Below are 229,347 nucleotides of genomic sequence, written 5' to 3' on the forward strand. Positions count from 1 at the left end.
AGGCGTTTTGTAGCGCCGCCGATCCGTACAATGCGGCGTTGGTGCGATTCATGTTCGAGACGGCGGCGCGGATTGATCAGGCAGTCTCGTTGGAGCCAGACGATCTGCGGCCCGCAGAGAATAAGGTCCGGGTGAAAGCACAGAAGGGGCATCCAGAGAGCTGGATCACCGTTTCGCCTGAAATGATGGACGAGCTGCTGGCTTTGCCAGCGAAGCGACCCAAGAACCGCAAGACAGGTAAGTTTATGACGCCACGCGTGTTCGGCTATGGCAGTTCGACAGGCTACAACACACGCTGGAAGACGATCTGTAAGCGGGCGGGCATCCAATACCTGTCTGCCCACCCAGCAGGACGGCACGGCTTCTTTACAGAATTGGTTGTACGGCAGGGCGTCGATCCGGTCACAGCGGCCAAGGCCGGACGCTGGTCAGACCCTAATCTGCCGATGCGCATTTATGCCCACGCAGAGACAGACGAGGCCGATGTCAGGGCCCGTTTTCGTACAAACCATGTACAGGAAGACGCAGTACAAACACCCAAACAACAGAAATCAAAGAAGGAATAACGCTATGAACGGTTCCCTCCTAAGGGGCAGGTTGCAGGTTCGAATCCTGCCGGGGTCACCAATAGTGTTTCTTCTTACGCGTCAGAGGTGCCAAGTGCTTGCGCTTGGTGGCTGCTGATGTTTTGCGGGGCGATACCGACCGTCTTGATGATGGCAAAACACTCCACACCTTGCTCTAGATCGAGTGCTTGGGCGGAGCGGCGTGTGATGCGTGCGAGGATAAGACCGGCGGGGGTGTCGAGGGTGACGATGGTTCCGGGGCCATCGCCGGAATGAATTTTTGCCACCCGCCCGCCAAGGATGTTGAGTGCGGAGAGACCTGTTGGTCTGGTTCGAGACAGGATCACATCGTGCGCTGCGATCCGAATGCGCAGTTGGGCGCCTTGGGATTGAGATGTCCGGGGAGGAAAAACCGCGCGCCGTTTGCGTCGAGTTCGGTAAGCCCGTCTGCATGATGTTTCATAACCCGTGCATCAATGAGCGCGCCAACGTCGCGCACGCCTGTGGGCAAAACCGTGGGGTCGCTCAAGACGTCAGCAGCGCTGCCTTGACGCGCGACGCGACCGTCTTTGAGGGCGACAACGCTCGTGGCCAGACGCGCCACTTCGCTGGCGGAGTGGCTGACGTAAAGGATGGGGATGCTCTGTTCATCACGCAGGCGCTCAAAATAGGGGATGATCTCGGCCTTGCGTTGTTCATCCAATGCGGCAAGAGGCTCGTCAGCGATGATCAGCTTGGGGTTTGCAAGAAGCGCACGGCCAATGGCAATGCGCTGTTTTTCACCACCAGACAGCGCACCGGGGCGGCGGTTGAGCAGGGTGGAAACTCCCAGCAGCTCGACCACGCGATCAAACCCGTCCTTCGACGGGCGCAGGCGTGAGAACCCGCGCCCATAGGTTAGGTTTTGCCTGACGCTGAGGTGGGGGAACAGGCGAGCTTCTTGGAAGATATAGCCAATTTGCCTTTGATGTGTGGGGATGTCCGTGCCAACGGAGCTGTCAAAGAGCGTCCGTCCATCGACTGTGATGCGCCCCTCGTTGGGCCGCAGCAAGCCGGCAACTGCGTTTGAAATGGTGGTTTTCCCAGAGCCGGAGCGACCAAAAAGAACGGTCAGCCCGGGAGGCGCGCTGAAGGCGACGTCGAGAGTAAATGTGGAAAACTGGTGTTTGATCTCGACCGATACCGTCATGCGCCGCTCACCCGTTTTGCCGCCCGGCGGGCCAGAATTTCGGACACAAGAAGCGCGAGCATTGCGATGGCGACTGATATCAGTACCAGCCGAATGGCCGCGCCTTCGCCGCCCGGAACTTGGAGAAAAGCGTAGATTGCAGATGGCAGCGTCTGTGTTTGGCCGGGGATATTTGAGACGAAAGTGATCGTGGCTCCGAATTCTCCCATCGCTTTGGCGAAGGCGAGAATGCCGCCCGAAAGAACGCCGGGAAGGATCATCGGCAGGGTGATTGTCAGATACACCCAAAGGCGCGAGGCCCCCAGCGTTGACGCGGCTTCCTCAAGCTTGGGGTCGACGGTTTCGATAGACAGCCGGATCGCCCGCACCATAAGGGGGAACGCCATGACAGACGCGGCCAAGGCGGCGCCGGTCCAGCGAAAGGCGACGGTGATGCCGAGCGGTTGGAGCAGGCTTCCGATGGGGCCCTGTGTGCCAAAACCAAGCAGGAGCAAATAGCCGGTGACAACCGGTGGCAGTATCAGCGGTAGATGCACCAAACCGTTCAACAAAGCTTTGCCGGGAAAGCTCCACCGGGCGAGCGCGTGGGCGGTTAGCAAACCAAGAGGCAGCGATAGCAGGGTCGCCCAGAAGGCGACCTTGAGCGATAGTGCGACCGCCTGCCATTCTTCGGGGCCGAGCCAGCTTGTCATGTTAAGGCTCCAACACGGAAAAGCCGTGCCGGGCAAATATTTGCGCCGCTGTCGGGCTTTTCAGGAAGGTGAGCAGCGCGACGCTGGTTTCGGTTGTTTGGCCTTTGATCGCCGCCATGGGATAGCGGATGGGGGGGTGGCTGTTGGTTGGGAAGGTGGCGACAATGCTGACTTTTGGTTCTGATTTGGCGTCGGTCTCATAGGTGACGCCCAAACGCGCTTCGCCCAATGCCACAAGGGCAAGCGCGGCGCGCACATTGTCGGTTAGTTTGAGCGACCTGTGAGGCAATCCCCTCCCAGAGCCCGAAGTGATCGAGCGCAGCCTTGCCATAGATGCCTGCAGGGACAGCATTGACCAAAGCCATCGCAAGGAACCCACCGTTAAGATGAGCGGCAAGGTCCATCCCGCGTTCAAGCTTGATGGGCTGTGCCAAGGCGGTTGGCGCCACCAAAACAAGCCGGTTGGTCAGAAGGTCGTGACGGGTTGCGCTCTCGATCAAATCGCCCTTGGCGAGATAGTCCATCCAGTCGCTGTTGGCAGAGATGAAAACATCCGCCGGCGCACCCAACTCGATTTGGCGGGCAAGGGCCGAGGACCCAGCGTAGGACCGGGTGACGGTGTGCCCGGTTCGGCTCTCGAAAGTCTCTGCCACCTCATCCAAAGCGGTTTTCAGGCTTGCCGCGGCGAACACGGTGACATCCCCTGCTCTGGCTGTTTCGTGGCCTAAGCCGAGCCAAAGCAAAGCTGTGAGCGTCGCCACGTGAAGGGCGCGATAAAAGGGGCGGCATCGTGGCATTTGGCAAGATGGCTTTCGTTGGTTTCGCTGACTATCCGCTGCGGGTTTGGACCATGCAAGCATTGATTTGCGGGCTGAATTCACGAGATGTATCTTTGAACTTAGCACCACAAAGGCGGTGGCATCCGTAGCCCACGCGAGTAGACTGGTGTAACAGAGCACCACGGGTCGCGACAAGCAAAAAGGAAGCGGTATGGGTTTTGAGCAAGTACAAGATTTCCTTGATGAAAGCGAAGCCTTATTCGACGTGGTGCGCGCGTTGGAGGACGAGGATTTTGAGCGCAAAACCCAGTTCAAGGATTGGACAATCGAAGACGTTCTGCGCCATCTGCACTACTGGAACCGCGCGGCGGATTTTGCAAGCCAAGGGGAAGAGGCGTTCAGCGGCTTGAAAGCACGCGCTTCGGCGGCGATCAAAGCCAGAAAATCCCTCCGAGAAGTGGAGCGCAAGGCAGTGCCCGAAACGGGAAAAATCCTTCGGGCGAGCTGGATTGGGTTTGCCCGGTCGCTGGCGAAACGCTGGGCGGATATGGACCCGAAAGCGCGCTTGCCATGGATCGGCCCGGATATGTCTGCCCGCTCGGCCATGACTGCGCGGCAAATGGAAACCTGGGCGCATGGCTTTGAAATTTTTGACCTTTTGGGGCAACCAAGGGTCGAGCATGACCGCATCAAAAACATTGTGATACTCGGCGCGAACACCTTTGGCTGGTCACACAAGGTGCAAGGCTTGCCAGTGCCAGACGCCATGCCGAAACTGGTTTTGCAAAGCCCGTCCGGCGAGGTTTGGGAGATGGGCGAGGCGGGGGTAGGGCAGATCACCGGTTTGGCGGCAGATTTCGCCGCTGTGGTCACGCAAACCCGCGCCTTGGCCGATACCGAACTTGCGGTAGAGGGCGATGTGGCAAAGATGTGGATGGCGCATGCCCAGTGCTTTGCCGGGCCGCCAGAAACACCGCCCGCCAAGGGCTCTCGGTACCGGCTATGAAGCGGATGACGCGCGTGGTTGCGGAGGGCTATTTGAGCGGCGCAATGGGAGCGAGGGCCATCGCGCTTAGCTTGCGCCAACCCGAGTGTTTGGTGGTCTCGTTGCGCGGGTTACATTGGCGAAAGGTGGGATGAGATGGGGTGGATAGAATACGTTGCCGCGCTGTTGTTTTTCATGGCGTCTCATCGGGTTCCGGCGACGCCGGCGCTCAAAACGCGGCTGGAGGGTTTGTTTGGCCGCAGGGGGTACATCATTGTTTTCAGTGTGTTATCCACGCTTCTTTTGGTCTGGGTGATCTCAGCTGCGGCGCGTGCTCCGGTTGTGACGCTGTGGGATCAGGCGATATGGCATCGCTGGTTGCTCAACCTCACCATGCCCGTTGTGGTGGCATTGGTCGCGTTCGGCGTGGGGGCACCCAACCCCTTCGCTTTTGAGGGCCGCGCATCAGGGTTTGACCCTGCCAATCCGGGCATTGCCGGGCTGACGCGGCAACCGCTTCTTTGGGCGATGGCGCTGTGGTCCGCCGCACATCTGCTGGCGAATGGTGATCTGGCTCATGCGATCCTTTTCGGGTTGTTTTTGGCGTTCTCGCTGGCTGGCATGTGGATTGTTGAACGGAGGCGACGTTTGGCCATTGGAGATGGCGCGTGGGGCGAGATCACCGCGCGAACCAGCCTGTTTCCCTTTGCTGCGTTGATTTCTGGAAGATGGCGACCGCGAGGTCTGCCCTCGCCCATGCGAGCGGCGATTTGGTTGGTCAGTTGGGCCGCGCTTTGGCACCTTCATGAACCGGTGATCGGAGTTTGGCCCGGTGTTGGATGATGCTGACAGGATGCTGTCAGCAGGGCTGTGCAACAAGGGGTCATCAACCGAGATCAAAGGAGCGTCTCAATGTCTACACAACCCGTCCTCGTCTGGTGTGAAATCCCCGTCAGAAACCTGAAGAAAGCGTGCGAATTCTATTCAAAAACATACGGTTACGAAGTTAAAATTACAGAAGATGGCCCTAATCCGACGGCTGTTTTAAACAATGAAACCGACGTGCCAGCCGGCAATCTATACGTCGGCGAACCGGGCGCGGGAGGCGGTGTGACTGTCCACCTTGCCCTGGCCCATGGTGACACGGTCGAAGCCGCATCCGCACGCGCAACCGAGGCCGGTGCCACCATCACGGGGCCGTTAGTGGAAATGCCGTTTGGCCGCTGGACCTATGCGACCGACCCCGATGGCAACTCCATCGGCCTGTTTCAGGCGGCGGGTTAAGCTATGCGCCGGGCCGACCGCCTCTTTCAGATCGTTCAGCATTTGCGCGGCGGTCGGCTTGTCACCGCGGCGCATCTGGCCGACCGGCTCGAAGTGAGCCAACGCACGATCTATCGTGATGTCGCCGATTTGATCGGCTCAGGTGTGCCGATAGATGGCGAAGCAGGCGTGGGATATATTATGCGCGCTGGCTACGATCTTCCGCCATTGATGTTTACAAATGATGAAGTCGCCGCGCTGGTGGCGGGTGCGCGCCTGCTTCAGGCCTGGGGCGGGGCAGCGATGGGCGAAGCCGCGCAAGAAGCCTTGGTCAAGATCGAGGCAGTGCTGCCCGACACCGCCCGCGCCAAGGCCGAGCAAGTTCAGGTGCACGCTTTCCAATCCCATGAAATGACAGAGAAATTGCGCGCTCTCTTCGACAGGATCGACAGCTCTATCAAATCCAGAACCCGCATCGAAATTGACTATGAAGACAAGGACGGCGCCGCAAGTGCGCGCATTATCCGCCCCCTTGGGCTGTTCTTCTGGGGCAAGGTCTGGACATTGGTGGGATGGTGCGAATTACGCAATGATTTCAGAATGTTCCGCCTAGATCGCATAGGGGCCGCAACGGCCTTGGACCGGTTTCGAGAGGAGCGCGATAAATCGCTCAAAAACTTCTATGCATGCGCCCGTGAGCGCGGGGCGCAAATTCATTCCTAAGCCATTTCTTATCGATGCGTTCGGCATGGTTAATGCCCTAAGCAGGCAAAAACTCAACTGTATGACTCCCGGCTGACTCCCGGCTGCCGTGTTCCCCGAATTTGGTTAATGCCGGATTAAGTTAACTCAGCGTACGGCCCCCCTTCATCTGACTGAAAATATCCCGGGGGTGTGGGGGCTGACCCCCACTTAAATCTGCGCGTGTCGCACCAGAGGTGCGCATCAAATCTGGCTTGGCCCTCAAACCCAAGAAACCTGTGCGGCGCAGCCGCTCCTTTTGACAACAGTCGTTCAGTCGCGCGGCGTGATTTGGCGGATCAGCCCTTCTTGCGTGGCATTGGCCACAAGCCGGCCGTCGCGGGTAAAGATGCGGCCGCGGTTAAAGCCGCGTGCGCCGCCGGCCCATGGCGAATCCATGACATAGAGTAGCCAGTCATCGGCGCGAAAATCGTCGTGGATCCACATGGCGTGGTCGAGCGAGGCGAATTGCATGTCCGAGTCGGCAAAGGCCTTGGCGTGGACATGCGCAGATGTACCAAGCAGCCCCATGTCCGAAGCAAAGGCGAGCGCGGCGCGGTGCAATTGCGGGTCGTCGCCGAGTTTGCCGGGGATGCGGAACCAATAGATTTGTTCATGCACGGGGTCGCGCGTGAGCGGGGGGCGTTTGGTGACCGGGCGAATTTCGACCGGGCGCGGCACACGGGTCCATTTGCGAAACAGCTCTGGCACGTCGCCTTCGAAGGTTTCCAGCAACTCGCGTTCCGTGGGCAGGCTATCGGGTGCGGGCACATCGGGCATGGTGTCTTGGTGGCTCAGCCCCGGTTCGAGCACCGCGAAAGAGGCGGCGAGGTTGAGGATAGGTTTGCCGTGCTGGATCGCAACGACGCGGCGGGTGGCAAAGCTGCGCCCGTCGCGGTCACGCTCGACCTGATAGAGCACGGGTTCGGTGGCATCGCCGGGGCGCATGAAATAGGCGTGGAGCGAATGCACGGGGCGGTCGGCGTCGACGGTGCGGGTCGCGGCCATCAACGCTTGGGCGATAACCTGTCCACCAAAGCTTCGTCCGCGGCCACCGGGGTGGCGATCCCGCGGAAGAAATTCTCTTCCACCGGTTCCACATCGAGCACGGAAATCAGCGCGTCGGCGAGGTTTTGTGCTGTGGGAGTAGCTTTCTTTTCAGTCATTTAGCTGTCACCAATCCGGTTGTCATTTCGCCCTGGCAGGGCCTTGCACGTGAGCCGCCCTGATGGGTCGCATCAGGGACAGAATGCGCAAACTCGTGAGCGGATCGCAAGGGCGGTTTGGAATTCTGACGCAGTGTTGCGGCGTCAGGGTGACTGGCTTTGGATCACGCGGGCAAGGCGTTCGGCGATTGCGGCGCTGCCTTTGAGGGACGGGTGGATGCGGTCGACCGCGTGAAAGGACAGGTCGCCGGGCGGCACAAGATCGGTGATCGGGTGAAAGATGATGCCCTCATCCAGCGCGGCAAGGCGGGAAAGGCGGGCTTCGAGTTCGTCACCTTCGTCTTTGCAGTTCTCGATTGGCGTGTCGAAACCGGGGCTGCGCAGATAGCCGAGGTAAAGCACCCGTGCGCCGGATTGACGGATGCGCGAGACCAGCCCCGGAATGACGCCGCGCCGTCCGTCGAGGGCGATCATCTTATTGATTTTACGGTCACATCTGTTGCAGCCGCAGCCGAGCCAGACATCGTTTCCGCCGCCGTTTACGATCACCCAATCCCAGTTCCCGTCGCGGTATTGTTTGGGAATCGAGAGGCCCATCGCGCCGGTGATGGGGAGGTTATAAATCATCCGCGCGCCTGCGACGGAGTTGTCGTCGATCGGCTGGCGCAGGATTTGTTCGAGCCGGTCGGCGATGCCGCGCCCGGAAACCGAGTGGGACGCGATCAGCGAATCGCCAATGACGAGAATCCGCGCGCCGTTTTTCCCGGTATCAGCAAGCGCGCCCATCGGGTGCAATGCCCCCGACAGCAGAAAGAAACATAGTATTTTCAACAGGTTCATAACGCAGACTCACCAATGGGCAGGGTCGAAATTGGAGCGCCTGATCAGAAAGGCTCAGGCGCCGGGTGCTTTAGTTTTCGCCGTTGTGGCGTCAAATTCAACGGTTTTCGTTGATTGCGGAGCAGGCGGGTTCAATGCGCCCCAAGGGGGGAGTTGTTTCGTTTTGGTGAACGTAACGCCCCAATTGCTTAACGCGGCGCAGGGCGCTTGGTTGAGGGGGGTGACTCTCGGCTGACATCCGGCTGACATCCGGCTGACATCCGGCTGCCGGGGGAAACGCCAGCCGTTAACCGGATATTAGGTTAACGGGGCGTGCGCAGCCCGGTGTGGGGGCGCAACGGGATGGGGTGCCGCGGGGCGGGGCGCAACAGGACGGGGCGCGCAACAGGACGGGGTGCAACCGGATGGGAGAGGCGCGGCCTAATGCGCGTCGGCCCAGTTCAGCCCCTGACCCGCGTCGACGGTCAGCGGCACGTCGAGGTGGACCGCCGGGTTGGCCGCGCTTTCCATCACGTCGCGGGCGGTGTCGATGAGTTTGGCGGCGGCGTCCTCGGGGACTTCGAACAGGAGTTCGTCGTGGACCTGCAACAACATCCGCGCCGGTTGTCCGGCGATGGCGTCGGGCATACGCACCATGGCGCGGCGGATCACGTCGGCGGCGGTGCCTTGGATCGGGGCGTTGATCGCGGCGCGTTTGGCAAAGCCGGCGCGCGGGCCTTTGGCGGCAATCTCGGGCGTGTGGATTTTGCGGCCAAAGAGGGTTTGCACATAGCCGTGCTCTTTAGCGAAGGCGACCGTGTCATCCATATAGGTGCGGATGCCGGGGAAGCGCTCGAAATAGCGGTCGATAAAGCCTTGGGCTTCGGAGCGCGGAATGCGCAGGTTGCGAGCAAGGCCAAAGCCGGAGATGCCATAGATCACCCCGAAATTGATCGCCTTGGCGCGGCGGCGGATGTCGGGGGTCATCTCGTCCATGGGCACGTCGAACATTTCCGAGGCGGTCATGGCGTGGATGTCATCGCCGCGTTTGAAGGCGGCTTTGAGCGCGTCGATCCCGGCGACATGGGCGAGGATGCGCAGCTCGATCTGGGAGTAATCGAGGCTGACCAGCACATTGCCTTGATCGGCCACGAAGGCCTCGCGGATGCGGCGGCCTTCTTCGGTGCGCACGGGGATGTTTTGCAGGTTGGGATCGGTCGAGGCGAGCCGCCCGGTTGAGGCACCGGTTTGCACATAGGAGGTGTGCACGCGCCCGGTTTCGGGGTTGATGTGGTCCTGTAGCGCGTCGGTATAGGTGGACTTCAGCTTGGACAGTTGGCGCCAGTCGAGCACGCGGGCGGGGAGTTCGTGTTCGGTGGCGAGGTCTTCGAGCACGTCCGCACCGGTGGCATAGGCGCCGGTCTTGCCCTTTTTGCCGCCTTCGAGGCCCATTTCATCGAACAGGATTTCGCCGAGTTGCTTGGGCGAGCCGACATTGAAGCTGCGGCCTGCGAGTTCGTGAATTTCCGCCTCGAGCCCGGCCATTTTCTGGGCGAAGGCGTTGGACATGCGGCTGAGCGTGTCGCGGTCGACCTTGATCCCGTGCATTTCCATTTCGGCGAGCACCGGCACCAGCGGGCGTTCGAGGGTTTCATAAACGGTTGTGACGCGTTTCACATGCAGTTGCGGTTTGAAGATTTGCCACAGGCGGAGCGTGATGTCGGCGTCTTCGGCGGCGTATTTGACCGCCTCGTCCAGCGGGACACGATCAAAGGTGATCGCCGATTTGCCGGTGCCGAGCAGTGATTTGATCGGAATCGGCGTGTGGCCGAGATAGCGATCCGAAAGCGCATCCATGCCGTGATTATGCACGCCGGAATAGAGCGCGTAGGACATCAGCATCGTGTCGTCGATGGGCGCGATGTTCACCCCGTGACGCGCAAAAATCTTGGCGTCGTATTTCATGTTTTGGCCGATTTTGAGGATCGCGTCGTCCTCGAGAATTGGCTTGAGGATGGCGAGCGCCTCGGCCGTGGTCATTTGACCGTCGGCGAGCGTGTCGGAGCCGAAGAGATCATCAGCCCCGCCGTCTTTGTGGATGAGCGGGATGTAGCAGGCATCCCCCGGTTCGACGCAGAGGGATATGCCGACCAGCTCGGCCTGCATTTCATCAAGCGAGGTGGTTTCGGTATCGACGGCGACATAGCCGCGTTTGTTAATCAGGGCGATCCAGCGGTCGAGGGCAGCCGCGTCGCGGATATGTTCGTATTTTTCGGGGTCGATGGCGGGCAGATCGGGGGTGGCGGCGGCTGCGCCGGCCTCGCCCACTGCGGGTTCGGGGATGTCGGGGCTTTCGACGCCCATCCGGTCGGCGATGCGTTTGGAAAGGGTGCGGAATTCCATCGATGCGAGGAAGGGCAGCAGGGCGTCCGGGTCGGGCCCTGCACTTCGAGGCTGTCGAGGGTGAAGTCGAGGGTCATGTCCTCTTTGAGTTGGACGAGATCGCGCGACATGCGGATCTGATCGGCCTTGTCGATAAGGGTCTCGCGGCGCTTGGGCTGTTTGATTTCGCCAGCGCGTTCGAGCAGCGCATCCAGATCGCCGTATTCGTTGATCAAAAGGGCGGCGGTTTTGATGCCGATGCCGGGCGCGCCGGGGACGTTATCGACGCTATCCCCGGCCAAGGCCTGAACATCGACGACGCGTTCGGGGGGGACGCCGAATTTGGCGATGACGCCGTCGCGGTCGATGCGGTTGGCCTTCATCGGGTCGAGCATTTCGACGCCGCCGCCGACAAGTTGCATGAGGTCTTTGTCGGAGCTGATGATGGTGACGCGGCCACCGGCCTCGCGTGCTTGGCAGGCGAGGGTGGCGATGATGTCGTCGGCCTCGAAGCCTTCGACCTCGTGGCAGGAGATGTTGAAGGCGCGGGTGGCGTCGCGGGTCAGGGGGAACTGCGGGATCAGGTCTTCGGGCGCGGGGGGGCGGTTGGCTTTGTATTGGTCATAAAGCTCGTTGCGGAAGGTTTTGCCGGAGTAGTCGAAGATCACGGCGGCATGGGTTGGGGCGTCGTCGCCCTTTGCGTCCTCGACGAATTTGAACAGCATGTTGCAGAAGCCGGCCACGGCGCCGATGGGCAGGCCATCGGATTTGCGGGTCAGCGGGGGCAGCGCGTGATAGGCGCGGAAGATGAAGGCAGAGCCGTCGATGAGGTGCAGGTGGCAGCCTTTGCCGAATGACATGGTGTGGTTCCCCCGGTTGGTTGGGACCCTGTGTCGCATATGGGCGTGCGCGGTGCCAGAGGGATTGCTGGTGCGCGCGTAAACTCGTGCGGCAACGGGCGCGAATTCTGTCGCAGAATTCGGTCAAAAATCCGTTGCGGATTTTTGGGCGGTGCGGGACGGGGGCGGTGGGGGCAAAATCCGCGACGGATTTTAGGCCGTTTCCTGTGACAGGAAACGGTTAGCTGGCTTTGCTTTCGACGTCGCGGTAGATGAATTTGGCATCGCAATAGGGGCATTCGACGAAGCCGGTGTCCTGTGGGATTTGCAGCCAGACACGGGGGTGGCCCAAGGCCCCTTCGCCGCCGTCACAGCAGACACGGTAGGAATCGACGATCTTGGTTTCGGGGGCTTGCGTGGTCATATGCGTGCTGTCCTTCGGGATGGCGGTTATGCCCCGCGAATATGGGCGATTGTGCAGCCGGGGGCAAGACCGGCTGAACGGGGTTAGCCGCTGCGTTCGACACGGGCCTGAAAGCAGTTGTTGGTCGAGGAGCGGATGTGGACGAATGCCACCGCGTCATCGGCAAGGCGTTTGGCGACTTCGGTGTTGAAGCGGTGCGGCGGGACCACGGCGCCGGAGCCATAAAGGATGCGTTCATCGGGTCCATAGGCACGGATCAGCATGGGGTTTTTGGCGAAGATCGCAGGGGTTCCGGCGGCGGGATCATAGGGGGCGCACGCATCAGCGCAGAGGAAGATCGGGCCGGTTTCGGCGTAGGGCTGGCGCGCACCGAATGGCGAATGGGCGAGGATCAGCATGTCGGCGCCTTTGGGGATGTAATCGAGGCAATGGCGGCAAGGGTTGGACGCCCCCTCGCAGGGGGCGCGTTCGGGCGGATTGCCGTAGGCATCGGGCGCGCCATCGCGATAGGCTTGGACAATCTCAGAGGGGATGGGGAGGAAAGCGGCGGTCATCGGGGGTCTCCGGTTGGTGGGATGTGTGGAGACACTTAGAGCGGATCGGGCGCGGGGCTGGCGACCCGATTGTTGCGCAATTAAAGCCATGATCCGCAGTGCGCGGCGTTTAGTCGGCGTAGAGATAATCGGTCGCGGCAATTTCGATCGCTTTGTCATGGCCGACAGCGAGGAAATTTTGCAGGGCGTCGGCGTTCATTTCCGGCGCGTCGAGTTCGCGGATGCGGTAGTGGTTTTCGAAATCGGCATCGCGGATCTGGTCGCTTTCAAACGTCATGTCACCGCGAATGGTGGGCAGCAGCCGGTCGAGCGTTTCCTTGGGGGTCTTTTCACCGGCAAGCCCGACGCGCATGGCGTGGCCGATCAGGTAGTCATCGGAAAAGTTGCAATCGACCTCGAGCAGGCGGGTGACCGAGCGGTCGGCGCAGAAATCATGCAGCAGATCGAGGTTGGACGGGTCCATGCAGATGATCAGGCGGTCGGTGTCGTAATAGTCAAACAACATCCGCATCAGCGCGCGGCGGTGGCGGTGGCGTTTGCCCATCGTCGATTGAATGCCGCCGAGATCGGGCAGTTGGGTCGATTCTTCGTTAAACAGGTATTCGATGCAGGGAATGTTCGTCATCTGGCGGATACGTTCGAGCAGACGCTTGGCGACGTGCCATTTCTTACACACAACGATCAGCAATTCACGCTCGCGGCCCAGCGAGCTTTCGGTTTCCCAGAAGCGGGTGGCAAAGCGGCGCCCGATCCGGCCCCGTCCGGTGAGGAATTTGAACAGCGAGCGCCCCTCGTTGGAGATTTTGAAATCCCAGCCGCGCGTGGCGTAGAGCAGCCCGAGGCGGCGTTTCAGCTCATGCGCTTCGGGGGAGATTTTGCGCGCGAAGAGAAAATCCTGCGACAGCAAGAGATCGTAGTGGTCGTTATAGAAGGTCACCGGCATGCCGTAGTCGGTGAACATCAGGAAGGTGAGCGTGCGGCTTTCGATTTCTTTCTCGGGCACAAGGTGGCGCACCAGCGTTTGAAAGAAGGTTTCATCCGGAATCCACGTGGTGCGGAAAAAGCGCATCACATCGCGGCGTCGCTTGGTGAAATCGAGCACCCATTCGACCGTGCGCCGCCGGAGGCACCACCATTGCGAGCCGATCATGACCTGCAGGTCTTCGGGGATTTTGCGGGTGATGCCGAGCCTTTTTTGCAGCTCGAACATCCCGTAAAAGCGGCGCTTCTGGGTGCGTTCGTTGAACCAGTGGCGATAGATCAGACGCTCTTCTTTCCAGCCGGTCTTGATCCAGTCGCTTTCGAAATAATCAAAGCTTTCGATATAGTCGACATCGGCGCGGTCGAGGAATTCATGGGCGTATTCGGCGGATTTGATCGCCATGCAATCGCCCGACAACATGTAGAAATGCGTGGCGCGCGGGAAGGCTTCGACCGCCGCTTCGACGGCGTTGAGCGTCGCCTGAACAAGGCTCCATTCACCCCAGCCGCATTTGATCCGGTTCTTGGCGAAGGTCACATTGGGATTGCCATCAAGCGCGTCGCGGATTTGGGTATAAAGCTCTGGCGGGGCGGAGGCATCGAAATGGATCGACATATAGTCGCCCACCGCTGTCAGACGCTCGGCCTGTTTGATGATCGCTTCCGGGTCTTTATGGCAGAGCAATATGAACGCAATTTTTGCCATCTAAGAAACGTTACACTCCGACACCATAAGATTGTTTCCCTTGATAAGGGTGAATGAGCTCTGAATAAACCAGCTTTCTGAACAATAGGTCAAATCCGCTCTCTGCTGTGTCGTGCACAAAGACGCGCCGGTCGGCTGTGGGCGTGATCACGTTGGGCGCATAGGTCAAATCAGTATTTGTGAAGGATTTTGTCAATTGCTATAAGAAGGCAAAGAACAAGAACAAAATCGTTTGGAGGCGGAGTATATGGGGTTTCCGGGAACCTGGATGACGGAGAGCGAGAGCGTCGTCTATCGGGTGGTGCCGAAATGCGCCTGTTCGACGATCGGGCAGATCATGTATTTCTCTGACCACGGCGCATTTTATGACGGCGACATTCACGACGCCAAGGGCGGGTTGCATAAATGGGCGCTGGAAGAGAGCCAGCCGCTTATCAATGCCAATGTGAAGACGCATTCGTCCTATGCGTTTACCTGTGTGCGAAACCCGTACACGCGCATCCTGTCATCGTTTTTCGACAAGATTTGCGGGATTCAGCGTAACGGCAAGCGGTATCGTGGCAACCTTGTGCCGCTGTTGATCCAGAAATACGGGATCGAAGTGGGCGACCCGGAAGACGGGTTCGAGTTTGACCAGATCAAGAGCTTCCGGCGGTTTTTGCTGTTCGCGCGCGACACCATTCGGTGGCGGCGACCGATGGACCCCGACATCCACTGGAGCGCGATGTCGGGCCATGTCAGCACGTTCATCATGAATGGCGGGCGCTATGACAACATCTTTTGGACCGAGTCGTTCAATGACGGCATGGGTAAGGTGTTGAAAGCGATCGAGACGCCGAAGAAGGTCGATTTGAAGAAAATCCCGCGCTTTAACGAAAGCGAAGGCCATGGGCCGAAGCGGGCGCATCCGGTTGAGGATTACTTTGACGATCTGTCGATGCACATGGTCTATGAGATCTACAAGCGCGATTTCGATCTGTTCAAATATGATTTCGAGGACCCGTCGAACAAGATGCCGATTGGCGAGATCGACCTGGATGAGATTCACGCCAAGCTGGGCGAGTGAAACAGCATCGCTTGATGGGTTAGCCATTGGGTTAGCAATGAAAAACGGGCCGGTGTTTGCCGGCCCGTTTTGCGTTTTTGCGTTTTGCGGTCAGATCAGCGTTAGCGCGTCTTGGTATAGGTGTTGCCGAATTCGTCGCGCATGGTGGTGGCGTTGACGATCGTAAAGACATCGCTTTCCGAATTCTGCATCGTTTGGGTTTGTCCGGTGGTGACCGATTTGATCGTCGCCTTGTCGTTTGACGTGATCTTGATCTTGTCCTTGCCCTGAAGCTCGGCCTGCCATGTGCCGGTCGAGGTGATGCTAAAGGAATTGGGGCTGGCCGCCGCCGCCCATGGTGTTCATCTGGACCTGCGCCGCCGAGGTGCCGTCGGATTTATAGGTGATGCTTCCGTTGAACTGGGCCTGTTGCGCGCCGTTGATCATCATGCCGTTCTGCACCGTCCATGTGCCGGTGAGATAGGCTTTGCCCTTGGCGATGTTATCGGGCGGGAGCACGGGGTTGGGTTCGGGTTTGACCGCGGTTTTCAGGATCGCCTGCATGTCGGCCACGCCGGATGCGGGGGCCCAATCGGCCATGCCATCGGTCCAGACGAGGGTCTGTCCGGTGAGGCTGCCTTTGCCGGCGAGGTCCATCAGCGCGGCGGCGTCAAACGGCCCCGAAGGCTGACCGCCGAGGGCGACGAAGTAATTCAGCCGGGGCAGGGGCGGGGGCATGGTGCCGCTTTTGAGGGGCGGCGGGGTTGCGCCGCCGGTTCCGCCCGCTGTTCCGCCGAGAATGTCGGAGCCGGTGGCCGCACCGGAGGGCGCGGGCAGGGTGCCGGATTGCGCCATGGCGAGCGAGGCGAGCGCGAGGAATGTCAGGGTGAGCGCCGCAAAGACCAGCCGTGCGGTTGCTTTGGTAAGGGGCATTTGAAATCTCCCGAATTTGAAAATGGGTCGTGATTATGCCCGCGAGGGTAGGGCAAGGACGCAAATCGGCAAAGGGAAATGTCCGGTTTTGGGGTCAGGGCAGGGGTTTTGTGAAGGTGAGCGAGGTGGGCCTGTCATAGCCGGGATGCGCGGTTGCGCCGGTTTGGGCAAAGCCGAGGGCGCGGAAGGTGGCGTGATTCGCCGTCAGTTCGACCCGCGTTTGCAGGCTGAGCGACGGCAGGTTCAGCGCCCGGGCGCGGACCTCGGCCAGAGCAATGAGGCGCCGGGCAAGGCCGGAGCGTTGCCGGGCCGGATCGGTGGCGAGCTTGCCGATATAAAGCGTATCGGCTTTGGGCGTGAGCGTGACGCAGGCGATGGGTTGGTCGGAGGGGGCGATCACCCAGAGTTCGCTTTCCACGGCAGGTTGCGCGAGGCTGGCGAGGGTCATCCGGGCAAGCGAGCTTGGTGGGTCGATGACGCCGTCCATCGGCGCAAAGGCGCGGTGCATCAGGGCGAGCACATCCGGCAGCATAGTCCGGTCGGTCGGGTCGTTGGCAGAGAGGCGGCGCGGCAGCGGTTTGATAAAGCGCGCAACATCGCCGGAGGTTGGGTCGGAGGTTGGCAGGGCGGTGAAGCCGAGGCGCATGAACAACGCATGCAGATCGGTGAGCCGTTGGCCGGTGTCGAGGGTGAGGGCCGGGACGTTGTGGGCGATGGCATGGTGTTCAGCGGCGTTGAACAGCCTGCGGGTGAGGCCGCGTCCGCGGTGGGTAGGAGCAACGGCCAGCCAGCCGAGGTAGAGCGCGCCGGGGACATCACGCGAGGGTCGGGTGAACAGGCAGGCGACGGGGCGGTCAGCCTCGCTCAGCACGAAAGCGGTGCCGGTTGTGGCCGCGCGGCGCAGCGCGTCGGCTGTGAGGGTTGTGGCGCGTGGCGGCTGGCCGAGCAGCGGGGTCATATAGGCAAAGCTGTCGCGGATCATCGCGGCGAGGTCCGGCCAGTGGGGATAGTGCGCATCGGGGCGCAGGAGCGTGCTCATCCAAGGCTCGCTGCGGGGTGTTCCCGCCGGATTTGCGCGCGTGTGGAGGTGGGGCGCATTTGGATTTGGCAGTTGGGTGATGGGGGCGAGCGGGTCATGAGGGTTTTGGCCAAGAAAGAGCGGTTGGGGTGATTGGGGTGATTGGGGTGATTGGGGTGATTGGGGTGATTGGGGTGATGATATCGCCTTGCGGTGTGACTTCAAGCTGTGGGAGCAGTGGCGGGCGGGCATATGATGGGCGTGTGGCTGGGCCGGTCCAAGGGGTGAGCCGTTTGGAGCAGGGAGTGACGCTTTGTCGTGGCTGTGGCCGAGCGTAAGCGAGGCCACCGGGCGACGCCGTCAGGCGGCGCAAAACCTGCCGTTTCACGCAGCCGACGCTTTAGGAGAGCAAGGCCGAAATCCGGGCGCGGGCCGAGTTGGAGCGGGGTTGCCAGAGGCCCCGGTCAATCGCCTCTTGCAGGCGTTCAGCGATGTCTCGTAGGGCCGGGGCGTTATGGTCGGCGATGAACTGGCGGGTGTCGTCGTCTTCAAGGAATGCCGCTTCGACCATGTCGAAGTGGTGGTTTTTGACCGCGCCTGTGGTGGCGGCAAAGGCGAAGAGATAGTCGACCGAGGCGGCGATTTCAAAGGCGCCTTTGTAGCCGTGGCGTTTGATACCTTCGATCCATTTCGGGTTGACCACGCGGGAGCGCACGACGCGGGCGATTTCATCATCCAGCGTGCGGATGAGCGGGCGTTCCGGGCGGGAATGGTCGTTATGATAGAGCGGCACGGAAGCGCCTTTTAGGGTAGAGACGGCCGCCGCTGCGCCGCCTTCGAATTGGTAGTAATCGTCGCTGTCGAGGATGTCGTGTTCGCGATTGTCCTGATTTTGCACGATGGCGTCGGTGTTGCGCAGGCGCGATTCGAAACCGGGGCGGTCGCGTTTGCCGTCGAGGTTTGCGCCGTAAGCGTAGGAGCCCCATTCGAGATAGGCCTCGGCCAGATCGGCCTTGTCGGACCAGAGGCGTTCGTCGATCATCGCTTGCAGCCCTGCGCCGTAAGCGCCGGGTTTGGAGCCGAAGATGCGCGGGCCGGGAGCGGCGTTGGCGGCGGGGTTGACCTCGGCTGGTTCATCCAAGGCCTGCACGGCGCGGGCGGCGCTGTCGAACAGGGAGATCAGTTGCGGGAAGGCATCGCGGAAAAAGCCGGAAATGCGCAAGGTTACATCGACGCGGGGGCGGCCCAACAGGGAGTGTGGGATGATCTCGAACCCGGTGACGCGGCGGTTGGCGCTGTCCCATTTCGGTTTGACGCCCATGAGGGCGAGCGCTTGGGCGATGTCATCGCCGCCGGTGCGCATATTGGCGGTGCCCCACGCGGTGAGCAGCATGGCGCGCGGCCAATCGCCATGCGTCTGCAGGTGTTTTTCGATCAGCAAGCCAGCGGATTTCCAGCCCAATGCCCAAGCGGTGGGCGTGGGCACGGCGCGGCTGTCGACCGAGTAGAAATTGCGCCCGGTTGGCAATGTGTCGAGCCGCCCGCGGGTGGGCGCGCCGGATGGCGCCGGGGCGACGAATTGCCCTGCAAGGGCGGTGAGGAGGCCCGTGCCTTCTGCCGGGCCGCAAGAGCGCAGGGTGGGGCGGATGTGGTTTGCGATGGTGTGCAAAACGGCGAGGGAGGCGGGGCCGGGGGGCGACGCTCGTCCCGGAGCGGGGTCCGGGACATCGCCCCGCCCGCCGTCCCGTAGTGTGTCATTCAGGAGTGCGATTGCGAGGGTTTCGAGCCGCTCAATCGTGTCGCCGGTTGAGCGCCACGCATCGGGCAGGTTTTCGAGAGCGGCGGGGCGCGGGCCTGTCCATGGCGCGGACATCTCAGCATCGAGCGGGTCGAAATCGAGCCCGAGGTCAGCCGCCAGCGCACGGATCAAAGACGCATCCGCACCGGTGCCATCGCCGCGCGGCACGCGCGTGAGGGCGATGAGCAGGTCGCGTTCCTGTTCGCCCGTTGGCGATTGGCCGAAGATGTGCAGACCGTCGCGGATTTGCGCCTCTTTCAATTCACAGAGGTAGGCGTCGAGTTTGGCGAGGTCTGTGTCCTCATCCGTGCCGGTCATGCCGACGTCTTGGTCAATGCCGGTGGTTGCGGTCAGGGTCAGGATCTCGCGGCGCAGGTGGTCGATACGGCGGGGATCGACGCCTGCGGCCTCGTAATACTCATCAACCAGCGCTTCGAGGTCGCGCAGCGGTCCGTAGGTTTCGGCGCGGGTGAGGGGCGGTGTCAGGTGGTCGATGATGACCGCTTGGGCGCGGCGTTTGGCCTGCGTGCCTTCGCCGGGGTCATTGACGATGAACGGGTAGATATGCGGCGTCGGGCCGAGGGTGGCTTCGGGCCAGCACTCTTGCGACAGGGCGAGAGCCTTGCCCGGGAGCCATTCGAGGTTGCCGTGTTTGCCCATATGCACGATCGCATTGGCGCGGAACTGATGCCGCAGCCAGAAGTAGAACGCGAGGTAGTTATGCGGCGGCACGAGGTCGGGCGAATGGTAGGTGTCGGTCGGGTCGATGTTGTAGCCGCGCGCCGGTTGGATGCCGACCACCACATTGCCGTATTGCAGAACCGAGAGGGAGAAGTGCCCGCAATCGACCGAGCCTTCGGTGTAAAACGGGTCTTGTTCCGGTTTGCCCCAGCGGGTTTCGATGGCTTCGCGCAGGGGCCAAGGCAGTTGGGCGTAGTCGATTTGATAGTCGGCCATCGACATTTGCACGCCGCCAGAGCGCGTGGCGCGGTCGGTGAGCCAATTGGTTGGCCCGGCGAGGATCGCTTGCATCAGGGCGTTGCTGTCGGCGGGCGCGTTCAGGACACGGTAGCCATTGTCGGCCAGCAGATTGAGCGCGTGGATCGTGGCGGCGGGCGTGTCGAGGCCGACGCCATTGGCCAGCCGCCCGTCCTTGTTGGGATAGTTGGCCAGCACCAGAGCGACGCGGCGATCGCCGTTGGCCGTGCTGCGCAGGGCGGCCCAATTGGCGGTGAGTTGGGCGACGAAATCAATCCGGTCACCTTGGGCGCGGTAGGTGGCGATGGGGCATTGGGTGGCCTCGTCAAAAAAGGCTTCGCCCTTGAAGCTGATGGCACGGGTCAGGACGCGGCCATCGACTTCGGGCAGGGCGACATTCATTGCGATGTCACGGGCCGAGAGGCCGGTGAGCCCGTCGCGCCATGCCTCTTCTGTGGTGCCGGCGAACACGGTTTGGAAGATCGGTGCGCCATTGGCCGAGGGCATCGCCAGAGGGTTGTTGGTTGTGGCGTCATCGGCATGGGGCGAGCCGGTGGCGAAGGCGGTGGCGTTGAGGATCACCGCCGGTTGCGTCTGGGTAAAGAGGTGGTCGAGGGTGGCAACCGAGACCGGGTCTTTGAGCGATGCAACGAAGATCGGCAGCGGGTTGAGACCGGCACGCAGGAGCGCACGGGTGAGGCGGTTGACCGGGTTGAGGCCCGCCCCTTGCACCAGAGCGCGGTAGAAGATGACCGGCACCACGGGGGCGTCTGCAACCCAGTTTTCCCGAGCGGCGGAGAGGTCGGCAACGCCAGCGCCGGGCCAATAGACGCCGGCGCGCAAGAGCGGTGAGGCGGGGCCGGGTTTTTCGCCGTTCGAGAGCATGGCCGCGGCATAGGCGAGGAAGCGGGTGGCATTCTGCGGGCCGCCTTCGACGAGGTAGGCCCAGAGCGCGTCATAGTCCGCGTTCGAGATGGTGGAGAGGCCGCGCAGTTCGTCATCGGGTTTGTCATCGCCGGGCAGCAGCACCAGCGGGACACCGGCCTCGTGACAGCGGGCGGCGTATTGTTCGACGCCGTAGCGCCAATAGCCCATGCCACCGAGCACCCGCGCCACGACCATGCGAGATTTGGTGGCGGTGTTGTCGAGGTGGAGATCGACCGACATCGGGTGTTGCAGGTGGGTGAGATTGGCGAGGCGCAGGGAAGGCGGCGCGGTCATTTCGGAGCGGGCTTCGGAGAGGGCGGCGAGTTCGGTATCGGCCGCCGAGATGAAGATCAGGTCAGCCGGGGTTTGGCCGAGGTCTACCGGTTCTTTGCCATCGTCGATCTGTCCGGGGGTGGCGGCGAGGAGGTGCATGTTTGGCGGGCCTTGGCGTTGGGGGAGAGGTGGGGAGCCTCCGGCGGGAATATTTGTGGTCAGATGAAGCGTTGGGGGCGTGTGTGGGGCGGGGGCGGTTTAGGTGAGGGGTTTTTCCATAAAGAGGGAATAGTCGCTTGCGTGATAATCGCCGAACGGGCCGCGATAGGCAAAGCCGTGGCGTTCATAGAGGCGGTGGGCGGCATCGAGGCCGGTGCCGGTTTCGAGGCGCAGCAGGGGCAGGGAGAGGGCGCGGGCGGTGTCTTCGATCTGACGCAGGAGGGCGTCGGCGACGCCGCGGCCACGGGCGGCGGGGGTGGTGAACATGGATTTGACCTCGCCGTAGCCGGGGTAGGTTTTGAGCGCACCGGTGCCGAGGGTTTCGGCGCCCGAGCGGGCGGCGAAAAGGTGGACGGTATCGGCGGCGAGCGCCTCGAGGTCGAGGAAGTGGCAGGTGTCGGCGGGAAAGAGGCTTTGCATCAGCGCATGGGACGCTTGCAGCAGGGTGCGGGTGTCGGGGGCCGTGGGCGAGGAGGGTTCGACGATGATCATGCGCCGAGCGCCTGTTCAATCGCGGCGCGGTCGAGGCCGCTGTGGCCGATCACCACAAGGCGGGTTTCGCGGGGCGCGCCGGGGGCGAAGGGTTGGTCGAAGTAGGTATCGACGCGGGGGCCGACCGCCTGAATGGTGAGGCGCATGGGTTTTCCGGCGACGGCGGCGAACCCTTTGAGGCGCAGGATGGAGTGGGTGCGGATTGTATCGGCGATTTGTTCGGCGAAGGCGGTGGCATCGGCGATTTCGGGGCGGGTGATGACGAAGCTTTCGAAGTCGTCGTGCCCGTGGGAGTGCGCGTGGGGGTGACCGTGTTCATGCGCGTGTTCGTGGGTGTGGGTGTGGGTATGGTCGTCATCGTGGCCGTTATGATGGTCGTGGTCATCATCGTGGTGATGATGGTGGTGGACCTCGTGGCGGGCGTCGAGGTCGGCTTCGGCACCGATGCCTTGGCCGAGGAGCACATCGACGGGCAGGGCGCCCATGCTGGATTGCACCACCTGCACCCCGGCGCGGGCCGAGGATTTGATGCCGGAGGTGGTGGTTTCAAGCTCTGGTGCGCTGAGCAGGTCGGATTTATTGACCACAATCATATCGGCGCAGGCGAGTTGATCTTCGAACAATTCAGAGAGGGGCGTGTCGTGGTCGAGATTGTCATCCGCTGCGCGCTGGGCCTCGATCGCGGCGAGGCTTGCGGCAAAGAGGCCTTCGTTCACCGCCTTGCCATCGACCACCGTCACAACGCCATCAACGGTCACGCGGGTCGAGATGCCGGGCCAGTTGAAGGCGCGCACAAGCGGTTGCGGCAGGGCGAGGCCGGAGGTTTCGATCACGATATGATCGGGCGCATTTTCGCGGGCCAGCAGCGTTTCCATCGTCGGGATGAAATCATCGGCGACGGTGCAGCAGATACAGCCGTTGGAGAGCTCCATGATGTCGTCTTCGGCGCAGGTTTCATCACCGCAGCCCTTGAGCAGGTCGCCATCAACACCAAGGTCGCCGAATTCATTGATGATGAGCGCAATGCGCCGGCCACCGGCGTTTTCGAGCATGTGGCGGATCAGCGTGGTTTTCCCGGCGCCGAGAAAGCCGGTGACGATGGTTGCGGGTGTCTTGGCGGGCATGGGGTGCGGTCCTTTGGCGGAAAGAAAAGGGCGACCGGCGGGGCCGCCCTGATTGTTTGAGTTGCGGTCTCTCTTTTGGGATCAGACGCCAAACAGCGCGCTGAGGATCGGGCCTTCGACCACCTCGAGGGTGAGGAAGACGCCGACGCCGGCCACCATGGCCCCGGCGAGGCGGGCGTTCACTGCGGTGGCTTCGGTTGCGTTGAACAGGGTTTCGGCGATCCAGCCAGCGGCGAGGGCGATGGCGTATTGAATGACGGCGAGGCCGATCAGGTAGCCGATCAGAACGCCGCTGCCCATGGCGGCTTCTTGTTCGGCGATCGGGCCACCGAAGGCGGCGCCGTGGAACAGGCCGAAGCCGGCGAAGACAACAGCGGCCAGCGGCAGCGACATGGCGCGGCCAGACAGCACGATGCCCCCCAGAGCAAGCAAGGAAATCGCGATCACGGTTTCAACCATCGGCACCGCGCCGCCGAACGATACGATCAGCACGCCCGCCATCATGGCGAGGATATAGGCCGCAGGGGCCAGACGCTTTACCCCGGTAAAGAGCGCGGCAACGCCCATCAGCGCCACAAAGAACAGGTGGTCAAACCCCAAGACGGGGTGGCCGATACCCGACATCAACCCGTGCGAGAAGGTTTCCATTGGCAAGCCGCCAAGCGGGTGGTGGGCCAATGCGGGAGTCGCGGCGAGCGTGGTCGCGGCGGTCGCGATCAGAAGTTTTTTCATGGTTAAGTCCCCTTCGGTTCATCCGTTGTTGAAGGGGGCATGTGAGAGGGGCGATGCGTTTTGCGTGGTCTCGACCCTATTACCCTCACGGAACACCCCGTCCGTTAAAATACCCAGACCCCGAGAGGTCCGATGTGCAGGGCTGGTCTCCTGGCTCGCGGGTCGAAACGCTGCGCTACCTTCCCGAACCCGAGGCTCAGTGGCGTATTTGCGCGCGCTCACCGCTTACAGTCGCGGGGGCGGCTGCGGCTGAGGGCCCCGGTTTGGGTCACCCGATCCGCATTCCCATTTCATCCCAAGGGTGTTTCGCACCCCATAGGAACCATGCATGAGCCGATATGGTCGCAATTTCACGGCGCGGTCAAGATCGTTTGCGACAGGGCGTTGGGCGCTTTTGGGGGGGATGCGCGGCGCGTTGGGCAATATCTTGTGGATAAATGAGCGGAAATCCCCAGATCATGGGTGTGCAGCGTTGACTCAGGGGTGGTGCGCCCGTCAAATTCGTCGGAAGCGGCAGAATCAACCTCGCCATCAAGATCACTCATCAGAGCGGACCCCTTTATCCTTGCGTTTTTCCAAGATCAGACTGACCGGGTTCAAGAGTTTCGTCGATCCGACGGAGCTTTTGATTGCTGATGGTTTGACCGGCGTTGTCGGGCCGAATGGCTGTGGCAAGTCGAACCTGCTTGAGGCTCTGCGCTGGGTGATGGGGGAGAACCGGCCGACGGCGATGCGCGGCGGCGGCATGGAGGATGTGATCTTTGCCGGGGCCGCCACGCGACCGGCACGGAATTTCGCCGAAGTCGCGTTGATGATCGACAACTCCGAGCGGCTGGCTCCGGCGGGGTTCAACGACAGTGATGTGTTGGAGATCGTGCGGCGGATCACGCGGGACGTGGGCAGCGCGTATAAGACCAACTCGAAAGACGTGCGGGCGCGTGATGTTCAGATGCTGTTTGCCGATGCCTCGACAGGGGCGCATTCGCCGGCGTTGGTGCGGCAGGGGCAGATCAGCGAGTTGATCAACGCCAAGCCCAAGAACCGGCGGCGCATTCTGGAAGAGGCCGCCGGGATCAGTGGTTTGTATCAGCGCCGCCATGAGGCGGAGTTGAAGTTGAAGGGGGCCGAGAGCAACCTGCTTCGGGTCGATGATGTGATCGAGCAATTGGCGGCGCAGTTGCAGCAATTGGCGCGACAGGCGCGGCAGGCGGCGCGGTATCGCGCGATCGGAGAAGAGCTTCGCCGGGCCGAGGGTTTGTTGCTTTATCGTCGCTGGAAAGAGGCAGACGAGGCGCGGGCCAAAGCGGATGAGGAATTGCGCAACCGGGTGACAGCGGCGGCGCAGGCCGAGAGCGCGGCGCGGGCCGCTGCCAAGGCGCGGCAGGGGTTCGAAGATGCGCTGCCGCCACTGCGCGAGGAAGAGGCGATTGCAGCGGCCGTGTTGCAGCGCCTGCAAGTGCAGCGTGACACGCTGAACGATCAGGAAAGCCGCGCGCTCGAGGCGATTGCCACGCTGGAGCGGCGGATTTCGCAATTGGGCGCGGATATGGAGCGCGAGGCCGGGTTGAACCGCGATGCCGGTGAAACCATCGAGCGGCTGGAATGGGAAGCACGCGAGCTGGCCAAGGCCGGTGAGGGGCATGAGGCCAAGCTGGAGGCTGCTGCGGAAGCGGCGCGGGAAGCGGCGCAGGTTCTGGGCGAGCGCGAGGGCGATCTGGCGCAGTTGACCGAGGATGTGGCGCGGCTTGCGGCGCGGCACCAGTCGGCGCACCGCCTTTTGGATGACAGCCGCAAGACGATGGAGCGCGGCGAGGCCGAAGCGGGTAAGGCCAAGGCGGCGATGGGCGAGGCCGAGGCGGCGCTGTCCAAGGCGCAGGGCGATTACGAGCTTGCGCGGACAGCCGAGACCGAGGCCGAAGCCGCAGCGGAGGCCGCCGAAGAGGCGCTCGCTGCAGCCGAGGTGGCACGGGCCGAAACGCAGGCCCGCGAGGCGGATGCACGCGGTGAGCGCAGCGAGGCCGAGGGCGAGGTCAATGCGCTCTCTGCCGAGGCGACCGCGCTGGCCAAGCTGGTGCAGCGCGACACCGCCGAGGGCGGGCAGATCCTTGACCGGTTACAGGTTGAGCAGGGCTATGAGAAGGCGCTGGGCGCGGCCTTGGCCGATGATCTGCGCGCGCCGGAAGTGGAAGAGGACGGGCCGTCGGGCTGGACGCAATTGCCCGGCTACAAGGCGCCCAACGCGCTGCCCGAGGGGGCGGATGCGCTGACCAATCACGTGTCGGTGCCCGAGGTTCTGGTGCGGCGGATGGGGCAGATCGGCCTTGTCGATGCCGAGGACGGGCCGCGTTTGCAGGCCGCGTTGCAACCGGGTCAGCGGCTGGTCACGCTGGAAGGGGATTTGTGGCGCTGGGACGGGTATCGCGCTTGGGCCGAGGATGCGCCAAGTGCGGCGGCATTGCGGTTGCAACAGCTCAACCGGCTGGAAGCGTTGAAGCAGCAGATGGAAGTCGCCAACGCCCGCGCGATGGGCGCAAAGCAGGCGCATGAGGCGTTGACGCGCCAGTTGACCGAGCAATCAGAGGCCGACCGCGCCGCAAGGGACGCCCGCCGCGCCGCAGATGCGCGGATGAACGAGGCGGCGCGTGCGTTGAGCCGGGCCGAGGCGGATCGCAATCTGGCGGAGTCGCGGCGCGAATCCTCTGGTCTTGCCGTGGCGCGCCACGAAGAAGAGGCGATGGGCGCGCGCAAGCAGTTGGTTGAAGCCGAGCGGGCGGTGGCCGACCTTGGCGATCTGGACGCGGCGCGGGCCGAGGTTGAGGACGTCAAAATGACGGTCGAGGCGGCGCGGATGACGATGATGTCACGCCGCTCGGCCCATGACGAGCTGCGCCGGGAAGGCGAGGCGCGCACGCGGCGCTCTCAGGAAGTGACCAAGGAGGTGTCCGGCTGGAAGCACCGGTTGGAGACTGCCGAGAAGCGCACGGCGGAATTGGCCGAACGCAAGACCGCCTCGGAAGCCGAGTTGAAAGAGGCGACGGCGGCCCCGGCAGAGATTGCCGCCAAGCGCGAAGAACTGAGCGACGCGATTGACGAGGCCGAGGCGCGGCGCAAAAAGGCCGCCGATGCTCTGGCCGAGGCGGAAAACGCGTTGCGCGACGGGGTTGGCGAAGAGCGCGACGCGGAGCGTGCCGCAAGCGAGGCGCGCGAGGCGCGGGCGCGGTCCGAAGCGCGGATGGACGCGGCGAAAGAGACGGTCGCCTATGCCGAGGAGCGCATCGCCGAGGAGCAGGAATGTTCGCCCGCGGAGCTGCTTCAGTCGCTGGAAGCGGACCCCGAGAAGATGCCCGCGTCAGAGGCGATCGAAGCGGATGTGAACCGGTTGAAACGGCAGCGCGATGCGCTGGGCGCGGTGAACCTGAGGGCCGAGGAAGACGCCAAAGAGGTCGAGGAAGAGCACGACGGTTTGGTCAAGGAAAAGACCGACCTTGAGGAAGCGATCCGCACCTTGCGCAACGGCATTGCCAGTTTGAACCGCGAGGGGCGCGAGCGGCTGTTGACGGCGTTTGAACAGGTGAACGGCAACTTTTCCCTATTGTTCAAGCATCTGTTTGGCGGCGGCGAGGCGAACCTTGTGTTGGTGGAAAGCGATGATCCGCTGGAAGCCGGGCTTGAGATCATGTGCCAGCCACCGGGCAAGAAGCTGGCCACGCTGAGCCTGTTGTCGGGGGGCGAACAGACGCTGACTGCGATGGCATTGATTTTCGCGGTGTTTCTGGCCAATCCGGCACCGATCTGTGTGCTCGACGAGGTTGATGCGCCGTTGGATGATGCCAACGTGACGCGGTTTTGTGATCTGCTGGACGAGATGTGCCGCCAGACCGACACGCGGTTTTTGATCATCACCCACCACGCGGTGACGATGGCGCGGATGGACCGGCTGTTTGGCGTCACGATGCAAGAGCAGGGCGTGAGCCAATTGGTGAGCGTTGACCTTAAGAAGGCCGAGCAGATGGTGGCCTGAGGGCTGCTTTGGACTGTGGGGATTGGTGGCGTGGCAGCCACCCTGTGAGCGTCGGCCTGCGAGCGTCGGCGCGCGCGTGGAAACGTCTGTTTCACCGTTTCCCAATCTTGGACGATCTGCACAAAACCCCGATATTATCGCACCCTTGCCAGTATTCTGCCTAATTTCGCCGAGATAACCGATCCTGACAAGAACGAAGAAATGATTTGAGGAAACGCGCATGGATCGTCTGACCGAAATGGAGGCTTTTGCCACCGTCGTGGACCAAGGCGGCTTTACGGACGCTGCGAAGAAGATGGGGATTTCGAAATCCGCCGTCTCCAAGCACGTCTCGTCGCTGGAAGCACGACTGGGCGCGCGTTTGCTGAACCGCACAACGCGCCGGGTGAGCCCCACTGAGATCGGGCTGGCGTATTACGACCGTGCGCGCCGCGTGTTGAATGATGCGGGCGAGGCGGATGCGCTTGTTTCATCAATGCAGAGTGACCCGTCAGGGTTGCTGAGGATCAGCGTGGCGACCGATTTCGGGGTCAATCATCTGAGCCCGGTGCTGGGCGAGTTTCTGGCGGAATTCCCGGATATTACGGTCAATATGGTGTTGAACAACCGCTATGTTGAGTTGATCTCGGAAGGGTTCGACATGGCCATTCGGATTGGTGAGCTGGAAGACAGCACGCTGCGCGCCCGCAAGTTGACCGATACGACGAAGCGGATGATCGCCAGCCCGAAATATTTCGAGCGTTATGGCCGCCCGGATAAGATTGACGATCTGAACGAACACAAGCTTTTGCATTATTCGAGCCAGTCGGCCGGGAATGTCTGGAAGCTGACTGCGCCGTCGGGCGAGAAGCGCCAAGTGCGCACCGCCGGGTGGCTGAGTGTGAACGACGGGCAGAGCCTGCTCAATGCTGCGATTTCGGGGCTGGGCATCGCGTATCTGCCGAGCTTTCTTTACGCTGATGCGATGAAAACGGGCCTTGTTGAGGATGTGATCCCCGAGCTGCCGGTTGAAACGCAGGGCATCTATGCGGTCTATCCGCCGGGCCGGTTTACCCAGCCCAAAGTGCGCGCCTTTATCGACTTTCTGGTGCATTCCTTTGGCGAAAAAGGGCCGAACGACTGGTAAGGCACGATTTAACGAATTCTCCCCTGAACGTCCGTGCGGGGCGTTCAATGCAACCAACTTTGCCCCGGACATTGTTCCGGGGTAATTTTTTGCGGCGGTGCATGTGAGGGGGGGGGGGCGTGCCCAGCCCGAACAGCACCGCAGGTGCCGGGCGATCGCCACCCCGCGGGTCGGCGAGCGCCCGTCACGGCAAGGGCGGGTTACTTGGTGTTGAGCAGGACCGCTTCGACGCGGCGGTTTAGCTCGCGGCCTTGGGCGGTGAGGTTGGTGGCGATTGGCGAGAGGTAGCCCATGCCACCTGCTTCGAGTTGGGCGCGCGGGACGCTATACTCGCTGACCAGCCGTTCAAGCACCGAAGCGGCGCGGCGTTTGGACAGGGCGATATTGCCATCAAGCGCACCGACCGCATCGGTATGGCCGACAAGGGCAACGCGGCGGGACGCATCGGCCAGAAGAAACGCCGAGAGCGCCCCGAGCGACGGGAAATTCCCCGCGCCGAGGGTTGAGGAGCCGGTTTCAAACGCAAGATCGGAGAGGACGGCATGACCGCCCTGTAAAAGCTGTTGATCCAAGGGCAGCGTCGCGCCGGGGATAACGGGCGTTGTGGTGGCGGTGTTGGCCGCTTTGCCCGAGGTGGTGGATTTGGGCGGCGCGCTGCCTTGGGGGGCGATCTGGGTGATCTGGATAAAGCCGGAATTGGCGCTTCGGCTGATCAGGATGGTGACATATTCGGCGCCACCATCCGCGCGCGTTCGCCGCGCGGTGAGGTAGCGAAAGTCGAACAGGTCAACATGCATGTCCGGTTCGGGGAAGACGGTGATCTGGTAACGGAAATCAAAGCCACCACAGGCGGGGGCGTCGCATTCAAACAGGGTTTCGAACCCCGCCTTTACCAGTTGATCACGCAGGGGGTGCAAAAGTTGCAGAGTGGTGACGCCCTGTGCATGGATACGCCAAGCGGCGCGGGTGACTTGCCCTTCGAGCGTTTGGGTCGGCACGGTGCCATCCAGCACCGGCCCGGTGGCGATGTTAAAGCTCGTGACTGCGCTTGGCGTGCGGGCGGTTTCGACGGCGTTGCGCGGCAAGGTGAGGTCAACCGCCCCAGCCGCGCCGGGCAGGGTTACGCAGAACCCCAGCAGGGCCACGCATAGCGCCAGAGGGGCAAGGGCAAAGCGCCCGCGCCCGACCGGTGCATTAAGAGAGCGATCAGCGCGATTGCGCGTGGTATTCATCATTCGGGCGCATATCCGTGGCCGACGCCACGCGGTTGGTCATGTTATAGAAGCCAGCCACATTGGCGATGTCCCAGATATCGCGATCAGAGAAGCCGGCGGCCCGCAGGGCGTCGCGGTCGCTTTCTTCGATCTTGTGGCTTTCGGTGGTCATCTTTTCGGCAAAGGCGAGCATGGCGTATTGGCGCGCATCAAGGTCGGCCGCACGCCAGTTCATCACCATCATTTCGCCCAGTATCGGATCACCAGAGAGCGCGCGCACGGCCTGACCGTGGGCGGTGAGGCAGTAAAAGCATTTGTTGATCGAGCTGACGGCGACGGCGATCATTTCGCGTTCGAGTTTCGTAAGCCCGCTGTTGCCGAGCATCAGGTCGTTATAAAGCGCGGTGAAGGTGTTCAGCTTTTCAATATCAAAGGCATAGGATTGAAGCACATTTGGGATCAGCCCCAGCTTGTCCTGACAGATGTCGAAATACTTTTGCGTCGCTTCGGGCAGCGGATCGGTCATTGGCAGGTCAAGCGCGGTGGGTTGTTTAGCAGTGCTCATTGAAGCGGCCCTCAGTTATTGGTCAGTTTGCGATAGTGATACTGTCCCACAAGCGTCATGGAGAGGGAAGAGTAGAGCGCATTGGCGCCGACGTTGGCCTGTGTGCAGACCACGGAAACATGGCTGGCCCCCTGTTCGGCGGCCCAGAACCCGGCCCGGCGCATGACCCATTTGCCAAGCCCCTGTCCGCGCTGTTCGGGCAGGATTTCAAGCGCGTGGAGCATGGCGATATTGTTATGGATCGCAACATAGGCACAGCCACCGGGGTGGTCACGCCAGCGGGCAACGATTGAGGTTTTTGGGTGGGCGGCACGCTCCATCACGGCGATACGTCCGGGGCCGATGCCGCCTTCCGCCCACATGTCACGCATGATGGCGAGCGGTTCCCAGACCGGGATGGCGGTGACGGGGGGGACCGGTTCGGTGGTGAGCTGCTCCACCGGGCAGACATACATGTTGACCGGGTCAACGATGTCATAGCCACGCGCGGCAAGCTGGGCGTCGAGCGCCTCTTGTCCTTGGCGGATCATGAAGAGGCAGGGCTGTTCCATCGCACGCATCTGTGCTTCGGCGTCGGCCAGTTCGCTGTCGCTGACCGGGCGGTTCGCGGTGGTCGCGCTGACCCGCTGGCCGCCGTCTTGACCTAGGCGATAGGTGAACGGGTCGGTTTGGGTTGTGCGGGCGGCAGGCCAGGTGCCGTCGACAACATCGTAAAGGGTGCGCGCGTCAGGAAGCGTCATCGGGAAACAACCTTGAGAGGGATTGCATGGCGGCGTCGATCCGTGCGCCGTCATGGCCGCGAATGACGATATTTGAACCAAACGCCCCGGAGTGGGAGAACGGGTAGGAGCCGATCGAGAGGTCGGGGAACTCTGCCGCCAGTTCGCCCAGCGGACCGGCGATGATGCCTTCGCCCTGATTGATGCGCAACGTCTGGCTGAGCAGGGGTGCTCCGCCGGTGAGCGTGGGCAGGACCGAGGCGACCATGGCCTCGAATATCTGCGGCACCCCGGCCATGACATGCACGTTTTCAAGGGTAAAACCGGGGGCGGCGCTGATCGGGTTGTCGATCAGGCTGGCCCCGTCGGGAATGCGCGCCATGCGCAGGCGGGCGGCGTTCAGCTCGGTCCCGGAGCGCTCGTAATGCGCCTCCAATATGGCGCGGGCGTCGGCGCGGATGTCGATCGGGGTGTCGAACGCGGCGGCGATGCAATCGGCGGTGATGTCGTCATGGGTCGGGCCGATCCCGCCCGAGGTGAAGACATGGGTGTATTGGGCGGCCAGCGTGCGGGTGGCGTCGGTGATGGCGTCGGCTTTGTCCGAGATCATCCGGGCTTCGCAAAGGTCGATACCTGCGCGGGTAAGCTCTTTGGCGAGGAAATGCATGTTGGCGTCGCGGGTGCGCCCCGAGAGGATCTCGTCTCCGATGACCAGCATGGCGGCGGTGGGGTTGGGCATGGGTGGTTCCTTGGCAAGGGCGCGTCAGGCATCTATAGGCCTAGTCCCATGCGCTTTCAAACCCCTCTTCAACCCGCGCGCCTGATCCGGCGCTATAAACGCTTTCTCGCGGATATCCGGCTCGAGGCCGATGATCGCGAGGTGGTGGCGCATTGCGCCAACCCCGGCAGCATGATGGGGCTGGCCGAAGAGGGGATGCGGATCTGGGTCGAGCCCAATGACGATCCGAAGAAAAAGCTGAAATACGGCTGGCGGCTGGTCGATCACGAGAACGGGCATTTCACCGGCGTGGATACAAGCGTGCCCAACCGGGCGCTGAAAGCGGCCTTGATGGCGGGCGAGGTACCGGGCCTTGTCGCGCCAATGGTGCGCCCCGAAGTGAAATACGGCGAGAACAGCCGGATTGATTTCCTGCTCAGCGGGGCCGGACCGGACACCTATGTCGAAGTGAAGTCGGTCACGCTGATGCGGCAAAAAGGGCTGGCCGAATTCCCGGATTCGGTTACTGCGCGCGGGCTGAAGCATCTCGAAGAACTCGCCCGCGTGGCCAATAGCGGTGCGCGGGCGGTGATGTTCTATCTCGTGCAGCGCACCGATTGCGAGAGCGTTACGATAGCCGCGGATATCGACCCGGCCTATGGCGACGCCCTGATCCGCGCCCGCGCTGCTGGCGTCGAGGTCATGGCGATGGATTGCAAAATCACGCCACAAGAGATCACACTCGGCCGCGCCCTCCCCTTCGTGGCCTGAATTGCCGCCTTCAGGCGTTCCCGCCCGCCCTCCCCACGCCTTCAGGCGGCAATGGGGCCCGACCAAATCAAGAGCGCGCTTGCAGTGCGTACGGGAGCCTCCGGCGGGGATATTTATGGTCAGATGAAGCTCTGGACACTTTGCTTCATCTGACCGGAAGTATCCCGGGGGTTTGGGGGCTGGCCCCCAATCTAACCTGCGTTTGGGGGCTGGCCCCCAATTGAGCCTGTGTTTGGGGGCTGGCCTCCAACTGACTAAACCTGTGCGCCGTTAGGCGCTCGATTGAATTAGGTCCAGTCGAGGACGACTTTGCCGCTTTGGCCGGACAACATGGTGTTGAAGCCTTCAACATAGTCGTCGGCGGAGAAGCGGTGGGTGATGACCCCACGCACGTCTAGGCCGTTTTCGAGCATGGCGAGCATTTTATACCATGTTTCGAAGATTTCCCGGCCGTAGACGCCTTTGATCGTGATGGCTTTGAACACGATTTTTGACCAATCTACGGGGGATTTTCCGGGCGGGATGCCGAGCAGGGCGATGCGGCCGCCCATGACCATGTTGTCGACCATCTGATCCAGCGCCGTTTGGTTGCCGGACATCTCGAGCCCGACGTCGAAGCCTTCTTTCATGCGCAGGGCGCCTTCGACCTCGCGCAGGTCTTGGGTGGCGACGTTGACGGGGACCACGTCGGCGACCTCGGCGGCGAGGTCGAGGCGGGCTTGGTTTACGTCTGTGATTACAACATGGCGGGCGCCGACGTGGCGGGCGACGCAGGCGGCCATGATCCCGATGGGGCCGGCGCCGGTGATCAGCACGTCTTCGCCGATCAGATCGAAGCTGAGCGCGGTATGGACCGCGTTGCCGAGCGGATCGAGGATCGCGCCGATGTCGTCATCCACCGCGTCGGGCAGGGGCACGACGTTGAAGGCGGGGAGCTTGAGATATTGGGCAAATGCGCCTTGTTCGTTGATGCCGATGCCGCGGGTTTGCGGGTCGAGGTGGAATTTTCCGGCCCGTGATTGGCGCGAGGTTTTGCCGATCAGGTGGCCTTCGCCGGAGCAGCGTTGGCCGAGTTCGAGCCCTTCGACATCGCGGCCGATCTCGACGATTTCGCCGGCGAATTCATGGCCGGTGATCAGCGGGGTGGGGATGGTGCGTGCGGCCCAGTTATCCCAGTTCCAGATGTGGATATCGGTGCCGCAGATGCCGGTTTTGTTGACACGGATCAGCACGTCTTCGGGGCCGATTTCCGGCACCGGGACATGGGTGAGCGAGAGGCCGGGACCGGGCGCGGGTTTTTGCAGGGCTTTCATCTGGTTGGTCATGTGGGGGCTCCGGTGCGGCGAAGGGCGAGCCAGGTCCATGTGACACCGGCGTCGCGGTTGGTTTGCTGGAGGGAGGGCGCGGGGATGCGGGCGTGTTCGAGCAGGGCGTGCGGCGTGAACAGTTTGGCGGTGTCGGTTGCGTCGACAGGATAGACCGGCAGGCCGGGGTGGGATGGGCCAGAGCGCAGCGACATGAGCAACAGGCCAGAGGGCGCAAGCAGGCGCGAGATTGACGCCGCCGCGCGGGTGAGGTCAGCGGGCGCGACGTGGTGCCAGACGCCCGACAGGGTGATGAGGTCGAAGCGTGCGGCGCCTTTGCTGAGCGCCGGGAGGTCGGGCAGGCCGTCTTGCAGCCATGTCACGCGGCTGTCGGTGGTGCGGGCTTTTTCAAAGAAGCCTGCGACCGGCTCGGTCGCGGTGACGGTATGGCCAAGATCGGCGAGCCAGCGGGCATCGCGGCCCGTGCCTGCGCCGATGTCGAGCACATGGGCAGGCCCATCGGGCAGTAAGGCGCGGACGGGGGCAAAATGCGCCTCGACCGGGACAGCATCATAGCGGTCGGCCAGCATATCGGCGTGCTCGGCGTAGAAGCTTATGGCGTCATCGCTCATGACAGCACGCCGGTGTCGTGGCCCGCTTGGGTGAAGGCATCAAGCGCGAAATCGAGATCGGCGCGGGTGAGGGCGGCGTTCATTTGCGTGCGGATGCGGGCGGTGCCCTTGGGGACAACCGGGAAGAAGAACCCGGCGACATAGACGCCAAGCTCGCCCAGCCGTGCGGCCATCTCTTGCGAGGCGCGGGCATCGCCGGTCATCACCGGGATGATCGGGTGTTCGCCGGGCAGGAGGGTGAAGCCGCGCTCTGCGAGGCCCGCGCGCCAATGGGCGGCGTTGTCAAACAGCGCGGTGCGCAGGTCGTCGCCCTGTTCGACAATATCGAGCGCGGCAATGCCAGCCGCGCAGATCATCGGCGGCAGCGCATTGGAGAAGAGATAGGGCCGCGCGCGTTGGCGCAAAAGGTCGATGACCGGCTGAGGCCCGGCGATATAGCCGCCGAGCGCGCCGCCCAACGCTTTGCCCAAAGTGCCAGTGACGATATCGATTTTTTGGCCCACGCCGAAGTGGTGGCCGGTGCCTTGGCCCTTTGGCCCCATGAAGCCGGTGGCGTGGCAATCATCGACCATCACCAGCGCCTCGTATTGTTCGGCTAATGCCGTGATCTCGGGCAGCGGGGCGAGGTATCCGTCCATCGAGAACACGCCATCGGTGGCGATCATGATGTGGCGCGCACCATCCGCGCGGGCGGCTTTCAGCTGGCCCTCGAGATCGTTCATATCGGCGTTGGCGTAGCGGTAGCGTTTCGCCTTGCAGAGCCGTACCCCGTCGATGATCGAGGCGTGGTTGAGCGCATCGGAGATGATCGCATCCTCAGGCCCGAGGAGCGGTTCGAACAGCCCGCCGTTGGCATCAAAACAGGCGGCAAAGAGGATGGCGTCGTCTTTTTCAAGAAAAGCCGCGAGCCGGGTTTCCAAGGCGCGGTGCAGATCATGGGTGCCGCAGATGAAACGTACCGAGGCCATGCCGAAGCCATCGGCATCAAGCGCCTGTTTGGCGGCGCCGATCAGCGCGGGATTGTCGGCAAGCCCGAGGTAGTTATTGGCGCAGAGGTTGAGCATGTCGCGCCCGGCCACGTCGATATGGGCCGCTTGGGGCGAGGTGATGTTGCGTTCGCGTTTCATCAGGCCGTCGGCGTCGATTTCGTCCAGCGTGGCACGGATTTGGGTCAGGAATTCGGTGGTCATGGCAGTGATTCCTTTGCTTTGCGCGAGGTGGTTCTGTTATCTGGGATATGCAGCCGTTATAGTGGATGTGTCAATATTAAAGATACGCTGTGCGTTATGTTGGACGCTGGGCGTCCGCTAGCCGACCTATCCGCCAGCCAGTCCATCCGCCAGTTCACTTGTCCCGCCTACTGCTCAGCGATGTTTGACGATCAGCAGCAGGCGTGCGCCGTTGGGGGCGGCGATCTCGTGCGGGAGATCGGCGCGGTAGCGCAGCGTGTCGCCTTGGGACAGGGTTGCCGTGTCATCGCCGGAGGTAACGGTGACGCTGCCGGTAAGCAGGGTCAGGTGTTCGACCGTGCCTTTGTCATGTGCCGCGCTGGAGAGCAGGCCGCCGGGTTTGAAGCCGATGTCGTAAACCTCGGTTTTGCCGACGTCTTCGGTGGGCGAGAGGATGCGGATCTCGCAGGCGGTGCCGTTTTCGGTAAAGCGGGGCGTATCGGCGGCGCGCATATGGTCGATGATCGCGCTGGCCGTGGCGCTGCGGTCATCCAGCAGGCCGGCGAAATCGACATTGAGCGCGCGGGTGAGGTTCCACAGGCTGGCCACGGTCGGAGATGAGGCGCCGCGCTCGATCTGGCTGAGCATGGAGCGGGACACGCCGGAGAGGCGCGACAGCGCTTCGAGGCTGAGCCCTTTGTCGGAGCGGGCCTGTTTCAGCCGTTCGGCCAGCCGCAGCGTTATGTCGGGGTTTTGCACCATGCCAACAGGGTTTAGCGGGGCGGGTGGCCCGCTGGCAAGGGGGATGTCGGGGCTTTGGCCGTGTTGGGTTGTGCCGGGGTGGGTGCGCGCGCGGTGATGTGACAATTCACCGCCAGCCGCCTATGGCTCTTGCGCGGGTTCTGTCCTAAATAGGGCTTATGATTATGAATTTCGGCAAAAGGGCGAAGCCTGTGAGCGAGACACATCAAGGGCGCATGACGCGAGAAGGCATCCGCATCCATGAGGCTGCGGATTTTGCAGGCATGCACAAGGCCGGCGCGTTGGCGGCGAAAATTCTGGATGAAGTTGCCGAGTTTATCGTGCCGGGACAGACCACCGGCGAGATTGACCGCATCATCGAGGAAAAGGTGGTTGAGGCCGGGGCGAAATCGGCCACGATCGGTTACAAGGGCTATAAGCACGCCAGTTGCATCAGTGTGAACCATGTTGTGTGTCACGGCATTCCGGGCGCGCCGATTCCCAAGAACTGGAAAGAAACCAATAAGAAGGGGCAGGACCCTTTGCGCGACAATGATGTGTTTCTGGACGGGGACATCTTGAACATCGACGTGACGGTGATTGTCGATGGCTGGTTCGGAGACACCAGCCGGATGTATGTTGCCGGGAAGCCCAAGGGCTATGCCAGCAAGCTGATTCAGGTCACGCACGACGCCTTGTTCAAGGGGATCGAGGTGGTCAAGCCGGGCAATACCTTTGGCGATATTGGCCATGCGATCCAGAGTTTCGTTGAGGGTCACGGCATGAGCGTGGTGCGCGATTTCTGTGGTCACGGGCTGGGGCGGGTGTTTCATTCGCCGCCGAATGTGCTGCACTATGGCCGTGCCGGGAGTGGTCCGGTTCTGGAGGAAGGCATGTTTTTCACCATCGAGCCGATGGTCAATCTGGGGCGCCCGGAGTGCAGGGTTCTGGCCGATGATTGGACCGCGGTGACGAAGGACAAGAAGCTGTCGGCGCAGTTCGAGCATTCGATTGGCGTGACGGCGGACGGGTTCGAGATTTTCACCAACTCGCCCGCGGGCAAGTTTCACCCGACGCAGGGGTGAGGGGCGCATCCAGAGTTCGTAGAGGCCTGTATGGGCGTTGTTGTTCGTTAGAAGCCTTGGGGCCTTAAGTTGCCATGTGACCTAGCAAGAAAACCGGACCTTCGCTGAGATAGCTTTCTGGTCGTCCGCTTCGGTAGTCATTTTGCATACACCAAGCGGATGAGATCACTGCTCCAAAGGAAATTTGTAGAGTTCTTGAATCTTGAAAGCGCGACATGCGAAGCAGCATGTCAGTGCCGCAACTTACAAAAAACGAGATAGTATTGTGTCAACAATGAAAAACAGAATCGCGATTAGGGCTGTTAAGAAGAGAAAAAAGAAAAATAGACCGCGTAAGCCGTTGCAACCAAGTATACTTGCGATTTTTTTTAGTGGAGAAATTGTCCATAGATTTGAGCAAAGCGCCATTTTACGCTTCCTAATTATTCTTAGCATACCTGCTGCATTATATAGCCTCTACTTGCAATACCAAGAGGTATCTGCAGGAAACCTTGGGCGAAGTTGGAGCAATCTTACGACAAAGAGTTCTGGCAATAGTGGAAAGGTCGCAGCGTTAGAACATCTGTCGAGAGACATAAAAAATCTGCCGAACCTTGATCTGTCGTGTTCAGCGATGGGTGGCATCGAAAAAAAACTTAATGGCGAAGATGAATGCGTTCGACCAACCTACCTAAATAGCCTGAATCTATTTGAAGAGGGCATGTTCCACTACTCTTCAGCGTTTATGCCGGGTTCAAATTTTTCAGGCGTGGATATGGCGTGGGCCGATGTTAGTCATGGTTTCATAGATAATTCACAGTTTCAAGGTTCATCGCTTATATCAGCCAACTTCTTTCAGGCATCTGCGGAAGAATCCAATTTCTCGAGTTCAATCATTGTAAACGCGAACTTTTCTTATGCAGTTCTTGATGGATCCGACTTTTCTAACGCCAATTTATACTCCTCCATATTCTATGCTGCCCATGCTCCCGGTGCAAATTTCAATGGAGCCAATTTGTCTCACGTTTACTTTTACGGCGCTTTTCTTGAGGGTGCGTCTTTTGATGAGACCTGGGCATGGGCAGATGCCCCACCTGTTGGTGTAGAGGCTTCGAGGTTGTGCACATTTGACTCTAACGTTCACAATAGATGGGAAAAGCCGAAAATATGCCTTGCACCGACCAAGAGAGCGAAGCCTGTGCCACCGGTGACCTTAAACCACCCAATGGAGGAAGCAGATTGCGGGATAATCGAAGGGATAAGGCGCTTTCTATTTGAGCTTACAAACGGAAAATCATCTGCCGATTGCTTCAAACGAAATCTCTCATACACCAGTGCATGGATTACAGGGTCAGTTTCGTCGAAATATCCCACGAAACGTTGGGACCAAATTCTATCTGAGCACTATTAGGTTGCGAATTCACTTAGCATATTGGGGACATCCGACAGCCACTTCCCCTTGACCAATAGCGTCCAAAGTACTCTGAGTTTCCTTCCGACACTCATCGAATTCGGCTTTGGCGCATTTGCAGCGAAAAGGTGGTCCACCCTCACGATCGACCTTTCAGGAGAGCCGCTTAGGGAAAGGGAAACGTTATGTTTGGGTCAATGATTTGTGCAGTTGCGTGGCGGAGGCGCTAGAGTCAGCCAGTGTGGCGCAGCAGCGAAATCGTGGTGTCGCCATAGCGGCGCGCATCGAGAGGCGTAAGGCTGTCGGGCGGTGTGATGGTGGTGTTTTCCTCCCAGACGATCAGGGCGCCGGGGGCGATCCAGCCGCCGGAGATGGCGGTCGAGAGGGCTTTTTCCCCCAGTGATTTGCCATAGGGCGGATCAAGAAAGACCAAGCTAAAGGGGTCGGTGGCGCAGGGCGGCAGTTTGCGGGCGTCGCGGCGGATGAGTTTGGTCATCGCTTCGGCGCGGCAGAGCGCGATATTCTGGCGCAGCAGTGCATTGGCTTTTTGCCCATCATCGACCAAAGTGGCGTGGGCCGCCCCGCGAGACAGCGCTTCGAGACCGAGCGCACCGGTGCCTGCGAAGAGGTCGAGCACGCGGGCATCGCTCACCGGATCGTCAAACCGCCCGCCCATCAGCACGTTGAACAGGCTTTCGCGGACGCGATCGGTGGTGGGGCGCAGATGCGCGCCTGCGTCGCCTTTGCCCACCGATGCGAGGGCGCGGCCCCGGAAATCGCCACCGATTATGCGCATGAGATTGGCCGTTGTGGGGAGGTGCGTTGAAAACGCACCCTACGGGGGGAGGGACGCGAAGCGCAGGGACTGGGGGTAGAACCGGGTGTGGAGCGGTGGGCGGTCATGCGGCTCACATCAGCGATTTGAGGGCGGTTTCGGGATCGGCCACGGCGGCGGGGTCGGGGGATTTGCCCGCCTCGATCAGGCGTTTGCCGATCATATAGGCGCGCGGGTCGTTCATGGCATCAACGGCCAGAAGCGTGTCGCCCGCGTAATACCAGAACGAGGTTGTGCCGGGTTTGTCACCGGGGCGGGTGACGATACGGTCATAGCCCACGTTCAGCCCGGCGATTTGCAGTTTCACATCATACTGGTCCGACCAGAACCACGGTTTGGCAACGTATTCCTTGGCCGCGCCGAGCATGTTTTCGGCAACGCATTCGGCCTGATCAATCGCGTTCGGCACGCTTTCAAGGCGGATGCGTGTGCCGCGATAGGGGAAAGAGGCGCAATCGCCCGCCGCCCAGATATGCGGATCGGAGGTGCGGCCCTGTGCATCGGTGGCGATACCGTTATCGAGGGTCAGCCCCGCCGCTTCGGCCAGCGCGGTGCCGGGGGCGATGCCAACACCGACGATGACGAAATCAACGTCGAGGGTCGATCCGTCAGAGAGTTTGGCCCCGGTGACGCGGGTGTCGCCGGTAAGCGTGTCGAGGCCGACACCTTCGATAATGTTAACGCCGTGGGCGCCATGCAAGTCGCGGAAAAACCCGGAGGTTTCGGGGGCGGCGACCCGTTGCAGGATACGGTCGGCCATTTCGACGAGCGTGACGGAGAGGCCCTTTTTCGCGGCGACGGCGGCTGCTTCGAGACCGATATAGCCGCCACCGACGATCAGCACCCGGCGACCGGCGGCAAATTCCGGCCCCATCGCATCGACGTCGGCAAGGGTGCGCACAACATGGACCCCCTCGAGCGTGCCGCCGATGGCGGCGGGCAGGCGGCGCGGCACGGAGCCGGTGGTGAGGGCGAGCATGTCGTAAGAGAGGGTCTCATCGCCGATGGTGATGCTTTGATTGGCCGCATCAATGCTGTCGACGCGGGTATTGAGGCGCAGCGCGATGTTTTGATCGGCGTAAAAGCTCTCAGGACGCAGGTAGAGGCGTTCAAGGTCCATATCGCCGAGCAGGTAGGCCTTGGACAGGGGCGGACGCTGATAGGGGGGCGCGGATTCCTCGCCGATGAGCGTGATCTCGCCTTCGAAGCCGAGATTGCGCAGCTTGGCTGTGAGGGATGATCCGGCCTGCCCGGCACCGATGACGATGATGTTTGTCATAACTGTTCTCTTTTCGCATTGCCTCTGCCGGCGGAGCCTATAGCTTTGACGTGGTAAAACGCAACGCGCGAAGAAGGAGAATTAACATGGCAATTACTTCGGGAGACACGCTGCCCGGTGGCACGCTTTACCGGATGAGCGATCAGGGGCCGGAAGCGGTGGAGATGGACGCGCTGACCAAGGGGCGCAAAGTGGTGATTTTCGGTCTGCCAGCGGCCTTTTCGGGGACCTGCACGAGCGCGCATTTGCCGAGCTTTATTCGCACGCGAGACGGGTTTGCGGGCAAGGGCGTGGACGAGGTGATCTGTGTGTCGGTCAACGATGCCTTTACGATGGGCGCTTGGGACAAGGACACCGGGGCGAGCGCCGGTGGGATCACCATGCTGGGCGATGCGTCGGGCGAGTTCACCAAGGCGATAGGCTTGGATTTTGACGTGCCTGCGATCGGTTTTTTCGGTCGGTCGCAACGCTATGCGATGTATGTCGATGACGGCGTGGTGAAGCAGATCAACGTCGAGGACCAAGCCGGTGTGTGCGAATTGAGCGCCGGGGAAACGCTGCTGGAACAGATCTGATCCGGTGCGGGGGCGGCGTTTTGGTTGAGGCCGCCCCTCGTCCCGATTGAAACGGGTCATTGGGCAGGGTACGTGCGCCTTGCCCTTGGCCGACTGGGAGAGCGCATGCGGGAGGGTTGGGGTCGCTGGCTCTCGGTCCGTCGCCAATGCCGGGTTTAAGTTTTCTAAAAAATTCAAGAGATGTGAGCCGCGCTGGGCAGTTTTCCACTAAGCTGATTTAGAGGTCCGAGCGTGGCGCGATGACCGTTTTAGGCGCTGTCAGTTGATGCGTGATTGGGCCGAGCGAAGCGAGGCCCCCTGGCGACGCACGAAGTGCGGCGCAAAACCTTTTGCCGATCTCTGCACCGTGATGGCTGGGAGATGGCTGAGTGATGTCTGGGTGATGTCTGGGCGATGTCTGGGTGATGTCTGGGCGGGGTCACCCGGCAGATGGAGAACAGGCTCTGCTGGGATCGCCCCCCTTTATCACAGGCTGTCGAGTTTACGCGCCAGTTTGGCGTCGAGCGCAGAGAGGCCACCGGCGTCATGGGTGGTGAGCGTGACCGTGACCCGGTTGTAGGTGTTGGCCCATTCCGGGTGGTGGTTCCACTTTTCGGCCCAGAGCGCGGCGCGGGTCATCCAGGCGAAGGCATGGGTGAAATCGTCGAACTTAAAGATCTTGGTGATAGCGTCACGGTCTTCATCCTGTGTCCAGCCGGATTTGAACAGCGGTTCCAGCAGGCTTTCGCGGGCGGTATCTGAGAGTAGTTCGTTCAATCGTGGTCCTCCTCGTTTGTTTTGCGGAAAGGACCGTAGGCGGTGAGCACTTCGATCTCTTCTGCGACGGCGTCGCGTTCGGCCTCTAGATAGTGCGAAACGGCTTCGGAAAAACCCGGATCGGCGATCCAATGCAGGGCGTGGCAGGTGGTGGGCAGATATCCGCGTGCCAGTTTGTGTTCACCTTGGGCGCCCGCTTCAACGCGCGAGAGGCCGTGGGCGATGGCAAAGTCGATGGCCTGATAATAGCACAGTTCGAAATGCAGGCAGGGGTGGTGTTCGCTGCACCCCCAATAGCGGCCATAAAGCGTGTCCCGTCCGATAAAGTTGAGCGCCCCGGCGACATAGTGGCCATCGCGTTCGGCGAGCACCAAGAGGATGTCGTCACGCATGGTGTCATGGGCGATGTCAAAGAAGGCGCGCGAGAGGTAGGGCGAGCCCCATTTGCGCATGCCCGTGTCTTGGTAAAAGCGCCAGAAGGCGTCCCAATGTTCCGGTTCGATCTGATCGCCAGTGAGGGCGAGGATGCGCCCGCCGAAGCCTTGGGCCCGGGCGCGTTCGCGGCGGATGTTCTTGCGTTTGCGCGAGGAGAGCGTGGCGAGGAAGGCATCGAAATCGCTATGGCCGTCGTTGGCCCAGTGGAATTGCTGGGTGGTGCGGTGGAGGAGGCCCATGTCGAGGCCTGCTGCGGCCTCGTCTTCGGTGCAGAAGGTGATGTGCAGCGAGCTGATCTGGTTCTGTTCCGCGATTTGCACGGCCCCTTGGATCAACGCGGCGCGACCGGAGGTTTCAAAGTCGGGTTTGGTCAGGAGACGGCGGCCTGTGGCCGGGGTGAAGGGCACGGCGATCTGGAACTTGGGGTAGTAGTTGCCGCCGGCGCGTTCATAGGCGTGGGCCCAGTTGTGATCGAAGATATATTCGCCCTGACTGTGGGATTTGGCATAGAGCGGGGCGCAGGCAATCAGCTGATCCGCGAGATAGGCGGTGAGGTAATGCGCCTCCCACCCCGTGCCGGGACCGACCGAGCCGCTTTGCTCAAGCGCCGAGAGGAAGCGATGGGTGGTGAAGGGATCGTTGGGCGCACCGCCGTCGGATGCTTCGGGACATGCGCAGGCGTCCCACTCCTCGGCCGTGATCTGGGCGAGGGATGAGAGCATACGAATTTCTATCGCGGTTTCACCGTCCATAGGGGGAATATCGGGTGGCGGCGGGGGAGGGGCAAGGTGCGCGGTGCAAAACTTTGCCTATGTCGCGGCGAGGTAGCGTTCGAAGGTGATGTTTTGCGCGGTCTTGCGGGCGTCGCGTTCGATCTCGGCTGAGGTGACGGTCCAGCAGAGGATATGCGCGCCTTGGGAGCGCAGCGCGCTGAGGCGGGGATTGTGCAGGTCGATCACGTTATGGGAGACAAAGCAGGCGCCGGTGCGATCGTAATCGGGGATTGCGCGGAGGTGGTCGCAGGTGGCCTCGGGCAGGAGCGGCCAGTCGAGCGGGTTATAGGCGCAGGTGACGAGGCCGCGGGCCGTGTCGGGCAAAAGCCGGGCCATGGCGGCAACCGCGTGCGGGTTGAAGGACATCAGCGCCACCGGGCCGGTATAGGATTTCAGCGCCTCGGCGGCGGCGAATTCAAGCGTGCCGACGTTGGGGCCCATGACGCCGTCCTGATCCTTGATCTCGATCAGCAGAGGGGCGCGGCCCGCGACGAGCGAGAGCACCTCGGTCAGGGGCGGGATGGTTTCGCCATCGCCGCCGGTGAGCGGGATGGCGGCAAGCTCGGCCAAGGTGCGTTGGCGGATGGGGCCGGAGGCGGTGGTGAGGCGGGCGAGGTCATAGTCGTGAAACACCATCGCCGCGCCATCGGCGGAAAGCTGGAGGTCGAGTTCGATCCCGTAGCCGTGTTCGATCGCGGCGCGGATCGCGGCGCGGGAGTTTTCGGGCCGCCCGTCGGCCACATCATGCAGGGCACGGTGGGCGAGCGGGCGGCTTAGAAAGGCGGGATCAAGGGTGGGCATTGCCGGGTTAGGCGATCTGGAAGATCGCTTCGATCTCGACCGCGACACCGAGGGGGAGCGATGCGGCAGAGACGGCAGAGCGGGAATGGCGGCCAGCATCGCCGAGTGCGTCAACGAGGAAATCGGAGCAGCCGTTGATGACCTGTGGCTGTTCGGTGAAATCAGCAGTGGAATTGACGAAGCCGGTGAGTTTCACGACGCGCGCGAGGCGGTCAATATCGCCACCGCAGGCGGCTTTGAGCTGGGCCAGAAGGGCAATGGCGCAGCAGCGCGCGGCGGCGGCACCGGCGGCGGTGTCAAGATCGGCGCCGAGCTTGCCCTTGATCAGCGCGCCATTTTCCATCGAGATTTGCCCGGAGACATAGACCAGATCGCCGATCTGCACGAAGGGCACGTAGTTGGCGGCGGGGGCGGCGGCATCGGGCAGGGTGACGCCGAGCTCTGCAAGGCGGGTTTCGATCTTGGACATGGTGGTTTGCTCCTTCTTGGCAGCGATGTTCGGGGCGACGCTAGGGGCAAAGGGGGGCCGGTGCAAGCGGTGCTCAGCTTTCGCGGAACGCCTTGGAGAAATAGACCGCGATCGGGCGCAGGAGATAGGCCAGAGGGGTGCGGTCATCGGTGCGGATGAAGCTGTCCACGGGCATGCCGGGGATCAGGTTGGCCCCTTCGGGCAGGCGCGCGTGTTCACCTTCGTCAAGCACGATTTCGGCACGATAGAAGGTGGCCCCGGTGAGATCATCGGTAAAGGCGTCGGCGGAGAGTTTTGCCACCTGACCGAAGATGTCGGGGGTTTCGCGTTGGTCGAACGCCGGGAAGCGCAGGGTCACGCGTTGCCCGACATAGATCAGATCAACATGGATCGGATCGACCTGTGCGGCGATAACCAGCGGGCGATCTTGGGGGACGAGGAACAAGAGCGGTTCAGCCGGGCTTATCACCGAGCGGCGGGCATGCACCGAAAGGTCATAGACAATGCCATTCACCGGCGCGGTGATCGCCAGCCGGGTGAGGCGTTCGTCGATGGCGCGGCGCTCTTCGAGCAGCTCGACCTCGCGCTGGCGCAGGTCGCGCAGGGTGGTGATGGCCTCTTCGCGGCGGCGGGTTTCGAGCTTGAGAATCTGGATCTCGATCTCGGTGATGCGGGCGTGGGCCTGTGCCTTGCGGGCGGTGAGTTCGCCGATGCTGCCGGAGAGGCCGGCCTGTTCGCGTTGCAGGGCGAGGACGCGGGCGGCCTGTGCCAGCCCTTTGGCCAGCAGGGCCTGTTGCGAGGTCAGTTCCTCGCCGATGTAGCCAAGTTGGGTTTTGATCGCGCTGGTCTGTGCGTCGATGCCGTCGATCTGATTGGTGAGCTGTTCGCGTTGGCGGGCGAGCTGGTCGGCTTCGCGGGTCATGCTTTCGGCGCGGGCGCGCATGAGGCTGGCTTGGCCTTCCATCAATTCGCGCACGTCCGGGTGGGTGGCGGCGCGGGCGGTCAGCTCTTGGGTGAAGGTGATCTCGGTCTTGCCATCGCGTTCGGCTTCTAGGCGGCCGCGGCGGGCCATGATCTCGAACAACTCGCCTTCGAGGATGGCTTTCTTGGATTGCCATTCAACCGGGTCGAGTTTGATCAGGGTCTGACCGGCGCGCACGCTGTCGCCTTCGGCGACGAGGATTTCGGCGACAACGCCGCCGTAGGGGTGCTGCACCACCTGGCGGTTCTGTTCGACTTCGATACGGCCCTGGGCGACGACGGCCCCGGCGATTTCGCTCATCGTGGCCCATGTGCCAAAGCCACCGACCAGAAGGAGAAGGCCGAAAAATCCGATAAAGAGCGGCAGGCGCGCGCTCCAACGTTTTTGAGTGTCATTGGCCATTAGCGGATTCCTCCGGGGTTGGTGGAGGCTTGGATCGAGGTGGCGTTGCGCACTTTTTGGCGCAGCACTTCGTCACGCGGGCCAAAGGCGGTTCTCGCGCCGCCTTCGAGCATCAGGAGCAGTTCGCATTCCTGAATGGCCGCGGGACGGTGGGCCATGATGATAACAGAGCTGCCTTCGGCTTTCATCGAGCGGATGGCGGCATTGAGGGCGGTAGAGCCGGAATTGTCGAGGTTTGAATTCGGCTCATCCAGCACCAGCAGAACGGGGTTGCCATAGAGGGCGCGGGCGAGGCCGACGCGCTGAATCTGACCACCGGAGAGTTGTGAACCGGCGACGGACATGGGCGTGTCATAGCCATGCGGCAGTGCGAGGATCATGTCGTGGGCGTCGGCCTTTTTGGCGGCGTCGACCACTTTGCTGTCGTCGATGTCAGGCGACAGGCGGGCGATGTTTTCGGCGATGGTGCCATCAAAAAGCTGCACCCTTTGGGGCAGGTAGCCGACATATTGGCCCAAAACGGTCGGGTCATATTGATCGAGCGTCGCACCGTCGAGCCGCACAAAACCGCCAGCCGGATGCCAGACGCCGGTGAGCGCATGTGCGAGTGTGGATTTACCCGCGCCAGAGGGGCCGATCACGCCGAGCGCCTTGCCGGGTTCAAGCCGGAAGCTGAGCATTCGGAGGCTGGCGGTGGATTGGCCGGGGGCACCACTGTCAATTGTTGCACATCAAGCAGCGCACGCGGGCGCGGCAATGCGGTGCGCGGCGCGGCTTCGGGGACTTCGGAGAGAAGGGCGGCGAGGTTGCGCCAGCCACTGCGCGCGCGCACGATCACCGCCCATTGGCCGATGGTTGCATCAACCGGCGCGAGGGCGCGGCCCATGAGGATGGACCCGGCGATCATCGCGCCGGGCGAAAGCTCGCCTTGCAGCACGAGATAGGCACCAAGGGCCAGCATTGCGGATTGCAAAAACAGGCGGAACGCTTTGGAGAGCGAGGTGAACGAGCCGCTGATGTCGGCAGCTTTGATCTGGGATTCGAGCACGTGGTCGCGCCCGGTTTTCCAGCGTTGGAAGGCGGCTTCGCGCATGCCGAGGGAGACGACAAGTTCGGCTTCGTTGCGCAATTGGGTGGCGAGTTGTTCAGAGCCAACCGCCGCCGCGCCGGAATTTTTCAGCGGGTCGCGCGAGACGAAGTGGTTTACCACCGCAAGCAGGATCAGGAGCGTGCCGCCGCCAAGGGCGAGCCAGCCAAGCCACGGGTGGAAGATGAAAATCCCGGTGAGGAAGATCGGTGTCCAAGGAATATCGGTCACTGACAGGATCGTGGGCGAGGACATCAGCCGTTGCACCGATTCGAGGTCGGCCAGATTGGCGGCGGTCTCGCGCGGGCCGCGCAGTGCGGATTTACGCATGATCGCATCAAACACGCGCCCGTCGAGCCGGGCCTGAAACCGCGCCCCGGCCCGCGCCATCACGCGGCCACGGGCAAATTCGAGCAGGCCATACATGGCATAGAGAAACGCCATCAAGCCAGTCAGCGCGACCAGCGTGGCAATCGAGCGCGAGCCGAGCACGCGGTCATAGACCTGCAGCATGAAGAGCGGGCCGGTCAGCATCAACAGGTTGACGAAGATACCAAATAATCCGACGGCCCAAAACAATCCGCGGCTTTCACGACGGGCGGCGCGTAGCTCGGTTAAACCGGCGTCGATAGGGGGCGTTTGACGTTGCATATGGGCGTAATGTTCTCTTTTAAGGCGTGTTGGGCGTAATTTCGTATGTTTCGCCTGAAGTCGCAAGCTAAACCGATTTTGTGAAATTTTCGCGGCGGCGAATGCGGCTTTTATGTTGGATTGTCTCGGTTTTGCGCAGGCAGGCGGAAGGCCGCGATTGTCGCTTAACTGCCACATCTGGAGTTGAAGCCGTGCTATGCTATGGGCAATGGTGTGGCGGAAACTACATAACGCACCGAGTGTTTGACGCGTATTGACCGGAACGGATTTTGACCTTGCCTGCGAACCGACCTTTTTTGCCCATCCTGCACCGGCCTTTGAAGGGTCTTGCGACGGCGGTTTTTGTTGCTTTGTCGCTGGCGGCGTGTAGCACGCCGGGACCGGGGGGCGCGCCGGGCGGGATTCATGATCCTTACGAGGAAACCAACCGCTCGACCCACAAGCTCAACCTTGCTTTGGATCGCGGTATTCTGCGGCCTGCGGGCAAGGGGTATACCGGCGTTGTGCCGGACCCGGTCGAGGATACGGTTTCGAATTTCGCGGCCAATCTGGCCTTGCCCGGAACGGTGGTGAACAACGTGCTTCAGGGCGACCTGAAGGGCGCGTGGGTCAACACGTTCCGGTTTGCATTCAACACCGTGTTCGGGATTGGCGGGCTGGGCGATCCGGCGAGCGAAGTCGGGATTGACGCGGTGAACACCGATTTCGGCGAGACGCTTCATGTTTGGGGCGTGCCGGAGGGGGCGTATGTCGAGTTGCCCGTCTTGGGGCCCTCAACCGAGCGCGATGCGGTTGGCAAGATTGTCGATCTGTTTACCAACCCGCTGTCTTATACCCTGCCCAAGCCGGAGAAGTATTACGGCACCGGCGCGAGCGCCTTTGCCACCTTGGGTGCCCGGGGCCGGTATTCGGACACGATCGATTCGATCCTCTATGAAAGCGCGGACAGCTATGCGCAATCTCGGCTGATATATCTGCAAAATCGTCGGTTCGAACTTGGATCGGATGATGGTAGTGGTTATGTCGACCCCTACGAAGACCTATATGGTGATCCTTATGCAGACCCTTATGCCGAATAAACCCACCCGTCGCAGCGCCCTTGGGGGCATGATTTCCGCTTTTGCGCTGGCGGCTGTTGCCGGGCCGGCAATGGCGATGACTGCGGGTGGTGCGAAGTCGTTGGTTGATGCGATTGTCGCGGATATCAACAAGGTGATTTCAGCGGGCACGTCTGAAAGCCAGAAAATCCGCCAGTTTGAGAAGATTTTCGTGCGCTATTCCGATGTGCCGACGATTGCGCGCTATGCGTTGGGTGTGGATGCACGCCGGGCGTCGAAAGCGCAGATGCGGGCCTTTACCAGCGCGTTCCAGTCGTATGTCAGCAAGAAATACGGCAAGCGGTTCCGCGAGTTCATTGGTGGCGAGATCGAAGTGCAGAAGGCCCGCAAGGTAAAGAACTTCTTTGAGGTTAAGACCATCGCGCGCCTGCGCGGGGAGTCGCCTTTTGAGGTGACGTTCCTGCTGTCTGACCGGTCGGGCAAGCCGAAGTTCTTCAACATCTTTATCGAGGGTGTGAACATGCTGTTGACCGAGCGCACCGAAATTGGCGCGATGCTGGACAAGCGGCGCGGCGATCTGGATGCGTTGATCCGCGATCTGAAGAAGGCTGGCTGAAAAGCTGTCTGAAGGAGGCCTCTTGCTAGAGGCCTCTTCCTCTTATTTCCGTTCAAGTATGTCTTAGCGCTGCTCTACACCGAGCAGGTCTTCCAGCACGCGGTTGACGCCTGTCTGGGTTTTCTTGCGCTGTTGCTCTGTGGGGTCTGTCGCGATTCCGTCGACGTTGCGGGTTGGTGGAATCGGCTCGCGCATCGGCAGGGGGCGCACGGGCAGGCCTTTGTGCACCCGCTGCATGGTTTCGCGCCAGATGTCGGCGGGCAGGCCGGAGCCGGTTGTGCCTTTGAGCGGGGTGTTGTCGTCATAGCCCATCCACACGCCGGTCACGTAATCCGCCGAAAACCCGAGGAACCACGCGTCACGCGCGGAAGTTGATGTGCCGGTCTTGCCCGCGACGGGGCGGTCCGAGAGGTTGGCGCGTTTGCCGGTGCCTTCGGTGACGACTTTGTTCATCATCCAGATCAGCTGGGCCGCGGTGTTTTCCTGAATCACCCGCTCGCCAATGCCGGAGGTGGCGGTGAAGATCGGTTCCTGACCGCCGAGCAGTTTGAGTTCGGTCATGCCGTAGGGGGTGACCGAGCTGCCGCCGTTGAGGATGCCAGCGTAGGCGCCTGTCATTTCCAGAAGCGAGGCTTCTGAGGCGCCAAGGGCAAGCGCGGGGCCTTGCGCCAGATCGGAGGCGATGCCGAATTGCTCGGCCACGGTGCGCACCACGTCGAGGCCGGAGTCGACCGCCAGTTTGACCGCCGGGACGTTGAGCGAGCGTTTGAGCGCATCGGTCAGCGTGACGGGACCATAGAATTTGCGGGTATAATTCTTGGGGCAATATTCGCCCGAACCGGGGACGTTGATGCAATAGGGGGCATCATTGACCATATCGAGCGGCGAATGGCCAAGGTCGAGCGCGGCGGCGTAGACGAAGGGTTTAAAGGACGAGCCGGTTTGGCGTTTGGCCATGGTGGCGCGATTGAATTCGCCCGAGACGCGGGTTTTGCGCCCGCCCACAATGGCGCGCACGGCACCGTCGGCGGACATGACGACGATGGCGGCCTGTGCTTCGGATCCTGCGCTGACCTTGGTTTCAAAAATGTGGCGCATCGCCTGTTCGGCGGCGGTTTGGATGCGTTGATCGAGGGTGGTGTGGATGATCACGTCTTCGGTGGTGTCGCGGGTGAAGAATTCGGGCCCGGTCTGCATCACCCAATCGGCGAAATAGCCACCGGCCTTGCGCTGGGCCGCTTCGGAGAGCTGGGCGGGGTTGGCAACGGCGTGGGCGTGTTCGGCATCGGTGAGATAGCCCTGTTCATGCATCAGTTTGAGCACGGTTTCGGCGCGCGCCTGTGAGCGTTCAAGGTTGTTGGTCGGCGCATAGCGGGTGGGCGCGACCAGCAGGCCGGCGATCATGGCGGCTTCGGAGGGGTTCACCTCGGCTGCGGATTTGCCGAAGTAGCGTTGCGAGGCGGCCTCGACGCCACGGGCACCGGCACCGAGGAAGGCGCGGTTGAAATAGACGGTGAGGATGTCGTCCTTGGAGTATTTCACCTCCATCGCCATGGAGTAGATCGCCTCTTTGAGCTTGCGGGCGAGGGAGCCACGGCGGCAGTCGGCCTCGTAAGCCGCTTCGGTTTTCCATGTCTTTGCGTCATAGGGAACGCCGAGGCAGATGAGTTTGGCCGTCTGTTGGGTCAGGGTCGAGCCGCCGTGACCGGAAAGCGGGCCGCGCCCTTCGCGCAGGTTGATGCGCACGGCGCTGGCGATGCCGCGCGGGGAGAGGCCGAAGTGGCGGTAGAACCGCTTGTCCTCGGTCGCGATGATCGCGTTTTTGAGGTGGCGCGACACCGAGGTCGCCGAGACCACGCCGCCGAATTGATCGCCGCGCCATGCAAAGACATCGCCTTTGGCATCCAGAAGCGTGACCGAACCGCGCGCGCGCCCGTCAAACAGGTCGTCCACGGGGGGCAGCGTATAAGAGACATAGCCCACGGCACCGGCGATGATGAAAGCCGTGATCAGGCCGATCCGCCAGCCAAAGCCCCAAATGATGCGGAACAGGAAGCCAAAGATCCCCAGAAAGAACGCCACGATGAAGTTGCGTTTACGGGCGGGCTTGCGGGCAGGTTTCCGGGTGGGGCGCCGTTTGGACGCCGCCGCTTTTGGTTTTGCCTTGGAGGTCGCCTTGGATTTGGATTTGGCGGTGGATTTCGGATACCGCCTGTCCGCCACCAGAGGCGGCTTTTTACGTCCTGAATTACTCATTATATGCCCTGCCCGGAGCTTCTTGGTTTGAGGTCACCATAGACCCCGGAATCAGAAAAGTTGAGCGCTACCTTGCGCCGCGCCGCTTTCAGAATGCTGAAATTTTAAGCGTAGAGAGAAAGGTGCCCAAATTTTAATCGACAATCCGGGATTCTTGGCCGGTTTTGCCGCTGTTCCCTTCAGAATCGAGCCGCATCAGCGTTTTTCTGCATTTGCAATATGGCCGGCACGTCCGGTGAAACGGAAGGGGACATGAGGTGAAACTCATCATAGCAACGATCAAGCCATTCAAGCTTGAGGAAGTCCGCGAAGCACTGACCACCATCGGTGTGCGCGGCATGATGGTAACCGAGATCAAGGGCTTTGGCGCGCAATCGGGCCACACCGAAATCTATCGCGGTGCAGAATACGCGGTGAATTTCGTGCCCAAGATCAAGCTTGAGATCGCGGTGAGCGCGGCGATGGCCGATCAGGTTGTCGAGACCATTTCAAGCACGGCCCGCACGGGCAAAATCGGCGACGGCAAGATTTTCGTGCTCGACGTGAGCCAAGCCGTGCGCGTGCGCACCGGTGAAACCAACGAAGACGCGCTTTGATCGCGCTGGGAGTGAAGGGAAGACCAATGAAACGGATAACAACCTTTTTGATGGCATTTATGTTTGCCATCGTCACCGCGTTTGGCCTGGCGTCGCCGGGTATGGCGCAGGAAGAGGGCCCCTCGGCTGATGCGCTTGCAGCGGCGGAAGCGGCTTATAAAACGCCGGATGAGATGATCAAGGAAAAGGCGCTTGGGGCTGCTGCAGAAGCTGCACAAGAAGCGCTTGATGAAGGTGGTGACGCCGCAGCGGCCGCGGCCGATGCGATTGCCGCGACCTATGCGCCGTTCTTGAACGGCGACTTCATCTATACTTCTTTGCTGTTCCTTATTGGCGGTTTCCTCGTCTTTTGGATGGCGGCAGGGTTCTCCATGCTGGAAGCCGGTCTGGTGCGGTCCAAGAACGTGACCATGCAGCTGACCAAAAACGTGGCGCTGTTTTCGCTCGCGGCGATCTTTTATTATCTGATCGGTTATAACCTGATGTACCCGTTGGGCACATGGATGGTTGATGGCGTTCTGTCAGGTGTCTGGGGTGTTGGCGTATTGGAAGCGACCGGCGTAACCGCCGCAGGGGCGGACGATATCGGCTATGCCTCGACCGGGTCGGACTTCTTCTTCCAGTTGATGTTCTGTGCCACCACGGCGTCGATCGTTTCGGGTACTTTGGCTGAGCGTATCAAACTGTGGCCGTTCCTGATCTTTGTGATCGTTCTGACATCGGTTATCTATCCGCTGCAAGCCAGCTGGAAATGGGGCGGTGGTTTCCTTGATGGTGCCAACTTCCAAGACTTCGCTGGCTCGACTGTTGTTCACTCGGTCGGTGGCTGGGCGGCTCTTATGGGTGCTCTGTTGCTTGGACCGCGGATCGGCAAATACAAGGATGGCAAAACCATTCCGATGCCGGGTTCGAACCTTGCGCTGGCCACTCTCGGGACGTTTATCCTGTGGCTCGGTTGGTTCGGCTTCAATGGCGCCTCGCAGCTTGCCATGGGCACCGTGGGCGATGTGGCTGACATCAGCCGTATCTTCTCGAACACCAATGCGGCGGCTGCCGGTGGTGCGATCGCGGCTCTGATCCTGACGCAGCTTCTCTATAAGAAGCCTGACCTTACCATGGTGCTGAACGGTGCGCTGGCGGGTCTCGTGTCGATCACCGCTGAACCGCTGACGCCGAGCCTTGGTGCCGCAACTCTGATCGGTATGGTCGGTGGTGTGATCGTGGTCTTCGCGGTTCCGTTCCTCGACAAACTGAAGATCGACGATGTTGTCGGTGCGATCCCGGTTCACCTGATTGCTGGTATCTGGGGCACGCTGGCCGTGCCGCTGACCAACTCGGACGCTGGCTTTGGTGCGCAGCTTTACGGGATCGTGGTTGTCGGTGCCTTTACCATCGTGGCGTCGCTGGTGGTGTGGTTCATCATCAAGGCAGTCATGGGTCTGCGGGTTGATGAAGAGACCGAGATCAACGGGCTCGACATGGCCGAAATGGGCATGGAAGCTTACCCGGAATTCACCAACGGCTAAGGCCTGCGGGATTTCCCGAGAAACACTCAGCCCGGCCACCAGTGGTGGCCGGGTTTCTTTTATGGGATGAGGGCGCTTGCGCGAAGCAGCGGCCCCTTGGGCCGCCGCGCATCGCAGCCGCGCCCGGACGCGGCGGTGATTGGCCAGCGTTGTCCGCCCCACTGGCCCAGCTCGAATTTGGCAGGTATAAAGTGGACTGAACCAAGGTTGGTTCGCCGCCGCGCGCGGCTGTGATGCGCGGAGCGGGCCGGGTGTTAACCGTGTGAATTGAAACAGGTGAATAGCTGCGATGTCGGGTGGTCGAATCGCGCTAGGGCGTGCTAAATATTGCGTCATGTCTGATGTCAGCCCCAAGATAAGCGAAAAACGCCCTGAAATCCGCCAGTTGGATGATGCCGCGATCAACCGGATTGCGGCGGGCGAAGTGTTGGAACGCCCGGCGAGCGCCGTGAAGGAGCTTGTCGAGAACGCGATTGATGCGGGGGCGTCGCGGATCGAGGTGTCTTATGCCGACGGCGGCAAGACGGTGATCCGGGTACAGGACGACGGTTGCGGCATGTCGCCAGAGGATTTGCCGCTGGCGTTGTCGCGCCATGCGACGTCGAAAATCGACGGGACCGATCTGTTGGATATTCACACGTTCGGGTTTCGCGGGGAGGCGTTGCCGAGCCTTGGCGCCGTGGGGCGGTTGAGTGTGACCACGCGGGCCAAGGGGTTTGACGGCGCCGAGGTGACGGTCGCGGGCGGGGTGATGGGCAAGGTGAAACCGGCGGCCCTGTCGGGTGGAACCATCGTGGAGCTGCGCGATATTTTCCACGCCACGCCGGCGCGGTTGAAGTTCATGCGCACCGATCGCGCCGAGGCGCAGGCGATTGGCGATGTGGTCAAGCGGCTGGCGATGGCGGAGCCATATGTGGGCTTTACGCTGCGCGATGTGTCGGGCGGCGGAGAGGGCCGCGTGGTGTTTCGCGCCGATGCGGAAAGCGGCGATCTGTTTGATGCGCTGCACGGGCGGCTCGCGAAGGTGCTGGGCCGGGAGTTTGCCGAGAATGCGCTCAGGATCGAGGCGGAGCGCGAGGGGCTGTTCCTGACCGGCTATGCGGCGCTGCCGACCTATTCGCGCGGCTCTTCTGTGGCGCAGTATCTGTTTGTTAACGGGCGGCCTGTTAAGGACAAGATGCTTTATGGTGCGCTGCGGGCGGCCTATTTCGATTTCCTGAGCCGTGACCGGCATCCGGCGGCGGCGTTGTTTATTTCATGCGATCCGCATCTGGTGGATGTGAACGTGCATCCGGCGAAGACCGAGGTGCGGTTCCGCGAGCCGGGCTTGGCGCGGGGGTTGATGGTGAGCGCGTTGCGGCATGGTTTGGCCGAGGCGGGGCATCGGGCGTCGACCACTGTGGCCGGGGCGACATTGGGCGCGATGCGGCCAGAGCAGACGGGGCAGGTCGGGCAGGCCGGACAGGCGGGGCAGGTCGGGCAGGCGCGGGTCTATCAGATGGACCATGCGTCACGCTCGGCGTTAAGCACCGCCTATCAGATGCAGGCGCCTCAGGTGGAAGCGCCGGGGTTTGCCGAGGCGATGAGTGCGCGGGTCGAGCCAGTGGTCGAGCACGCGCCGGAGGCCGAGGCGTTGCCCTTGGGCGCAGCGCGCGCGCAGGTGCATGAGAATTACATCGTTGCGCAGACCGAGAGTGGCATTGTGATTGTCGATCAACACGCCGCGCATGAGCGGCTGGTTTACGAGAAGCTAAAGCACCAGATGGCCGAGAATGGTGTGGCGGCGCAGGCCTTGTTGATCCCCGAGATCGTGGAGATGAGCGAAGGCGATTGCGCCCGGTTGATGGATCTGGCCGAAGATCTGGCGCGGTTGGGGCTGGTTATCGAGCCGTTTGGCGGCGGGGCTTTGGCGGTGCGCGAGACGCCTGCGATCTTGGGCGAGGTGAACTGTCAGGGGATGCTGCGCGATATTCTGGATGAATTGGACGATCTGGGAGAGAGCCTGACGGTGCAGGCGCGGATCGAGGCGATCCTGAGCCGGGTGGCCTGCCATGGGTCGATCCGGTCGGGGCGGCGGATGCGCGGTGAAGAGATGAACGCATTGCTGCGCGAGATGGAAGCGACGCCGCATTCGGGGCAATGCAACCATGGGCGGCCGACATACGTTGAGTTGAAGTTGAGCGATATTGAGAGGCTGTTCGGGCGCACATGATCGAGATTGGCGGACGCGTTTTGAGCGAAGCTGAGCTGGCCCTGATCGGGGGCGCGGTGGCGTTTGTGGTGTTCTTTATCCTGTTGCTGATGGCGCTGCGGGCGGCGGGGCGCACCGCACGGGCGACGGAGCCGTTGGTGCACCAGTTGGGATCGTTGAGCGCGCGGGTGCAGGGGTTGAGCGACGGGCAGCAGCAATTGTCCGGTGGGTTGACCCATGTGAGTGAGGCGCAGGCGGCGTCACAGACGGCGATGCTGCAACTGATGGAAAAGCGGCTGGCAGATGTGAGCGGCAAGATGCAGGAGAACCTGCAAGGCAGCGCACAACGCACGGCCAAGAGCCTTGGCGCGTTGCAGGAGCGGCTTCAGGCGATCGACAAGGCGCAGGAGAATATCACCAAGCTGAGTGGTGATGTTCTGAGCCTTCAGGATATTTTGAGCAACAAGCAGACGCGCGGCGCGTTTGGCGAGATCCAGCTTAAGGATATTGTGTCAAAGGCGCTGCCTTCGGATGCCTATGCGTGGCAGGCGACATTGTCGAATGGCAAGCGGGCCGATTGTCTGATCCATCTGCCAAACCCGCCGGGGCCGATTGTGATTGATTCCAAGTTCCCGCTGGAGGCCTATGAGGCGTTGCGCAATGCCGAGACGCAGGAGCAGTTGAACCGCGCGGCGCAGGCGATGCGGGTGTCTGTCAAAACCCATATCAAGGCGATTTCCGAGAAGTATATCCTGGATGGGGAAACGGCGGATGGGGCGTTGATGTTCCTGCCATCGGAGGCGGTTTACGCCGAGTTGCACGCGAATTTCCCCGAATTGGTGCGGGAAGGCTTTGCGGCGCGGGTCTGGATCGTTTCGCCGACGACCTGCATGGCGACGCTGAACACGATGCGCGCGATTTTGAAGGACGCACGTATGCGCGAGCAGGCGGGGGCGATCCGCAAGATGCTGGCTCAGCTACACCGCGATGTAGAGATCGTTTTGGAGCGGGCCGGTAAGCTGGAGACGCATTTCGACCAAGCGCGACGGGATGTGGAAGGCATTAGCACCGCAGCCGAACGCGCGGGCAAGCGGGCGGCGAAGTTGGACAACTTTGATTTCGAGGAACTGGCCCCGGAAGAAGACAGCGGCGTAGTTCCGATCGCTGGGCCGGAGGGCCGCCCGCCGCAGGACGTTTCCTGATTGAGCGTGTTTGGGTTGTGGCGCGCGTTGCCTGACCGGTTTTGACGATCGTTTTGTGGCGAGGGGCGGTTTTGAGCCGCCTTTGGCGACAGTCTTTTCAGAAAGATGAAAGACGGCTGTGGCGGAGATTGTGCCAGATCAAGGCAGGGATTGCGCGGGCGTGCTCTTTGGAAGAGAATGTAGAAGAGCGCGGACAGGAGTTTGAGCGATGCTGGATATAACGGTTCACAAGATTGCACAGGTGATTCTTATGTCGCGGGAGTTGAACCGCGCCGAGGGGGAGCTTCGCGGGTTTATCGACAATCTGACCGAAGACGAGCAAGTGAGCCTTGTTGCGGTGATGTGGATCGGGCGTGAGAGCTTTGCTGCAGACGAATTGGAGGAAGCCAAGCGCACGGCGGCGGCCGAAGCGACGATTCCCACAGCCGATTACCTGATCGGGACGCCGCATTTGTCGGATCATCTTGAAAACGGGCTGGATGAGTTGGGTCTTTCGGCGTCAGATGATGAGGATGACCTCGTTCGCGGGGGGTAATTCCGGAAACATTTCTCACGGAGTGAGCGCGGGTGGCCGGTAGCTGCCCGCGTTTTTGTGTCTGGGGCCGTGTGTTTGATCACAAAATGCGTAACGCGGCGGGCACGGCGGCGTGAGGTGTGAGTAACATTTCAGGCGTGATCTTTTTGCCTACCAATAACGCATTGAAAGTAAACTAAAAATCAGTGTTTTGGGATTGCTAGGAAAAGTTTCATTTCAAATTCCGTGAGCGCACACAAAGCCGCGAGTGTGTGTGTTTTGAAATGTGAGCGGTTGGTTGTCATATTGGTTGCAGATCGAACGACACGATTTGAACAACACACCATGGACTTCGGTCCGGACAGTTTGAAAGGACAATGAAATGAAACTTGCAATCGCAACATTCTCGACCGCCCTCGTATTGGCCACTGGCGCATCCGCCATGGTTGGCACCTATGAACGTGCCGTGAACGAGGCGCCCGCGTCGAGCAGCTTGTTCACCACCGGCGAGCAGGAAGTGGTTTCGAACACCGCTTCGACCAGCCCCGGCGCGGAATACAACAACGGTGAAGCCAAAGTGATCACCGTGTTTGAGAACGACAACGCTGGCCAGTTCATGGGTGCTGCTGCGCGCTAAGACAAGCGCCCGCCCATCGAACTTGAAACCGACACAGACTTATTTCTCTTGAAAGGAGAAACCCGATGAAACTGACGATTGCCACACTCGCAACCGCCGCCCTTTTTGCCACTGGTGCTTCGGCCATGGTTGGCACCTATGAACGTGCTGTGAACGAGGCGCCTGCTTCGAGCAGCCTTTTCACCACCGGCGAGCAGGAAGTGGTTTCGAACACCGCTTCGACCAGCCCCGGCGCGGAATACAACAACGGTGAAGCCAAAGTGATCACCGTGTTTGAGAACGACAACGCTGGCCAGTTCATGGGTGCTGCTGCGCGCTGAGACAAGCGCCCGCCCATCGAACTTGAAACCGACACAGACTTATTTCTCTTGAAAGGAGAAACCCGATGAAACTGACTATTGCCACACTCGCAACCGCCGCCCTTTTTGCCACTGGTGCTTCGGCCATGGTTGGCACCTATGAACGTGCTGTGAACGAGGCGCCCGCGTCGAGCAGCCTTTTCACCACCGGCGAGCAGGAAGTGGTTTCGAACACCGCTTCGACCAGCCCCGGCGCGGAATACAACAACGGTGAAGCCAAAGTGATCACCGTGTTTGAGAACGACAACGCTGGCCAGTTCATGGGTGCTGCTGCGCGCTAAGACAAGCGCCCGCCCATCGAACTTGAAACCGACACAGACTTATTTCTCTTGAAAGGAGAAACCCGATGAAACTGACTATTGCAACACTCGCCACCGCCGCCCTTTTTGCCACTGGCGCATCCGCCATGGTTGGCACCTATGAACGTGCCGTGAACGAGGCGCCTGCCGCGAGCAGCCTGTTCACCACCGGCGAGCAGGAAGTGGTTTCGAACACCGCTTCGACCAGCCCCGGTGCGGAATACAACAACGGTGAAGCCAAAGTGATCACCGTGTTTGAGAACGACAACGCTGGCCAGTTCATGGGCGCCGCTGCGCGCTAAGGCTTTGCCACGTAAATAAAAAACGCCCGGAGCGATGCTCTGGGCGTTTTTCGTTTTAAGGGTGTCTGACGGCTTTGTTAGACGCCTGAATTAGACGGCTGTGACGATCTGCATGTGTTGCGCCAGCGTGTCGATTTCGGACAGCCAGCGATCCAGCAGCTTCGGATCGGAGGGCGCGGCGGAGACGCCGGCGGGGATCTCGCGGTTGAGCACAGATTCGATGGCCAGCGACACCGGCACCGAAACGAGCCGCGCCATAGCGGTGCCGCGTTCATCGCCCCACGCGTCCATCACATAGGTTTTGTCCCAGACCGGCGTGCCGTCGGCTTCGGCTTTGAGACCAACGCAGAGAATAACGCGGTCGGCTTCGCCCTCGTCATAGGCGTTTTCGGTGAGAAGCTTGTCGGCGATTTCCTGAAGGCGGGCGTCGCTCGCGGTTCCGACCTCGGCGAAGATGTCGGACCACGCATCGGCCCAGCCGTTGAGGCGCAGGGTGCCGCGCACGAATTCCTTGACCGGCCACTCGGGTGAGAAGCCGTAGTCTTCCATGAAGGGAAGCGAGTCGCGGTTTGGATAGACCTCGAAGCTTTCGGGGGTGGGCAGGGGCGCGTCATAGCGGCGGATCGCATCCCATGGTTGGCTTACGTTCAGCTCGGAAAAGTTGCGGATCGAGCGCGACGGGGAGCGGAGCGCCTTGAGCACGCCGACCGGGGCCCATGAGAACTTGTAGCGAAAGGCGTTGGCCTGTTTCGGGACGCCGCCGCAATAGGACAGGAAGCTGATTGTGTTGTCGGGCGCGTAGGCATCCGAGGCGCGGTAGTCGGCCACGAGTTTATGCGCCATGAGGTGGTCGATACCGGGATCGAGGCCGACTTCGTTGACGAAGGACAGGCCAGCGGCGCGGGCCTTGCTATCAAGCGCTTTCATCTCGGGCGAGATATAGGAGGAGGAGACGAAGTGGGCCTCTTGCGTGAGGCACATTTCGGCCAGAGCGACATGCCAGTCGCCGGGCAGCATGGAGACAACGATGTCGCCCTTGGCGGTGGCCGCGGCGAGCGCATCGAGGTCAAAGGCGCGGATGTCGGTGGCGATGTCGCCAACCGCGTCGCGGGCTTTTTCCACGGTCCGGTTCCAGACGGTGACGGGGTGGCCTGCGTCGATCAGGCGGCGGAGGCCGGGAATGGAAGAGAAGCCGGTGCCGCACCAGTGAATAGTCATGTCGTCGCTCCTTTGACGTGTTTGGAGAATTCAGTCTCGGCCCGCGCCCAGACGCCTTGGGTGAGAGTGGAGAGGGTGAGCAGCGATGGCAAGAGCTGGGCTGCGTAATCCTCGGAACTTTCGACCGGGAGCATGGAGGGCAGGTTGTCGATCGCCATGACATCAAGCGGGGGCGTGTCATGGGCGCGGAAGACGGGGGCGGTCCAGCTCGTCGCTTCGGAATAGATCGGGACCGGGTTGTAATCGCTGTCGGGGTCGCAGGCGATGTCCCCAATGGCGGTGAGCGCGCGGGGGGCGGTCAGGGCCGATTTGGGCACAAAGACCGGTGTGCCGGGGCGCGCAAAGATGCAGTTGAGGAAGATCTCGTGCTCTAGGATCTGCGGGAACGGCCCGCCCGAGGCGGTTTCGGCCATGTCCCAGCCGGTGACAGGCAGGTCCATCGCGCGGCAGAGGTCGGAGGCGCCGGTGCCGACACGGCCAAGCGCGCCGATGACGATGGCGCGGGGACGCGCGCGCCCGGTCGCATCAAGGCGCGCCGCGAGGTCGGCAAGCAGGGCATCCTTGCCCGGATAAGCGCCGATGGGGCCGCAGATGCCGCCTTGTTGTTGCTGTGCCGCCCAAGCCATGAGGGTGACAGCCGCCCCGGCGAAACCGGCCCAATAGCCGAAGGCGGCGACGCGGCGCCCCTGTTCATCGACGAGGTATTCGAGGTCATAGAGCGTGCCGCCGCCCGCGTGGAACCGGCGCAGCAATTCTTGCCCCGAGTGCTGCCCCTTGTAGGCATGGCCGAACATGATGTGGCGATGCGGCAGGGGGGTGCCATCGTCGGGCAGTTCCTTGAGACCGAAGATGATCGCGTCGGAGGGCGCGTCGGGCCACGAGTTTTCCGCCGCGATTTCGACGCCCGCATCAATATAGCCCTGCATCGGGATGGCGCGGACCGAGCTTGCTTCTACGGTGACGCGAATGCCGGCGTCGAGCAGGGCTTTGGCTCCGGCGGGGGTGAGGCCGGTGCGTTCTTCGTTTTCGCGTTGTTCAGCGCGGACCCAGAGATGTGTCATGTGCTTTCCTTTGCCGGTGCGTCAGTGGTGTGGCGCGCTTGGGCAAGCGCGTCGTGCAAGTCATCAGAGGTGGGTTTGGGCGAATTGGCGTTCGCGGGTTTCAAGGTGCGGGATGGCGTTGAAATGCGCCAGTGTCGGCGTGCCGTTCATGACATGCAGGCGGTGCACCGAGCTGTTCATGATGGAGAGCGCAACATGGCTCCATGCGGTGACATCGAGGTTCAGCACGCGGCGCAGGATCGTTGCGATCACCCCGCCGGAGGTGACCAGAAGGGCGCGACCGTGGCTGTTTGTGATCTCGTCTATGAGGCCGTCAATGCGGGCGGTGAAGTCAGCGTATCGGATCGGGGCATCTGCGATTTCATCACGCTCCCAAGCGCCAAAGACCTGCGGCAGGTGGTCGATATAGCCTTCGCGGGTGTCGGGCAGCAGCAGACCGTGCTGTTTTTCCATCAGCTGGGACATGGTGAAATAGGGCAGCTCGTTAAGGCGGTCGTCCTGCACCAGCGGCGCATGGCGTTCGGCGCCCATGCTTTGCGCGGTTTCGATTTGCCGGCGCAGTGTGCCTGAGAGGATGCGCGAGAAGACCTCGCCAGTATGATCGAAATGGTCGCCGAGCCAGCGGGCCTGTTGGTGACCGAGGTCCGAGAGCCTGTCATAGCTGGTTTCGTCTTTGGCGCTTGAATTGGCCTGACCGTGGCGAACGAGTGTGATGTGGGGCATGTGATGAAGTCTCCGTTGGCGACTTGGTAAAGCGTTTCGACGAAAGCTTGAACCACGATTTTTTCCAAGCGCTTTAGGCGAGGGGCGCGCGGGCGGCAAGGGGGCGCTCTCCGACGCGGTGGGAGAGGGTTTTGGCGGGCAATGCGCGGGGGTGTTTTTGGCAAGATGCAGGCGGTGGGCGCGCGCGTTGGTGGCGGGGTGCAGCGGATCGGAAACCTCTGTGGCGCAAATTGCAGGTGTCGTGTCGGGATTGGGGGATGGGCGCGAAATGCGGCGTGGTTTACTGTGAGGGCCAAGCAGGAGGGCGCGCGATGGGCGAGACAATTCGATTCACGCTGGATGGCGAAGCGGTTGAAGCGGACAAGGGGCTGACCATTTGGGAGGTCGCGCATGGCCGTGGCTTGGTCATTCCGCATCTGTGCCACAAGCCCGCGCCGGGGTATCGCCCTGATGGCAATTGCCGCGCCTGTATGGTCGAGATCGAGGGCGAGCGCACCTTGGCGGCGTCATGCATCCGCGAGCCTGCCGACGGCATGGTGGTGACCACCAATTCGGCCCGCGCAGAGAGTGCGCGCAAGATGGTGGTTGAGATGCTGGCCGCGGATATGCCGGAGCGCGAGGTGGCGCATGACCGCTCGGCGCATTTCTGGGATATGGCCGAGGCGAATGGGGTGAGCGAGAGCCGTCTGCCCAAGATGGAACAGGACCGCGTTCCGCTTTTGGATGACAGCCATGTGGCGATGCGGGTGAATTTGGATGCGTGCATTTCGTGCGGCTTGTGTGTGCGGGCCTGTCGCGAGGTTCAGGTGAATGATGTGATCGGCATGGCCGGGCGTGGGCATAGCGCGTTTCCGGTGTTCGACATGGATGACCCGATGGGTGCGAGCAGCTGTGTCGCTTGCGGCGAATGTGTGCAGGCCTGCCCGACCGGTGCGTTGATGCCGGCGACGGTTCTGGACGAGGAACAGCGCGGCGACGGGGCGGCGTTTGATCGCGAGGTGGCGAGCGTTTGCCCGTTTTGCGGTGTCGGCTGTCAGGTCTCGCTCAAGGTCAAGGACGACAAGGTGGTTTATGTCGATGGGATCGACGGGCCAGCCAATGAGGGGCGTTTGTGCGTCAAGGGGCGGTTCGGGTTTGATTATATCCACCATCCGCATCGGCTTACCCAGCCGTTGATCCGGCGCGAGGATGCGCCCGCGAAGGGGTTGAACGTGGACCCCGGCAATTGGAGCGAGGTGTTTCGCGAGGCCAGTTGGGACGAGGCAATGGAGGCCGCCGCCGGAGGGTTGGCGACATTGCGCGACGGGTCCGGGGGCCGGTCGGTGGCCGGGTTTGGCAGCGCGAAATGCACCAACGAGGAGGCCTATCTGTTTCAGAAGCTGATCCGGCAGGGGTTTGGCCATAACAACGTCGATCACTGCACGCGGCTGTGCCATGCGTCGTCCGTCGCGGCGTTGATGGAGAACGTGGGAAGCGGCGCCGTGACGGCAACGTTCAACGAGATCGAGAATGCCGATGTGGCCATCGTGATCGGGGCGAACCCGGTTGAGAACCATCCGGTCGCGGCGACGTTTTTCAAACAGTTCGTGAAGCGCGGCGGCAAGTTGATTGTCATGGACCCGCGCGGCGTGGGGCTTCGCCGGTTTGCCAGCCATATGTTGCAATTCCGGCCGGGCGCGGATGTGAGCATGCTCAACGCGATCATGAACGTAATCGTGGAAGAGCAGCTTTATGACAGCCAGTATATCCACCGCTTTACCGAGAATTGGGAGGCCGAGAAGGCGCATTTACGCGACTTTACCCCCGAGAAAATGAGCGAGATTTGCGGCATTGCGCCCGAGGTGTTGCGCGATGTGGCGCGGACCTTTGCCGGGGCCAAAGCGGGCATGATTTTCTGGGGTATGGGGGTGAGCCAGCACATTCATGGCACGGATAATTCGCGCTGTCTGATCTCGCTCGCTTTGATGACTGGGAATGTGGGCAAGCCGGGGGCCGGGCTGCATCCGCTGCGCGGGCAGAACAACGTGCAAGGTGCGAGCGATGCTGGGTTGGTGCCGATGTTCCTGCCGGATTATCAGAGCGTGATGGATGATGGTGTGCGCAGCGCGTTCAACGAGATTTGGGGCGAGCAGGGGTATGATGACCCCGAAAAAGGTTTGACCGTGACCGAGATTATGGACGCGGTGCATGAGGGGCAGATCAAAGGCATGTATGTCTTGGGCGAGAACCCGGCGATGAGTGATCCGGATGTGGAGCACGCGCGCGATGCGCTGGCCAAGTTGGAGCATCTGGTGGTGCAGGACATTTTCCTGACCGAGACGGCGAATTATGCTGATGTGATTCTTCCGGCCTCGGCGTTTTATGAAAAATCCGGAACGGTGACGAACACCAACCGGCAGGTGCAGATGGGCCGTCCAGCCGTGCCGCCGCCGGGGAACGCGCGCGAGGATTGGGCGATCACATTAGAGTTGGCACAGCGGTTGGGGTTGGGGTGGACGTATAACAGCCCGGCGGATGTGTTTGCCGAGATGAAGCGCGGGATGGGCTCGCTCGACAATATCACGTGGGACCGGTTGGCGGGCGAGAATGCGGTGACTTATCCGTCGCTGTCGCCGGAGGATCCGGGGCAGGCGATTGTGTTTGCCGATGGGTTTCCACGGGATGAGGGGCGGGCGAAGTTCACTCCGGCGAGCGTGATTGCACCGGATGAAGCGCCGGATGCAGACTATCCGATGATTTTGACCACGGGGCGGCAATTGGAGCATTGGCACACCGGGTCGATGACGCGGCGCTCGAAGGTGTTGGACGCGGTGGAGCCGGAGGCGAATTGCTCGCTCCACCCCAAGACGTTGCGCAAGCTGGGGGTTGAGCCGGGGGGCATGGTGCGCCTGTCGACCCGGCGCGGCACGGTGACCGTGATGGCACGGGCCGATCGAGCGGTGGCCGAGGATATGGTGTTTTTGCCCTTTGCCTATGTCGAGGCGGCGGCGAATATCCTGACCAACCCGGCGTTGGACCCTTATGGCAAAATCCCGGAGTTCAAATTCTCGGCCGTGAAGGTCGAGAAAGTTGAAGGAACGGTGGCAGCGGAGTAGGCGCGAATTCTTTTGAAGAATTCGGTCAATTTTCCTTCGAGGAAAATTGGATGCTTGCGGAGCGGGTGCTGTGGGTCCTAAAAATCCTTGGAGGATTTTTGACGTTTTTCGCGACGAAAAACGGTTTGGGGTATGGGCGATGAAAATCAATTCGGAACGGTTTTTAGCTGATCTACATAGGCTGCGGCAATTTGGGGCAATCGGGATTGGCAAGGGTGTGGTGCGTCCGGCCTATTCCAAGCCCGATATCGAGGCGCGTGAATGGTTGCGTGGCAGAATGGAAGAGGCCGGGCTTGTCACGCATTATGATCCGATGGGAAACCTGTTCGGATTGGCGGAGGGTAAATCCATATTGATGGGGTCGCACACCGACAGCCAGCCAGAGGGCGGTTGGTTGGACGGGGCGCTGGGTGTGATTGCGGCGCTGGAGGTGGCGCGGGCGAGCCAGGAGGCGGGCGGGCCAGCTGTTTCGGTTGTGTCGTTTCAAGACGAAGAGGGGCGCTTTGGTGTCACCACGGGTAGCACGGTCTGGTCGGGGAAGCTTCGCTTGGAGGATGCCGACGCGTTGACCGATCGCGAGGGTGTGACGCTGGCCGAGGCGCGTTCGGCCATGGCGCATCTGATCGGGGATTGGGTTGATCCGGCGCGGTTTTCCGGTTTTATCGAGGCACATATTGAGCAGGGGCCGTGGCTGGATCAGGCGGGCGAAGCCGTGGGCGTGGTTAGCGATATCGTCGGAATCCGAGATATGCGCATCACGTTTGAGGGTGAGCAAAACCACGCGGGCACCACGCCGATGCATCTGCGCCGCGATGCGTTTCAGGGGCTGGCAGAATTCAACGCCAAGCTTAACACCCGGTTTCAGAATGTTGTTACGCCGCAGACCGTTTGGACCATTGGCCATGTCAGCCTGCACCCGGATGCGCATTCGATTGTGCCGGGGCGGGCGGTGTTTTCGATGCAATGGCGCGACGGCGATAGCGAGCGATTAAAGCGGATGGAGGCGATCATTCGTGACACGGCGAACGAAGTCGCCGGGGCGCGCGGTTTGACGCTTGAGTATGGCCAGATGCTGGGCCTTGAGCCGGTGGAAATGGATGGCAGCCTGCGCGCCGCGTTGGAAGCGAGTGCCGAGGCGGCAGTGCCCGGCAAATGGCGGGTGATGCCGTCGGGTGCGTTGCATGATGCGACCAATGTGGCGGTTATGATGCCGGTTGCGATGATGTTTGTGCCCTCGATCAACGGGATCAGCCACGCGTTTGAAGAAGACACGGACGAGCGCGATCTGGTTGCCGGGGCTCAGGTTCTGGCGGGTGCTGTGGCGCGGTTGGGGTGACTTTAGCCGGTGCGATCGCGGCTGGAATATGGACCGCACCGGCCTGTAGCCCTGTCAGGGGAGCTGATTTGACAGGGCAGGGAGTGACATGAGCGATCGTGTCAACGCCGAACGATGTGGCCGCGGAGGATGCCGGGTTGAGAGATCGTGGAAAATTCACCGTCCCTATTGTTTCGTATCCGTAAACAATCCGTAGCAGAAAATACGGCGAAAATCTACATTTCACTAAGGCAAACGTGAGGCACGCTAGATGTGGTGCATTTTGAGCATATTGCGGGCGTGGGTTAGCCCCAGCTTACGTCGCCCAGAAAAATATAGCCCGCGCCGTAGATCGTTTTGATCAGGCGCGGATTTTTCGGGTCTTCGCGCAGTTTGGTGCGCAGGCGCGAAATCCGCACATCCATCGCGCGATCAAAACTTTCCCCTGCCGCGCCGCCGAGTGTTTCCTGCATCATCGCACGCGAAATCAACCGTTTAGGGCGCTCAAGGAACAGGCGCAGGACTTCGCCTTCGGCGTGGGAGAAGGGCGTGTCCTGGCCGGTTTCGTCGGTCAATTGGAAGCGGGCGAAATGGGCGGTCCAGCCATTGAACCGCGCGGTGTCGCTGGCCGGTTGGGCCGGGACGGGTTTGCGCAGGCGGGCACGGATGCGGGCGACCACTTCGGCGGGGTCAAACGGTTTGATGATGTAGTCGTCGGCGCCGAGTTCAAGGCCGGTGACGCGGTCCTGCACTTGGGCGCGGCCCGAGATGATGATCACGGTTGCGCCCTGTTCCAGCGCGAGGCGATGCACCAGGGACAGGCCGTCGCGATCAGGCAGGGACAGGTCGACAAGACAGACATCCGGCGTGGTGCTTTTGAGCGCCGCTTCGAATTCGGTCGCCCGCGAAAACGCGAGCGTGCGAAAGCCCGCTTCTTCGAGCGCCTGTGTCAGGATTTCGCGGATGGCGGGTTCATCATCAAGGATGGTGACCAGCGGGGCATCGGCGGGAATGGTCATGGGGAGGCCTCCATTCGCAGAAAGGCGGCGAGGTCGGTTTCGGAAAACGGTTTGGCGAGGACCGGCGCACGTTCCAGAGCGGCGCGGTGCAGCGGGTGTGATTTTGGCAGCGAGGTCATCAGGAAACAGGGCGGATGTGGATCGGCGAGTCGGTCGATCAGGTCAACACCCGAGGCGTCGCCTTCGAGCGAGATATCCGACAGGATGAGCGTAATCCCCGGAATTTGGCTGACAAGGTTCAGGGCTTCATCAACCGAGGTGGCTTCGATCACGGCGTGGCCCTTGGTGATCAGCATTTCGCGCAGGTTGGCGCGCAAATCCGAGCTGTCTTCGACCAGCAGCACAAGGCCGGGCGCGATGGGCAGGCCAGAGGCCGGGCGCAGCGGCAGGCGGATTGAAACCTGCCCGCCCGTGTTGGTATTGCCAAGCGTGGCGCGACCGCCAGCGAGCTTGGTCATGTCATAGACCATGGCAAGGCCAAGCCCGGAGCCTTCGCCGCCTTTGGTGGTAAAAAAGGGCTCAAAGGCATGCGCCTTGGCCGTTTCGGAAAAGCCGGGGCCGGTGTCGCGGACCGAAAATTCGACCCACGTGTTTTGCACGGTGCGCGCGTTGAGCGAAATCGCCCCCGTTCCGGCGCAGGCGTCGCGCGCGTTGAGCACTAGGTTGAGCAAGCTGTCCTGTAACATGCCCGCGTCAAGCATCAGAACGTCATGCGGGATTTGGTTGTTGAGGGTCAGGGTGACGTTTTTGGGCAGAGCGGAGCTTGCCAATGTTTCGAAGTCGCCAAGAAAGGTGCGCATGTCGGTTGGTTCCGGCGTGACCTCGCGGGTGCCGGTCATATCGGCGATGCGATTGAGCAGCGTGCCGCCGCGCCGGGCCGCGGAGAGCGTGCCATTGATCAGCTCGACCGCGTTTTCGGGCAGGTCCTCCATGCGTTGCAAGCGCGATTGCATGCCGAGGATGATGGTCAGCAGATTAGAGAAATCATGCGCCAGCCCAGAGATCATCTGGGCACCGATTTCGCGGCGGCGGGTTTGTTGAAGAGAGGCGCGGGTCTGGGATTCTTCGGTGATGTCCATCGACAGGATATAGACACCGCCGCTTGAGGAATCGGGCGTGAGGGCCACGCGGATACGGCGTTGCGACGGCTCGTGATTGAATTCAAACACCGTCGGCGTTCCGGAAAATGCCTTTTCAAGATTGGGACGGATGATCGCCCATGTCTGTTCGCCCAGCACATCGGCGACATGGGTGCCGACGGGGTCGTGTTTCGACCCGGGCATGACCGTGCTGAGGCGGAGGTTGGAATAGGTGTAATGCAAATCCGGGCTGATATGGGCGATATGCGCCGGCATCATGTCGGCGGTCAGGCGGGCGCGCGCTTCGGCTTCGGAAATTTGGCGTTTGGCCTCTTCTAGGGCCGTGACGGTTGCGCCGAGCTTTCGGTTGGCGGCGGAAAGTTCTTCTGCGTGAGAGACGAGCCTTTCGGAGAGTTCTTCGGAGCGGGCGCGCAGAAGCTGTTCAGATTTTTTGGCGCCGGAGATGTCAGTGTAGACAGTGACCCAGCCGCCCTGAGGCAGGGGCGAGCCTTCGACGGAAATGGTGTGCCCGTTGGCGCGGGTGCGTTCCATGTAATGCGGTTCAAAGGCGCGGGCCTGTTCGACGCGGGTGTTGACGAATTCTTCGATGTCATCAACGGGGCCGTATTCCCCCTGCTGGCCAGATAGCGGATGGTTTCGTCAAAATCCGCCCCCGGTGAGGTGAGATGGTCGGGCAGGCCGAACATGGTGCGGAACGGGGCGTTGGAGGTGACAAGGCGCAGATCGCTGTCATAGATGGTGAGCGCCTGCTGAATGAGGTTCAGCCCGGCCATTGTCATGGCGTGGTCTTTCGCTGTGGTTCCGCTCACCGGTGTCTCCCTTGTGATTGGCCTAGCACCAAGTCGGGCATGTGGAAAAGAGCGAAGCGCGGGTTGTTACAATTCGAAAGAATTGAGAAAACTTCAAGAAAAAGTTGACGGCGAAGGTCAATGCAGCACCCTAGGTCGTAGGAGAATCACCTACGGCCAAGTGGGTGAGTTCGCGCTGGAGACGCGAGCAAAGGGAGGACAGATTTTGGTAGAACCGTCAGCGGCGGCCGGTGGGCTTGTGTCCGTTCCGGCGCTATTGCAGCGCAATGCAGAGAAATTCGGCGATCGGCCGGCCTATCGCGAGAAGGAATTCGGGATCTGGCAGAGCTGGACCTGGGCCGAGACCGAGAAAGAGATTGAGGCGCTGGCGCTTGGCCTGATCAATCTGGGCGTGAATGAGGGCGATTTCATTGCCATCATTGGCCGTAACCGCCCGCATTTCTATTGGTCGATGGTCGCAGCACAGAGCATCGGGGCGATCCCGGTGCCGCTTTATAATGACAGCGCCGCCGAAGAGATGGCCTATGTTCTGGAGCATTGCGGCGCGCGGTTCGCGATTGTCGAGGATCAGGAACAGGTCGACAAGGTCATCGAGGTGCAGGATCGCCTGCACCAGTTCGAGCATATGATTTATGTCGATCCGCGGGGTTTGCGCAAATACGACCACCATGCGCTGCACCGGTTTGGCGACATTCAGGATCAGGGTCGTGCGTCCTATTACGAATGGATCGAAGACCTGAAAGAGCGGCGCGGGAAGCTGACCTATGACAGCCAGTGCGTGATGCTTTATACGTCGGGCACGACGGGCAAGCCCAAGGGCGTGGTTCTGTCGAACCGCAACATCGTGCAGAGCGCCAAAAACGTCAGTGAATTTGACAAGCTGGTGCCGGGGGACGAGATCCTTGCCTATTTGCCGATGGCATGGGTGGGCGATTTCATCTTTTCCATCGGGCAGGCCTATTGGACAGGGTTCTGCACCAATTGTCCTGAAAGCGCCGACACGATGATGACGGACCTGCGCGAGATCGGGCCGACCTATTATTTTGCGCCGCCGCGGGTGTTTGAAACACAGCTGACCAACGTCATGATCCGCATGGAAGACGCCAGCAAGCGCAAGAAATGGATGTTCGACAAGGCGATGGCCGTGGCCAAGCGGGTCGGGCCGAAGATCCTTGATGGCAAGCCTGTTGGCCTGATGGATCGGTTGAAATACTGGCTGGGCGATATTTTCATCTATGGCCCGTTGAAGAACACGCTTGGTCTGAGCCGAGTGCGGGTGGGCTATACCGCCGGTGAAGCGATCGGGCCGGAGATTTTCGAGTTCTATCGCTCGCTCGGGATCAACCTGAAACAGCTATATGGTCAGACAGAGGCGTCGGTGTTTATCACCGTGCAGCCCGATGGCGAAGTGCGCGCCGACACGGTTGGCGTGCCGGCCCCCGAGGTCGAGATCAAGATCGAGGAGAACGGCGAAATCTATTACCGTTCGCCCGGCACGTTTGTTGAGTATTATAAGAACCCGGAGAGCACCGCCGCGACCAAGGACGCCGAAGGCTGGGTTGCGACGGGGGATGCCGGGTTCTTTGAGCCGGACACCGGGCATTTGCGGATCATCGACCGGGCCAAGGATGTGGGCACGATGGCCGATGGCAGCCTGTTTGCGCCGAAATACGTTGAGAACAAGCTGAAGTTCTATCCCGATATTCTGGAGGCCGTTCTGTTCGGATCGGGCAAGGACCGCTGTGTCGCGTTTATCAACATCGACCTGACGGCGGTTGGCAACTGGGCCGAGCGGAACAACATCGGCTATGCCTCGTATCAGGAATTGGCCGGGCATCCGCGTGTGCTGGACACCATTCAGGAACATGTTGAAGCGGTGAACAAATCGGTGGCGGATGACCCGATGCTGTCGGGCTGTCAGATCCACCGCTTTGTGATCCTGCACAAGGAGTTGGATGCCGATGACGGCGAGATGACACGGACACGCAAGGTGCGCCGGGTGATTGTCGCCGAGAAGTTCAACGACATCATCGAAGCGATGTATGGCGACAAGGCGGAAATCTCGACCACGACCGAGGTCACCTATGAGGACGGCCGCAAGGGCGCGATCAGCGCGACGCTTGAAATTCGCGACGCCAAGGTGGTTCCGGTCACGCCGCAGAAGGTAGCAGCAGAATGAACGACATGAGCAGCGACGGATACGTGACCGAAGACGGCCGCACGATTGGCGGCGTGTTGATGGAAATGAAGAACATCACCCTGCGGTTTGGCGGGGTGAAGGCGATCACCGACATCAGTTTTGACATTCGCGAAGGCGAAGTGCGGGCCATTATCGGGCCGAACGGCGCCGGGAAGTCTTCGATGTTGAACGTGATTTCGGGGTTCTATGTCCCGCAGGAGGGCGAGGTTTTCTATAAGGGCGAAAAGCGCCCGCCGATGAAGCCTTACGAGGTTGCACGGCTTGGCATTGCGCGGACGTTCCAGAACATCGCTTTGTTTGAGGGCATGACCGTGCTGGACAACGTGATGACCGGGCGGCTGAACCATATGAAAACGGGTCTGTTCGCGCAGGCGCTGTGGAAGGGTAAAGCCGAGGCCGAGGAAGTGGCCAACCGCGAAGTGGTCGAGAAGATCATCGACTTTCTTGAGATTCAGGCCATCCGCAAGACGCCGGTGGCGCGCCTGCCTTATGGCTTGAAAAAGCGGGTCGAGCTGGCGCGGGCTCTTGCGGCGCAGCCGTCGCTTTTGCTGTTGGATGAACCGATGGCGGGGATGAACGTCGAGGAAAAAGAGGACATGAGCCGCTTTATTCTGGATGTGAATGACGAGTTCGGCACCACCATCGCCCTGATCGAGCACGACATGGGCGTGGTGATGGACCTGTCCGACCGCGTGGTGGTGATGGACTACGGCAAGAAGATCGGGGACGGAACCCCCGACGAAGTGCGCAACAATCAGGATGTGATCGACGCCTATCTTGGCGTGGCGCACGATTAAGGGGGACCAGACGAGATGTCAGCAGATTTTCTGAACATGCTGGAAGTGATGACCAACGGCCTGATGGCCGGGGTGCTCTATGCGCTGGTCGCACTTGGCTTTGTCCTGATCTACAAGGCGAGCGGGATTTTCAATTATGCCCAAGGGGTCATGGCGCTGTTTGCGGCGCTGACTCTGGTCGGGATCATGGAAGGGCAGGTGCCCTTTGGCCATTTGATCAATGCGGTGTTCGGCACTGATTTGCACCACTTTGGCTGGCATTTGCCGGCGTTTGTGGGGATCGTCATAACCGTCGCGATCATGGTGTTGTTTGCTTGGCTGGTGCAGCGGTTCGTCTTTCGCCACCTTGTCGGGCAGGAGCCGATCATCCTGTTCATGGCGACCATTGGCCTTGCCTATTTCATGGAAGGCTTTGGCGACATCATGTGGGGGTCGGACATCAAGACGCTGGATGTCGGGCTGCCGCAGGGCGGGTCGTTCGCGATCGAAGATTTCACCATAGGCTGGGCCGCCGAGGGCGAGCGGTATTACGGCATGTATATCGACAACCTTGATATGGTGGCGACTGTGGTCGCGGCGCTTCTGGTGATCGGGCTGGTGCTGTTTTCGCAATATACCAAGCAGGGCCGCGCGATGCGGGCTGTGGCGGATGACCATCAGGCGGCGCTGAGCGTTGGGATCAACCTGAACTTTATCTGGGTGCTGGTCTGGTCGCTGGCCGGGTTCGTCGCCTTGGTTGCAGGGATCATGTGGGGCACCAAGTCGGGTGTGCAGTTCTCGCTGTCGCTGATTGCGCTCAAGGCTCTGCCGGTGCTGATGCTGGGCGGGTTCACCTCGATCCCCGGCGCCATCGTGGGTGGTTTGATCATCGGGGTCGGTGAGAAGCTGTTCGAATTCTGGGTTGGCCCGTTGGTGGGTGGTGCGACCGAAAACTGGTTTGCCTATGTGCTCGCGCTTTTGTTCCTCGTCTTTCGGCCGCAGGGTCTGTTTGGCGAGAAGATCATCGAGAGGGTGTGAGGATGATGCAGGTGATTGCCATTCTCAACGTGGTCGCATGGGCGGGGTTCTGGGCCTTTGGCTATATCGCCCTGTCGGCGGATGTGAGCCAGACCGGACAGATGGTTACGGCGGCGGTGTTGGCCGCGGCAGGCGGGGCGCTGGGCATGTGGGCTTATTTCCAGCTGATCCGGCATAGCGAAAAAACGGGATATGCGAAGCGGCCGAACAGAGCCGACAGATCGCATCTGGAAGAGATTGATAACGGGGAGCGGGCCTGATGTTTTATCGTGAAGCGGGCGATTTCAAAACGTCCTATGAGAGCGACGGGCAGACCTTCCCGATCAAGTTCGACAGGTATCGGTATTACCTTGTTTTGCTGATCGGCTTTGCGGTCGTTCCATTCGTGATCAACGACTATTGGGTGAACGCGGTTTTCCTGCCGTTCCTGATCTATGCGATCGCGGCGATCGGGCTGAACATTCTGGTCGGCTATGCCGGGCAGGTGAGCCTTGGGACCGGTGGGTTCATGGCAGTGGGGGCCTATGCCTGTTACAAGTTCATGACCGGGATCGACGTATGGATCGGGGGCGTTCAATATGCGCTGCCGCCGATCAACATCTTCTTTTCGGTGCTGTTGGCGGGCGGTGTAACGGCGTTTGTCGGCGTGTTGTTTGGCCTGCCGAGCCTCAGGATCAAGGGGTTCTACCTTGCCGTGGCGACGCTGGCGGCGCAGTTCTTCCTTGTCTGGTTATTCAACAAGTGGGAGTGGGCCTATAACTATTCCGCATCCGGGCAGATCAACGCGCCGGAGCGCGGCGTGTTCGGTGTGGTTGTCACCGGCCCGAACACCAGCGCATGGGCGAGTTACCTGTTCTGCCTCGTGTTCCTGACCCTGATTGCGGTGATCGCGCGGAACCTGACGCGGGGCAGCGTGGGGCGCAAGTGGATGGCGATCCGCGATATGGATATTGCGGCGGAGATCATCGGGGTGGACCCGTTGAAAGCCAAGCTGACCGCCTTTGCCGTGTCGTCGTTCTTTATCGGTGTCTCGGGGGCCTTGTTCTTCTCGGTCTACCTTGGGGCTGTGGAAGTGGGCGAAGCGTTTGGCATCAACAAATCATTCCTTGTGCTGTTCATGGTCATCATTGGCGGCTTGGGGTCGATCTTTGGCTCCTTCGCGGGCGCGGCTTTCCTTGTGCTGCTGCCGGTGCTGTTGAAGAACCTGTTGGTTGGCGGACTTGGCTGGCCTACGGACCTTGCTGCGCATCTGGAGTTCATGATCGTCGGGGCGATGATCGTCATATTCCTGATAGCCGAGCCACATGGGCTTGCCCAATTGTGGCGGGTTGCGAAAGAAAAACTGAGACTCTGGCCTTTCCCACACTAGGGGTGGCCAAAACCGTCCGGGGGGAGGAGCCCCCGGAGACACGTCGGATAATAACCAATGGGAGGATTAACCCGATGAAATTGAAACTGGCAACTTTGGCGCTGGGCGCTGTTATGGCCGCAGGGCCGGTGATGGCGGACCTTGTGTTCCCGTCGCTCAGCTATCGCACCGGCCCTTATGCGGCGGGCGGGATTCCGTTTGCTGATGGCTATGCGGATTACTTTACGCTGCTGAACGAGCGTGACGGCGGTATCGGCGGTGTCATGGCCCGCGTGATCGAATGTGAAACCGGCTATAACACCGAAAAGGGTGTTGAATGCTATGAGGCGACCAAGGGCGAAGGCTCGCTCGTGTATCAACCGCTTTCGACCGGCATCACCTATCAGCTGATCCCGAAAAGCACGGCGGATGGCATTCCGATGCACACCATGGGTTATGGGCGGACATCGGCGGCGAACGGCAAAGTGTTCACGCACACGTTCAACTATCCCGGCAACTATTGGAACGGCGCATCGGGTGCGATCAACCACCTGCTGGACATCAACGGTGGCGATATCAAGGGCAAGACCGTTGCTCTGGTTTATCACAACTCTGCCTATGGCAAGGAGCCGATCCGCACGCTGGAAGAGCTGAAGGCCAAGCACGGCTATGAGCTGACCCTTTTGCCGGTAGACCACCCCGGTCAGGAACAGAAGTCGCAGTGGCTTCAGATCCGTCGTGAGCGTCCTGATTACGTTATCATGTATGGCTGGGGCGTTATGAACCAAGTTGCCATTCAGGAAGCCGCAAACATCCGCTTTCCGATGGAAAACTTCATCGGTATCTGGTGGTCCGGTGCCGAGCATGACGTGATGCCTGCCGGTGAAAAGGCCCATGGCTACAAGGCTGTGACCTTCCACAACGTCGGCCGTGACTTCCCTGTTTTTGACGACATTCAGAAGTATGTCGTTGAAACGGGCAAAGCCGCCGGTGCTGGCGATCAGATCGGCACCGCCGTGTATAACCGTGGTCTTTACGCCGCGATGTTGGCCGCAGAAGCCGCCAAGACCGCACAGGAAATCCACGGCACCAAGGACATCACCCCGGCGATGATGCGCGACGGCATGGAGGCTTTGAAGATCGACGAAGCCAAGATGACCGCTCTGGGCATGCCCAACTTTGGTCCGGCGTTCGAGGTGTCGTGCGAGAACCACGGTGGCCCCGGTCTTGTCGGTGTGACCCAGTGGGATGCGACGAAAAAGACATGGACGCTTATCTCGGACTTTAAGCCGACCGATGCAGACGTGATCGACCCGCTTATTGCACAGGACTCGGGCGCGTATGCCACCGAGAACAAGCTGGAAGAAGCCTGTAAGTAAGCCTTTTTGAGACCACTCCCCGGCCTCTGTTTCGGTGGCCGGGGACCACACGAATTTCAAACGAAAGAGCCCGCCCATGCTGGACGCCGGTGAAACCAAGCAAGAGACGCTTCTTGAGGTCAACAATATCGAGGTGATCTACAATCACGTCATCCTTGTGTTGAAGGGTGTCAGCCTGAACGTGCCCAAGGGCGGGATTACCGCGCTGCTTGGTGGCAACGGGGCGGGAAAGACGACCACGCTCAAGGCGGTATCGAACCTGCTGCATTCGGAACGCGGCGAGGTGACGAAAGGGCAGATCAGCTATCGCGGGGAGCGTGTGCAGGATCTGGACCCGGCCGAGCTTGTTAAACGTGGCGTGATCCAGGTGATGGAGGGACGCCATTGTTTTGAACACCTGACGGTGGAGGAGAACCTGCTGACCGGAGCTTATACGCGCCGCGGGGGCGGGGCGGAAATCGCTGCTGATCTGGAGAAGGTTTATGCCTATTTTCCGCGGCTTAAGGAGCGGCGGAAGAGTCAGGCGGGCTATACCTCGGGTGGGGAGCAGCAGATGGTTGCCATCGGGCGCGCGTTGATGAGCCGTCCGGAGATGATCTTGCTTGATGAGCCATCAATGGGCCTTGCGCCGCAGTTGGTGGAAGAGATTTTCACCATCGTGAAGGACCTGAACGAGAAGGAAGGCAACACCTTCCTTTTGGCGGAGCAGAACACCAATGTCGCGCTGCGCTTTGCGCATTACGGTTACATCCTTGAGAACGGGCGCGTGGTGATGGATGGCCCGGCCAAGGAGCTGCGCGAAAACCCGGATGTGAAGGAATTCTATCTCGGCATGGCCGACGAAGGCAGGAAGAGTTTCCGCGATGTGCGGTCTTATCGCCGCCGGAAACGCTGGCTCAGCTGATCGCGGCATTGGCGCCGTCGAAGTGAGATTTTGAACAACCGTCCCAGCCCGGTCCGGGGTTTGGGTTGATAAAAAATGTCGATGGCAGGAGCGGGAGAAAGCGCCCGGCTGCCACAAGAAGGAGTTCCAGAGATGAGCCAGAATTTTGACAATCTGGAAACACGTTCGGCAGATGAGCGTGCCTCAGCGCAGCTTACGTTGCTGAACGCGCAGCTTGCGTTGCATGGGCATGAACCGCTCACCGTGTTGTCAGAGCTTTCTAGTCTGCCTGTGTTAAGAAAGTCTGACCTGAGTGCGCGGCAGAAGGCGCAAGCCCCGTTTGGCGGCCTGCCGGTGAGCAATGTGGCGCATTATTTCCAGAGCCCCGGCCCGATCTATGAGCCGGGCGGGATCAGCCACGATTGGTGGCGGTCCGGGCGGGCGATGTATGCCGCCGGGTTCCGCAAGGACGACATTGTTCAGAACTGCTTTTCCTATCACCTCACCCCTGCGGGGATGATGTTTGAGACCGGCGCGCGGGCCATCGGCTGTGCTGTTTTGCCCGCCGGAACCGGGCAGACCGAGCTTCAGGCGCAGGCGGCGCATGATATTGGGGTGACGGGCTATACCGGCACGCCGGATTACCTCAAGATCATTCTGGACAAGGCGGATGAGATGGGGCTGTCGCTTGGGATCACCAAGGCGGCGGTCGGTGGGGGCGCGCTTTTCCCGTCGCTGCGCGAGGAATATGCCAGTCGCGGAATCGCTTGTTTGCAAAGCTATGGCACGGCTGACCTCGGCTCGATCGCGTATGAAACGCCGGCCATGGAAGGCATGATCGTGGATGAGGGTGTGATCGTCGAAATCGTCACCCCCGGCACTGGTGATCCGGTCGCCGAAGGCGAGGTTGGCGAGGTCGTGGTCACGACGCTTAACCCCGACTATCCGCTGCTTAGGTTTGCCACCGGCGATCTGAGCGCTGTGCTGCCCGGTGAGAGCCCCTGTGGGCGCACCAACATGCGCATCAAGGGCTGGATGGGGCGTGCCGACCAGACGACCAAGATCAAGGGGATGTTCGTGCGCCCCGAGCAGGTTGCAGCACTTGTCGCGCGCCATTCCGAGATCGCCAAGGCGCGGGTGATCGCCGGGCGCGACGGCGAGATGGACACGATGACGGTGCGGATCGAAGCCGATGGCGGCGAAGAGGCCGCGTTTGCGAAATCGGTGGCCGAGGTCTTGAAGCTCAAGGCGCAGATCGAGGTGGTGGCCACCGGGAGCCTGCCGAATGACGGCTTGGTGATCGAGGATACCCGCAGCTACGACTGAGCCGGTATCGGCCAAACAAAACAGCCAGTAACATGCAGAAAAGCCGCCCCGGATGGGAGCGGCTTTTCTTATATGTCTCAACCGTTTGGCGCGAGATGCGCCAAAGGGTTCAGCGAATGTTCAACCCTGACGGGCTTTGAAACGACGCTGGGTTTTGTTGATCACATAGACGCGGCCTTTGCGGCGCACGACACGGCAATCGCGGTGCCGGTTCTTGAGCGAACGGAGCGAGTTCTTGACCTTCATCGGTCTCTCCTCATTTTCGCGGCGCGGGCCTTGCGCCTTGGGTTACGCGGGTGCCTCACAACCAAGGTGAGACGGTGAAAATCATGGTGGGCGATACTGGGATTGAACCAGTGACCCCTTCGATGTCAACGAAGTGCTCTACCGCTGAGCTAATCGCCCTATGACTTGCCAGCTGGCTTCTTTTGCCCCGGAATATTCGGTTTCCCAAAAAATCGGGGCGCGGGAAATCCGCGCCGGTCTGGAGCGGTCTATAAAAGGTAACGGCAAAGGGATCAAGGGCTTTTGGCGGTGATTGAAACCGGGTTAGACTATGTGACAAGGAGGCACGATGCCAAAGCTTGCTTATGATCTGATTCATCCCAAGGAACGCACCACCTCGGTGGTGTTTGCTTCGCCGCATTCGGGGCGGGATTATCCGGCGAACTTTGTGCAGCGCACGCAGCTTGATGCGCTGAGTATTCGCAGCTCGGAAGACGCGTTTGTTGATCAACTATTTGATTGTGCTCCACAATTTGGCGCTCCGTTCTTGCGGGCGGGGGCGCCGAGGGCGTTTGTTGACCTCAACCGCGGGGCTGAGGAGCTGGATCCGGCGTTGATCGAGGGGGTCGCGCGGCAGGGGCATAACCCGCGTATTTCATCAGGGCTTGGGGTGGTTCCGAGAGTCGTTTCCGGTGGGCGGGAAATTTATCGCGGGAAAATGTCTCTGGAGGAGGCGAAACGGCGGATTGATCTCTATTGGAGACCATACCACGACATATTGCGCCGACAGCTTAACGAGGCGCACGCAAGGTTTGGCGAGGCGATTCTTGTTGATTGCCATTCGATGCCGCATGAGGCGATGGACACGGTGGCGCGGGGCGTGGCGCGCCGGCCCGAGGTTGTGATCGGTGACCGGTTCGGGGCCAGCGCGGACAGCGAGATTGTCGAACGTATTGAGGCGAGTTTCGCCGCGGCGGGTTTGAGCGTGGTGCGCAATGCGCCGTTTGCGGGGGCCTATGTGGTGCAAAGCTATGGCCGCCCGGCGCGGCGCCAGCACGCGGTGCAGATCGAAATCGACCGGGCGCTTTATCTGGATGAGGCGCGGGTGGAACCCAGCGAAAGCTTTAACGCATTCAGGCGGTTGATGCGGCAGGTCACGGCAGAGATCGCAGAGATTGGCGCCGTGGGGCAGGAGCGTTTGGCAGCCGAGTGAGGCTGCTGGCTTTGCGGCTGGGGCGTGCCTCTGGTTTTGTTTTTGCCGCAGGAAACACGCGGCTCGGGGAGCCCACCCACCCACCCGAGTGCGCTGGCGGCGCCGAGGCGCTGCCGACGCACCCCCCGCTCTCCGCGTGTTGGGGCGTTTGATTGGCCGCGTTGTGGTGGGGGCGAGCGGTGTATTTGAGTATTTTTGGCAAGATGAAAGCGATTGGTCGGCGCGGTGGGCTCGGTTGGGTTCCATCGGGGTTAACGGGGCGTTGTTAACCATTAACGGCGCGGCAGTGCAGCGATTCGGTGGGGGTGATGTTCGGCTGACATTCGGCTGACATCCGTACACCGCCGCGGCGCGGCAATTATTAGGGGAAAATTGATTAATTGGGCGTTCGGTGGGGGGCGCTTTGTTTTGGAATGGGGAAATGAAAAGGCGTGACTCGCGTCCTGAGTGTGGGCAAACTGTTTGGTATTGGAATTAGAGATAAGAGGTGAACGTCCGCAACAAGCTATCCTGTGGGATAGTTTAGCGCGGCGTTTTTGTTGCAGTGCCTGAGCGTAATAGAAACTATAGAGCTACGCTTTTCGAAGCATTCGCCATCGGCGCGATGATTTGTGGCGTTGCCGTGTTGACCTACGCAATAGGGCGATCGGTTGGTGTGGATGTTGGCCGCAATGAGGTGAACGCCCGCCAGCATTACGAGGAGACTAAGAGCGGCGCGTTGGCCGCTTGTGTCGGGCTTAAGGCGACCGATTTGCGAGAGTGCGTGATTGAAGCCGTAGAGTCCGCACAGAACCAGGCCGAGTCCCGCCAAGACCTACACGCTCAACAGGATATGTCTCGATGGGCCTTCTGGATGATGATTATTTCTGGCCTTACGCTTTTCGTAACCGGGTTGGGGATTGTCTGGATTCGGGACACGCTCATTGAAACGCGGAGAGCAGTCCGCGCTGCGGATGACGCTGTTACCGTGACCCGTGAGGTTGGCGAAACGCAAACCCGTGCTTACGTTCACGTTGAGGGTGCGGAGGTTAGATGGCTGAACGCCCTCGGCCAGTTCGAAGGCACATCGCGTCAAGATGTGATGAGCATCATTACAACCACCCGAAATACCGGAAACACCCCGGCGCGGTGGTATGAAATTGAGGGGATCGTGCAAGTAATGGAGAGGACGCAGGATCGCCCCAAGCCCCTCAAAACAGAAGCTATTTCTGTGTTGCGTTGGGGCGAGATAGCGCCTCATGGGGAATCGCGAAGCCATGTTGTTGGGGAAGGAATTATTGATCTTTTTCATCAAGTCGGGGGCAATCCTAACAGGATGCTGAGGATCAAGGGGTTGGTCCGATACGAGACCGAATTTTCTGAGATCAGAGAAAGCCCGTTTGCATTTTTTGTTGACGCTGAAAAAATCAATTCGATGTGGTTGATGGCAGACCTCGGCGACCGTGGGGAGCTTGTTAAAATGGTCACTAAAATGCTTCGCCCCACCATCCAGAGCCGCGACGAATAGCAATACCTTAACCATCGCCGGTACTTTAGTGCGCTTGATACATAGGGCCGGGAGAGTGAGTAAAGGGGCGTGCGATGGGGGAAGGGTGGCGCCATCGGGCCGGATATTACCGCCGCAATGCCCGCCCTTTTTTGATGGCGTCGGCGCCGAAGCGGGCGCGGATGGTGTCTGTGGCGCGCTCGGCGTTGGAGCGGCGGGCGGCGTCGGGGTCGAGGAGGTCGCCGGAGCGGTCGGCCTGATCTGCGGGGATGAGGTGGGAGATGCCGACGCCGATCAGCCGGTAGGGCCCTTGGTTGCCCGCCGCGTCGAGCAGGGCGCGGGCGGTGCGGTAGATCGTGTCGGCCATTTGGGTGGCGTCGCGCAGGGAGGTGCGCCGGCTGAGCGTGCTGTGATCACCGCGTTTGAGTTTGAGGGTGACGGTGCGCCCGGCGAGATCGCGGGCTTTGGCCCGGTCGGAGACGTTTTCGGCCAGCCGCCAGATGTGGGCGTCGAGAAGCTCGGTTTCGGAGGTGTCCTCGTAAAACGTGGTTTCGTTGGAGATGGATTTGACCGGCGCATGGGCCGAGACGCGGCGGCGGTCCTGACCACGGGCGAGGTGCCAGAGGCGCTCTCCCATGGCGCCGAAGCGGGCGTGGAGGTCTTGTTTTTCCCAACGCAGCAGGTCGGAGAAGCGGTGGATGCCGGCCTTGTCGAGTTGCGCTTGGGTGACCGCGCCGACGCCCCAGATCAGGCGCACGGGTTTGTCGTGCAGGAAGTCGGCGGTTTCGGCTGCGCCGATCACCGAGAAGCCGCGTGGTTTGTCGAGGTCAGAGGCGATCTTGGCGAGGAATTTATTGTGCGACAGGCCGATGGACCCGGTGAGGCCGAGTTCGTCTTTCATCCGTTTGGTGAGGCGGGCCAGCATCACAGCGGGCGGCGCGCCATGCAGGCGGGCGGTGCCGGAGAGATCCATGAACGCCTCGTCCAGCGAGAGCGGTTCGATGTCGGGAGTGAGGTCGTCCATCATGGCGCGGATGGCGCGGGAGGCTTCGACATAGGCCGACATGCGCGGTTTGATCACCACCGCGTCGGGGCAGAGTTTGAGCGCCTGAAACATCGGCATGGCCGAGCGCACGCCGCGGATGCGGGCGATATAGCAGGCGGTGGAGACCACGCCGCGATGGCCGCCGCCGATGATCACGGGTTTGGCCGCCAGTTCGGGGTTGTCGCGTTTTTCGACCGAGGCGTAGAAGGCGTCGCAATCCATATGCGCGATGGAGAGGTCGAAGAGTTCCGGGTGGGACACCACGCGCGGCGAGGCGCATTCCGGGCAGCGGCTGCCGGAGGAAAACGTAGCAAGACAGGAGCGGCACAGGGCGGGCATGAGCGCGAAGATACGCGCCTTGGGGGCGCGGGGCAATCGGGTGATGATCGGGGGTGGTCGGCTGGTTTGCGCTTCCCTTTTCGGCCGGATGGGCCAATATAAGGCAAGCGATTGAATGAGAGGTATTTGGTATGGGCACTGATGAGTTGGTGAATGAATTGGCCAATGGCAACGCGGTTTTGTTGTTTCTGGCGGCGTTTATTATCATTTGTATTTTCCTTGGCGTGCGGATTGTGCCGCAGTCGGAAAAGCATGTGGTGGAGCGGTTCGGGCGGCTGCGTTCTGTGCTGGGGCCAGGGATCAACTTTATCGTGCCGTTTCTGGACAAGGTGCGGCACAAGATTTCGATTTTGGAGCGGCAGTTGCCGACGGCCAGTCAGGACGCGATCACCCGCGATAACGTGTTGGTGCAGGTCGAAACATCGGTGTTTTACCGCATCACGGAGCCGGAAAAGACGGTCTATCGGATCCGCGATGTGGATGCGGCGATTGCCACCACCGTGGCGGGGATTGTGCGCTCGGGCATCGGTGAGATGGATCTGGACGAGGTGCAATCCAACCGCAACGAGTTGATCAACAAGATCAAGGAGCAGGTGGCGAACGCGGTTGATGATTGGGGGATCGAGGTCACGCGGGCCGAGATTTTGGATGTGAACCTTGACCAAGCCACACGCGAAGCGATGTTGCAGCAGTTGAACGCCGAACGTGAGCGGCGCGCGCAGGTGACCCGCGCGGAAGGCACCAAGCGGGCGGTTGAGCTGAACGCGGATGCCGAGCTTTATGCCGCCGAGCAGCAGGCCAAGGCGCGGCGCATTTCGGCGGATGCCGAGGCCTATGCCACCGGCGTTGTGGCGGTTGCGATCCGTGAGAACGGGCTTGAGGCGGCGCAATACCAAGTGGCGTTGAAGCAGGTTGAGGCATTGGTCAAAGTGGGCGAAGGCGCGGGCAAGCAGACGGTTCTGTTGCCGACCAATGTGCTGGATGCGTTTGGCGATGCGTTCAACATGCTGAAAGGGGCGAAGTGATGGATTGGACCGTCTGGTGGGGCTGGGTTGCTGGCGGCATCGCCCTTGGCATTCTGGAGGTGTTCGCGCCGGGGTTCATTTTTCTCGGCTTTGCTGTCGGGGCTGTTGTCGTTGGCATTCTGCTGTTGTTGGGCGGGGCGGTCACGGCGTGGCTGACCTCTTCTATTTCGGTCACCTTGCTGGTGTTTGCGGTCAGTTCGCTGGTGGCGTGGCTGGTGCTGCGGCAGGTGGCGGGTGTGCGCAAGGGCCAGAAGAAGACGTGGGACACCGACATTAACGAACAGTAAGGCCGTGGCGCGGCGGAGCTTATGGTGATCCGCCGCGTCCGCCTTTAGCCGTTGTTCCAGTGCACCATAGGCAGGCCAGCCACGGGCGCGCGGAAGTAGGGGATGGTGGTGCCGCGCAGGCTGCCGATATAGGCGGTTTGCAGGTCGGGGCCGCCGAAGGTGATGCTGGCCATCCACGGGGCGATGGTGCCGCCGCAAGCGAGTTGCAGCTCTGGCGTGACGCGGTCTTCGGCGAAGGCCTGCAGCAGGGCTTTGCCCTCGGCCGAGCCGTTGTCATCATCCAGAATGATGCGCAAGTCCCCGTCGGGGGTAATCGCAAAAACCCGGTCGAGCATGATGTGGGTGCCCCAGAGATTGCCGTGGGCGTCAAAGGCGATACCGTCGATGAAGCCGGGGTGTTCGGACGGGCCGAAGGTTTCGCGGTTGGTCAGGCTGCCATCGGGTTGCACCCGCAGGCGGGTGATGCGCCGACCGGAGGTTTCGACCACGTAGAGCCATTCCTCATTCGCATCGAAACGGATTTCATTGGTGAAGCCGAAGCCATCAGCGACGATGCGCAAGCCGCGTTCGTCCGCCATGGCGACGAAGCCGTCAGCGAGATTGGGGGAGACCGCCTCCATCCAGTTGGGAATGGTGGTCGACACGGTGAGCCAGAGGCGATCGCGGCTATCGCGCAGGACAAAGTTGACCTTGCCGATGGGCTTGCCGTTGATCTGGTCATAGAGCACGCGGCTGTCGCCCGTGCGGGTCATGATTTCGAGCCGGTCGGTGCCGAAATTCGAGATCAGGATGTCACCGTTGCGGGCAAACGCGAGGCCGTTGGGCAGGGTGCCTTGGGTGAAGCGCGCCGCGTCGTCGGTTGTTGCGGCAAAGCCTGCGTCGATCTCTTGGGTGATTAGGGATTGGCTGCCGTCCGGGCGGATATGCACCACGCCGCCACGGGCATCGGCAGACCAGAGCGAGCCATCCGGTTCGGCAAGGATGCATTCGGGGCGTTGCAGGTCGTGGCCGATGGTTTTGAGGCTATCGGGGTCAATTTCGAACCCGTCGATGGGGTTAGGGGGCATTGCGTTTCTCCTCCGCATTTGAGGGGAGGGTAACGCGGCTTTGCGGGAGGGGGAAGTGGCGGTCGCGGGGCTCTGGTTCAGGCTTGGGCGGGTTCGACCAGTTGTGCGTCATGCGTGGCGCGGTGCTGGTTGATCTCGGGCTGGTGCTCTACGGCCCAGTCATAAAGCCCCGCGAGCGCCGAATGCAGCGACAGCCCCAGCGGTGTCAGCGCATATTCGACCTGTGGCGGGGACAGCGGCAGCACCGTGCGCGTGATCAGCCCGTCACGTTCGAGGTGGCGCAGCGTGACTGTGAGCATGCGGCGCGAAATGCCATCAATCACCCGCGACAGCGCGTTGAAGCGGCAGGGGCCGTTCTTGAGTTCGAGCAGGACCAGCAGGCTCCAAGCGTCGCCGATCCGGTCGAGCACATCGCGCATCGGGCAGTCATAGCTTTTGCGGCGGCGGGGGGCGATGTCGGTCATGGGGGTTCCCTCGGTGTTCCTATGTGACGGCAGAATGCCTCTCACAAACCTAGTTACAATATTTTACGTAGGTTATAAATCGTAACCTAGTGAGGAAGACAAAGATGAAACTGTTGATTTTGGGCGCAAGCGGGATGATCGGGGCGCGGATTTTGGCCGAGGCGGTAGAGCGCGGGCATGATGTGGTCGCGGCGAGCCGCAACCCCGAGAAGATTGCCAGCGGTGACAAGGTTCGCGCTGTGGCGTTGGATGTGGCGGATGTGGATGCCGTGACGCAGGCGGCCGAGGGTGTGGATGTGATCGTGCAAGCGGTTAGCCCGCGCTCGACCGACGACGCGGTGAGCGAGATGGCGGCGATTGGTGGTGGCTCTCTCGGGGCGGCCTTGGCGACCGGCAAGCGGCTGATTGTTGTGGGCGGCGCGGGCACGCTTACCCTGCCGGATGGGTCGCCGGTTCTGGCGACGCTGCCCGATTTCATCGTGCCGGAGGCAACGGGGATGCGGAACCTTAAGCAGAGCCTTGCCGAGAGCGCCGCGGATTGGACGTATATCGCCCCGGCCGCGATGATCGAGCCGGGCGCGCGCACCGGGAAATTCCGGCTTGGCGGTGACGTTCTGATGGCGGATGAGCAGGGCGACTCGAAGATCAGCGCCGAGGATTTCGCGGTTGCGTTGCTCGATGAAGTCGAGAGCAAGGCGCATCCGAAAGAGGTGATGTCGGTCGCGTATTAAGCCGGCGTTTCAGGTGCGATCAGCGCCCGGGTCAGCCGCGATTTGGCGTGGTGGCCTGGGGGCTGCGCATTTCTGCGATCACCGCATTGGCGGCGGCGCGGGGGTCGGGCGCACGCCAGATGGGGCGTCCGACGACGACATGATCGACGCCGTCTGCCACCGCCTGTGCCGGGGTGGCGATGCGTTTCTGGTCACCCTTGTCGGCGCCTGCGGGGCGCACGCCGGGGGTGACGATCAGCCGCCCGGTGGCATTGGGCAGGGCGCGGATCAATGCGGCCTCTTGCGGTGAGCAGATGATGCCATCAGCGCCAGCGTCAAACGCACGCGAGGCGCGTTCGACCACAAGGTCGGGCACATCGCCAGCTTGGATCAGCCCATCATCAAGATCGGCCCGGTCAAGCGAGGTGAGGATCGTCACGGCGAGGATTTTGAGGTCTTTGCCAGCGGCCCCTTCCTTGGCGGCGCGCACGACATGCGGGTCACCATGCACGGTGAGAAAGTCGAGGTCGAACTGGGTCAGGCCGCGCACGGCGTTTTCGACCGTTTGGCCGATGTCAAAGAGCTTCATATCAAGGAAGATACGCTTGCCATGCTGGTCTTTGAGCTCTTGCGCGAGGGCAAGTCCGCCGCCGGTGAGCATGCCGAGGCCGATTTTATAAAAGCTGACCGAGTCGCCGAGTTTCTGCGCCAGTTCGAGCCCTTCGAGGGCGTTTGGCACGTCGAGGGCAACGATCAGGCGGTCATCGGCGGGAGAGGTGGTCATGGCGTGGCCCTTTGGCTGTGTCGGGGCGGTTTTGGCAGGGGGTGGGCGTTTGGCAAGGGCTGCGGCAGGCGGCGTCGAGGTCAGGCGTCAAGCTCGGGCGTCAAGCTCGGGCGTGGTGTTGACGCGGTCACCGTAGATCCACTCCATATCCGGTTTCTCGGTGCAATACATGTGAACCCAGATATAGGCGTGTTGAAACAGCGCCACGACAAGCGCGTTCCACGAGCCGAAAAGAAACGCGATGCCCCAGAGGCCGAGGAAGGCGACGCCATACATGCCGTTGCGGGTGAATTCGAACACGCCTTTGTTGACCATCGGCAGGGCGGCGATTTCGTCACGGAAATGGTCACCGCCGAGCGCACGGCGGATGGTGAAATGCACCAGCGTTGAATGCAGCGCCCAGATTGCAAGGCCAAGAAGCACAAGGCCGATCAGGGTTTCGATCGTGTCCAGACCGGTGATGAGTGTGGTGTCGGCCCAGCCGGTGAGGATCAATGTGATCGGACGGGCGACAAGCAGCGGCAGGAAGATCATCGCCCAGACGCGCATGTCGCGATCTCCGAAGTGGTCGGTCAGCCAATTGCGGTGAAGCTGTGCACGAAAGCCGAGCGCGACGATCACTTGATGAAGGATGGCGAGCAGGATGGAGGTCTTTGCCCATGCCACGGCAGAAACGCCAAACAGGGTGCTTCCGGGGGTGTCCTGAAGCAGGGAAAACGCACCGAGGGTCATCAAAAGGGTGATGGCGAGGTGCTGCACCTGTCCTTCGAGCATGTCGGGAAGGCCGGAGCGGGCGCGGATTTGAGCCAGACGTGACATGCGCGAAGTATGGCGCGGCGGCAGGGGTTGGTCCAGTGGTTTGGCGGGCGGGCGCTTTGGTGGGGCTATGCGGGCAGACAGCGGCTGGGCCTCCGGCAGAGCGGGGAGCTGGCCGGAGGTGGTGCATGTTCGCGGGGCTTGGTTGGGCAAAAAAAGACCGGCATGCCGAAGGAGACCTTCGATCATGCCGGCAAATTTGGCCTCGCGCGGATCGGCAATGGGGTTAGCCGATTGAAACGGGACGAGTGCGCGAGGCTCAAACAGGTTTCCGCCGATCTATGCCTGAGCGGGCAGGGGAATGCCCGGCAGGCAGGGGACGGGTCGTTGGACCGGTCCGAGGCAGGTGGCGAAAACCCGAAACCTGTTCGCCTGTGGGTCAGGCGGCCAAGGGAAGGCCATGTTCGATCGCGGGGCGTACCAGCGGGCGAAGCTGCATCCGCATGCCGGGACGGGCAGAGCGGTGCGCCTCTAGCGCTTTTTGGGACAGGCCACGCGATACCAATTCGAATTCTGCGTGCATCGGAGCCGCGATAAAGGCCGGGTAATGGTAGCTGTGGCCTGCGTCAAACACGCTGACCAATGCTTCGAACCCTTCGCGTTCCGGGTTGTAACGGATTTCTGCGATCTGAAGTTTCTCAGTCTGCATTTTACTCTCCATCTGCTCGTGAGGCATCGCCGCCTCATGTGGATTAAACGTGGGAAGGCGTGATTCCGTTCCCAATAGGGGATCACAAAAACGTGAGTCGGCGTGGGGTCAGGGTAAAGGCAGGCGGAATAGGGCATGCGATTTCTGTGCGGAAATCCGCACAAGGCGTCTTGAAAGCCGGGTTTCGCCGCCCCATTTTATGGAGTGAGGTTCCCGACAGCCGCATGCCTATGATTAGGGTGCGCATCATGGGAAGGCTTGTAAAAGGAGAGAGCACATGAACTTGGAGAACTTCACCGAGCGGTCGCGCGGTTTCATTCAGGCGGCCCAGACAATTGCAATGCGCGAGGATCACCAGCGCCTGCTTCCTGAACACCTTTTGAAGGCATTGATGGATGATGAGCAGGGGCTTGCGAGCAACCTGATCAAAGCATCGGGCGGCGCGCCTGAGCGCGTGGTTGAAGCGGTTGATCTTGCGTTGGGCAAGATTGCCAAAGTCAGTGGCGATGCCGGACAGATTTACATGGACAGCGCCACGGCCAAGGTGATTGCCGAGGCCGAGAAGATCGCCAAGAAGGCGGGCGATAGTTTTGTCCCCGTTGAGCGGCTTTTGATGGCGCTGGCGCTGGTGAAGTCCCGCGCCCGTGAGGCGCTTGAAGCGGGGGCTGTGAATGCGCAGGCCTTGAACGGCGCGATCAACGATATCCGCAAGGGCCGCACCGCCGACTCGGCGAGTGCCGAGGAAGGCTATGATGCGCTCAAAAAATACGCGCGTGACCTGACCGAAGCGGCGCGCGAGGGCAAGATTGACCCCATTATTGGCCGCGACGAGGAAATTCGCCGCTCGATGCAGGTTCTGTCGCGTCGGACCAAGAACAACCCCGTTCTGATCGGTGAGCCGGGCGTGGGTAAAACCGCGATTGCCGAGGGCATGGCGCTTCGCATTGTGAATGGCGACGTGCCGGAATCGCTGCGCAACAAGGCGTTGCTGGCTTTGGATATGGGCGCGTTGATCGCCGGGGCGAAGTATCGTGGCGAATTCGAGGAGCGGCTGAAAGCGGTTCTGACCGAAGTCACGGAAGCGGCCGGTGAGATCATCCTGTTCATCGACGAAATGCACACGCTTGTTGGCGCGGGCAAAAGCGATGGCGCGATGGATGCGGCGAACCTGATCAAGCCTGCTTTGGCGCGGGGTGAGCTGCATTGTATCGGCGCGACGACGTTGGATGAATATCGCAAATACGTCGAAAAAGACGCGGCATTGGCGCGGCGATTCCAGCCCGTTGTGGTGGAAGAGCCGACCGTTGAAGACACCATTTCGATCCTGCGCGGTATCAAGGAAAAATACGAGCTTCACCACGGGGTTCGGATTTCTGACAGCGCTTTGGTCGCGGCGGCGACGCTTTCACATCGTTATATCACCGACCGGTTTTTGCCGGACAAGGCGATTGATTTGATGGATGAGGCCGCGTCGCGTTTGCGGATGGAAGTGGACAGCAAGCCAGAGGCGCTCGATCAATTGGACCGCAGCATCCTGCAGATGCAGATCGAGGTTGAGGCGCTCAAGCTGGAGGACGATCAGGCCAGCAAAGACCGGCTTGAAACGCTTCAAAAAGAGCTGGCTGACTTGCAGGAGAAATCCGCCGAGATGACGGCGCAATGGCAGGGTGAACGTGACAAGCTGGCCTCGGCGCGTGATTTGAAAGAGCAGTTGGACCGGGCGCGCGCCGAGTTGGATATTGCCAAGCGTGAAGGCAACCTCGCCAAGGCGGGGGAGCTGTCCTATGGCGTCATTCCGGGGCTGGAAAAGCAGCTCTCTGAAGCCGAGGCCGCCGAAAACGACATGATGGTCGAAGAGGCGGTGCGCCCGGATCAGATTGCGAGCGTGGTTGAACGGTGGACCGGGATTCCGGCCGGCAAGATGCTGGAAGGTGAGCGCGAGAAGCTGTTGGGAATGGAGGGCAACCTGCATGCGCGTGTGATCGGTCAGAATTCTGCTGTGACGGCGGTGGCCAATGCGGTGCGCCGGGCGCGGGCCGGCTTGAACGACGAGAACCGGCCGTTGGGTTCGTTCCTGTTTCTGGGGCCGACGGGGGTTGGTAAAACCGAGCTGACCAAGGCTGTGGCCGAGTTCCTGTTCGACGATGACGGCGCGATGGTGCGGATCGACATGAGCGAGTTCATGGAGAAGCATTCGGTTGCGCGTTTGATCGGGGCGCCTCCGGGTTATGTCGGCTATGACGAAGGCGGCGTGTTGACCGAAGCGGTACGGCGCAGACCCTATCAGGTGGTGCTGTTTGACGAGGTCGAAAAGGCGCACCCGGATGTGTTTAACGTGCTGTTGCAGGTGCTGGATGATGGCGTTTTGACCGATGGTCAGGGCCGGACAGTGGATTTCAAGCAGACGCTGATTATCCTGACGTCGAACCTTGGGGCGCAGGCGTTGAGCCAGCTGCCGGAAGGGGCCGATGCCAGCGATGCGCGGCGCGACGTGATGGATGCCGTGCGCGCGCATTTCCGGCCTGAGTTCCTGAACCGGCTTGACGAGACGATCATCTTTGACCGGCTGAGTCGCGCGGATATGGATGGCATCGTCGAGATCCAGTTGGCACGTTTGGCCAAGCGGTTGGCCGGTCGCAAGATCACGCTTGATCTGGATGCGGCGGCCAAGACATGGCTGGCGGATGAGGGCTACGACCCGGTCTTTGGTGCCCGCCCGTTGAAGCGGGTGATCCAGCGCGCCTTGCAAGACCCGCTGGCCGAGGCCCTGTTGGCAGGCGACATCCTCGATGGCAGCGCGATAGAGGTGACAGCGGGGGCCGATGGCTTGATCATTGGCGACCGTGTCGGCACCTCGACCCGCACGCCGCCAGACGACGCCGTGGTCCACTGATCAAGGCTTGAGATGTAAAGAAAACCGCCCGGAGGAAGCTCTGGGCGGTTTTTTGCGTTTTGCGGCCCGTTTGGGCCAACCCGCCCCCGCTAACCCGCCTCCCACCCTGCAAAATGGTGTTTAGGGGGAGCGTTGCGCTGGCCCACCCCGGCGGGTTGGCGGGGGCTTCTGGACTGCAGTGAGGTGTGGTGGTGTGCTCACGTCCGGGAATGAGTATTTTTGGCAAGATGAAGGGTTTGGCGCTTTGAAGAGCGCACGTTTCGTTCTTGGGTCGACTGTTCAAACCCCAACCCTCGCCCAACCTACTTCAGTCAGAGATGTGGCGCGTGCGTGCTTCTTTAGGGGGGCCGAGCGAAGCGAGCCCCCCCCGGCGACGCCGTCAGGCGGCGCAAACCCTTTTTATTATTCCTTGCCGATAGCGGCTTTTGCGATCGTGTCGAGCAGGGCTTCCACCTCTTTCATCGGACCGTCGGGGTAGGTGCGAAAGCCGATGGTCACCGTGTCGCTTTTGGGAAGTTGGATGACGAAGATGTCATAGGGGCAAAATACGACGTTCATCGGGTCGGCTTCCATCACGCGGCGGGAAATCGCGGCGGAGCAGAAGGAATAGACATCGGCCTTTTCAAAGATCGTCACGGTTGAGCCGACATCGCCCTTGGTGCGTTCCAGCATTTCACCGGTGTGCGAGACGCTGTCGATGACCAGCCCGGCGTCGATGATCGCGTTTTCGAGGCCGAAGACAACATCATCGAAGCTGTCTTTGGTGGTGGAGTAGGAGATGATCCCTTCCGCCGTCGCGGCGCTGGCGAAGGTGGCGGTGATGATGGCGAGCAGTAGGTGTTTCATGGTGGTCCTCCCTCGTGGTTTGTGCCCTTGTGAGGACTTGCTCCGCAAGGGGTTAAGACGCAGAGTGGGCTGCGCGGGCCGGTCAGGCAATGATGTATATCAAAAAAGGAATGTCCTATGGGGTTTGCGGTGAATGCGCTGAATGTGCTTGTCACGTTGTTTGTGTTGGTTCTGGGCGTTGCGGTTTTGGTTGTTTTGGCGTTGTTCCTTATCGACCGCGCGCAACGCAAGGATGCCATTCGGCGCAATTATCCGGTGATCGGGCGGTTTCGGCATTTGTTTTCATCGCTGGGCGAGTTTTTCCGCCAGTATTTCTTTGCGATGGACCGCGAGGAGATGCCGTTTAATCGCGCCCAGAGGGATTGGGTTGAACGTGCGGCCGAGGGCGAAAGCAATACGGTGGCGTTTGGGTCGACCCGGAATTTGGGCGTGCCGGGCACGCCGATTTTTATGAACGCGGCCTTTCCGCCGTTGGAGGACCAGACGGCCGAGACGCAGCCGATGGTGATCGGGGCGGGGGCGGCGCTGCCTTATGAGGCGAAGTCGTTCTTTAACATTTCCGGCATGAGTTATGGCGCGCTCAGCCGTCCGGCGGTGCGGGCGCTGAGCCGGGGGGCGGCGAAGGCGGGTATTTGGCTGAACACCGGTGAGGGCGGGATGAGCCCGTTTCACCTTGAGGGTGGGTGTGACGTGGTGTTTCAGATCGGCACGGCCAAATACGGTGTGCGCAATACCTTTGGCGCTTTGAGTGATGACAAGCTGCGCGAGGTGGCCGAAAACGTACACGTCAAGATGTTCGAGTTGAAGCTGGCGCAGGGGGCCAAGCCCGGCAAGGGCGGCATTTTGCCTGCTGAAAAGGTGACGGAAGAGATTGCGTTGATCCGGGGGATCGAGGCGGGCAAGCCGTCGATTTCGCCCAACCGCCATGCGGAGGTCGATGACTGGGGTGATTTGCTTGATATGATCGCGCATATTCGCGACATCACCGGGCGGCCTGTGGGGATCAAGACTGTGCTGGGCTCCTCCGATCCTTGGGAGGCGTTTTTCGAGGAAATCATCGCGCGGGGGCCGGAGAGCGCGCCGGATTTCATCACGGTTGACGGAGGCGAGGGCGGCACAGGGGCGGCGCCGATGCCATTGATGGATCTTGTGGGCATGCCCATTCGAGAGGCGCTGCCGCGGATGGTTGATCTGCGGGACAAGCACGGGTTGAAGGAGCGGATACGCATTGTGGCCAGTGGCAAGCTGGTCAATCCCGGTGATGTGGCTTGGGCGATATGCACGGGCGCTGATTTTGTCACCTCGGCGCGGGGGTTCATGTTTTCGCTCGGCTGTATTCAGGCGTTGAAGTGCAATCGCAACACATGCCCCACCGGAATCACCACCCATGATGCCAGATTGCAGCGTGGATTGGTTGTTGAGGAGAAATATGCCCGCGTGGCGCAATATGCCAAAGGTGTCATCAAGGAGGTTGAGACCATCGCCCATTCCGTAGGCGTGGCCGAGCCGAGGATGATGCGGCGGCGGCATGTGCGTGTGGTTCAGGCCGATGGGCGCTCGCGTCCGATGAACAAGTTGTTTCCGAGCAAGGACGGTTTGGCGGGCGTTTAAGGCGGCGCGCTTGGGGCGGGCCTATCGGATTGGGTACGGGCTGGCCGCCCCGCAGCACGGGTAGGAAAATGGGGGGCCAGCCCCCCAAACCCCCCGGGATATTTTCAGTCAGATGAAGGGGGCGGTTGGTCGTTTTCTTTGGCGGCGTGGAACTGCTCAAGGAAGGCGCGTTTGGCGGCGATGCGGGCATCGCTGTCTTCGGCGTGGGCGCGGTTGAGGGCGAGCAGCGTTTCCAGAGCATCGTTGGGCAGGCGGGTGTTGGCGGGTTTGGTCGCGGTGAGCGCGGCGAGGGTGCTATCGGGGAGGCGCAAGTGTTGCAGCAGCGGGGTCGCCGGGCCGAGTTGGGCGGTGGTGGTTTCTTCTAGCGCGTAGTGGTGCAGGCGCGCGGGTGTGATGGTGTTGGCGATGGTATCGAGGACGGTATCGAAATTGGCGGCGGCGGCGAATTTTGCGCGGTAGTGGGCGAGCGAAAGGCTTTGATTAGAGGATTTCACCTGTTCCCAATAGGCGCTGGTGAGCCAGCTGCCGGAGTCGCGGGTGGTGAAGACAAAGGTGAGGTCGGGCGTGTCATAGCGGCGCTGGAAGGCGGCGGCGAGTTCGCCCATGAGCACCGGTGCGGCGCGGTAATCGGGGATGCCGCCGCGACCGGGGAGATGGCCGCTGAGCTCTTCCGAGGAGAGGATAAGCCCGCGTTTTTTGAGCCCCGGCAGGGCGGCGACAAAGGTTTCGGCGCGCATGGTGAATTTGGCGAGGCTGAGCGGGTCGCCGTAGGCGGAGTAGGCGCGGGCGGCGTGCAGCAGGGGTTCGAGGTCGCGTCGTAAGGCAAGGATTGCGTGCGGGCGCAGAGCGGCGCGGTTGCTGCGCAGGGTTTTCTGGATCGTGGTGGTGCCGGTTTTATGAAAGCCGGCATGGATCAGGATCGGGTGGGTGGAAAAGCCCATGCCCGGACTCAGAATACGCCATCGGGCGGATCGGCGATGATCCGGCCAGAGGCGAGGTCAACCGTTGGCACAGCGTCGCGCGTGAAGGGCAGAAGTGCCGTGGATTTGAGGCCGGACCCGTGGATTTCCAGCAGGTCGCCCGCGCCGTGGTTGAGCACGGATTTGACGCGGCCCAATTCAGCGCCACCGGTGTCAAACACCACGAGGCCGATCAGGTCGGCGTGGTAGAATTCATCATCCGGCAGGGAGGGCAATTGATCGCGGCGCGCATAGAGGCGGGTGCCGCGCAGCGCGTCGGCCTGTTCCTTGGTGTCGACGCCTTTGATGCGGGCGGCGAAACCGCCTTTGACGGGGCGGTCGAGGGTGATGTCGAAGCTGCGGCTGTTGTCTTCGGTGCTAAGCGGGCTGTAATCGGCCAGCGCGTCGGGTTCGGCGGTGAAGCTTTTGAGGCGCAGCTCGCCTTTGACGCCGAAGGCCCCTGCGATGGCGCCGACACAGATCAGGTCACTCATATGCTGTCTTTCCGTGTTGATACCGCTTTGCGAGGTAGCATTGCCGCCGGTTTGTTTCAACTGTGTGCTTGGGGCGTGATCCGCCTGCGGTGCTTGGAAATGCAGAGAGGCGCTGCGTGAGCAGCGCCTCGTCCGCGAGATATGGGCGACGTGGCCGTCGGTTGCGGTGCCATGTCGCGAGCGTTTCCGGGGCCGGTTTGAGGCACGGGCCACGTGGTGGCCCATGCGCAAACCGGGGTGCCGGGTTTACTCTTCTGCTGCGGCTGCGTCTTCGGCAGGCGCTTCTTCCGCTGGGGCAGCAGCGGCTTCGGCAGCGGCGGCGACTTTGGCGGCTTTTTCTTCTTCACGCTCTTTGGCTTTGGCGCCCGGCTCACCTTTTTTCAGGTTGGCGCGTTCTTTCTTGTCGAGAACGCCGGCGGCTTCGAGGAAGCGCGACACGCGGTCTGTGGTTTGAGCGCCTTGGCCGAGCCAGTATTTCACGCGCTCCATATCCATTTTGACGCGCTCTTCGCTGTCTTTGGGGAGGAGCGGGTTGTAGGTGCCGAGTTTTTCGATGAAGCGGCCATCGCGGGGCATACGGCTGTCAGCCGCAACGATGCGATAGAAGGGACGTTTTTTGGAACCGCCGCGGGCGAGCCGGATTTTCATAGACATGGTTTAGGTCTCCTGAGTGTCTTTGAGGAAGGGGCGTGCGCGCACGCACCCTACGTTGGTTAGATTGAGTTAGGTTAGGTTTGGTGTTGCTTATGGTGCTGAATGACTTCAGCGATGATGAAGTTGAGAAACTTCTTGGCGAATTCCGGGTCGAGGTCGGCCCGGATTGCCAAATCTTCTAACCGTGCGATCTGATCCGCTTCGCGGGAGGGATCGGACGGGGGAAGGTCGTGTTCGGCCTTGAGTTTCCCCACGGCCTTGGTGTGTTTGAACCGCTCGCCCAGAGTATAGACGAGAATGGCGTCGAGGCGGTCGATCGAGGCGCGGTGCTCTTTCAGAAGCTCGGCGGCGAGGGATACGGGATCAGTCAATGGCCCATCCTTTCGGTTTGAAGAGCGGGTCGGCGTAATGGGCGATTTCCATTTCGATCCCGTGTTCCAATTGCGAGTCAGACAGCGCGGCGGGTGCGGGATGGCGATAGACCGCATCAGAGCCGTCGATGGTTGAGGCTTGGGGGTCTTTCACCGCGCCAAGCCGTTCGGCGAGGCGGATGCTGTCGAGGTTTTTCGGGTCGAGATAGCTGACTGCGCTGTCCCAGCCCATTTCGCCATAGAGGTAACGGCGGGCGGCGTGGGCGGCTTCTAGGGCGTAGCCTTTGCCGGCTTTGTCGGGCCAGATGATCCATGCGATTTCACGTTCGGGCCATTTCGCGGGCATCCAGCCGCCGGCCATGCCGAGGGTTTCGTTGGTGTCCTTGTGATGGATCATCCACATGCCATAGCCGCGAATGTTCCAATGGCCGATTTCGGCGGCGTAGAGCATCCATGCTTCGTAGGCATTGAGCGGCCCGCCCATGAAACGCGAGCGATAGGAGCTGAACGTGGCTTTGAAGTCGGGGTAATCGTCGGCTTCGGGGCCGCGCATGACGAGGCGGGTGGTTTCCAGCGTGGGGATGTGAGCGGTGTGCATCAGGCGTAGGCCTCCATGCCGCCGTTCACGATGTCAGCCGGGGCCAAGTGGCGCCAGACGTCGATCGGACCGTATTCAGGGTCGTCATGGGTGGTTTCGAAGGTTGCGCCGAGACGGATGGCGACCTTTTTGGATGCCTCGTTCGCCGGGTCGATTTGCGAAATCGCGGTGTCCCAGCCGAGCACGTCATAGGCGTAAGAGCGGGCGGCGAGCGCGGCTTCGGTGGCGTAGCCCTTGCCGGTGGCGGCGGGCATCAGGGTCCAGCCGATTTCACGCTCTTTCCAGCCGTGGGGGAACCACAGGCCGACCCGACCGAGATAGGTTCCGGTGGCTTTATCCTCGACGCCCCAGAAACCGTAGCCGCGCAGTTGCCAGTGACCGGCCATCATGGCGAGGCCGCGCCATGTCTGGTGCGGTTTGCGGGGGCCGCCGACAAAGCGCGAGGCGTCGGTTTCAAAAAACGCGGCCTCGGCGGCGAAATCGCTTTCGCGGTTCTCGCGTAGGATGAGGCGCTCGGTTTCGAGCGTGGGGATCGTGACGCTGGTCATTGGCCGCGCCCCTGACGCCAGAGGCCGAAACCGATCATGCCGATGCTCATCGCGGCGAGGAAGGCGAGGCCTTGGGCGCCACCGTAGCTGAGCGATGCGATGGCCGGACCGGGGCAGAGGCCGACGAGCGCCCAGCCGAAGCCGAACAGCACCGAGCCGATCAGGATCGGGCGGTCGATGCCGAGGGTGGATTTCGGTGGGAAAGGCGCGCCGAGCACGGCGTTGCGGCGGTGACGGGTGAGCGCCCATGCGCCCATCATCGGCAGGATCGCCCCGCCCATGACAAAGGCGAGCGTGGGGCCCCACGCGCCGAACAGGTCAAGCCAGCCTTGCACCTTGGTTGTGTCGGTCATGCCGGACACCATGAGGCCGAGGCCAAAGAGCCCACCGGCAAGGAAGGAAACGAGGAGGCGCATCAGACCACCCCCATCACATGGCGGGTCAGGTAGAGGGCCACAGCCCCGGCCCCGATATAGACCAGCGTCGCCACAATACCGCGCGGCGAAAACCGCGAGATGCCACAGACGCCATGGCCGGAGGTGCAGCCATTGGCCATGCGCGTGCCGACGCCGACGAGCAGACCGCCAAGCACGATCACCAGCCAGTTGCCGGTGATGCCGGTGGCGGGCGCCGCGCCGGTGGCGGCAAAGATCGCCGGGAAGGCGACAAGCCCGGCGACGAGCGCTGCGTTTTCGGCCAGTTTGGCGCCTGCGGTGCGGTCGACGATGCTGCCGAAGATGCCGCTGATCCCCATGATGCGGCCATTGACCAGCAACAGGATCGCCCCGGCGGTGCCGATCATCAGGCCGCCGAGCAGGCCATAGAGCCAGTCAGAAGGGATCACGCCGAAGATCATGCGCCCACCTCAAGCGTTGGGCGAAGATGCAGAGTGCGGGAGCCTCCGGCGGGGATATTTGGGGTCAGATGAAGCATCAAGTTACTTTTTCTTCCCGAAGCCGGAGAGGCCGGGGGGCAGGGGCATGCCGCCGGCACCGCCCAAGCCGGGGAGGCCGCCGGGTTTGCCCATGGCCTTGGCCGCTTGTTCAAGCGCCTTGGGGTCCATGCCTGCGGCCATGTCTTCGGGCGAGGGGCCAGCGCCTTTGCCGCCGAACATGCCTTTCATGGCTTGTTTCAGCATGCCGCCTTTGCCCATTTTGCCCATCTTCTTCATCATGTCGCCCATCTGGCGCTGCATCTTGAGAAGTTTATTGAGGTCGGAGACATCAAGCCCTGCACCTTTGGCGATCCGCTTCTTGCGCGAGGCCTGAAGGATTTGCGGATTGGCACGTTCGACTTTGGTCATCGACTGGATCAGGGCGATCTGTTGTTTGAGGATTTTGTCGTCAAAGCCGGCCTGTTCGACCTGTTTGGCCATTTTGCCCATGCCGGGCATCATCCCCATGACGCCTTCCATGCCGCCCATTTTGAGCATCTGTTCCAGCTGCATCTTGAGATCGTTCATGTTGAAGCGGCCCTTTTGGAACCGTTTCATCATGCGTTCGGCCTGTTCGGCCTCGATCGTTTCCTGAGCTTTTTCAACCAGCGAGACGATGTCGCCCATGCCGAGGATACGGCCGGCGATGCGGTCCGGCTCGAAGGTTTCGAGCGCGTCCATCTTTTCGCCCAAGCCGACAAAGCGGATGGGTTTGCCGGTGACGGCACGCATCGAGAGGGCGGCACCGCCGCGCCCGTCGCCGTCCATCCGTGTCAGCACAACGCCGGAGATGCCGATCTTGGCGTCGAATTCCTCGGCCACTTCGACGGCGACCTGACCGGTGAGGCCATCGACCACCAGAAGCGTTTCGCGCGGGTTGACGGCGGCCGAGACCTGTTCGACCTCGTCCATGAGGGTTTCGTCGATCTGCAGGCGGCCGGCGGTGTCGAGCATATAGACGTCATACCCGCCCATTGCCGCCTGTTGCTTGGCGCGTTTGGCGATGTCGACGGGTTTCTGGCCCGGAACGATTGGCAGGGTGTCGACGCCGATCTGGGTGCCGAGGATGGCGAGCTGATCCATCGCGGCGGGGCGATAGATGTCGAGCGAGGCCATGAGGACTTTCTTGCCCTCACGCTCTTTCAGACGTTTGGCGAGCTTGCCCGTGGTGGTGGTTTTACCGCCACCTTGCAGGCCGACCATGAGGATCGGGGCCGGGGGATTGTCGATCTTGAGCTTGCCGGGGTCTTCTTCGCCGGTGAGCGTGTCGACCAGCGCGTCATGCACGATTTTGACGACCTGCTGACCCGGTGTGACGGATTTGGTGACGGCGTGGCCGGTGGCCTTGTCCTGAACCTTTTTGACGAAGTCGCGGGCGACGGGCAGGGATACGTCGGCCTCAAGCAAAGCCACGCGGACTTCGCGGAGGGCGGTTTTGACGTCATCCTCGGAGAGCGCGCCCTGTTTGGTGAGGCGGTCAAAGACGCCGCCGAGGCGCTCGGACAGATTTTCAAACATCGCGGTCTCCTTTGACCTTGTTGATCCTATGCCAAACCCATGTGGGGGCGCGGCGGCGACAGTCCAGTTTTTGTCCGGTTTTTCGCGCAATTTTCTGCGCGATTTTCCAAACGACAAATGCCCCCGTGGGCGCGACGCGCTGACGGGGGGCGATCCCGGGCAAAAGCCCAAGGGACCGGAAGCGTAAAGAATACTCCCGGAGTGTTGCGGGTGGATTTAGGGCGCGGGGCGCGCAGAGTCAACCCTGCTTGCGGTTTGGGCCGCTTGCCGTTTGGCCCGATTGGCCGGTTTGGCCCGATTGGCCCGGTTGGGTTTCGCCCCTAGTCTTTGACGCCAAGCCAGTCGTTGACCGCATTGGCGACGGTTCGCGGGCCGCGGCCGTTGGTGTAGTAGCTGTGCAGCGGTTCGTATTTGCCACCGGAAAACACCAGCGTCGGGCGGTGGAGCGTGCTGCCATTGTCCGAGCGCGTGGATTCAAGCACCGCGCGCTGCAGGCCGGCGAGGCCGTGGGTTTCTTCCTTGTGGCTGAGGATCGAGCGGCGGCGAATGACGATCAAGTCGCGCGAGCGGTCAAAGATGAATTGCAACCGTTTGACGAACAGCACGATCATCAGGAACCACAAACCGCCACCGAGCACGCCAAACATCAGGCCGAAACCGACCATGCCCCAGTCTTGGGCCGAAAACAGCGCGGCAAGGCCGATGCCGAGGAACAGCAGGAAACAGACCGACAGGATAATGCCGAAGAGCCACGGCACATGGTCGATGACAAGCTGTTCGGGGGTGTTTCGGGTGACTTTCATGGGCATTCTTTGACAATTGATTTGCGGGAATGCGCGCAGGATAGGCGTTCTGCACTGTCTGTCGAGGGGCAATGTCCGGTTGCGGGGCGTGGCGTCCGCGCTAAACTGTTGGTGTTCTGGTGTGAAAGGGTACGGCATGGAAGCGCTGGTTATCATTTTCGGTGAAATCCTGATTGCCTGCCTTATGCCGGTTTTCGCGCTGGCCGGGGCGTTGCTGGGCGCGGTGATCGAGCTTTTGGGGGCGGCGTTCGGCGGGGTGTTCGCGCTCTGGGCAGAACGGCGGCGAAACAAGCGGCAAAATATCGGGGAGCCCGCAGAGCCCGCAAAACCGCGCAAGCCGTTGATCCCGCGCAAGCTGTTGCATTGGGTCGCCGGGAGCTTGGGCGCGCTGGCGCTTGTTGGTGTGCTTGCCTCGCTCTTGTTCATGGAGCCGATATTGCGGTTTGTGATGGATAAGGCCGCGGCGCGCACCGGAGCGGTGGTGACGTTCGAGGCGGCGGAGGGCAACCTTTTGATGGGGCGCGTGGCGCTTTCCGGTGTTACGGCGAAGCGCGAGGGCGGCGCGCGCGTGGGCTTTGATATTCGCGCTGATTGGGCCAAGGCGGATGTTGTTTTGCTGAGCCTGCTGAGCGGAGCGCCCGAGATCGAATTGGGCGCGGCGCGGGGGTGAGCGGTTATGTGAGCCTGCCTGCGCCGGATAAGGATAAACCGAAACCGAAGACGAAAAAGCGCGCGTTTCGCATCAATGAGCTGAGCGTGAGCGATGTGGCGCTGGAGATCAGGCCGGAGGGAAAGCCGGCCTATCCCGTGACCATCAAGATGGCCGAAGTGGCCCCGCTGCGCAGTTCGCTGGCGCTGTTTGATCTGCTGTTCCGCTCGAATATGAGCGCCGAGATCGCGGGCCAGTCTATTGAGGTGGCAACGCGCAAGACATCGGAACGCGGGCGCGAGACGCTTTGGCGGATGCGCGATGTCGAGGCCGACAAGCTGCGCCAAATCCTGCCGCGCGCGCCGCTGACATGGCTGGAAGGCGGGCGCGTGGATGTGGCCGTTACCGACAGCTGGGATTTGAGCGACGAGCGGATCGAGATGGACTGGCGCGTGACGATGGCTGGTATGGCGGTCAAGGTGCCCAAGGGGGCGGGGGCGACCCAGAAGCTGCTTGGCGCGGCGCTGGCGGGGGTTGTGAAAGCCAAGGGCGGCGATGCGGATTTCCACTATCGCCTGATGCTGGACGAGGGCGAGGTTTCGGCGCTGCGCAGTGGCGATCTTGATGCGTTTTGGGATGTGGTGCTGTCTGGGTTTCTGAAGGACGGGGCGAAGGCGGTGGCTGGCAAGGCGGCCGCCCCGGAGGCCGCCCCGGAGCCGGGGAGCGCCACGCAGGGCGAAGGAAAGCAGGGCAAGGTCAAAGGCGCGCTGGGCAAGGTGAAATCGCTTTTGAAACGGGACGCGCCCGAGGAGTGATCCTCTATATTGCAAATCCGAACAGATAAGCGATGATTGGCGCAATTCTGTGAGGAGACGCGCAGCCGATGGACAATTGGGACGAGATCAGAACCGCCTATCACGTGGCCGAGGCGGGCACGGTGAGCGGTGCGGCGACGGTGCTGGGCGTGCATCATGCCACAGTGATCCGCCATATCGACGCCTTGGAAGGGCGGCTGGGCGTGAAGCTGTTCCAGCGTCATGCGCGGGGGTACACGCCGACCGAAGCGGGCGAGGATCTGTTGCGTGTGGCACGCACCACGGATGACCAGTTCGCCCAGTTGGCCGGGCGGATCAAGGGCCGGGGCGAGGATGTTTCGGGCGAATTGTTGGTCACGGCATTGGCCGAGGTGACGCCGGTTTTGGCGCGTGCGTTGGCGGAGTTTCAATGCGCGCATCCCGCGCTTGTCGTGCGATTGTTATCGGGTGACCGGTTGTTCCGGCTGGAATACGGCGAAGCGCATGTTGCCGTGCGCGCCAGCGCCGAAGCGCCGGGGGAGCCGGACAACGTGGTTCAGCGGCTGATGCGGATGGAGGTGGGAATGTATGCCAGCCCCGACTATCTGGCGCGCCATGGCACGCCCAAGGGGCTAGACGATCTGAAGGCGCATACGTTTATCGGGCCGGACAATTTGGACTCGCGCGCGCCGTTTTTTGAGTGGCTGCGGCGGGAGTTGCCTGAGGTGCGGATGTCGTTCCGCACGGATGATCACCGCGCCCATGAACAGGCCGTTTTCGCGGGGGCCGGGATTGGGTTTCTGCCGCGCAGCGAGGCGGCGCGGTTTGGTAAATTGCACGAGGTCATGCCGCCGCTTCAGGAGTGGGGTGTGCCGCTCTGGCTGGTCACGCATATGGACTTGCACCGCACCGCCAAGGTGCAGGCGCTGCTGCGGTTTCTGAAGGCCCGGATGCAGGACGGGACATTTGCGGCGGTGCCAGACGGGCAGCAGGCCGAGACGCGGGATGTAAAAGAATGACGCCGTCGCAGAGTGGACATCTGGCGATGCTGGCATTTTCGGCACTGGTGGCCGGGTCATTCTCGCTTGGGGCGATGGCGGCGCCGCATATTGCGCCCGCAGCGTTGAACGCGCCGCGGTTCTTGCTGGCGGCGGTGCTGGTGGGCGCGGCGGCCTTGGCCACAACCGGCTTGCCGCGCGAGGCGGCGCGCGCACCGTGGCGGTATTTCGTGCTTGGCGGCACCTTTGCGGCCTATTTCGTGCTGATGTTCGAAGGGCTCAAGACCGCGCCGGCGGTGTCGGCGGCGGCGGTGTTCACGCTGACGCCGCTGATCACGGCGGCGGTCGGCTATGTATTATTGCGCCAAGTCACCACGCCGCGCATGGCGCTGGCCTTGAGCCTTGGGGCGCTGGGCGCGATCTGGGTGATTTTTCGCGGTGACTGGGCGGCGTTGCGGGCGTTCGAGATCGGGCGGGGCGAGGCGATCTACTTTGTCGGCTGCATCGCGCATGCGTTCTATACGCCATTGGTGCGCTTGCTGAACCGGGGAGAAGCGCCGGTGGTGTTCACCTTTGGCATGCTGGTCGCGGGGGGAATTGTCGTGACCGCCTATGGCTGGAGCGATATTCGCGCCACCGATTGGGCGGCTTTGCCGGGGATCGTGTGGATCACATTGGTTTATATCGCGGTGTTTGCCAGCGCGATGACCTTTGTGTTGCTGCAATTTGCGACGCTGCGCCTGCCGTCGGCCAAGGTGATGGCCTATACGTATCTTACGCCGTCGTGGGTGATCGTGTGGGAATTCGCGCTGGGCCATGCGGTGCCGCCGGGGCTGGTGCTGGTCGGGGTGGCGGTGACGGTGGTGGCGCTGTTGATCCTGCTCAAGGATGAGGAGCACTGAGAGCGCAGAGCGTCAGGCGGTGTCGCCCTCGTCCAGCTCGTTCGCCAGGAACCGCTCGAATGCGTCGAGGTTGACCGGCTCGAATTGGCCAAAGCCCTGCATCCAGACCGAGGCGTCGCGCATGGCGTCGGGTTCGAGCTTGCACCATTTCACGCGCCCGCGCTTTTCCTGCGAAATCAACCCGGCGCGGGTGAGGATGCCGAGGTGTTTGGAAATCGCGGCGAGGCTCATCTCAAACGGGTCGGCCACGTCGGTGACCGCCATGTCATCTTCGAGAAGCATGGTCAGGATCGCCCGGCGCGTGGGATCGGCCAGCGCGGCAAAAGTGGCATCTAGCGTGTCGCTCATGCGCCCATTTGCGCGCATCACAGAAAATCGTCAACCTTTTGGTTGAATATACCAATGCGACGGCGTTGGCGCTAACAGCGGGTGTGGTGCGGCGTTCTGGTGTTTTTGGTTTGGTGAATATGCGATTAAAAACAATTGCTTGCGCTGGAAGGGGGCCGCGAGTCTGCGTGCTTGACTCTGCACCCCGCCCCACATAGCAAAGGCGCAATCGTCAGGTGGGGGGAAACCCATGTCCGAGCCCGGTCCCGAAGAGCGTCTAAAGCAGCTTGAAGAGAAGATCGCGGCAGCCAAAAAGGCAGAGGACGTAACCCGCCATCAGGACGAGCACTATTCCAAGGCCCAGCAGGGGTGGCGGATGGTGATCGAGATGGTGGCCGGTGTTCTGATCGGTTTTGGCATGGGGTACGGGCTGGATAGCCTGTTCGGGACGCTCCCGATCTTCCTCGTGGTGTTTACATTGCTGGGCTTTATTGCCGGTGTCCGCGTCATGATGCGAACCGCGCAGGAGTTTCAGGCGAAAGAATTGGGCGAAAGCCCGCACGAAGACGAAAACGAAGGGGTTTAGACCGTGGCAACCGATACGCACAGCACAGAAGCCGCAGCCCATGGTGCCGAAGGTGGCTCGGGGTTGGTTTTTCATCCGCTGGACCAGTTCATCGTGAAGCCGCTGTTCGGTGACGGCCCGGTTGGGTTGTTTACCGTGACCAACGTGACGCTTTGGATGGCGCTGACGATTGTGGCGATTTTCCTGATGCTGGTGGTTGGCACGTCGCGCCGCGCCATCGTGCCGTCGCGCTCGCAGTCGGTGGCTGAGCTGGCCTATGGCTTTATCTATAAGATGGTTGAGGACGTGACCGGCAAGGATGGTCTGAAATACTTCCCGTATATCATGACGCTGTTCCTGTTCATTGTCTTTGCCAACTTCCTCGGGTTGTTGCCGATGGCCTTTACCACGACCAGCCATATTGCCGTGACCGCGGTTATGGCGGTTGCTGTTTTCCTCGCTGTGACGATCATCGGGTTTGTGAAAAACGGTGTTGGCTTCCTCGGTCTCTTCTGGGTGTCGAGCGCGCCGCTGGTGTTGCGCCCCATTCTGGCTCTGATCGAGGTGATCTCTTACTTCGTGCGCCCGGTCAGCCATTCGATCCGGCTTGCGGGCAACATGATGGCCGGCCACGCCGTGATCAAAGTGTTTGCGGCCTTTGCCGCGCTGCTGGCGATCTCGCCTTTCGCGATCCTTGCGATCTCGGCGATCTATGCGCTTGAGGTGCTGGTGGCCTTTATTCAGGCCTATGTCTTTACCATTCTGACGTGCGTTTACCTGAAGGACGCGCTGCATCCGAGCCACTAAGGGGTCGGAGCGAACCAAACGACGGTGCGCCGGTTGGCGCACCCCCGAAACGACTGAAATGAACGCAATTCCAACGTAAGGAGAAATCAAATGGAAGGCGATATCGCACAAATGGGTCAATTCATCGGCGCAGGCCTGGCATCCATCGGTATGGGTGGCGCAGCTGTCGGTGTGGGCAATGTTGTTGGCAACTTCCTGTCGGGCGCTCTGCGTAACCCGTCGGCTGCTGGTGGCCAAACCGCGACCATGTTCATCGGCATCGCGTTTGCGGAAGCTCTGGGGATCTTCTCGTTCCTCGTCGCGCTTCTGCTGATGTTCGCCGTCTAAACCTTACGGACCATCCTTACGCTCGGGTGGGCCGTAAATAGACGGTCCACCCGATGTAATCCCGGTTCGAGGAGGACGACGACATGGCAACCCAAACAAATGGGGCCGAAGTGACCAGTGCCTGCCTTAACGAGGTAGGCGGCGCGATCGGTATGCCGCAGCTTTGCGGCGAATGGATGGGCAACCAGATTTTCTGGCTGGTCGTCGCGCTTGTGGTGATCTTCTTCATCTTGTCGCGCGTAGCACTGCCGCGGATTGCGTCGGTGTTGGCAGAGCGTCAGGGCACGATCACCAATGATATTGCAGCGGCAGAAGACCTGAAGCAGAAGGCTCTGGACGCTGAAGACGCCTATAACAAGGCATTGGCAGACGCGCGGGCGGAAGCAAACCGTATCGTCGGGGAAGCCAAGGCCGAGATGCAGGCTGATCTGGATACGGAAATCGCCAAGGCGGACGCTCAGATTGCGGCCAAGGCGGCGGAAAGCGGCAAGGTGATCGAAGAGATCCGTGCCGGTGCATTGGACGCGGTTAAAGTCGTGGCCAAAGACGCAGCCAAAGACATCGTTGCGGCGATGGGCGGCAAAGCCGATGCCAAGACGATCACATCGGCCGTCACGGCCAGAATGAAGGGGTAAGAGACATGCGGAGCATAGCAACACTCATCGCCCTTTTGACGGCAAGCCCGGCGTTTGCTGCTGGTGGCGGGGCGTTTGTCTCGCTGGCCAACACGGATTTCGTGGTTCTGATCGCGTTCATCGTGTTCCTTGCTGTGCTGGTCTATTTCAAGGTGCCCGGCATGATCGGTGGCTTGTTGGACAAGCGTGCCGAAGGCATTCAGGACGAGTTGAACGAGGCGCGTAAGCTGCGTGAAGAGGCCCAGAGCGTTCTGGCGTCCTATGAGCGCAAGCAAAAGGAAGTGGCGGCGCAATCCGAGCGGATCGTGGCCCACGCCAAAGAAGAAGCGCGTCTTGCGGCGGAGCAGGCCAAGGAAGATCTGAAGACCTCGATTGCGCGCCGGTTGGCCGCGGCAGAGGATCAGATCGCCAGCGCCGAAGCTGCTGCTGTGAAGGAAGTTCGCGATCAGGCGGTTAACGTCGCGATTGCTGCGGCGAAGGACGTGATCGCCAAGCAGATGACCGCGGCGAACGGCAACAAGCTGATCGACGACGCCATCGCGGATGTACAAACCAAGCTGCATTGATTGCAGACGGTGGGGGCTTGACCCGGTACAATGAAAAGAAGCGCCCCGGACCGGAAACGGTTCCGGGGTTTTCATTTGGGATGCTCTGGTTCTTTTTGGACGCGGGATTGCGGTGGCGGGCCGTTAACAAGACATGGTGTGGACCAATAACGCGGTTTGCAGCCGGGTTTGTTCATCGACGCAGGCGGCATAGCTGAGCAGAATTTCAATGTCCGCCGGTGTCCAACTGCGCGGGGAGCTTTGGACCGCACAGAGTGCGCCGATGGGGTCGTTGAGGGCGTCATGGATCGGCACGCCGAGATAGGCGCGCACGCCCAGATCGGGGATTGCAAGATTCTCGCGTACGCGGGTGTCATCCGAGGCGTCTTCGACGATCAGCGGGCAATTGTCACGTTTGACCAACCGGCAGAAAGAATGGCTGAGCGGGATTTGACGTTTCTCGGCCCAAACCGCGGGAAGGCCGATCTGACTGGTAAAAAACTGGCGGTCCTTTTCCTCCTGCACGATCGAGATGAGCGAGATCGGCACGTCGATTGTGAGGGTGGTCAGGCGTGTGAACCGATCATAAGCTTCGGTTTCGCACCCGTCGACAATTCCGATGTCAAACAAATTGGGCGAGGAACCGAGTTGTTGCTCGGAGGGAAAGGTAACATCGATTGTCATTTAAAGCTCCGTAAGACAGCGGTTTTGACACGATGCCCCGAAAGCTCTTTAGAAATCGTAAATTCACATTTTCTTCACGTATTCTCAACGAGATAGCGTGGTTGCGGGCAAGCCCGAGGCCGTCCGGTCAGCGGGTTGTTTGAGGGCCGGGCCCGGCGTGGTCGATTGCTGGCGGGCGATCATGTCGTTCTGCTCGGCCTTGCGCTGAGCGGCGAGGGCGGCGCCGACGTAGTCGAGGTGGGTTTCAACGGCGGCGCGGGCGCCGATGCCGTCGCGCAGTTGAATGGCGGCGTTGATCGCCTTGTGCTGGTCGAGCAGGTCGGCGCGCCCGGATGGTTCGAGGAACATCTGAGCGCGGTTATAGAACACGCCGCCGCTGAGCAGGTCATACATTGAGCGCATCATATGCAGCATGACCACGTTGTGAGACGCGTCGATGATCGCGAGGTGAAAGGCGGTGTCGAGCGCGGCTTCTTTTTCGGCATTGGGGGGCGTGGCGGCGTGGGCGGCGACCATCTGCTGGCAGGCTGTGTCGATCACCTGCAGGTCGAGATCGGAGCCATAGCGGGCGGCCCGCTCGGCGGCGAGGCCTTCCATGTCGCGTCGAAAGCTGAGGTAGTCGGCGGCGGCCTCGGTATGTTCGCTGAACAGGCGCACGAGGGCGGGCGAGAAGGCCGAGCCAAGCACATCAGCCACAAAGATGCCCGACCCGGCCCGCGAGGTCAGCAGGCCGGAGGCCTGAAGCTCGGCAATGGCTTCGCGCAGGGACGGGCGGGAGACGCCGAGCTTTTCGCTGAGCTCGCGTTCGGAGGGGAGGCGCTCTCCGGCGTGGAGAATGCCGCGCAGAATCAGCAGTTCGATCTGACGCACGACAGTGGTTGAGAGTTTTTCCGGGTGGATCGGTTGAAACGGCATGTTGCGCCCTTTGCTGAATTGGTAAGATGATATGACCAGAGGCGGGGCGCTTCAAGGGTGCGCAAGGGTGTTGGACATTTGCGCGCGCGAGGCCAATGGTGAAACGCGTATTTTTGCCGAGAAAGAAAACAGGCGCGATTTTCAGGTCCGGTTTGAAAGTGATCGGCTGTCTGGAGGCTTGGGTCGGGGCAGAAATGCGGGCAGAGTGGGGCCAAGCATAGGAGGCATGGCATGGCGGGATATTTGACAACGCATGTATTGGACACGGCGCGGGGCTGTCCGGCAGAGGGCATCAAGATTGTGCTTTATGATCTGACCGACGGCGGGCGGAAGGTTTTGGCCGAGACAGTGACCAACGCGGATGGCCGCACCGATGCGCCGATCCTGCCGCAGGAGGCGTTCAAGGTGGGAACCTATGAGTTGGTCTTTTACGCCGGGGCGTACCTGCGCAAGAGCGGGCAGGCGGGGGACGCACCGCTGTTTCTTGACGAAGTGCCGATCCGGTTCGGCATGCGCGAGGCGGAGTCGCATTATCACGTGCCGCTGTTGTTGTCGGCATATGGGTATTCGACCTATCGCGGCAGCTAACCGGCGAGGGTGAGGGCCTGTTTGACGTAATAGGCAACCAAATCGCGATCGAAGGTCTGTAACGACAGGACGCGCAAGCGCTTGCCAGTGCCGGTGAGGCGGGCGGGCACATCTTGCATCATGGCGCCTTGGAGAAAGCCGAGGTCGATGCCGTAGGGCATGGTGCGCAGGTGGCAGAGCGCCTGTTTGCCAAGCGCAAAGCTGGTGATCCGGGGTTTGCGGGTTTCAACAACGCCGGGGTGGGACAGAAGGTAGGCCCGGGCGCTGATAAAGAGCGCACGGTGGGGAGAGGCCATGTCGAGGTCATATTGCATTGCTGCGCCGTCTCTTGGTTAATGATCGGCGTGGTCTAGCAGAGGGCTGCTGACAGCATAGTGTCAGGACGGTTGCGCGGATGCCTTTAACGCGGCGGCGATGCGGGGGCCGATGTAGTCGAGGAACAGGCGTACTTTGGCGTCTTGCTTACGGCGATGGGTATAGAGCGCGGCAAGCTGCACCGGGATGGGCGGCGTGTCGGGCAGCACGGGGACGAGAGCGCCGGAGGCGAGATGCTCGGCCACTTCGAAGGTGGGTTTGAGGATGATGCCCTGACCCGTGAGCGCCCAATTTGTGAGCACATCGCCGTCATCGCTCTCAAACGGGCCGGTGACGGCAAAGCGTTGGACCCCGTCGCCGGTTTGCAGCGGCCATTGAAATTCGCGCGCACCGGGAAAGCGCAGGTTGAGGCAATCATGGGTGCCATCGGTGAGCTGTTCCGGGCTGGTCGGGGTGCCACGATTGGAAAGGTAGGAGGGCGCGGCGCAGAGCAGGCGGGGGCAATCGGCGAACTTGCGGATGCGCAGGGAGCTGTCTTCGGGCGTGCCGAGCATGAACATCACGTCAAAGCCTTCGCCGGTGATGTCGAGCTTGCGATCGGACAGGCGTAAGCGAATGTTAATCAACGGGAATTCGGATTTAAAACCGGGCAGCGCGGGGGCGATGACACGCCGGCCCAAGCCAAGCGGCGCGGCGGTGTAGATTGTGCCGCGCGGGTCGCGGGTGACGGCGCCGACACCGGCTTCGGCCTCGGCCACGGCATCAAGAACGCGGGTGGCCCCGTCATAGAAAATGCGCCCCTGTTCGGTCGGGTTGAGCTTGCGCGTGGTGCGTTGGAAGAGCCGCGCGTTGAGGTGCTCCTCAAGCTGAGAAATCCGCGAAGAGGCCACCGCGGGCGAGATCCGTTGATCGCGTGCCGCCGCGGACATGGAGCCCAATTCATAGACACGCACGAATGTTCGGATATTCTCAATATAGGACATGGCGCGTGCGATCCTGTCATTTTCAGGGATTAATTGAAAGTGATCGGGTTTTTCCAATGGTTCAAGGGTAAAGCGTCAGCCTTTAGGGTTTTACGGACGAAATAAGGGAGTTCGGCATGTTTGAAACGGCGATCCTATGGGACTGGGCCGGGTTTGCGGTGCGGTGGGTGCATGTCATCACGGCGATTGCGTGGATTGGGTCATCGTTTTACTTTATCGCGCTGGATTTGGGTTTGCGCCGCGAGGGTGATTTGCGCGGCGCAGACGGCGAGGAATGGCAGGTGCATGGCGGCGGGTTTTACCATGTGCGCAAATACCTTGTCGCGCCGGAGGCGATGCCCGAGCACCTGACATGGTTCAAATGGGAGAGCTATTCCACCTGGCTTTCCGGTGCGGCGCTTTTGATGATCGTCTATTGGGCCGGGGGCGAGCTTTACCTGATTGATCAGGGCAAGGCGGAGTTGGCGCTGTGGCAGGGGATCGTGATTTCGGCGGCGTCGCTGACCATTGGCTGGCTGGTCTATGATTTCCTGTGCAAGAGCGGGTTGGGTGAAAAGCCGACGCTGCTTATGCTGTTGTTGTTCGCGTTGTTGGTGGTGATGGGCTGGGGCTATGACCAGATATTCACCGGGCGGGCGATGATGTTGCATCTGGGCGCGTTCACGGCGACGATCATGACGGCGAATGTGTTTTTCATCATCATGCCGAACCAGCGGGTGGTGGTGGCGGACCTGAAAGCGGGGCGCAAGCCGGACCCGAAGTATGGCAAGATTGCCAAGCTGCGCTCGACCCATAACAACTATCTGACGTTGCCGGTGATTTTCCTGATGCTGAGCAATCACTATCCGCTGGCGTTTGCGACCAAGTGGAACTGGGTTATCGCGGCGTTGGTGTTCCTTATGGGCGTGACGATCCGGCATTTTTTCAACTCGATGCATGCGCGCAAGGGCAAGCCGTGGTGGACATGGGGCGCGACGGCGGCGTTGTTCGCGGCGATTGTGTGGTTGTCGACCTTGGGGCCGGATATGCCCGCGCCTGAGGAAGAGGTGATGGGACCGGGTGCGGTGAAATTCGCCGAGGCCGAGGGGTTCGAGGGTGTCTATTACATCGTCGCCGGGCGCTGTTCGATGTGTCATGCAGAGGAGCCGGGCTATGACGGGATACTGCATGCGCCCAAGGGGGTTGTTTTGGAAACCGAGGCACAGGTGGCGCGCTATGCCAAAGACATCTACCTTCAGGCGGGGATGAGCGTGGCGATGCCGCCCGCGAACGTGAGTTACATCGAGCCGGACGAGCGTCTGGCGATTGTGCGCTGGTATCGCGCGGCAACAGGGGCCGAAATGGCGAGTGTGGAGTAGGCGATGCAGGTGAGAACAGAGATACGGTTTCTTTTGAACGGAGAAGAACGCCGGCTGGATAGTGTGAAAGCGCGCGATACCTTGCTGGATTTTCTGCGCAATGATCAGCGGTTGACCGGCACCAAAGAGGGCTGCGCCGAAGGTGATTGCGGCGCCTGCACCGTGTTGGTGGGGCGGTTGACGGGCGGTCAGTTGCGCTATGAGCCGGTGAACGCCTGTATCCGGTTTCTGGCGAGCGTGGATGGCTGCCATGTGGTGACGATTGAGCATCTGCGCGGCGCAGATGGCGGGTTGCACCCGGTGCAGCGCGCGATGGTGGAGCATCATGGCAGCCAGTGCGGGTTTTGCACGCCGGGCATTGTGATGGCGCTTTATGCGCTGTGGATGGAGGTTCCACGCCCGACAGAGGCGCAGGTGGAAGAGGCGTTGCAGGGCAACCTGTGCCGCTGCACCGGCTATGCGCCGATCATCCGCGCGGCGATGGCCGCGGGAGAGATTGCAGGGCCGGAGGGTGATCCGTTGTTGGCCGAGCGTGCCGAGGTTGCAGCGCGGCTTGACGCGTTGCGCGATGGGGCGCGGGTTGCGCTTTTGGACGGGTATTTGCCCGCCGATGTGGATGATTTCGCCGCGCTTTATGCCGAGCATGAGACCGCCACGATTGTGGCCGGGGCGACGGACGTGGGCCTTTGGGTGACCAAGTTCCTGCGCGAGATTTCTCCGGCGATATTCATTGGCCAGTTGCAGGGCTTGCAGGAGATTGAAACGCAGGGCGGAGAGATACGGATCGGCGCAGGGGTGAGTTATACCGATGCGGCGCCGGTGCTCTGCGAGGCGTTTGCGCATTTGGCGCCTTATTGGAGCCGGATCGCTGGTTGGCAGGTGCGCAATGCGGGGACCGTGGGCGGGAATATCGCCAACGGGTCGCCCATTGGGGACACGCCGCCGGTTCTGATCGCGTTGAACGCGCGGGTTGTTTTGCGCTTCGGAACGGAGCGGCGGGAGCTGCCTTTGGAGGCGTTTTTCATCGAGTATGGCAAGCAGGACCGCAAAAAGGGCGAGTTTGTCGAGGCGATCGTCGTGCCATTGCCGGACGCGGGCGTTCACCACGCGGCCTATAAGATTTCGAAACGTCGGGACGAGGACATTTCGTCGGTCGCAGCGGGCTTTGCGGTGACGGTGCAGGGCGGGCGGATCACGGCGGCGCGTCTGGCGTTTGGCGGCATGGCGGGCGTTCCGAAGCGGGCGCAGGCCGCAGAGGCGGCGTTGGTCGGGCAGGCGTTTGACGCCGCGAGTTTTGAGGCGGCGGCCAAGGCGTTGGCGCAGGATTTCGAGCCGCTGAGCGATTGGCGTGCTTCGGCCGGGTATCGCATGTTGGCGGCGCAAAACCTGATCCGGCGTTTTTGGGCCGAAAAGGGCGCAGGCGACAGGGCGCAGTTGGAAAGGGAAAGCGCATGAAAGACGCGAGCGAAAGTGAGACACGCGCCATAAAGGGCGGTGCGCATGACTCGGTTGCCCATGAGAGCGCGGTCAAGCATGTGACGGGGCGCGCGGAATATTGCGATGATATTCCCGAGCCGGTGGGGAGCTTGCATGCCTACCTCGGGGTGTCTGACGTGGCTTGCGGCACCATCAAGGCGATGGATTTGAGCGCGGTCGAGACGGCCGAGGGCGTGGTCGGCGTGTTGACGGCCGAAGACGTGCCGGGCGCAAACCAGATCAGCGCGGTGGGCGCAGGGGATGAGCCGATTTTCCCGCAAGAGCGCGTGGAGTTTCACGGCCAGCCGTTGTTTGCGGTGATCGCCACAAGCCGCGATGCGGCGCGGCGGGCGGCTGCATTGGCAAAGGTGGAGATCGAGGCGGATGCGCCGGTGATCTCGGTGGCAGATGCGCTTGAGCGGGATATGCCGCATGTGACCGCGCCGCTGACGCTTCGGCTTGGGGATGCGACGGAGGGGTTGGCGAAATCGGCCCATACAATACGCGGTAGTATGGAGATCGGCGGTCAGGAGCATCTTTACCTTGAAGGGCATATCGCCTTTGCCACGCCGGGCGAGGACGAGGATGTGGTTGTGCATGTCTCAACCCAGCATCCGAGCGAGGCGCAGCATATGGTGGCGCATGCCTTGGGCGTGCCGTCACATTCGGTGGTGGTGAACGTGCGGCGCATGGGCGGCGGCTTTGGCGGCAAGGAAAGCCAGATGAACCTGTTTGCCTGTGTCGCGGCGATTGCGGCAAAACGGTTTGACCGGCCTGTGAAAATTCGCCCCGACCGCGATCAGGATATGAGCGCGACCGGGAAAAGGCACGATTTTCTAGCCACTTACGCGGTCGGATTTGACGACGAGGGCCGGATCGAGGCGGTTGATGCCGAGCTGGCTGCGCGCTGTGGATTTGCGGCGGACCTGTCGGGGCCGGTGACGGACCGGGCGCTGTTTCATGCCGATAACGCGTATTACTATCCCAATGTGCGGCTGCAGTCGCGACCGATGAAAACCAACACCGTGTCCAACACAGCGTTTCGCGGGTTTGGCGGCCCACAGGGCGTGGTTATGGGAGAACGCATGATCGAAGAGATCGCCTATGCCCTTGGCCGCGATCCTTTGGAAATTCGCCGCGCCAATTTCTATGGCGAGGGGCGAGATGTGACGCCCTATCATCAGGTGGTGAGTGACAACATACTTGAGCGTATAGTTGGCGAGTTGGAAACCGATTGCCGCTATCAGGCGCGACGCAAGGCGATCCGGGCGCATAACGCCGAAGGGGGGATTATCCGCAAGGGAATAGCCCTTACGCCGGTGAAATTCGGGATTTCTTTTACCGCGACATGGTTCAATCAGGCCGGTGCGCTGGTGCATGTCTATAACGATGGCTCGATCATGTTGAACCATGGCGGGACCGAGATGGGGCAGGGGCTGAATACCAAGGTCGCGCAGGTGGTGGCCGAGGCGTTTCAGGTTGATCTTTCTTTTGTGAAAGTCACCCGGACAACGACCGAGAAGGTGCCCAACACTTCGGCGACGGCGGCGTCATCAGGGACCGACCTGAACGGCATGGCGGCGCTGGATGCTTGCGAGCAGATCAAGGCGCGATTGGTAGAGTTTGCCTGTGAGAGCAAGGGCGTGTGGAAGGATGATGTGGCGTTCCTTCCCGGCTGTGTGAAGGTGGGCGAGGAAGAGATCGCATGGGCAGATTTCATAAAATCGGCCTATATGGCGCGGGTACAATTGTCGGCGGCGGGGTTCTATAAAACGCCGAAAATTCATTGGGATAGGGCGACCGGACAGGGGCGGCCGTTTTTCTATTTCGCCTATGGCGCGGCCTGTTCTGAGGTGTCGATCGACACGTTGACCGGAGAGTATCAGGTGGACCGCGTGGATATACTTCATGATGTGGGGAAATCGTTGAACCCGGCCTTGGATTTGGGTCAGGTCGAGGGCGCGTTTGTACAGGGCATGGGCTGGCTGACGACCGAGGAATTGTGGTGGGACAGCGAGGGGCGGCTGCGCACCCATGCGCCATCGACCTATAAGATCCCGCTGGCGTCGGACCGGCCGCGGGAATTCAATGTGAAGCTGGCGGAATGGTCGGAGAACCCGGAGCGCACGATCAAACGCTCGAAAGCGGTGGGGGAGCCGCCGTTTATGTTGGCGATTTCCGTGCTTGAGGCGCTGTCGATGGCGGTGGCGAGCGTGGCGGATTACCGCGAATGTCCACGGTTGGACGCGCCGGCGACGCCGGAACGGGTATTGATGGCTGTCGAGCGGATGCGGGGCCTGTCGTGACGGTTGCCGGGTTCCTTGCGCAGCACAACAAGGTGGTGCGGGTTCGCATTGCGCGGGTTGAGGGGTCGTCGCCGCGCGAGGTCGGGGCCGAGATGCTGGTCTCTGATGGGGCGATGCAGGGCACCATTGGCGGTGGCCAGCTTGAGTATATGGCGCTGGATCAGGCGCGGCAGATGTTGCAGCGGGGCGAGGGGCTTGCGCGTATGAACGTTCCGCTTGGCCCCGAGATTGGGCAGTGCTGTGGTGGGCGCGTTGAGCTGACGCTTGCGTTGGTTGACGCCGGTTTGCGTGCTGAGTTGGTGGCAGCAGAGCGCGCGGCGCAGGGTGGTATGGCCGAGGTGCTGATCTTCGGAGCCGGGCATGTGGGGCGTGCTTTGGCAACGGCGCTGGCGCCATTGCCGGTTTCGACGCGCTTGATTGACAGTCGCGAGGCGGAGCTTTCGCAGGTTGATTGCGCGGGTAAGGTATTGACGCCATTGCCGGAAAGCGAAGTTGCCAAGGCGGGGCGCGGGGCGGCGTTTGTTGTTGCGACCCATGATCACGCGTTGGATTTTCTGATCACGGCAGAGGCGTTGAAGCGCGGCGATGCGGCCTATGTCGGGATGATCGGGTCCAAGAGCAAACGGGCGAAGTTTACCAATTGGGCGGATGCAAATGAGCCTTTGGCGGAGGTATCGCGGCTTGTCTGTCCGATGGGGCTTGTCGGGGTTGGAGACAAACGGCCCGAAGTGATTGCGGCACATGTGGTGAGTGAGGTGCTTTTGGCGATTGAGGTCTTCGCAAACATACGTCAGGGTATGGAGGCGGCGCTATGACGGCAAAATTGCTACGCGGGCGGGTGTTGAGCTTTCATGCGGAGCCATCTGGCGGAGATGAAAGCGCGTTCACCTATATCGAGGATGGCGCGTTGTTGATCCGCGACGGGGTCATTGAGCGGCGTGGCAGCTATGGTGATTTGAAGGGCAGCGCAGAGGAGGTGGACCATCGGCCAAACCTGCTGATGGCGGGGTTCATCGACGCGCATATTCATTTCCCACAGGTGCAGGTGATCGCGTCGTGGGGGGAGCAGCTTTTGGATTGGCTGGAGAATTATACCTTTCCGGCAGAGACGCAGTTTGCGGATGCGGGACATGCGGCGCGGATGGCGGCGGCGTATTTCGATCTGCTCACCGCGCATGGAACGACGACTGCGGCGTCTTATTGTTCGGCGCATGCGACCTCGGTCGAGGCGTATTTTGCCGAAGCGGCCAAGCGCAACATGTGCATGATCGGTGGCAAGGTGATGATGGATCGCAACGCGCCGCCCGCGCTGTGTGATACGGCGCAATCGAGTTATGACGACAGCAAGGCGTTGATCGAAAAATGGCACGGTGTCGGGCGAGCACATTACGCGATAACGCCGCGGTTTGCGATCACATCGACGCCGGAGCAATTGGAGGCGGCGGGCACATTGGCGGCGGAGCATCCGGGATGTTTTTTGCAGACCCATGTGGATGAAAACCACAATGAGATCGCCTTTACCGCTCAGCTTTACCCGGATGCGCCGGATTATATGGGCGTCTATGAACACTATGGTCTGATGGGGCCAAAGACCCTGTTGGGGCATTGCATTCATATGACCGACCGCGAAATCGGCGCGATTGCCGAGAACGGGGCGAAGCCGGTGTTTTGCCCGACATCGAACCTGTTTCTGGGCAGCGGGCTGTATGATGATGGCGGGTTGCGCCAGCGTGGGATCAAGGGGGCGATTGCCACGGATGTTGGCGGCGGGACGAGCTATTCCATGCTGCAAACCATGAACGAGGGCTATAAGGTGTTGCAGTTGCAGCGCCAGCAAAAGCATCCCTTTGAGATGTTTCATTGGATCACACGGGGCAATGCGGTCGCGCTTGGGCTGGACGGGCGGATTGGCACGCTGGACGAGGGCACAGATGCGGATGTGGTTGTGTTGAACGCGCAAGCGACGGCAGAGATGCGGCTGAGAGCGGAGACGGTGGATACGCTTGCCGAGGAGCTGTTCCTTTTGATGATCTTGGGCGATGATCGTGCCATTGAGCAAACCTATGTTGCCGGAGAACCGATGAAATGAACCAACTGGAACGCCGAATTGCCGTCGCGAGGGGCGAGATGCCTGCCGATCAAGTGCTGCGCGGGGGCGAGGTATTTTGCGTGGTCACCGGCGATCGGATTGCCGGGGATGTGGCCATTGTCGATGGTGTGATCGCCGGGATCGGGGCGGCGTATGAGGGTGAGACGGTGATTGATGTCAGCGGCTTGACCTTGGTTCCGGGGTTCATCGACACGCATTTGCATATCGAAAGTTCGCTGGTCACGCCCTATGAGTTTGACCGCTGTGTCGGGCCGCGCGGGGTGACGACGGCGATTTGCGATCCGCATGAGATTGCCAATGTGATTGGCGTGCCGGGGATTGAGTATTTCCTTGAGGCGTCGGCGCATACGTTGATGAGCATTCGCGTTCAGTTGTCATCATGCGTGCCGTCGACCGAGATGGAGACCGCTGGGGCGCGGATTGGCGCGGGGGAATTGGCCGCTCTCAAGGATCATCCGAGTGTTATCGGGCTGGCAGAGTTCATGAATTATCCCGGTGTGATTTTCCGCGATCCCGAGGCGATGGAGAAGCTGCACGCCTTTGAAGGGCGGCATATCGACGGGCATGCGCCGTTGCTATCCGGGAAGGATTTGAACGCCTATGTCTCGGCCGGGATCAGGACCGAGCATGAGGCGACCAGCGCCGAGGAGGCGCGCGAGAAGCTGCGCAAGGGGATGCGGGTTCTGATCCGCGAGGGCTCGGTCTCGAAAGACATGCATGCGCTGGCGCCGATTTTGGATGATTTCACCAGCGCCTATTGTTGTCTTTGCACGGATGACCGTAATCCGCTGGACATTGGGGAGCACGGGCATCTGGATTATATGATCCGCAGTCTGATTGCTCTTGGCGTGTCATCGAGGGCGGTTTACCGCGCGGCGAGCCTGTCAGCGGCGGAGGCGTTCGGCTTGAAAGATCGCGGGCAGATCGCGCCGGGCAAACGGGCGGATATTGTCGCGCTGCGCAGTCTTGAGGCCTGTGACGCCGAGATGGTGATGGTTGGCGGTGTGGTCCTGTGCGACGAGGCGTTTGCCGCGCGCAAGGTGATTGCGCCGGTGGGGCGGAATTCGGTCAAAGCGCGGCAAGTGGCCGCCGGCAATTTCCGCACCGGTGGCAACCGAGAAGAGACGGATGTGATCGGCATTCTGGAAGGCAAGATCATCACCGAGCATCTGCACGAGACGATCCCGATCAAGGATGGCGACAAGCGCCCGGATGTGGCGCGCGACCTGATCAAGATCGCGGTGCTGGAGCGGCATGGCAAGAACGGCAATATGGCGACCGGGTTTGTAAAAGGCTTTGGATTGGAGCGCGGGGCCATAGGCTCGACCGTGTGCCATGACCATCACAACATCGCTGTTGTGGGAGCCGATTACGACGATATGGCGCTGGCGGCGAACCGCTTGCAAGAGATCGAAGGCGGGTTTGTCGTGGTCGAGGGTGGCAAGATATTGGCCGAGTTGGCATTGCCCGTCGCGGGGTTGATGAGTCTTGAGCCTTACGAGGTGGTGCGCCACGAGTTGGTTGGCTTGCGCGATGCCGCGAAAACGCTGGGTGTTACGTTGGAAGAGCCGTTCTTGCTGCTTGCCTTTTTGGCGCTGCCGGTGATCCCTGCGCTTAAAATCACCGACCGTGGTTTGGTTGATGTCGAGAAGTTCGAGATCATCGGGTGAGCGGGGGAGCGCGTTTGCGGCTTGGGTGTCGTCTTTGCCAGTGAACCCGACGCGGGAATGTGCCAGAACGCCCCGATGACACACAGCATTCACGAACCCGCCCGCGAAACCCCTGTAATCCATGAAACCGATGTGATCGTTGTCGGCTCTGGCCCTGGTGGGCTTGCTGCTGCGCTGGCGGCGGCGCGGGCCGGTGTGCGCGTCGCCTTGGTCGAGCGGTTCGGCTGTTTCGGCGGCAATATTACCGTTGTCGGGGTTGAGGGATTTGCGTGGTATCGCCACGAGCAGACGGTCGAGGCCGGCGGTATTGGCCGCGAGTTTGAGGACCGGGCCAAGGCGATGGGTGCGGCGGTGCCGGAGAGCCAGTCGCTGAGCTATGAGCTTGATAGTGAAGGGTTCAAGCTGGTTGCGGATGCGTTGGTCGAGGAGGCCGGAATCCACCCGATGATGCACCGCGCCTTTGTTGCGCCAGTGATGGAGGGGGAGCGGATCACCGGCATCATCGTGGAGTCGAAAGCCGGGCGTGAAGCCATTTTGGGCAAGGTGGTTATCGACGCAACGGGGGACGCGGATGTGGCCTTTCGCGCCGGTGCGCCAACGATCAAAACACCGCTTGAGGAGGTGCAGGCGGCGAGCGTGATGTTTCACGTCGCGGGCGTGGACAAGGCGGCGTTCATGCGTGGCGTCGAGGCCGATCCGCAGACCTATAAAGATTGGTCCACCGGCGAGTGGGAGGTGGAAACCGATGGCAAGGAGGACGATATGTTCAGCCCGTTCCTTGCCAAGCCGTTTGAGCAGGCGATCCGCGACGGGGTGCTACCGGCGCATCTTAACACCATCGGCGGGACATGGGGCGCGGTGCATGACAGCGGTGAGATGTCGTATATGAACCTTGTGCATCTGGCGGGGGTGGACGGGGTGGACCCTGATAGTCTGACCCGGTTTGAAATCGAGGGGCGCAAACAGGCGATGCACGCGATTGAGGCGCTGAAACGCTATACGCCGGGGTGTGAGGCGATGCGGTTGAGGAATTTCGGCATGAGCATCGGTATTCGCGACAGCCGCAAGATCGACGCGGTTTATAACATGGTCGAGCAGGATGTCCGCGCAGAGGGGCGGTTCGAGGACAGCATCGGGATCTATCCCGAGTTCATCGACGGTTATGGTGTTTTGATCATTCCGACGACCGGGCGTTACATGCAGATCCCTTATCGTGCGATGTTGCCCAAGGGGGTGAAGGGGATGCTTGTGGCTGGACGGGCGATTGGCGGTGACAAGATGGCCCATGCCGCGACGCGTAACATGGCGTGTTGTGCGGTTGCCGGGCAAGGCGCGGGCGTGGCTGCGGCGCAGGCCGTCCAAAGCGGATGTGATGTGGCCGACGTGGAGATCGCAGCGGTGCAGGATGTGTTGCGGGCGCAGGGCGTGCGGGTTGAGTGAGCCTTGTCGGGTTAGAAATGCGGCCCGGCGCGCGTAGGCTCTAGCCGATCGCTTCGACGAAGCCTGCGAGTTCGCCCAGATCGACCAATTCGGCGTAGCGCGATGCGCCGAGCGGGGGATCGGCTTTCTCCAAATCCCATTCCAACCCGTGGGGCACATAGACGCCCCAGCTTCCGGCGTCGATTGCGGGGCGGACATCGGATTTCATCGAATTGCCGACCATCATAGCCTGTGCCGGGCCGTCGCCATGGCGGGTAAAGGCGGCGTGATAGGTCTCAGGGGTTTTGTCCGAGACGATTTCGACCGCGTCGAACATTTCACCAAGGCCGGATTGCGCCAGTTTTCGTTCCTGATCGAGCAGGTCGCCTTTGGTGATGAGAACGAGGGTGAAGTCAGCGGCGAGCGTTTCCACCGCGGCACGGGCGTGGGGCAAAAGCTCGATCGGGTGGCGCAGCATGTCTTGGCCGGCGGAAATGATCTCGTGAATGACGGTGCCGGGCACACGATCAGAGGTGACGTCGAGCGCGGTTTCGATCATCGAGAGCATGAAGCCCTTGATGCCAAAGCCATAGTGCCCGAGATTGCGTCTTTCGGCTTCGAGCAGGCGTTCAGAGAGGTGATCGGGGTCGGCATAATCGGCCAGCAACCCGGCGAATCGTTCCTGCGTGATCTGGAAAAAGCGTTCGTTATGCCAGAGCGTATCGTCCGCATCGAAGCCGATTGTGGTCAGTTTTCTTGGCATTGCGACCTTTCTGGCATAGACGCCCCCTTTTCTGGGCTGTCTCAGAGGTTATATAGATCGTCTCATGGAGCCAAACCTAAATGAATGGACCCAAATGAAAACGCTTGAGCATATCATGGCGGATGACGCGGATAACGATGACGGGGGGGATACCTCGGTTGTGGTGGAAACGCGCCCGAAGACCAAGCGGCCACCGCTCTATAAGGTTATGCTTTTGAACGATGATTACACCCCGATGGAATTCGTGGTGATCGTTCTTGAGCGGTTCTTTGGCCTGAACCATGCGCAGGCGTTTGAGATTATGTTGACCGTGCACAAAAAGGGCATCGCCGTGGTTGGCGTGTTTAGCCACGAGATTGCCGAGACCAAAGTGGCGCAGGTGATGGATTTCGCACGCCGCCACCAGCATCCGTTGCAATGCACGATGGAAAAAGAATGAGCCGCGTGCGTGCGATGGTGCTGTTATGAGCACCTCCCGACTGAGCCTATACCTTGAGAGTGGCGTTTTCGCGTTGCCCGATGCCGGAGAGATCGCGGTGTTCGGGGCGGCGGCGGGCGATGACCTGAGCGGGTTGCCCAAAGAGCGGTTGCGGCTGGTGGCGCGGATGAAGCCGGATGTGGATGCGCTCCGCTCGGCGGGGTTCAAGGTGGATGTTACAGCGCCAGAGGCCGCTGTGCTTGCGCTGGTGATCCTGCCGCGTGCCAAGGCCGAGGCGCGTGCGATGGTGGCGCAGGCGGTGGATTTGGCCGGTTGCGTGATTGTCGATGGGCAAAAGACCGAAGGGGTCGACAGCATTTTCCGCGATATGCGCAAATTGGCCGAGTGTTCCGAGGCTTACTCAAAAGCGCATGGCAAAACCTTTGTTGCCAAGGCCGCACCGGGGACGTTTGCCGCATGGGCCGAGTCCGGGGCATTGGCGAAAAACCGCGACGGTTTCACAACCGCGCCGGGGGTGTTTTCAGCCGATGCGGTTGATCCGGCGTCACGGTTGTTGATCGCGGCATTGCCGAAAAAGCTGGGCCGGAAGGTTGCCGATTTCGGCGCGGGCTGGGGGTTTCTTGCCAGTGAGATTCTCAAGCGCGACGAGGTCAGGACGCTGGATCTGGTTGAAGCAGATTATCTTGCTCTGGAGTGCGCCAAGCAAAACGTCGGCGATGAACGCGCGCGGTTTCATTGGGCCGATGCAATGCGGTGGACACCCGAGGTGCCGTTGGATGCCGTGGTGATGAACCCGCCGTTCCACGAAGGGCGCAAGGGCGTGCCGGAGTTGGGGCAGGCGTTTATCCGTCAGGCGGCCTCGGTTTTGTCGCCCGGCGGGCGGCTTTATATGGTGGCGAACCGCCACCTGCCGTATGAACAGGCGCTTGGGTCGGTGTTTCGCGAGGTCAAAGAGCTGGACGGTGATGGCCGGTTCAAGATTTTCGTCGCGGCAAGACCGTCTCGCAAGACGCGCTGATTTCCTTAACCTCAGATGAGAATCAGATAGGGGCCACCCATGTCGCTTTCGATTGCCGGAAAAACTGCCATTGTGACGGGGGCCGCCAATGGTGTTGGCCTCGCCATTGCGCGCCATTTTGTCGACAAGGGCGCGAATGTGATGTTCGCCGATATGGACGAAGACGGGCTGCGCCGCGAGGTGGGTGAGGTTGAGGAAGATGGCCCGATCCGCTTTTTCGCCGGGGACCTGCGCGAAAAGCTGACCTTGGCGAACCTGTTGTCGGCCACGATTGACGCATTTGAGCGGGTTGACGTTTTGGTCAACGCCTCGCGGCAGGTGGTGCGGTCGGACCCGCTTAACCCCGATGATGACGCGGTTGATACGCTGATGCAGCAGAACCTGATGACGTCGCTGCGGTTGAGCCAGGTTGTGGCAAAGCGAATGATTAAACAGGCCGATGGGCAGAGCAAAGGGGCGGTTGGGTCGATCATCAATCTGAGCTCAATTTTAGCGACGCGGACCCACCCGGAATTGATGGCTTTGTCGATCTCGAACGCGGCACTGGAACAGATGACGCGGGCGCTGGCTGTGGCCTTGGCCGGAGAGCGGATCAGAGTGAACGCGGTTGCGATGGGCTCGGTGATGAGCGCGTCGATGCAGGAGAAGTTGAAGGCGAGCCCGGACTTCCGCGATGTGATCGAAAAAGGCACGCCGCTGGGCCGGATAGCGAGCGCGGGGGAGCTGGCGGAAACGGTGCAGTTTCTGGCCTCGGACGGGTCGGGTTTCATGACCGGGCAGGTATTGACCGTGGACGGCGGGCGCACCTTGCTCGACCCGGTGACAGCGCCGGCGCATTGAGACGCTTTCAAAGGATTTTCGCTTTATGACCAATGAGATGCAAGACGAGAAGGCTCGCGCGAGCGCATGGTTCCGCAGCCTGCGCGATGAGATTGTCGAGGCGTTTGAAACGCTGGAGGATCAGCTGGACGCGGGGCCGATGCAAAGCGAAGCGCCGGGGCGGTTTGAGGTGAGCGAAACCAAGCGGTCGAGCGAGGACGGGTCGGACGCCGGTGGCGGCGTGATGAGTGTGATGCGCGGCGGGCGGGTGTTCGAGAAGGTTGGGGTCAATATCTCGACCGTGTTCGGTGAGCTGGGACCACGGGCGCAGGCGGCTATGGCGGCGCGTAAGGGCTTGCCCGGCATGGAAAAAGACCCGCGTTTCTGGGCCAGCGGGATCAGCCTTGTGGCGCATATGCAAAACCCGCATTGCCCGGCGGTTCATATGAATACGCGCATGTTCTGGACCCCGCATGGGTGGTGGTTTGGGGGAGGGTCGGATTTGAACCCTTGTCTGGAATATGAGGAGGACACGGCGCATTTTCATGGGGTTCAGAAGACCCATTGCGACCGGCATGATGCGGCGCTCTATCCGCGGCTAAAGGCTTGGGCGGACGAGTATTTTTTCATTCCCCATCGCGGGCGGGCGCGGGGTGTGGGGGGGATTTTCCTTGATGACCATAACAGCGGTGACTGGGCGGCGGATTTTGCCTTGATCCAAGACGTTGGCCGCGCATTCTTGCCCGCCTTTGTGCCGCTGGTTGAGCGGCGGATGGGCATGGAATGGGGCGCGGAAGAGAAGGACGCGCAGTTGGTTCATCGCGGGCTGTATGCGGAGTATAACCTTGTTTATGACCGGGGCACCAAGTTTGGGTTGGAAACCGGGCATGATGCCAATGCGGTTTTGATGAGCCTGCCGCCGATGGCGAAATGGGTATGAATTTCAACCGGTTGTAAGGTTGATATTTGGGAGGCGTGGGGGCAGCCCCAACGCTCAGAGATATTTTTTAGCAAGATGAATGAGGGGGAACAGTGATGAAAGTTGCGATAGTGACAGGGGCGGCGCGCGGGATCGGGCTGGCGACGGTGAAGCTCTTTTTGGAAGAAGGGTGGAAGGTTGCGATGGTGGACTGGGACGCCTCGGAATTGGCGGCGGCGAGTGCGGCGCTGGACGGGGTTTTGCCGGTGGAGTGTGATATCGGCAAGGGCGATCAGGTTGCGGCCATGCTGGCGCGGGTTCAGGGGGAATTCGGGCGGGTTGATGCCTTGGTGAATAACGCCGGTGTGGCGGAGTTCGGGCCGATTGATGAGTGCGATTTCAGCATGTGGCGCAGGGTGATGGAAACCAATTTGGATGGCACGTTTTTGACCAGTCAAGCTGTTGTTTCTGAACTGAAAAAGACCAAGGGGGCGATCGTGAATATCGCGTCTATCAGCGGGCTGAGGGCGTCGACTTTAAGGGTGGCTTATGGCACGTCGAAGGCGGCTGTTATCCAGCTCACTAAGCAGCAGGCGGCGGAATGGGGTGAATGGGGGGTGCGGGCCAATTGCATATGCCCCGGACCGGTGCGCACCAAACTGGCTATGGCAGTGCATAGTCAGGAAATTATTGATGCTTATCATGATGCTATCCCACTTAACCGCTATGGCAGCGAGCGCGAAATTGCCGAGGCGATCGTGTTCTTGTGTTCCGAGAAGGCAAGCTTTGTTACCGGACAGGTTTTGGCAGCCGATGGCGGGTTTGAAAGCACCGGCGTGGGGCTTCCGGCTTTGAGAAGTTAACGGCGGTTTTGGCCGGGTTTTAGCGGGGGTGACTTCCGGCTGACATCCGGCTGTAATGCGTATGACATCGGATTCTTGAATGTGTTAACGCCCTGTTAGGTTAATGGGGCGTTCGGGGGGGGTAGGCGAGAAGTGGAAGTTCGCTGCACAATGTGCGTAGGGCCGTTATGTGGACTTCACAGCACTTCCGTCATAAAGTTCTTTCTGCAAAAAACTCGATTAAGGTACCTGGATAGGGTCGAAAATGCTCGGCCACCTATAGCAAGTGATGCATTCGTACGTGTTGCAGCGATGGAAAGCGAAAGATGAACCATGGCGAATTGGATGATTCCGAAAATGACAAAGTTCTTTCCAACTTCGAAAAGTCAAAGGCGATTGAGGCACTTCTGATCGGGTCAGGTGCAAACCTGTTTCGAGAGTTTGAAAACAGGTTTTCCAAATTCTGTCCATTCGAAGCAATCGGCATGGTGCGTCAAGAGATCCGGCATGCACATTTTCTAAGTTTTATTCTTGACCCCAATCGGCCTCACCCTTTTCAGGATCATCTTCTGAAGGGATTTCTTCAGGAGGTTGTCGCACAAGCTCAAGATGGCCAGATCGATATTCAACCGCTCAATATTCACTGCTCGGATTTCAGTGGCGCTTTGGTCTATCGTGAACGATCCGATATCGATTTCATGATCGAAATACCTTCAACGGCTTTTAGCAGTAAAGCCAAAGGCTTGGTTGTGACAGTGGAGCTGAAGGTGGATGCGTCCGAAAGCAAACATCAACTGCGAAAATACTACAATCAGATAACTGCAGATTATCCCGATGAAGACTGGGAGCGGGCCTTTGTCTTTCTGACCTTAGATGCCACAAGTCCTTCTGAAGAAAACACAAAGAATTGGATACCCGTAAGCGTATTTGATGTCATCAACCGTTTAGACCTTGAGCTTCAAGCGCGAGAGTACACAGGAGAGGCAGCTGAACTCTATAGAAGCTATTCAGCTATGATTAGGAGACACTTGGTGAACGACGAAGATTTGGCGCGATTGGCCAAGAGTATTTGGGCAAAACATAGAGAAGCACTAGAAGCGCTCTATGAATATTGGCCGGATCTGCAAGCCGAGGTTATCGATTGGATTAGAGACAATCCTGCCGAGCTTGTAACGGCGGTGAAGGACGCGACAGGTTTTACTTTGGTGCCAGACACATCCAGTACAAGGTTGTTGCGCTTTGGAGTGTCAGAGTGGGCAGCACTCGACGGATTTCAAGATGGAGACACCGATTGGGTTAAGAGTGGCTCACTAATGGTCCTTGAATTAGCCGACTGGGGGGATGGGCGATTACGGTTCACTTTTGTACTGGGGCCAGGTGACGTTGATGTTCGCGAAGAGGTTTACAAGAAAGTCTTGGAGAAAGTTGACGAAGGAAAAATTAAAATTGGTCGTCGGACAAGCGCGATTAAGAAATGGAAGCACCTCAGTTTTGCTGATGTTCAAACAGCCAAGGAGTACACCAAAGCGGAAGAAAGCGAAATTGACGCTGAAGAGCTGGGAAGAAAAGCAATAAAGAAAATGGCCTCGTTTCTTAAGCATCATTTGCCCGTCTATGACGATCTACTCAAAAAAATCTTCAAATAATTGATGAACCGTGGATTGGTTCACATTGAAGTAATCAATGCCCGCAGCTCGGGTGCCAAGACTGGGCGGGGGTAGGCCTGTACACAGGTCACACGTGCCTACTCGATAAATCACGATCCAAACCATAGCGGTTACTGAAGGATTTAAAGAAAGCGTAAATGGTAGTCATTCACTGCGACCCGAGCCAAGGTCCGCTTTGAGCCGTTTTTCAGATTCTGAAATGTAATGACATAACGCGCAAAGATCGTTCTTCCAGCCCTTCGTTCCCGCGGCGCTCTTTTACGTTTGGCCGCGGCTACACGGTCTGCGCTTGGCAGTGCGGGCCACCGCGTTTCAAAGCTGCGTGCTCGCGTGCGCTTTGAACGTGACCTGCGCCCCAAGTTCCCTCCATCTTTGCGCGGAGTCCTTAGGGTTAAATCTTTGGCGTTAAGCCGCCATCTTGTCCATTGCCTTTCTCTGCAAAAATTTCATCGGTGTCAGGTTGCCCAAGGCTGAATGTGGTCTGCGCCAATTGTAATCTTCCTGCCATTGTTCCAACATTTGTCTTGCATCCAGCAATGTGCCGAACAGTGTTTCGTTGAGGCATTCATCTCTGAGTTTGCCGTTGAAGCTTTCGATGAAACCGTTCTGCTGGGGCTTGCCTGGCGCGATGTAGTGCCAATCAATGACGGTATCCTGCACCCATTTGAGGATCGCCATGCTGGTGAACTCGGTTCCATTGTCCGAGACAATCGTCTTTGGCATGCCACGCTCAGCGATGATGCGGTCCAGCTCACGCGCAACCCGTTGGCCCGACAATGATGTGTCCGCAACCAGCACCAGGTTCTCTCGACTGTAATCATCCACGACCGCTAAGATGCGGAAGCGGCGACCATCCGTCAGCGCGTCAGATACAAAGTCCAAGCTCCAGCGTTGGTTTGGGCCATCCGGCAGCACCATCGGCTTTCTTGTACCCAATGCGCGCTTCCTGCCGCCTCTGCGCCGCACCTGCAGCTTCTCCTCGCGATAGATACGCCTGACCTTCTTATGGTTCACCTCAAAGCCTTCTCGCGCAATCATTACATGGATCCGACGGCAACCAAACCGACGCCGTTCCCTCGAAACGCGCTTGATGGCATCTCGCAGTTCAGCATCATCGCCACGTCGCGACAGATATCGTATCGTGGATCGATCAATCTGTAGCACATCACACGCCCGCCGCTGGCTGACCTGATGTTGCTCCATCAGGTGCGCCACAGCTTTCCGCTTCACGGCGGGCGTCACCATTTTTTTGAGTTGATGTCTCGCAACATTGCGTTGTCCAACATCTGTTCTGCCAACAGCTTCTTCAGCTTGCCGTTCTCGTCTTCCAACGCTCGCAACCGCTTCGCGTCAGACGGCTCCATACCACCATACTTCGATTTGTATTTGTAGAACGTCGCCGAGCTGATCCCGTGCCGCCGACATACATCAGCAGTCTTCTCGCCAGATTCCTGTTCCTTGATCATCGCTATGATCTGTTCGTCCGTAAATCGTGCCTTCATTTGTCCGTCCTTTTGTTGGCCGGACTCTACACAAATCTGGAGGAGATTCAGGGGCTCAGGTCAAACGCCTTGCGGCGTTAATGGAATGCCGCAAGGCTCAACTCATCAGAAACGTGGAGCTATCAAACGGCCGTTTCAGCCACGCCGACGGGCACATCGCTTTTGCGCAGCAGGATTTCGCTGTTGACGCGTGCTGTGCTTTTTCGGACGTCCAGAATGACGTCCAGCACTTTGTCTCTGTCGAAATTGAACGGGTGTTTGAACAGGTTGACCACCCGCACGTCGCCAGTGGTGATGTCTTTGTTCTCGATTTCGCTATCGCCGACGTAGGAGGATACCAGCAGATATTTATAGTCGACGTCCTGGATGTTTTTCAGGAAGGCATCAATGTCGCGATAGGACAGATGGATGAGGCAATCGCGGACAATCAACAGATCGCAGGCCGGGAGTTTGTCTTCGCAAATGTCGGCGCGTCCGAAGTCGACCTTGTCGGACCTGTATTTTTCATTGTTGTCCTTGATAAGGTCATCGACGATGTCCAGCCCGGTGTAGGTTACGTTGACCTTTTCCAGCACCAAACGCATCCAGTTGAAGTCGCCACAGGGCGCATCCACGATTGATTTGATGTCGTATTTTTCGATCAACTCTGGCAATTTGGTGCGCAGGTTGGTCGTTCTGTCCAGCTCCGAGCCTCTGCCGCTTGCCGACTCGGTGCTTTTCCACAGCCGCTTGCCGTAGATCTCTTCAAAGCGTTGGCGACGCGTTGGCAGGTTCATCATTGCGCGCCGGGAGGCCCTGTGAGCGGATCTGAACGGATATCTCAGGGCAAACACGATAAACGACAACGTGCCCAAGACGGGGCCTTTTCGGTCGACTTTGTCCCGAAACGTTCGGGTGAAAACTTCGGTAATCGCCATTGTCATGGACTCCGTGATAAATCTCGTAAGCTATCCCGGTTTTTTACACGTATTTGGGCGTTGAGACAACGCGGGCGTGATGGAGGCGGGTTTGTCCAAGGACTTTGCAGTCTTGGCGACGCCTCGAGCCGGTTGGCCCGCGGATGCGCCCTTGTGATTTCCAAGCGGCCTTTGCCGCGCCGGGCCCTTTACCCGCCGCGGACTGTGTCGATCATCAGTTGCACATTTTCGGGGTCGGCGTCGGGGGTGATGCCGTGGCCGAGGTTGAAGATGTGAGGGCCGTTTTTGAAGGCTTTGACGATGGCGCGGGTTTCGTCGATCAGGGGTTGGCCGCCGGTGACCATGTGGCGCGAGGCGAGGTTGCCTTGGACGCAACCGTCAACCTGCACGTTGGCCGCCGCCCAGTCGGGCGAGACGGAGTTGTCGAGCGCGACGCAATCTGCGCCGGTGGCTTTGTGGAAGCCGACATAGGCGTCACCCGCTTCGCGCGGGAAGGCAATGACGGGATTCCGGGGTGACGGGCTTTGAGAGCCGAGATGATCTGGCGGGTGGGTTCGAGCGCGTATTTTGCGAAGTCGTCGCCTTTGAGCGAGCCTGCCCAGCTGTCGAAAATCTTGACGCATTCGGCGCCGGCGTCGATCTGGCACGAGAGGTAGTCGATGGTCGCCTCGGTGATGCGGGCGAGGAGGGCTTCGAACAGCGCTCGGTTTTCGGATTTGAGCGCGTGGGCGGGCCCTTGGTCAGGGGTGCCGCGACCGGCGATCATATAGGTGGCCACGGTCCATGGGGCGCCAGCGAATCCGATGAGGGTGGTTTCAGCGGGCAATTCGCGGGTGAGGATTTTGACCGTCTCGTAGATCGGGTTCAGGACCTCGTGAATATCGCTGGCGGGTTTGAGCGCGTCGAAATCGGCCTGTGATGTGATGGTCGAGAGGCGCGGGCCTTCGCCGGTGACGAACCACAGGTCAGCGCCCAGCGCCTGTGGCACGAGCAGGATGTCAGCAAAGAGGATGGCCGCATCAAAGCCGTAGCGGCGGATCGGTTGCAGGGTGACTTCGGCGGCGAGTTCGGGGTTGTAGCAGAGCTTGAGGAAGTCGCCCGCCTGTGCCCGTGTGGCGCGGTATTCGGGCAGGTAGCGCCCGGCCTGACGCATCATCCAGATCGGCGGTGTGGGCAGTGTTTCGCCAGCGAGTGCGCGGAGGAGTGTCTTCTGCTCGGCCATGGTGCGTCATTCCTTTGTTTGCTGCGGCTTGGTCCCTTTCTGGTGGCGAGATGTCAAGGGGTGGGGATGTCGCGGCTGGGCGCCGGGGGTGGGTTTGGCGTGGCATCCGGGGTTGGCGTGGGGTTCGGGGTCGGCGTGGGGTCCGGGTCCGGCGGGGTGGTGCCGGAGATTTCCTCGGTATCGGCCCAGAGGCTGCGCAGGGTGTCGGCCTGATCCTCGAACAGATCGTCGAGCGGGGTGCAGTCATAGATCCGGTCGGTGCGGAAGTGCCGGAAAGAGGCGCGCAATTCGCACCACGCAGCGAGCATCGTGCAATTGAGGTGATAGATCAGCACAACCGGGCGCACGGTGCGTTCGGTCATGGCGCCGTCGGTGTCTTTGTAGGTGATGCGCAGTTTGCGGGCGTCACGGATGGCGGCGCGATAGGTCGAGATCGAGATACAGCCACGGGCGGGATCATCCATCGGCGCGCCCCATGGTGCGACAAAGAGCCAGTCGGCGGGACCGTGCAGCGCGTCGATCTTGCTACAGACGCGGGCGGCTGCGCGTTGCAGGGCGCTGTCGCCGGTGCGGGCCAGCATGGCGAGGCCGACGCGCAGGGCCTCGGTTTCCTCAAGGTCGAAGTTGAGCGGCGGCAGGTCATAGCCACGGCGCAGCACATAGCCGAGGCCGGCGGCGCCTTCGACGGGCACGCGCATCGCCTGAAGCGCGCTCATGTCGCGGTAGACGGTGCGCGGGGAGACTTCGAGTTCGGCGGCGAGGCTATCGGCGGTGCGCGGCGCGGGGGCGGCGCGCAGCAGTTGGATCAGTTCGAAGAGGCGGTCGGAACGGGGCATGGGCTTGGGCCTTGGCGGTTGTTGAATGCTGCCAGTTTAGCACGGGCTCCTGACAACAGGGTGGCAGGAGTGATGCTGTTTGGTCTTTCGGGCAACACCGGAGGGAATGAGCATGGCCTATTATGACGAGATTACAATGCTGCGGCTGGGATTGGGGCGCTGGTCCACGCCGGGCGGGCAGGTGGTGAGGACGCCCCCGCCAGTGCGGCCCCACCCACCCACCCGCCGCACTGGCGGGGGCTTGCGCGGGAGGTTCTGGCGTAGCCTGTGGGGCAAGCGGGGGAGCATGCGGTTTTGGGGAAAGATGAAGCGGGCGCGTGGGGGGTGAGCCTTTGGGAGCGCGGTCGTGCCGGGGGTTTTGATCGGGGTTTTTAGAGGGGGATTTCGGGGGTGGATTTTTCGGTTGAGACGACGATGGAGGTTCGGAATTTGCGCACGTTTCTGTCAGCGAAGAAGAAGCGGTGGGTGAAGGCTTCGTAATCGGCGATGTCTTTGGCCATGACGATCATGATGAAATCCGAATCCCCCGCGATGCAGTAGAAATGGGTGACTTGCCGGTCTTCGCGCGCCTTGCGTTTGAAGGCGTCGATTTGATCGAGGCGGTCGCGTTCCAGTTCGACAGAGACGATAGCGGTGACGCCGAGGCCGGCCTGTTTGGGATCGAGAATGGCGACCTCGCGGCGGATGGCACCGGAGTCGCGCAGGGCCTTGAGGCGGCGTTGCACCGACGCCGCAGAGAAGCCGGTCAGATCAGAGAGGGCCCTGAATCGAGGTTCTGGCGTTGCGTTGGAGGGTGTCGAGCAGTTTGCGGTCGGTTGGGTCCATGAGAGGGGGCGCTCAGATTTTGCTGGAATGTGATGGTATTCAATCACGAAGCGCGCATTTTGTCACTTTGTTGTGTCGCGGTCTGCGCCTAACCTCATTGGAATGAGACAAGGTGCCATTGCTATTCTTCCCCTTGCCGCCGGAGCGGCCATTTACGGTTTTGCCTTTGGGTTGCTGGCCGCGCAGGTCGGGTTTGCGTGGTGGGCTGTGGGGGTGATGAGTGCTGCGGTTCATGCCGGGTCGTCACAGATTGTGGCGGTGGAGCAGTTTGCCGATGCCGCGCCGGTTTTGGGGGTGTCTTCGGTTCTGGGCGCGGTGGCGGCGGGGGCGGCGCTTAACCTGCGCTATCTTGGGATTGTGGCGACGCTTTCGGAGGTGCTGGAGGGTTTGTCGCTTGGGGCCAAGCTGTTGGCTATTCACGTGACGGGCGACGAGAACTGGGCGTTGACGATGGCGGAGCGGGCCAAGTCCGAAACCGTCGGGGCGGCGTTTTTGATCGGATCGGGGCTGGTGATGATCAGCGTCTGGAGCGTTTCGACGACATTGGGGGCTGTGCTGGGTGCGGTTTTGCCGGATTTGGAGCGGTTCGGGCTTGGGTTTGCGTTTACCGCGGCGTTTATCGCCATGGCGCGGGGGTTGTGGCGGGGGCGGGTGAACCTTGTGCCTTGGGCTGTGGCCTTCGCGGTGGCGGTGGCCGTGGTGCAGGCAGGGTCGCCCAAGGCCTATGCCATAGTGGCCGGGACTTTGGCGGGGTTGCTGGCGTCTTATGTGCGGCGGCGGCTGGAGGGAAAAGCGTTATGAGCACAGCGCATTGGGTGTTGATTGTCATGCTCGCGGTGGCGGCGTTTGCAATTCGGCTGGCCGGGCTGTTTGCCGGCACGCGGATCAAGGCGTCGCGCCACGCATGGGTGCTTGAGGATGTGCCGGGGCTGATTGTGGTGAGCCTTGTCGCGGCGTCATTGGCCGGGCAGCCGGTTGAGATGTGGCTGGCGGCGGCCGTGGCATTGGCCGTTGCGGTGGTGAGCAATCATGTGATCGCAACGATGTGCGTCGGGGTGGCCGCCTTTGCGGCGCTTGCTGCTTTGATTGGCTAGGGCGGGGTGGGCAGCGTGGGCGGCGGAATGGTGCGGAATGGCATATGGCGGGGTCTAGTGCTTGAAAGCGCGGGATGCGCGCACTAACAGGGGGCATGACATTTGCTTTGCCCAGCCCCGCCTCGCCCCTCAAGATCGGCACCAGAGGATCGCCGCTTGCCCTTGCGCAGGCCCATGAGACGCGGGCGCGATTGGGCGCGGCGTTCGAGTTGCCGCCCGAGGCGTTCGAGATCGTGATCATCCGCACCAGCGGCGATGATGCGGCGTTGATTGCCAAGGATCGTCCGTTGAAGGAGATCGGCGGTAAGGGGTTGTTCACCAAGGAGATCGAGGAGCAGCTTGTCGCCGGTGGGATCGACATTGCGGTGCATTCGATGAAGGACATGCCGGTGGAGCAGCCGGACGGTTTGGTTTTGCAATGCTACCTGCCGCGTGAAGACGTGCGCGATGCGTTCATTTCGCCGGATTTCGACGGGTTGAGCGCGCTGCCGAAAGGGGCGGTTGTCGGCACGTCGAGCCTGCGGCGGCGGGCGCAGTTGAAGGTGGTGCGACCGGACCTTGAAGTGGTGGAATTTCGCGGCAATGTTCAGACCCGTTTGAAGAAGCTGGGGGCTGGCGTGGCGCAAGCGACGTTTCTGGCGATGGCGGGGTTGAACCGGCTGGGGCGGGAAGATGTGCCCGCGACGCCGATCGAGGTGGAGGACATGTTGCCCGCCGTGGCGCAAGGCGCGATCGGGATCGAGCGGCGTGGCAGTGACCATCGGGTCGGGGCGATGCTGGAAGCGATCCATGACCGGCAGACCGGTGAGCGGCTGGCGGCGGAACGCGCGTTTCTGGCGGCGCTGGACGGGTCGTGCGAGACGCCGATTGCCGGGCTGGCCGAGCTGAGCGGCGGCACGCTGCGGCTTCGCGGGGAGATATTGCGACCGGACGGCAGCGAGCGGCTGGCCGATGCCAGCGAGGGCGCGATCGAGGATGGTGCGGAGATCGGCCGGGAAATGGCCGAGCGTTTGTTGAAGCTGGCGGGGCCGGGCTTTTTCGACTGGCGCGGGTGAGCGGGGGTGATCACGCGGACCCATACCAAGGGCGATGCGCCCTCGACCGCCGTTTATTCGGAGTGCGAGGCTTATCGCTATGCTCTGACGCGGGTGTGGGACGAGGCCGGGCGCAAGGTGTTGTTTATCATGCTGAACCCGTCGACCGCGACCGAGGTGCAGAACGACCCCACGGTTGAACGGTGCGAGCGGCGGGCGCGGGCCTTGGGGTTTGGCGGGTTTCGCGTGACCAATATTTTCGCATGGCGCGACACCGACCCGCGCAAGATGCGCGCGGCCGCTGATCCGGTGGGACCATTGAATGACGCGACCATCACCGAGGGCTGTGGCTGGGCCGATCAGATCATCGCCGCCTGGGGCACGCATGGCGCGCATTTACAGCGCGGGCCAGCGGTTGAGGCATTATTGCGCGACAGTGGCCGAGAGATTTACCATCTTGGGTTAACCAAGGATGGTCATCCGAAACATCCGCTTTATATTGCCTATACGCAGCAACCGGAGCGGTGGTTTTGAGCGAGACAGGTGACAGGCAGCCCGACCGGTTGGCCGATCAGACACAGGCGATCCAGCAATTGACCCAAGAGGTTGAGCGGCTGAACTCGCATCGGTTTATCACCCTGCATAATTCGCGCTGGCGGATCCTTTTGTATTCGCTGGGGCGGGGGTTGGCGTTTGGCCTCGGCTCGGTCCTTGGGGCGACGATATTGGTGTCGATCGTCGGCTGGTGGGCGTCGCAATTTGAGTTCCTGCCGATCATCGGGGAATGGGCCGCGCGGCTGGTCGAGGAAATCGAACGGGCCGAGTGATGCGCGGGGGCGCGTCGGGTTTGAGCCGGGTTTGAGCGAGCGGGCCCTGACGGCCTCGGGCTCTAACGCGGCGTTAACCAGTTTACCCTTATAAATTTGACCGAACACGCGCCCGGAGCGAGAATGGCGCAGGCGTGTCTTGGGAACGAATGCAATGCTTTTTCTGGCTGGTTTGATGGGTATGGCCCTTGTTGGTGCCACGGTTTTCGTGGGCGTTGACGGATCTCTCTCGGGTGAGCGGGAGGGGGATGCGGACGGTGATGCAGAGCTGGACAACCCGCAAGAGGCCGAACATTTCATTGATTTTGGCGAGTTGATCACCGGCGGTGATGGGGATGCGTCCTTGGTCGGTGGCGGGGGTGATGACCTGATCAGCGGGGGGGCCGGGAACGACAGTGTCGACGGCGCGGCGGGCGACGATCATCTGCGTGGCGCGGCGGGGGATGACCAGCTTTTTGGCGGTGCGGGTGAAGACACGCTGCATGGCGAGTTGGGCAACGACACGCTGTTCGGCGGCGCGGAGGATGACGTGCTGTTTGGCCATGTCGGCGATGACGAGATGGATGGCGGCGCGGGGGATGACACGCTGGAAGCGGGTGACGGTGACGACCTGCTCGATGGTGGCGCGGGCGGTGATGCACTGCACGGCTTTCTGGGCGAAGATACGCTGGATGGTGGGGCCGGGGCGGATACGCTTTTTGGTGGTGAGGGCGATGACGTTCTGATCGGGATTGGCGACGGGGCCGGTGATATGTTGAACGGTGGCGCGGGCGATGATGTGATCGCGGCGGGTGGCGGCGACATGGTGACGGCGGGTGAAGGCGCGGACACGATCATGGTGAGCGACTGGGCGCTAGACGAGGTCGCGACGCTGACCGATTTTGAGATCGGAGAAGATTCGCTTGTGGTGTTTTATGACGACAGCGAAGGCGGGGCGGATTATGCGCTGAGCCTTGAGGCGGATCGCGAGGATGAGACGCTGACCCATGTGCTGTTGAATGACGAGATCGTTTTGTCGGTGGTGGATGGCGGGGCGATGAGCCTTGCTGATATCGCGCTTGTTCCGCAATCGGCGGCAGGATTGTTGGACGGGGTGGTTTAGGCCGGCGTATTTACGCGGGCTGCGGGCGGGGCAATTATGAGATTTTGCTTTCCATTGCGTGGGAATCCTTCTATACGCGCGCATCGTCCGGGAAAAACCTGGACGCTCTCCCATAGACCCTGCTGGACGACATCCCGGCTTGTGCCCTTCACCCTTTGAGATAAAGGAGATCCCGATGTCGATCACGCTTGAAGAAAAAGCAAAAGTTATGAAGGAATTTGGCACCAAAGAGGGCGACACAGGTTCGCCCGAAGTACAGGTTGCCATCCTGAGCTCGCGTATTGCAACGCTGACCGAGCACTTTAAGACACACAAGAAAGACAACCACGGCCGCCGTGGCCTGCTGAAGATGGTTGCCCAGCGTCGTAAGCTGTTGGATTACCTGAAAGGCAAGGATGAGGCGCGTTACGCGGACCTTATCAAACGTCTCGGCCTGCGCCGGTAAAACTCGGTTCCCGATGGAACAGAAGATCGCCCGCTTGATCCAAGCGGGCGATTTTGTTTTTTTAGAGCGGCGGCCCGACGGGTGGCCGCAAAGGCGTTTCGAAAAGACCTGATGCAAGGTTAAAGTCGAAATGCGCGACACCCATCAGTGGTATGGGCGCTTCGACAAGGCTTGGACTCCAAGCGCGTTTCGAAACGATTTAGGAAAGAAGGCCGCACGTGAAACAAGCCCTGAGTGATGCGCTGCAAGAGCGCGGATATGAAAGTCTGACCCCGGTACAGCAAGCGGTTCTGGATCCGGATCTGGAGGGGCGCGACCTGTTGGTGTCGGCGCAGACCGGATCGGGCAAAACCGTGGGGTTTGGCATCGCGATTGCACCAACCCTGTTGGGCGAGGCGGAGCGGTTTGACGCGGCGGGCGCGCCATTGGCGTTGGTGATCGCACCGACGCGGGAATTGGCGTTGCAGGTCAAACGCGAGCTGAGCTGGCTCTATGCGAAGGCGGGCGTTGTGGCGGCGTCTTGTGTTGGCGGGATGGACATGCGCGACGAGCGCCGCGCCTTGGCGCGGGGCGCGCATGTGGTGGTGGCGACGCCGGGGCGTTTGCGCGACCACATCATGCGCGGGTCGCTGGACATGACCGGGCTTAGGGCCGTGGTGTTGGATGAAGCGGACGAAATGCTGGACCTCGGGTTTCGCGAGGATCTGGAGTTTATCCTTGGCGAGTCTCCAGAGGGGCGGCAGACGCTGTTGTTTTCGGCCACGGTTCCGGCGTCGATCAACGGGTTGGCCAAGCGGTATCAGCGCGACGCGGTGCGGGTTGTCACCAAGTCGGAAGAGGGGCAGCACGCCGATATTGATTACCGCGCGATGATGGTCGCGGACCGCGACACAGAGAACGCGGTGATCAACTGTTTGCGGTTCTTTGATGCGCCCAATGCGATTGTGTTTGGCAATACGCGGGCGATGGTGAACCGGCTGACCACGCGGCTCTCGAACCGCGGGTTTCAGGTTGTTGCGCTGTCGGGGGAGCTGTCGCAGAGCGAGCGGACCCATGCCTTGCAGGCGATGCGGGACGGGCGGGCGCAGGTTTGCGTGGCCACGGATGTGGCGGCGCGGGGGATTGATTTGCCCAACCTTGATCTGGTCATCCACGCAGAGCTGCCGCGCGGGCATGAGACATTGCTGCACCGGTCGGGGCGGACGGGTCGGGCCGGGCGCAAGGGGGTGAGCGCGCTGATCGTGACCAAGAAGGACCGGCGCAAGGCGGAACGCATTTTGGGCGCAGCGAAGTTGAGCGCGGATTGGGGCACGGCCCCGTCGGCAGCAGAGGTGCGCGCGCGTGATGAAGACCGCATGTTTGCCGATAGCAGCTGGTCCGAGCCGGTGGCCGAGGCCGAGGCGGAAACCGTTGAGAAGCTGGTTAGCGGGTTCGGGCCTGAGCAACTGGCGGCGGCGTATCTGCGGCTTTATCGGGCGCAGCATTCAGCGCCGGAGGAATTGGGCGATGTCGATGCCAAGCCCGCGCCGCGGGTGGAGTTCGGGCCGAGCGTGTGGTTCGCCGTTTCCGGCGGGCGCGCGGCAGGGGCAGAGCCGCGGCGGCTTTTGCCGATGCTGTGCCGTGCGGGTGAATTGACCAAGGATGATATTGGCGCGATCCGGGTGCAGGAGGCGCAGTCCTTTGTGCAGATCAAAGAGACCAGCGTGGCCGGGTTTTTGGCCGCCGTTGGCGACGCGATGACGCTGGAAGAAGGGGCGACGCTGGAGCAATTGAAAGATGCGCCGGTGTTGGAACGGCCGGGGAAATTTGGCGGCAAGCCGGGTGGGAAGCCCGGTGGCAAGCCGGGGGTAAGCCGCGCGGCAAGCCCGGTGGTTTTGGCGGTGGTCATTCCGGTGGAAAGCCGGGCGGCTATGGCGGGGGCGGCAAGCCTCCTGCTGATAAAGCATGGGCCAAGCCCGACGCGCGGCCCGCTGCGCCAACCCGCGACGAGGCCAAGCCGCAACCGGCGAAGGCGCCAGCGGAGAAGCCCGCAAAATCGACCCCGCCGGTTGAGTGGAACGATGCGCCCGCGCCGAAGCCGCGCAAGCCCAAGCCGGGTGCAAAACCGGACGGGCGCAAGCCGCGCCACGGAGCGCCGGGTGCCGGAAAGGGCAAGCCCGGAGCGCCCGGAGCCAAGCCGGGCGATTCCAAGCCGAGGGATGCCGGGCACGGTAAAGCGCGCGCGCGGGGGGCGATGCAACCCCGACCCGCCCCGGAGGAGCGAAACCCAAACCCAAGGGCGCCGCGAACCCGAGCCAGTCCTTGAAGGGGCCACCGCCGCCCAAGGGCAAGTCCAGCAGCAAGAAAAACCGCGCCCGTGCCGCTGCGGCCAAGGCCAGTAAGGGCAAAAAGTAACGTCATACGTTAAGCTATTCCCGGTCCGATCGAACAGGTTGGGCCGGGGCGGCATGGTGGGTGCGAATTTGGGGTTGGCTTGAGGTGTAATGTTATAATATAACATTCACCTGTAATCAGCCAAACAGGGAATCAAACCTCATGCCCCAATCCGATCAACGTCTGCCTGTCACCGTTCTTTCCGGTTTTCTGGGAGCGGGGAAAACCACGCTTTTGAACCGGGTGTTGAACAACCGCGAAGGGCGTCGCGTGGCGGTGATTGTCAACGATATGTCCGAGGTGAATATCGACGCCGATCTGGTACGCGCGGGCGGTGCCGAGCTGAGCCAAGTCGACGAAACGCTGGTCGAGATGTCGAACGGTTGCATCTGTTGCACGCTGCGCGAGGATTTGTTGGTTGAGGTGCGCAAGCTTGCCGATGAGGGGCGGTTTGACACGTTGCTGATTGAATCAACGGGCATTTCCGAGCCGCTGCCGGTGGCGGCGAGTTTCGAGTTTCGCGACGAAGAGGGGCAGAGCCTGAGCGATATTGCGCGGCTGGACACGATGGTGACAGTGGTCGATGCCTGCAACCTGCTCAACGATTTTGCCAGCCACGATTTTCTGAACGACCGGGGCGAGAGCCTTGGGGAAGAAGATGAGCGCACGCTTGTGGACCTGCTGACCGAGCAGATCGAGTTTGCCGATGTCATCGTGTTGAACAAGGTGACGATCGCGGGCGAGGAGAAGGTGGACGCGGCGCGCAAGATCATTCGCAGCCTGAACGCTGATGCAAAGATCGTTGAGGCGGATTTCGGCGAGGTGCCCGTGGAGCGCATTCTGGACACCGGCCTGTTTGATTTTGAGCGCGCGCATGAGCATGCGGCATGGGCCAAGGAGCTGTATGGCTTTGCCGATCACGTGCCGGAGACCGAGGAATACGGGATTGCGTCCTTTGTGTATCGCGCGCGGCGCCGTTTGATCCGGTGAAGATTCATCAGGCGCTGAACGAGCCATTGCCGGGGGTGATCCGGGCAAAGGGGCATTTTTGGGTGGCGACGCGGCCCGATTGGGTGGCGGAGTTTTCGCTGGCCGGTGCGCTTTCGACGGTGAAGCCATTGGGCAAATGGTGGGCGACCATCCCGGAGGAGCGCTGGCCCGATCATGCGCAGGCGCTGGAGTATATCCGCAATCATTGGCAGGAGCCGTTCGGTGACCGGCGCCAAGAGTTGGTGTTCATCGGCGCGGGGATTGACTGGCCCCGGTTGAAGGCACAGTTGGACGGATGCCTTGCGCCGGTTGAAAGCAGCGACGGGTTGGCGGGATTTGCCGGGGCTGACGATCCGTTCCCGCTCTGGCGGGATGCCCGCGAGGCGGCGTGATGCGGCGCCACGACAACCGCGGTGCGGTGCCGATAAAGCGGCGTTGGCGCCGGGGCGACCCGATGCGCGCCTATGATGCGCTGCCGGCGCCGCTGCGCCACTGGATGGCGGGGGCGGCGCTTCCTTGGTCGCCGGCGTCGTGCATGAAAATCTGGTCGAAGGCGGCGAGTGCGGAGGAGGCGCTGGCGCGGTTGGAGCGCGCAGAGCGCAAAATGCTCTCAAACGAATGACGGGTTTGCATGGGCGGGCCGGCTTTTGCGAGGGAGACACAGGCCGCGCCGTTTGGTGAGGATCAGCCCCGTGCTCTGGTCCGGTGGGGTTTTCCTTTCCAAACGGGGCAAACTCCTCTATAGCCCGCAGCATCTGAGACGTGACGCCTTGATAGCCCCCGGGCGCGTGCATGAGGATAGGGGGCGGCGGCAATGGGGCCGCTATGAAAACGGGAGACCCGGGAACGCCCGGGAGTGCTTCCAGATAGGAAACGATACATGTTCAACGTAACGACGAAAAGCATGGAGTGGGGCGAAGAAACCCTCACTCTGGAAACGGGCAAGGTTGCTCGTCAGGCGGATGGCTCGGTCATCGCCACATTGGGTGAAACTTCGGTCATGGCCAACGTGACATTCGCCCGCAAACAAAAACCGGGGCAGGATTTCTTTCCGCTGACGGTTCACTACCAAGAGAAATACTATGCCGCCGGTAAAGTTCCGGGCGGCTTTTTCAAGCGTGAGGCACGGCCCACCGAGAAAGAAACTCTGACTGCGCGTTTGATCGACCGTCCGATCCGCCCGCTGTTCGTTCCCGGCTTCAAAAACGAAGTTCTGGTGATGTGCACCGTGCTGTCGCACGATCTGGTCAATGACCCGGATATGGTTGCGATGATCGCCGCCAGTGCCGCGCTGACCCTGTCGGGCGCGCCGTTCATGGGGCCGATTGCCGGTTGCCGCGTTGGTTTCGAGGATGGCGAATACATCCTGAACCCGGAAGTCGACGACATGCAGGACCTGCGCAACAACCCTGATCAACGTCTTGATCTGGTTGTGGCGGGCACCAAAGACGCCGTCATGATGGTTGAATCCGAAGCCTATGAGCTTTCGGAAGCGGAAATGCTGGGCGCGGTGAAATTCGCCCATGAGGCGATCCAGCCGGTGATCGATCTGATCATTGATCTGGCCGAAGATGCGGCGAAAGAGCCGTTCGACTTCACTCCGCCGGATTACAGCGCGCTGTATGACGCCGTGAAAGCCGCTGGTGAGACAGAAATGCGCGCCGCGTTCGCGATTTCCGACAAGCAGGAGCGCACCGCCGCTGTTGCCGCCGCACGCGAAACGATCATGGGTAAGCTGAGCGAAGAGCAGCTGGAAGATGGCAACCTCGGTTCGGCTATGAAGAAGCTGGAAGCGGGTATCCTGCGCGGTGACGTGGTGAAAACCGGCACCCGGATTGACGGTCGTAAGACCGACGAGATCCGCCCGATCGTTTGCGAAACCGGCCTGTTGCCGCGGACGCATGGCTCGGCTTTGTTCACCCGTGGCGAGACGCAGGGTCTGGTTGTGACCACGCTGGGCACCGGCGACGATGAGCAATTCATCGACGCGCTGCATGGCAACTTCAAATCCAACTTCCTGCTGCATTACAACTTCCCGCCCTATTCGGTTGGTGAAGTTGGCCGCGTAATGGGCCCGGGCCGTCGTGAGATTGGTCACGGCAAGCTGGCATGGCGTGCGCTTCAGGCGGTTCTGCCGTCGGCGACCGACTTCCCTTATACGCTGCGGTTGGTGTCGGAGATCACGGAATCGAACGGTTCGTCCTCGATGGCGTCGGTTTGCGGTGGCTCCTTGTCGATGATGGACGCGGGTGTTCCGCTGAAATCGGCAGTGGCCGGTGTTGCAATGGGTCTGATCCTTGAAGAAGACGGGTCTTATGCGATCCTGTCCGACATTCTGGGCGACGAAGATCACCTTGGCGATATGGACTTCAAAGTGGCGGGGACCGAAAACGGGATCACCTCGCTTCAGATGGACATCAAGGTGGCCGGGATCACACCGGAAATCATGGAGAAAGCCCTGGCGCAAGCCAAGGATGGCCGGATGCATATCCTGGGCGAGATGAACAAGTCGCTTGCGGGCGCTGGTGATTTCTCGGTCCATGCGCCGCGCATCGAAACGATGCAGGTTCCGACCGATAAGATCCGTGAAGTGATCGGTTCGGGCGGTAAGGTGATCCGTGAGATCGTTGAAGTGTCGGGCGCGAAGGTCGACATCAACGACGATGGCATCATCAAGATCGCCTCGCCCAACGGAGAAGCGATTCAGAAGGCTTATGACATGATCCATTCGATCGTGGCCGAGCCGGAAGAAGGCGCGATTTACAAAGGCACGGTTGTGAAAATCGTCGACTTTGGCGCGTTCGTGAACTTCTTTGGCAAGCGTGACGGGCTGGTGCATGTCAGCCAGATCGAGAACCGCCGTTTGAACCACCCGTCCGACGTTCTGAAAGAAGGTCAGGAAGTTTGGGTCAAATTGCTGGGCTTTGACGATCGCGGCAAAGTGCGTTTGTCGATGAAAGTTGTCGATCAGGACACCGGCAAAGAAGCCACGAAGGACGAAGCCGAGGACTGATCTGTCCCGCTTTGAAAGAATAGAGAGGCCCCGGTTTGCGCCGGGGCCTTTTTGCTGTCTGGCGGCGGTTAGGGTGCGGTGCGTTTTATGGCGGGCGGCGGCGCAAGGAAGTTATCGTCAAGCTGGCCCTCGTTTGAGGTGCTGGCGTCGGCGACGGCGAATTCCTGAAGCCCGCTGAACAAGGTATCGACCACACGATCCAGCTCTACAGTAGCGGCGTGCGATTCTTCCGAGCGGGCGGCGTTGCTTTGTGTGACATGCTCAAGCGTGGAAATCGCGGTTTGGATGCGCGCGACGGATTGCGATTGTTCTTCGGCGACGGAGGCGACTTCGGAGATGTTGTCGGAGGCGGTTTTGACCTCGTCCACGATTTGACCGAGCGTGTCGCCAATGGAGGACACCAGAGAGGTGCCGTTGACCACCTGTGATTTGCTTTGCTGAATCAGGGCGTTGATGCTTTTGGCCGCCTCGGAGGAGCGATGGGCCAAAGCGCGCACTTCGGAGGCGACAATGGCGAAACCGGCACCGGCCTTGCCGGCGCGCGAGGCTTCGACCCCGGCATTGAGCGCCAGAAGATTGGTTTGGAAGGAAATATCCTCGATCAGGGCGACGATGTTATTGATTTCACCGGATGAGGTTTCAATAGCGCGCATGGCATCGAGGGCCTGTTCAAAGGCTTGGGCGCCTTCCGTGGTGGACGACAGGGTGCGTTGAAAGCGCGATTGCGTGTCGGAGGTGCGCAGAGAGGCGGCTTGCATCGTGCTGGAAATCTCGTTGATAGAGGCGGAAATGTCGCCCACGGCTTTGGATTGCTCTTCGGTGCTGTGGGCGATCTGACTGGACGAACCGGCAAGTTCATTCGAGTTGAGCCGGATTTGTCCCGACAGGTCGATCACCTCGGCGACCGCATGGCGCAGAGCGGCGATTGCGGCGTTGAAGCTTTGGCGCAAGTCTTCGTATTTATTTGGAAAGGGGCGATCGAGTGTGACGGTCAAATCGCCGCTTTCAACCCGGCCAAGACCCCCACGCAATTGATTGACCACATCGCTCTGGGCGCGGTCTTTGGCTTCTATGGTGCTTTTTTCACGCTCAAGCGTTTGCATGGTTTCGGACAGCACCGTCTTGTCATTGTCGATCGTATTGATGCGTCTGCGCGTGTTGTGCGCGGCAACTACAAGGATGATGGTTTCGATGACAACAATGACCGAGTGGAGCATGGTGCGGCCAATATTCCCGGCAAGATCACTTGAGGGGTAAACCAAGGCAGGGAGGAGGAAGGTCAGCGACAGGTGGTGAGCCGCGATGACCGCAGCCGTAAACACCAAGGCAATCGGATCAGCGAGCAGCGAGATCACGGCGAGGGCCGCGAAAAACGCCATATGGCTGTCGACTTGCCAAGGGTGTCCGGCGAAGGAGGCGGTGAAGATGGCGCATTGCCCGACAAGCGCGGCAGAAACGCCCAGCCGCGACGGCAAGGTGAGGCCGAGGCCGTAAAAAGCCATTGCAATCACGCTTAACACCCCGGAGGCGATAGCAAACAGGACCACGTTCGCCCCCAGCAAGATGGCAACGGCAATGGATGGGGCGCTGGCCAACACGGTGAGAACGGCGAGGAGGCGCAACGGGCGGCGCCGAAATTCGAAAAGGTCAGTCTTGGCTGTCATAGCGCCCCTCCGCAAAACAGTGATGATGTGGCGCCGTTCAACACGAACCAAGCGCCGTTCGATTTGAGCCGTTCGGAAAAGCCGGCATCAGGGAAAGCGCCATATTGCCCAAATGCAGCGCGGCGCGGGCCGATCACCTGCCCGCCGGACCGAACGATCATTTCGTCAATGTCGGACCAAGGCGGGGCGACGACCAGAACAGGCCCGTCCGGAACAGGCCCGCCAAATTGTGCGGATGGGCTGGCAAGGGTCAGCACGGGGACCGCCAGAAAGCCAAACAGCAAACACAAGCCAAGCAGGCCATATTGGGTATATGCACGCATATCACCGGTTTAGAGCCGTATCGTGATTATCCGGTTAATCGCATCGCAGGTTTGACACGTTTTTAGCGAATGCGGTTGACCGCGCGTCAGCGACGTATTTTCAGGTTTATTCCCCCTTATTTTCGCGTCTGCGTCCCCTACATCACTCCCATCAAGTTGACGCGCGCGTAAAGCGGGGCAGGCCACACACGGAGCCTTTCGTTTCAAGCGTTTCACCGACCCCGCCCGAGGCGGGGGCAAGGTGGGACGATTGGGGCGATCATGCGGACAACGGAACCCACTCGCGGGTCGTCTCTGAGCTCAGGGACCGCAGGGGTCTCGCCGGGATGGGCGAGACCCCTGCGTTGTGTTCGGGACCAAAAAAGGCCCCGCCGAAGTGGCGAGGCCCTGTCGTATCGTTTTGTGGTGTATTGCTGTCTGGCTGCGCTTAGCTGGGATCGTCTGTGAAGCGCAGGTAGGGCAGTTTGATGTCGAGGCGACCGTATTTCGCCTTGGCATCAGCGTCATTGAGCGACATGGCGACCACGACGTCCTGCCCTTTGACCCAGTTGGCGGGTGTGGCAATGGGTTGACCAAAGGTGGCCTGAAGCGCGTCGAGTGCGCGCAGGACCTCGGCGAAGTTGCGCCCGATGGTCATGGGGTAGGTCATCGAGAGCTTGAGCTGTTTGTCGGGGCCGATGATGAAGACGGAGCGCACGGTGGCGGAATCCGCCGGGGTGCGGCCATCGGGGAGGTAGGCCTCGGCCGGGAGCATGTCGAAGGCTTTGGAGACGGCGAGGTCTTCGTCAGCGATAATCGGGAAGCCCGCGGGGGCCCCGGCAAAGCCTTCGATGTCGCCTTTCCATTTCTTGTGATCCTCGACCCCATCAACAGAGACGCCGATCACTTTGGTGTCACGCTTGGCCCATTCATCGGCAAGCTGTGCAACCGCACCGAATTCGGTGGTGCAGATCGGGGTGAAATCCTTGGGGTGGGAAAACAGGATGGTCCAGTTGTCCCCGATGAAATCGTGAAACTGGATCGTGCCCTGATCTGTTTCAGCGGTGAAGTTGGGAACGGTGTCATTGATACGCAAAGCCATGAGTGATTCCTTTCGGCTGTGGATTGACGGTTGCCTAGAACCTAGGGTGTGTCGCGGCGTTTTTCACCCCCTCTCTTGCAGGTGGTCGAGGGGAATGACAGAGTGCGCGGGAATTGGGAAGATTGGTCGCGGGTGTGGCCAAGGGAAACAGAGGAAACTAGCATGATCGAGAAGCGTCAGTTCTATATCAATGGTCGTTGGGTTAACCCGGTTGAAGGGCGTGATCACCCGGTGATCGACCCATCGACGGAAGAGGCGTTTGCCGTGATTTCGCTGGGCGGGCAGGCCGATACGGATGCCGCCGTTGCCGCCGCCAAGGCGGCGCTGCCGGGCTGGATGGCGACGCCCAAGGAAGAGCGGATTGCCTGTCTTGAGCGGCTGGTCGATATCTACAAGTCCCGCAGCCAAGAGATGGCGCAGGCGATCACCAGCGAAATGGGTGCGCCGATTGATTTGTCCAGCACGGCGCAATCGGGCGCGGGCATGAGCCACCTCAAGAATTTCATCCGCGCGGCCAAGGGGTTTGATTTTGTGCGCCCATTGGGTGACCACGCGCCGGACGACCGGATCATCTATGAGGCGGTCGGCGTTGCCGCGCTGATCACGCCGTGGAACTGGCCGATGAATCAGGTCACGCTCAAGGTGGGTGCGGCGGCGGTTGCCGGTTGCACCATGATCCTGAAGCCGTCCGAAGAGACGCCGCTGGATGCGATGCTGTTTGCCGAGATGATGGACGAGGCGGGCTTCCCTGCTGGTGTCTTTAACCTTGTGAACGGCGATGGCGCGGGTGTTGGCAGCCAGCTTTCGGCGCATAAAGACGTTGATATGGTGAGCTTTACCGGCTCGACCCGTGCCGGCACGCTGATTTCGAAATCGGCGGCGGATACGCTTAAGAAAGTGCATCTTGAGCTGGGCGGCAAAGGTGCCAATGTGGTGTTTGCCGATGCCGACGAAAAAGCGGTGAAGCGCGGTGTGATGCATATGATGAACAACACTGGCCAAAGCTGTAACGCGCCATCGCGGATGCTGGTTGAACGCGCCAAGTATGACGACGCTGTGGAAGAAGCGGCGGCGGCGGCTGCGCAGGTTTCGGTGGGCAACGCCCATGACCAAGGCCGCCATATCGGCCCGGTGGTGAACGCCACGCAATGGGAGAAGATTCAGGGACCTTATTCAGGCCGGGATCGACGAAGGTGCGAAGCTGGTTGCCGGTGGCACCGGGCGTCCCGAGGGGCTTAACAAAGGCTATTTCGTGCGCCCGACGGTGTTTGCCGATGTGACGCCCGACATGCGGATTTACCGTGAAGAAATCTTTGGGCCGGTTTTGTCGATTTCGGTGTTCGATACGGAAGAAGAAGCGATCGAGATGGCCAACGACACGGTTTACGGTCTGACCAACTATGTTCAGACGCAGGACGGTGCGCGGTTGAACCGGATGGCGAAGGCTTTGCGCTCGGGCATGGTTGAAATGAATGGTCAGCCGCGCGGGGCGGGCTCGCCCTTTGGCGGGATGAAGCAGTCGGGCAATGGCCGTGAGGGCGGTGTCTTTGGCATCGAAGATTTCCTTGAGGTCAAGGCGGTATCCGGCTGGTCGAGCGCCAACGACTAAGGTTCAAGTGGACTTGTGACATGATCCGGGGCTATCACGGCCCCGGATTTCTTTTTGAAAGACGCTGATGCAAAACTCGCCTTCCTCGCTGACCTTTGTGCCGGAAACGGTGCTGAAACGGGATGTGTTCTCGGAGACGATCTCGGGGCATCTGGCGGAGGCACCGGAGCGCAAGGTGGCGCTTCGTAAGCTGGACGAGGTGCCGTGGTGGGCGCGGCCATTGGCGTGGTTTCTGGCGCGGCGCGAGATCAGGGGATTGCGCGCGGTGCAGGGCATCGAGGGGGTGCCGGAATTGCTTCGCGCCGACAAGGTGGGGCTTTTGCGCAGTTGGTCGCACGGAACACCGTTGCAATTGGCGCGACCGAGCGAGGCCTTGTGGTTTCGCGATGCCAAGCGGTTGCTGCGCGAGATGCGGCGGCGCGGCGTCACCCATAACGACATTGCCAAGCCGCAAAACTGGCTCATGGCGCCGGACGGGCGGGCGGCGGTGATTGATTTCCAACTGGCCAGTGTGCATCGCCGCAAAGGCAAGTTGTTTCGGATCATGGCGCGCGAGGATCTGCGCCATTTGTTGAAACAGAAGCGCAATTTTGCACCGCATCTGCTGACCCCGGCGGAGCGCAAGATGCTTGAGCAAAAGGCGCTGCCGACACGGATTTGGATGGCGACGGGCAAGCGGGCCTATAATTTCGTGACACGGCGGTTGATGAACTGGTCCGATGGCGAGGGCACCGAGGACCGGATTGAGCGCGATGGTGCGGCGGTGAAGGCGACGCTGGCCGCGGGCGGTGTGGGCGATGTGGCGCTGGCCACTTATGCGCTGCCGGCCAGGGGCGTGGGGATCTATGCCTTTGCCGAGACGGATATGGATGCGGCGGCGCTGCGCGCGCTGGTGCCCGAGGCGCAGGCGGAGTTGGTGCAGGGGGTTGCGGTGCTCCCCCGGCGGGCGGATGGCAGCGTGCGGGCGGATGTGTTGCAGTTGATTGCGGCAAACCGGCTGGACGAGCTTGAGCTGATCCTCGAGGCGGAGCCGGATTTGGTAGCTGTGGTCAAGCCAATCATTGCCGGGCGGCTGAACCTGACGGACAGGGTTTTGAAGTCCTGAGGCGGGTCTCTAAGGGGCGTTCGGGGAGGCGCGGATCAACGTGTGCGCGGGGCTTCCTGCATGGTGCCGGCTGTGCCAAAGGTGTTTTGGATCAAAACGTTGATATAGAGTGCCGCCATGATGAAGGCCATCGGAACGGTCGCGAAGACCAGATAGATGACGAGGGCATGTGACCAGCTGACGTCATAGGCGAAGAGGGCCACAAGCGAGGCGATGACAGCCACGAGCCCGGAGAGAAGCACCGAAAAAAACGCCATTTTGTGTCTTCCTTCCCATGGGCACCATCACGTGAGGCGCGATCGAATATCCGAGGTTTCACCCCAGACTTTAAGACGACGCCTCGTTACAAGCGCGATGCGGACAACCCTAGCCACGAATGTGATCGAATTAAGGCAGGTTTGGGACGTGCGCCGGGCAAAGCATTTTTCCGCCGGAAACAGCGTGAAACTAGGCGAATTTCCTTTCATAAGTGTTAACAAGTGGCGCGTGTTAAGTGTTTGTAAGCGCATATCGGCGCATATCAACGAGGGATGACTTATGGCAAATGACGAGCCGCAGGGCGGTTTGACCCTGCGAACACAGGCGATGCCGGCGGATGTGAACGTGAACGGCGATATCTTTGGTGGCTGGGTTTTGAGCCAGATGGATATTGCCAGCGGCATCACCGCATCAGAGCGCGCCAACGGGCGGGTGACGACTGTGGCTTTGGATGCGATGAAGTTCATCCGGCCGGTGGGTGTGGGCGATATTCTATGCGTCTACACACGGGTCAGCCGGGTCGGGCGCACGTCGATGGCGATTGCCACCGAAGCCTGGGCTTTGCGCCATCTGGAGGGGCAGCGCGAGAAGGTGACGGAAGCGGTGTTCACCTTTGTGGCGATCGACGATGACGGGCGGCCAAGGCCGGTTCCGACAGAGACGTGAGTGGGGTGGCGGCCGGGCTGCAAGGCAGTTGCCCCGGTTCGTGCGGCGGCTGCACCGGTAGCTGTGGGGCTGGAAAAGACGAGATACCGACCGCCGGAAGGTTGGTGCGGAGGGCTGGGTGGTCGTCTTATTTACCCTTGAGCAACGCTCCCAGTCCCGGTTTTTTCTTGGCCTGAGCGGCTTGCCTGCGGGCCTCGGTGTGCGCCTCGTTGATCATTTTGTGATACCGTGCCGCCATGACCTTGGCCGCTTCGGGCGTCATGTGGTCGATGTCGGTGCCGTCCTTTTGAAAGAACGCCTCGGCGCCCATCTCGCGGGCGACCTCGGTCGGATCAAAGAAGCGGTCGCCGAGCTGGTTGGCGCCGGATTGGACGATCTCGGCCAAGGCGCGTCGCACGTTGTTGGCGACCTCGTATTGAGGCAGGTCCGGCGGACGTTGGTGGCTGACCCAGATGATGGGTCTGTTTTTGAGCGTCGACTTGATCTGCTTCATCAGACGGTGAGTTTCCTTTTCCGAGAGCCGCTCCATTTCGATGGGCAGGAGGGGCAGCGATATGCCTGCTTCGGCCTCGGCTGTGATCTGGTCTGCATAGCGTTCCTGTTCGCGTTTGGCGAAGGTGTTCACCGTCATCTGCTTGCGGCCCACGGTGGCGACGAATTCGCGCAAGGCGCAGATTTCGATGACGAAAACACGGAAGGTATCCCAGAGAGTCGCAAGCGATTCGAGCCGTCGGCACAGCTGTTCGCGCGACGTGCCGTTGACGAAAAGCTCTGTCGAGGCATGGTCCGAGACGAGATGGATCGTGTCCGGGCGGTATTGCGGCGCCCCGGCCATGTGGCGGACGAACTGGAGAGTCTGGGCCGGCGTGTGGAAGCGGTGCGGCGTCGAGCGCGCCATGAGACCCTCGGTGTTTTGGAGCGCGTTGACAGGGTCATGCATCCGGCAGGTGCCGATAAACATCGCGCGGGTCTGGGCGGCGGTTGTGTTCATGTTTTTAGTCCTACCTCTGCAAATACCGGCACAAGTTACGTTCACCCGAATTTTTTCGCGCGCTGTCGCCGGGTTCAGGGCTCTTTTGACAAGCGCCACCAATTGTCTAAGGCGCTTTATGGCACAACTTGCAGGGGGCCGGAATAGTTTTTGCCACTATATAGGGCAGGCCGTGTACGGGACAGGGAGGGGCGGCGGGGGCGCGGCCTATGACCAAATAGAAAAGCCCCGGTGCAGTGAACCGGGGCTTGGATGGAATGTGACTGAGGCGCTTTTTAGAGCACGGTGACCTTGGTGCCGACGGGCACGCGGGTATAGAGGTCTTTGACGTGTTCGTTGATCATGCGGATACAGCCGTTGGAGACCGAGCGCCCGATCGAGCTAGGCGAGGTGGTGCCGTGGATGCGGAAGTAGGTGTCACGCCCGTTTTGGAACAGGTAGAGCGCGCGCGCGCCAAGCGGGTTGCCGGGGCCGCCGGGCTGAACATAGTCGTTGCCCTTGAACTTGGCATAGGCCCTTGGGTCACGCTCGATCATTTCGTTTGTGGGGCGCCATGTGGGCCATTCTTTTTTGACCTGAATGACGGCGGTGCCGGTGAATTCAAGCCCGGCTTTGCCGACGCCAACGCCATAGCGCAGAGCGGTGCGCGGTGCGGTGACGAAATAGAGGAAATGCGCCTTGGGCAGGATCAGCAATTGACCCGGTTGATAGGCCGGGCCGATCTTGACCGGTTGCGGTGTGAAAATCGGATTGAGTTCAAAGGATTGCGCAACATGCGGCGCGGCAAGGGTCGCGGCGGTGCTGGCAAGGAAGGTGCGGCGAGAAATCATGGTTGGTCCCCGGATATGACATGCACTTGTTTATCTAGAGAATCGTTAGCGCAAAGTGAAGAATTACTCAACGCAGCGCACGCAAACGTTAGATGTGGTTGTTGCATTGGCGGATCACTGGTGAATCCTTGAGCAGCGCGGCGGGCAGAGGATTTTGCTAAAGAAAAAGCGTTTTACCAAAGAAAAACGCGGCCCCCTTGTCGGGAACCGCGTTTCGAAACCAGTGATGACCCCGGCATGCCGAGGTCAAAAAGGCTTAGGCCAGCGCGAGGTTGATCGCAGCTTCGCGACCGTCACGGCCAGGTTCGATGTCGAACGTGACTTTCTGATCGTCGCTGAGGCCGGTCAGGCCCGAACGCTCGACGGCGCTGATGTGGACGAAAACGTCCTTGCCGCCAGTTTCAGGTGCGATGAAGCCGAAGCCTTTGGTTGTGTTGAACCATTTTACGGTGCCAGTGGCCATATCCGTAGTCTCCTATAAATGCTGCCCGCGGTAGTGCGGCAACTCGGCGTAGTCGGTCTGGATCGATGGACTGAGCGCCGTTTGAAGGGAGACAGTGGGTCGAAATAGAATAACGTCTGCAGGGAGGCATATGGGGGCTGGCGCGGAATAAAGCAAGAGAATTCGGTAGGTGGATAATTTGTGGCGGATTGGCGCTTGGGGGGCAGCGCGGGCTTTACCGTGCGTTAACCATGGGGCTTCTAGGGTTGGGGCATGTCGAATTATCGCAGATTGCGCATTCCGGGCGCGCCGGTGTTCTTTACTGTTTGCTTGTCCGAACGGGGCGGGTCGCTGTTGGTGGATGAGATATTGCGGCTGCGTGCAGCGGTGCGGGCCACGATGGCAGAGCGGCCGTTTGAGGCGCTGGCGTGGGTGGTGTTGCCGGATCATATGCACTGCGTGTGGCAGTTGCCGGCGGGGGACAGCGGGTATTCGGTACGGTGGGGGGCAATAAAATCAAGATTTTCTAGGGCGTTGCGCGATGGCGGTAGGGTGGAACCCCACCCTACGACGTTCGGCGAGCAAGATTGCAAAGGGAGAGACCGGGATTTGGCAACGGCGTTTCTGGGAGCATCATTTGCGAAGCGAGCGCGATGTTGCGGCGGCGGTCCGCTATTGCTGGGACAATCCGGTAAAGCACGGGCTGGTGGAGACGCCGGAGGCGTGGCGGTATTCTTCAGTACATCGGGACGTGCGCACCGAAGACGGCGCGGTGTAGGGTTTGCATTCGGCGCATCGTTTGTGAGGTCGAAGTGTACGAGAGTTCCGCCGAATCAGCACCCTACAGTGTTTGATATGGGTGGCGTGGCCCGCGCGAGGTATTTGAACGGGGCGCGAACGGGTGTTTGCCACGCAAACACCCTGCCTCGCGCTGGCGACAAAACGGCGCGCCGTTTTGCGCCTTATCGCGTAAATTTCTTATGTTTCAACCGCTTCGGCTCCAGCGCATCGGCGCCCAGACGGCGTTTTTTGTCTTCCTCGTAGTCCTCGAAGTTGCCTTCGAACCATTCGACATGGGCCTCGCCTTCGAAGGCGAGGATGTGGGTGCAGATGCGGTCGAGGAAGAAGCGGTCGTGTGAGATGACCACGGCGCAGCCGGCGAAATCGACGAGGGCGTCTTCCAAGGCGCGCAGGGTTTCGACGTCGAGGTCGTTGGTCGGTTCATCGAGGAGCAGCACGTTGCCGCCCTCTTTCAACAGGCGGGCCATGTGCACGCGGTTGCGTTCACCACCCGAAAGCAGGGAGACTTTTTTCTGTTGATCGCCGCCTTTGAAGTTGAAGGCCGAGCAATAGGCGCGGGAATTGACCTGTGCGTCGCCCAGTTCGATTATCTCGGCGCCGCCGGTGATCGCCTCCCAGACCGAATCGCCGTCTTTGAGATCGTCGCGGGATTGATCGACGTAGGAGAGTTCGACCGTATCGCCGTATTCGATGCTGCCGGCGTCGGGTTGTTCATTGCCGGTGAGCATTTTGAACAGTGTCGATTTACCCGCGCCGTTGGGGCCGATCACGCCGACGATGCCGCCGGGGGGCAGAGAGAAGCTGAGGTCTTCGATCAGTAGCTTGTCGCCCATCGCCTTGTTGAGGTTTTCGACCTCGATCACCTTGGAGCCGAGGCGCTGACCATTGGGGATGACGATCTGGGCGCGGGCGAGTTTTTCGCGCTCGGACTGGTTGGCCAGTTCGTTATAGGCGTTGATCCGGGCCTTGGACTTGGCTTGGCGCGCTTTTTGCCCTTGGCGCATCCAGTCGAGTTCGCGCTCAAGCGTTTTCTGCTTGGACTTGTCCTCGCGGGCTTCGTGCTCAAGCCGTTTGGCCTTTTGTTCGAGCCATGAGGAGTAGTTGCCCTCGTAGGGAATGCCGCGGCCGCGGTCGAGTTCGAGAATCCAGCCGGTGATGTCATCAAGGAAATACCGGTCGTGGGTCACGATCAGGATGGTGCCCTTGTAGTCGATCAGGTGCTGTTGCAGCCAAGCGATGGTTTCGGCGTCGAGGTGGTTGGTCGGTTCATCGAGCAACAGCATTTCAGGCGCTTCGAGCAGCAGTTTGCAGAGCGCCACGCGGCGGCGTTCACCGCCCGAGAGGGTGGCAACGTCGGCGTCATCCGGCGGGCAGCGCAGCGCCTCCATCGAGACGTCGATCTGGGCGTCGAGATCCCAGAGGTTGGCGCTGTCGATTTCGTCTTGCAGGGTGGCCATTTCCTCGGCTGTTTCGTCCGAGTAGTTCATGGCGAGTTCGTTGTAGCGGTCGAGGATCGCCTTTTTGCTGGCGACGCCGAGCATGACGTTTTCGCGCACCGAGAGCGTTTCGTCGAGTTTGGGTTCCTGTGGCAGGTAGCCGACTTTGGCGCCTTCGGCGGCCCAAGCTTCGCCGGTGAAATCCGTATCCAGCCCGGCCATGATTTTCATCAAGGTCGATTTACCGGCGCCGTTGACGCCGACCACGCCGATTTTCACGCCGGGCAAAAAGCTGAGGTGGATGTTCTCGAAGCATTTCTTGCCGCCGGGGTAGGTCTTGGAGACGCCCTGCATGTGATAGACATATTGGTTGGAAGCCATGGGTGTACCCTCGTCAGTGCGGTTGGTTTTACGTGTCAGGCGCCTGAATAGCTTGTGCGGCTTGTGGGGGCAATCGGGGTTGGGGGAGAAAAGCCGAAGCGTTTTTGCATGTTGCGGCTTGGTCGGATGAGTATTTCAAGAAAGGTGAAAGGCCGGGTTTCGCGTTGACATGGGTATATGTGGGGGGTGACAACGGCGCGATGAGAAATGGGATGCCATATACACGCGCGGGTCGCGTGGTGGGTTTGCTGGGGGGGTCGTTTGATCCGGCCCATGCGGGCCATGCGCATATCAGCCGGGAAGCCTTGAAACGCTTTGGGCTGGATGAGTTGTGGTGGCTGGTCAGCCCGGGCAACCCGCTTAAGGAGCACGGTCCGGCGCCAATGGAAGATCGCTTGGCGAAGGCGCGGGCGGTGATGATGCATCCGCGCGTGAAGATCACCGATTTCGAGGCGCGGGCCGGGACGCGGTATACTGCCGAGACGTTGCGGGCGTTGATCCGGGCCTATCCGGGGGTCAAATTTGTTTGGTTGATGGGGGCGGATAACCTGCATCAGTTGGATCAGTGGCAGGATTGGCGCTGGATCATGGAGACGGTGCCGGTGGGCGTATTGGCGCGCCCCGGTCAGCGGATTTCGGCACGCAATGCCAAAGCGGCGGATGTGTATCGCAAAGCCCGATTGAGTGGTCGGCAGGCGCAGGTATTGGCGCGGGGAGATGTCCCGCGGTGGTGTTTCGTGAACGTGCCGATGATGGACATATCATCAAGTGAAATCCGGGCGCGTGGGTTGTGGAAGCACAGCCGCGCAGCCAAGGCCACGATTGCGGAATAGGCCGGTTGATGGCGCATGCCGGTGCCGGGTGGCATTGGTGCTGGCTAAAACATGTGCCGGGAGACGCTTGTGCCCGGTAAAACCGGGGTGAGGGACATATTGCCCGCTTGCCCGTGCGCGCGCGATTGGGTTAAGTCGCGAACATGACCAAACGTATTTCGAGACGGTTTTTCCTTGCCGCGGGGCTTTTGACCAGCACCGGTGCAGCCGCATGGGCGGATGCGCCCAGAACCTCGTTGAGGCCAGTGGCGCGCAAGGCAGGCAAGGCCGGAGGCGCGGTCAAGGCCGCGATCAAGGTTCAGGCCCCGGACGCCGCCGTGCTTGTTAAACAAGCCAAGCTGGGTGGGCGCGTGGCCTTTGCCGTGGCCGACACGAAGAGCGGTCTTTTGCTGGAAGAGCGCGAGGGCGATCTTGCCCAGCCACCCGCCAGCGTCGCCAAGGCGGTGACGGCGCTTTATGCGCTGGATACGCTGGGGGCGGAGCACCGGTTTGTCACGCGGTTGATCGCGACGGGGCCGGTGCAGAACGGCGTGCTGCGGGGCGATCTTGTGCTGGCGGGCGGGGGGGATCCGACGTTGAGCACTGACGGGCTTGCTGCGCTGGCGCAGAAGCTGAAGGCGGCGGGTATTCGCGAGGTGCGGGGCGATTTCAAGGTCTGGGGTGGTGCGCTTGCGCAGTTGAAGCAGATCGACAAGGGGCAGCCCGATCACGTGGGGTATAACCCGGCGATTTCGGGGCTGACGCTGAATTACAACCGGGTTCATTTCGAGTGGAAGCGCGGCGGCAGCGGCTGGGTTACCACGATGGACGCGCGGTCAAACAAATACCGCCCCGAGGTGAGTGTGGCGCGGATGCGGATCGTCAACCGGAGCCTGCCGGTTTACACCTATGACTCCAAAAACGGCATTGATCACTGGACCGTGGCGAGCAAGGCCTTGGGCAAGGGCGGGTCGCGCTGGCTTCCTGTGCGCCAGCCCGAGATGTACGCGGGACAGGTGTTTCAGACCTTTGCGCGGTCGCAAGGGATTGCGCTTAAGCGGCCCAAGGAATTGACGCGCGCACCCAAGGGCACGACGGTGGCGACGCTGGCCAGCCCGAGTTTACGGTCCATCCTGCGCGGCATGTTGAAATACTCCAACAACCTGACAGCCGAGATGGTCGGCCTTGCTGCGACGGTGAAGCGGCGGGGCAAGGCCAGCACCCTGAAGGGCAGCGCGGGGGAGATGAACCGCTGGAGCATTGGCGCGCTGGGCATGAAGCGGGCGCGGCTGGTGGATCATTCAGGCCTTGGAGAGGCGTCGCGCCTGACGGCGAGCGATTTGGCCAAGGGCTTGGTCAAGGTGCATCGCAACGGCGTTTTGAAGCCGATTTTGAAGCCGATCGCCATGCGCCATTCCAATGGCAAGGTGAACAAGGGGCACCCGATCAAGGTCTATGCCAAGACCGGGACGTTGAATTTTGTCAGCGGGTTGGCGGGGTATATGACCGCCGCCGACGGGACCGAGCTTGCCTTTGCTATCTTTGCGGCGGATGAGGGCAAGCGGGCCAAGATCAAGCGCAATGACCGCGAGCGCCCGCAGGGGTCGCGCGGGTGGAACAAGCGGGCCAAGCAGTTGCAACAAAAGCTGATTGAACGCTGGGGCGCGCTTTACGGTGTTTGAGGAGTGCTTACGCGCACCGAGTGGCGTCTGTCGAGCCGGGTTTTATTTGCACACATAGGTTTGATTGACCTGTTGGGGGCGGTTGGGATCGCCACACCCCTGCGCGACGCAATTGTTGTGCGTGCGCCGGTCCTGAATGGTTTTGCCTGCGTTGGCACCGGTCGGGGTGCAGGCGGGAATCGCGCCGCCACATTCAAGCTCGGCAGTGCACCAGCGATCTTGCTTCCCGAGGGCTGTCCAACCTTTTTGCACGAAAGGATCGGCGGACGCGTTTTGTTGGTTTGAGAATAGGTAATAGGCTTCGTAAACCGCGCCGCGATAGCCCATCAGGATTTTGAAGCCGCCACGCTGTGCATTGTGATTCCCGCCATGAGATGTGCGGGTGTCATCGACTTTCAAGGAAAGCACATCGCCCTTTTTGGCAGGCAAGGCGATGCGCCCGAGATGAGAGGGCGTTTTGGGGTGCCAGAGAACAAGTTGTCGGTCGCCGGCTGTGAACTCTCCCGCGATTGCGGTGTTGTTGATCGCACCTTCCAGCGGAGTGACGGCCATATTCGGGTCGAGCGGTGGCGGACAGTTTGAAGCCGGGTTGGCGTTAAGCTCAATTTTCACGCTGATGATGTCGCCTTGGCGCACAACGTCCAAGGGGTGAGCGAAAGTCCACACATAGTCAAACAGCGCATAGCATTCGGGTTGTCCCGGTTTGTTGACGCGTGCCTGAACATGGCCGCCTTCAGAGGTCAGGTGGTGGATTGTGAAGACCGTCGGGTAGTGGTTGCCCTTGGCCGCGGTGGCGTGCGGCACGTTGGGGTTCATCGTCCACGTGGTGTTTTGCTGGGCGGTTGATCGCGTAGCGAATGCGGTAATGACGATCAGCGCCAGTGCGAAGAAGAATTGCAGCGGTTTGCAGGCGTGTCCAAGGATCATTGAAAATCTCGCTCTGGCTATGGAAAACAAAAAAGTAATTGAGCGAGCCTAGTCTTTGGCCGTGCATTTTGAAAGCGTTTCGATTGTGTGCGAGAGGCGCCGCGCGGTTTGGGGGTGTTGCCGGTGCTGCTGCCTGGTCAGCTTATCGCGGCCAGCCATGGCGGCACGGCGAGCAAGAGATGCGTTACCACGGCGTCGAGCGCATAAAACGACCAGTGCAGCCCGTAAGCCCAGCGAAAGCCGTTGCGCAGGCGCAGATAAAGAAACGGGATCAACAGGCCGAAGGCCGTCGCCGCGAGCGTGAAGCGGGCGACATAGAGCGACGTGAAGCCGTCAAAGATCAGCGTCAGGTGGAAGCCGCCGAACAGCACAGCCATGCCAAGCGAAATGGCGGGCAGCGAAAACCGTGCCCGTGCCGCATTGAGCACAAGGGCCGCGACGAGGATCTGCTGAAACAGGATGTCGATGGATTTGGGTAGGTAATACCACGCCGAGGCAAACATGAACTCGGGCGGGTTCGCGGGCGCACGGAGGGTTGAAACCGGGGGCAAGAGCGGCAGGACGAACACCACGAAGCCGGCATAGGCCAGAAGCACCGGTGCGAGCGCTATAGCGTGCCCGATGAGGCGGCGCGGGCTGATGTGGGGTGACAGGCTTGGGCGAAACAGCAGCAAGGCCGCACCGCTCCACGCCAGATAGAAGGCGGCGAAGAGGATTGGCGCGTCGTCATAGCCGCTTTCGAGCGCCAAGGCGCTGCGCAGGGCATAGTAGGCCCAGCTGGACGCGATCCACATCGCGCCGACCAACAGCAATGCCGTTAGAGGTTTGGCCCGATACAACGCCGTGCGCGCCCGGTCAGACGGTCATGTGTCGCGCCCGTGCGCCACGTTCGATGGCGGCGGCGTGCAGGCGGTCAATCTCTAGCTCGTAGCGGATCTCTTCGAGGAGGCGGATTTCTTCGTTTCCGATAGAGCCATCCGCCGCCGCCACATCACAGGCCAGCGCATAGGCGGTTTCAAACAGGTGTTCGGGCAGGTTGTCCCGCACGAGGCCGAAGAGCGCATCAAGCCCGTCTTCTTGGTCAAACAGGTCGAACACGGTTTGCGACATGACCTTGATGCGGTCGATGTCATAATCGCCAAAAACGGGGAGGTTGTTGACCGCCGACTGGATCTTGACCAGTTCCGAGGTGCGGATTTTCTCGTCAGAGGCCGAGATGGCGATCATCACGGCGACAAGGCAATCCTGCGGGCTGAGCGGGTGGGGGAGTTGATCGTTCATCGCGGGTATCCTTTGTGGCCGGGGTTGAGCTTGTAAATATTGACCTCTGCCCGGTGGAACAATAGGAAACGCAGACCCGGCCACAATGAATCTGGCGGGAAGAATCGGAGATACCCAGAATGTCGGACCTGCGCGACGCCGCCCTTACCAGCAAAGCTTGGCCTTTTGAGGAAGCGCGCCGGGTGCTTAAACGCTATGAAAAGCAGCCACCGGAGAAGGGGTATGTGCTGTTCGAGACCGGCTATGGCCCCTCGGGCCTGCCGCATATCGGGACATTCGGCGAGGTTCTGCGCACGACGATGATCCGCCGGGCGTTTGAGCTGATGTCCGACATTCCGACGCGGTTGATCTGTTTCTCGGACGATTTGGACGGGATGCGCAAAGTGCCGGGCAATGTGCCGGATCAGGACATGTTGCAGGAGCACTTGCAAAAGCCGCTGACCAGCGTACCGGACCCGTTTGGCACGCATGAGAGCTTTGGCCATCATAACAACGCCATGTTGCGCCGGTTTCTGGACACCTTCGGGTTTGAATACGAGTTCATTTCGGCCACAGAGTTCTATCGCTCGGGGCAGTTTGACGAGGTGCTGTTGCGCGCCGCCGAACGCTATGACGATGTGATGAAGATCATGCTCAAGAGCCTGCGCGAGGAACGGCGGCAGACCTATTCGATCTTCCTTCCGATCCATCCGGAGACGGGGCGCGTTTTGTATGTGCCGATGAAGAATGTCGATGCGGAGAAGGGCGAGATCACCTTTGACGACGAGGACGGGCGGGAATGGACGCTGCCGGTGACCGGCGGCAACGTGAAGCTTCAATGGAAGCCCGATTTCGGGGCGCGTTGGGCGGCGTTGGGCGTGGATTTCGAGATGTACGGCAAGGATCATTCGACCAACACGCCAATCTATGACGGGATTTGCCGGGCATTGGGCGCACGCGCGCCGGAGCATTTCACTTATGAGCTGTTTTTGGACGATCAGGGGCAGAAGATTTCGAAGTCTTCGGGCAACGGGATTTCGATTGATGAGTGGCTGAGCTATGCCAGCACCGAGAGCCTGTCGTATTTCATGTATCAAAAGCCCAAGACCGCCAAGCGGATGTATTTTGACGTGATCCCCAAGGCGATGGATGAATACCACCAGCAGCTGCGCGCCTATGCCAAGCAGGATGCGACGCAGAAGCTGAACAACCCGGTCTATCATATCCACAACGGCGATGTGCCCGAGAGCGATATGGTGGTGAGCTTTGCTATGTTGCTTAATCTGGCCAGCGTATCGGGGGCGGAAGACCGCGAGGCGCTGTGGGGGTTCATCCACAAGTATGCACCCGAGGCGAGCGCCGAGACCCATCCGGGGATGGATGCGGCGGCCGGGTTTGCTGTGCGCTATTACAATGACTTCGTGAAGCCCAAGAAGGTGTTCCGCGCGCCCAGCGATCAGGAACGCGCGGCATTGGAAGAGTTGGCGGCGGCGTTTGGCGATGCTGACAAGGCGTTGGACGTCATTGCCCGCAAGAATGCGGCGATGGGCAATGAAGACCCGCTTCCCGAGGTGGATTTCGGGGATGAGGAGTTCCTGCAATCGGTTGTTTTCGCTGTGGGCAAGCTTCACGGGTTTGAGCCGCTGCGCAACTGGTTTACCGCGATCTATGAGGTGCTGTTGGGCGCGAGTCAGGGGCCGCGGTTTGGCGGGTTCGCAGCGCTTTACGGTGTGGACGAGACGCGCGCGTTGATCGCCAAGGCATTGGCGGGCGAGTTGGTCTGAGCAGAATGCGGGAGGTGGGCTCGCGCCCACCCTACGCAGCTGTGAACAGCGCGGGCTGTGATATGTGCTAGGGTCGGGGCGAAGGGAGCCCTGACATGGCACGGTATTTAATTGCATTGGTGATGGTTTTCGCAACCATGGGCGGCGGTTCTGCGCGCGCGCAAGGTGGCGGCATAGAGGCCACGGTCAGCGGGCAGATCGAGGCGTTTCGAGCCGGTGATTTTGCGGCGGCTTTTGGCTATGCCAGCCCCGGCATTCAAGGCATTTTCCAGACGCTGGAGAATTTCGGCATGATGGTCCGACAGGGGTATGGCGTGTTGCTGAACCCGGCGGACATGCAGTTTTTGAACGCGCGGGAAGAGGGTGGCAAGCTGTGGCAGCGGGTGCTTTACCGCGATGTACACGGCGAAATTCACATCTTTGATTACGAGATGATCAAAGGGCCAGAGGGTTGGAAGATCGGCGCGGTGAACCGGGTGGAGATGCCCAAGCCGTCAGCGTGAGGCGGCTCTAGGTGTTGGTTTTCAGCTTACCGAGCGTCGCGTTGAGTTCGACAAACAGGGCGCGACGTTCGTCTTCGGACAGGAAGCGGCCCAGTTCGACCGTGCGGCCATTGCCGGTGAGCGTGATGTAATGCGGCACCGGCCCGCCGGTGACATGGATCTCTGTGCGGACCCAATAGGTATTACAGTCCCAATCGAGCACCGGGCCTTTGCGGGGCTGGTGGGTGAGCGCGGCGTGGTTCGGCGTGAGTGTCAGCACCTCAAGAACTTCGGCGGTTTTATAGGTGTGGCGCAGCGCCCACCAGAGCCCGGCGAGGGCGAGCATCACGAAGGGCAGCAGCCCCCAGAAGAACACCGTTCCGAGCAGCCCGTAGAGGGGCACGGTGATGAAGAGAAACGCCATCATGATGATCACCGCAAAGCCGCGCAGCGGCAGCGAGCGCCACGGCCAGAGGGTGAGCGTGTGGGTGTTCGGAGCGGGGGTGGTCCAGCGGTAGGGCATGGGCAAGCTTTGAGTGATGGTGGGACTTGAAAGGGCAGCTGCGCGCCGCGCGGGAGTGACTGGGGAAAGATAAAAGGCGCGGGGCGTGACGGAAACCGGGAGCGGAAAGAAAAAGGGCCCCGGTTTGATCCGGAGCCCTTTGCAGTGTGTTTCGATGCCGGGCCTTAGTGGCTATGGCCTTTGTCCCAGTCTTCCTGCTTGGGCAGGATTTCGAACGTATGTTCGGGGGGCGGGCAGGACACGGTCCATTCCAGCGTATCGGCGTATTCGTTCCAGTAGTTGTTCTCGGTCACTTTTGCGCCGCGGAACAGCGAGTAGAACATGATGCCGAAGAACAGCAGGAACGACGAGAAGCTGAGCAATGCGCCCCAGCTGGAGACGTAGTTCCAGTAAGCGAAGGCTTCTGGGTAGTCGATGTAACGGCGCGGCATGCCCTGACGGCCCAAGAAGTGCTGGGGGAAGAAGGTCAGGTTGACGCCGATGAAGAACATCCAGAAGTGCACCTTGCCCCAGAATTCGGGGTATTGGCGGCCTGTCATCTTGCCGAAGTAGAAGTAGATCCCGGCGAAGATGGTAAAGGCGGCCCCCATCGACATGGTGTAGTGGAAGTGCGCCACGACGTAGTAGGTGTCGTGATAGGCGCGGTCGACGCCGGCCTGGCTGAGCACGATGCCGGTTACGCCGCCAACGGTGAACAGGATCAGGAAGCCGAAGGCGAAGAGCATCGGGGTTTTGAATTCAACCGAGCCGCCCCACATGGTCGCGATCCAGCTAAAGATTTTCACCCCGGTCGGCACCGCGATAACCATGGTGGCCAGCATAAAGTACGACTGCTGCGAGAGCGACATGCCAACGGTATACATGTGGTGCGCCCAGACGACGAAGCCGATGGCCCCGATCGCGATCAGCGCCCAGACCATGGGCAGGTAGCCAAACACCGGCTTGCGCGAGAAGGTGGCAAAGACGTGTGACACAAGGCCAAAGCCGGGCAGCACCACAATATACACCTCGGGGTGACCGAAGAACCAGAGAATGTGCTGGTAAAGGATCGGGTCACCGCCACCGGCCGGATCAAAGAAGGTTGTGCCAAAGTTCCGGTCTGTCAGCAGCATGGTGATGGCGCCAGCCAACACCGGCAGGGCCAGAAGGATGAGCCATGCGGTCACGAAGATCGACCATGCAAACAGCGGCACTTTGAACAGGGTCATGCCGGGCGCGCGCATGTTCAGGAAGGTGGTGATCATGTTGATCGCGCCAAGGATCGAGGAGGCGCCAGAGACGTGCACCGCGAAGATGGCGAGGTCCATGGACATGCCTGCTTCGGATGTGGAGAGCGGTGGGTAGAGCACCCAACCGACGCCAGATCCGAGTTGATCATTGCCGCCGGGCGCAAAGAGCGAGGCGACGCCAAGCGCAACACCCGCCACATACATCCAGAACGACAGGTTGTTCATCCGCGGGAAGGCCATATCGGGCGCGCCGATTTGCAACGGCATGAAGAAGTTGCCGAAACCGCCGAACAGCGCCGGAATAACCACGAAGAACATCATCAGAACGCCGTGATAGGTGATCAACACGTTCCAGAGGTGCCCGTTCGGAGAACAGGTTTCAGGGGTCGAAAACAGATGGAAGCCTTCGAGGCACATGTATTGCACCCCAGGGTGCATCAGCTCGAGGCGCATGAACACCGTGAAGAGAACGGCGATGAGGCCGACGAAGGCAGAGACGACGAGATAAAGAAGCCCGATGTCTTTGTGGTTGGTTGACAGGAACCAGCGGGTAAAGAAACCGCGGTTGTCTTCATGTGCGTGGCCGTGAATGGCTGCGTCTGCCATGCGATGCCTCCTGTTGCATGTCTTGGGGGTGCGGCGCCTGATGCGACGCACAACTGTTCAATGCTGGTTTTAGAATGCGAGGCAGGTCTGAGCAACGTCTGAAATTGATCTGGATCAATTTATTTTGTCGCACCCCTTGAAAGCGGATTGCAGAAAAGTGGTTGTTTCGCAGCAGCTTGGCCGGTTGGGCCGAGAAAAGGGCTGTGCGAAACGGCCCGCAATGGGGGCGATTTGACGCGGGTCGCGCCAAGCGCTGCGCCGTGCGGAGGCGGGCGGGCAGGGCAAAAGCGGCGCAGGATTCTGCACCAATCGGGCCGGGATTGGCGCGCAGCGGGGCAGTCAAACCTGCCAAAAGCAAAGAAAAACGGGAGGCGATGAGGCCTCCCGTTTGGGTGATTTGCGATGTCCGCCTGCCAAGGAGGCAGATGCACGTGCGCTTATTCAGACGCCGGAGCATCCGCAGCCGGAGCCGGCGAATGTGTGGCGAGATAAGCCGCAACGTCGGCCTGACCCTTTTTCATCTTGAAGGCCATTTTGGACTTCTTGGCGTAGCCTTGGGCGTCGAGCCATTTCTTGGGGTCGGTCATATATTCGGCGAGCGCCTCTTCGGTCCAAACGAATTCGGCGGCGGCGGCTTCTTTGAGGCCGTTGCCGTATTTGAAGCCATCCTGGGTGCCCGCAACGCGGCCGACGATACCATAGAGGTTCGGCCCTGTTTTGCCGCCTTTCATGATCGGGTCGCCTTCGGGGGCGCGATCATGTGGCAGGCTTTACATTTCTTGAAGGATTTTTTGCCTTTTTCGGCATCGCCCGCCGAGTGGCTTTCGGCGAAGGCCGGTGCGGCAAGGGCAAGAAGAGCGACGGCGATGGTGGAGAGAATCGGTTTCATTTCTACCTCTTTAGCATGTGCTCACGTTTCGTTCGTCTCATGATATAGAGGCGGGTAGAGGTGGCACAAGGCAAAGCTTTGATCGAATTGTCGCATGTTGGGGTGGTGTGGGGGCAGTTTAAACCGCCGTGCCGAAGGTGGTCTCAAAAGTGTCGCGCAGGGCGAGGTCGAGGTCGTCCATTGTGACGGGAAGACCGAGATCGACGAGGCTGGTGACGCCACGATCGGTGATGCCACAGGGCACGATGCCGGAAAAATGCTCAAGATCGGGTTCGACGTTGATCGAAATGCCATGGAAGGAGACCCATCTGCGCAGGCGGATGCCGATGGCGGCGATCTTGTCCTCACGCGGGGAGCCATCGGGTTGCGGCGGTTTTTCGGGGCGGGTGACCCAGACGCCGACGCGCCCCTCGCGGATTTCGCCAGTCACGTTAAAGCGGCCAAGGGTCGCGATGACCCATGTTTCAAGCTGTTTGACGAAGGCGCGCACGTCATGGCCGCGCTTGCCCACGTCGAGCATGACATAGACCACGCGCTGTCCCGGTCCGTGATAGGTGTATTGGCCGCCGCGCCGGGCCTCGTGCACGGGAAAGCGGTCGGGGTCGGTGAGGTCCTCGGGCTTGGCCGAGGTTCCGGCGGTATAGAGCGGCGGATGTTCGAGCAGCCAGACGCATTCATCCGCCTCGCCCGCAGCAATGGCGGCGACACGCGCTTCCATGAAGGCAAGCGCGGTGTCGTAGTCGGTTAAGCCGTCAGAGATTTTCCAGTCGACCATCGGCGGCCTAGCTATTTGGGCGCACGCGCGCGCCGCTTTTGTCGGCAAAGGCGGCGAGGCGGGCGCGGGCGTCGGGTTGGGTGTTGACCACACCGGCGACGACCGATTCGGCATAGGCGGCGTCCATTGCGGACATGTTCTGCATGTGGCTGACTGCCGAGCAGATGGCAAAGTTCGACAGCGGCAGGTTTTCGGCGCAGCGGCGGGCGATTTCGATGGCGCGATCGAGGCTGGAGCCGTCAACGAGATACTGCGCAAGGCCGAGATCGACAGCTTCCTGCCCTTGATAGACGCGGCCGGTGAGCATCATGTCGATCATCCGCGCCTTGCCGACAAGGTCGGTCACGCGGATCGTGGCGCCGCCGCCGGTGAAGAGGCCGCGCTGTCCTTCGGGCAAAGCGAAATAGGCGGTTTGGTCCATGACGCGGATATGGGCCGCGCTGGCCAGTTCCAGACCGCCGCCGACCACGGCACCTTGCAGGGCGGCGATAACCGGAACGCCACCGTATTCCATTTTGTTGAACGCCTCGTGCCAGCGCAGGCAGATATGCATGAAGTCGGCGGGGCTGCGGTCTTGGTCGTGGTGTTCGATCAAATCAAGCCCGGCGCAGAAATGCGGGCCAGCCCCGGCGAGGACCACTGCACGCACCCCGGCGCGGGGGGCGGTGGCGAAAAACTCAACCATTTCTTCGACCGTGTGGATGTCGAGCGCGTTGCGTTTGGCCGGACGGTTCAGCGTGACGATCCAGACGCCGTCATCTTGTGGGGCAATAGACAGGTTGGAAAATTTGCTGGGGTCGATGGTGGGGGTCATGGCGGCGTCCTTTACCTGTGTCCTTGGAAGGTTTTGGCGATTTTCTCAATCATCCTGATGGGGAATGCAAGGACGCCGTGCATCGCATTAGCCCGTCGCAGGGACCGGAGCGAGTTGGCGTAGGATGTTGGTGTAATTCTCAACCCCTTGGGCGCCGGTGACGAGATGTTTGAGGTCAAACACCATGGCGGGCACGCCGCGAATGCCTTTTTGCGCCCAGAAGTCCTGCATCTGGCGAACATCACCGGCGAAGCGCCCGGAGTCGAGCGCGGTGCGGGCCTCGGCCGTATCAAGCCCGAGGTCGCCCGCGATGGCGGTGAGCGTGTCGAGGTCGGAGACATCGCGCCCGTCGGTGAAATGGGCCTTGATCAGAGCGAGTTTCATCTCGGTCTGTTTGCCATGCGCGGCGGCGAGTTCGATCAGCTGATGGGCGCGGAAGGTGTTCACCATGCGGCTGTCATCGGTAAAGTTGAAGGTGAAGCCAAGGGAGGCGCCAAGGGTGGTGAGCTGTTCACGGTTGCGAGCGCTGTCTTCGGGCGTAACGCTGTATTTCTCGGCCAGATGCTCGCGCATGTTCTGGCCTTCAAGAGGCATTTGCGGGTTGAGTTCGAACGGGTGCCAAAGGATTTGAACCTTGGTGCCGGTGTCGGCGATGGCTTGGGACAGTTGGCGATAGCCGATAATGCACCACGGGCAGACCACGTCGGAGACGATGTCGATGCGCAGGGTATCGGGCGGTGTTTCGGACAGGTCGGTCATGACGGGGCCTTTTTGAGTGCGTTTCGGATGCCAAACTGTGCTGTGCGCCGGTGCGATGCAATGGGGCGGTTTTCAGTTTTTCGTGTGTTTGATGCACAATTCCAGCCGATTTTGCCGCGAAAAGGCAGGAATACCACCAGTGGAATTCCCAGTTTGTTCTTGCCTTCCACACTCCGCTACGGCCATATTTCAGTATATTTTGTTGGGATCACCCTTTCCAAGGCGCTGCCACGAGCGATATTTAGACGAAAAGTGCTTGAAGCTGGTGCCGGGTGAATATCATTGAAAGGAACCAGTATGACGATCAAATATCTTGTTGCGGGCCTTGTCTCCGCGAGTTTTCTGACCACGACAGCCCCTGCTCCGGCGCGGGCGGATAACAATCTGGCGGCTGGTATTGTCGGCGCGATTGTCGGTGGCGCCATTGTCAACGAGGCGCACAAGCGCAAGAAATACAAGAAAAAACGCTATTACAAATCGACCAAGAAACCCAAGGCAAAGATGTCGTCGGCACAGCGCACGGCCAACCGCGAGGTGCAGACATCGCTGAACCACTTCCAATGGAATGTGGGGCGGCCTGACGGTGTTCTGGGGCGCAATTCGCGCCGAGGTGTGTCGCAATATCAGGCGTTTATGAACTTTCCGGTGACCGGCAAGCTGTCCGAGCTTGAACGCAGCATTCTGGTGACATCCTATCAGAAAGCGGTTCTTGGCGGGGCGGGTGTGGCGCAGTTGGTGTCGACATCGCCGCACGGGCTTCGCGCGCTTTTGTTGGACACCCGCAATCAGATGCTGGGCACGATGGCGGCGGCGCCGGCACCGCAGCAGGTGCAGCCGGCGATGCAATCAGAGCCACAGCAACAGCAAGCCGCAGCGCCGGCGTTTTCATCGCAGGTGGCTTCGGCCGCGCCGGTGACAACGCAACCCGGTCTGCCGACCTTTGCCGCGCCGAGCGCACCGCAAGCCGTGTCGCTGGCCTCGCATTGCGCCAAGATCAGCCTTGTGACCTCGTCCAACGGCGGTTTCGTGACCGAGGCCCGTATGGTCGATCCGAATCAGGCGCTGGGTGAGCAATTCTGCCTTGCCCGTGGCTATGCCATGGATCAGGGGCAGGCGATGGCCGCGAAAATCCAAGGCTTTTCGCCGGCTCAGATCGCCAAGCAGTGCAGCGACTTCGGGGCGCTTTTGAAGGGGCAGGCGGCACAGCTTTCGACGCTACCGCGGGCCGCGATCATTCAAAACGTGTCGGGCTTTATCGGTGGCACGGGGATGAGTGCGGATCAGCTGATGGGCACATCGAAAGTGTGTCTCTCGGTTGGATACCGCACCGATGACATGGGCGTCGCGATTGCCTCGGCTCTGGTTCTGAATGCGCTGGGGCAGGATGCCTATGGCGAGCTTCTGGGCCATCACCTTGTGTCCGGAATCGGCACGAGCGAGCGCAAGGATTTGGCGATGGATTGGTATGCTTCAGCCATTCAGGCCGTGCCGGTGTTTGCGCCCGGTCAGCCCGAGCGGAGTGGGTTGATCCAGCGAGCCGCGCTGATGATGAACGGTCACACCGTTGCGCCGGTGGCCCCGGTCACCCAGCCCGAGCCCGTGTCGGCCACGACCGGAAACGGCGGTGCCACGCAGGGGTTTGCCTCGCAAGGCATGAGCCTTTTGGAAGGGGCGCAGCCTGCTGCTGACTAAGCGGAGCGCGACCCATAAGATGATTACAAGGCGCCCTGATTTCGGGGCGCCTTTTTCATGGGTAAATTCACAGTCAAATTTGTGGGCAAAGACACCATTGCCAGATTCATGCGGCGATAGAGGATTTCCTCTTCACAACGACGGTATGCTTCGCTATACGGCCCCTCACCAAGCCTCAGACAGTGCGGTCGTGGCGGAATTGGTAGACGCGCAGCGTTGAGGTCGCTGTGGGGTAACACCCGTGGAAGTTCGAGTCTTCTCGACCGCACCATTACTTTCCGACAGGAAAGTGCGACGATCCCATCAGGAAAATTAGAACAGCTTTTGCTTCAAAGGCACGCGGCAGGTTTGCTGCGGTCGGTTTTTTGGTGTCTTTGGCGTCCCGGTGCCGGGTCCGGGTGGGGCATGTAACTTTGCGAAAAGAGCGGTTAGGGTGCGGGGGAATGCAACGCATGGAGACCGTGATGCAGCTTCCTGAACCGACCCTTTCGCCCGTTTGCACGATAGATGTGGAGTTGGGGCCAATCCGTGAATTGGGTGACGGGCGCGGCGGGAAGAGGCGGATTATCCCGATTATCGGCGGCACGGTGACGGGCGCGCGATTGAACGGCAAGGTTTTGAATGTCGGCGCCGACTGGCAGACGATTTTCGAAGGCGGGATGGCCGAGCTTGATACCCGCTATGCTTTGGAAACGGACGACGGGGCGGTGATAGAAATCATCAACTACGGGTATCGTTTTGGCCCGCCTGAGGTGCTTGCGGCGCTGGTGCGGGGCGAGGAGGTGGCTCCTGAGACCTATTACATGCGCACCCATGCGCGGCTTGAAACTGGCGACCCGCGATATGATTGGGTGAATCACACGTTGTTTGTCGGCACGGGCGCGCGGTTTAAGTCGGCCGTGAGGGTGGCGATTTACGCTATCGACTAATCGACTAACTGTCATCGCTTGGAGTTGGATCTGCCTGTGAACGGCAGAGAAAAATGTGCGGCAACCCGGGGACAGGTCACCGCACGATGATGAATTCGAAATAAAAATGTGTAATGCGGGCAATATGGCGCGAACGTGTAACATTGGTGGTATGTCGCGGGTTAAGACGAGCCCGCGACATGCCTGAGACGTGGCGAATGACCGGTTTGGACGTAACGGCATTTGAAGGCTGGTCTTTACTCTTGGTAAGGCGCGGCATCTTATCTGGGCCGAGACGCGAGGAGAGGAGATACCCAATATGGACATGAATTTTGGCATCCGCGAGGAGATCGAGCCGCTGCTGGAAAAAGTGCGCACGATGATCCGTGAGGAGGTTATGCCGCTTGAAGATGAATACCACGCGGAGATCAACAAAGGCGACCGCTGGACGTTCACAGAGCGCCAGACCGAGATCTTGGAAGGTTTGAAATCGAAGGCCAAGGCGCAAGGCCTTTGGAACTTCTGGCTGACGGACAGCAAGAGCGGGTTCGGGCTTTCTACGGTTGAATACGCCTATTTCGCAGAGGAAATGGGCAAGACGCCGCTTGGCGCCGAAGTGTTCAACTGTTCCGCGCCGGACACCGGGAACATGGAAGTTCTGGAACGCTATGGCGCGGACTGGATGAAGGAAAAGTGGCTGTCGCGGCTGCTGGAAGGTGAAATCCGCTCGGCTTATTTGATGACCGAGCCGGACGTGGCCTCGTCCGATGCGACGAATATCTCGATGTCTTGCGTGCGCGACGGTGACGAATATGTGCTGAACGGCGAGAAGTGGTGGTCTTCGGGGGCGGGCGATCCGCGCTGCAAGATCTACATCACAATGGTGAAGACCGGCGGCGACGATGCGCCGCGTCACCAGCAGCATTCGATGATCTTGATCCCTGCCGGGACCGAGGGAATCGAAATTCTGCGTCCGATGGAGGTTTATGGCCGGGATGATGCGCCGCACGGGCATATGCACATCCGGTTTACCAATGTGCGCGTGCCGGTGGACCACATGATCCTTGGTGAAGGGCGCGGGTTCGAAATTTCGCAAGGGCGGCTTGGACCGGGACGGATTCACCATTGCATGCGTGCCATTGGCCAAGCCGAATCCGCGCTTGAGCGGATGTGCAAGCGGGCGTTGGAGCGTGAGGCGTTCGGCAAGCCGATTGCGCATCTTGGGGCCAATTATGACATCATGGCCAATGCGCGGATCGAGATTGAGCAAGCGCGGCTGCTGTGTCTGAAGGCGGCATGGTATATTGATCAGGGCGATCCGCGCGAAGCGGCGCCTTGGATCTCGATGATCAAGGTGGTGGCACCGTTGACCGCGTTGCAGGTTCTGGATGATGCCGTGCAGATGCATGGTGGCGCGGGCGTGAGCCAGGAAACGCCGCTGGCGATTGCGTGGACGCAGGTGCGCACATTGCGTCTTGCCGATGGGCCCGACGCGGTTCACCGCCGTCAGGTGGCGCGTAAAGAGCTTAGAAAATACACCCAGCAAAAGGTGTAACGCCACATACGTAGGGCGGGGTTTCACCCCGCCTTGCGCTGCGGCGCGTGTTGCTCTGGCGTTAAGCTGAGTTTCAACGCAAGAAACGGCAAAACAAAAAACGGCGCCCCGGTGAGGAGGCGCCGTTTTCTACTTTTTACCCAATAGGTTACTCGCCAGCGTAGCGTGCGTCGGGGCGGTAGGAGATGCTCTCGGATGCTTTGAAGCGACCGCCTTCGAGCTTCTCGATCTTGCCCTCGCGCAGCAGTTGCCCGAAAGAGCGCAGCCCGTCCTCACGCGAGAACTCGTCTTTTTCGACCTTGCGCACTTGGGTCATCAGCTGCGGGCGGGAGAACTGTTCGCGACCTTCGACAAAGGAGAGGTAGGCAGCGGCGGCTTCGAGCAGTTCGGGCAGGCTGTTGGCGCCAACGCTTTCGGCGTAATCGGCGAATTCGCCTTCCGCGACCGGCTCTTCGCTTACGCCGGTGTCGGCCATGTCCACGCGACGCGGGCGGACGGGCTCTTGGGCCGCGGTTTCGGTGACATCAACGCGTTGTTCGGCAACCAGTTTGAGCGGAGCGGGACGCGAGGGTTCCGGGCGACGCGTGCGGGTTTTGACTGCCTCGGGGCGGCGCGGGCGCACCACGCTTTCGAGGTCATCGCGGTAGGCGACCGTGTCGGGCCCTTTGTCGTTCAGCGACTTGCCGGCGCTTTCTTCGGCCTTGGCGGCGGCAACGGCGGCGCGCAGGTGGGCGATGGCGTTGCGGCGGCCTTTGCCGGTTTCCTCGTCCATCTGGTTGTCGGCTTCGGCGAAAATACGGCCCATTTCGTCTTCGGCATCCGCTTTGAAGGCGTTTTGCGCGCCTTGTTGCCCCTGCTCGGCGGCGTAGTCGTTTTCGTCGAGGCCGTCATCATCGGCGGCACCAAAGATGTTGTCGCCATTGTCATCACCACCGTCGGCAGCGGCGAGGCTGTCGTCGTGGCCAGTATCCGTGCCAGTATCTAGGCCTGCATCGGCATCAAGAGAGCCATCGAGATCGGCGACAGGAGCATAGTCGTCTGCGCTGTCGTCAGCTTCGGCGGCATCGCCACCCTCAGGGTTGAGCAGGCCATGCAACCGTTCGCTCAGGTCGTCGTCGCCGTCGATTTCTTCGTAGTCGTCTTCAAAACCGGTGAGATCAGCGGCCTGATCGTCTTGCGGCAGCTCGAGTTCGGCTTCGACGGCGGCGAGTTCATCGCGCAGCTCGGCTTCTTCTTCGGCGGAGAGGCTGGTGTCGGCGGCAGGATCGTCGCGCGCCACTTCGGCTTCTTCTTCGAGATCACCCGAGGCGATGGCAGCGTTAAAGACGCTGCGCTTCATCTTGATGATACGGGCGCGAATCGAGCCTGTTTTCTCAGGCTCTTCCGCAGGTGCGAGGTGTTCGCCGATGACGGGCGCCTCTGCGCTTGTGTCGAGGCTATCGTCGGCGTCAAACGTGTCGTCTGCGCCGTCGTCCGCCGCGATGAATTCTTCCGGGTCGAAAAGCGCGTCGTTGCTATCGTCAACCGCGAGGTCGTCGTCTAGATCGGTGTCCGTATCGTCGCTGTGGTCCTCGGCAATCGCGTCGGCTGGGGGCGGTGTGATGAGCGCCTCGGCAACGTCAGCGGGGGCTTCGGTTTCGACGGGTTCATCCGCGCCAAAACGATCGAGCAGAGCGGCGATGTCGCCGTCTGTGGTGTCGTTTGCGTCCTCTGCCGGGGCGTCGGAGGCAAGCTCGGCTTCGTCGTCGATGGCCAGCGCGGCTTCGAGTTCTTCATTGGTGTCAGCGAGGAAGTCGTCGGCGTGTTCATCTTCGGCAAGCAGCGGATCCGCGCTTTGCGAAACAACGGCGCGGATGCGGCGCAGCTTGGCGGCAACGCTGTCGGCTGGCTCATCGCTGATGGCGGCTTCTGCGGGATTGGCGAAGGCTTGCGGTGCGAATTCGCCAGAAACGTCGCCAGTGATGTCACCGGAGTCGTCGTCATAAAGCTCTTCTTCGTGCGCTTTTACTGGCGAATCTGCGGGCGCGTCGGTCTGAACCGCGTCAATTGCGATGTCGGTGTCGGTCTCTGCCTCGGCTTCATCTTCCACCTCGGTGGTCTGATCTTGAGCGGGCATATCGGCGAGGGGCGCCGCAGCGGGGGCGTCCTGTGTCAGGTTGACGGGAGCCATAGCCATTGCGATCGGCGTCCCTTCAGCCGGAGCAGCCTCCAGCGGAGCTTGGAACGCGGTGGGTTGGCTGTTTTGAACGGTCAGATCGTCTTCGGAAACCGGGGCGACCGGCGCAGAAGGCGCATCGGTTGCAGGTTCAGCTTTGGGCGCTTCAGGCTGCGAGCGTTCGGCTTGTGGCTGCGACTGGACTGGAGCTTCGTTCTCGGGCTCGGCGGGCTCGGTGCGTGCCTCGTCCGGGGTTTCGACTTGTGTCTCAACCTTTGTCTCAGCCTGTGTTTTGGCCGGTTCCTGGGCTGCGTCCTGAACGGCGGCGGCCGCGACGGGAAGGATCGAGCCGTGATCTGCACGCAGAACAATGCTGTTTTCTTCCATGCGGGCTTCGACGCGGCGAGCGATCTCTTTCTCGGCAATGCGCGCGAGCATTTCGGCGTCGGGGGTCGGTGGTTCGGCCCCGAAGTAGCGGTCATCCGCCGCGAGATCCCGAAAATACTCGGCGATCGCCTTCATCGTGCCGAAGGAATCATCGAATCCTTCAAGGGTGCACGAGAACGTGCCATATGAGACTGTAAGGATCTTGTTGGTATCAACCATGTCAATGCTCGCCTAAAGATTTCTTAGTTGTGTAAACTTGTAATCTCCTATCCCAGTCGAAAGCGGCCCGATTCTTAGATGTTTAGCGTATCATTTCGTGACAAGAATGTGGCTAGTTTCCACTTTGGGAAACAATAACCCATGAAATCGCCAATTGTTCACGATTCGAGATCAATAACCTTGGTTGGTGGCGGAAAGGTGAGAAAATCCTTGCTTTGCGCAGCGATTGATCACGCTCCGAGGATAGTAGCAGCAGATGGGGCCGCGCAAGAGGTGCTGCGCCACGGGTTTATGCCCGAAGCGGTCATTGGCGATTTTGATTCCCTCAGCGAGGCCAGCAAGCGCCGTATTTCGCAGGATCGCCTGCATGAGATCAGCGAGCAGGATAGCACGGATTTCGAGAAATGCCTGAGCCGGATTGAGGCGCCGCTTGTTCTTGGGGTTGGATTTGAGGGGGGCGGTTGGACCATCAGCTGGCGGCGTTGCATGGTTTGATGCGCTACCCGGAGCGGCTGTGTGTGTTGTTGGGCAAACGCGATCTTGTGTTTCTGGCTCCGCCGGAGATCAGGTTGGACCTGCCGGAGGGTGCGCGGTTTTCGCTGTTTCCGATGGCGCGGGTCAAGGCGGTGTCCGAGGGGTTGCGCTGGGCTGTGGACGGGCTGGACCTTGCGCCGGGCGAGACGATCGGCACGTCAAACATGGTGACCGGGCCTGTCAGGCTTGGGGTGGATCGACCCGGTTTGTTGGTTATTCTGCCGGTGGAACAGATGCCTTTGGTGTTGCCGGTGCTGGAGCAACCGGAACTGGCGCGCTGGACCGCTCGGTCAGGATGATAAACAGGCCGGCGGCGATGGTGATGGCGATTCCAACGAGCGCCATGTCATTGGGCCAGTCGCCGAAGACCTCCCAGCCGATCAGGGCGGCGATGGGTATTTCAAGATATTGCATCGGCGCAAGGGTGGCAGAGGGCGCGTGGCGCAGGGACCATGTCATCAGCAGATGCGCCATTGTGCCAAGGACGCCGATGCTGATCAGCAATGTGATCTCGGTCAGGTTGGGTGCGACATAGGCGAGCGGCGCGATGTCGAGTTGTGTGCCGATGATCAGCACGGGCAACAGGAACACACTTGCCATAACACCGCTGACGGCCTGAAGACCGATCGGGTCGCTATCCCGCGCGATTTTGCGGGTGATAAGCATGAAGAAAGCGAAGTTGAGCGCCACGCCCAGCGGAAGAAGCGCGGCCCAGCCGACGGCAACAAAGCTTGGCTGAACAACGAGAAGCGTGCCGCCGAAACCCACAACGGCCCCGAACAGGCGGCGGCGTCCGACGTGCTCTTTCAGGACATAGCGCCCCAATACCAGCATGATGAAGGGCATGACAAAGGCAATGGCCACCGCATCGGCCAAAGGCAGGTATTGCAGTGCCGCGAACATCAACCCGATGCCGATCACATGCAGCACTGTGCGCAGGCTGGCGAGGAAGAGCACGTTGCCGCGCATCCGCCATGGGCGGTTGGTGAGCATGATCACAGGAATGAGGAGCGCCACCTGCACCGCAAAGCGAAAGAACAGCAGTAGACCGATGGAAACGGATTCGCCCAGCACTTTGGCGACGGCGTCGCTTATGGGGGCGACGATGCAGAACCCGAGCATCAGGGTTATACCAAGGAGGGGGCGGTCGGCAGTCATAAGCCGGGACATTAGGGGGAATAGATGACCAAGGCAACTATACCAGAGATTGAATTGCGGCCCCGCAATTACGGGGCGATTTCCGGTTAGGAAAGCTCAGCAATTGGGGACGTTAACGGCGAGGCCGCCCAGCGAGGTTTCCTTGTATTTTTCGCTCATATCCGCGCCGGTCTGGCGCATGGTTTCGATGCAGGCGTCGAGCGGGACGCGGTGGGTTCCGTCACCGCGCAGAGCCAGAGACGCAGCAGAAACCGCTTTGATTGCGCCAAGGCCGTTGCGTTCGATGCAAGGCACTTGCACCAGTCCTTTGACCGGGTCGCAGGTCATGCCGAGGTGATGTTCGAGCGCGATTTCGGCGGCGTTTTCGATTTGGGCCGGGGTGCCGCCCATGACGGCGCAGAGTCCGGCTGCGGCCATGGCGGCGGCAGAGCCGACTTCGGCCTGACAGCCCGCTTCGGCGCCGGAAATCGAGGCGTTGTATTTGACCAGCCCGCCGATGGCGGCTGCGGTGAGCAGGAACTCTTGGATTTTTGAGGGGGCCGCGCCGGGGACATGGTCAAGCCAGTAGCGGATCACGGCGGGCATGACCCCGGCGGCGCCATTGGTGGGGGCGGTGACGACCTGACCGCCGGCGGCGTTTTCTTCGTTCACCGCCATGGCATAGGCAGAGATCCAGTCGTTGATCGTATGCGGCGCATTGAGGTTCATGCCGCGCTCTGCCTCGAGTTGGTCGCGGATTGATTTGGCGCGGCGCTTGACGGCGAGGCCACCGGGGAGTTCGCCTTCGGCTTCAAGGCCGCGGGTGATGCAATCGTCCATGACCTGCCAGATGCGGGCGGTGCCCTTGGAGAGCGATTGCGCGCAGCCGCGCGAGATCTCGTTTTCGCGTTTCATATCGGCAATGGTTTTGCCCGAGTGTTCGGCCATCTCAAGCATCTCGGCGGCGGATTTGAAGGGGTAGGGCACGAGCGGGCCAGTGTCGGTGTCTTTGCCCGCTTCGAGTTCGGCAGCGGTGAGGACAAAGCCGCCGCCAACGGAATAGTAGGTTTCCTGCAGGGTCACGTCGCCTTGGGCATCGGTGGCCATGAGGACCATGCCATTGGCGTGGCCGGGAAGCGGCGGACCGTAGTCAAAGATCAGGTCTTCTTTGGGGTGAAAATGTAGTTCGGGCAGGCCGGGGGGGTGATCCTGTGGCTTTCGCGGATTGCGGCAAGGGTGGCTTCGGCCTTGTCGTGGTCATAGCTGTCGGGTTCAAACCCGGCGAGGCCGAGGATGGTTGCGCGGTCGGTGGCATGGCCGACGCCGGTAAAGGCGAGCGAGCCATGCAGCGAGCCACGCAGCCCGGCAAAGACAAAGGGCGAGGCGCGCATTTGGTCGAGAAAGCGGGCAGCGGCCACCATGGGCCCCATGGTATGGGACGAAGACGGGCCGACGCCCACTTTGAACATTTCGAAGACGGAAAGGAACATCTAGGTTGCGCTTCCTTCTGGTGGGGTGGCGTGGATGGGGCGGGTGAAGGGCGTTTCGCCCAGCCCTTCGGCAAGGATGGCGCGCCCAACGCTGGGGCGCTGTTCGATCCGCGCCGCATGGGCGGCCAGATGCGGCGTGTCGGAAAGCGAGAACCAAGCCGTGCCGCCGCTGGGGTAAAGCGCGGCCCACCGCAGGAGCGGCGGCAAGTAGAGATCAAGCGCCGAGACCGGAATGGCATTGAAATAGGGCGGGTGGGTTGCGGCGAGATTATCGAGCGCTTGCAGGTGCGTTTTAAGCGCGCTTTGCATGGTGGCGCTGAGCGCGGCTTGGTGGGTAGGGTCGGCGCCGGCGTATTTGGCGGGATAGAACAGCATTCGCAGGCCGGGGTGGAGCGTGTTCGACAAAAAGAACAGCCATTTGAGGAAATCACCGCGCTCAGGCGCATCGGGTGCGGGGGCCAGCACGCCGTGTGTGTCAGCGAGCCAGAGCAGGATTGCGCCAGTTTCGAAGATCGCTCCGTTAGGGGTTTCCAGCACCGGGATCAGCCCATGTGGATTGAGAGAGCGATAAGCCGCAGACGCCTGTGCATTGGCCGCGCGGTCAACGAGGGCGGTCTCATACGGCAGGCCGAGTTCCTCTAACGCCAGCCGCACGATGAGCGACGCGTTGTCAGGGGCGTAATGCAGGCGGTAGGTCGGGGTCATTGACGAGTCCGGCTTAGGATTGGCGGTGGTCGTGGAGGGGCTTTTGGTGAGTTGTGGATGGCATTGTTTCCTATCGGAAACACAACCGCCCGCAAGGTCAAGGCGATTTCGGGCGTGTTGGGGTGCAATAAGCTCTGTTTCGGGTGGAATTCGCACTCGCGCGACGCGGCCAAGTCTCCTATAACCCCTCACGGGGACGATATTACGGAGATGCTGCCAATGACCGGGGAACTTTCACCCATCGACAAGGCCAAGTTTGTGGCCGCAAAACGCGCCGCCGAAATGGTGGAAGACGGGATGCGCGTCGGGCTGGGCACCGGCAGCACGGCGGCGTGGCTGGTGCGCTGCATTGGCGAAATGGTGCGCGACGATGGATTGAAGATTCGCGGCGTTCCAACATCGACACGCACAGCCGAGCTGGCGCGGGACGTAGGGATCGAGGTGATTTCGCTGGACGAGGCGAAATGGCTGGACCTGACGATTGACGGCGCGGATGAATTTGATGCCGATCTGAACCTGATCAAGGGTGGCGGCGGCGCATTGTTGCAGGAAAAGATTGTGGCCACGGCGAGCGACCAGATGGTTGTGATCACCGACGCCAGCAAAGAGGTCGAGGCGCTGGGTGCGTTCCCGCTTCCTGTTGAGGTGATTCCGTTTGGTTGGCAGACCACCAAGGCGCTGATCGAGGAGACGTTGATCAGCATGGACGTGCTGGGCCGCCAGACCACGTTGCGGATGAATGGCTCGGTTCCCTATATCACCGACGAGGGCAATCACATCATCGACCTGCATCTGAACCGGATCGGACACGCGCGCCAATTGGCGATGGTGTTGAACCAGATGCCGGGTGTCGTGGAAAACGGGCTGTTCATTGATATCTGCGACACGGTGGTCATCGGCTATGGCGATGGTCGGGTTGTGGTGCGTGATATCAACGAAGGCACCGAGGAAGAGAACCGGCTCGACTTTGTCGAGGATGACAATCTCTTTACCGATCTGGCGGATTAAGGCGTTTCCTACGCTGTTTACCTGTAGAAGCGTCGGAAAACCTCTGGCGATGGGGTGGACTTGGGCGCGGGATGGCATACATCAGTGCGACGGTGCTGGAAAAGCGAAAGGCCGGGAATAGATGAGCGATTTCGACTACGATCTTTTTGTTATTGGTGGCGGTTCGGGCGGCGTGCGCGCGGCGCGGGTGGCCGCGAGCGAAACCGGGGCCAAGGTCGCATTGGCCGAAGAGGACCGCTATGGCGGGACCTGTGTGATCCGCGGTTGTGTGCCCAAGAAACTGATGGTGTTCGCCAGCGAGTTCGCGCCAATGATGCAAGACGCCGCCGCCTATGGTTGGGACGTTCAGGCAGGCGGGTTTGATTGGCAAAAATTCCACGGATCCCTCACCGATGAGTTGGACCGGTTGGAAGGGATTTACCGCAACATCCTCAAGAACAACGGGGTTGAGACGTTCGATGCGCGCGCCCGTCTGGTGGATGCTCATACGGTTGAATTGTCCAGCGGAGAGCGCAAGACCGCCAAACATATCCTGCTTGCCATGGGTGGACGGCCCGTGAAGGCGGGCATTCAGGGCGAGGAACATGCGATCACCTCGAACGAGATTTTCCATCTGCCGGAGCTGCCCAAAAACATCCTGATCCTTGGCGGCGGTTATATCGCCTGTGAATTCGCCGGAATCCTGAACGGGCTGGGCGTCGAAGTGACGCAGTACTACCGCGGCGCGCAGATCCTGCGCGGGTTTGACGACGAAGCGCGTGGGCTGGTGAGCGAAGAGATGATCCGCGGAGGGATCAACCTGCATCTCGGGACCAACGTGCTTGAGATGGAAAAGACCGACAGCGGTATCCGCGTCAAATCGACCAATGGCGACGAGCGCGAGTTCGACGTGGTGATGTTTGCCACGGGACGCGCCCCGAATACCGAGGACATGGGGCTGGAGGAGATCGGCGTGAAGCTGGGCCGTAAGGGCGAGGTTTTGGTCGATGACTATAGCCAGACCAGCGTGCCGTCGATCTATGCAGTGGGCGATGTGACTGACCGGGTGAACCTGACTCCGGTGGCGATTCGCGAGGGGATGGCCTTTGTAGAAACGGTGTTCAAAGGCAATCCGACCAAGCCCGATCACGAGCTGATCCCGACTGCGATTTTCACCCAGCCCGAAATGGGCACCGTGGGAATGAGCGAGGAAGAGGCGCGTGATAAGGGGCCAATCGAGGTTTATTGCACCAGCTTCCGCCCGATGCAGACCATGTTTGCGGGGCGCGAGGATCGGGTTTTGATGAAGCTGGTCGTCTGCGCCGATACGCGCAAGGTTCTTGGCTGTCATATTGTGGCGCCGGGGGCCGGTGAGATGATACAACTTGCCGGAATCGCCGTGAAGATGGGCGCGACCAAGGAAGACTTTGACCGGACGGTCGCGGTACACCCGACCATGAGCGAAGAGATCGTTACCATGAAGGCTCCGACGCGAACAGCGTAGGGACAACTTGAAATTCCCGGTGAAACTGCACAGGTAGTGCGCAACCGGACGACATATATAGAGAGGATGGCTATAGATGGCTGGCAACTCGGGCGGCCCTTGGGGTGGCGGAGGACATAACGGCGGCAACGGCGGCGGAGACGACGACGAGCGCCAGAAGCGCGGCGGAGACGGACGCCGTCAGGGCGAAGACGGGCCGCAGATTCCCGAAATTGAAGAGTTGATGAAAAAAGGCCAGGAACAGCTTCGTGTTCTGATGGGCGGTCGCGGTGGCGGCAATGGTGCGCGTCGCGGTGGCGGCGGCGGTGGGACCGGTGGCGATGGCCCCGGATTGACCCGTGGCACTGTGTTTCTGGGACTGTTGGCGGCTGTGGCTCTTTGGGCTTATGCCAGTTTCTATACGGTGAAGCCGGAAGAGCAGTCGGTTGAGCTGTTTCTTGGCGAGTATTCCTCGACCGGTGGTCCGGGTCTGAACTTTGCGCCTTGGCCTGTGGTTACATATGAGGTTGTTCCGGTCACGCGAGAGCAGACCGAGAATATCGGCACCGGTGAAACCTTTGGCGATACCGGGCTGATGTTGACCGGGGACGAGAACATCGTCGACATTGATTTCCAGGTGGTTTGGAACATTTCCAACCCCAAGGATTTCCTGTTTGAACTGCGTGAACCCAAGGCGACGATCCGGGCGGTGAGTGAATCTGCCATGCGCGAGATTATCGCCCAGAGCGAGCTTGCGCCGATCCTGAACCGGGACCGGGGTGTGATTGCTGATCGGTTGAAAGACCTTATCCAGTCAACGCTCAATAGCTATTCGTCGGGTGTGAACATTGTCCGCGTGAACTTTGACAAGGCCGATCCGCCGGACAAGGTGATTGATGCGTTCCTTGCCGTTCAATCGGCGGAACAGAAGCGCGACCAGCTGGAAAAGCAAGCTGATGCTTATGCCAACACGGTTCTGGCGGCAGCGCGCGGTGAAGCGGCGCAGGTTCTGGAAGTTGCCGAGGGCTATCGCGCTCAGGTGGTCAATGAGGCCGAAGGTGAAGCCAGCCGTTTCCGTGCGGTTCTGGCCGAATACCAGAAAGCACCGGAAGTGACCCGCAAGCGGCTTTATCTCGAAGCCATGGAAGAGGTTCTGGGCCGGGTCGACAAGATCATCATTGATGACAAGATAGGTGGTCAGGGCGTGGTGCCTTACCTGCCGCTGAACGAATTGCGCAAACCGAGCGCCGGGGGGAATAACTGATGCGGAAATCCACATATATTCTGCCTGTTCTGGTGCTGATTGCTGCGGGCATCTTGTCGTCGGTCTTTATCGTGGACGAGCGTGAGAAAGCGCTGGTCATGCAGTTCGGTAAGGTTATCTCGGTCAAGGACGAGCCGGGATTGGCGTTCAAGATCCCGCTTATTCAGGAAGTGGCGCGCTATGATGACCGCATTCTGAGCCGGGACGTGCCGCAGATGCAAATCACCCCGTCGGATGATCGGCGTCTGGAAGTGGACGCGTTTGCCCGCTTCCGAATTGCCGATGTGACGAAATTCCGGCTGGCGACCGGCGCGGAAGGCGAGAATGCGCTGGAAGTGGCGGGGCGGCGGCTCGATTCGATCCTGCGCTCCAAAACGCGTGAAGTTTTGGGTGGCGTGGCGTCGAATGATATCCTGAGTTCGGACCGGGCGACCTTGATGCTGCGTATCCGCAACGGCGCGATTTCAGAGTCGCTGACGCTGGGTCTTGAGATTATCGACGTGCGCTTGAAGCGGACAGACCTGCCCGAAGCGAACAAAGACGCGACCTATGACCGGATGAAAGCCGAGCGTGAGCGCGAAGCGGCGGATGAGATCGCCCGCGGTAACGAGGCGGCGCAACGGGTCAAGGCTCAGGCCGACCGGACCAAGGTTGAGATCGTGTCGGACGCCAAGCGGCAATCCGAGATCATTCGCGGTGAAGCCGATGCACGGCGGAACGCGATTTTCGCGGAGGCCTTTGGGCAGGATACTGAATTTTTTGAATTCTATCGTTCGCTCAATGCGTATCGTGCGGCTTTGAAAGGCGAAAACTCGACCATGGTGATGTCGCCGGACAGCGAGTTCTTTGACTATCTCAAGTCTGATCGCCCGCAGAAGAGCGAGCGCGACTGATCCATGTCGGTTGCACTTCTGGCCCTTGGGTTGGTGTTGATTGTGGAGGGGCTGGTCTATGCGCTGGCCCCTTCGCTTGTTGAAGACCTGTTGGAAGCGTTAAAGGCTATGCCACCGGAAGCGCGCAGGATCTTGGGGGCGCTGGCGCTTGTGACCGGTTTGATGCTGGTCTGGGTTGCCAAGGCATTGGGGGCGTGAGTGGCTAAAACGGGCCGGTTCGGACCGGATCAGCCGACATCGCGGGATTTCACAATCGGTTGAGCAGGCGCGCACGGGTTTGAGTTGCGCTTGAACGCTCCTACATTACACTTACAGAAACGCGGTCCGGAATTTGGACTGCATGATCCGCTTATCAAGGGAGATACGGGTGTGAGAGATAGGGCTGTTGCAGTTTCCATCAATATGACGCGGCAAGGACAGGCGATGAAAGCACTCTGGCTGAGTGCTTTGGCCGTGATGTTCGTGCTGGTTCAGGCCATGCAGGCGTCGGCACGACCGGAGAGTTTTGCCGATCTGGCCGACAAGATTAGCCCGGCGGTGGTGAACATCACCACGTCGACCGTCGTGGCACGCGGAACGGGACCGGGGCCGATCGTGCCTGAAGGCAGCCCGTTTGAAGATTTTTTCCGCGAGTTTCAGGATCGCAACCGGCAAGAGGGTGAGCGCCCGCGCCGGTCTTCGGCACTTGGCTCGGGGTTTGTGATCTCGGAAGACGGTTTCATCGTGACCAACAATCACGTGATTGAAAGCGCGGATGAGATAGTCATCGAGTTCTTTTCCGGGAAAGAATTGAAAGCCAAGGTGATCGGGACCGACCCGAACACCGATATTGCCCTGCTCAAGGTTGAGGCGGAAGAGCCTTTGCCCTTTGTCAGCTTTGGTGACAGTGACACTGCCCGCGTGGGTGATTGGGTCATGGCGATGGGCAATCCGCTTGGGCAGGGGTTTTCGGTGAGTGCCGGGATCGTTTCGCAACGCGGACGCGCGCTTTCTGGTGCTTATGACGACTATATCCAGACCGATGCGGCGATTAACCGGGGTAACTCGGGCGGGCCGTTGTTTAACATGGACGGCGATGTGATCGGTGTGAATACCGCGATTTTGAGCCCGAATGGCGGGTCGATCGGGATTGGTTTTTCGATGGCGTCGAATGTTGTGTCCAAGGTTGTCAAACAGCTCAAGGAATTCGGCGAAACGCGGCGCGGTTGGCTGGGTGTGCGCATTCAGGACGTGACCGATGATGTTGCCGAAGCGATTGGCCTTGAAAAGACGGCCGGTGCGCTGGTGACGGATGTGCCAAAAGGCCCGTCGATGGAAGGCGGAATGAAGTCGGGTGACGTGATCCTGTCCTTTGATGGGGTGAACGTCGATGACACGCGTAGCCTGGTTAAGCAGGTGGGCAACAGCGAAGTTGGCAAAACCGTGCGCGTTGTTGTGTTCCGCGATGGCAAGACGCAGACGTTGAAGATCACGCTGGGTCGTCGGGAAGAGGCCGAGAAGGCCGTGCCGGCAGCGCAGCAGGGTGGTGATAAGGGCAAAGAAGAGCCGAAGGAAAAGGTTGTTCTGGGCATGACCCTTGTGCCGCTGACCAGCGAGATGCGCGCACAGATGGACCTGAAAGACAGCGACGAGGGTCTTGTGGTGCGCGAGATCGACGAAGCCTCGGAAGCGTTCGAGAAAGGGCTACGTGCGGGTGATTTGATCACCGAGGCGGGCCAGCAGAAGGTCAAGGCGCTGACCGATCTGGACGCGCGTATCGCAGAGGCCAAGGACGCCGGGCGCAAATCGCTTTTGCTTCTGGTGCGTCGTGCGGGTGATCCGCGCTTTGTGGCGATCTCGATCGAATGATCGGGTGCGACTTTAAAAAACAGCGGCCGTCCCTTCTGGGGGCGGTCGTTTTGCGTTGTGTTGCGCGGTTACTCGGGCCGGTCCATCGCGACGAGACCGAGCTTGCGCGCCGCGGTCAAGGACAAGATCGAACTGTTCAGGCCTTGGGGGGCTTGGTATTTGCGCACCGCGTGGCGTGTGCGGGCGTCAAGTGTGCCCGAAATGGCGCCGTGATAAAGCCCGCGCGCCTGTAGCGCACGTTGCAGCGAGGCGAGAAAGTCGGGGGTTAGCTGTTCTTCGCAGGGGGTTTGAAACCAAAGCTCGCGCCGCTCCTTGACGATGGCCTGATGGGTTTCAACTTTGTAGATCGGTTCGGAGATCACGGTGCCATCGTCCTTGACCTGAGCCGGTTGCACAAGAATGCGCTCGGTCACGGTTTCGATCGTGGCGGGGGTGACATCCTTGCCCCAACAGCTGCCGGGAGGGGCTCCCGGTGGAGCGCGCTCATAGGTTACAGCGATGGCAGGCTCTCCCAGCCCGGCAATGGGCCCGGAGCCATTGCAAGCCGAGAGCGCAACGACGGCGCAAAAGCTGGTGATACTTCCCCTGAGGTTCATGTCTGCTCGGCCCGGGTTGATTGCGCGCGAGTGTAGCGGGTTTCGCAAGGTTGGGGAAGCTGGCATGGTCCGGTGGGGTGAAGTTTGCCGATTGAAGGTGAACACCGGGGCAAACGGCCCGTATCCACCTTGAAACACTTCGTTAGGGGGCTAAAAAAAGAGGGGTAGCGGGCCACCCCTGCCTTGGCTAAAACATTGCGAGCGATGTGGATCAGAAGGACGCGAACGAAATGGCAAAAATCACCTATGTTGAGCACAATGGTACCGAGCATACGGTCGACGTCGCCAATGGGTTGACCGTTATGGAAGGCGCGCGTGACAACAATATTCCGGGGATCGAAGCCGATTGCGGCGGCGCCTGTGCCTGTTCGACCTGTCACGTGTATATTGACCCGGCGTGGGTGGAAAAGCTGCCTGCCATGGACGACATGGAAGAGGACATGCTGGACTTTGCGTTTGAGCCGAACCCGGAGCGGTCGCGTTTGACCTGTCAGATCAAAGTGACCGATGCGCTGGACGGGTTGATCGTTCAGATGCCGGAAAAACAGATTTGAGACCGCGCGCCGCGAAATTAATCGTTTGCTTTGCGGCGCTGTTCATTTTGGCCGGAACTGGGGCGCAGGCCGAGGTTACGCGGGCGGAATATGCCGACCCGACCACCGAATACGCCCATGGAATTCTGGGTGATGCGGTTGAGTATGCAACGCTCAAAATCTACTTCAAGCGGGCGCTGGCCAAGGAGAAGGCAGCGGTGATCCGCGCTCCGAAGGGGCATGTTTTCGAAGACACCGCGCCGCGGCTTTGGGATGTGGATGGCGATGGCGCGCCCGAGGTGGTTACGATCCTGACCAACATTAAGCGTGGCGCAGCGCTGGCTGTTTTTGACGAGAACGGTCTGATCGCACGAACACCGTTCATCGGGCGCACGCACCGCTGGCTTGCGCCGGTCGGGGTGGGGGATCTGGACAATGACGGGCGTATCGAGATTGCCTATGTTGACCGCCCGCATCTGGCCAAGGTTCTGAGGATTTGGCGGCTGGATGGGACGCGGTTGCGCCATGTGGTCGACGTTGAGGGGCTGACCAATCACAAGATAGGTTGGGATTTCATTGCCGGCGGCGTGCGCGATTGCGGGGCGGGGCCGGAAGTGATCACCGCCAATGCGGGCTGGACACAGATCATGGCAACACGGTTTGTCAGCGGGGCGGTTCAGAGGCGCGCGATCGTGCGTTTCAACTCGCCGTCGGACTTTGCGGCGGTAATGGGGTGTCGTCAATAAATCGGGTAGGAGAATCCAGCGATTTGTGCTGTATGGCCGACATGAAACGCATTCAATTCCTTGCAGCGATTGCTTTGCTGACCGTTTTGGCAGCCTGCACCCGTCCGGCGACCATCGGGTTTTCGCAGGAGGTTGAGGGGCTGGCGAGCCAGACGCTGTTTGTGGCTTCGCAGCGCACAGCCGGGCAGGCCGGGCAGATGTTTGGCGAGCGGCGCAGCGAGAAGATGAATTATGCAGAATTGCGCGTGTCGGTGCCGCCCAAGCATAAGCTGGGCCATATCGAGCGCGCGCCGGGGCGCTCGATTGCCGATCCGATGCTGCATTTCGCTCCGCTGACGGGCAAGCGCGTCGCAAACATCGAAGATTTTTCCCGCAATATCAAGCGCGAGAAGGTGGGCAACGGCAGCGTGATGATCTTTGTGCATGGTTATAACAACACGCTGGAAGATGCCGCGTTCCGGCTGGCGCAGATCCGGCATGATTTCGACATGCAGGAGCCCGCAATCCTGTTTTCATGGCCCTCTTCGGGGGATCCGCGCGGCTATATTTATGACCGTGACAGCGTGTTGTTTGCCCGTGACGGGTTCGAGCAGTTGATCCGAGATCTGCGCGCGCGTGGGCACCGCGATATCGTGATCGTTGCGCATTCCATGGGCGGTTACCTGACGATGGAGACGCTGCGCCAGATCGCGATCAAGGGCGGCGCGCGGGTGATGGACGCGATTGATGCCGTGATCCTGATGTCGCCGGATATCGACCCGGATGTGTTCCGCCAGCAGGCGCGCGCGATTGGCAAGCTGCCGCAGCCGTTTCTGATCATGACATCGCGCAAGGACAAGGTGTTGAGCCTTGCCGAACTGCTCACCGGGCGCAAGCCGCGGCTGGGGCGGATCGAGGATGAGCAAGCGGTTGCCGGGCTGGATGTGACCTTGATCGACCTGACCCGGCTGGATGATGGCAGCGCCGGCGGGCATCTGGTTGCTGTGAGCTCGGAAGCGGCGATCAAGCTGCTCAAAGGGCTGGACAACCCGATACAATACGGTGGCCGGCAGCTGCGCGATTTCGTGTTGCTGGGGGGCGAACGACGGACAGGGTTGATCCAGTAAGAACGGCGCTTAAGTTAGCTGTGCAACAGCGATAGGGGGCGAGCATGGCCGGTGGATGGGCAAAAGACGGTGCCGTCAGCGAACAGATTGAAGCGTCGATCAACGATGAGCTGGCGCGGTTAAAGGCGCGTAAAGGGCCGGAGGGCGAGAGCCTGAGCCATTGTGCGGAATGTGACGAGCCGATCCCTGAAAAACGGCGCGTGGCGCTTCCGGGCGTGAAGCTGTGTATCGAGTGCGCGTCGGAGCGCGACAGCACCTATCAGGCGAGAGGCGGCGTCAACCGGCGCGGATCAAAGGACAGCCAGCTCAAGTAAAGTGGCGCGCTCAGCCTAGGTGCGGCGCAAGGTAAAGCGTCAGCAGGATCAGTGCGAAGAGTGTCAGGGTCAGATTGAAGCCGCGCCGCCAATTTGGCGCGCTGGCAAGTCCGAGGTAGCGTGACAGGATTGTACGTGCCTTTAGCACCGCCACCACAAGCACCAATGTGCCGGTGACGATGGGGGGCGTGCCCAAGCTGACAACTTCGGCCAAGACCGTGCTGATGATGGACAGGCCGATGAGCCAGAGCCACGCATGGGTGATATGGCGGTTTGATTGCATCGCTAGGCCAGCAGGTAGACGACGGGGAACAACAACACCCAGACCAGATCGACCATATGCCAGAACATGGCGCCAAGTTCGATGTTTTCAACTGAGTCACGCCATGCGACGAGCAATAGAAGAAACACCCCCGCGATGACATGGGCGGCGTGAAAGCCGGTCAGAAGGTAGTAGAACATGAAGAACGGGTGGGTGTCGTAGTTGATGCCCTGCGCGGCCTTGTCGGCATATTCCACGCCTTTGATAACCAGGAACACACACCCCAGCAGCGCTGCCCCGATCAGCGCCATCCGGGCGGCGCGCCGGTGCGTTTCGGCCCGCCAGCGACAGGCCTGTGCGACGAGATAACCGCTGGTGATCAGAATGATCGTGTTGATCGCGGCCCCGGTGCGGTGCAGGTGGCTTTGGGCTTCGCTGAACCCTATTGGGTCGGTGATCCGCACCGAGAGGAAGGCCAGCAACCCGGCGCCGAAGATCAGAAGTTCGCTGACAATCAGCACCCACATCATCACGTCGCCGGGCAGTTCATCCAACAGAGAAGGCGGCTGTGAGTCCGGAGTGGGGTGTGACATCACTTGGCCTTTTCGTGTTTGGGCGATTGTCGCGAGCCCTATTCCCGGATCAGCTCATCGCTTCGAGTTCGTCAATGAAGCCAGAGATCATGGTCAGCCCCTTGTCCCAGAATTTTGGGTCGGATGCATCGAGACCAAATGGCGCAAGCAGGGCGGAGTGGTGTTTGGAGCCACCGGCCTTGAGCATATCGAAATACTTCTCCTGAAAGTCGTCGGGGTTTTCTTCGTAGACAGCATAGAGCGCGTTAACGAGGCCGTCGCCAAAGGCGTAGGCGTAGACATAGAAGGGCGAATGCACGAAATGCGGGATATAGGCCCAGAAGGTTTCATACCCGTCCATATAGTCGAAGGCCGGGCCGAGGGATTCGGCCTGCACCGACATCCAGATGGCGTTGATGTCATCCGGGGTCAGTTCGCCCTCGCGGCGGGCGGCGTGGAGTTTGCATTCAAAATCGTAGAACGCGATCTGACGCACCACGGTGTTGATCATGTCTTCGACCTTGCCCGCCAGAAGCACTTTGCGCTGTTCCTGGGTTTTGGCGCCGTCGAGCATTTTGCGGAAGGTGAGCATTTCGCCAAAGACCGAGGCGGTTTCGGCGAGGGTCAGCGGTGTTGAGGAGAGCATTTCGCCCTGCTCAGCGGCAAGCACCTGATGCACGCCGTGACCGAGTTCATGGGCCAGCGTCATGACGTCACGCGGTTTGCCCAAGTAGTTCAGCATCACATAGGGGTGGACGTTGGTCACGGTGGGGTGGGCAAAGGCGCCGGGGGCTTTGCCGGGTTTCACGGCGGCGTCGATCCAGCCTTTGGAGAAGAACGGCGCGGCGATGTCGGCCATGCGGGGATCAAATCCGGCATAGGCAGACATAACCATTTCCTGAGCTTCGTCCCATGAAACGGTGCGGGGGTCTTCGATCGGCAGGGGCGCGTTGCGGTCCCAGACCTGCATCACGTCAAGACCAAGCCATTTGCGTTTGAGTTCGTAATAGCGGTGGCTGAGCTTGGGGTAGGCGGCGACGACGGCATCGCGCAGGGCCTCGACCACTTCGGCTTCGACATCGTTGGAGAGGTGGCGCGAGGCTTGTGCCGAGGGCATGTTGCGCCAGCGGTCGACGATCTCTTTTTCCTTGGCGAGCGTGTTGTGGACACGGGCAAAGGTTTTGATATTGCCGTTAAAAACGCGGGCCAACTCTTGAGCGGCCTCTTCGCGTTTGGCGCGGTCGGGGTCGGTCATAAAGTTGGTGGTGCCTTCGATGTTGAAGACCTCACCATCGACAGTGAACTCAAGCCCGGCGATTGTTTCGTCAAACAGCTTTTCCCACGCGTCGCCGACGGCGCCGAGGTCATGCATGAAGGTCTCAAGCTCGTCCGAAAGCTGATAGGGGCGCATGGCGCGTTGGCGGTCAAGGACGGGTTTGTAGCGGGCGAGGTCGGCGTTGGTCGCGAGTGCGGCGGCGTAGGCGTCTTCGGGGATCTGGTTGAATTCGAGCCAGTAAAACACAAGCGCCGAGGACGCATTGATGATGCGCTGCTGACAATCGGACATGAACTTGGCGCGGGCCGCATCGGTGGTCAGCTGATAATAGCGCAGGCCAGCGTAGGACATGATGCGCCCAGCGAGGTTGTCCATCTTTTCGGACCGCTGGATCGAGGTCAGCAGATCGTCGGCGGACAGCGTGGCGAGCTTGCCCTGATAGTCGGCAGCGAAAGCTTTGGTTTCACCTTCGAACCATTCCATATCGCGCTGAAGCTCAGGGGCGTCGTCGCTGGAATAGAGGTCGGAGAGATCCCACTCTGGCAGGTTGCCCAGATCCTTGCCCCCTGCGGCGCTGGCGTTGGCATCACGAACGGGGAAGGGGAGATTGAGCATGTCTGAGACCTTTCATCACTGCGGTTCGGCAGAGATAAGCTGCGCAGGCGTGTGTCTCAAGGGGAAAGGCCGGTGGTGTCGGCAGTTTTACGCAGGTGCGGTTTAGGATTGATCCGCCGGGGCGGTCTCGAAAAAGGCCTGCATCCTGTCGTGAAGGCGGGTGCGGGCGGCCGGGCCTTCCATCATGACCTCGTGTTCGCCGGGATCGACCATCTCAAGCTGGCCACCGGGCCAACGCGCCATGCGGCTGTGGATGCGCGCAGTGTCGACGATCCGTTCGTTGGATCCCAGAAAGGTGATTGTCGGGCACGCCGGGCTGTCCATTCGGTCGAGCGCGCGGCATTCGCGCAGGGCTTCGTGGAGCCAGCGCAGGGATGGGCCACCGAGCAGAAGTTCAGGGTGGGCGTCGATCTGGGCCTTCATATAGTCCCACATCCCTTGATCGGTGGTGAGCATGTTGTCGTCAAACGGCGAGGTTGCGACATAGTTATCGGCGTTGGTGCCGGGGGCGTAGGCGTGGCCGCGTCCCATGAGGGTGCCGCCCCATGCCAGTGCCCAAGCGGCAGGACGGGTGGCGGGGGCCATGCCGATGCCCCACATCGGGCCGCTGAAGGCAGCGGCGCGCACGGGCAGACCTTCGAGCAAAGCACGCAGGCCAATGCAGCCGCCCATGGAGTGGGCCACAAGGTAGAAGGGCCGGGGCAAGCCAAGCGATTCTGCCGCTTTTAGCGCCGCCTTCACATCCTTTTGATAATCGGAAAACCAATGCACATGGCCGGTGGCCGGGTCATCGACAAGCCGGTCGGCGATGCCTTGCCCGCGCCAGTCTATCGCCAGAGTGGCGAGGCCACGCGCCGCAAATTCGCGCGCGGTGCGACCGTATTTTTCGACATATTCGGTGCGACCGGGAAAGAGCAGGACGGTGCCTTTGGTGGCGTTGCCCCCGTCGCGGTTCCACACTCCGATGCGAATGCGCACCCCGTCTTCGGCGTTGAGCCAGTAGGCTTCGCCGCCATCCGGCCCATCGGCCAGATCAGCAAAAAGGGGTGCGCTTTCCATGGTTTAGCTCAGAACGCTGCCAAGCTGCATGGCGAGGCCCATGTCGCCATCAACGGTCAGTTTGCCGGACATGAAAGCAGCGGTCGGGTTCAGGTCGCCTTCCATGATCGACTGGAAGGTTTCGGCGTCGGCCGTCATGGTGACTTCGGCCGGATCATCGCTTGCGCGGGCACCGTCGCCGTCGATGATGATAGCCCCTTCGCCTTCGATCACGAATTTCGCGGTCGAGGAGAACCCGTCGTCGCCCATTTTTGCATTCAGGGCGCTGACTGCGCCGTCAATAATATCGCTCATGACAATTTGCCTTTCTTAAGCTCACCGGGGGCTGACAATTCAGCAATCGGCGCGTTACACTCAGGGTTACTATGAGCATTCATTCGGTCAACCTCAAACTTATCGTCGCGGCAACTATAGCGTTTGCCGGTTTTTCGCCGGCAGTTATGTCGTCGACGGCCTTTGCGCAGGCTCAAGGGCCGATGCCGCAAGCGCCTGACGTTGCGCCGGAAATGCCAAAGGTGGCGACGCCGGAGGGCGCGCCGCCTGTAGCTTCGGCGGATGAGCTTTATGACCAGCTTAAATCGGCGGATGAGGCCGGCGCGGCACGGATCGAGCGGGAAATCGAGATGCTGCGCGCACGCTCGGGCTCTCCGGCGATGGATTTGCTTTTGACGCGTGGGCTCAAGGCGCTTGAGGAAAAGCAATACGGCCTTGCGATTGAGCATTTTACGGCGCTGACCGATCATGCGCCGGAGTTTGCCGAAGGGTGGTATGGCCGGGCGCAGGCTCTTGCCTTTTCCGAGCGACCGGGACCGGCGGTTGCGGATTTGCAGCGCGTGTTGATGCTGAACCCGCGTCATTACGATGCGCTCTATGGGCTTGGCACCCTGTTTGAGCAGATCGAACAGCCGAATGAGGCTTATGATGCGTATAAGCTTGTGCTTGAGATGCATCCGCATCATCAAGAGGCGCGCCAAAGGGTGCAATACCTTGAACGCAGTGTGAACGGCACCCAACTCTGAACGCCATATCCGAAGGGCAGTAAGACAGATGACCGGAGACCGGCGGATTGTTGCGGTGCTTGGCCCGACCAACACCGGCAAGACCCACTACGCGATTGAGCGTATGCTGGGCTATCGCAGTGGGATCATCGGCCTGCCGCTGCGCCTGTTGGCGCGAGAGGTGTATGACCGGATCGTGCGGGCGCGGGGGCCGGGGGTTGTTGCGCTTGTCACCGGCGAAGAGCGGATCGTGCCGGAACGCACGCAATATTGGGTCTGCACGGTTGAGGCGATGCCCGAAGGGATGGCCGCGGATTTTGTCGGGATCGACGAAATCCAGCTCTGCGCCGACCCGGAGCGTGGGCATGTTTTTACCGACAGATTGCTGAATGCGCGCGGGTTTCACGAGACCGTTTTTATGGGGTCGGACACGATGCGCGGGCCGATCCGCAAGCTGGTGCCAGAGGTGACGTTCGTTGGCCGCGAGCGGATGAGCCAGCTGACTTATACCGGATCGAAAAAGATCAGCCGGATGAAACCGCGCAGCGCGATTGTCGGGTTTTCGGTTGATAACGTCTATGCCATCGCCGAATTGCTGCGCCGCCAGAGGGGCGGGGCGGCGGTTGTGATGGGCGCGCTGTCGCCACGCACGCGCAATGCGCAGGTCGAGATGTACCAGTCGGGCGAGGTTGATTTTCTGGTTGCGACGGATGCGATCGGGATGGGGCTTAACCTTGATATCGACCATGTTGCCTTTTCCGCGCTGAGTAAGTTCGACGGGCGGCGGATGCGCAACCTTGCGCCCAATGAGTTGGCCCAGATTGCCGGGCGCGCGGGGCGCGGAATGAGCGATGGCAGTTTCGGTGTCACCGGTGAAGCGCCGGAATTGCCCGGCGAGGTGGCCGAGGCGATTATGGGGCATCAGTTCATGCCGATCCGCAAGCTGCAATGGCGCAATTCGCGGCTTCAGTTCGGGAGGCTTGATGCTCTGATCCGCTCGCTCGAGGAAAAGCCGCAAGACGAAATGTTCGTCAAAGTGCGCGACTCTGATGACCTTATGACGTTGAAAACACTGTCCGAAGAGGCGGAAGTTCGCGCACGCGCCAGCGACGCCGCGTCGGTCAGGTTGCTATGGGATGTCTGCCGAATCCCCGATTTTCGCGGCATTAGCCACGCCGAGCATAGCGGCATGTTAGAGCGGATTTTCAACTATTTACACGAGCTTGGCCGCATCCCGGAGGATTGGTTTGCGGGTCAGGTGAGCCGAATTGACCGTGTTGATGGCGACATTGACACATTATCGAAACGTCTGGCCTTTATCCGCACATGGACCTATGTCGCTCAGCGAAAAGGGTGGTTACAAGACGAAGAGCATTGGCGCGGGGAGACCCGCGGGGTAGAAGACCGCTTGTCGGATGCGCTTCACGGCGCGCTGACGCAAAGATTCGTGGACCGGCGCACAAGTGTGTTGTTGCGGCGGCTCAAGCAGAAGGAGGCCATGGTGGCCGAGGTAAATGACAAAGGTGAAGTGACGGTTGAAGGCCATGTGGTGGGCCGTCTTGAAGGGTTTCGTTTTGCCGCCGAAAAGGGCGAAGGAGCCGAGGAAACCAAGACGCTGAAACAGGCGGGAATGCAGGCGTTGGTGCCACATTTCAATCTGCGCGCCGACCGGTTCTATAACGCGCCGGATACCGAGATCGACTTTACCGAACAAGGTGGGTTGATGTGGGGCGAGCATGCGGTGGGCAAGCTTGTCGCCGGGGCGGAGCCGCTTAAGCCAAGCGTGCAGGCCTTTGTTGATGAGGAAGCGGGCGACGAGGTGATCCAGAAGGTCACGCGCCGCTTGCAACATTTCATCGACCGCAAGGTCGCCACCTTGTTCGAACCGCTGCTGAACCTTGCGCGTGACGAAGAGTTGCAGGGGCTGGCGCGCGGGTTCGCATTTCAGCTGAGCGAAGCTTTCGGGATCATCGCGCGTGATGCGGTGGCCGAAGACGTCAAGGCGCTGGATCAAGACGCGCGCGGATCGCTGCGCAAACATGGCGTGCGGTTCGGGCAGTTCACGATTTTCATGCCGTTGCTGCTTAAGCCAGCGCCGACGCGGTTGCGGTTGGTTTTGTGGTCGCTTTCCAAGGGGTTGGATATCTTCCCGGAATCGCCGCCACCGGGTCTGGTGACCGTGCCTGCGCCCAAGGATGCCGAGCCGGGTGTCGACCGGATGTGTGGCTATCGCGCCGCCGGAGAGCGGGCCATTCGCATTGATATGCTGGAACGGTTGGCAGACATGCTGCGCAGTGAGAACAGCCGCGCAGGGTTCGAGGCGAATCCGGATATGCTGTCGATCAGCGGTCTGACGCTCGAGCAATTTGCCGATTTGATGCAAGGGCTTGGCTATAAAGCCGAAAAGGGCGAGCGCCCGAAGGTCAAGAAAGCCCCCGAAGGTGTCGCCGCGACAGAGCCGAACGCGACCGAGTCTAAGCCGGAAACGCCCGAAGCTGAGGCGGAAAGCGCCGAGGCGGTGACGGAGCAAGCGCCGGTTGAAGTGCCTGTCGAAACACCTGCAGACGGGGCTGGTGAAGCCCCTGTGGCGGAAGAGGCGGAGGTGTTTTACACCTTTACCTGGGGAGGGCAGCGTGGCCCGCGCCGGAACGCAGGGGGCGCTGCCGACGGCAAGCCGCGCGGGCAGGGCAAACCCCGTGGCAAGCCACAAGGCAAAGGCAAGCCGCGCCGCGAACAAGGCAAACCGCAAGGGGCGCGCCGGTTTGAGGCCAAGCCCGAGAAGAAAGACAAGATCGACCCCGACAACCCCTTCGCTGCGGCGCTTATGGGGCTGAAAGACAAGAGCTGACCCTTGGCGGACGGACCCGAAAAAATCCGTCTGGACAAGTGGTTGTGGTTCGCGCGGTTTTTCAAATCGCGCGGGCTGGCAGCGAAAACCGTTTCGGCGGGGCATGTGAGGGTGAACGGCGAAAAGGCCGCGAAACCCGCCCATGCGGTCGGGCCGGATGACGTTTTGACCTTTGCCCAGGCGCGCCGTATCCGGGTGGTTCGGGTGGTTGCGGCAGGGACGCGGCGCGGTCCGGCAGCCGAGGCGCAGACGCTCTATGATGATCTGACCCCGCCGGAAGAAGCACCAGAGCCGGTGCCGCCGCGCGTCGGGGCGCGGCCGACCAAGCGGGACCGGCGCACAATGGATGCATTTCGCGCCACTGGTGACGAGGATTGACCGCAGCGGCACGAGAGATGCTTGAATGATCTGCGCGACTGAATTAGCTAGGTCAAAACACCGATAAAGACGGATCCCGTTTAATGACCTATGTCGTCATCGATAACTGCATCGCCTGCAAATACACCGATTGTGTGGAAGTTTGCCCCGTAGATTGTTTCTATGAGGGAGAGAACATGCTGGTGATCCACCCGGACGAATGCATTGATTGTGGCGTCTGTGAGCCAGAATGCCCGGCCGATGCGATCCGCCCGGACACCGAGCCGGAGATGGATAAGTGGGTTGAATTCAATCGGAAATATTCCGAGATGTGGCCTGTTATCATCGAGAAAAAAGATCAGCTTCCTGATGCGGAAGAACGCGATGGCGAGGCTGACAAGCTGAACAAATACTTCTCGGAGGCCCCCGGCGAGGGGAGCTGACGTAGCAGACGCTCGGGCCCTTCGCGGACCGATTGCGGGCTGTGATAGACGTGGGATAAACGGCGAAAAGCCCTTGTTTTTCGGGGGCTTCGCCGGTGTTTGCGCCATTGCGCTTTTTAAGTGGCGCGATTCGTGTTATACTCCTGTCATAAATGAAGAAAACTGCTTGATACCATCCATCTTGAACCGCGCGTCCTGCGGCTCTGTGGGTGGTTTTGTTTGCTCTATGGATCTGTTTGCTATGGGTTTTTCCTGTGGCGCGCAACGATGGCGGCGAAGGTAGGGGTTCTTCTGGGATGCTAAGGATAGAACTGCATGAGCAAGTCGAAGAAACCGGAATTCCGGCCGAATGAATTTGTTGTGTATCCGGCCCATGGCGTGGGTCAGATCGTGTCGATCGAGAAACAGGAAGTGGCCGGGTTTGAGCTGGAACTTTTTGTGATCTCGTTCGAGAAGGACAAGATGACCCTGCGGGTGCCGACGCACAAGGCGACCGAGATCGGGATGCGCGGGCTGTCGAGCCCGGACGTGGTGAGCCAAGCGATGAAAACGCTTAAGGGCAAGGCGCGGGTCAAGCGGGCGATGTGGTCGCGTCGGGCGCAGGAATACGAGCAAAAGATCAACTCGGGCGATTTGATCGCGATTGCCGAAGTGGTGCGCGATTTGCACCGCAACGACGACCAGCGCGAGCAGAGCTATTCCGAGCGCCAGCTTTATGAAGCGGCTTTGGAACGGTTGACGCGCGAAGTGGCGGCCGTGGCGGGAGGTGACGAGGTTGCCGCCGCCAAGCAGGTGGATGAGGTGCTTTTGGCGCGCGCTGCCTGAGGCGTCAGATCATTTGAGAATTGGGGAACCGCGTCCGGTGTTGGGCGCGGTTTTTCTTTTGCTATGGTGTGGGGTGTGGGCCGCCCCACGCCGACAGCGCCCACCCACCCGCCCCGCTGTCGGCGGGGGGCTTTGAGCATGGGTGTGTTTGGCCCAGCAAGAGAGCCGGTTAAAGCAGGGCCGAAAGCGCGAGAAGTGTTGCGATTTCAGTAATTTGCTGGGTTGCGCCGAGGGTGTCCCCGGTTTGGCCACCGATTTTGGCTTGGGCGATTTTGGCGCAGGCAAGGGTGGTGAGGGCCGCGATGGGGAGGAGCCAAAGGGCGCTCCAACCGGTGAGCAGGATCGTGGCGAGGGTGGCGATGGCGAGGGCGATAAGCAGCGTGGCGGCAGAGGGGCGACCGGTGTGGGCGGAGAGGCCGTTGCTGCGCGCGTTGGGCAGGGCGCACATCACGGCGGGCATGGCCGCGCGGGAGAGGGCGGCGGCGGTAAAGAGCGCGACGGCGAGGTGATCGGCGAGGGCGACAAGCGCGGCGCCACGCAATCCGAGAGAGAGGATGAGGGCGAGCGTGCCATAGCTGCCGATGGCGCTGTCCTTCATAATCTCCAACCGGCGGGCAGGGGTGGTGCCGCCCCAGAAGCCATCAGCGACATCGGCGAGCCCGTCCTCGTGCAGCGCGCCGGTTTGGATGACCATCAGCGCCAGTGCCAGAAGGGCGGCGATTTCCGGTTTTATGCCAATGGCTTGCGCACTTAGCGCCAGAAGGGTTGCCAGTCCGGCGAGGGCAAGGCCGACGAGGGCCAGCACCATGCGGTGCGCGCGCCGCGTGACAAGGCCGCGTTTGAGGCGCGCAAAGGCCAGCGGCTGAGCAGGCTCAGCGCGGCGGGAAAATCGGTTGCGTGTAACAGGGGCTCGCTTGCGCGCATGGTCCTGTCCTTTTGAGGCCTTGTCGGGCGGGGTGGAAGCGTTAAACACGTCCCGCAGGATCAACGCAACGGGGATAACATGGCCGTATTTGAGAGCTTAGCGCAATTTCGTAACGAAATGGAAACGGCACCGCACGCTGATGCCGAGGCGCTTGCCGAGGCGGAGGCGCGCAACGGGCAATTGACCAAGCCGCCGGGCGCGTTGGGGCGGCTGGAGGATCTGGCGATCTGGTATGCTGGCTGGCGCGGATCGACGCGGCCAGAGGTGAAACGCCCGCAGGTTATTGTTTTTGCAGGCAATCACGGGGTGACGGCGCAGGGGGTTTCGGCGTTTCCAGCGGCGGTGACGGCGCAGATGGTGCAGAACTTCGAGGCCGGGGGGCGGCGATCAACCAATTGGCCAAGGCATTTGGCGCCGAGATGACGGTTTGCGCGCTTGAGTTGGACCGGCCGACGGCGGATTTCACCCAAGCGCCGGCGATGAATGAAGCGGAGTTTCTTCAATCTTTACAAGCAGGTTGGGAGGCGGTGAGCCCGGAAGCCGATGTGTTGGTGACCGGAGAAATGGGGATCGGCAACACGACCAGCGCGGCGGCGATTGCGATGGCGCTTTTTGGGGGGGAGGCCGAGGCGTGGGTTGGACGCGGGACCGGTGTGGATGATGCGGGGCTGGCGTTGAAGGCCCGCGTGGTGCGCGAAGGAATTGCGAGCAATGCCAGTGCGTTAGGTGATGGTCTGGCGGTGTTGCGTTGTCTTGGGGGGCGCGAGTTGGTGGCGATGGCCGGAGCGATTGCGCGGGCGCGGGTGTTGCGCATTCCGGTTATTCTGGACGGGTTCATTTGCACGGCGGCGGCCGCGTGTTTGGAGCGGGCTGTGCCGGGGGCGTTGGATCATGCGGTGGCGGGGCATGTGAGCCTTGAACCGGGGCACGCTAAGCTGTTGGAACGGCTGGGAAAAGAGCCGCTTTTGGCGCTTGGGATGCGGCTTGGCGAAGGGTCGGGCGCGGCGCTGGCGATTGGTGTTTTGAAGGGGGCTGTGGCGTGTCATTCGGGCATGGCGAGTTTTGCCGAAGCCGGGGTGTCAGACGGGTAGCGTTCGGAATGGTTAATAGCGCTGCGGTGCGGCGAAAGCAGGGGGGTGACCTTCGGCTGACATCCGGCTGACATCCGTACACCGCCGCGGCCTTATGTATCAAACGCACCAAGGTGTGAGCGATGATTGATACTCTATTTGCGTCCGCCCTCGCTGCCTGTGTAAACGCGCCAGCCTCCATCAAGGTTCCATTGGTCCTTATCGAGCCGCACTTCGCGGTCACTAAATATGAAAGGCCCGCCCCCGGTGGTAAAAGAAAACCTTATCTGCACCCAATGCTTGGCCTTGGTGATCTCATCAAGGTAACCTATGGTAACTATCCACTTACAGCGCCCCTCACCGGGCGGGTAATAAAAATCAGCGTGGAACCCGTAGTGGCCACCATCGCCCGGGAAAACGGTGCTTTCCATGAACGATTGAGAAGTGTTTCTGGTGATGGATATCGCTTGGGCTGCGGCGATCTCGTCAATTTTTTCAAAGTTGTCACCCACGGCAGCGGCGTGAGAGATCGCGAAAATAGTAGCGGGGGAACGCCCGACATTCTCAAAGTTAATTCTTATTGTAAGGAAGACTCTGCTTTCGTCCCAAACAAGCCCCCCATCTGGAGCGGCGGAAACCTTAAGCCAAGGCCGCTCTGCTCCGAACGCTATGTTAATCGCCTTGTTGGACTGGTAGAGCGTCCCGACAAGCAGCCCTGCGGCGGCAACGGTGAATACCATCATAATCCACTGTGCGAGAGTATCCTCCAAGGAAAAAAGCCTGCGCGGCCAATACCACCAATCTGGCACGCTGTTGTCATCGTGAGCGCACTCATTTGTGCCGGTGGCGCAATGGGATACTTCGCTTGGAGGTGGATTTTTTACCGGTGATGTGACCTCCAACGTCAGGAAGAACAGAAGAGTAATTCCGAAACCAAGAATTAGTCCAAGTAAAAATGCCCCGTCTGTAAAGCGCTTAAACATTGCAATAAGAACGCCGCGCTAAACTTCCCTCGGGATAGCTTGTTGCGGACATTCACCTCTTTTTCACTGATTCCAATGCCCTCCAGCTTGTCTACAAGCTGAGCGTAAGTCACGCCATTTCGTTTCAACTCGGCCTTGAGAAGGTTCGCGGCCCTGCTTTCCCATTCCGTTTGTGTTGGCATGTATCACCTTTTGCACTAAAAGTATCTTTTTCATTACATAAGGTATTGAACGCGATACGTCTAGGCACTATATTCGTTACATAGGTAATGGATAAGATACAATGGCACAGCACTTCCTTCTCTCCGCAGCTTCCCGCACACTCAGCCTCCGCACGATCTACAAGGCTGGTGAGGATGCGGCATACCAGACGTTTTGCGAAATGCGCTGGCCGGAGACGAATGGCGAGGCGGTTTGCCCGCGTTGCAGCCATGACGAAACCTATAAGATCACCACGCGCCGCAAGTTCAAGTGCAAGGCCTGCAGCCACCAGTTTAGCGTGACCTCTGGCACCATCTTTGCCAGCCGCAAGATGGACTTTGTGGACCTGCTGGCCGCGATCTGCATCATGGTGAACGCCTCCAAGGGCGTAAGCATGGTGCAGCTTTCCCGCGATCTGGATTGCCAATACAAAACCGCGTTCGTGCTGGCGCACAAGCTGCGCGAAGCAATGGCGCAGGAAATCCAGACGGGTGAAGTTCTGGAGGGCCACGTTGAGATTGACGGGGCATACTTTGGCGGTCATATCCGCCCCCACAACGAGAAAGCCAAGCGGGTTGACCGCCGCCTCAAGCGCCACCAGACCGGCAAGCGCCGCGTTGTGATTGCCCTGCGTGAGCGTGAAGGCCGCACCCTGCCGTTCGTGGGCATGAGCGAAGCCGAGGGCGTTGTGCTGGCGAATGAAAACGTCTCGCGCATGTCCACCATGTCAGCCGATGAAGCAAGCCATTGGGATGATCTGCACATGGGCTTCCACGTTGACCGCGTGAACCACTCCGAAATCTACAGCGACCACGGCAAGCACACGAACATGGTGGAAAGCTATTTCTCGCGCCTGCGCCGCATGGTCGTAGGCCAGCATCACCACGTTAGCCCGCAATACCTCTACCAATACGCAAACCACGCGGCATGGCTGGAAGATAACCGCCGCACCGACAACGGCACTCTGGCGCAGATCGTGGTGTCGAACGCGATGGGCGCTCCGGTTAGCCGAACGTGGAAGGGGTGTTGGCAGCGGGCGGCTTAAGTAAAGACCCTTGCTTTGTGCCGCCGGAAGGCCATATTATTAAGCTAAGGATTTGGTTGGGAAGCCACCGACCCCTAAAGAGCCATGGAGGGCGTAGTGCTAAACACATTCATTAGCTGGTGGAATTCTCATGCCCAAAATAACGGGAAAGTAAAGTTTCGCAACCGTCGAGAAGCGGCTGAATTCGTGCGCCGTATCGCGAATGAAGGCGGACCGAACAAAGCAATGATGGATATGCGCGCCCAATATGAAGCTGTTAAGAAGGCAAAAGCCGCCCAAGACGGCAATCGACCTGTCTCAAGTGGAACTGCAGCCATACGACAGCCAGAAGTTCACGTATAACCGATTCAGCTGCGGTAAGACCGCGCTGGATCGGTTTATAAAATCCAAAGCGAAAAAGGAAACTCGTCGTTTGGAGCAAAAGGTGTTTGTGGCAACGCTTTCAGGTTCTTCAAACTGCATAGGTTATTTTGCGCTTCAACTTGGATCAGATAGTGTCCCCAACCTACCCAAAGACGAGCTTAGGTACTTACAAAACAGAGTTGCGTTCCCGGCTGTTCACATGAGTTATCTTGGCGTCGACTCGCGGTATCAAGGGCAAGGCTTGGGGAGGCATCTATTGATGGATGTCTTCGAAAAAACGGCCCAAATATCTAAATTTGCTGGTTTCCACGCGTTGACCTTAGAGTCGATTGACGCGGATTCAACCGCATTCTATAGCAAAATTGGCTTCACTATTTACTCTTCTGGCGGCGCACAGCCGAAAATGCTCTACCCAATACAGAATATTCTCAAATTGGTCGACCAATAGTAACCTCGCGCAAGCACTTATTCTGCCCACGCCCGCCCTTCACGTCTTACCTCACCCTTAACCCGCATTCGGTGCAGTGCGGCAACTGCCCGCCGTTTAGCCACCTCTGGCGGTATATCCGGCCTATGTGCGCACAGATGGCCTACAAGGCTGTTAATGTCCCTTGGGGCGTCTCTCAGCGCTTGTAAGATCAGCCTGCGTAGCTCCTTACGCTTGAACCGTGGCGCTCTGGGGTGAACCCGTTCTGGCGGTATCTCCGCGCCCCTGACCATCAGCGCGGCCCATGCGAACTCCCACCCCATCTCCCGATTGCGCCAGACCTGCGCTAGCGCCTTATTTATCGTGCGATCTTGCATGGCTGCATTGTGATTCACATGGGCGCAGAATGCAGTTAGATTGTTGGTGCGTTTGATACATAAGGCCGCAAAATTGAGTAACGGGGCGCACGGTGCTGAAACGTGTTTCGCGTGAGCGGGTCTTGTTCAAAGCGGGGAAATGGGCGATTGAGAGTTATGAGTGAAAACCCGACCCGAAGTGTCCTGCCCGAGACCACGCGCTCGCTTCCGATTGCGATGCTGCGGGCGCGAGAAACGATGATGGCGCCGATCCGGCACATGTTGCAGAAAGCGGGTGTGACCGAACAGCAGTGGCGCGTGTTGCGGGTTCTGGCCGAGCGGGGCACGACCGACCCCAGGACCTTGCGCATGAGGCGTGTTTGCTGAACCCGTCATTGACGCGGATCATGCAGCTTCTGGAGAAGAAGGGGTTGATCACCCGCAAGGACCATCCAAGCGACCGGCGCAAGGTGTTGGTTGATATCACCGAGGAGGGCCGCAGCCTGTTGAGTGCTGCGGCACCGGAGAGCGCGGAGATTTTTGCGCGTCTTGAGGAGTTGTTTGGTCATGCGGAGATGGAACAACTGTTGGATTTGCTGAACCGGCTGAGTGCGGTTGAGTTGGAGTAGGGCCAGCTCCCAAGCTCAGGTTCGATTAGGGTTCAGCCCTCAAACACATGCTTAATTGGGGGCCAGCCCCCAAACACATGCCTAATTTGGGGGCCAGCCCCCAAGCCCCCCGGATATTTCCAGTCAGATGAACGGGCGGGGCGTTCGAGCGGGCGGGTGTTCTAGTGGGTTGAAGCGGTCGCGTGACGTTTGGTTTGGCGGGTTGTTGCTTGACTTGGCAGGGGCATGGCGGGAGTGTGGCGCCATGTCTGACAGGAACGCGCTTAGAGAGATCGAGGAGTTGCCCGATCTGGGAATTGTGATGAGCGATGGGTGTCGTTTGTCGGCGCGGGTTTGGCGGCCCGTGGATGCCGGGGAGGCTCCGGTGCCCGTGATCCTTGAGTATCTTCCCTATCGCAAGCGGGATGGGACGGCGGCGCGGGATGCGTTGACGCATCCGTATTTTGCGCGCCGTGGATATGCCTGTGTGCGGGTTGATATGCGCGGTAATGGCGACAGCGACGGTGTGATGCTGGATGAATATACCGCGCAGGAACTGGAAGACGGCTGCGAGGTGATTGCATGGCTTGCGGCGCAGCCGTGGTGCAGCGGGTCGGTGGGCATGATGGGCATCAGTTGGGGCGGCTTCAACGGCCTGCAGGTGGCCGCGATGCAGCCCGAGGCGTTGAAGGCGGTGATCACGCTGTGTTCGACCGTGGACCGCTATGCCGATGACATTCATTACAAGGGCGGCTGTTTGCTGAATGAAAACCTCGGCTGGGGGGCGACGATGTGGGCCTATTCCAGTCGTCCGCCGGACCCGGCGCTGCGCGAGGATTGGCGGGCGTTGTGGATGCAGCGGCTGGAGGCCGAGCCGTTTTTGCCGGTGACGTGGTTGGGGCATCAGCGGCGCGATGATTATTGGAAGCACGGCTCGGTCTGTGAGGATTTCAGCGCGATCAAGGCGAAGGTTCTGGCCGTGGGGGGCTGGGGCGATGCGTATAAAAACACGGTGGCGGAGGTGGTGGCGCATCTGCCGGGGGCGAAGGGTATCGTCGGGCCTTGGGTGCATAAGTATCCGCATTTCGCCGTGCCGGAGCCGCGGATCGGGTTCTTGCAGGAGGCGCTGCGCTGGTGGGATCGCTGGTTGAAGGGGATCGAGACCGGGGTGGAGGATGAGCCGGGGTATCGCGCCTATTTGATGGACGGGGTGCGGCCACGGACGTGGTATGAAGAGAGGGCCGGGCGGTGGATTGTCGGCGACGGGCCGGAAACGGCGCATGAGGTTTGGCCTTTGGGCGCGGCGGGTGCGTTGGGGGGCGAAGGCGCGGCAAATGCGGTTGTGGCGTCGCCCGCCCATTGCGGCATGGCGGCGGGGGAATATTGCGCGATCTGGCTGGGGCCGGAGATGCCGGGAGACCAGCGGCCCGATGATGCGTTTTCCGCTGTCTGGCGGTCGGCGCCATTGGGGCAGCCGCGTGATATTGTCGGGGCGCCGATGGTGCGGTTGCGGTTGAGCAGCGACACGCCGCAGGGGCAGATTGCCGTGCGGTTGACCCACATCCACCCGGACGGGGCGAGCACAAGGATCACCTATGGCCTGTTGAATTTGTCGCGTCGCAATGGCATGGACAAGAGCGTGCCGATGGTGCCGGGGCAGGTTGAAGAGATCGAGGTGACGCTGGATCAGATCGCCTATCGCGTGCCGGAGAGGCATCAGATTGCCGTTGCGGTGTCGAGCGCTTATTGGCCGCTGATCTGGCCCTCGCCGGAGGCGGGCGCGTTGCGGATCGTCGAAGGTGCCCTGCATTTGCCGGTGCGAGAGGGTCAGGGCGCGGGCGATGAATGCCGGTTTGAGCCGCCCGACGCGGCGGAGCCTTGGGCGGTTGAGGCGTTGCGCCCGGCGCAGAACAGCCGCGTGGTTGAGACAGATATGAGCAGCGGGATCGTGCGTCTGAATATCGAGGATGACTTTGGTTTGCGCCGCGATCTGGGACACGGGTTGATCAGTGGCGGCAAGGCGCGGGAGCAGTGGGACATCCACCCGGACGACCCGTTGAGTGCGCGCGGAAAAACCCATTGGACCGAAGAAATCGCGCGGGAGGGTGTTGCGCTTCGCAGTGAGACATATGCGGAGATGTGGGCGGACGAGACGTTTTTTCACCTTACGGCGCGACTGGAAGCATATGAAAATGATACACTCGTGTTTGAAAAGGACGTAAAAGAACAGATCAAGCGCGATGGCGTATGAGTGCATCAGGCGGACAATGCGGAAAAATTCCTTGCGGGATTGGTGTTTGTCGGTTTTGATTGATTCAAGAGTTAATAACCGGTGCGGCCTGTGCTGTTGATCGGTGAGACACAAACAAAAACAAGTTTACCTGGGAGAAAAATATGACTGACCAACTCGACTATCTGAAAGTGCGAGCGGCGATGGGCCGGATCACGCGACGTGAGTTTATGGGCCGCGCGGCGGCTTTGGGCGTGACGGCGGCGGCGGCGAATGTGATGCTGGCCGGTGCGGTGCGCGCGGCGGGCCCGCAAAAGGGCGGCACGCTTCGCATGGGGCTTCAGGGTGGGTCGACCACCGACAGCCTTGATCCGGCGCTGGCGACGAACCAAGTTGCCTTGATGCTGAACCGGATTTGGGGTGAGCCGCTGGTTGAGCTGTCGGATGATGGCGGCGTTGAGGGCAAGGTTGCCGAGAGCTGGGAAGGGTCGGCCGATGCGGGCACATGGACCTTTACCATTCGCAACGGCATCACCTTTTCCAACGGCCAGTCGGTCACCGCGCAGGACGTGGTGGACACGGTTGAGCGCCACACCGGCGAGGATTCGAAATCCGGCGCGCTGGGTATCGTCAAGGGGATCAAGAAGGCCACTGCCGAGGGCAACAAGGTCACCTTTGAGCTTGACGGGCCGAATGCTGACTTCCCGTTCCTGATTGGCGATTACCACCTGATCATCCAGCCCGGCGGTGGCAAGGATGCACCGGACGCGACGATCGGCACAGGGCCGTATATCATCAAGGACGCCGAGATGGGCGTGCGGTTCGTTGCCGAGAAGAACCCCAACTATTGGGGTGATATCGGCCATGCGGAGACGCTTGAGCTTATCGTGATCAATGACAACACGGCGCGGGTTGCGGCGTTGCAGTCGGGTCAGGTTGACATCATCGACCGGGTGCCGCCGCGCACCGCCGGTCTTGTTGCACGCGCGCCCAATATCACCGTGTCGCGGACAGCCGGTCCGGGCCACTACGTGTTCATCGCGCGCACCAACGCGTCACCGTTTGACAACAACGACGTGCGGATGGCGTTGAAATACGGGATCAACCGTCAGGAGATGGTGGACAAGGTACTGTTTGGCTATGGCTCGGTCGGGAACGACACGCCGATCAACTCGTCCTATCCGTTCTATACCGAGTTCGATCAGCGCGAGTATGATCCGGACAAGGCGATGCACCACCTGAAGAAATCCGGCCATGATGGCGGTATTTTGCTGCGCACCTCCGACAACTCGTTCCCCGGTGCGCCGGATGCGGCGGCGCTGTTCCAGCAAAGCTGTGCCAGCGCGGGTATCCAGTTGGATGTCAAGCGCGAGCCGAACGATGGCTATTGGTCGGAAGTGTGGAACAAGCAACCGTTCTGCACCAGCTATTGGGGCGGTCGCCCGACGCAGGACCAGATGTTTACCACGGCATATCTGTCCACCGCGGATTGGAACGACACGGCGTTCAACAATGAGCAGTTCGACCAGCTTCTTCTTGCGGCGCGGGCCGAGTTGGACGGCGCCAAACGGACGCAGATGTATGCCGACATGGGCACGATTGTGCGCGACGAAGGCGGCTTGATCTGTCCGATGTTCAACGACTTTGTCGATGCGCATTCCGACCGGATCGACGGCTGGGTCGAAGGGGCGAAGGGCTTTGCTCTGATGAACTCCTATGCGCCTCTGAAAATGTGGGTGAAAGCCTGATATGGCATCGCCAGTCCTAAGACTTTTGGCTCAGCGCATTGCGCTGAGCCTCATCCTTCTTTTGTTAATTTCTGCGCTGATCTTTGCCGGGACTGTTGTTCTTCCCGGAGATGTGGCGCAATCCATTCTCGGACAATCTGCGACCGAACAATCGCTGGCCAATCTACGCGATGAGCTGGGGCTGAACGAGCCGGCGCTGTCGCGATACCTGTCTTGGCTGGGGGCGGCGGTTCAGGGCGATTTGGGCACGGCCCTGACATCGGGTCAGGAGATCGCGCCGATCCTTGGGTCGCGATTGAAGAACACGCTTTTCCTTGCCTTTTGGGCGGCAGCGATTTCGGTGCCATTGGCGATTTTCCTTGGTCTGCTGGCGGTGCGGTTTCGCGACCGGTGGCCCGACAAGTTGATTTCAGGGGTAACGCTGGCGTCGATTTCGGTGCCTGAGTTCCTGATCGCCTATGTCTTGATGTTTTTTGTTGGCGTGAAGTTTAGGATTTTCATGCCAACGGCGGTGGGTTTTCGCCCGGACGCGGATTTGTTTACCAAGCTTGAGGCGATTGCCCTGCCGGTAACGGTTCTGACGCTGGTGGTGTTGGCGCATATGATGCGGATGACGCGGGCGGCGATTTTGAACGTGATGCAATCGGCCTATATCGAGACGGCCGAGTTGAAGGGTCTGACCATGTTCAAGATCATCTGGCGGCACGCGTTTCCCAACGCGATTGCGCCGGTGGTCAATGTGGTGATGCTGAACCTTGCGTATCTGGTTGTTGGCGTTGTCGTGATCGAGGTGGTGTTCGTTTATCCCGGCATGGGGCAATACCTTGTGGATCATGTGAGCAAGCGGGATGTGCCGGTGGTGCAGGCCTGTGGGCTTGTCTTTGCGGCCGTATACATCGGGCTTAACATGGTGGCGGATATTGTTGCGATCCTCTCCAATCCACGGTTGAGGCATCCGAAATGATGAAGAATATTCCCTTTGCCGCGATGGTCGGCCTGTTCTTTACCGCGCTTTATTTCACGATCGCCATTCTGGCGCCGTGGATTGCGCCTTATGGCATGGCCGAGGTGGTTGGCGGTGTCTGGGAGCCATCAAGCTCCAAGCATCTGCTCGGTACGGATAACATTGGGCGCGATTTGCTGACGCGGATGATTTACGGCGGCCGGACGACGATTTTCATTGCCACTATGGCGACGATCATTAGCTTCACCACGGGGGCGATCCTTGGGTTTTTGGCGGCGGTGGCCGGGGGCTGGTTTGATCAGCTTTTGAGCCGGTTCGTTGATCTTATCATGTCGATCCCGTCGTTGATTTTCGCGTTGGTTGTTTTGTCGGTGATGCCGGTGACGATCCCGGTGTTGGTGTTGGTCATGGGCTTTTTGGACAGCACGCGGGTGTTCCGTTTGGCGCGGGCCGTGGCGGTGGACATCAACGTGATGGATTTTGTCGAGGCGGCGAAGCTGCGCGGGGAGGGTCGCGGATGGGTGATCTTCCGCGAGATCCTGCCCAATGCATTGTCGCCGCTGGTGGCAGAGATGGGCTTGCGGTTTATCTTTATGGTGCTGTTCATTTCCACGCTGAGTTTCCTTGGGCTGGGTATTCAGCCGCCTGAGGCGGACTGGGGCGGAATCGTGAAAGAGAATGCGGATGGCATCAACTATGGCATCGGGGCCGCGCTTTATCCGGCGATTGCGATTGCGACGCTGGCGATCAGCGTGAACCTTGTGGCGGATTGGATTTTGAACCGGACCACGAGTTTGAAAGGGGGCCGGGGATGATGAGAAACAGCTATTCAATGGTCCGTCCGGCGGCACGCCGGACAGCCCCCGACCGCCCCCACGGGCGGGGGCTTCACCCCCACCCGCGGTCGGGGGCTATCCGGCTCTGGAGGGCGCGACATGACTGAACCATTGGTAAAGGTGCGCGGCCTCAAGATCGGGGCGACGGTTTATCCGCCGGGTGAGAAGCCGCATCCGATCGAGATCGTGCATGGTGTGGATTTCGATCTGGAAGCGGGCAAGGTTCTGGGCCTGATCGGGGAATCCGGCGCCGGGAAATCGACGATCGGCCTGTCGACCATGGCCTATGGTCGCGGTGGTGTTGAGATCACCGGCGGCGAGGTCTGGGTGAACGGGCGCGATATTCTCAAGACTTCGTTCCGCGATGTGCGCCGTTTGCGCGGTGGCGAGGTGACCTATGTCAGCCAATCGGCGGCGGCGAGTTTCAACCCGGCCAAGAAGATCATGGATCAGGTGGTGGAGGCCGCCGTGGAGCAAGGTAAGTTCAGCCGCAAGGACGCCGAGGCACGGGCCGTGGCGCTGTTTGACAAGCTGGGCCTGCCGGACCCCGAGAACATCGGCAAACGCTTTCCGCATCAGGTGTCGGGCGGGCAGTTGCAACGCTGTATGACCGCGCTTGCGCTGTGCCCCGAGCCGGACCTTGTGGTGTTTGACGAACCGACCACTGCGCTGGATGTGACGACGCAGATTGACGTGTTGAAAGCGATCAAGGAGGCGATCCGCGACACCGGGGTCGCGGCGCTTTATATCACGCATGATCTGGCCGTGGTGGCGCAGGTGAGCGACGATATCATGGTTCTGAAAATGGGCGAGATGGTCGAATACGGCCCGGTCGATCAGATCATCAATGCGCCGCAGGAAGAGTATACGCAGGCCTTGGTGTCGGTACGCTCGATCAACCATGAGGAAAAGACACCCACGCCCGATGCGGTTTTGAAGGTGGAACACATCACTGCGCGCTATCGCGGCACGACTTTCGATGTTTTGAAAGACGTGAACGTGGAGTTGCACCCCGGCCAAACCTTGGCTGTTGTGGGCGAAAGCGGGTCGGGTAAATCGACCTTGGCGCGGGTGATCACCGGCCTGTTGCCGCCTAGCGCGGGGCGGATCGAATTTGCCGGGCGCGAGTTGAGCGCGGCCCTTCCGACGCGCAGCCGCGAGGATTTGCGCGAGTTGCAGATGATCTATCAGATGGCGGACACGGCGATGAACCCGCGCCAGACGGTGGGCACGATCATCGGGCGGCCTCTGGAGTTCTATTTCGGCCTGAGGGGCAAGGAAAAGCAGAAGCGGATTGCCGAGCTGTTGGAAGAGATCGAGATGGGTGAGGGGTTTATCGACCGCTACCCGGCCGAGCTTTCTGGTGGGCAGAAACAGCGGGTTTGCATTGCGCGGGCCTTGGCGGCGAAGCCGAAGCTTATCATCTGTGACGAGGTGACGAGCGCGCTTGATCCGCTGGTCGCGGACGGCATTCTCAAGCTGCTGCTCAGGCTGCAAAAGATCGAGGATGTGGCCTATCTGTTTATCACCCATGATCTGGCGACGGTGAAGGCCATCGCCGACAGTATCGCGGTGATGTATCAGGGCGAAGTGGTGCGCTATGGCTCGAAATCCGAGGTGCTGGCGCCGCCGTTTGACGATTACACCGACCTGCTGTTGAGCTCTGTGCCAGAGATGAAGCTGGGCTGGCTGGAAGAGGTGATCGCGCATCGCAAAATGGAAAGCGCCGGCAACTGATTGTTGCCGGTTTGCCGGGGGCGGAGCCTGCGGGCTTGCGGGGATTGCGCCGTTGGGTGCAATTTGGTGTTAAGCCAATTTTATGAGTGAGTTGATATGAAACCGATTGTGACGCGCACCGCGGTTGTTTTTGCCTTGATGTTTGTGGCGCTGTTCCTGCTGCGGCTGGGATATGGCTATGCCACGCAGCCCAATGGCGAGGTGATCGAGGAGGGCGTTGTCGGCAGCAATATCGGCTATGATTTCGCGCTGAGCCGAAAGAATTATGCAGGTCAGAAGGGGGCGTCCGCGCTGGGCCCGCAATCGGTTGATCAGCGGTATGAGAAGGTCGCGACGCTGGGCCAGTCGAGCCACAGGTTTGAGGAAGACGAGGGCGCGATCCGCGATGTGGCCAAGGCTGCAGAGGCGTTGATCCAGCACGAGCAGAGCTTTGGTCTTGCCGGGCGGCGACAGCTGCAATTGGCGCTGGGGGTGCCGCCGGATGCGTTTGACGAGGTGATCGGTAAGCTGCGCGATATTGGCAAGCCGGTGACGTTTCAGGTGAACAAGACCGACAAGACCAACGAATACCGCGCGTTGCTGGCGCAGCAGCAGAGCCTTGCCAAATCGCGCGACAATCTGATCGAGTTGAAGGCGCGGGACGCGGAGTTGTCGGACCTGATTTCGCTGGAGCGTCAGATTCTTGAGCTTGAGACGCAAATCCAGAATCTGGGCGTGTCGGTGGGGGAGTTTGACAGCGAGTTTGAGTTTGTCACGATCAAGCTTACCCTGAGCGAAGTCCGCCCGCCGATCGAGCGATTTATCCCGTTTGTTCAGCGCGTTAAGGTCGCGATGGAGTGGACGATATTTGCCAGCCTTGGCATTGGCGCGGCGTTTATTCTTGCCATGTTGGGAGCCGCATTGGTCATGGTGGTGGTGCAAATGGCGCGCAGGATTGCGGCGGAGACACCGGAAAGCTAACCTCGGGTCAGCAGCGACAATGCTGCAAGTGCAAAGTGGCGTTAACGCATTGTAAATATTTGCAGTTTATGAACGATGGGCCGCGTTTCGGCGGAAAATTCCGTCATTCACTTTGCAGGTGCAGCATGATAGGGTGATCGGGATCTGTAGAAGAGCTTTGCCATGTTCAAAAGTCCGCTTGAGACATTGTTCAACCCCAAGGGTGTTGCCGTATTCGGGGCGAGCGAAAGCGCGACGAGCGTAGGCTCGAAGGTGCATGCCAACCTGTTGGCGGGGGCGTTTGACGGCCCGATTGTGCCGATCAATCCGCGCTATGACACCGTGCGCGGGCAGGCCTGTTTCAACTCTATCTTAGAGGTCGAGGAGAAGATCGACCTTGCCGTGATTGCCACGCCAGCCGAGACCATTCCGGGGATTATAAAGGAGTTGGGCACGGCGGGCGTTGGGGCGGCAATTGTGCTTTCTGCCGGGTTCCGCGAGGCGGGTGAGGCGGGTCATCGGCTGGAAGATGAGCTGGTTGAAGCGGCGCGCAAGGCCGGGGTGCGGTTCATGGGGCCGCATTGCGTGGGGCTGATGCGGCCATGGTTGGGATTGAACGCGACGTTTCTGAATTCTGATCCGCCGCAGGGGCGGTTGGCGGTGGTGTCGCAATCGGGGGCGTTGTCCTCGGCGATTGCCGATTGGGCGGGGCCGCATCACGCCGGGTTTTCGGCGATTGTGAGCCTTGGAAATTCCAACAATGTCGATTTCGGAGATGTGCTGCAATTCCTTGCGACGGACCCGAAAACCGACGCGATCCTGCTCTATATCGAGGGGATCAACCACGCTGCGAGCTTTATGAGTGCGCTTAGGATTGCGGCGCGCTCCAAGCCGGTGATCGTTCTGAAATCGGGGCGGCATGTGGCCAATTCGCAGGCTGCGAACACGCATACCGGGGCGCTGATCGGGTCGGATGCGGTGTTTGACGTGGCGCTGGCGCGGTCGGGGGCTGTGCGGGCGCATACGTTCGGGCAGCTGTTCGCCGCGGCGGAGATATTGAGCGCGCACAAGCGGATGGGCGGTAAGCGGCTTGGGGTTGTGACCAATGGCGGCGGTGCCGGGGTTCTGGCGGCGGATCGCGCCGGGGATTTGGGCATCGACGTTTGTGAGATGTCGGAAGAGACCGTGGCCACATTGGACGCGGTTTTGCCGACTTATTGGAGCCGATCAAACCCGGTTGATATTCTGAGCGATGCGGGGCCGGAGACCTATGCCGAAGCGGTCAAAGCGTGTTTGGCGGACAAGGCGTTTGACGGGGTGTTGGTGTTGCTGACCCCGCAGGCGCGGACCGATGCGACCAAAGTGGCGCAAGCCGTGGTTGACGCCCTGCCCAAGCGGCGGAGCAAGCCGGTGCTGGCCTGTTGGATGGGGCAGACCTTGATCGCGGAAGGCCGCAGGATTTTGAGCGAGGCGGGCATCCCCGATTTTATCACGCCGGAGCGCGCGGTTGAGGCGTTTTCATATTTGGCGCAGCATTACCGGCACCAGAAGCTGGCGCTGGAAGTGCCGGGGCCAATGAACGAGGTCGAAGAGGCCGTGGACCTGACCGGGGCGCGGATGATTATCGACACGGCGCTGCGCGAGGGGCGCGACATGCTCAACGATATCGAGAGCAAGGCGATTTTGCGCAGTTTCCACATTCCGACGAATATGACGATTGAGGCGAATAGCGCGGCGGAGGCTTTGGTTGCGGCGGAGACGGTGGGTTTTGCGGTGGCGGTAAAGATCCTGAGCCCGGATATCACGCATAAATCGGATGTCGGGGGGTGAAGCTGGGGCTGGCCAATGCGGCGGATGTTGTGGAGGCGTTTCAGGAGGTCACCACCCGTGCGAGCGAGCGGCGGCCCGAGGCGCGGATCACCGGCGTGACGGTGCAGCGGATGGCCGATCTTCGCGATGCGAGAGAGTTGGTGATCGGGGCGAGCCGCGATCCGGTGTTCGGCCCGGTGATCATGTTCGGCGCGGGGGGCACGGCGGTGGAAGTGTTGAACGACACGGCGCTGGAGTTGCCGCCGCTGAACACCGTTCTGGCCGCGCGCCAGATCAGGCGGACGAAGATTTCGAAGATGCTGGGCGCGTTCCGCGAGAAAGAAGCCGCAGACCGCGAGGCCGTGATCAATGTGCTTTTGCGGGTGTCGGACATGATTTGCGAATTGCCCGAGATTGCCGAGCTTGACCTGAACCCGATCTTTGCCGGACCGGACGGGGTTTTGACCGTGGATGCGCGCATTTCGATCAAGCGCCCGCCGAGCCGTGATGGTGCCTATGACCACATGGCGATCCATCCCTATCCGCGCGAGTTGGTGCAAAGCACGCATTTGTCGGACGGTCGGCAGTTGACCATTCGCCCGATCCGCCCGGAGGATGCCGAGAACGAGCGGATTTTCGTGCAGAACCTGTCTCCGCAGGCGCGGCGGTTCCGGTTTATGGGGATGGTGAATGAGCTGTCGCCCGAAATGCTGGCGCGGTTTACACAGATTGATTACCGCGCCGAAATGGCTCTTGTTGCGATGGTGGGCACCAATGGCAGCCGCGAGCAGATCGGCGTGGCGCGCTATGTCATCAACCCGGACCGACGGAGTTGCGAATTTGCCGTGGCGGTGACGGATGCGGTGCAGCATCAGGGCATCGGCACACGGTTGATGAAGGCCTTGATGGAGGCGGCGCGGGATCGCGGGCTGACCCATATCGAGGGCACGGTGTTGCGCGAGAACGAGCCGATGCTGGCGATGATGGAGGAGCTTGGCTTTAGCGCCAGACGCTCGCCCGATGAACGCGAGATTGTGATTGTCGAGCGGGAGTTGTAGACCCATAGGCAAGGGGTGGTGACACCCGCCGGAAACGCGCGAATTCAGGAGAGAGGCGGGGACGCAAGTGCCCGTTCGATATCGTGCGCTTTAGGGAGGGGAGCCCCCAATGCTGGCCTATATCACCCATGCGGATTGCATGGAGCATGACACCGGACATTTGCACCCGGATCAGGCCGAGCGCCTGTCGGCGATCGACAATCAGATGATCATGTCGGGGTTGGATTTTGTGGTCCGCACCCATGATGCGCCTTTGGTGACGCGGGCGCAGTTGGAGCGGGTTCATGGGAGCGCATACCTTGATCGGGTCTATGCGATGGCGCCGCTTGACGGTTCGGTCGAGATTGACGGGGATACGGTGATGTCGCCGGGCACGCTGCGCGCTGCCGAGCGGGCGGCGGGGGCCGGTGTGCTGGGGGTCGATCTGATCATGCAGGGCGACGCCCATGCCGGGTTTTGCGCCGTGCGCCCGCCCGGCCATCATGCCGAGCGGGACCGGGCGATGGGGTTTTGCCTGTTTGACAATATCGCGGTGGCGGCGGCGCATGCGTTGGAGGCTTATGGGCTGTCGCGGGTGGCGATCATTGATTTCGACGTGCATCACGGCAACGGGACCGAGGACATTTTCAAAGACGAGCCGAGGGTTTTGTTCTGTTCGTCGTTTCAGCATCCGTTTTACCCGTTTACCGGCCATGAGAGCGACACTGCGAACCTTGTTGATGTGCCGCTGAGCGCCGGGGCGGGCGGCGAGGAGTTTCGCGCCGCTGTAACCGCGCATTGGCTGCCCGCGCTGGAGGCGTTCCGGCCGGAGTTTGTGTTTATCTCGGCCGGGTTTGACGCCCATGTCGCGGATGACATGTCGCATCTTGCGCTGACGGATAATGACTATCGTTGGGTGACGGAGAAACTGCTGGCCGTGGCCAAAACCCATGCGGAGGGGCGGATTTTGTCGATGCTGGAAGGCGGCTATGAGCCGGGGGCGTTGGCGCGCAGCGTGGTGGCGCATATGAATGTGCTGATCGGCTAGGGGGTTGCGGTTTTCCGGCGCGGAATCAAGGCCGCAGGCCGCCGCGCATCGCCAGACCGGCCCTTGGGCTGGCGATTTTGTGAGGGCTGGGTGTTATTCTGAGCGGGGGGAGTGCTTGGCGGGGATAAAGTGCCCTTCGGCGTGCGATGGGTCGCCATCCCCCCGGTCTGGCCCCGATCTGGCCCCGGTCTGGCGATGCGCGGCTTGGCGCGACGCGGCTCAGTTCTTGAGCGCGCCGTTTTCCCATGTGCCGCTTTCGGTGGTGCCTTCGGAGTAGATCATCTTGCCGCTGCCCTGGCGTTTGCCGTTGAGGAAGGTGCCTTCGTAAACGTCGCCATTGGTGTAGGTGGCGACACCTTGGCCCGAAATCTCGCCGTTTTTCCATTCGCCGACATAGCGGAAGCCATCGGGCATGATGATCTCGCCCTTGCCGTGGCGTTGGCCCTTGGCGAAGGCGCCTTTGTAGACGGTGCCGTCGGGATAGGTGGCCGTGCCTGTTCCGTGGCGTTGGCCATTGGCCCAATCGCCGTCATAGCGATAGCCATCGGCATAGGTCATCACGCCTTTGCCGTGGTTCTGGGCGTTTTTGAAGCCGCCCTCGTAGGTGACGCCATTGGCATAGGTTGCCTTGCCTTGGCCTTCGATCACGCCGCCGGCCCATTTGCCCTCAAACACCGAGCCATCGGGGTAGGTGATTTTGCCCAACCCATCGGCGAGATCATTGCGGAATTGCCCGACATAGACCGAGCCATCGGGGTAGGTGACTTCGCCGGTGCCTTCGATGCGGCCCGCGATCCATGAGCCGACATAGCGATAGCCATCGGCGCCGGTAAAGGTGCCCTGACCTTCGCGCTTGTCGTCTTTGAAGGAGCCGACATAGACATCGCCATTGGCGTAGGTGACTTTGCCGGTGCCCTGACGCTGACCGGCGATAAGGTCGCCCTCGTAGACGTCGCCATTGGGTTGGGTCAGCGTGCCCTTGCCGTTGATCTGCCCGTCTTTCCAGAGGCCGGTATAGACCAGCCCGTCGGGCATGGTGAGTTTGCCGGTGCCTTCGCGGGCGCCTTTGACGATCTGGCCCTCATAGACCGCGCCATCGGGGTAGGTGATCTTGCCCATGCCGTCCTTGACGCCATTGACCCAGTCACCTTCGTATTTATAGCCGCCGGGCGAGAGCATGGTGCCTTTGCCGTGGTGCATGGCATTGCGAAAGCCGCCTTCGTAGCTAACGCCGTTGGCATAGGTGGCGACGCCTTGACCGAGGATCTTGCCGTCTGCCCATGTCCCCTCGTAGGTGCCACCATCGGAGAACACGATCTTGCCCAGCCCGTGGGGTTTGCCCTTGGAAAACTCGCCTTCATAGACCGAGCCATTGGGGAAGCGGGCAATACCTTTGCCTTTGATCTCGCCTTCGACCCAATTGCCAACGTATTCATAGCCGTTGGGCAGGTGATAGGTGCCGGTGCCGTGCTGGAGCCCGTTTTTGAACGTGCCCTCATAGGTGCCGCCATCATCGTATTGCTTGGTTTGCACCTTGCCGTCCTGGGCCGAGGCCGCTTGGGCGTAGGTCATGGAAAGAGCAAGCATGAGCGTGGCTCTGGCAAGACGAGAGTTCAGCAATTTGGTCATTATACCCTACCCTGTGGTCTCTCCGCCGTGGTTTGCCCACAGCGGGATAGGAGGAAATTAAGGCAGCAGGCGCGGGCAGGCAACGGGATTCGGGCAATTCGTCTTTCGCTTGCGCGGCTATCTGCTAAACCTTGGCGCGGAACGAGAAGGAAATTCGGTATGGCGGACAGGTTTCGGCTTACTCTGGCGCAGTTGAATCCAACGGTCGGAGACATTGAGGGCAACGCCGCCAAGGCGCGTGCGGCATGGCAAGAGGCGCGCGGGGCGGGGGCCGATATGCTGGCGCTGCCGGAGATGTTTATCACCGGTTACAACACGCAGGACCTGATTATGAAACCGGTGTTTCATCAGGCGGCGATTGCGGCGATCGAGGCATTGGCCGAGGCCTGTGCCGATGGGCCGGCGCTGGCGATCGGGGGCCCGGCGCTTGAGGGGGCGTCGCTTTTCAACGCCTATTACATTTGCAAGGGCGGCAAGGTCAGCACCACGGTTTTGAAGCATCATTTGCCTAATGAGACCGTGTTTGACGAGGTGCGCCTTTATGCCAGCGGGCCGCTTGGCGGGCCATATGCGGTAGAGGATGTGCGCATCGGGTCGCCGATTTGCGAGGATGCTTGGCATGAAGACGTGGCCGAGACGCTGGCCGAGACCGGGGCCGAGATCCTTTTGGTGCCGAATGGCTCGCCCTATTATCGCAACAAGATGGAGACCCGGTTCAACCATATGGTGGCGCGGGTGGTCGAGAATGATCTGCCGCTGGTTTACCTCAATATGGTGGGCGGTCAGGATGATCAGATTTTCGATGGCGGGTCGTTTGTGCTGAACCCCGGCGGGGAGATGGCGTTGCATCTGCCGGTGTTTGACGAAGTGATCACACATGTGGATTTCGAGCGCGGTGACGATGGCTGGCGGGCCTTGCCGGGTGAAAAGGCGCATATGCCCGACGAATGGGAGCAGGATTACCGCGCCATGGTCGAGTCTTTGCGCGATTACATGGGCAAGACCGGGTTCAAGAAGGTGTTGCTGGGTCTGTCGGGCGGAATCGACAGCGCGATTGTGGCGACGATTGCCGCTGATGCGCTGGGCCCTGAAAACGTGCGCTGTGTGATGCTGCCCTCGGAGTATACCTCGCAAGGTTCGCTGGAGGATGCCAAGGCGGTGGCCGGGGCGCTGGGTGCGCCCTATGATATCGTGCCGATTGCCGAGGGGCGCGAGGCGATCACCAACACGCTGGCGCCGCTGTTCGAGGGGCTGGCGCCGGATGTGACAGAGGAGAACGTGCAATCGCGGCTGCGCGGTTTGCTGCTTATGGCGATGAGCAACAAGTTTGGCGAGATGCTGTTGACCACCGGCAATAAATCCGAGGTCGCTGTGGGCTATGCCACGATCTATGGCGATATGGCGGGGGGGTATAACCCGATCAAGGACCTCTACAAGACGCGGGTGTTCGAGATGTGCCGCTGGCGCAATGCCAATCACCGGCCCGATTGGATGATGGCCCCTGAGGGTGAGATGATCCCGGTGAGCGTGATCGACAAGCCGCCGAGTGCAGAGCTGCGCGAGGACCAGAAGGACGAGGATCGCTGCCGCCTTATGACATTCTGGATGGTATTCTCGACATGCTGGTGGATCGCGAGGCGAGTGTCGCGGATTGCGTGGCCGCAGGGTATGATCGGGATGTGGTCAAGCGGGTGGAGCATCTGCTTTATATCAGTGAATACAAACGCTTTCAGTCAGCGCCGGGAACGCGGTTGACCAAGCGGGCCTTCTGGCTGGATCGGCGGTATCCGATTGTGAACCGGTGGCGCGATAACGCGTGAGGCGGTAGCCGTTGCGCGGCGCTGATGCCGGGAAGCGGCGCGCCAGCGCCATGCCCGACCTCCCCCGGGGAGGGCATTCAGATATCATGGCGTGCGCGTGGATCCTGCGTTGCGGTTCCCAACGATTGCGCCACCTGCTTCAAAGGCCCTCCCGAGGTCGGGCATGGCGCTGGCGCGCGAACGGGTGTTGTCGCGCGAAAAACCGGTTGCCTCTGCCGGCTGGTAAGGGTCGAATGCGGGCAAAGGGGAGAGCGTAGATGGACAAGAAACTGCTGCTGATCATTCTCGACGGGGTGCCGTTGCGCAATTTCACCCGGTTGTTTGGCAATCTGGAAGGCTGGGTCGAGAGCGGCGAGGCGCAGAGGTTTGTGCATCGCGCGGTGCTGCCGTCGATTTCGGCGTCTTGCTATGCCTCGATCCACACCGGGGTGCCGCCGCAGGTGCATGGCTGTACCGGCAATGGCAATGTGTTTCGGTTGTCGCAGCCGGATGTGTTCAGTCAGGTGCGCAAGGCGGGGGGCGTAACGGGCGCGGTGGCGCATTCGTTCTGGAGCCAGTTTTTCAACCGTCATCCGTTCGATTTTGTGCGCGACGTGGACTATGACGAAATCGACAGCGACACGATCAACCATGGCCGGTTCCATACGATGACGGGCTATGGTGGCGACAACCAGATGACGCCATCGGATGTGGATTTGTTCGGGACGCTGACCAATCTGTGCCTGAAAAAAGGGTTGAATTACGGGATGCTGCATACCTGCACGCTTGACAGCATGGGGCACCGGTTTTTTCACGAGAGTCAGCAGATGGATCATGCCTGTTTCGTCATGGACGAGATGCTGGCGCCGTTCATTCCGCAATGGCGCGCCGCCGGGTACGAGGTGATCGTGACGGCGGACCACGGTCAGGACGAGCGCGGGCATCACGGCGGGCGGGGTGATTTGCAGCAATTGACTGCGCTCTATTATTTCGGGCCGGGGCAGGGGCCGGCACGCGACACCGAGATCAGCCAGTTGCAGCTTGCGCCGACGATCCTGAGCCGGTTGGGGGCCGAGGTGCCCGAGACGATGCAGGGCGACGTTTTTCTAAGCTGAATTCAACGTGGCGATGGGGCGTTCGGACGGGTGGGGCATTGGCCGGGCCGCGTGTTTGGACGTGCAATCGGGAATGGTGTGCCACGGGTTTTGTAGAGTGATTTGCTAGGTTGATTTGGCGGCGTGATTTGCCGGAGTGATTTGGCGAAAGCCGCGCCGATCGCACTGTAAAACCGGAGAGCGACTATACCTTAGGGTTGAATGACCCCACATTTTTGCAATCATGTCGATGTTTCCGGAACATTTTTGCAACGCCCAGAAAATGCCACAAACTGCGGTTTTCATGGGGGATGGGCCACTACATCTCGTAAAAAACTCATGATTGCGGGAGGTTGCAAAATTTTCCCCCTAGCGAGGCGAATCGCTTTTCTGTATCAAAATGGCATCAGAAAAGCGGTGCGAGTAACGATGCCGCGCATTGAGGCATAGGTGGTGTAATGAAACCGATTGGTTTTGCCGTTCGCGATGGCGCGGGCGCAGTAATTCGTAGTGAAATTTCGGCAGACGGGTCCGTGACCCCTATTTCGGCAGGCGCCGGACAAGAGATTTCGCTCAATCTCAGACAGAGTGACGTGCAGGGCTATCAGCGGCTGGGGACAAATCTTCAGATTACGCTGAATGACGGGCGCGTTGTAATTCTGGAAGACTTTTATGGCGCTGGCGACAGTGCGCGGTTGTTTATTTCGGCAGATGGCTACCTCAACGAGGTGTCTCTGGCTGAAGGTGCGGACGGGGCGGTTTTTGCGACCTATGGACCGGCCGAGCAGTGGGGCAAATGGAGCCCGTCGGATCAGCTTATCTTCCTTGATGGCACCGAAGTGGCGCATGTAGCGCCGACAGATGACAATGTGTCGATGCTGGGCGCGGGGCTGCTGGGTGGTCTTGGCGGCGGCGCGGGCCTTTTGGGCGCGGGCGCGGCAGTGGCTGGTGCGGGTCTTTTGGGTGGAGCCGGTGGCGGCTCGGCCTCGCAGGCGCGGATCGAGCCGGCGATTGATCAGGACGGCGTGCAATCCATGGGCGGCGATGATCTGGCTGAGGACGACAAGGTGATCGTGATCACCGGCAAGGCCGAGCCCGGCTCGGAAGTGGTTGTCACCATCGGCGAGGAAGAAGTCAGCACGACAACCGGTGACGATGGCACCTGGGGTGTGGAATTCACCGGCGATGATTTCCCCGAAGATGGCACCTATGACGTTGTCGCGGTTGTGACCGAGGACGACGGCACGGAAACCACCCTGAACGGGCCGGAAATCGTGATTGATACGACCGGACCGGAGATCACGTTCGAAGATGGCACAAAGTCGGTCAATGACCTGACCAACGCGGAAGACCATTCCGACGGTGTGGAAATCGCCGGGTCGGGCGAAGCGGGCGCGTCGATTGATGTGACCATCAACGACGTAACTCATTCGACCACCGTTGCCGAAGACGGGTCGTGGGAGGTTGTGTTCCTGCCCAGCGAAGTGCCGGGCGGATCCTATGAGACCGAGGTGACGGTTGTTTCGACCGACAGCTTTGGCAACTCGACCACGGTGACGGATGTTGTGGTGATCGACACCGAAGCGGGTGTAACGATCGACGCCAACCAAGCCGGTGGCGATGATATCATCAATGCCACGGAACAGGCGGCGGGTGTCACCCTGACCGGCACGGCCGAGGCCGGGTCGAGCGTGGTTGTCACCATGAACGGCTATTCCCACACGGTCACCGCGACGTCGAGTGGCACATGGTCGGCGGATTTCGCGAGTTCGGAAATTCCGACCGGCGAGCAGGATGTGAGCGTTACAGCGGTTGCGACCGATGTGAACGGCAACAGCGTCACCACGTCGAGCACGCTGGCTGTGGATACCATCAACTCGGTCACCTTTAACGACACAGGTATCGAGACCGACGGCACCGTCAACGCCGTAGAGCGGTCCGATGGGCTGACCCTGACCGGGACGACGCAGGCGGGTTCGGTTGTGACCGTGGAAATGAACGGCGTCAGCCACACGGCCACTGTTGATGCGAATGGCAACTGGAGCGTTGATTTCGCCGCCGGGGAAATCCCGCAGGGTGAAACAGATGCGACGGTCAATGTCTCGTCCGTGGATGCAGCGGGCAACGTTGCGACGACAAGCGGCACGGTCAACATCGACACGCTGGTCAACAACCTTGAGCTGACCGGGACACCGGGTGGCGCGGACAGTATTGTGAACGCGGTAGAAGCTGCCGGTGGCGCAACGCTGACCGGGACGGTTGAGCCGGGGTCGACTGTGATTGTCCAGATGGGCAGCGTCAGCCATCAGGCGAGCGTCGATGCGAACGGCAACTGGACCGCGAATTTTGCGGCGAGCGAGATCCCGCAGGGGAACCATGACCTTGCCGTGACCGCGACAGCAACGGATGCGGCGGGTAACACCAGCAGCGTCAGCGGCAATGTTGTGGTGGACACCGTGGTTGAGAACCTCGGGTTCAACTCTGACACGGTGGAAGGCGACAACATTGTCAACGACGCCGAGCGTGCCGATGGTGTGCCGGTGGCGGGCACGGTTGAGCCGGGGTCGACCGTTCTGGTGACCATGGGCAGCGTGACGCAAACCGCGACAGTGGATGCGATGGGCAATTGGAGCACCAATTTCCCCGCAAGCGCGATTCCTCAGGGTGAGTATGACACCACGATCGAGGTCAATGTCACCGATGCTGCAGGCAACACCGACAGCATCAGCCAGTCGGTTCGGGTTGATACGCTGGTGAACACGCTGACCAATAGCGCGGGCGCGGTTGAGGGCGACAATATCGTCAACGCGACCGAGGCGCAGGACGGCTTTACCCTGACCGGGCAGGTCGAACCGGGGTCGACCGTGATGGTCGATTTCGGCGGGCAGAGCATTGCCGCGACCGTAGACGCCGCAGGCATGTGGAGCGCCGCCATTCCGGCAAGCGCGATTGCCAGCGGGGAATACACCGGCACGGCGACGATCAACGCAACCGACGCTGCCGGCAACACCGACAGCATCACCCGCGATATCGAGATCGACACCACGCTTCCGGGCAGCCCGGATGTGGCCTCTTACACCCGTGATCACACGGGCATCCGGGGCATCACCACCGAAATCTCGGATGACACTGTAAGCATCAGCCACGTTCACAATGACGGGTCGATCACAGATGTTGCCGCGACGGGCGTGGATATTCCGGTGTTGGGCGAGACGACCTATGCGTTCAACCCGACGATCCCGGATGGATCGCATCTGGTTGTGTCGGCCGAGGACGGGGCGGGCAACATGAGCTCGACCTACCTTGTGCTTGATGAAAGCTCGACCAGTGTGGTGAACATGGCCAACCCAAGCCTTGGCGATTTGCAGATCGAGTCGATCGACCTGCAATTTGCCGAAGAGAGCCAGCTTACGATCACCGAAGAGCAGCTTGTGGCGCTGTCGGATAACACCGACTCGGTTGTTGTGCATGGCGGGTCGGATGACACGGTCACGATCACCGGCGCGACACGCACCGGCGAGACCCAGAACGTCAACGGCGAGGCCCATGAGGTTTACACGCTGGGTGACACCGGGACGCTGATTATCGACGACGATATTACGGTCGTGATCTAAGGCATTTCATCGGGCGGGGGCGCATCCCCGCGCCCGCCCGGTGGCACTTAAAAAAACTACAACAATAAGCACCAGCGAGTGGGGCAATGGTATGGGGCAGAGGGCAATGGTCAGGACAATTGCGTCCTTGGTTGCGGTGATCGGGGTCAGCGGCTGTATGAGCTTTGGCTCGGGCGCGGACGGTGACGGGGTCACGCGGTTTCGCGGCTCTCCGTTGGGGGCGAGCGCGGCGGCGAAGCAGGCCAAGCAAGCCAAGCAGGACGCGGACAGCATCATCATGAGCGATCTGCAGGGGCGGCGCAGTGTGCTGCCCGATGGCAGCGCGTTCGACAAGGTGGCGGTTCCGGTTCTGGCCGCGAATTCACGCGCTGCCGAGAGCGAGTTGCGCGTGGCGCGGCTTAACGCCGAGGCGCAGTCGAAGAACTGGTTGCCGACGCTGGGTCCGAGCATCTCGCTCAGCTCGCTCGGTGAGGTTCTGGCGAGCCTTGTGATTGACGCGGTGATCTTTGACAACGGCAAGAAAAAGGCCGAGCGCGAGTTTGCGCGCGCCGATGTGGAAGTGGCCGCAGTCAACCTTGCTATCGACACGAATGACCGGGTGCACACGGCCTTGGGGCTTTACCTGAAAGGGCAGAAGGCACAGGAAAAAGCGGCGCTTTATCAAGCGGCGTTGAAGGATTTGAGCCGGTTCGAATACATCATGAACGAGCGGGTCAAGGGCGGGGTTTCGGACCTGTCGGACCTGAGCGTGATCCGTCACAAGCTGGCCAAGGTGCAATCGGATTACACCGCCGAGGCCGAAGCCGCCAAGGGCGCGGTGGCCGAGTTGAACGCCATGTCGGTGAAAAAACTGGGCGGCATCAGCGGGCTGGCCGATGTGCAGGTGAGCAGCAGCGACGCGCGCGCGCTGAGCGTGTTGTTGGCCGAGGCCGAGAAGTCGCGCACCGTGGCCGGGGCCAAGATCGACCGGGCCGGATTTTTGCCGAGCCTGACGGCAAGCGCGGATGTGACCAAAACCGGCGTCAGCGGTGGTGCCAACCTTGCCCCGGCGAACGGGTTGGGGTTTGGCACGGGAGCGAGCCTGAAAGCGATTGAAGCGGCGACCGAAGCGGCAGGGCGGCGCGTGTCGCAAGCCACCGAGGACGCCAACCGCAAGCTGGCCAAGCGCGAGGCGCGGTTGGCTGCTCTGTCGCGGCAGGTCGGCGAGGCGAGCGGGCTGGCCGGGCAGGCGAAGGCCAATCTGGACCTGTTCCAACAGCAATATGATGCGGGACAGCGGCAGGTCATGGATGTGGTCGGCGTTTACGAAGGTTGGATCGCGCAGGAAGAGGCGCGCATTGATCTGAAGTATGAAATGGCAGCGACGCGGTTTGAAATCGCGAGCGAATTGGGGCTTTTGGTAGACGGGAGCGACATTTGACCGACAGGCCAGTGGCCTTGACGATTGATGTCGGGGGAAATCCCGACTGAAGCCGGTGTCAAATACGGACAGCGCGCCCGGCGCCCCGTGACCGAAGCCGAGACCCGCATGGCGCATCGCGCAGAACTGGCAGCGACCTATGCCAGCCTGCTCGGTGTCGCCGCAGTCACACGCGACATTGAGGACGTGATCGCGCGGCGTGCGGATCAGGACGACGGGGTACACCCGCGCGCCTTGGTCGAAGGGCTTGAGGCGGTCGGGCTTTTGGCGCAGGTTGAAAGCATCACCCACGCAGGCACAGGTGCCTGGCCCGCGCTGGCGCAGATGACCAGCGGTCAATTCATTCTGGTGCTGGGCGTCGATGGCGGCGATTTGGTGCTTTACGACACGACCTGCACCGACAATCGCGCCTTGGTTCCTTTGGGCGATTTCGAGCCGTTTTTCACCGGCACGGTGGTGCGCGCCGAAGCGCCGATCAAGAATTTGAGCAAAGCCCATGCGCCCAAACGCGCCGAGCCGCATTGGTTCTGGGGCGAATTTTCCCGTTATCGGCGGACCTTTGGCGAGGTGGCGCTGGGGTCGTTCGTGGCGAACCTTTTGGCGGTGTCTGTGGCGCTGTTCAGCTTGCAGGTCTACGACCGGGTGATCCCGCACCAAAGCGAAGCGACGCTTTGGGTGTTGGCGGCGGGCGCGGGGCTGGCTCTTTTGATGGAAGCGTTTTTGAAGATCGCGCGGGCGCGGCTTTTGGACGGGTCGGGGCGACAGATCGAGATGGGCGTGCAGGGGCTGTTGATGAACCGCCTTTTAGGGATGCGCAGCGAGATGGCCGGGCGGCAACCGTCGCAATTGTTTGCATCGATGCGCGAATTCGGCTCGGTTCGCGAGTTTTTCACTGCGTCGACCATTGGGACACTGGCCGATATTCCGTTCATCTTTGTCTTTCTTTTCCTTGTCGCAAGCATTGCGGGCAACGTGGTTTGGGTGTTGATCCTTGGCGGGATCTTGATGGTGGTTCCGGGGTTCTTTATGCAAAAGCGGATGATCCGCCTGACGCAGGAAACCCAAGGGGCGGGGGCCAAGGCCTCGCGCTTGTTGCATGAGACCGTGTTCGAGTTGGACACGGTGAAATCGCAACGCTCGGAAGACCGGGTGCGCCGGCTTTGGGCCGAGTTGAACGCGCTGTCGGCGGCCAAGTCGAGCGAGCAGCGGATGCTGGCGTCGGTGCTGACCTTCTGGTCGCAAGGGGTGCAGCAGGCGACTTATGTGAGCGCCGTGATCCTTGGCGCATATATGGTTTTCGCTGGCGAGTTCACCGTGGGGTCGATCATCGCCGTCGGTATCCTGACCAGCCGGACGTTGGCACCGCTGACGCAGTTGGCCGGGACGATGGCGCGTTGGGGCAATGTGAAGGCCGCGCTGGACGGGTTGGAGGCGATTGCCGCCGCACCGCAGGACCGCGAAGAGGGGCGGACTTATTTGCGGCGCGAGACGTTGGGCGGAAAATACGAGATCCGCGATTTTCGCTTTCGCTATGAGGAAGATGGCGCGCCGACGCTGGAAATTGCCGGGCTGGTGGTTCAGCCGGGTCAGAAGCTGGCCATTCTTGGGGCAAACGGGTCGGGGAAATCGACCCTGCTCAAGGTTTTGAGCGGACTTTATGCGCCGAGCGACGGGCGGGTTTTGTTGGATGGCACCGACATGAGCCAGATCGAGCCGCGCGATTTGCGCCGCGGGATCGGCTATCTGGGGCAGGATGTGCGGCTGTTCACCGGGAGCCTGCGCGAGAACCTGAACCTGACCATGTTGGAGCGCGATGACGCGCGGTTGATGCAGGCGTTGGATTTCGCCGGGCTGGGGCCATTTGTGCGCAACCATCACAAGGGGCTCGATCTTGAGATCATGGACGGCGGGCAGGGCTTGAGCATCGGGCAGCGCCAGTCGATCGGCTGGGCGCGGCTGTGGTTGCAGAACCCGCAGATTTGCGTGTTGGACGAGCCGACTGCGGCCTTGGACCAGACGTTGGAGAACACGCTGGTGGACCGGCTGAAGACGTGGCTTGACGGGCGCACGGCGGTGATTGCGACGCATCGTGTGCCGATCCTGCAGCTGACCGACCGGACGCTGGTGTTGCAGCAGGGGCGGCTGGCCGTGGACGGGCCGCGTGATCAGGTTATGGCGCATCTGCGCGGTGCGGGAGGGGCGGCATGAGCGCGGGCACGACAAACCTTGCCGGGCAGTTGAACGCGCGGTTGCGCGGGCCGAGCCTGACCATATGGCTGTCGGCGGCGACGGTGTTTTTGTTCATCTTTTGGGCGGCGTTTGCCTCGGTCGATGAAATCGTGCGGTCGGAGGGCGAGATGATTTCCTCGTCGCGGCCACAGATCATTCAGAACCTTGAGGGCGGTATTCTGGCCGAGCTTGCGGTCAAGGAAGGGCAGGTTGTCGAGAAGGGCGATGTGCTGGCGCGGTTGCGGGCGACGCAATTTCAAAGCTCGGTCGATGATCTGGTGGACCAGATCGTGGCGCTTGATATTCGCCGCTCGCGGCTTGAGGCAGAGCTTGCCGGGCGGACGGAGCTTTCTGTGCTGCCGCAGCTGGCGGCGCGCAGCCCCGGTATCGTTGCCTCGGAGCGTGCCCTTTTGGTGGCGCGGCAGAGCGATTTCAATTCGCGCAAGGCCGGGGCCAAGCGGGTGCTGGATCAGGCGAGCAAGGAGCGGGCGATGCTGGAGGATTTGCTGAGCCGCAAGATCGTTGCATTGCTTGAGGTGACGCGGGCGCGCAAGGCAGAGGCGGATGCGCGGATCCGGTTTGACGAGATCGTCACGCAGACCGAGCTCGACCGGGCGCAGGAATATTCCGATACGCTCAAAGAGTTGGCGACGCTGAAACAAGCGCTGAAGGCGTCGCAGGATCAGCTGACGCGCACGGTGCTGACCAGCCCGATGCGCGGGATCGTTAACGGTTTGAGCGTGACGACAATTGGCGGGGTTGTACGGCCCGGCGAAGAGATTTTGCAGATCATCCCGTTGGACGAGGAGTTGTTCGTCGAGGCGCGGGTCAAGCCAGAAAACATCGCCGGAGTGCGGCGCGGGCAAGAGGCCACGATTAAGCTAAGCGCCTATGACTACACGATTTATGGCTCTTTGAAGGGGTCGGTCGACGTGATCTCGGCGGATACATTTAAGGATGAGCGCGCCCG

The 229,347-nt window shown here is 60.8% G+C and carries 203 protein-coding genes, 2 tRNA genes, 18 pseudogenes and 1 riboswitch (2 of these 224 running past the window's edge); of the genes and pseudogenes, 122 read left to right on the top strand and 101 right to left on the bottom strand.

Annotated elements, in window-relative coordinates:
- Window positions 1-566, top strand: partial view of a tyrosine-type recombinase/integrase gene (locus N4R57_00265; protein ID UYV37598.1) — the 3' portion only. It extends 529 nt beyond the left edge of the window; only the last 566 of its 1,095 coding nucleotides appear in the window; its start codon lies off the left edge, out of view; its stop codon occupies window positions 564-566.
- Window positions 567-640: 74 nt separating this feature from the next.
- Here the strand turns inward: N4R57_00265 and modC are convergent.
- From modC to modA, 3 genes and pseudogenes are all read right to left on the bottom strand, one after another.
- Window positions 641-1,755 (bottom strand): annotated as a pseudogene (modC, locus tag N4R57_00270) (molybdenum ABC transporter ATP-binding protein).
- The gene (modB, locus tag N4R57_00275; protein UYV37599.1) at window positions 1,752-2,447 is read right to left on the bottom strand and encodes a molybdate ABC transporter permease subunit; all 696 of its coding nucleotides are present in this window, start codon (window positions 2,445-2,447) and stop codon (window positions 1,752-1,754) included. The pseudogene modC and the gene modB overlap by 4 nt, the downstream one beginning before the upstream one ends.
- Window position 2,448: 1 nt before the next feature.
- A pseudogene (gene modA, locus N4R57_00280) lies at window positions 2,449-3,190 on the bottom strand (molybdate ABC transporter substrate-binding protein).
- A 247-nt stretch (window positions 3,191-3,437) separates the two neighbouring features.
- Between modA and N4R57_00285 the strand changes: the two are divergent.
- From N4R57_00285 to N4R57_00300, 4 genes are all read left to right on the top strand, one after another.
- Window positions 3,438-4,232: a TIGR03084 family metal-binding protein gene (locus tag N4R57_00285; protein UYV37600.1), complete on the top strand. Its 795-nt coding sequence runs from the start codon at window positions 3,438-3,440 to the stop codon at window positions 4,230-4,232.
- Between the two features lie 135 nt (window positions 4,233-4,367).
- Window positions 4,368-5,054 carry an NnrU family protein gene (locus N4R57_00290; protein UYV37601.1) on the top strand — a complete coding sequence of 229 codons (687 nt, stop codon included), beginning with the start codon at window positions 4,368-4,370 and terminating at the stop codon, window positions 5,052-5,054.
- 69 nt (window positions 5,055-5,123) lie between these two features.
- On the top strand, window positions 5,124-5,495 hold the full coding sequence (locus N4R57_00295; protein UYV37602.1) for a VOC family protein: 372 nt from the start codon (window positions 5,124-5,126) through the stop codon (window positions 5,493-5,495).
- 3 nt (window positions 5,496-5,498) lie between these two features.
- Window positions 5,499-6,197 carry a YafY family transcriptional regulator gene (locus tag N4R57_00300; protein ID UYV37603.1) on the top strand — a complete coding sequence of 233 codons (699 nt, stop codon included), beginning with the start codon at window positions 5,499-5,501 and terminating at the stop codon, window positions 6,195-6,197.
- Window positions 6,198-6,488: 291 nt separating this feature from the next.
- Here the strand turns inward: N4R57_00300 and N4R57_00305 are convergent.
- The 6 genes and pseudogenes from N4R57_00305 to N4R57_00330 form a co-directional block, all read right to left on the bottom strand.
- Window positions 6,489-7,381 (bottom strand): annotated as a pseudogene (locus N4R57_00305) (acyl-CoA thioesterase II).
- A 144-nt stretch (window positions 7,382-7,525) separates the two neighbouring features.
- Window positions 7,526-8,221 (bottom strand): SGNH/GDSL hydrolase family protein, encoded by a 696-nt coding sequence (locus N4R57_00310; GenBank protein ID UYV37604.1) that lies wholly within the window; start codon window positions 8,219-8,221, stop codon window positions 7,526-7,528.
- Between the two features lie 420 nt (window positions 8,222-8,641).
- Window positions 8,642-11,442, bottom strand: a pseudogene (gene polA / locus N4R57_00315) (DNA polymerase I).
- Window positions 11,443-11,662: 220 nt separating this feature from the next.
- Complete coding sequence (locus tag N4R57_00320; protein UYV37605.1) at window positions 11,663-11,845, bottom strand: zinc-finger domain-containing protein; 183 nt, start codon at window positions 11,843-11,845, stop codon at window positions 11,663-11,665.
- Window positions 11,846-11,928: 83 nt separating this feature from the next.
- Complete coding sequence (locus N4R57_00325) at window positions 11,929-12,399, bottom strand: DUF1203 domain-containing protein (GenBank protein ID UYV37606.1); 471 nt, start codon at window positions 12,397-12,399, stop codon at window positions 11,929-11,931.
- 109 nt (window positions 12,400-12,508) lie between these two features.
- Window positions 12,509-14,086, bottom strand: coding sequence for a beta-1,6-N-acetylglucosaminyltransferase (locus N4R57_00330; protein UYV37607.1), 1,578 nt, complete (start codon window positions 14,084-14,086; stop codon window positions 12,509-12,511).
- 247 nt (window positions 14,087-14,333) lie between these two features.
- Here N4R57_00330 and N4R57_00335 point away from each other — a divergent pair, with 247 nt between their 5' ends.
- Window positions 14,334-15,152: a sulfotransferase family protein gene (locus N4R57_00335; protein UYV37608.1), complete on the top strand. Its 819-nt coding sequence runs from the start codon at window positions 14,334-14,336 to the stop codon at window positions 15,150-15,152.
- Between the two features lie 303 nt (window positions 15,153-15,455).
- Here N4R57_00335 and N4R57_00340 read toward each other — a convergent pair whose 3' ends face one another.
- The 7 genes and pseudogenes from N4R57_00340 to N4R57_00370 all read right to left on the bottom strand — a co-directional run bounded on the left by N4R57_00340 (window position 15,456) and on the right by N4R57_00370 (window position 23,625).
- Window positions 15,456-16,064, bottom strand: a complete 609-nt coding sequence (locus N4R57_00340) for a DUF4339 domain-containing protein (protein UYV37609.1) — start codon at window positions 16,062-16,064, stop codon at window positions 15,456-15,458.
- Window positions 16,065-16,158: 94 nt separating this feature from the next.
- On the bottom strand, window positions 16,159-16,596 hold the full coding sequence (locus tag N4R57_00345; GenBank protein UYV39653.1) for a GNAT family N-acetyltransferase: 438 nt from the start codon (window positions 16,594-16,596) through the stop codon (window positions 16,159-16,161).
- Between the two features lie 111 nt (window positions 16,597-16,707).
- Window positions 16,708-17,022, bottom strand: a pseudogene (locus N4R57_00350) (GNAT family N-acetyltransferase).
- Window positions 17,023-17,482: 460 nt separating this feature from the next.
- Complete coding sequence (gene cobN / locus N4R57_00355) at window positions 17,483-21,217, bottom strand: cobaltochelatase subunit CobN (GenBank protein UYV37610.1); 3,735 nt, start codon at window positions 21,215-21,217, stop codon at window positions 17,483-17,485.
- 99 nt (window positions 21,218-21,316) lie between these two features.
- Window positions 21,317-21,769 (bottom strand): GNAT family N-acetyltransferase, encoded by a 453-nt coding sequence (locus N4R57_00360; protein UYV37611.1) that lies wholly within the window; start codon window positions 21,767-21,769, stop codon window positions 21,317-21,319.
- Entirely contained in the window at window positions 21,766-22,893 is a 1,128-nt protein-coding gene (gene cobW / locus N4R57_00365; protein ID UYV37612.1) for a cobalamin biosynthesis protein CobW, read from the bottom strand. The genes N4R57_00360 and cobW overlap by 4 nt, the downstream gene beginning before the upstream one ends.
- 81 nt (window positions 22,894-22,974) lie before the next feature.
- Window positions 22,975-23,625 (bottom strand): HupE/UreJ family protein, encoded by a 651-nt coding sequence (locus N4R57_00370; GenBank protein ID UYV37613.1) that lies wholly within the window; start codon window positions 23,623-23,625, stop codon window positions 22,975-22,977.
- Window positions 23,626-23,747: 122 nt separating this feature from the next.
- Window positions 23,748-23,967, bottom strand: a riboswitch (cobalamin riboswitch).
- 223 nt (window positions 23,968-24,190) lie between these two features.
- On the opposite strand from N4R57_00370, the gene smc reads away from it, so the two are divergent.
- Window positions 24,191-27,646 carry a chromosome segregation protein SMC gene (gene smc, locus N4R57_00375; GenBank protein UYV37614.1) on the top strand — a complete coding sequence of 1,152 codons (3,456 nt, stop codon included), beginning with the start codon at window positions 24,191-24,193 and terminating at the stop codon, window positions 27,644-27,646.
- 220 nt (window positions 27,647-27,866) lie between these two features.
- On the top strand, window positions 27,867-28,772 hold the full coding sequence (locus tag N4R57_00380) for a LysR family transcriptional regulator (protein UYV37615.1): 906 nt from the start codon (window positions 27,867-27,869) through the stop codon (window positions 28,770-28,772).
- Window positions 28,773-28,972: 200 nt separating this feature from the next.
- On the opposite strand, the gene N4R57_00385 is transcribed toward N4R57_00380, so the two are convergent.
- Genes N4R57_00385 through N4R57_00400 form a run of 4 tightly spaced genes read right to left on the bottom strand, consistent with a single transcriptional unit; the run spans window position 28,973 to window position 32,009 of the window.
- Window positions 28,973-30,007: an OmpA family protein gene (locus N4R57_00385; protein ID UYV37616.1), complete on the bottom strand. Its 1,035-nt coding sequence runs from the start codon at window positions 30,005-30,007 to the stop codon at window positions 28,973-28,975.
- The gene (locus tag N4R57_00390; protein UYV37617.1) at window positions 29,979-30,551 is read right to left on the bottom strand and encodes a peroxidase-related enzyme; all 573 of its coding nucleotides are present in this window, start codon (window positions 30,549-30,551) and stop codon (window positions 29,979-29,981) included. Before N4R57_00390 ends, N4R57_00385 begins: the two co-directional genes overlap by 29 nt.
- An 11-nt stretch (window positions 30,552-30,562) precedes the next feature.
- The gene (locus N4R57_00395) at window positions 30,563-31,291 is read right to left on the bottom strand and encodes a GNAT family N-acetyltransferase (GenBank protein UYV37618.1); all 729 of its coding nucleotides are present in this window, start codon (window positions 31,289-31,291) and stop codon (window positions 30,563-30,565) included.
- Window positions 31,278-32,009: a molybdopterin-binding protein gene (locus tag N4R57_00400; protein ID UYV37619.1), complete on the bottom strand. Its 732-nt coding sequence runs from the start codon at window positions 32,007-32,009 to the stop codon at window positions 31,278-31,280. Before N4R57_00400 ends, N4R57_00395 begins: the two co-directional genes overlap by 14 nt.
- 48 nt (window positions 32,010-32,057) lie before the next feature.
- Between N4R57_00400 and sfsA the strand changes: the two genes are divergently transcribed.
- A complete protein-coding gene (gene sfsA / locus N4R57_00405; protein ID UYV37620.1) occupies window positions 32,058-32,759 on the top strand; it encodes a DNA/RNA nuclease SfsA in 702 nt (233 codons plus the stop codon).
- Window positions 32,760-33,046: 287 nt separating this feature from the next.
- Here the strand turns inward: sfsA and tdh are convergent, their stop codons facing one another.
- The 4 genes from tdh to N4R57_00425 all read right to left on the bottom strand — a co-directional run bounded on the left by tdh (window position 33,047) and on the right by N4R57_00425 (window position 36,626).
- The gene (gene tdh, locus N4R57_00410; protein UYV37621.1) at window positions 33,047-34,084 is read right to left on the bottom strand and encodes an L-threonine 3-dehydrogenase; all 1,038 of its coding nucleotides are present in this window, start codon (window positions 34,082-34,084) and stop codon (window positions 33,047-33,049) included.
- Window positions 34,081-34,695, bottom strand: a complete 615-nt coding sequence (locus N4R57_00415) for a methyltransferase domain-containing protein (protein UYV37622.1) — start codon at window positions 34,693-34,695, stop codon at window positions 34,081-34,083. The genes tdh and N4R57_00415 overlap by 4 nt, the downstream gene beginning before the upstream one ends.
- Complete coding sequence (locus tag N4R57_00420; protein ID UYV37623.1) at window positions 34,692-35,885, bottom strand: glycine C-acetyltransferase; 1,194 nt, start codon at window positions 35,883-35,885, stop codon at window positions 34,692-34,694. The genes N4R57_00415 and N4R57_00420 overlap by 4 nt, the downstream gene beginning before the upstream one ends.
- Window positions 35,886-36,059: 174 nt before the next feature.
- Window positions 36,060-36,626, bottom strand: a complete 567-nt coding sequence (locus N4R57_00425; protein UYV39481.1) for an XRE family transcriptional regulator — start codon at window positions 36,624-36,626, stop codon at window positions 36,060-36,062.
- A 164-nt stretch (window positions 36,627-36,790) separates the two neighbouring features.
- On the opposite strand from N4R57_00425, the gene map reads away from it, so the two are divergent.
- Together map and N4R57_00435 are read left to right on the top strand one after the other, a co-directional pair.
- Window positions 36,791-37,690 (top strand): type I methionyl aminopeptidase, encoded by a 900-nt coding sequence (map, locus tag N4R57_00430; GenBank protein UYV37624.1) that lies wholly within the window; start codon window positions 36,791-36,793, stop codon window positions 37,688-37,690.
- 274 nt (window positions 37,691-37,964) lie between these two features.
- The gene (locus N4R57_00435) at window positions 37,965-39,080 is read left to right on the top strand and encodes a pentapeptide repeat-containing protein (protein ID UYV37625.1); all 1,116 of its coding nucleotides are present in this window, start codon (window positions 37,965-37,967) and stop codon (window positions 39,078-39,080) included.
- 232 nt (window positions 39,081-39,312) lie between these two features.
- Here the strand turns inward: N4R57_00435 and rsmD are convergent, their stop codons facing one another.
- The gene (gene rsmD / locus N4R57_00440) at window positions 39,313-39,876 is read right to left on the bottom strand and encodes a 16S rRNA (guanine(966)-N(2))-methyltransferase RsmD (GenBank protein ID UYV37626.1); all 564 of its coding nucleotides are present in this window, start codon (window positions 39,874-39,876) and stop codon (window positions 39,313-39,315) included.
- Window positions 39,877-39,988: 112 nt separating this feature from the next.
- Complete coding sequence (locus N4R57_00445; protein UYV37627.1) at window positions 39,989-41,194, bottom strand: FAD-dependent oxidoreductase; 1,206 nt, start codon at window positions 41,192-41,194, stop codon at window positions 39,989-39,991.
- 86 nt (window positions 41,195-41,280) lie between these two features.
- Here N4R57_00445 and N4R57_00450 point away from each other — a divergent pair, with 86 nt between their 5' ends.
- On the top strand, window positions 41,281-41,769 hold the full coding sequence (locus N4R57_00450) for a peroxiredoxin (protein ID UYV37628.1): 489 nt from the start codon (window positions 41,281-41,283) through the stop codon (window positions 41,767-41,769).
- A gap of 465 nt (window positions 41,770-42,234) precedes the next feature.
- Here N4R57_00450 and N4R57_00455 read toward each other — a convergent pair whose 3' ends face one another.
- From N4R57_00455 to N4R57_00480, 6 genes and pseudogenes are all read right to left on the bottom strand, one after another.
- Window positions 42,235-42,525 carry a 4a-hydroxytetrahydrobiopterin dehydratase gene (locus N4R57_00455; protein UYV37629.1) on the bottom strand — a complete coding sequence of 97 codons (291 nt, stop codon included), beginning with the start codon at window positions 42,523-42,525 and terminating at the stop codon, window positions 42,235-42,237.
- On the bottom strand, window positions 42,522-43,712 hold the full coding sequence (locus N4R57_00460; GenBank protein ID UYV37630.1) for a GNAT family N-acetyltransferase: 1,191 nt from the start codon (window positions 43,710-43,712) through the stop codon (window positions 42,522-42,524). Before N4R57_00460 ends, N4R57_00455 begins: the two co-directional genes overlap by 4 nt.
- Window positions 43,713-43,769: 57 nt before the next feature.
- The gene (locus tag N4R57_00465) at window positions 43,770-44,534 is read right to left on the bottom strand and encodes a glycerophosphodiester phosphodiesterase family protein (protein UYV37631.1); all 765 of its coding nucleotides are present in this window, start codon (window positions 44,532-44,534) and stop codon (window positions 43,770-43,772) included.
- A gap of 7 nt (window positions 44,535-44,541) precedes the next feature.
- On the bottom strand, window positions 44,542-45,003 hold the full coding sequence (locus N4R57_00470; GenBank protein UYV37632.1) for a RidA family protein: 462 nt from the start codon (window positions 45,001-45,003) through the stop codon (window positions 44,542-44,544).
- A 73-nt stretch (window positions 45,004-45,076) separates the two neighbouring features.
- Window positions 45,077-46,387 (bottom strand): HlyD family type I secretion periplasmic adaptor subunit, encoded by a 1,311-nt coding sequence (locus N4R57_00475; GenBank protein ID UYV37633.1) that lies wholly within the window; start codon window positions 46,385-46,387, stop codon window positions 45,077-45,079.
- Window positions 46,387-48,125, bottom strand: a pseudogene (locus N4R57_00480) (type I secretion system permease/ATPase). The gene N4R57_00475 and the pseudogene N4R57_00480 overlap by 1 nt, the downstream one beginning before the upstream one ends.
- A 275-nt stretch (window positions 48,126-48,400) precedes the next feature.
- Here N4R57_00480 and N4R57_00485 point away from each other — a divergent pair.
- Both N4R57_00485 and N4R57_00490 read left to right on the top strand, forming a co-directional pair.
- Entirely contained in the window at window positions 48,401-49,204 is an 804-nt protein-coding gene (locus N4R57_00485; protein ID UYV37634.1) for a VacJ family lipoprotein, read from the top strand.
- Window positions 49,194-49,799, top strand: coding sequence for an ABC transporter substrate-binding protein (locus N4R57_00490; protein UYV37635.1), 606 nt, complete (start codon window positions 49,194-49,196; stop codon window positions 49,797-49,799). Before N4R57_00485 ends, N4R57_00490 begins: the two co-directional genes overlap by 11 nt.
- Window positions 49,800-49,862: 63 nt before the next feature.
- On the opposite strand, the gene N4R57_00495 is transcribed toward N4R57_00490, so the two are convergent.
- On the bottom strand, window positions 49,863-52,055 hold the full coding sequence (locus N4R57_00495; protein UYV37636.1) for a PBP1A family penicillin-binding protein: 2,193 nt from the start codon (window positions 52,053-52,055) through the stop codon (window positions 49,863-49,865).
- A gap of 257 nt (window positions 52,056-52,312) precedes the next feature.
- On the opposite strand from N4R57_00495, the gene N4R57_00500 reads away from it, so the two are divergent.
- From N4R57_00500 to N4R57_00540, 9 genes are all read left to right on the top strand, one after another.
- The gene (locus tag N4R57_00500) at window positions 52,313-52,651 is read left to right on the top strand and encodes a P-II family nitrogen regulator (protein ID UYV37637.1); all 339 of its coding nucleotides are present in this window, start codon (window positions 52,313-52,315) and stop codon (window positions 52,649-52,651) included.
- A gap of 26 nt (window positions 52,652-52,677) precedes the next feature.
- Entirely contained in the window at window positions 52,678-54,177 is a 1,500-nt protein-coding gene (locus N4R57_00505) for an ammonium transporter (GenBank protein UYV37638.1), read from the top strand.
- Window positions 54,178-54,511: 334 nt separating this feature from the next.
- A complete protein-coding gene (gene mutL, locus N4R57_00510; protein UYV37639.1) occupies window positions 54,512-56,389 on the top strand; it encodes a DNA mismatch repair endonuclease MutL in 1,878 nt (625 codons plus the stop codon).
- Complete coding sequence (gene rmuC, locus N4R57_00515; GenBank protein UYV37640.1) at window positions 56,386-57,570, top strand: DNA recombination protein RmuC; 1,185 nt, start codon at window positions 56,386-56,388, stop codon at window positions 57,568-57,570. Before mutL ends, rmuC begins: the two co-directional genes overlap by 4 nt.
- Before the next feature lie 208 nt (window positions 57,571-57,778).
- A complete protein-coding gene (locus N4R57_00520) occupies window positions 57,779-58,105 on the top strand; it encodes a DUF3775 domain-containing protein (GenBank protein ID UYV37641.1) in 327 nt (108 codons plus the stop codon).
- A gap of 361 nt (window positions 58,106-58,466) precedes the next feature.
- Window positions 58,467-58,721, top strand: a complete 255-nt coding sequence (locus tag N4R57_00525; GenBank protein ID UYV37642.1) for a hypothetical protein — start codon at window positions 58,467-58,469, stop codon at window positions 58,719-58,721.
- 65 nt (window positions 58,722-58,786) lie between these two features.
- A complete protein-coding gene (locus tag N4R57_00530; protein ID UYV37643.1) occupies window positions 58,787-59,041 on the top strand; it encodes a hypothetical protein in 255 nt (84 codons plus the stop codon).
- Window positions 59,042-59,106: 65 nt separating this feature from the next.
- Entirely contained in the window at window positions 59,107-59,361 is a 255-nt protein-coding gene (locus N4R57_00535; GenBank protein UYV37644.1) for a hypothetical protein, read from the top strand.
- Window positions 59,362-59,426: 65 nt separating this feature from the next.
- A complete protein-coding gene (locus N4R57_00540; protein ID UYV37645.1) occupies window positions 59,427-59,681 on the top strand; it encodes a hypothetical protein in 255 nt (84 codons plus the stop codon).
- Window positions 59,682-59,771: 90 nt separating this feature from the next.
- On the opposite strand, the gene N4R57_00545 is transcribed toward N4R57_00540, so the two are convergent.
- The 3 genes from N4R57_00545 to N4R57_00555 all read right to left on the bottom strand — a co-directional run bounded on the left by N4R57_00545 (window position 59,772) and on the right by N4R57_00555 (window position 62,683).
- Window positions 59,772-60,899 (bottom strand): saccharopine dehydrogenase NADP-binding domain-containing protein, encoded by a 1,128-nt coding sequence (locus N4R57_00545; GenBank protein UYV37646.1) that lies wholly within the window; start codon window positions 60,897-60,899, stop codon window positions 59,772-59,774.
- Window positions 60,896-61,960, bottom strand: coding sequence for a saccharopine dehydrogenase (locus N4R57_00550; protein ID UYV37647.1), 1,065 nt, complete (start codon window positions 61,958-61,960; stop codon window positions 60,896-60,898). The genes N4R57_00545 and N4R57_00550 overlap by 4 nt, the downstream gene beginning before the upstream one ends.
- A 63-nt stretch (window positions 61,961-62,023) precedes the next feature.
- Window positions 62,024-62,683, bottom strand: coding sequence for a histidine phosphatase family protein (locus N4R57_00555; protein UYV37648.1), 660 nt, complete (start codon window positions 62,681-62,683; stop codon window positions 62,024-62,026).
- 311 nt (window positions 62,684-62,994) lie between these two features.
- On the opposite strand from N4R57_00555, the gene fdhF reads away from it, so the two are divergent.
- Both fdhF and N4R57_00565 read left to right on the top strand, forming a co-directional pair.
- Window positions 62,995-65,778: a formate dehydrogenase subunit alpha gene (fdhF, locus tag N4R57_00560; protein UYV37649.1), complete on the top strand. Its 2,784-nt coding sequence runs from the start codon at window positions 62,995-62,997 to the stop codon at window positions 65,776-65,778.
- 139 nt (window positions 65,779-65,917) lie between these two features.
- Complete coding sequence (locus tag N4R57_00565; protein UYV37650.1) at window positions 65,918-67,114, top strand: hydantoinase/carbamoylase family amidase; 1,197 nt, start codon at window positions 65,918-65,920, stop codon at window positions 67,112-67,114.
- Between the two features lie 284 nt (window positions 67,115-67,398).
- Here N4R57_00565 and N4R57_00570 read toward each other — a convergent pair whose 3' ends face one another.
- Together N4R57_00570 and N4R57_00575 are read right to left on the bottom strand one after the other, a co-directional pair.
- Window positions 67,399-68,112 carry a response regulator transcription factor gene (locus N4R57_00570; GenBank protein UYV37651.1) on the bottom strand — a complete coding sequence of 238 codons (714 nt, stop codon included), beginning with the start codon at window positions 68,110-68,112 and terminating at the stop codon, window positions 67,399-67,401.
- A pseudogene (locus N4R57_00575) lies at window positions 68,109-69,991 on the bottom strand (PAS-domain containing protein). Before N4R57_00575 ends, N4R57_00570 begins: the two are co-directional and overlap by 4 nt.
- Before the next feature lie 235 nt (window positions 69,992-70,226).
- Between N4R57_00575 and N4R57_00580 the strand changes: the two are divergent.
- From N4R57_00580 to N4R57_00615, 8 genes are all read left to right on the top strand, one after another.
- Window positions 70,227-72,200 (top strand): AMP-binding protein, encoded by a 1,974-nt coding sequence (locus tag N4R57_00580; GenBank protein UYV37652.1) that lies wholly within the window; start codon window positions 70,227-70,229, stop codon window positions 72,198-72,200.
- Window positions 72,197-73,018, top strand: coding sequence for an ABC transporter ATP-binding protein (locus N4R57_00585; protein ID UYV37653.1), 822 nt, complete (start codon window positions 72,197-72,199; stop codon window positions 73,016-73,018). The genes N4R57_00580 and N4R57_00585 overlap by 4 nt, the downstream gene beginning before the upstream one ends.
- 15 nt (window positions 73,019-73,033) lie before the next feature.
- Window positions 73,034-74,035, top strand: a complete 1,002-nt coding sequence (locus N4R57_00590; GenBank protein UYV37654.1) for a branched-chain amino acid ABC transporter permease — start codon at window positions 73,034-73,036, stop codon at window positions 74,033-74,035.
- Between the two features lie 2 nt (window positions 74,036-74,037).
- Window positions 74,038-74,295 carry a hypothetical protein gene (locus tag N4R57_00595; protein ID UYV37655.1) on the top strand — a complete coding sequence of 86 codons (258 nt, stop codon included), beginning with the start codon at window positions 74,038-74,040 and terminating at the stop codon, window positions 74,293-74,295.
- Window positions 74,295-75,404, top strand: a complete 1,110-nt coding sequence (locus N4R57_00600) for a branched-chain amino acid ABC transporter permease (protein UYV37656.1) — start codon at window positions 74,295-74,297, stop codon at window positions 75,402-75,404. Before N4R57_00595 ends, N4R57_00600 begins: the two co-directional genes overlap by 1 nt.
- A 74-nt stretch (window positions 75,405-75,478) precedes the next feature.
- Window positions 75,479-76,762, top strand: coding sequence for an ABC transporter substrate-binding protein (locus N4R57_00605; GenBank protein ID UYV37657.1), 1,284 nt, complete (start codon window positions 75,479-75,481; stop codon window positions 76,760-76,762).
- Window positions 76,763-76,838: 76 nt separating this feature from the next.
- Window positions 76,839-77,666: an ABC transporter ATP-binding protein gene (locus N4R57_00610; protein UYV37658.1), complete on the top strand. Its 828-nt coding sequence runs from the start codon at window positions 76,839-76,841 to the stop codon at window positions 77,664-77,666.
- Window positions 77,667-77,798: 132 nt separating this feature from the next.
- Entirely contained in the window at window positions 77,799-78,971 is a 1,173-nt protein-coding gene (locus N4R57_00615) for an AMP-binding protein (protein UYV37659.1), read from the top strand.
- Between the two features lie 120 nt (window positions 78,972-79,091).
- On the opposite strand, the gene ykgO is transcribed toward N4R57_00615, so the two are convergent.
- Both ykgO and N4R57_00625 read right to left on the bottom strand, forming a co-directional pair.
- Window positions 79,092-79,217: a type B 50S ribosomal protein L36 gene (ykgO, locus tag N4R57_00620; protein UYV37660.1), complete on the bottom strand. Its 126-nt coding sequence runs from the start codon at window positions 79,215-79,217 to the stop codon at window positions 79,092-79,094.
- Window positions 79,218-79,301: 84 nt separating this feature from the next.
- Window positions 79,302-79,376 (bottom strand) — tRNA-Val (locus tag N4R57_00625).
- Between the two features lie 169 nt (window positions 79,377-79,545).
- Here N4R57_00625 and N4R57_00630 point away from each other — a divergent pair.
- On the top strand, window positions 79,546-80,409 hold the full coding sequence (locus N4R57_00630; GenBank protein UYV37661.1) for an N-formylglutamate amidohydrolase: 864 nt from the start codon (window positions 79,546-79,548) through the stop codon (window positions 80,407-80,409).
- Between the two features lie 544 nt (window positions 80,410-80,953).
- On the top strand, window positions 80,954-81,916 hold the full coding sequence (locus N4R57_00635; protein ID UYV37662.1) for a hypothetical protein: 963 nt from the start codon (window positions 80,954-80,956) through the stop codon (window positions 81,914-81,916).
- 106 nt (window positions 81,917-82,022) lie between these two features.
- On the opposite strand, the gene N4R57_00640 is transcribed toward N4R57_00635, so the two are convergent.
- Complete coding sequence (locus N4R57_00640; GenBank protein ID UYV39482.1) at window positions 82,023-83,279, bottom strand: DNA polymerase IV; 1,257 nt, start codon at window positions 83,277-83,279, stop codon at window positions 82,023-82,025.
- Window positions 83,280-83,410: 131 nt separating this feature from the next.
- Here N4R57_00640 and N4R57_00645 point away from each other — a divergent pair, with 131 nt between their 5' ends.
- Together N4R57_00645 and N4R57_00650 are read left to right on the top strand one after the other, a co-directional pair.
- A complete protein-coding gene (locus tag N4R57_00645) occupies window positions 83,411-84,304 on the top strand; it encodes an SPFH/Band 7/PHB domain protein (GenBank protein ID UYV37663.1) in 894 nt (297 codons plus the stop codon).
- On the top strand, window positions 84,304-84,591 hold the full coding sequence (locus N4R57_00650) for a hypothetical protein (protein UYV37664.1): 288 nt from the start codon (window positions 84,304-84,306) through the stop codon (window positions 84,589-84,591). The genes N4R57_00645 and N4R57_00650 overlap by 1 nt, the downstream gene beginning before the upstream one ends.
- A gap of 44 nt (window positions 84,592-84,635) precedes the next feature.
- On the opposite strand, the gene N4R57_00655 is transcribed toward N4R57_00650, so the two are convergent.
- On the bottom strand, window positions 84,636-85,658 hold the full coding sequence (locus N4R57_00655; protein ID UYV37665.1) for an SMP-30/gluconolactonase/LRE family protein: 1,023 nt from the start codon (window positions 85,656-85,658) through the stop codon (window positions 84,636-84,638).
- 77 nt (window positions 85,659-85,735) lie between these two features.
- Complete coding sequence (locus N4R57_00660; protein UYV37666.1) at window positions 85,736-86,122, bottom strand: helix-turn-helix transcriptional regulator; 387 nt, start codon at window positions 86,120-86,122, stop codon at window positions 85,736-85,738.
- Window positions 86,123-86,226: 104 nt separating this feature from the next.
- Between N4R57_00660 and N4R57_00665 the strand changes: the two genes are divergently transcribed.
- Entirely contained in the window at window positions 86,227-86,853 is a 627-nt protein-coding gene (locus tag N4R57_00665; GenBank protein ID UYV37667.1) for an NAD(P)H-binding protein, read from the top strand.
- Between the two features lie 31 nt (window positions 86,854-86,884).
- Here N4R57_00665 and pyrF read toward each other — a convergent pair whose 3' ends face one another.
- The 3 genes from pyrF to N4R57_00680 all read right to left on the bottom strand — a co-directional run bounded on the left by pyrF (window position 86,885) and on the right by N4R57_00680 (window position 89,081).
- A complete protein-coding gene (pyrF, locus tag N4R57_00670) occupies window positions 86,885-87,616 on the bottom strand; it encodes an orotidine-5'-phosphate decarboxylase (GenBank protein ID UYV37668.1) in 732 nt (243 codons plus the stop codon).
- Window positions 87,617-87,703: 87 nt separating this feature from the next.
- A complete protein-coding gene (locus N4R57_00675) occupies window positions 87,704-88,435 on the bottom strand; it encodes a phosphatidylethanolamine N-methyltransferase family protein (GenBank protein UYV37669.1) in 732 nt (243 codons plus the stop codon).
- 376 nt (window positions 88,436-88,811) lie between these two features.
- Window positions 88,812-89,081 (bottom strand): hypothetical protein, encoded by a 270-nt coding sequence (locus N4R57_00680; protein UYV37670.1) that lies wholly within the window; start codon window positions 89,079-89,081, stop codon window positions 88,812-88,814.
- Window positions 89,082-89,358: 277 nt separating this feature from the next.
- On the opposite strand from N4R57_00680, the gene clpB reads away from it, so the two are divergent.
- The gene (gene clpB / locus N4R57_00685; GenBank protein ID UYV37671.1) at window positions 89,359-91,974 is read left to right on the top strand and encodes an ATP-dependent chaperone ClpB; all 2,616 of its coding nucleotides are present in this window, start codon (window positions 89,359-89,361) and stop codon (window positions 91,972-91,974) included.
- A gap of 402 nt (window positions 91,975-92,376) precedes the next feature.
- On the opposite strand, the gene N4R57_00690 is transcribed toward clpB, so the two are convergent.
- Window positions 92,377-92,820 (bottom strand): DUF302 domain-containing protein, encoded by a 444-nt coding sequence (locus N4R57_00690; protein ID UYV37672.1) that lies wholly within the window; start codon window positions 92,818-92,820, stop codon window positions 92,377-92,379.
- Window positions 92,821-92,937: 117 nt separating this feature from the next.
- Here N4R57_00690 and N4R57_00695 point away from each other — a divergent pair, with 117 nt between their 5' ends.
- Window positions 92,938-94,431, top strand: a complete 1,494-nt coding sequence (locus N4R57_00695) for an FMN-binding glutamate synthase family protein (protein UYV37673.1) — start codon at window positions 92,938-92,940, stop codon at window positions 94,429-94,431.
- A gap of 104 nt (window positions 94,432-94,535) precedes the next feature.
- On the opposite strand, the gene N4R57_00700 is transcribed toward N4R57_00695, so the two are convergent.
- The 10 genes from N4R57_00700 to N4R57_00745 form a co-directional block, all read right to left on the bottom strand.
- Window positions 94,536-95,372 (bottom strand): hypothetical protein, encoded by an 837-nt coding sequence (locus N4R57_00700; protein ID UYV37674.1) that lies wholly within the window; start codon window positions 95,370-95,372, stop codon window positions 94,536-94,538.
- Window positions 95,373-95,380: 8 nt separating this feature from the next.
- Complete coding sequence (rimM, locus tag N4R57_00705) at window positions 95,381-95,884, bottom strand: ribosome maturation factor RimM (GenBank protein ID UYV37675.1); 504 nt, start codon at window positions 95,882-95,884, stop codon at window positions 95,381-95,383.
- A gap of 246 nt (window positions 95,885-96,130) precedes the next feature.
- Window positions 96,131-96,538: a 30S ribosomal protein S16 gene (rpsP, locus tag N4R57_00710; GenBank protein ID UYV37676.1), complete on the bottom strand. Its 408-nt coding sequence runs from the start codon at window positions 96,536-96,538 to the stop codon at window positions 96,131-96,133.
- A gap of 74 nt (window positions 96,539-96,612) precedes the next feature.
- Window positions 96,613-96,909, bottom strand: a complete 297-nt coding sequence (locus N4R57_00715; protein ID UYV37677.1) for a chorismate mutase — start codon at window positions 96,907-96,909, stop codon at window positions 96,613-96,615.
- On the bottom strand, window positions 96,902-97,507 hold the full coding sequence (locus N4R57_00720; protein UYV37678.1) for a GNAT family N-acetyltransferase: 606 nt from the start codon (window positions 97,505-97,507) through the stop codon (window positions 96,902-96,904). Before N4R57_00720 ends, N4R57_00715 begins: the two co-directional genes overlap by 8 nt.
- The gene (locus tag N4R57_00725; GenBank protein ID UYV37679.1) at window positions 97,507-98,055 is read right to left on the bottom strand and encodes a GNAT family N-acetyltransferase; all 549 of its coding nucleotides are present in this window, start codon (window positions 98,053-98,055) and stop codon (window positions 97,507-97,509) included. The genes N4R57_00720 and N4R57_00725 overlap by 1 nt, the downstream gene beginning before the upstream one ends.
- The gene (locus tag N4R57_00730; GenBank protein ID UYV37680.1) at window positions 98,052-98,471 is read right to left on the bottom strand and encodes a hypothetical protein; all 420 of its coding nucleotides are present in this window, start codon (window positions 98,469-98,471) and stop codon (window positions 98,052-98,054) included. The genes N4R57_00725 and N4R57_00730 overlap by 4 nt, the downstream gene beginning before the upstream one ends.
- Window positions 98,471-98,911, bottom strand: coding sequence for a YeeE/YedE family protein (locus tag N4R57_00735; protein UYV37681.1), 441 nt, complete (start codon window positions 98,909-98,911; stop codon window positions 98,471-98,473). Before N4R57_00735 ends, N4R57_00730 begins: the two co-directional genes overlap by 1 nt.
- 81 nt (window positions 98,912-98,992) lie before the next feature.
- Window positions 98,993-100,507 (bottom strand): signal recognition particle protein, encoded by a 1,515-nt coding sequence (ffh, locus tag N4R57_00740; protein UYV37682.1) that lies wholly within the window; start codon window positions 100,505-100,507, stop codon window positions 98,993-98,995.
- Window positions 100,508-100,827: 320 nt separating this feature from the next.
- A complete protein-coding gene (locus tag N4R57_00745; GenBank protein UYV37683.1) occupies window positions 100,828-101,310 on the bottom strand; it encodes a hypothetical protein in 483 nt (160 codons plus the stop codon).
- Window positions 101,311-101,446: 136 nt separating this feature from the next.
- Between N4R57_00745 and N4R57_00750 the strand changes: the two genes are divergently transcribed.
- The 4 genes from N4R57_00750 (at window position 101,447) to N4R57_00765 (ending at window position 104,653) form a co-directional block, all read left to right on the top strand.
- Window positions 101,447-101,980, top strand: coding sequence for a hypothetical protein (locus N4R57_00750; protein UYV37684.1), 534 nt, complete (start codon window positions 101,447-101,449; stop codon window positions 101,978-101,980).
- A complete protein-coding gene (locus tag N4R57_00755; protein ID UYV37685.1) occupies window positions 101,977-102,774 on the top strand; it encodes a hypothetical protein in 798 nt (265 codons plus the stop codon). The genes N4R57_00750 and N4R57_00755 overlap by 4 nt, the downstream gene beginning before the upstream one ends.
- Before the next feature lie 68 nt (window positions 102,775-102,842).
- Window positions 102,843-103,772 (top strand): LysR family transcriptional regulator, encoded by a 930-nt coding sequence (locus N4R57_00760; GenBank protein ID UYV37686.1) that lies wholly within the window; start codon window positions 102,843-102,845, stop codon window positions 103,770-103,772.
- Window positions 103,769-104,653 carry a DMT family transporter gene (locus N4R57_00765; GenBank protein UYV37687.1) on the top strand — a complete coding sequence of 295 codons (885 nt, stop codon included), beginning with the start codon at window positions 103,769-103,771 and terminating at the stop codon, window positions 104,651-104,653. Before N4R57_00760 ends, N4R57_00765 begins: the two co-directional genes overlap by 4 nt.
- 12 nt (window positions 104,654-104,665) lie before the next feature.
- On the opposite strand, the gene N4R57_00770 is transcribed toward N4R57_00765, so the two are convergent.
- A complete protein-coding gene (locus N4R57_00770) occupies window positions 104,666-105,001 on the bottom strand; it encodes a metalloregulator ArsR/SmtB family transcription factor (GenBank protein ID UYV37688.1) in 336 nt (111 codons plus the stop codon).
- A 229-nt stretch (window positions 105,002-105,230) separates the two neighbouring features.
- Between N4R57_00770 and N4R57_00775 the strand changes: the two genes are divergently transcribed.
- The 5 genes from N4R57_00775 to N4R57_00795 all read left to right on the top strand — a co-directional run bounded on the left by N4R57_00775 (window position 105,231) and on the right by N4R57_00795 (window position 107,880).
- Window positions 105,231-105,566, top strand: a complete 336-nt coding sequence (locus N4R57_00775; protein ID UYV37689.1) for an AtpZ/AtpI family protein — start codon at window positions 105,231-105,233, stop codon at window positions 105,564-105,566.
- 3 nt (window positions 105,567-105,569) lie between these two features.
- Window positions 105,570-106,352 carry a F0F1 ATP synthase subunit A gene (locus N4R57_00780; GenBank protein UYV37690.1) on the top strand — a complete coding sequence of 261 codons (783 nt, stop codon included), beginning with the start codon at window positions 105,570-105,572 and terminating at the stop codon, window positions 106,350-106,352.
- A gap of 90 nt (window positions 106,353-106,442) precedes the next feature.
- Entirely contained in the window at window positions 106,443-106,679 is a 237-nt protein-coding gene (locus tag N4R57_00785; protein UYV37691.1) for a F0F1 ATP synthase subunit C, read from the top strand.
- Window positions 106,680-106,762: 83 nt separating this feature from the next.
- Window positions 106,763-107,314 (top strand): F0F1 ATP synthase subunit B', encoded by a 552-nt coding sequence (locus tag N4R57_00790; GenBank protein UYV37692.1) that lies wholly within the window; start codon window positions 106,763-106,765, stop codon window positions 107,312-107,314.
- Window positions 107,315-107,319: 5 nt separating this feature from the next.
- Window positions 107,320-107,880: a F0F1 ATP synthase subunit B gene (locus N4R57_00795; GenBank protein UYV37693.1), complete on the top strand. Its 561-nt coding sequence runs from the start codon at window positions 107,320-107,322 to the stop codon at window positions 107,878-107,880.
- Between the two features lie 123 nt (window positions 107,881-108,003).
- Here N4R57_00795 and N4R57_00800 read toward each other — a convergent pair whose 3' ends face one another.
- Window positions 108,004-108,543 carry a GAF domain-containing protein gene (locus tag N4R57_00800; protein UYV37694.1) on the bottom strand — a complete coding sequence of 180 codons (540 nt, stop codon included), beginning with the start codon at window positions 108,541-108,543 and terminating at the stop codon, window positions 108,004-108,006.
- 84 nt (window positions 108,544-108,627) lie between these two features.
- Window positions 108,628-109,458, bottom strand: a complete 831-nt coding sequence (locus N4R57_00805) for a FadR family transcriptional regulator (GenBank protein UYV37695.1) — start codon at window positions 109,456-109,458, stop codon at window positions 108,628-108,630.
- Between the two features lie 231 nt (window positions 109,459-109,689).
- Here N4R57_00805 and uraH point away from each other — a divergent pair, with 231 nt between their 5' ends.
- On the top strand, window positions 109,690-110,046 hold the full coding sequence (uraH, locus tag N4R57_00810) for a hydroxyisourate hydrolase (GenBank protein ID UYV37696.1): 357 nt from the start codon (window positions 109,690-109,692) through the stop codon (window positions 110,044-110,046).
- Here the strand turns inward: uraH and N4R57_00815 are convergent.
- Both N4R57_00815 and N4R57_00820 read right to left on the bottom strand, forming a co-directional pair.
- The gene (locus tag N4R57_00815) at window positions 110,043-110,360 is read right to left on the bottom strand and encodes a hypothetical protein (protein ID UYV37697.1); all 318 of its coding nucleotides are present in this window, start codon (window positions 110,358-110,360) and stop codon (window positions 110,043-110,045) included. The two genes, uraH and N4R57_00815, sit on opposite strands and share 4 nt — an antisense overlap.
- 63 nt (window positions 110,361-110,423) lie before the next feature.
- The gene (locus tag N4R57_00820; GenBank protein UYV37698.1) at window positions 110,424-111,344 is read right to left on the bottom strand and encodes a LysR family transcriptional regulator; all 921 of its coding nucleotides are present in this window, start codon (window positions 111,342-111,344) and stop codon (window positions 110,424-110,426) included.
- A 116-nt stretch (window positions 111,345-111,460) separates the two neighbouring features.
- On the opposite strand from N4R57_00820, the gene N4R57_00825 reads away from it, so the two are divergent.
- From N4R57_00825 to N4R57_00855, 7 genes are all read left to right on the top strand, one after another.
- The gene (locus N4R57_00825; protein UYV37699.1) at window positions 111,461-112,702 is read left to right on the top strand and encodes a urate hydroxylase PuuD; all 1,242 of its coding nucleotides are present in this window, start codon (window positions 111,461-111,463) and stop codon (window positions 112,700-112,702) included.
- Between the two features lie 3 nt (window positions 112,703-112,705).
- The gene (gene xdhA, locus N4R57_00830; GenBank protein UYV37700.1) at window positions 112,706-114,157 is read left to right on the top strand and encodes a xanthine dehydrogenase small subunit; all 1,452 of its coding nucleotides are present in this window, start codon (window positions 112,706-112,708) and stop codon (window positions 114,155-114,157) included.
- Entirely contained in the window at window positions 114,154-116,484 is a 2,331-nt protein-coding gene (xdhB, locus tag N4R57_00835) for a xanthine dehydrogenase molybdopterin binding subunit (GenBank protein UYV37701.1), read from the top strand. The genes xdhA and xdhB overlap by 4 nt, the downstream gene beginning before the upstream one ends.
- Window positions 116,409-117,299, top strand: coding sequence for a xanthine dehydrogenase accessory protein XdhC (xdhC, locus tag N4R57_00840; protein UYV37702.1), 891 nt, complete (start codon window positions 116,409-116,411; stop codon window positions 117,297-117,299). Before xdhB ends, xdhC begins: the two co-directional genes overlap by 76 nt.
- The gene (guaD, locus tag N4R57_00845) at window positions 117,296-118,573 is read left to right on the top strand and encodes a guanine deaminase (GenBank protein ID UYV37703.1); all 1,278 of its coding nucleotides are present in this window, start codon (window positions 117,296-117,298) and stop codon (window positions 118,571-118,573) included. The genes xdhC and guaD overlap by 4 nt, the downstream gene beginning before the upstream one ends.
- Window positions 118,570-120,264 (top strand): adenine deaminase, encoded by a 1,695-nt coding sequence (gene ade, locus N4R57_00850; protein ID UYV37704.1) that lies wholly within the window; start codon window positions 118,570-118,572, stop codon window positions 120,262-120,264. Before guaD ends, ade begins: the two co-directional genes overlap by 4 nt.
- 75 nt (window positions 120,265-120,339) lie before the next feature.
- The gene (locus N4R57_00855; GenBank protein UYV37705.1) at window positions 120,340-121,704 is read left to right on the top strand and encodes an FAD-dependent oxidoreductase; all 1,365 of its coding nucleotides are present in this window, start codon (window positions 120,340-120,342) and stop codon (window positions 121,702-121,704) included.
- A 40-nt stretch (window positions 121,705-121,744) separates the two neighbouring features.
- Here the strand turns inward: N4R57_00855 and N4R57_00860 are convergent, their stop codons facing one another.
- Window positions 121,745-122,446 (bottom strand): HAD family hydrolase, encoded by a 702-nt coding sequence (locus N4R57_00860; protein UYV37706.1) that lies wholly within the window; start codon window positions 122,444-122,446, stop codon window positions 121,745-121,747.
- Window positions 122,447-122,540: 94 nt separating this feature from the next.
- Here N4R57_00860 and clpS point away from each other — a divergent pair, with 94 nt between their 5' ends.
- The 6 genes from clpS (at window position 122,541) to N4R57_00890 (ending at window position 128,129) form a co-directional block, all read left to right on the top strand.
- Window positions 122,541-122,885, top strand: coding sequence for an ATP-dependent Clp protease adapter ClpS (gene clpS / locus N4R57_00865; protein UYV37707.1), 345 nt, complete (start codon window positions 122,541-122,543; stop codon window positions 122,883-122,885).
- A gap of 25 nt (window positions 122,886-122,910) precedes the next feature.
- The gene (locus N4R57_00870) at window positions 122,911-123,903 is read left to right on the top strand and encodes a class I SAM-dependent methyltransferase (GenBank protein UYV37708.1); all 993 of its coding nucleotides are present in this window, start codon (window positions 122,911-122,913) and stop codon (window positions 123,901-123,903) included.
- A gap of 39 nt (window positions 123,904-123,942) precedes the next feature.
- Entirely contained in the window at window positions 123,943-124,743 is an 801-nt protein-coding gene (locus tag N4R57_00875) for an SDR family oxidoreductase (protein UYV37709.1), read from the top strand.
- A gap of 25 nt (window positions 124,744-124,768) precedes the next feature.
- The gene (gene hemF, locus N4R57_00880) at window positions 124,769-125,662 is read left to right on the top strand and encodes an oxygen-dependent coproporphyrinogen oxidase (protein ID UYV37710.1); all 894 of its coding nucleotides are present in this window, start codon (window positions 124,769-124,771) and stop codon (window positions 125,660-125,662) included.
- A gap of 95 nt (window positions 125,663-125,757) precedes the next feature.
- A complete protein-coding gene (locus tag N4R57_00885) occupies window positions 125,758-126,504 on the top strand; it encodes an SDR family oxidoreductase (protein ID UYV37711.1) in 747 nt (248 codons plus the stop codon).
- Between the two features lie 305 nt (window positions 126,505-126,809).
- Entirely contained in the window at window positions 126,810-128,129 is a 1,320-nt protein-coding gene (locus N4R57_00890) for a PD-(D/E)XK nuclease family protein (protein ID UYV37712.1), read from the top strand.
- Window positions 128,130-128,555: 426 nt separating this feature from the next.
- Here N4R57_00890 and N4R57_00895 read toward each other — a convergent pair.
- The 7 genes and pseudogenes from N4R57_00895 to N4R57_00925 all read right to left on the bottom strand — a co-directional run bounded on the left by N4R57_00895 (window position 128,556) and on the right by N4R57_00925 (window position 133,452).
- Window positions 128,556-129,652, bottom strand: a protein-coding gene (locus N4R57_00895) for an IS3 family transposase (protein UYV37713.1) whose coding sequence is annotated in 2 segments (ribosomal slippage) — window positions 128,556-129,403 and window positions 129,403-129,652 — 1,098 coding nt in all. Because the reading frame shifts where the segments join, the coding sequence is not laid out codon by codon here.
- A 122-nt stretch (window positions 129,653-129,774) separates the two neighbouring features.
- Entirely contained in the window at window positions 129,775-130,428 is a 654-nt protein-coding gene (locus N4R57_00900) for a methyltransferase domain-containing protein (protein ID UYV37714.1), read from the bottom strand.
- 329 nt (window positions 130,429-130,757) lie between these two features.
- The gene (locus N4R57_00905; protein ID UYV39483.1) at window positions 130,758-131,192 is read right to left on the bottom strand and encodes a hypothetical protein; all 435 of its coding nucleotides are present in this window, start codon (window positions 131,190-131,192) and stop codon (window positions 130,758-130,760) included.
- Window positions 131,132-131,722 (bottom strand): annotated as a pseudogene (locus N4R57_00910) (uroporphyrinogen decarboxylase). The gene N4R57_00905 and the pseudogene N4R57_00910 overlap by 61 nt, the downstream one beginning before the upstream one ends.
- 122 nt (window positions 131,723-131,844) lie before the next feature.
- Window positions 131,845-132,627: a YafY family transcriptional regulator gene (locus N4R57_00915; GenBank protein UYV37715.1), complete on the bottom strand. Its 783-nt coding sequence runs from the start codon at window positions 132,625-132,627 to the stop codon at window positions 131,845-131,847.
- Window positions 132,628-132,998: 371 nt separating this feature from the next.
- Window positions 132,999-133,352, bottom strand: a complete 354-nt coding sequence (locus N4R57_00920) for an Lrp/AsnC family transcriptional regulator (protein UYV37716.1) — start codon at window positions 133,350-133,352, stop codon at window positions 132,999-133,001.
- A 25-nt stretch (window positions 133,353-133,377) separates the two neighbouring features.
- Complete coding sequence (locus tag N4R57_00925) at window positions 133,378-133,452, bottom strand: Lrp/AsnC family transcriptional regulator (GenBank protein UYV39484.1); 75 nt, start codon at window positions 133,450-133,452, stop codon at window positions 133,378-133,380.
- A gap of 102 nt (window positions 133,453-133,554) precedes the next feature.
- On the opposite strand from N4R57_00925, the gene N4R57_00930 reads away from it, so the two are divergent.
- From N4R57_00930 to pnp, 11 genes and pseudogenes are all read left to right on the top strand, one after another.
- Complete coding sequence (locus N4R57_00930) at window positions 133,555-134,253, top strand: AzlC family ABC transporter permease (GenBank protein ID UYV37717.1); 699 nt, start codon at window positions 133,555-133,557, stop codon at window positions 134,251-134,253.
- Complete coding sequence (locus tag N4R57_00935) at window positions 134,250-134,546, top strand: AzlD domain-containing protein (GenBank protein UYV37718.1); 297 nt, start codon at window positions 134,250-134,252, stop codon at window positions 134,544-134,546. Before N4R57_00930 ends, N4R57_00935 begins: the two co-directional genes overlap by 4 nt.
- 95 nt (window positions 134,547-134,641) lie before the next feature.
- A complete protein-coding gene (hemC, locus tag N4R57_00940; GenBank protein UYV37719.1) occupies window positions 134,642-135,601 on the top strand; it encodes a hydroxymethylbilane synthase in 960 nt (319 codons plus the stop codon).
- 6 nt (window positions 135,602-135,607) lie between these two features.
- A complete protein-coding gene (locus tag N4R57_00945) occupies window positions 135,608-136,114 on the top strand; it encodes a DUF1643 domain-containing protein (GenBank protein UYV37720.1) in 507 nt (168 codons plus the stop codon).
- The gene (locus N4R57_00950; protein ID UYV37721.1) at window positions 136,111-136,407 is read left to right on the top strand and encodes a DUF5665 domain-containing protein; all 297 of its coding nucleotides are present in this window, start codon (window positions 136,111-136,113) and stop codon (window positions 136,405-136,407) included. The genes N4R57_00945 and N4R57_00950 overlap by 4 nt, the downstream gene beginning before the upstream one ends.
- A gap of 154 nt (window positions 136,408-136,561) precedes the next feature.
- The gene (locus tag N4R57_00955; GenBank protein ID UYV37722.1) at window positions 136,562-137,509 is read left to right on the top strand and encodes a calcium-binding protein; all 948 of its coding nucleotides are present in this window, start codon (window positions 136,562-136,564) and stop codon (window positions 137,507-137,509) included.
- A 175-nt stretch (window positions 137,510-137,684) separates the two neighbouring features.
- Window positions 137,685-137,954, top strand: a complete 270-nt coding sequence (rpsO, locus tag N4R57_00960; protein ID UYV37723.1) for a 30S ribosomal protein S15 — start codon at window positions 137,685-137,687, stop codon at window positions 137,952-137,954.
- 218 nt (window positions 137,955-138,172) lie between these two features.
- A pseudogene (locus N4R57_00965) lies at window positions 138,173-140,348 on the top strand (DEAD/DEAH box helicase).
- 141 nt (window positions 140,349-140,489) lie between these two features.
- A pseudogene (locus N4R57_00970) lies at window positions 140,490-141,709 on the top strand (GTP-binding protein).
- On the top strand, window positions 141,709-141,939 hold the full coding sequence (locus tag N4R57_00975) for a DUF6525 family protein (protein ID UYV37724.1): 231 nt from the start codon (window positions 141,709-141,711) through the stop codon (window positions 141,937-141,939). Before N4R57_00970 ends, N4R57_00975 begins: the two are co-directional and overlap by 1 nt.
- Before the next feature lie 258 nt (window positions 141,940-142,197).
- On the top strand, window positions 142,198-144,330 hold the full coding sequence (gene pnp, locus N4R57_00980; protein UYV37725.1) for a polyribonucleotide nucleotidyltransferase: 2,133 nt from the start codon (window positions 142,198-142,200) through the stop codon (window positions 144,328-144,330).
- A gap of 68 nt (window positions 144,331-144,398) precedes the next feature.
- On the opposite strand, the gene N4R57_00985 is transcribed toward pnp, so the two are convergent.
- From N4R57_00985 to N4R57_00995, 3 genes are all read right to left on the bottom strand, one after another.
- Window positions 144,399-145,994, bottom strand: a complete 1,596-nt coding sequence (locus N4R57_00985; protein UYV37726.1) for a methyl-accepting chemotaxis protein — start codon at window positions 145,992-145,994, stop codon at window positions 144,399-144,401.
- Window positions 145,991-146,317 (bottom strand): hypothetical protein, encoded by a 327-nt coding sequence (locus N4R57_00990; protein ID UYV37727.1) that lies wholly within the window; start codon window positions 146,315-146,317, stop codon window positions 145,991-145,993. Before N4R57_00990 ends, N4R57_00985 begins: the two co-directional genes overlap by 4 nt.
- Window positions 146,318-146,744: 427 nt before the next feature.
- A complete protein-coding gene (locus N4R57_00995) occupies window positions 146,745-147,398 on the bottom strand; it encodes a peroxiredoxin (protein ID UYV37728.1) in 654 nt (217 codons plus the stop codon).
- Between the two features lie 162 nt (window positions 147,399-147,560).
- On the opposite strand from N4R57_00995, the pseudogene N4R57_01000 reads away from it, so the two are divergent.
- Window positions 147,561-149,007: pseudogene (locus N4R57_01000) on the top strand (aldehyde dehydrogenase family protein).
- A 67-nt stretch (window positions 149,008-149,074) separates the two neighbouring features.
- Complete coding sequence (locus tag N4R57_01005) at window positions 149,075-150,112, top strand: serine/threonine protein kinase (protein UYV37729.1); 1,038 nt, start codon at window positions 149,075-149,077, stop codon at window positions 150,110-150,112.
- Between the two features lie 35 nt (window positions 150,113-150,147).
- Here the strand turns inward: N4R57_01005 and N4R57_01010 are convergent, their stop codons facing one another.
- Window positions 150,148-150,369, bottom strand: a complete 222-nt coding sequence (locus N4R57_01010) for a hypothetical protein (GenBank protein ID UYV37730.1) — start codon at window positions 150,367-150,369, stop codon at window positions 150,148-150,150.
- A gap of 280 nt (window positions 150,370-150,649) precedes the next feature.
- Between N4R57_01010 and N4R57_01015 the strand changes: the two genes are divergently transcribed.
- A complete protein-coding gene (locus N4R57_01015; GenBank protein ID UYV37731.1) occupies window positions 150,650-151,036 on the top strand; it encodes an acyl-CoA thioesterase in 387 nt (128 codons plus the stop codon).
- Window positions 151,037-151,163: 127 nt separating this feature from the next.
- Here N4R57_01015 and N4R57_01020 read toward each other — a convergent pair whose 3' ends face one another.
- The 3 genes from N4R57_01020 to N4R57_01030 form a co-directional block, all read right to left on the bottom strand.
- Window positions 151,164-152,027 carry a hypothetical protein gene (locus N4R57_01020; GenBank protein ID UYV37732.1) on the bottom strand — a complete coding sequence of 288 codons (864 nt, stop codon included), beginning with the start codon at window positions 152,025-152,027 and terminating at the stop codon, window positions 151,164-151,166.
- 275 nt (window positions 152,028-152,302) lie between these two features.
- Window positions 152,303-152,857, bottom strand: coding sequence for a L,D-transpeptidase (locus N4R57_01025; protein ID UYV37733.1), 555 nt, complete (start codon window positions 152,855-152,857; stop codon window positions 152,303-152,305).
- A gap of 256 nt (window positions 152,858-153,113) precedes the next feature.
- Window positions 153,114-153,320, bottom strand: coding sequence for a cold-shock protein (locus N4R57_01030; GenBank protein UYV37734.1), 207 nt, complete (start codon window positions 153,318-153,320; stop codon window positions 153,114-153,116).
- Between the two features lie 520 nt (window positions 153,321-153,840).
- Between N4R57_01030 and N4R57_01035 the strand changes: the two genes are divergently transcribed.
- Window positions 153,841-154,077, top strand: a complete 237-nt coding sequence (locus N4R57_01035; protein UYV37735.1) for a hypothetical protein — start codon at window positions 153,841-153,843, stop codon at window positions 154,075-154,077.
- Window positions 154,078-154,261: 184 nt separating this feature from the next.
- Here N4R57_01035 and ettA read toward each other — a convergent pair whose 3' ends face one another.
- A complete protein-coding gene (gene ettA, locus N4R57_01040; GenBank protein ID UYV37736.1) occupies window positions 154,262-155,917 on the bottom strand; it encodes an energy-dependent translational throttle protein EttA in 1,656 nt (551 codons plus the stop codon).
- 200 nt (window positions 155,918-156,117) lie between these two features.
- Between ettA and N4R57_01045 the strand changes: the two genes are divergently transcribed.
- On the top strand, window positions 156,118-156,750 hold the full coding sequence (locus N4R57_01045) for a nicotinate-nucleotide adenylyltransferase (GenBank protein UYV37737.1): 633 nt from the start codon (window positions 156,118-156,120) through the stop codon (window positions 156,748-156,750).
- Window positions 156,751-156,893: 143 nt separating this feature from the next.
- Entirely contained in the window at window positions 156,894-158,411 is a 1,518-nt protein-coding gene (gene dacB, locus N4R57_01050) for a D-alanyl-D-alanine carboxypeptidase/D-alanyl-D-alanine-endopeptidase (GenBank protein ID UYV37738.1), read from the top strand.
- Between the two features lie 42 nt (window positions 158,412-158,453).
- On the opposite strand, the gene N4R57_01055 is transcribed toward dacB, so the two are convergent.
- The 3 genes from N4R57_01055 to N4R57_01065 form a co-directional block, all read right to left on the bottom strand.
- Window positions 158,454-159,338, bottom strand: a complete 885-nt coding sequence (locus tag N4R57_01055; protein UYV37739.1) for a hypothetical protein — start codon at window positions 159,336-159,338, stop codon at window positions 158,454-158,456.
- A gap of 137 nt (window positions 159,339-159,475) precedes the next feature.
- Window positions 159,476-160,177 (bottom strand): hypothetical protein, encoded by a 702-nt coding sequence (locus tag N4R57_01060; GenBank protein UYV37740.1) that lies wholly within the window; start codon window positions 160,175-160,177, stop codon window positions 159,476-159,478.
- Between the two features lie 16 nt (window positions 160,178-160,193).
- Entirely contained in the window at window positions 160,194-160,619 is a 426-nt protein-coding gene (locus N4R57_01065; GenBank protein UYV37741.1) for a tellurite resistance TerB family protein, read from the bottom strand.
- Between the two features lie 119 nt (window positions 160,620-160,738).
- Between N4R57_01065 and N4R57_01070 the strand changes: the two genes are divergently transcribed.
- Window positions 160,739-162,382, top strand: coding sequence for a lysine--tRNA ligase (locus N4R57_01070; protein ID UYV37742.1), 1,644 nt, complete (start codon window positions 160,739-160,741; stop codon window positions 162,380-162,382).
- 95 nt (window positions 162,383-162,477) lie between these two features.
- Complete coding sequence (locus N4R57_01075; GenBank protein UYV37743.1) at window positions 162,478-162,885, top strand: DUF4864 domain-containing protein; 408 nt, start codon at window positions 162,478-162,480, stop codon at window positions 162,883-162,885.
- A gap of 7 nt (window positions 162,886-162,892) precedes the next feature.
- On the opposite strand, the gene N4R57_01080 is transcribed toward N4R57_01075, so the two are convergent.
- The 6 genes and pseudogenes from N4R57_01080 to N4R57_01105 all read right to left on the bottom strand — a co-directional run bounded on the left by N4R57_01080 (window position 162,893) and on the right by N4R57_01105 (window position 168,459).
- Window positions 162,893-163,387 (bottom strand): DUF2244 domain-containing protein, encoded by a 495-nt coding sequence (locus N4R57_01080; protein UYV37744.1) that lies wholly within the window; start codon window positions 163,385-163,387, stop codon window positions 162,893-162,895.
- A 164-nt stretch (window positions 163,388-163,551) separates the two neighbouring features.
- Window positions 163,552-165,222: a cytochrome c oxidase subunit 1 gene (locus tag N4R57_01085; protein UYV37745.1), complete on the bottom strand. Its 1,671-nt coding sequence runs from the start codon at window positions 165,220-165,222 to the stop codon at window positions 163,552-163,554.
- Window positions 165,223-165,659: 437 nt separating this feature from the next.
- Window positions 165,660-166,111: pseudogene (locus N4R57_01090) on the bottom strand (c-type cytochrome).
- Between the two features lie 118 nt (window positions 166,112-166,229).
- Window positions 166,230-166,886, bottom strand: coding sequence for a lipoyl(octanoyl) transferase LipB (gene lipB, locus N4R57_01095; GenBank protein ID UYV37746.1), 657 nt, complete (start codon window positions 166,884-166,886; stop codon window positions 166,230-166,232).
- Window positions 166,887-166,893: 7 nt separating this feature from the next.
- A complete protein-coding gene (locus N4R57_01100) occupies window positions 166,894-167,700 on the bottom strand; it encodes a crotonase/enoyl-CoA hydratase family protein (GenBank protein UYV37747.1) in 807 nt (268 codons plus the stop codon).
- Between the two features lie 87 nt (window positions 167,701-167,787).
- The gene (locus N4R57_01105; GenBank protein UYV37748.1) at window positions 167,788-168,459 is read right to left on the bottom strand and encodes a DsbA family oxidoreductase; all 672 of its coding nucleotides are present in this window, start codon (window positions 168,457-168,459) and stop codon (window positions 167,788-167,790) included.
- 297 nt (window positions 168,460-168,756) lie between these two features.
- On the opposite strand from N4R57_01105, the gene N4R57_01110 reads away from it, so the two are divergent.
- From N4R57_01110 to N4R57_01125, 4 genes are all read left to right on the top strand, one after another.
- The gene (locus N4R57_01110) at window positions 168,757-170,151 is read left to right on the top strand and encodes a peptidoglycan-binding protein (protein ID UYV37749.1); all 1,395 of its coding nucleotides are present in this window, start codon (window positions 168,757-168,759) and stop codon (window positions 170,149-170,151) included.
- A gap of 184 nt (window positions 170,152-170,335) precedes the next feature.
- Window positions 170,336-170,422, top strand: a tRNA-Leu gene (locus N4R57_01115).
- A 172-nt stretch (window positions 170,423-170,594) separates the two neighbouring features.
- Window positions 170,595-171,080, top strand: a complete 486-nt coding sequence (locus tag N4R57_01120) for a DUF3237 domain-containing protein (protein ID UYV37750.1) — start codon at window positions 170,595-170,597, stop codon at window positions 171,078-171,080.
- A gap of 298 nt (window positions 171,081-171,378) precedes the next feature.
- A complete protein-coding gene (locus N4R57_01125) occupies window positions 171,379-172,614 on the top strand; it encodes an acyl-CoA dehydrogenase family protein (GenBank protein ID UYV37751.1) in 1,236 nt (411 codons plus the stop codon).
- 148 nt (window positions 172,615-172,762) lie between these two features.
- Here the strand turns inward: N4R57_01125 and N4R57_01130 are convergent, their stop codons facing one another.
- Window positions 172,763-175,375: a hypothetical protein gene (locus tag N4R57_01130; GenBank protein UYV37752.1), complete on the bottom strand. Its 2,613-nt coding sequence runs from the start codon at window positions 175,373-175,375 to the stop codon at window positions 172,763-172,765.
- A 198-nt stretch (window positions 175,376-175,573) separates the two neighbouring features.
- Here N4R57_01130 and N4R57_01135 point away from each other — a divergent pair, with 198 nt between their 5' ends.
- Together N4R57_01135 and N4R57_01140 are read left to right on the top strand one after the other, a co-directional pair.
- Entirely contained in the window at window positions 175,574-175,870 is a 297-nt protein-coding gene (locus tag N4R57_01135) for a hypothetical protein (GenBank protein UYV37753.1), read from the top strand.
- A complete protein-coding gene (locus N4R57_01140) occupies window positions 175,837-176,208 on the top strand; it encodes a hypothetical protein (protein UYV37754.1) in 372 nt (123 codons plus the stop codon). Before N4R57_01135 ends, N4R57_01140 begins: the two co-directional genes overlap by 34 nt.
- Here N4R57_01140 and N4R57_01145 read toward each other — a convergent pair.
- From N4R57_01145 to N4R57_01155, 3 genes and pseudogenes are all read right to left on the bottom strand, one after another.
- Window positions 176,123-177,067 (bottom strand): DMT family transporter, encoded by a 945-nt coding sequence (locus tag N4R57_01145; protein ID UYV37755.1) that lies wholly within the window; start codon window positions 177,065-177,067, stop codon window positions 176,123-176,125. The genes N4R57_01140 and N4R57_01145 overlap by 86 nt on opposite strands.
- A gap of 96 nt (window positions 177,068-177,163) precedes the next feature.
- Window positions 177,164-178,536 (bottom strand): annotated as a pseudogene (locus N4R57_01150) (L-serine ammonia-lyase).
- The gene (locus N4R57_01155) at window positions 178,537-179,241 is read right to left on the bottom strand and encodes a glutathione S-transferase family protein (protein UYV37756.1); all 705 of its coding nucleotides are present in this window, start codon (window positions 179,239-179,241) and stop codon (window positions 178,537-178,539) included.
- A 219-nt stretch (window positions 179,242-179,460) separates the two neighbouring features.
- Here N4R57_01155 and rpiA point away from each other — a divergent pair, with 219 nt between their 5' ends.
- From rpiA to N4R57_01185, 6 genes are all read left to right on the top strand, one after another.
- Window positions 179,461-180,249, top strand: a complete 789-nt coding sequence (gene rpiA / locus N4R57_01160) for a ribose-5-phosphate isomerase RpiA (GenBank protein UYV37757.1) — start codon at window positions 179,461-179,463, stop codon at window positions 180,247-180,249.
- 121 nt (window positions 180,250-180,370) lie between these two features.
- Window positions 180,371-181,732 carry a glutathione-disulfide reductase gene (gene gor / locus N4R57_01165; protein ID UYV37758.1) on the top strand — a complete coding sequence of 454 codons (1,362 nt, stop codon included), beginning with the start codon at window positions 180,371-180,373 and terminating at the stop codon, window positions 181,730-181,732.
- A 76-nt stretch (window positions 181,733-181,808) separates the two neighbouring features.
- Window positions 181,809-182,975 (top strand): FtsH protease activity modulator HflK, encoded by a 1,167-nt coding sequence (gene hflK, locus N4R57_01170; protein UYV37759.1) that lies wholly within the window; start codon window positions 181,809-181,811, stop codon window positions 182,973-182,975.
- A complete protein-coding gene (locus N4R57_01175; protein ID UYV37760.1) occupies window positions 182,975-183,868 on the top strand; it encodes a protease modulator HflC in 894 nt (297 codons plus the stop codon). Before hflK ends, N4R57_01175 begins: the two co-directional genes overlap by 1 nt.
- A 3-nt stretch (window positions 183,869-183,871) precedes the next feature.
- On the top strand, window positions 183,872-184,066 hold the full coding sequence (locus tag N4R57_01180) for a DUF2065 domain-containing protein (protein UYV37761.1): 195 nt from the start codon (window positions 183,872-183,874) through the stop codon (window positions 184,064-184,066).
- A 225-nt stretch (window positions 184,067-184,291) separates the two neighbouring features.
- Window positions 184,292-185,716 (top strand): Do family serine endopeptidase, encoded by a 1,425-nt coding sequence (locus N4R57_01185; protein ID UYV37762.1) that lies wholly within the window; start codon window positions 184,292-184,294, stop codon window positions 185,714-185,716.
- Window positions 185,717-185,784: 68 nt separating this feature from the next.
- Here N4R57_01185 and N4R57_01190 read toward each other — a convergent pair whose 3' ends face one another.
- Complete coding sequence (locus N4R57_01190) at window positions 185,785-186,312, bottom strand: peptidoglycan-binding protein (GenBank protein ID UYV37763.1); 528 nt, start codon at window positions 186,310-186,312, stop codon at window positions 185,785-185,787.
- A 230-nt stretch (window positions 186,313-186,542) separates the two neighbouring features.
- On the opposite strand from N4R57_01190, the gene N4R57_01195 reads away from it, so the two are divergent.
- The 4 genes from N4R57_01195 to N4R57_01210 are packed head-to-tail and all read left to right on the top strand — an operon-like array spanning window position 186,543 to window position 189,011.
- Window positions 186,543-186,866 carry a 2Fe-2S iron-sulfur cluster-binding protein gene (locus tag N4R57_01195; protein UYV37764.1) on the top strand — a complete coding sequence of 108 codons (324 nt, stop codon included), beginning with the start codon at window positions 186,543-186,545 and terminating at the stop codon, window positions 186,864-186,866.
- The gene (locus tag N4R57_01200; protein UYV37765.1) at window positions 186,863-187,591 is read left to right on the top strand and encodes a VCBS repeat-containing protein; all 729 of its coding nucleotides are present in this window, start codon (window positions 186,863-186,865) and stop codon (window positions 187,589-187,591) included. The genes N4R57_01195 and N4R57_01200 overlap by 4 nt, the downstream gene beginning before the upstream one ends.
- Window positions 187,592-187,623: 32 nt before the next feature.
- Window positions 187,624-188,697, top strand: coding sequence for an alpha/beta fold hydrolase (locus N4R57_01205; protein UYV37766.1), 1,074 nt, complete (start codon window positions 187,624-187,626; stop codon window positions 188,695-188,697).
- 44 nt (window positions 188,698-188,741) lie between these two features.
- The gene (locus tag N4R57_01210; GenBank protein ID UYV37767.1) at window positions 188,742-189,011 is read left to right on the top strand and encodes a DksA/TraR family C4-type zinc finger protein; all 270 of its coding nucleotides are present in this window, start codon (window positions 188,742-188,744) and stop codon (window positions 189,009-189,011) included.
- Between the two features lie 10 nt (window positions 189,012-189,021).
- On the opposite strand, the gene N4R57_01215 is transcribed toward N4R57_01210, so the two are convergent.
- From N4R57_01215 to N4R57_01235, 5 genes are all read right to left on the bottom strand, one after another.
- On the bottom strand, window positions 189,022-189,294 hold the full coding sequence (locus N4R57_01215; protein UYV37768.1) for a nitric oxide reductase F protein: 273 nt from the start codon (window positions 189,292-189,294) through the stop codon (window positions 189,022-189,024).
- Between the two features lie 2 nt (window positions 189,295-189,296).
- A complete protein-coding gene (locus N4R57_01220; GenBank protein UYV37769.1) occupies window positions 189,297-189,866 on the bottom strand; it encodes a cytochrome c oxidase subunit 3 in 570 nt (189 codons plus the stop codon).
- Between the two features lie 49 nt (window positions 189,867-189,915).
- The gene (locus tag N4R57_01225) at window positions 189,916-191,736 is read right to left on the bottom strand and encodes a M3 family oligoendopeptidase (protein ID UYV37770.1); all 1,821 of its coding nucleotides are present in this window, start codon (window positions 191,734-191,736) and stop codon (window positions 189,916-189,918) included.
- A 102-nt stretch (window positions 191,737-191,838) separates the two neighbouring features.
- Window positions 191,839-192,795, bottom strand: coding sequence for an alpha/beta hydrolase (locus N4R57_01230; GenBank protein UYV37771.1), 957 nt, complete (start codon window positions 192,793-192,795; stop codon window positions 191,839-191,841).
- Window positions 192,796-192,798: 3 nt separating this feature from the next.
- Complete coding sequence (locus N4R57_01235) at window positions 192,799-193,089, bottom strand: SCP2 sterol-binding domain-containing protein (protein ID UYV37772.1); 291 nt, start codon at window positions 193,087-193,089, stop codon at window positions 192,799-192,801.
- Between the two features lie 71 nt (window positions 193,090-193,160).
- Here N4R57_01235 and N4R57_01240 point away from each other — a divergent pair, with 71 nt between their 5' ends.
- From N4R57_01240 to N4R57_01260, 5 genes are all read left to right on the top strand, one after another.
- Window positions 193,161-193,814, top strand: a complete 654-nt coding sequence (locus N4R57_01240; GenBank protein ID UYV37773.1) for a tetratricopeptide repeat protein — start codon at window positions 193,161-193,163, stop codon at window positions 193,812-193,814.
- Between the two features lie 28 nt (window positions 193,815-193,842).
- Window positions 193,843-196,641, top strand: coding sequence for a helicase-related protein (locus tag N4R57_01245; GenBank protein UYV37774.1), 2,799 nt, complete (start codon window positions 193,843-193,845; stop codon window positions 196,639-196,641).
- A 3-nt stretch (window positions 196,642-196,644) separates the two neighbouring features.
- Complete coding sequence (locus N4R57_01250; protein ID UYV37775.1) at window positions 196,645-197,019, top strand: RNA-binding S4 domain-containing protein; 375 nt, start codon at window positions 196,645-196,647, stop codon at window positions 197,017-197,019.
- A gap of 83 nt (window positions 197,020-197,102) precedes the next feature.
- Entirely contained in the window at window positions 197,103-197,441 is a 339-nt protein-coding gene (locus tag N4R57_01255; GenBank protein ID UYV37776.1) for a ferredoxin family protein, read from the top strand.
- Window positions 197,442-197,756: 315 nt separating this feature from the next.
- Entirely contained in the window at window positions 197,757-198,266 is a 510-nt protein-coding gene (locus tag N4R57_01260; GenBank protein UYV37777.1) for a CarD family transcriptional regulator, read from the top strand.
- A 169-nt stretch (window positions 198,267-198,435) separates the two neighbouring features.
- Here the strand turns inward: N4R57_01260 and cobS are convergent.
- Window positions 198,436-199,190: pseudogene (gene cobS / locus N4R57_01265) on the bottom strand (adenosylcobinamide-GDP ribazoletransferase).
- Between the two features lie 118 nt (window positions 199,191-199,308).
- Here cobS and cobT point away from each other — a divergent pair.
- Window positions 199,309-200,282: pseudogene (gene cobT, locus N4R57_01270) on the top strand (nicotinate-nucleotide--dimethylbenzimidazole phosphoribosyltransferase).
- A 134-nt stretch (window positions 200,283-200,416) separates the two neighbouring features.
- Here the strand turns inward: cobT and N4R57_01275 are convergent.
- Both N4R57_01275 and N4R57_01280 read right to left on the bottom strand, forming a co-directional pair.
- Window positions 200,417-201,244, bottom strand: a complete 828-nt coding sequence (locus N4R57_01275; protein ID UYV37778.1) for a hypothetical protein — start codon at window positions 201,242-201,244, stop codon at window positions 200,417-200,419.
- Window positions 201,202-201,426 carry a DUF6471 domain-containing protein gene (locus tag N4R57_01280; protein UYV37779.1) on the bottom strand — a complete coding sequence of 75 codons (225 nt, stop codon included), beginning with the start codon at window positions 201,424-201,426 and terminating at the stop codon, window positions 201,202-201,204. The genes N4R57_01275 and N4R57_01280 overlap by 43 nt, the downstream gene beginning before the upstream one ends.
- A 101-nt stretch (window positions 201,427-201,527) precedes the next feature.
- On the opposite strand from N4R57_01280, the gene N4R57_01285 reads away from it, so the two are divergent.
- The 12 genes and pseudogenes from N4R57_01285 (at window position 201,528) to N4R57_01340 (ending at window position 216,592) form a co-directional block, all read left to right on the top strand.
- Window positions 201,528-202,490, top strand: a complete 963-nt coding sequence (locus N4R57_01285) for an IS1595 family transposase (GenBank protein ID UYV37780.1) — start codon at window positions 201,528-201,530, stop codon at window positions 202,488-202,490.
- A 247-nt stretch (window positions 202,491-202,737) separates the two neighbouring features.
- The gene (locus N4R57_01290; GenBank protein ID UYV37781.1) at window positions 202,738-203,301 is read left to right on the top strand and encodes a GNAT family N-acetyltransferase; all 564 of its coding nucleotides are present in this window, start codon (window positions 202,738-202,740) and stop codon (window positions 203,299-203,301) included.
- Between the two features lie 512 nt (window positions 203,302-203,813).
- Window positions 203,814-204,265 (top strand): annotated as a pseudogene (hpaR, locus tag N4R57_01295) (homoprotocatechuate degradation operon regulator HpaR).
- Between the two features lie 244 nt (window positions 204,266-204,509).
- Window positions 204,510-206,495 (top strand): CocE/NonD family hydrolase, encoded by a 1,986-nt coding sequence (locus N4R57_01300; GenBank protein ID UYV37782.1) that lies wholly within the window; start codon window positions 204,510-204,512, stop codon window positions 206,493-206,495.
- Window positions 206,496-206,638: 143 nt separating this feature from the next.
- Window positions 206,639-208,222, top strand: a complete 1,584-nt coding sequence (locus N4R57_01305; protein ID UYV37783.1) for an ABC transporter substrate-binding protein — start codon at window positions 206,639-206,641, stop codon at window positions 208,220-208,222.
- 1 nt (window position 208,223) lies between these two features.
- Window positions 208,224-209,186, top strand: a complete 963-nt coding sequence (locus N4R57_01310; GenBank protein UYV37784.1) for an ABC transporter permease — start codon at window positions 208,224-208,226, stop codon at window positions 209,184-209,186.
- Window positions 209,186-210,001, top strand: a complete 816-nt coding sequence (locus N4R57_01315) for an ABC transporter permease (protein ID UYV39485.1) — start codon at window positions 209,186-209,188, stop codon at window positions 209,999-210,001. The genes N4R57_01310 and N4R57_01315 overlap by 1 nt, the downstream gene beginning before the upstream one ends.
- Window positions 210,002-210,121: 120 nt before the next feature.
- Window positions 210,122-211,759 carry an ABC transporter ATP-binding protein gene (locus tag N4R57_01320; protein UYV37785.1) on the top strand — a complete coding sequence of 546 codons (1,638 nt, stop codon included), beginning with the start codon at window positions 210,122-210,124 and terminating at the stop codon, window positions 211,757-211,759.
- Window positions 211,760-211,855: 96 nt separating this feature from the next.
- Complete coding sequence (locus tag N4R57_01325) at window positions 211,856-212,719, top strand: DUF4349 domain-containing protein (protein ID UYV37786.1); 864 nt, start codon at window positions 211,856-211,858, stop codon at window positions 212,717-212,719.
- Between the two features lie 162 nt (window positions 212,720-212,881).
- A pseudogene (locus N4R57_01330) lies at window positions 212,882-214,935 on the top strand (acetate--CoA ligase family protein).
- A gap of 96 nt (window positions 214,936-215,031) precedes the next feature.
- Window positions 215,032-215,565 (top strand): GNAT family N-acetyltransferase, encoded by a 534-nt coding sequence (locus N4R57_01335; GenBank protein UYV39486.1) that lies wholly within the window; start codon window positions 215,032-215,034, stop codon window positions 215,563-215,565.
- 109 nt (window positions 215,566-215,674) lie between these two features.
- Entirely contained in the window at window positions 215,675-216,592 is a 918-nt protein-coding gene (locus N4R57_01340; protein ID UYV37787.1) for a histone deacetylase family protein, read from the top strand.
- A gap of 219 nt (window positions 216,593-216,811) precedes the next feature.
- On the opposite strand, the gene N4R57_01345 is transcribed toward N4R57_01340, so the two are convergent.
- Window positions 216,812-218,179, bottom strand: coding sequence for a 2-isopropylmalate synthase (locus N4R57_01345; protein ID UYV39487.1), 1,368 nt, complete (start codon window positions 218,177-218,179; stop codon window positions 216,812-216,814).
- 201 nt (window positions 218,180-218,380) lie between these two features.
- Here N4R57_01345 and N4R57_01350 point away from each other — a divergent pair.
- The 6 genes and pseudogenes from N4R57_01350 to N4R57_01375 form a co-directional block, all read left to right on the top strand.
- Window positions 218,381-220,041 (top strand): annotated as a pseudogene (locus tag N4R57_01350) (NAD+ synthase).
- A 257-nt stretch (window positions 220,042-220,298) separates the two neighbouring features.
- Window positions 220,299-221,135 (top strand): alkaline phosphatase family protein, encoded by an 837-nt coding sequence (locus tag N4R57_01355; protein ID UYV37788.1) that lies wholly within the window; start codon window positions 220,299-220,301, stop codon window positions 221,133-221,135.
- Between the two features lie 437 nt (window positions 221,136-221,572).
- Window positions 221,573-224,728, top strand: coding sequence for an Ig-like domain-containing protein (locus tag N4R57_01360; protein ID UYV37789.1), 3,156 nt, complete (start codon window positions 221,573-221,575; stop codon window positions 224,726-224,728).
- A 106-nt stretch (window positions 224,729-224,834) separates the two neighbouring features.
- On the top strand, window positions 224,835-226,148 hold the full coding sequence (locus tag N4R57_01365; protein UYV37790.1) for a TolC family protein: 1,314 nt from the start codon (window positions 224,835-224,837) through the stop codon (window positions 226,146-226,148).
- A gap of 27 nt (window positions 226,149-226,175) precedes the next feature.
- On the top strand, window positions 226,176-228,356 hold the full coding sequence (locus tag N4R57_01370; protein UYV37791.1) for an ATP-binding cassette domain-containing protein: 2,181 nt from the start codon (window positions 226,176-226,178) through the stop codon (window positions 228,354-228,356).
- On the top strand, window positions 228,353-229,347 hold the 5' portion of the coding sequence (locus N4R57_01375) for an HlyD family efflux transporter periplasmic adaptor subunit (protein UYV37792.1). Its footprint extends 193 nt past the window's final position; only the first 995 of its 1,188 coding nucleotides appear in the window; its start codon is at window positions 228,353-228,355; the stop codon falls past the right edge of the window. Before N4R57_01370 ends, N4R57_01375 begins: the two co-directional genes overlap by 4 nt.

This window comes from Rhodobacteraceae bacterium D3-12 (assembly GCA_025916135.1).
Classification (GTDB): Bacteria; Pseudomonadota; Alphaproteobacteria; order Rhodobacterales; family Rhodobacteraceae; genus JAKGBX01.

Coding starts and splice junctions, on each gene's coding strand:
- modB (UYV37599.1), bottom strand. CDS start 2,447: ATGACAAGCTGGCTCGGCCCCGAAGAATGGCAGGCGGTCGCACTATCG.
- N4R57_00285 (UYV37600.1), top strand. CDS start 3,438: ATGGGTTTTGAGCAAGTACAAGATTTCCTTGATGAAAGCGAAGCCTTA.
- N4R57_00290 (UYV37601.1), top strand. CDS start 4,368: ATGGGGTGGATAGAATACGTTGCCGCGCTGTTGTTTTTCATGGCGTCT.
- N4R57_00295 (UYV37602.1), top strand. CDS start 5,124: ATGTCTACACAACCCGTCCTCGTCTGGTGTGAAATCCCCGTCAGAAAC.
- N4R57_00300 (UYV37603.1), top strand. CDS start 5,499: ATGCGCCGGGCCGACCGCCTCTTTCAGATCGTTCAGCATTTGCGCGGC.
- N4R57_00310 (UYV37604.1), bottom strand. CDS start 8,221: ATGAACCTGTTGAAAATACTATGTTTCTTTCTGCTGTCGGGGGCATTG.
- N4R57_00320 (UYV37605.1), bottom strand. CDS start 11,845: ATGACCACGCAAGCCCCCGAAACCAAGATCGTCGATTCCTACCGTGTC.
- N4R57_00325 (UYV37606.1), bottom strand. CDS start 12,399: ATGACCGCCGCTTTCCTCCCCATCCCCTCTGAGATTGTCCAAGCCTAT.
- N4R57_00330 (UYV37607.1), bottom strand. CDS start 14,086: ATGGCAAAAATTGCGTTCATATTGCTCTGCCATAAAGACCCGGAAGCG.
- N4R57_00335 (UYV37608.1), top strand. CDS start 14,334: ATGGGGTTTCCGGGAACCTGGATGACGGAGAGCGAGAGCGTCGTCTAT.
- N4R57_00340 (UYV37609.1), bottom strand. CDS start 16,064: ATGCCCCTTACCAAAGCAACCGCACGGCTGGTCTTTGCGGCGCTCACC.
- N4R57_00345 (UYV39653.1), bottom strand. CDS start 16,596: ATGCTGCCGGATGTGCTCGCCCTGATGCACCGCGCCTTTGCGCCGATG.
- cobN (UYV37610.1), bottom strand. CDS start 21,217: ATGCACCTCCTCGCCGCCACCCCCGGACAGATCGACGATGGCAAAGAA.
- N4R57_00360 (UYV37611.1), bottom strand. CDS start 21,769: ATGATCATCGTCGAACCCTCCTCGCCCACGGCCCCCGACACCCGCACC.
- cobW (UYV37612.1), bottom strand. CDS start 22,893: ATGCCCGCCAAGACACCCGCAACCATCGTCACCGGCTTTCTCGGCGCC.
- N4R57_00370 (UYV37613.1), bottom strand. CDS start 23,625: ATGAAAAAACTTCTGATCGCGACCGCCGCGACCACGCTCGCCGCGACT.
- N4R57_00380 (UYV37615.1), top strand. CDS start 27,867: ATGGATCGTCTGACCGAAATGGAGGCTTTTGCCACCGTCGTGGACCAA.
- N4R57_00385 (UYV37616.1), bottom strand. CDS start 30,007: ATGATGAATACCACGCGCAATCGCGCTGATCGCTCTCTTAATGCACCG.
- N4R57_00390 (UYV37617.1), bottom strand. CDS start 30,551: ATGAGCACTGCTAAACAACCCACCGCGCTTGACCTGCCAATGACCGAT.
- N4R57_00395 (UYV37618.1), bottom strand. CDS start 31,291: ATGACGCTTCCTGACGCGCGCACCCTTTACGATGTTGTCGACGGCACC.
- N4R57_00400 (UYV37619.1), bottom strand. CDS start 32,009: ATGCCCAACCCCACCGCCGCCATGCTGGTCATCGGAGACGAGATCCTC.
- sfsA (UYV37620.1), top strand. CDS start 32,058: ATGCGCTTTCAAACCCCTCTTCAACCCGCGCGCCTGATCCGGCGCTAT.
- tdh (UYV37621.1), bottom strand. CDS start 34,084: ATGACCAACCAGATGAAAGCCCTGCAAAAACCCGCGCCCGGTCCCGGC.
- N4R57_00415 (UYV37622.1), bottom strand. CDS start 34,695: ATGAGCGATGACGCCATAAGCTTCTACGCCGAGCACGCCGATATGCTG.
- N4R57_00420 (UYV37623.1), bottom strand. CDS start 35,885: ATGACCACCGAATTCCTGACCCAAATCCGTGCCACGCTGGACGAAATC.
- N4R57_00425 (UYV39481.1), bottom strand. CDS start 36,626: ATGGTGCAAAACCCCGACATAACGCTGCGGCTGGCCGAACGGCTGAAA.
- map (UYV37624.1), top strand. CDS start 36,791: ATGAATTTCGGCAAAAGGGCGAAGCCTGTGAGCGAGACACATCAAGGG.
- N4R57_00435 (UYV37625.1), top strand. CDS start 37,965: ATGAAAAACAGAATCGCGATTAGGGCTGTTAAGAAGAGAAAAAAGAAA.
- rsmD (UYV37626.1), bottom strand. CDS start 39,876: ATGCGCATAATCGGTGGCGATTTCCGGGGCCGCGCCCTCGCATCGGTG.
- N4R57_00445 (UYV37627.1), bottom strand. CDS start 41,194: ATGACAAACATCATCGTCATCGGTGCCGGGCAGGCCGGATCATCCCTC.
- N4R57_00450 (UYV37628.1), top strand. CDS start 41,281: ATGGCAATTACTTCGGGAGACACGCTGCCCGGTGGCACGCTTTACCGG.
- N4R57_00460 (UYV37630.1), bottom strand. CDS start 43,712: ATGGACGGTGAAACCGCGATAGAAATTCGTATGCTCTCATCCCTCGCC.
- N4R57_00465 (UYV37631.1), bottom strand. CDS start 44,534: ATGCCCACCCTTGATCCCGCCTTTCTAAGCCGCCCGCTCGCCCACCGT.
- N4R57_00470 (UYV37632.1), bottom strand. CDS start 45,003: ATGTCCAAGATCGAAACCCGCCTTGCAGAGCTCGGCGTCACCCTGCCC.
- N4R57_00475 (UYV37633.1), bottom strand. CDS start 46,387: ATGGCCAATGACACTCAAAAACGTTGGAGCGCGCGCCTGCCGCTCTTT.
- N4R57_00490 (UYV37635.1), top strand. CDS start 49,194: ATGCCGAATAAACCCACCCGTCGCAGCGCCCTTGGGGGCATGATTTCC.
- N4R57_00495 (UYV37636.1), bottom strand. CDS start 52,055: ATGAGTAATTCAGGACGTAAAAAGCCGCCTCTGGTGGCGGACAGGCGG.
- N4R57_00505 (UYV37638.1), top strand. CDS start 52,678: ATGAAACGGATAACAACCTTTTTGATGGCATTTATGTTTGCCATCGTC.
- mutL (UYV37639.1), top strand. CDS start 54,512: ATGTCTGATGTCAGCCCCAAGATAAGCGAAAAACGCCCTGAAATCCGC.
- rmuC (UYV37640.1), top strand. CDS start 56,386: ATGATCGAGATTGGCGGACGCGTTTTGAGCGAAGCTGAGCTGGCCCTG.
- N4R57_00520 (UYV37641.1), top strand. CDS start 57,779: ATGCTGGATATAACGGTTCACAAGATTGCACAGGTGATTCTTATGTCG.
- N4R57_00525 (UYV37642.1), top strand. CDS start 58,467: ATGAAACTTGCAATCGCAACATTCTCGACCGCCCTCGTATTGGCCACT.
- N4R57_00530 (UYV37643.1), top strand. CDS start 58,787: ATGAAACTGACGATTGCCACACTCGCAACCGCCGCCCTTTTTGCCACT.
- N4R57_00535 (UYV37644.1), top strand. CDS start 59,107: ATGAAACTGACTATTGCCACACTCGCAACCGCCGCCCTTTTTGCCACT.
- N4R57_00540 (UYV37645.1), top strand. CDS start 59,427: ATGAAACTGACTATTGCAACACTCGCCACCGCCGCCCTTTTTGCCACT.
- N4R57_00545 (UYV37646.1), bottom strand. CDS start 60,899: ATGACTATTCACTGGTGCGGCACCGGCTTCTCTTCCATTCCCGGCCTC.
- N4R57_00550 (UYV37647.1), bottom strand. CDS start 61,960: ATGACACATCTCTGGGTCCGCGCTGAACAACGCGAAAACGAAGAACGC.
- N4R57_00555 (UYV37648.1), bottom strand. CDS start 62,683: ATGCCCCACATCACACTCGTTCGCCACGGTCAGGCCAATTCAAGCGCC.
- fdhF (UYV37649.1), top strand. CDS start 62,995: ATGGGCGAGACAATTCGATTCACGCTGGATGGCGAAGCGGTTGAAGCG.
- N4R57_00565 (UYV37650.1), top strand. CDS start 65,918: ATGAAAATCAATTCGGAACGGTTTTTAGCTGATCTACATAGGCTGCGG.
- N4R57_00570 (UYV37651.1), bottom strand. CDS start 68,112: ATGACCATTCCCGCCGATGCCCCGCTGGTCACCATCCTTGATGATGAA.
- N4R57_00585 (UYV37653.1), top strand. CDS start 72,197: ATGAACGACATGAGCAGCGACGGATACGTGACCGAAGACGGCCGCACG.
- N4R57_00590 (UYV37654.1), top strand. CDS start 73,034: ATGTCAGCAGATTTTCTGAACATGCTGGAAGTGATGACCAACGGCCTG.
- N4R57_00595 (UYV37655.1), top strand. CDS start 74,038: ATGATGCAGGTGATTGCCATTCTCAACGTGGTCGCATGGGCGGGGTTC.
- N4R57_00600 (UYV37656.1), top strand. CDS start 74,295: ATGTTTTATCGTGAAGCGGGCGATTTCAAAACGTCCTATGAGAGCGAC.
- N4R57_00605 (UYV37657.1), top strand. CDS start 75,479: ATGAAATTGAAACTGGCAACTTTGGCGCTGGGCGCTGTTATGGCCGCA.
- N4R57_00610 (UYV37658.1), top strand. CDS start 76,839: ATGCTGGACGCCGGTGAAACCAAGCAAGAGACGCTTCTTGAGGTCAAC.
- N4R57_00615 (UYV37659.1), top strand. CDS start 77,799: ATGAGCCAGAATTTTGACAATCTGGAAACACGTTCGGCAGATGAGCGT.
- ykgO (UYV37660.1), bottom strand. CDS start 79,217: ATGAAGGTCAAGAACTCGCTCCGTTCGCTCAAGAACCGGCACCGCGAT.
- N4R57_00630 (UYV37661.1), top strand. CDS start 79,546: ATGCCAAAGCTTGCTTATGATCTGATTCATCCCAAGGAACGCACCACC.
- N4R57_00640 (UYV39482.1), bottom strand. CDS start 83,279: ATGCCCGCCCTGTGCCGCTCCTGTCTTGCTACGTTTTCCTCCGGCAGC.
- N4R57_00645 (UYV37663.1), top strand. CDS start 83,411: ATGGGCACTGATGAGTTGGTGAATGAATTGGCCAATGGCAACGCGGTT.
- N4R57_00650 (UYV37664.1), top strand. CDS start 84,304: ATGGATTGGACCGTCTGGTGGGGCTGGGTTGCTGGCGGCATCGCCCTT.
- N4R57_00655 (UYV37665.1), bottom strand. CDS start 85,658: ATGCCCCCTAACCCCATCGACGGGTTCGAAATTGACCCCGATAGCCTC.
- N4R57_00660 (UYV37666.1), bottom strand. CDS start 86,122: ATGACCGACATCGCCCCCCGCCGCCGCAAAAGCTATGACTGCCCGATG.
- N4R57_00665 (UYV37667.1), top strand. CDS start 86,227: ATGAAACTGTTGATTTTGGGCGCAAGCGGGATGATCGGGGCGCGGATT.
- pyrF (UYV37668.1), bottom strand. CDS start 87,616: ATGACCACCTCTCCCGCCGATGACCGCCTGATCGTTGCCCTCGACGTG.
- N4R57_00675 (UYV37669.1), bottom strand. CDS start 88,435: ATGTCACGTCTGGCTCAAATCCGCGCCCGCTCCGGCCTTCCCGACATG.
- N4R57_00680 (UYV37670.1), bottom strand. CDS start 89,081: ATGCAGACTGAGAAACTTCAGATCGCAGAAATCCGTTACAACCCGGAA.
- clpB (UYV37671.1), top strand. CDS start 89,359: ATGAACTTGGAGAACTTCACCGAGCGGTCGCGCGGTTTCATTCAGGCG.
- N4R57_00690 (UYV37672.1), bottom strand. CDS start 92,820: ATGAAACACCTACTGCTCGCCATCATCACCGCCACCTTCGCCAGCGCC.
- N4R57_00695 (UYV37673.1), top strand. CDS start 92,938: ATGGGGTTTGCGGTGAATGCGCTGAATGTGCTTGTCACGTTGTTTGTG.
- N4R57_00700 (UYV37674.1), bottom strand. CDS start 95,372: ATGGGCTTTTCCACCCACCCGATCCTGATCCATGCCGGCTTTCATAAA.
- rimM (UYV37675.1), bottom strand. CDS start 95,884: ATGAGTGACCTGATCTGTGTCGGCGCCATCGCAGGGGCCTTCGGCGTC.
- rpsP (UYV37676.1), bottom strand. CDS start 96,538: ATGTCTATGAAAATCCGGCTCGCCCGCGGCGGTTCCAAAAAACGTCCC.
- N4R57_00720 (UYV37678.1), bottom strand. CDS start 97,507: ATGCACACCGCTCACATCCCCACGCTGGAAACCACCCGCCTCGTCATG.
- N4R57_00725 (UYV37679.1), bottom strand. CDS start 98,055: ATGACCAGCGTCACGATCCCCACGCTCGAAACCGAGCGCCTCATCCTA.
- N4R57_00730 (UYV37680.1), bottom strand. CDS start 98,471: ATGCGCCTCCTCGTTTCCTTCCTTGCCGGTGGGCTCTTTGGCCTCGGC.
- N4R57_00735 (UYV37681.1), bottom strand. CDS start 98,911: ATGATCTTCGGCGTGATCCCTTCTGACTGGCTCTATGGCCTGCTCGGC.
- ffh (UYV37682.1), bottom strand. CDS start 100,507: ATGTTTGAAAATCTGTCCGAGCGCCTCGGCGGCGTCTTTGACCGCCTC.
- N4R57_00745 (UYV37683.1), bottom strand. CDS start 101,310: ATGAAAGTCACCCGAAACACCCCCGAACAGCTTGTCATCGACCATGTG.
- N4R57_00750 (UYV37684.1), top strand. CDS start 101,447: ATGGAAGCGCTGGTTATCATTTTCGGTGAAATCCTGATTGCCTGCCTT.
- N4R57_00760 (UYV37686.1), top strand. CDS start 102,843: ATGGACAATTGGGACGAGATCAGAACCGCCTATCACGTGGCCGAGGCG.
- N4R57_00765 (UYV37687.1), top strand. CDS start 103,769: ATGACGCCGTCGCAGAGTGGACATCTGGCGATGCTGGCATTTTCGGCA.
- N4R57_00770 (UYV37688.1), bottom strand. CDS start 105,001: ATGAGCGACACGCTAGATGCCACTTTTGCCGCGCTGGCCGATCCCACG.
- N4R57_00775 (UYV37689.1), top strand. CDS start 105,231: ATGTCCGAGCCCGGTCCCGAAGAGCGTCTAAAGCAGCTTGAAGAGAAG.
- N4R57_00785 (UYV37691.1), top strand. CDS start 106,443: ATGGAAGGCGATATCGCACAAATGGGTCAATTCATCGGCGCAGGCCTG.
- N4R57_00790 (UYV37692.1), top strand. CDS start 106,763: ATGGCAACCCAAACAAATGGGGCCGAAGTGACCAGTGCCTGCCTTAAC.
- N4R57_00795 (UYV37693.1), top strand. CDS start 107,320: ATGCGGAGCATAGCAACACTCATCGCCCTTTTGACGGCAAGCCCGGCG.
- N4R57_00800 (UYV37694.1), bottom strand. CDS start 108,543: ATGACAATCGATGTTACCTTTCCCTCCGAGCAACAACTCGGTTCCTCG.
- N4R57_00805 (UYV37695.1), bottom strand. CDS start 109,458: ATGCCGTTTCAACCGATCCACCCGGAAAAACTCTCAACCACTGTCGTG.
- uraH (UYV37696.1), top strand. CDS start 109,690: ATGGCGGGATATTTGACAACGCATGTATTGGACACGGCGCGGGGCTGT.
- N4R57_00815 (UYV37697.1), bottom strand. CDS start 110,360: ATGCAATATGACCTCGACATGGCCTCTCCCCACCGTGCGCTCTTTATC.
- N4R57_00820 (UYV37698.1), bottom strand. CDS start 111,344: ATGTCCTATATTGAGAATATCCGAACATTCGTGCGTGTCTATGAATTG.
- N4R57_00825 (UYV37699.1), top strand. CDS start 111,461: ATGTTTGAAACGGCGATCCTATGGGACTGGGCCGGGTTTGCGGTGCGG.
- xdhA (UYV37700.1), top strand. CDS start 112,706: ATGCAGGTGAGAACAGAGATACGGTTTCTTTTGAACGGAGAAGAACGC.
- xdhB (UYV37701.1), top strand. CDS start 114,154: ATGAAAGACGCGAGCGAAAGTGAGACACGCGCCATAAAGGGCGGTGCG.
- xdhC (UYV37702.1), top strand. CDS start 116,409: ATGTCCACGGTTGGACGCGCCGGCGACGCCGGAACGGGTATTGATGGC.
- guaD (UYV37703.1), top strand. CDS start 117,296: ATGACGGCAAAATTGCTACGCGGGCGGGTGTTGAGCTTTCATGCGGAG.
- ade (UYV37704.1), top strand. CDS start 118,570: ATGAACCAACTGGAACGCCGAATTGCCGTCGCGAGGGGCGAGATGCCT.
- N4R57_00855 (UYV37705.1), top strand. CDS start 120,340: ATGACACACAGCATTCACGAACCCGCCCGCGAAACCCCTGTAATCCAT.
- N4R57_00860 (UYV37706.1), bottom strand. CDS start 122,446: ATGCCAAGAAAACTGACCACAATCGGCTTCGATGCGGACGATACGCTC.
- clpS (UYV37707.1), top strand. CDS start 122,541: ATGAAAACGCTTGAGCATATCATGGCGGATGACGCGGATAACGATGAC.
- N4R57_00870 (UYV37708.1), top strand. CDS start 122,911: ATGAGCACCTCCCGACTGAGCCTATACCTTGAGAGTGGCGTTTTCGCG.
- N4R57_00875 (UYV37709.1), top strand. CDS start 123,943: ATGTCGCTTTCGATTGCCGGAAAAACTGCCATTGTGACGGGGGCCGCC.
- hemF (UYV37710.1), top strand. CDS start 124,769: ATGACCAATGAGATGCAAGACGAGAAGGCTCGCGCGAGCGCATGGTTC.
- N4R57_00885 (UYV37711.1), top strand. CDS start 125,758: ATGAAAGTTGCGATAGTGACAGGGGCGGCGCGCGGGATCGGGCTGGCG.
- N4R57_00890 (UYV37712.1), top strand. CDS start 126,810: ATGAACCATGGCGAATTGGATGATTCCGAAAATGACAAAGTTCTTTCC.
- N4R57_00900 (UYV37714.1), bottom strand. CDS start 130,428: ATGAACCTGCCAACGCGTCGCCAACGCTTTGAAGAGATCTACGGCAAG.
- N4R57_00905 (UYV39483.1), bottom strand. CDS start 131,192: ATGCGTCAAGATTTTCGACAGCTGGGCAGGCTCGCTCAAAGGCGACGA.
- N4R57_00915 (UYV37715.1), bottom strand. CDS start 132,627: ATGCCCCGTTCCGACCGCCTCTTCGAACTGATCCAACTGCTGCGCGCC.
- N4R57_00930 (UYV37717.1), top strand. CDS start 133,555: ATGAGACAAGGTGCCATTGCTATTCTTCCCCTTGCCGCCGGAGCGGCC.
- N4R57_00935 (UYV37718.1), top strand. CDS start 134,250: ATGAGCACAGCGCATTGGGTGTTGATTGTCATGCTCGCGGTGGCGGCG.
- hemC (UYV37719.1), top strand. CDS start 134,642: ATGACATTTGCTTTGCCCAGCCCCGCCTCGCCCCTCAAGATCGGCACC.
- N4R57_00955 (UYV37722.1), top strand. CDS start 136,562: ATGCTTTTTCTGGCTGGTTTGATGGGTATGGCCCTTGTTGGTGCCACG.
- rpsO (UYV37723.1), top strand. CDS start 137,685: ATGTCGATCACGCTTGAAGAAAAAGCAAAAGTTATGAAGGAATTTGGC.
- N4R57_00975 (UYV37724.1), top strand. CDS start 141,709: ATGCGGCGCCACGACAACCGCGGTGCGGTGCCGATAAAGCGGCGTTGG.
- pnp (UYV37725.1), top strand. CDS start 142,198: ATGTTCAACGTAACGACGAAAAGCATGGAGTGGGGCGAAGAAACCCTC.
- N4R57_00985 (UYV37726.1), bottom strand. CDS start 145,994: ATGACAGCCAAGACTGACCTTTTCGAATTTCGGCGCCGCCCGTTGCGC.
- N4R57_00990 (UYV37727.1), bottom strand. CDS start 146,317: ATGCGTGCATATACCCAATATGGCCTGCTTGGCTTGTGTTTGCTGTTT.
- N4R57_00995 (UYV37728.1), bottom strand. CDS start 147,398: ATGGCTTTGCGTATCAATGACACCGTTCCCAACTTCACCGCTGAAACA.
- N4R57_01005 (UYV37729.1), top strand. CDS start 149,075: ATGCAAAACTCGCCTTCCTCGCTGACCTTTGTGCCGGAAACGGTGCTG.
- N4R57_01010 (UYV37730.1), bottom strand. CDS start 150,369: ATGGCGTTTTTTTCGGTGCTTCTCTCCGGGCTCGTGGCTGTCATCGCC.
- N4R57_01015 (UYV37731.1), top strand. CDS start 150,650: ATGGCAAATGACGAGCCGCAGGGCGGTTTGACCCTGCGAACACAGGCG.
- N4R57_01020 (UYV37732.1), bottom strand. CDS start 152,027: ATGAACACAACCGCCGCCCAGACCCGCGCGATGTTTATCGGCACCTGC.
- N4R57_01025 (UYV37733.1), bottom strand. CDS start 152,857: ATGATTTCTCGCCGCACCTTCCTTGCCAGCACCGCCGCGACCCTTGCC.
- N4R57_01030 (UYV37734.1), bottom strand. CDS start 153,320: ATGGCCACTGGCACCGTAAAATGGTTCAACACAACCAAAGGCTTCGGC.
- N4R57_01035 (UYV37735.1), top strand. CDS start 153,841: ATGGCGGTAGGGTGGAACCCCACCCTACGACGTTCGGCGAGCAAGATT.
- ettA (UYV37736.1), bottom strand. CDS start 155,917: ATGGCTTCCAACCAATATGTCTATCACATGCAGGGCGTCTCCAAGACC.
- N4R57_01045 (UYV37737.1), top strand. CDS start 156,118: ATGAGAAATGGGATGCCATATACACGCGCGGGTCGCGTGGTGGGTTTG.
- dacB (UYV37738.1), top strand. CDS start 156,894: ATGACCAAACGTATTTCGAGACGGTTTTTCCTTGCCGCGGGGCTTTTG.
- N4R57_01055 (UYV37739.1), bottom strand. CDS start 159,338: ATGATCCTTGGACACGCCTGCAAACCGCTGCAATTCTTCTTCGCACTG.
- N4R57_01065 (UYV37741.1), bottom strand. CDS start 160,619: ATGAACGATCAACTCCCCCACCCGCTCAGCCCGCAGGATTGCCTTGTC.
- N4R57_01070 (UYV37742.1), top strand. CDS start 160,739: ATGTCGGACCTGCGCGACGCCGCCCTTACCAGCAAAGCTTGGCCTTTT.
- N4R57_01075 (UYV37743.1), top strand. CDS start 162,478: ATGGCACGGTATTTAATTGCATTGGTGATGGTTTTCGCAACCATGGGC.
- N4R57_01080 (UYV37744.1), bottom strand. CDS start 163,387: ATGCCCTACCGCTGGACCACCCCCGCTCCGAACACCCACACGCTCACC.
- N4R57_01085 (UYV37745.1), bottom strand. CDS start 165,222: ATGGCAGACGCAGCCATTCACGGCCACGCACATGAAGACAACCGCGGT.
- lipB (UYV37746.1), bottom strand. CDS start 166,886: ATGGTCGACTGGAAAATCTCTGACGGCTTAACCGACTACGACACCGCG.
- N4R57_01100 (UYV37747.1), bottom strand. CDS start 167,700: ATGACCCCCACCATCGACCCCAGCAAATTTTCCAACCTGTCTATTGCC.
- N4R57_01105 (UYV37748.1), bottom strand. CDS start 168,459: ATGACCGACCTGTCCGAAACACCGCCCGATACCCTGCGCATCGACATC.
- N4R57_01110 (UYV37749.1), top strand. CDS start 168,757: ATGACGATCAAATATCTTGTTGCGGGCCTTGTCTCCGCGAGTTTTCTG.
- N4R57_01120 (UYV37750.1), top strand. CDS start 170,595: ATGCAACGCATGGAGACCGTGATGCAGCTTCCTGAACCGACCCTTTCG.
- N4R57_01125 (UYV37751.1), top strand. CDS start 171,379: ATGGACATGAATTTTGGCATCCGCGAGGAGATCGAGCCGCTGCTGGAA.
- N4R57_01130 (UYV37752.1), bottom strand. CDS start 175,375: ATGGTTGATACCAACAAGATCCTTACAGTCTCATATGGCACGTTCTCG.
- N4R57_01145 (UYV37755.1), bottom strand. CDS start 177,067: ATGACTGCCGACCGCCCCCTCCTTGGTATAACCCTGATGCTCGGGTTC.
- N4R57_01155 (UYV37756.1), bottom strand. CDS start 179,241: ATGACCCCGACCTACCGCCTGCATTACGCCCCTGACAACGCGTCGCTC.
- rpiA (UYV37757.1), top strand. CDS start 179,461: ATGACCGGGGAACTTTCACCCATCGACAAGGCCAAGTTTGTGGCCGCA.
- gor (UYV37758.1), top strand. CDS start 180,371: ATGAGCGATTTCGACTACGATCTTTTTGTTATTGGTGGCGGTTCGGGC.
- hflK (UYV37759.1), top strand. CDS start 181,809: ATGGCTGGCAACTCGGGCGGCCCTTGGGGTGGCGGAGGACATAACGGC.
- N4R57_01175 (UYV37760.1), top strand. CDS start 182,975: ATGCGGAAATCCACATATATTCTGCCTGTTCTGGTGCTGATTGCTGCG.
- N4R57_01180 (UYV37761.1), top strand. CDS start 183,872: ATGTCGGTTGCACTTCTGGCCCTTGGGTTGGTGTTGATTGTGGAGGGG.
- N4R57_01185 (UYV37762.1), top strand. CDS start 184,292: ATGAAAGCACTCTGGCTGAGTGCTTTGGCCGTGATGTTCGTGCTGGTT.
- N4R57_01190 (UYV37763.1), bottom strand. CDS start 186,312: ATGAACCTCAGGGGAAGTATCACCAGCTTTTGCGCCGTCGTTGCGCTC.
- N4R57_01195 (UYV37764.1), top strand. CDS start 186,543: ATGGCAAAAATCACCTATGTTGAGCACAATGGTACCGAGCATACGGTC.
- N4R57_01205 (UYV37766.1), top strand. CDS start 187,624: ATGGCCGACATGAAACGCATTCAATTCCTTGCAGCGATTGCTTTGCTG.
- N4R57_01210 (UYV37767.1), top strand. CDS start 188,742: ATGGCCGGTGGATGGGCAAAAGACGGTGCCGTCAGCGAACAGATTGAA.
- N4R57_01215 (UYV37768.1), bottom strand. CDS start 189,294: ATGCAATCAAACCGCCATATCACCCATGCGTGGCTCTGGCTCATCGGC.
- N4R57_01220 (UYV37769.1), bottom strand. CDS start 189,866: ATGTCACACCCCACTCCGGACTCACAGCCGCCTTCTCTGTTGGATGAA.
- N4R57_01225 (UYV37770.1), bottom strand. CDS start 191,736: ATGCTCAATCTCCCCTTCCCCGTTCGTGATGCCAACGCCAGCGCCGCA.
- N4R57_01230 (UYV37771.1), bottom strand. CDS start 192,795: ATGGAAAGCGCACCCCTTTTTGCTGATCTGGCCGATGGGCCGGATGGC.
- N4R57_01235 (UYV37772.1), bottom strand. CDS start 193,089: ATGAGCGATATTATTGACGGCGCAGTCAGCGCCCTGAATGCAAAAATG.
- N4R57_01240 (UYV37773.1), top strand. CDS start 193,161: ATGAGCATTCATTCGGTCAACCTCAAACTTATCGTCGCGGCAACTATA.
- N4R57_01245 (UYV37774.1), top strand. CDS start 193,843: ATGACCGGAGACCGGCGGATTGTTGCGGTGCTTGGCCCGACCAACACC.
- N4R57_01255 (UYV37776.1), top strand. CDS start 197,103: ATGACCTATGTCGTCATCGATAACTGCATCGCCTGCAAATACACCGAT.
- N4R57_01260 (UYV37777.1), top strand. CDS start 197,757: ATGAGCAAGTCGAAGAAACCGGAATTCCGGCCGAATGAATTTGTTGTG.
- N4R57_01275 (UYV37778.1), bottom strand. CDS start 201,244: ATGTTTAAGCGCTTTACAGACGGGGCATTTTTACTTGGACTAATTCTT.
- N4R57_01280 (UYV37779.1), bottom strand. CDS start 201,426: ATGCCAACACAAACGGAATGGGAAAGCAGGGCCGCGAACCTTCTCAAG.
- N4R57_01285 (UYV37780.1), top strand. CDS start 201,528: ATGGCACAGCACTTCCTTCTCTCCGCAGCTTCCCGCACACTCAGCCTC.
- N4R57_01290 (UYV37781.1), top strand. CDS start 202,738: ATGAAGCTGTTAAGAAGGCAAAAGCCGCCCAAGACGGCAATCGACCTG.
- N4R57_01300 (UYV37782.1), top strand. CDS start 204,510: ATGTCTGACAGGAACGCGCTTAGAGAGATCGAGGAGTTGCCCGATCTG.
- N4R57_01305 (UYV37783.1), top strand. CDS start 206,639: ATGACTGACCAACTCGACTATCTGAAAGTGCGAGCGGCGATGGGCCGG.
- N4R57_01310 (UYV37784.1), top strand. CDS start 208,224: ATGGCATCGCCAGTCCTAAGACTTTTGGCTCAGCGCATTGCGCTGAGC.
- N4R57_01315 (UYV39485.1), top strand. CDS start 209,186: ATGAAGAATATTCCCTTTGCCGCGATGGTCGGCCTGTTCTTTACCGCG.
- N4R57_01320 (UYV37785.1), top strand. CDS start 210,122: ATGACTGAACCATTGGTAAAGGTGCGCGGCCTCAAGATCGGGGCGACG.
- N4R57_01325 (UYV37786.1), top strand. CDS start 211,856: ATGAAACCGATTGTGACGCGCACCGCGGTTGTTTTTGCCTTGATGTTT.
- N4R57_01335 (UYV39486.1), top strand. CDS start 215,032: ATGGCGATCCATCCCTATCCGCGCGAGTTGGTGCAAAGCACGCATTTG.
- N4R57_01340 (UYV37787.1), top strand. CDS start 215,675: ATGCTGGCCTATATCACCCATGCGGATTGCATGGAGCATGACACCGGA.
- N4R57_01345 (UYV39487.1), bottom strand. CDS start 218,179: ATGCTTGCTCTTTCCATGACCTACGCCCAAGCGGCCTCGGCCCAGGAC.
- N4R57_01355 (UYV37788.1), top strand. CDS start 220,299: ATGGACAAGAAACTGCTGCTGATCATTCTCGACGGGGTGCCGTTGCGC.
- N4R57_01360 (UYV37789.1), top strand. CDS start 221,573: ATGAAACCGATTGGTTTTGCCGTTCGCGATGGCGCGGGCGCAGTAATT.
- N4R57_01365 (UYV37790.1), top strand. CDS start 224,835: ATGGTCAGGACAATTGCGTCCTTGGTTGCGGTGATCGGGGTCAGCGGC.
- N4R57_01370 (UYV37791.1), top strand. CDS start 226,176: ATGTCGGGGGAAATCCCGACTGAAGCCGGTGTCAAATACGGACAGCGC.